The organism is Bacillus sp. K2I17 (assembly GCF_002209985.1).
Classification (GTDB): Bacteria; Bacillota; Bacilli; order Bacillales; family Bacillaceae_G; genus Bacillus_A; species Bacillus_A wiedmannii.
On the sequence record NZ_NJGF01000010.1, the window covers coordinates 1 to 180,513 of the forward strand.

The window sequence follows — 180,513 nt, forward strand, 5'->3', positions numbered from 1 at the left end:
GAACCAGCAAAAGAAGCTGAAGAATCAAAAGAAGAAGAAAAAGAACCAGCAAAAGAAGTTGAAGAACCAAAAGAAGAAGTGAAAGAACCAACAAAAGAAATTGAAGAATCGAAAGAAGAAGAAAAAGAGCCAACAAAAGAAGTTGAAGAATCGAAAGAAGAAGTAAAGGAACCGTCAAAAGAAGTTGAAGAATCGAAAGAAGAAGAAAAAGAGCCGGTAAAAGAAACAGGAAAAGAAATTGAAGGTTCAAAAGACGCAGTAAATCAATCCGCAGTAGTTCAAGAAAAAAACGTGGATAATCAAGTTGTGGCAGAAAAAGTAGTAGCGAATCAAAGTGTGAAAGAAAATAAACCAGCAGTTACTAAGCAAGAAGAAAGTAAGAAATCGCTAGGAGCAACAGGTGGTCAAGAAAATAATGTATCTTTATTTGGTGGCTTAGCATTAGTTCTTTCAGCACTGAGTATGTTTGTATTTAGAAAGAGATTATTTAAGAAATAAAAACGCTTAATCTTATTATAATGTAAAACAGTTATATAAGGTGTTAAGAAGAAAGCATGTTTACAACACTATATAATAGAGTAAAAACCCATTCGTATGAAAATTATATTTCATACGAATGGGTTTTATTTAATTTATTTTGCAGCCCTCAGTAATAATGGATTCAGGACTAATCGGAGGACCGAATTCTTCTTTAGGAGAGGTGCTAATCGTTACATAACCTTCTTTATTTTTTGCGGAACTTCTTTTGCTTGTAAATTAACATCTTCTTTTCGAAGCTCCTTAAAGAGCGAAATGACCATAAGAACAACTACGATAGAAAATGGTAGCGCAGCAATTATAGCTGCTATTTGCAGTGCATTTAATCCTCCAGCTTGTAATAAAATAGCAGCAATTATCGCGATTGTTAATCCCCATATAAGTTTTAAACTATTTTTCGGTGATAAGCTTCCGTTACTCGTTTGCATTGAAACAACAAATGTTGCCGAGTCAGCAGAAGTAACGAAAAATGTGGCTACTAAAATTAACCCGATAATTGTTAAAAATGTAGAGAACGGTAGGTGTGAAATAACAGCAAATAATCCAATCTCTGTACCATTTTTTGCGATTTCATCAGCTATACCAAGCGATTGGAACATTTCCATATGGATAGCGGTACCGCCAAATACTGCAAACCAAAATGTACAGATAAGAGTTGGGACTAATACAACTCCAATAATAAATTCTTTTATTGTACGCCCTTTAGAAATACGAGCGATGAATGTACCGACGAATGGAGACCAAGAGATCCACCATCCCCAATAGAAAATAGTCCAGTTTTCAATCCAAGAAGAAGATTTTTCATTAAATGCTCCTAAATTTAATCCCATACTAGGTAAAGCTCCGATATAAGAACCGAGTGTAGATGTGAAATATTTCATAATAAATACAGTCGGTCCTAAAAGTAAAAAGGAGACGAGTAAAATACCTGCAAGAGAGAAATTTAAGTTACTCAAATATTTAATCCCACGATCTAAGCCTGTTTGTGCACTTGTTAAATATAAAACAGCGAAGATGGCGATAAGTACAAGCTGTGTAAGTACAGTGTTATGAATAGAAGGGAATAAATAGCTTAATCCTCCGGCGATTTGTTGAGCACCAATCCCAACAGATGGCACAATACCGAATACTGTGGCTAAAACAGCCAAAATATCGACTGTTTTTCCGATAGGAGAATTTTTCGATCGATTAAATAATGGAGTAACTGTAGCCCCAATTGTGCTACCTTTTTGTTTACGGAATGTGAAATATGCAATTGTTAAAGCAACCATCGCGTATAGTGACCACGGAAAGAGTCCCCAGTGGAAAAATGAATATTGCATAGCGAGTTTGGCGCTTTCCTCTGTACCTGCTTTTCCTGTTAATGGATCTGTAAAATGTGAAATCGGTTCAGTGATTCCATAAAAGAGCAATCCAATTCCCATTCCTGCTCCAAACAACATGGATAGCCAAGATGGATAACTATACTGTGGTTTTTCTCCATCTTTACCAAGACGAATAGAACCGTACTTAGAAAATGCTAAATAAGTGGCTAAAATAATCATTGCGGTCATAAGTAGAGAGTAAAACCATCCAAATTTATTGAGGATAAATGAGTTTAAGGAAGATGTAACACTTTGCAAATCATAGCCTTGTATCCAACTTGCCGGGGTAATTCCCCATATGATGAATAATGTTGTTAGCAAGATGGAGATATAAAATACACTGTTTTCTTTTTTTATCATAGAATCCCACCTTTGTTTAATAAAGTTAACAATTATATTAACTATAACAATTAAAAGATTAATTGTCAAAAAATTCGATTTTTATCTTGTGTAAAAGGACAGTTTAATCGCTATGGATTCATAATTATTGGAGGTTAGATAAAGGTAAGTCTGTTCACGATATGTACAAAATATAGGAAGAAATAATATGAAATATTGCATTTTATATTGTTGTATCTAGATTTTATGTTAAATTCTTCAAGGGAATATATAAATAGGGGGCAATGATATGAACAAGAAATCAAAGATTAATAAAGTGATGCTTAGTATTAGTACAATGGCGCTATCGTTAGGAGCAATTCAAACGAATGTATCAGCAGAAGAAAAGGTGCCATACAATGTATTGCATTCGAAACCAGTTGGGATTGAAAAACCAGTAGATGAGATTGGACATGTTTCTAAAGCAGAGGAAACATTATCGTTTCAAGAACGTTTAAAAGTAGGAGACTTTTCACAGCGACCAGCATCTATTATGAAGAGCTCAGAAGTAAAGCAAATTAAAGAAAGCTATTCAATGGCTGATTTAAACAAAATGAATAATCAAGAATTGGTTGAAACGCTAGGAAGTATTAAATGGAATCAAATTACAGACTTATTCCAGTTCAATGAAGATGCAAAGGTTTTTTATAAAGACAAAGGGAAAATGCAAGCAGTTATAGATGAATTAGCTCACCGAGGTAGTACGTTTACGAAAGATGATTCAAAAGGAATTCAAACGTTTACAGAAGTGTTACGTTCAGCTTTTTATCTCGCATTTTACAATAATGAATTAAGTGATTTAAATGAGAGAAGCTTCCAGGATAAATGTTTACCTGCTTTAAAAGCAATTGCAGCCAATCCAAACTTTAAGCTTGGTACATATGAGCAAGATGCAGTCGTATCTGCATACGGTAAATTAATTAGTAATGCTTCAAGTGATGTGGAAACGGTTCAATACGCATCGAATATTTTAAAACAATACAATGATAATCTTCATACGTATGTAGACGATCGTATGAAAGGACAAGCTGTATACGATATGATGCAAGGTATTGATTATGATATGCAATCTTATTTATTTGAAACTCGTAAAGAAGCAAAAGATACAATGTGGTACGGGAAAATAGATGGATTTATTAATGAAATAAATCGTATTGCTCTTTTAAATGAAGTAACACCAGAAAATAAGTGGCTCGTTAATAATGGAATTTATTTTGCTAGTCGTTTAGGGAAGTTTCATAGTAATCCAAATAAAGGTTTAGAGGTTGTTACACAAGCAATGCATATGTATCCGCGTTTAAGTGAGTCGTATTTTGTTGCAGTAGAACAAATTACAACAAATTATAACGGAAAAGATTATAGCGGTAATACTGTAGATTTAGAGACGATACGTAAAGAAGGAAAAGAACAGTACTTACCAAAAACGTATACATTCGACGATGGATCTATCGTATTTAAAACAGGAGATAAAGTATCAGAAGAAAAAATTAAGAGACTATACTGGGCTGCAAAGGAAGTAAAAGCACAGTATCATCGTGTAATTGGGAATGACAAAGCATTAGAGCCAGGTAATGCAGACGACGTATTAACGATAGTAATCTATAATACTCCAGACGAATATCAGTTAAACAGACAACTGTATGGATATGAAACAAACAACGGTGGCATTTATATAGAAGAAACAGGTACATTCTTTACATATGAGCGTACGCCAGAACAAAGTATTTATAGTTTAGAAGAGTTATTCCGTCATGAGTTTACTCATTATCTTCAAGGGAGATTTGAAGTGCCAGGTTTATTTGGAAGAGGAGATATGTATCAAAATGAGAGATTAACTTGGTTCCAAGAAGGAAATGCAGAATTTTTCGCAGGATCTACTCGTACAAATAATGTAGTACCGAGAAAGAGCATCATTAGTGGATTATCATCTGATCCTGCAAGCCGTTATACAGCAGAGCGCACATTATTTGCTAAATATGGTTCTTGGGATTTCTATAATTACTCGTTCGCATTGCAATCTTATTTATATACACATCAATTTGAAACATTTGATAAAATTCAAGATTTAATTCGTGCAAATGACGTGAAAAATTATGATGCCTATCGTGAGAATTTAAGTAAAGATTCTAAACTAAATAAAGAGTATCAAGAGTATATGCAACAGCTAATTGATAATCAAGATAAATATAATGTACCGGAAGTAGCAGATGATTATTTAGCTGAACATGAACCAAAATCGTTAACAGCAGTAGAGAAAGAAATTAGTGATACGTTGCCAATGAAAGAGGCAAAAATGACAAAACATAGCTCCCAATTCTTTAATACATTTACACTAGAAGGCACATTTACAGGTAGTGTAACAAAAGGTGAATCTGAAGATTGGAACGAAATGAGTAAACGAGTAAATGAAGCACTAGAACAACTGGCGCAAAAAGAATGGAGTGGCTACAAAACTGTTACAGCATACTTCGTCAATTATCGTGTGAATAGTTCAAATGAATTTGAATATGATGTAGTTTTCCACGGTATCGCAAAAGATGATGGAGAAAATAAAGCTCCAACGGTTAATATAAATGGACCTTATAATGGGCTTGTAAAAGAAGGAATTCAATTTAAAAGTGATGGCTCAAATGATGAAGATGGAAAAATTGTTTCTTATTTATGGGAATTTGGAGATGGCAGCACAAGTGCAGAAGTTAATCCAATACATGCATATGAAAGAGAAGGAATTTATAAAGTAGCGTTAAGAGTAAAAGATGATAAAGGTAAAGAGAGCAGAAACGAAACCACTGTTACGATTAAAGATGGAAGTTTAACAGAATTAGAACCAAATAATCGTCCAGAGGAAGCAAATCGTATCGGGCTAAACACTACTATAAAAGGTAGCCTTATCGGCGGAGATCACACCGATGTTTATACATTTAATGTAGCATCAACGAAAAATATCGATATTTCCGTTTTAAATGAGTATGGAATCGGGATGACATGGGTGCTTCATCATGAATCAGATATGCAAAATTATGCCGCTTACGGTCAAGCTAATGGAAATCATATAGAGGCAAAATTTAATGCAAAACCAGGTAAGTATTATTTGTATGTATATAAATATGATAATGGCGATGGAACGTACGAATTATCAGTAAAATAAGTGCTTTTCCAATGTATGTTTAACTTTACTTTTTGTGGGAAATAGTATATTATATAGATATATAATATATCGGTTATTTACTAGGAGGAGCCTGTCACAATAGGTTTCTCCTGTTCTTTTTTAGGGGCCTGTCTTACAGGCTTTTCTTTAAAGGGTAAATAACTGAAAATTAAGAACTATAATCTTTGAAAGAGGTGGGCATACACATAACAAAAAAGGGATTGTTTAAGAGAGGGGGATAAGAAATGGCTTTGTTTGGTTATCCACTTGAAACAATTTATTTATACGGATTTATTATTGCTACTATACTCACTGTTATTTATATCTTTTTTGGAGATATATTTGAATCCATATTTAGTTTTGGAGGCGGATCTGTATCCGTTGTTACTTTATTACTTAGTTTTTTCGCCATGTTATGTGGACTTAGTTATATAGGAGAATATTTATTTTCCTTTAATAGCATTCTTATTTTCGGGTCTGCATTTGCTATATCCTTTATTGGTGTTTTCATAATGAAAATATTAATTTTAAAGCCGATTGCAGAAGCAGAACAAAACACTGTGCAGCGTATGGATGAATTTATTGGTTGTAAGGGAGAGGTCATTACGACTATTCCTACAGAAGGGTTTGGTGAAGTATTAATTTCCTCCCAATTTGGAAACAATGCAATCCTAGCTAAAACAGTTGGAAAGAAAGATATTTCACAAGGAACTGAAGTTATTATCGAGGGAGTCCAAGATGGTGTTCTGCTTGTACAGAACATTGCTTATTCTTTAAAGAAACCAAAATTATAAGGGGGAATTTACATGACGATTCCATTAATTATCGGTGGAGTATTACTCGCAATTTTAATTCTACTCATTTTAGTATTCATTACAAAGTATCGAACAGTTGGACCAGATGAAGCATTAATTGTTACTGGAAACTGGCTTGGTGGCGGGAAAAATGTAGTTACCACTGATGATGGAAAGAAGATTAAGATTATTCGTGGAGGCGGTACTTTCGTAGTTCCGATTATGCAAAGAGCAGAGCCTTTAAGTCTATTAAACTACAAATTAGAAGTGGGAACACGTGATACGTATACGAAACAAGGTGTACCGATTACAGTAAATGGTGTTTCTATTATTAAAGTAGGGTCTACCATTGAAGAAGTTTCTACAGCAGCTGAACAATATTTAGGAAAAGAAACAGAAGAGTTGAAAATAGAAGCAAAAGAAGTTTTAGAAGGGCATCTACGTGCTATTTTATCTTCTATGACAGTAGAAGATGCCTATAGTAATAGAGAGCAATTTGCTCAAAAGGTACATGAAGTAGCTTCTACAGATTTAAAGAAGATGGGACTTCGCATCGTTTCCTTTACAATTAAAGAAATCATGGATAAGAACGGTTACTTAGATGCACTTGGTCAGCCACAAATTGCGATGGTTAAGCGTGATGCAACAGTTGCAAATGCAGAGCGTGAAAAAGAGGCGCGAATTGAAAAAGCTCGTGCTGAGAAAGAAGCGAAAGAAGCTGAGTATCAACGTGATGCACAAATCGCTGAAGCTGAAAAACATAAAGAGTTAAAAGTACAATCTTATAAGAGAGACCAAGAACAAGCTCGCGCAGATGCAGATCTTTCCTATGAATTACAACAAGCAAAAGCGCAACAAGGTGTTACAGAAGAGCAAATGCGCGTTAAAATCATTGAGCGTGAAAAGCAAATTGAATTAGAAGAAAAAGAGATTGCGCGTCGTGAAAAGCAATATGATGCAGAAGTAAAGAAAAAGGCAGATGCAGATCGCTATGCTGTTGAACAATCAGCAGAAGCGGAAAAAGTAAAACAAATGAAAAAAGCAGATGCAGATCAATATAAAATTGAAGCGGAAGCAAGAGCACGTGCAGAAGAAGTTCGTGTAGAAGGTTTAGCGAAGGCGGAAATCGAAAAAGCGCAAGGTCAAGCAAAAGCAGAAGTACAAAAAGCACAAGGTACAGCGGAAGCAGATGTTATCAGATTAAAAGGTTTAGCAGAAGCGGAAGCGAAACAAAAAATTGCAGAGGCATTTGAGTTATATGGCCAAGCGGCGATTATGGATATGGTTCTTAACATGCTTCCAAGTTATGCGAAGGAAGTTGCAAGCCCACTTAGCAACATTGATAAAATTACAGTTGTCGATACAGGTGGCGGTGGTAAAAATAGCGGTGCCGGAAAAGTTGCAGGTTATGCGACTGATTTAATGGCAACGATGCAAGAAACATTAAAAGCTTCTTCTGGCATTGATTTAAAAGAGTTATTAGAAGGATTTGCTGGAAAAGGAGCAGTACAACAATTATCAAACGATAAACCTGTTGTATCTGTAGTAGAAGATGCGAAAAAAGAAGTAGAAAAAGATAAAGAATAGTAAAGCGGTAGGAACCTCTAGTAAGTGAGATACTAGAGGTTCTTCTGTGAATTATAATATTTCGAATAATATACATTTTTATATATTGTTTTAATTATTTAATTTATATAGAATGAAAAAGGTATGTATCAACTCTTCAATAGAGAAAGAGTTGATACATTTGAATCGTATGATTTATATAAAGAAATTAAATGTAAAACAATTACATTTAAAACGGTATGGAGGGGTAGAAATATGTTTCAAGGGAAATTAAGGAGTAGTAGTTTAAAAGCAAAGTTACTTGTGTCATTTGTTATCATTTTGATTCTTCCAAGTATTGTAATTGGTTGGACGTCTTATCAGCAAGCGAAGACAAACTTTAATGAGACGATTTCACAATCGGCGAAAGACAATATAAAAATTTTGGATAATGTAATTAATAAAGAATTGGATAGTAAAAAAGTAGATGCAGTTTATTTTACGAAACTATTTACACAATCAAGTTACCAAACGGATCAAATACAAAATATCCAAAATAAACTAGAAGAATATAATAAGTTACATCCAGAACTGGAAGCCATCTATACTGGATCCAGCAATGGGCAGTTTATTCAATCACCGTCTATTCAAATGCCAGAAGGATATAATCCTACAGAAAGAGATTGGTATAAAGAGGCAGTGAAAAAAAGTGGAGAAGTAATTATTACAGCTCCATATAAATCAAAAACGACAGGAAATATTGTTATTACAATAGCAAAACAAAATGAGGATAAGAGCGGTGTTCTTGGTATTGATTTAATTATTAATGATATCGTAAACACTTCAAAGATGGTTAATATCGGTAAAAGTGGATATGTAGCAATTTTTGATCAAGATAAAAATGTGGTAGCACATCCAACGATGAAGCCAGGTGATAAGGTAGAAGAGAAACTTGAAAAAGAGTTGTACAAACAAGAAACAGGTGATTTTAATTTCAGATTAGATGGTGAAGATCGTCATATCACTTTTAAAACAAATAAGATAACTGGATGGAAAATAGCAGGAATTATGCCTGCAAAAGAAATTATTGAAGCTGCTGAACCTATTTTCTATAAAACGATAACTGTTATTGGTATTTCATTAATAATTGGCGGGATTTTAATTTACTTCATAATTGCTTCTATTATTAATCCGTTAAAACAACTTGTTATATCGTCGAAAAAGATTAGTGAAGGCGATTTAACAGAATCCATTACAGTTCATTCTAAAGATGAAATTGGACAGTTAGGAGAAAGCTTTAACGAGATGGCAGCATCATTACAGAATGTCATTTCCAATATAAATACTTCAGCAGGTCATGTAGCGGCATCTTCAGAAGAATTAACAGCTAGTATGAAGCAGACGAGTGAAGCAACGGAACAAATTACACAAGCGATAGAGCAAGTGTCGAGTGGAGCGGAAATACAAACGAAAGAAGTCGAAGAAGGCGCAACATTATTAGAAGAAGTTACAGAAGGAATTCAACGTGTGGCAGACAGTTCTTCATTAGTATCCACAGCATCTATGTATACGAAGAAAAAGGCTGAAGATGGTGGGAAGTTAGTTGAACAAACGGTGAATCAAATGCAATTAATCCATGAGTCTGTTTCACAATCAGATAAAGTTATTGTTTTGCTAGATGATAAGTCGAAACAAATTGGAGCAATCCTTGAGGTAATTCAACATATTGCAGAGCAGACAAATTTATTAGCATTAAATGCTGCAATTGAGGCTGCGAGAGCTGGAGAACAAGGAAGAGGATTTGCAATTGTAGCAGATGAAGTGCGAAAGTTAGCAGAACAATCAGGACAGTCTTCTACGGAAATTGGAAAACTAGTAAAAGAGATACAATTTGACATAAAAGAAACAGTAAGCTCTATGAAGCAAGTTGGAACAGAAGTACAATCAGGACTTGTAGTTGCAAATGAAACGAAGCAAAGCTTCGCTGAAATATTGAAGTCTACAGATGATACAGTTGTACAAATTGATAGTATGGTAGAAGTAGCGGAACAAATGACAGTAGATGCAAAACAAGTTAGTGCATCTATTAATGAAATTGCAGCTACAATTGAAGAAAATGCAGCAAGCGTTCAAAATATTGCTGGTTCTTCAGAAGAACAATTAGCTTCGGTAGATGAAATCAATGCAGCAGCAGTTCATTTATCGCAAATGGCAGAAGAATTACAAGAGATGATTGGGAAATTTAAAGTGTAATAAAAAATGTTAAGAAACGAGGTAGTAATTGTACTTCGTTTCTTTTTTTGTGAAGATAAAAATAAAGAAATATAGAGTAACCGTGTTATGATTAGTTGTAATCGCAAAAGACTGTAAATTCATTAAATTCTATCTTTAATTATGTTAGGGGAATGGTTTTGAAATTTAAAAAGTTAAAACTACAACCGAGAATCACAATAACAATTAGTACACTTATTCTAGTCGTACTTCTATTAACAAGTTATTTATTTTATTACATATTGTCTGAAACGGTAGAAGAGCAAATTGGGAAACGGGCTTTGCATGTTGCGAAAACAGTTGCTGCTATACCTGAAATAACGGAAGCTTTTCAAAAAGAAAACCCAGCTTCTATCATTCAGCCAATTGCAGAAAAAATTCGAATTGATACAGATGCTGATTTTATTGTAGTTGGAAACAAAGAGGGGATTCGATATGCACATCCTAAGCGAGATAAAATAGGAGAAGCAATGGTTGGTGGAGATAATAAAGGAGTTCTAGTAGAAGGAAAATCTTATATTTCGAAAGCAACTGGATCATTAGGTCCTTCATTACGCGGCAAAGTTCCAATCCGTAATCAGGAAAATGAAATTATAGGCGTGGTGTCTGTTGGATTTTCAATGGATGATATTCATGGAGCGGTAGAAGTATATGGAAAGCGTGTATTTTGGATTACAGTAATAGGTCTTTTAATCGGGATAATTGGTTCTATATATTTAGCCGGAAGTATAAAAAGAATGATGTTTGGGATGGAGCCAGAAGAAATTTCATCTTTATATGAAGAGCATAGTACAGTGATTCAATCTGTACGTGAAGGGATTATTGTAATTGATCACAATGGCATGATTAGTTTAGTCAATCAAGCGGCTTATGATATTCTTTCGTTAGATGAACAGCGTAATATTATTGGAGAATTTATTTTAAATGTAATTCCTAATTCAACGATACTAGATGTACTTCAAACTGGTGAAGAACAGTTTGATCGTCAATTAAATATAAAAGGGCAGGCTGTTATTGCGAACCGTCTACCTATTAAAGTGAAAAATAAAGTAACTGGCGTCGTATCGAGCTTACGTTTGAAATCTGAAATGGATCAGTTAACAGCAGAGTTATCTCAGACGAAGCAATATACAGAGGCATTACGAGCGCAAACGCATGAATATAACAATTTGTTGTATACGCTTTCAGGTCTTATCCAGTTAGAATCATATGAAGATGCTTTAGAGCTTATTCATAAGGAAACAGCGGTATATCAAGATTTTGTTCAATTTATTATGAAGCGAATTCAAAATCCATGGTTAGGTGGAATTTTAATTGGATTCTATAATAGAGCGCGAGAGTTAAAGATTGATTTTATGCTAGATCGAGAAAGTAGCTTAGATAAATTAAGCCCGCATATTGAGAGTAATTACGTCGTTTCTATTTTAGGAAATTTAATTACGAATGCATTTGAAGCAATTGAAAGAAATGAAGAGAATGATAAGAAGGTAAGGATGTTTGTAACTGATATTGGAGAAGAGATAGTAGTTGAAGTGGAAGATTCAGGACAAGGGATTCATGATGAAGTCATTACTAGCATATTTTATAAAGGCTTCTCGACGAAAGAAGGCGGGAAACGAGGATATGGATTAGCAAAAGTGAAAGAGTTAGTAGAAGATTTAAATGGAAGTATTGCAATCGAAAAAGGGGATTTAGGTGGTGCATTATTTATTATTGCATTACCAAAAGAGAGAGGCGAATTGTAATGGGTGAGGAGATTGAAGTATTGATTGTAGAAGATGATATTCGAATTGCGGACATTCATCGTCGTTTTACTGAAAAGATTGAGGGATTTAAAGTAATTGGAACAGCAACGACTGGAGAACAAGCGAAAGAATGGCTAGAGTTTGTGAAGCCACAACTCGTTTTATTAGACGTGTACTTACCTGATATGCAAGGAACCGAACTTGTCACATATATTAGGAATAATTTGCATGATACAGATATTATTATGATTACAGCTGCATCGGAAACAGATGTAGTGAGGCACGCTCTACGAGGCGGAGTAACAGATTATATCGTAAAGCCACTTATGTTTGATCGATTTAAAGCGAGTTTGGAAAGTTACCAAAAAAAGATTGTGCAGTTAAAAAAAACTAATCAATTATCTATAGAACAAATTGAACATTTATGGTCTCAAAGAGGCGTAAAGGGAAATGAAATAGAATATGCCCCGAAAGGGATAGATCCTTTAACTTTAGCAAAAATAAAAAAGCATATGTTAGCAGTTGATGAAGAAGGTATTACGGCAGAAGTGTTAAGCTCAATGGTTGGGGTAAGCCGATCAACAGCGAGGCGTTATTTAGAGTATTTAATATCTGGAAAGAAAGTTCATGCGGAGCTTATATATGGGAGTGTAGGGAGACCAGAAAGAAGGTATTTTCTTGTTTCTTCATAACAAAAAAACAGTAGAGAATTACATTTCTTCTACTGTTTTTTTACGTCTTATATTGGAATAATTCCGATTACAATTCCCGTAATTAACATCACCATTGTCGTTCCAACAGCCCAAAGTAACGTAAAGCGTTGATGTTCACCAAAATCAACTTTGGCCATTCCGACTAATAAATAAGTGGAAGCGACAAGAGGACTTAATAAGTGAACAGGTTGCCCGAGTAATGAAGCACGTCCCATTTCAGCTGCACTAATTCCGTAAGTAGCGGCAGCTTTCGTTAAAATAGGTAATACTCCGAAGTAAAATGCATCATTGGACATGAAAAATGTGAACGGCATACTAAGAAGAGCTGTAATAATCGGTAATTGTGGTCCAAGAGCGTCTGGTATAAGAGTGACTACACTTTGAGCCATTGCATCTACCATTTTTGTTCCTGATAAAATACCAGTGAAAATTCCAGCGGCAAATACGAGAGAAACAACGGCTAATACGTTTCCTGCGTGAGAAGCAATACGTTCTTTCTGTTGTTCTAAGTTCGGATAGTTAAGCATAACAGCAATGGCGAAAGCGATTGTAAATAAAACAGGTAACGGCATAACTTCTAGTATGAGACAGACAAGTAAGGTAACAGTTAATAAAAAGTTAATCCATAGAAGTTTAGGGCGTTTATGAACGGCAGCTTCTACTGTGGCAGCTTGCTCATCCATCGTTTGCATTTGTTTTAAGTATTGTACATCCATAATTCCTAATCGTTTTCTTTCTTTTTTGCCAAGATAGTAAGCAACGAAAACGACCCAAATTGCACCAGCGATCATTCCTGGTATAAGTGGTGTAAAGAGCTCTGATGCGTCTAGTCCAAGAGCACTCATAACCCGAGCTGTCGGTCCGCCCCACGGTGTAAGATTTGTCACTCCTGCTCCTAACATAACAACCCCAGCTAATATAAGTGGATTCATTCCAAGGCGTTTATATAATGGGTACATTGCGGAAACCGTAATCATATACGTTGTTGTTCCATCCCCATCTAATGAAACGATAATAGTAAGAATCGCTGTACCAACAACAATTTTTAAAGGATCTCCTTTTACAAATTTCAAAATCCTACTAATGACAGGATCGAATAAACCGCTATCAATCATAATTCCAAAATACAAAATAGCAAACATAAGCATAATACCAGTAGGTGCTAGTTTTTGAATTCCTTCTAACATCATAGGTCCCATATTTGCATAAAAACCGCCAATTAATGCGAAAGTAATTGGAATTAATATTAATGCTACTAGTGCTGACATACGTTTCGTCATAATTAAAAACATAAAGACAAATACCATCGCAAATCCAAGTAGTGCTAACATGTAATCTCCCCCTCAAGAATGATTGCGCTTTCAAAATGTAACGAAAATTCAGAAAAAGTGTTTTTTATTTATCATAAAAGCATTCATTCAAATGGTAAATAATTTGAAAAATAACATCATTAGAAGCATAATTTTTATTTTGGTCATTTTGTTCACGGTAGTTAATTTGAATTTTTAAAAAGTAAGCTGCTCTCCGTAAGAATGGTAGAATAAGATGAAAATATTGAAGTGTGAAATAGGGAGTAGATTTTATATGAAAACGAGAATTGAAGAGATTTATAGTTCTTATGAAGGAAAAGTAGAAGAGATTTTTGTTAATGAATCTTCTTACGTATATGAGTGGGAAAATTTAATGATGATCCGAAAAAATAACGGTGAGCTTGAAAAAGTTGCGGTCGGTATTAGTGGAAATATAAGGTTAGTAAATGTAGTTGTTGGTCAGCAAATTAATACAGATACATTATTAGTTAAGTTAGAAGACGATTTATTAATTACAGGTTGTGAATGATGAGAGATGTGTAGAAATGGCTACACATCTTTTTTGGTCTTTATATTACAAAAAGTACATTATTTTTTCACAAATCTCACACAACTTTTTGATATGCTCCTTGTGGAAGATACGGTTAGGGAGGAAGTAAAATGAGAACAAAGTATGTGACACTTGCTATATGCTTATTCTTTGTCTTTACAATAGTAGGATGTGGTAAGAAACAAGCAGAGGCTGTAGCAATTGATGAGAAACATGATAAGTGTGATATTTGCCAAATTGGGGTAATGGATAATCAATTTGCAACAGAAGTCATTTTAGAAAATGGAAAAGCGTTAAAGTTTGATGATATCGGTTGTATGTATAAATGGATGGAGATTAATCCAGGTGAAAAGACGAAAGAAAAATTTGTTCGAGATTATGATTCGAAAGAGTGGATTTCGTTAGAAGATGCGACTTACGTATATGATAAAACAATAACGACACCGATGGCTTATAATGTCATTTCATTTGAAAATAAAAAGGATGCAGAAAACTTTGTGTCTAACTATAAAGGGAAAGTTCTTTCATATAAAGAGCTAGCAGAGCATAAATGGGAAATGAATAAAGAGATGATGGGGAACCCGAAAAAGGGAAATCACGGTGGTCATCATTAATACTAAAAAAAGACAACTACATAAGTTGTCTTTTTTAGTATTACTCAGGTGCAAATATAGAAAAGGTGTAAAAATTTTAGAAGAACGGTTACAATGGAATATAGTAACCTAAAGCAATCATTTATGTACTTTTTAGAAATGTATACAAATGCGGTAAAATCGTGCTAAACTAATTGCTTCATAATGTTAATGATGAGGCCATCAGGCACATCATTCCAATAGGTTGAGAAACATAGTATAGGTTTTAAGATAATCCGATTAAAGAAGGAATATAAAGGGCTTATGGATAAATGTACTCAAGAAGAGTTATTGTATGTGATGGAGGAATGGTTAAGAAAACATTATCTTTCATAGGAGCTGTAGTTGTGAGAAAACAAAAAATTTTATTATGTATGTTATTAGGACTTTTAATGACGGTAGTGGCTTGCGATAAGCAAGAGGAGCCAGAATCGAAACCGGTTCATGTGAAAAACGAAAAGAAAAAAGAAAAGCATAAAGAACAGGAAGAACCTAAAGAAGAAAAAAGTATAAATTTAATGGACAAACAGTTGCTACTTTCTGCGACTCTTGGAGACACGGAAACAGCTATGAAGCTGATTCAAGATGGAGCCAATATAAACGTAGAAGGTGACAACGGAGAAACTCCTATCCTTGCAGCAACGTATCAAAATCATGTAGAGACAGTTAAAGCATTAATTGGTGCAGGTGCTAATATTGAAAGGAAAGATGAGAAACAAAGTAATCCATTTCTTTATGCAAGTAGAGAAGGATATACAGACATTGTAAAGCTACTAATTAATGCAGGGGTTAATACGAAAGAAACTACTAAATCAGGTGGAACAGCACTCATTTCTGCATCTGAACGTGGCCATGTAGAGGTCGTAAAAGAGTTATTAGAGCATACAGATATTGATGTGAACTATAGAAATGATCGTGGTGGAACAGCTGTAGTAGAAGCAATCGTATTAGGAAATGGTAGTGAAAACCATAAGAAAGTAATTCAAATGCTTATTGACCACGGGGCAGATGTAAATTTGGCCAATAAGGAAAATATTACGCCACTGCAATATGCTGAAAAAAGAGGTTTTAAAGATATTGCAAATATGTTGAGGTTAGCTGGAGCGAATGAAGTCGTACAGCCACAACCACAACCGGTGGAATAACAAGATAAAGAAATAAAAAGTACGAAATAATCTCATTTAGATAGACAGAATGAAGAAGTCATTTAGTATGATGGATTCAGTAATGTGTATTTGAATGGGATTTTTGTTTTGAAAAAATTGTTTGAAGAGAGGGTATAGTAAATAAGGAGGATAAAACAATTTAAGCCGAGATTTTACTTGTTTATAACCAACTAGGAATAATAAAGTGTGTAAATGAACATGGCAATAAGAAAGCCGTATCCCAAAAAAGGATACGGCTTTTTTTACAAGGAGATAAGGGATCAAAAAAATGAAGAAGTCTTATCTCTTTTATATGAGTAAAGGGTCTAGAATGAATCTTGTCCTTTTCATTATTTATTTAACTCCATTGCAACTTGTTTGCCATTTACGAAAACCTCTGCCACCGCTACTACAACTTCCATCACTTTTTTCATGTCTCATCTCTCCTTGTTTTTTGTTTCATTTCTTACTTTTAGTATAAGGAAATATAGCACTTGCAACTATCGAATTGGATGACAAGAGACTTACATTGTTGTAAGGACAATCGTTTTATTTGTAATAAATGTGATTTCGAATATGGATTCAGAAATTTCTGTTGTTTTGAACTATAATTAGAAAGAGAGTGGCTTAGAAAGAAGGGGATAATATGAAAAGAATTCTTGTTATTAGTGATATTCATGGAGAAATAGAAAAGTTCGAACAGTTATTAGAAGAAGCTCAATATGATGCAAGACAGGATCAATTGATTTTATTAGGGGATTATGTAGATCGTGGTCCCAATGCGCGTGCTGTAATTGAAAAGGTAAAAGCGTTAAAAGAAGAGGGAGCCCTCGTTCTAAAGGGTAATCATGAAGATATGATGATTAAAGCGTTAACGACTGATGAAGAACGTTCATGGAACCATTGGGTAAAAAGGAATGGTGGAGATAAGACTTTATACAGCTATGGCTTTGTAGAAGAAGATATTGTGGTTAATGAAGAAGCCTTCCAAAAACCAATTTTACAATCGCATGTTTTAGAGGAACATGTAAAATTTATTCAAGAATTAGATCATTACATTGAAACAGAAGAGTATATATTTGTACATGCCGGTGTTGAGCCATTGAAGCGAGTTTCGGAATGTGAACCATATACGTTAATGTGGATACGTAATGAGTTTCATAGTGGGTATAGTGGTGAAAAGGTTGTTGTATTTGGTCATACGGAAACAAAAACGTTTCATGGTAGTGAGAATTGCGGCGTGTATTTTGGGAGTAATCGTATTATAGGGATTGATGGCGGTGCTGTATATGGTGGCCAGTTAAATTGTTTAGAATTGCCGAGTAAAAAGGTGTACGTAGTAAAAAGTTGAAAGAGATAAGGGGAGTCTTATTTCTTTCAATTTTTTATTAAGAAAAATTTAAGAAAGAATTTTTATAATAAATCATTCAAATTTTATATTGAGAAAAACGTTAAAATATAATTATAAATAGAATTGAACAATATGGTGGAAGGTGAGAATATGCGCTTACTCGTAGTAGAAGATAATGCTTCTTTATTAGAGTCTATTGTCCAAATATTACGCGATGAATTTGAAGTAGATACAGCATTGAATGGGGAAGATGGATTATTTCTAGCGTTACAAAATATATATGATGCCATTTTACTTGATGTGATGATGCCAGAAATGGACGGTTTTGAAGTAATTCAAAAAATACGTGATGAAAAAATTGAAACACCAGTCCTATTTTTGACAGCGAGAGACTCTTTAGAAGATCGCGTGAAAGGCTTAGACTTTGGTGGGGATGACTATATCGTTAAGCCATTTCAGGCTCCAGAGTTAAAAGCGAGAATTCGTGCTTTATTACGACGAAGCGGTAATTTAACAACAAAGCAGACTATTCGTTATAAAGGGATTGAACTGTTCGGAAAAGATAAAGACGTTCAAGTAGATGGACAAAGTACGAAGTTAACACTAAAACAATATGAGCTTCTAGAGTACCTTGTTCAAAATAGCGGAAAGATTTTAATGCGTGAACAAATTTTTGATCGTGTTTGGGGATTTGATTCAGATACGACAGTAGCAATTGTAGAAGTGTATGTACATCATTTACGTAAAAAATTAGAGCCATTCGGTTATCAGAAAGATATTCAAACTGTTCGAGGTATTGGATATATATTAAAAGAACAATGAAAAAGGGAAGCATGTTTCAGAAAACACGCATTCGATTGACTATATTGAATTCATTAGTATTTATTATCTTGATAGGTGTATTAGGCAGTATCATTTATTCATACACATATAATCGTATTTATAATGAAGTAGATAAATCGATAGGAAAATCCGTTCAGCATAGAAAGAATTCAGATGATAAAAAACTACCTAAAAAAATTAGGGGATATCCTCCGATTGGGGATCCAAGGATAACGGAGTTAACTTGGCTTGGAAACACAGTGGAGATAGGCATTGAAAACGGCAAACGCCGTTTTATCTTTGAAGATAATTTGGAAAAGTTTTCTCCAAAGAAATTAGGAACTTTGCAAGATATAGAAGTGCAAGGGCAATATTTTAGAACGTTTGCATTTCAACAAGATACAAAAATAGTTCAAATTGTACGCGATATAACAGCTGAAAAAGAAATGTTAAATACTTTATTTTTAATTCTTGTTATTGGTTGTAGTGTAGGAAGTTTATGTGCAATAGGCATCGGCTTTTTCTTAGCCGGCAGGGCACTCATACCCATTCAAAATTCGTGGGAAAAACAGCAGCAATTCGTTTCGGATGCATCACATGAATTAAGGACACCACTTGCAGTTATTCAATCAAAAACGGATGTGTTATTCCAGTCACCATCTGCGACAATAGAAGAAAAAGCGATGGATATTTCTACGATTTCAAAGGAGTGTAGACGGTTATCTAAGCTTGTAACTAACTTATTATTGTTAGCACGTTCGGATTCTAATCAAATTGAGATGGATAAGAAAACATTTGAAATGGATAAATTGTTAGAAGAAATAGTAGATCCATATAAGGAAATTGCTTCATATCAAGAAAAAGAGATGATATTGAAAGTAGAACATGACATATCATTTATGGGTGATAGAGAGAGAATTCATCAAATGATGGTCATATTGTTAGATAATGCGATGAAGTATACAAATGGGGGCGGACATATTCAAATCGATTGTACGCAAACGAGCAGCTCAATTCATATACGAGTGAAAGATGACGGGATAGGGGTTAAAGATGAGGACATCCCAAAATTATTTGATCGTTTTTATCAAGGTGATAAAGCGAGAAGTGCGTCAGAAGGAGCGGGATTAGGCCTTTCAATCGCAAATTGGATTGTAGAAAAGCATTATGGGAAAATATTAGTAGATAGCAAATGGGGAGAGGGTACTTGTTTTGAAGTGAATTTCCCTAAAAATCAAAGAATATAAGTGAGAAGACGATCTTGTTTTTACAAGGTCGTCTTTTTTTAAGGGAAAGTTAAGAAACTATTTATAACATGTATGATATAAAGAAAGTTCGCCCTATGAAGAAGCGATTATAAAAAGGTATTTGAGCAGATTATATCGATCATAATGTTATTTCGATTATGTATAGGGAATGATGGAAAAGAAAGTGTAAGAGGGAGGAATTAATTTTGAAAAAGAAAATGATGACGGTATTCACTATTGGAGTAATGAGCTTAAGCATATTAGGGGGTGCCTCTCCTTCTGAAACATCACAAGGAAAGACAAATTACACGCAGCGCAGTAAAGAACAATTAAATAATGGAAAGATACATGCGGTGCATACAGAAGAAAAGGCGGAGAATCTAGGTATTGAAACGGAAGGGAAAGAACAAATTACGCTAGAAAAAGAAATTCATGAGACGGAAGTAGGAAGAGAAGCTGAACAGTTAGGAATTTCGATTGAAAGAAAAGACGTTGGAACTCTTTCAGAAGAAATCTATGAAACAAAAGTGAAGCAAGAAGCGTTAAAGCTAGGCATATCTATAGAAAATACAACGATTGTAAATTTAATTAATCAAATTAATACGATTAAAATTAATGATGAAGCGGATAAATTAGGCATTTCGACAAATGGAAAAGAAATAGAAGACATTGCGGAAGAAATCTATGGAACGAAAGTAAGAGAGGAAGCAGGGAAGTTAGGTATTTCACAAAAAGAAAAAGAGATAGAAACGTTAGCGCAAGAAGTGTATGAACAAAAGGTGCAGGAAGAAGCAAAAAAATATCATATTGATTTGTATGGTAAAGATATATATCAAGTATTAAGCGAAATTAATGAACAAAAAGTGTTACAAATGGCAGATGAGCTTAATATGGATAAAACGAATATGAACGTTCAAGAATTAGCAGAAAAAATTAAAAAAGATCAGCCTGAAAAAGGAAAAGAACTAAATTTTGTACCGGTGATTCGCACGGATGCTGATGCGTTTTATTCTTATTTAACGAACTAAAAAGGGCGTGAGAGTGATACGGAGATGGAAGTGGTATATATGTATGGCTTTACTAGCTATAGCAGTATGGAATGTATATAAAAATGGCATTACAAAGTATGTGGAGAAGTTAACATTCTTCAATATACAAAGCGGAAAAGAAGCAGATTTTAGTAATAATGATGAAAAGGTCATCTTATCGAATGTACCTTTAATTCAGCAATTACCAGAGCTAGATAGAGGCTGTGAAGTGACTAGCTTAGCGATGATGTTACAATATGCAGGCATTACAGTGGATAAGATGCAATTAGCAAATGAAATAAAGAAAGTTGATTTTATGAACGATGGTGTACGTGGAAATCCGAATGAAGGATTTGTAGGGAATATTTATACCTTTTCTGAATCTGGATATGGTGTATATCACGGACCACTTTTTCAATTAGCGAAAAAGTATTTACCTAATAAAGCTGTGGACTTAACAGGGAAGAGTATAGAAGAACTTTATAAGAGTGTACAATCAGGACAACCGGTAGTTATGATTACGAATGCAACATTTGCGCCATTAGATGAAGATGAATTTACTACATGGGAAACAAATAGCGGAGATGTTTCTATTACGTATAATGAACATTGTGTAGTACTGATTGGATACGATGAAGAATTTGTATATATTCGGGATCCTCTCGAGGATAGCCTAGATGTAAAAGTGCCGAGAGGAAAATTTGAAAAGGCATGGATGCAAATGGGGAGTCAGGCGATTAGTTATGTGAAAAGCTCTAAATGAATTAGTAAGGAAATAGATGTAAGGAACTGTAAGAGGAGTTTTTGTGGGTGTTTTTTGTTAAGAAATAAGAGAACCTCAGCTTATATAATAAGCTGAGGTTCTCTTATTTTTTATGATTAAATATTTAGAAGTAGTGAATATGTAAAAATGCATAATTGACAAAAAAATTACATGTTATCATTATATATTGTTTTATATATGTTACTTGTATAAAATTACACAAGTATCCACATTACATAAAGGAGGATTATTATGCAAAAAATATTTAACTGGGTTAAATGTATGAGTGTTAAGAAAAAATTAATCATTTCATTTTTTCTTATTTTAACTATACCAGGACTTATTATCGGTGGTGTTTCATATCAAACTGCCAAAACAAATTTTGAACAACAAATTACAGGTAAAGCAAAGGAGAATATTTCAGTTTTAAATACTGTTATTTCTCAAAATATAGAAGAGAAATTTGTTGATGCGGCGTACTTTGCAGACATTTTAACAGAGGATACATATCCAAACGGACAAGAAGAAATAGTAAGAACGAAGTTAACGCAATATATAAAACTTCATCCAGAAGTAGAAGGTATTTATATTGGAACACAGGCAGGAAAGTTTATAAGAGAACCATTTATCCAAATGGCTGATGGGTATAATCCAACAGATAGATCTTGGTATAAAGAAGCACATGAAAATAAAGGGAAAGTAATTGTTACTGCACCATATCAATCAGCATCTACTAAAAATATGGTAGTGACAATTGCTAAAGAAGTAAAAGATGGTAAAGGTGTTATAGGAATTAACTTAAATTTAGATAACATCTTAAAAATTTCCAAAATGATTAACATTGGTGAAAAAGGTTATGCAGTTATTCTAGATCAAAATAAGCAAATTGTTAGTCATCCATCTAGAAAACCAGGTGCAAAAGTTACTGATCCGTGGATTAAACCAATTTATGAAGAAAAACAAGGAAATGTGTCTTATACAGAACAAGGTGATAAAAAGAATTTAATCTTTGCAACAAATGAGAAAACAGGATGGAAAGTAGTCGGGGTTATGTTCGACGAAGAAATTACCGAAGCTGCGAATCCAGTGTTTTATAAGACTTTGATTGTCATTGCTATAGCTATTGTATTTGGTAGTGTATTAATTTATTTCATTACAAAGTCTATTACAAGACCATTAAGAAAAATAGCTGACTCGGCACATAAAATTAGTAAGGGAGATTTGACAGAGAAAATTACAATCCATTCCAAGGATGATATAGGGAAATTAGGGAATTCATTTAATGAAATGTCTGCCTCTTTACAAGATGTGATTACTCAAATTAGTTTTTCAGCAGAACATGTCGCTGCATCGGCTGAAGAGTTAACAGCGAGCGTACAGCAAGCAAATGATGCGACAGATCAAATTACAATTGCAATGGAACAAGTATCAGGTGGGGCTGAATCACAAAGTCAAGGTGTTGAAGAAGGTGCGGCTACATTACAACAAGTAAATACAGCAATTCAAGATGTAACTGGAAGCGCGGAATCAATTTCTATCTCCTCATTACATGCGAGAGAAAGAGCTGAAGAAGGGGAAGAATTGGTTGAACAAACAGCAAAACAAATGCAGTCTATTTCTAAATCGGTATCCGAGTCAGATGCTATTATTAAACTTCTTGATGAGAAATCAAAGCAGGTAGGAGCTATTTCTGAAGCGATTCAAAACATCGCTACTCAAACGAACTTATTAGCTTTAAATGCGGCTATTGAAGCGGCAAGAGCAGGTGAACAGGGCCGAGGGTTTGCTATTGTAGCTGATGAGGTTAGAAAATTAGCGGAGCAATCAGGAGAATCATCTGGAGAGATTGCAAATTTAATTGCAGAAATTAAGGCGGATATTGAACATACTGTTAAGGCGATGGATAATGTGAATGGAGAAGTTCAACAAGGCCTTGATGTTGTAACAAAAACGAAAGCAAGTTTTACGGAAATTTTAAGTTCTACTACACATATTGTTTCTCAAGTTAATCAAATGGTAGAAACAACGAAGAGAATTGCTGGAGATGCAAATGAAGTGACAAATGCTATTGATGAAATTGCAGCGGCTGCAGAAGAAAATACAGCTAGTATGCAAAGTGTTGCTGCTTCAACAGAAGAACAAGTGAATTCAATGGAAGAAATTAGTTCAGCTTCGCAAAACTTAGCTGGGATGGCCGAAGAACTACAAGCGATGACTAGTAAATTTAAAGTATAATAACAGCAGATAAGTAAGGTGATATTATTTTCACCTTACTTATTTTTCTATTCAGCAATTAGGGGAGTCATTAACGGGATGAAAAAAAGAAAAAGACTATGGAATTTATGGAAAACGATTACATTGTTAGTTTGTACAGTTGTAATTTTTTCTTTACTTGTGACAGATATATTAATTAGTCATAATGTAGAACGGACGACGGAGGATAGCCAAGCAGAGAAAGCAAAAACAATTGCACACATTGTGGCGAATGATTCAATTGTAATCGATGGTTTGATTGGGAAGGCAGATACTTCTGCAATCCAAACGTATACAAATAGAATATTAAAAAACACAGGTGTTCAATTCATTGTAGTTATGGACATGAATGGAATAAGAAAATCACATCCAAATCCTCAAAAAATAGGCTATCATTTTATTGGGGGAGATGAAGGGCCTGCATTGAAAGGAAAGGAACATGTATCGCTGGCAGAAGGAACTTTAGGTATTTCAATGCGAGTGTTTGTACCTGTATTTTCTGAAACAGGTGAACAACTTGGAGCGGTGGCCGTTGGTATTTCAGCAGATAATGTAAAAGAGAGAGTTAGGGAAAGTAGACATATCATTTACATTGGTGTCGGAGTTGGAGTACTAGTTGGAATTATAGGAGCAATATTGCTAGCTAGACATATAAAGAAAAGTTTATTCGGTCTTGAACCTCACAGGATAGCGAAAATTCTTGAAGAAAGAAATACGATGCTACAATCTGTAAAGGAAGGTATTATTGCTGTAGATAAAGAAGCCAATGTAACTTTAATAAATAATGAGGCAAAACGATTGTTTAAGAAAAGTGGACTTGAAGAAGATTTTATCGGTAAAGATGTTGAGTTGTATATGCCTAATTCACGTATAAAAGAAGTATTACAAACGGGAGAGGTACAATTAAACGAAGAACAAAATATTTATGGAATTACGATTGTGACGAATCGTGTTCCTTTATATGTAAAAGGAGAAATAGTTGGTGCAATTGCAACATTTCGTGATAAAACAGAGGTTAGAAAATTAGCAGAAGAATTAACTGGTATTAGACTATATGCGGAAGCATTACGGGCACAATCGCATGAATTTATGAATAAAATGCATGTCGTATTAGGACTTACACACATGAAGCAGTATGAAGAATTACAGAAGTATATAAGCGGTATGGTATCAGAGCATCAATATGAAATTGGTGGGGTTATGGAGAGAATAAAAAGTCCAGTATTTGCTGGTTTTTTACTTGGGAAACTTAGCTATGCTAGAGAGAAAAATATAAAATTAATCATAAGTGAAGATTCTTACATGCCGGAAATAGATGATGAAAGTATTATTCATGAACTAATTACGATTGTCGGAAATTTAATTGATAATGCATTAGAGGCAGTGATGAATTGTGAAAAGAAGCAAGTTGAACTTGAGATACAATATGGGGATACATTAATCATTACAGTACAAGATACGGGGAAAGGTATACCAGAAGAAGAAATAGGGGCATTATTTACGAAAGGTTATTCCACAAAGGGAGATAACCGTGGTTATGGTTTGTATCTTGTAAAAGAAAGTATACAGCGAATAAATGGGGAAATTCATATGCATTCATTAGTAGGAAAGGGAACAACGATAACAATTGAAATACCTAAAGGTAGGGATGAGAGGCAAATATGATTAAAGTTTTAATTGTAGAAGATGACCCGATGGTAGCAATGTTAAATACGCATTATTTAGAGCAAGTAGGAGGGTTTGAACTTGTTCAAGCAGTTAACTCCGTTAAAGAAGCGATAGAAGTATTAGAGGAATTACGAGTAGATTTAGTATTACTTGATATTTTTATGCCTGAAGAAACTGGATTTGAGCTTTTAATGTATATTCGGAACCAAGAAAAAGAAATCGATATTATGATGATTTCAGCTGTACATGATATGGGGAGTATTAAAAAAGCATTACAATATGGTGTAGTAGATTATTTAATTAAACCATTTACATTTGAACGATTTAAAAAGGCGTTAACTATACATCGAGAAAAGCTTACTTTCATGAAAGAACAACAAAAAATTAGTCAATCGGAATTAGATTCGTTAATTTTGCAAAAAGAAAAAAGAGAGCCTACTGTCACTAAAGAGCTTCCGAAAGGATTAACGAAGCAAACGATGCAATTAATTTGGCAAAAGATCGAGTCGCTGAATGGACGAGCGTTTACAACAGATGAAATGGCGCAATTAGTTGGAGTTTCAAGAGTTTCTATTCGAAAGTATGTAATGTTTTTGACTGAAATTGGAGTATTAGAAAACGAAATGGTGTATCAACATGTAGGAAGACCAGTGAGTAAATTAAGATGTATTGACCAAAATAAAATAGAGTTTTACGTATAAGCGACTTATTATAAGTCGCTTATACTTTTTTTAATTACAAAATCAATTACAAAACTTACAAAAACTATTTTTACTATTGAAAGCGTTTTAATATTGTTATTAAGAAAACAAGGAGGTGCCATATGGGAATTCAAAAGAATGTGGAAGCGGTATCATTTTCTGGAGGAAATGAAGTACAAAGAGAATCTTTCGCTTCTAAAATTATGAATGTAAAAATCGGTGTTATACCTTTACCGTTATATGTAGTATTGGCTGCTATTATTTATGGGGCATCTGTATATAATAAATTGCCAGCAGATATGATTGGTGGATTTGCAGTTATTATGATCATGGGTATTTTCTTAGGCGACATTGGAATGAGAATTCCAATTTTAAAAAATATCGGCGGCCCGGCAATACTTTCATTATTTATTCCATCATTACTTGTATTTTTTAACTGGATGAATCCAGCTTCAATGGAAGCTGCGACTATGTTAATGAAAAAATCGAACTTTTTATATTTATATATTTCTTGTTTAGTAGTCGGAAGTATTTTAGGAATGAATCGTAAAGTATTAGTACAAGGTTTCGTTCGTATGTTTATACCTTTAGTAGTAGGGACGTTAGCTTCTGTAGCGGTAGGATTATTGGTCGGTTCACTATTTGGATTTGAAATGAAGCAAACATTCTTCTTTATCATCGTACCAATTGTGAGTGGTGGTATTGGAGAAGGGATTTTACCATTGTCGCTAGCTTATAGTGATATTTTAAATGAATCATCAGCAACGTTTGTATCACAACTTATTCCAGCGGCTATTATTGGAAATATGTTCGCAATCGTGAGTGCAGGGTATATGAAGCGTTTAGGTGAGAAGAAACCGGAGCTTAGTGGTAACGGTGTATTAGTGAAAACAGACAATCAAGCAGAGTTATTAAAAGAACAAAATACAGAGAAGCCAATTGACTTCTCATTAATGGGAGCAGGTTTATTAATTGCGTGTACGTTCTTCATCTTCGGAGGATTTGCTTCTAAGTTCATCGGTATTCCTGGGGCAATCATTATGATTTTCTCAGCAGCACTTGTGAAATACTTTAAATTAATGCCAGCAAAAATGGAGCAAGGAGCATTCCATTTATATAAATTCATTTCGAAGAATTTAACTTGGCCGTTAATGGTTGGACTAGGATTGCTATATATTCCGTTAAAAGACGTAGCAGCAGTTCTTTCAGTAGGATATGTTGTTGTGTGCGCATCAGTTGTTCTTACAATGGTAGCATCAGGTTTTCTTGTAGGGAAAGTGATGAAAATGTATCCAGTTGAATCAGCAATTGTAACGGGATGTCATAGTGGTTTAGGTGGAACTGGAGATGTTGCTATTTTATCAGCTTCAAATCGTATGGAATTAATGCCGTTTGCGCAAATTTCAACACGTTTAGGCGGGGCAGCAATGGTTGTAACAGCGACAATTTTATTGAAAATGTTTTCATGATCAAACAAGCTAGCTATATTCATATAGCTAGCTTGTCAATTTAAGGGGAGATTATAAGTATGTTAGATAATCAAATTAATGAAAGATCATTGTTACTGCATAAAGAATTAGTAGGGAAAATTGAAATTACAAGTAAAGTAGAAGTAAATTCAGCGGATGATTTAAGCCTGACATATACACCAGGTGTAGCGGAGTCTTGCAAAGCAATTGCGGCGGATGAAGAAACAGTGTATGACTATACGGCACGCGGTAATATGGTGGCAGTTATCTCAGATGGAACAGCGGTACTTGGTTTAGGGAATATTGGACCGAAAGCAGCTATGCCTGTTATGGAAGGGAAGAGTATTTTATTTAAGAAATTTGCGAATGTAGATGCTTTCCCGTTATGTTTAGGTACGACTGATGTGGATGAAATCGTTACTCTTGTGAAAAATTTAGAGCCTACGTTTGCAGGAATTAACTTAGAAGATATTGCGGCACCACGTTGTTTTGAAATTGAAAAGCGATTAAAAGCAGAAACAAATATTCCTGTATTCCATGATGATCAACATGGGACCGCTATTGTCGTCTTAGCAGCTGTTATTAATGCATTAAAAGTTGTTAGCAAACAAATGGATAATGTGAAAATTGTTATTAACGGTGCGGGTTCGGCAGGAATTGCAATTGGAAAATTATTATTAAAAGCTGGTGCAAAGCGCATTACGTTAGTTAGCTTAGAAGGTATTGTTTGTGAAGGTGAATCATGGATGAACGAAGCACAAATTGAAGTTTCCAAAAAGACAAATCGAGAATATGTGCGTGGAACGTTAAAAGAAGCGATTCATCAAGCTGATATTTTTATTGGCGTATCTGCTCCTAACGTATTAACGAAAGAACTTGTACAAACGATGAATGAGAAAGCAATTGTGTTTGCTATGGCGAATCCAATTCCAGAAATCTTCCCAGAGGATGCATTAGAGGCTGGGGCAGCTGTAGTAGGAACCGGACGCTCGGATTATGCGAATCAAGTAAATAATGTATTGGCGTTCCCAGGGATATTCCGTGGTGCGTTAGATGTGCGCGCGACTGATATTACAGAAGAGATGAAATTAGCGGCAGCATATGGGATCGCTAACATCATTACGGACGAAGAACGTAATGCGAATTATGTAATCCCGAATCCGTTAGATAAAAGAGTTGTTCCAAGTGTTGCGGAAGCTGTAGCGAAAGCGGCCATTGATTCAGGTGTGGCGCAAATTATGAAAATACCAAGTTATTAATAGCTAAAAGCAGTGCCTAAAAAGGCACTGCCTTTTTGAGATAAGAAATCAAAATAATGAAGAAGTGTAAAATTATTTATTTGTGTGTCTTCACTATTTATTTAATTCCATTGCAACTTGTTTACCATTTACTAAAACCTCAGTTACTGCTACGATCACTTCTATCATTTTTTTCATCTCTCATCTCTCCTCATGTCATTTCTTACTTTAAGTATAAGAGAAGGGAGATACTTCAACTATCGAAGTATATGACGTAGAAATTACATTGTTGTAAGAAAGTGTTTTAGTTTTGTCACTTTACTCAGCGGTAATTAAAAACTGATCATAATATTTTTCATTCACATATATATTTAATATCCATAATCCAGATGAAGGTAGTGACATAGTGAGAGGGAGTTCGTTTGTAGTAGAATCAATTGTATTTGAAGTAGTCCAAGTTGGTTTGGAAGTTTCTTGTTGAAAGAGTACGGGTGTTGGAGTTATTGATCCTTGTTTTAGTGCAATAATAGATAGTTTTCCAGTTGGCATTTCAGGATCTAAAAAGTACCACATTATTTCATTTTTTTCATTTGCGATAATAGGACTATCAGCCATTGCGATTTTTTCTTCGATGCCTTTTAAAGGTATTTTTTCTTGTATGAAGGAGGGTGTTTCTTCCCAATTTACATCTTTTAAAACGCTAAGATGAAAGAAGGAAGGTGCATTAACTTGAGTGGATGACGTTGCGATGGCTTCTTTTTTAGGTGCTTCTGAATCAGGTTGCGCTTGTGTGCATCCAGCGATGAGAAAAGAGAAAAGTAGCATAGTTCCGATTTTTTTCATGGTGTCACACTCCTAAATTTTATTGTTAGTGTAATTGTATTTGCTAGAAAGCGGGACAATTCCTTTAAAGTATAAAAAGAGGTCGTAAGTTTTGTACGACCTCTTTTGACATTTTCTATATTTGTTCAGTTGAAAAGGCAGGTTCATTCTCTTTTTGTGGCATCGTTAAGAAAATAACAGAAAGAACGATACATACGCCGCCTAATAATTGATATGCTCCAAAGGATTCATTTAGCCAAGCGATTGAAACGATGGCAGCTACAAGTGGTTCAATGCTAGATAAAATGCTCGTTTCTGTTGCTGCTAAATATTTCAGACTACCGATATAAAGGAGGAAAGAAAGAGTGCCACTTATGATGATAAGAATAAGCATAGAAAAAGTTCTTGATGTAAAAGTTTGTGAAAGCTGATTCCATTCAAACGAGCGATTACAAATAAGCAGGGCAATACCGCCAATTAACATTCCCCAGCCAATTACTACAGTTGTTCCGCATTCTTTAATAAGAGAGGCTGGATGAAGGGTATAAAATGCAAATCCAATTGCAGTTAATAGACCAAAAATAATGGCTTCTTTTGATAAAACAATATTTTCAATTGAACCATTTGTAATAATAAAGTATGTCCCCGTTAGTGCTGTTATAATTGCGAGCAGTTGCATAGACGCTGGGAATTTTTTTTGTCCAAATGCGACATAAATGGTAATAAGAACAGGGCCAAAAAATTGAAATAATGTCGCTGTAACGGCGTTACTAATATGAACTGTTTCAATAAAGGCGTATTGCGCACCGAGCATGCCGAGAATAGAGAAAATAATAAGTTGTATAGAATATCTAGGGTGTTTCCAAATTTGAAATATGTTTTGTTTCTTTATAAGTAAGAAAGACAAAATAAATATTCCTGCAAGCAACAAGCGAATTGTTAAAAAATCAATTGAGGATACATTAGTATGCTGAAATAGCCACTGAATCATTGGACCAGATAATCCCCATAATGTAGCCCCTATAATAATCATAATGAGTCCGATACGTCTACCATTGTTCATTATCATGTTTCTCCTCTCCGGTATTTGATTTTTTATGTGTGACATGATAAAAGGAATTATATATAACTTCTGGTACTGTAAAAAGTATCAGATTTTAGTTTTATTAAGGGGTCAGACATTATGTTAGAATTAACGCCTAATTTAAATGTGAATAGTAAAAGAGCATTGTACGTGCAATTGTATGAGTATATAAAAAAAGAGATTAAAGATGGAACGATTCCGGCTTTAACAAAATTACCTGCAAAAAGAAAGCTGGCAAGCTATTTACAAGTGAGTAAGAATACAGTAGAAGCGGCTTACGAGCAATTACTTGCAGAAGGTTATATTGAGTCAGCATCGAGAAAAGGTTATTTTGTATGTAAAGTTGAACAAATGATTTATGTAGAAGGAAGTGAAGCGAAAGTAGAAGAAGTACCGTTTCGGGAGGAGAACTATACATTTGATTTCACCCAAACAGGGGTTGATACGAATACGTTTCCGTTCACTACGTACCGCAAGCTTATAAATGATGTATGGCAACCACATAATAATGAATTGCTTTTTCTTGGACATCCTCAAGGGGAATTGAGCCTGAGGGAGGAAATTGCCAACTATTTGTATGAATCTAGAGGTGTGCGTTGTTCAGCTAGCCAAATTGTATTAGGGGCGGGAACACAAATATTAGTGAAGTTACTTTTTCAATTGTTGAAGGGAAGTAATTATGCTGTTGAAAATCCAGGTTATCATAGGAAAATGGTCGTTTTTGAACAGGGAGAGAAGAAGGTTCAAATGTTGTCTTTAGATAGAGACGGAATTTGTATGGCAGATTTAGAAAATAGCGATGTGAATGTTGTATTTGTAACTCCATCTCATCAATTCCCATATGGAATGATTATGCCTATTACGAGAAGGACGCAGCTTTTACAATGGGCGAAGAAAGAGGAAGACAGGTATATTATTGAAGATGATTACGATAGTGAATTTCGTTATTCAGGAAAGCCAATTCCGGCACTACAAGGTTTAGATACAGATGGGAAAGTTATTTATATGGGGACGCTCTCAAAAGCTTTGTTGCCCTCATTACGGATGAGCTATATAGTATTACCGAAGAATGTAATTGAAAAATATCAAAAGGAATATTTGTTTTATACACAAAGTGTTTCAAGAATGGACCAAGAAGTGATTAGAAAGTTTTTAAATGAAGGCTATTGGGGAAAACATATTCATAAAATGCGCGTCGTCTACCGAAAAAAGAGGGATCGACTTGTTTTTGAAATAGAGAAGTATTTCTCTAATCGTGTTGAAGTGATAGGAGAAGATTCTGGATTACACATTTTATTAAAAGTGCATAATGGAATGCGAGAAGAAGAACTAATTAAAGAAGCTGCAAAATATAGTATTAAAATATATCCTGTTTCTACGTACTATAAAGACGGTACTGCGCCTGAAAATGTAGTTTTACTTGGGTTTGCAATTTTATCAGAAGACGAAATTGCGAAAGCGGTTCAATTATTACATAAGGCATGGTATACAAGAAAGTAAAAAACATCCTCCAGGCATGAGGATGTTTTTTATTATTTATTTTCATCTAAGAATAAGACCATATGCTCTTCGTCCCAATACTGTCCGTTATATTTCAGTGAACGTTCTTGTACACCGAATGTTTTAAAACCTAATGATTCATAAAGTTTCTTCGCACCATCGTTGCCAACAACAACATCAAGCATAACTTGTTCTACTTCTAAAGATTTAGCAAGTTCAAGACATTCTTTAATAAGTGCTTTTCCTGCTCCAAGTCCGCGTGCTTTTGGAGACACATATACAGAACCAATTTTAGCTTTATGTTCTTGTTTTACATATGGTTTCGTTTCCAGCGTTGCAACTCCGATTAATTGTCCATCTTTAAATGCACCTAGTGTATAGTTTTCATCTTGTGCTAATTTTTGTGCTTTATATTCAATCGCACACTCTTTATTAATAATATCTTCATAAGAAGAGCTGAAAGCTTCAGGGTTTTGCTTTAATCCTTCTACACGAAGTTCTAAGTAAATTTCTGCTTCATCTTTTGTTAATACATGGATATCCAATTATATCACCCTCCAAATCTTTGCAAATGTACCTTTACCCCGCTATTTGCGGGCAGTAAGAATCCAACTTTAAAATCCGGCGAATGCGCGGATTTTAGGTGGGAGATAACTGCCCGATTGGTTAAAGTTTTACTTTATTTTATATTGAAATAAGAATAATTTCAAAAGGTTAGCTTATATGAGCTGATTTTATGAACAAAATAACACCAGTAGTGTTTACTACTACTGGTGTTTTCACACGCATCTTATTCAAAAGGTAGCTCGATTCTAAAGTTTGTTCCTACTCCTAATTGGCTTGTTACTAGAATGGAACCGTTATGCAATTCTACAATTTCTTTTGCAACAGCTAGCCCGATACCTTTTCCTCCAGTAGCTCTCGTTCTCGATTTATCAACACGATAAAAACGATCAAAAATATGCGGGATATCTTCTTCAGGAATACCTTCTCCTTCATCGGCTACACTTATTGTAAAAGAATCTGTTTCTGTGAGTACGCGTATCGTAATAGTAGTGTTTTCTGGCGAATGTTGATAAGCGTTGTGTAATAAATTTAACATAACTTGTTCCATACGTCTTTCGTCTATGCAAACTTCTAAATCATCTTTGCAATATACATGGAGTTGCATTTGTTTATTTGTTAATGTTGTTTTTGTTTTTTCAACCATTCGTTCTAAAAATGGTTGAAGAATCACTTTTTGTTTTTTTATAACAAACTGGTGTTGTTCTAATTGCACCAGCATAAATAAATCTTGGACGAGATCGGTTACACTATCTGTTTCATCCTCAATGATTTGTAAGTATTCTTCACGCTCTTCTTTCGTTAAAGAGTCTCTCTTTGCTACCTTCGCATAACCTTTCATATAGGTTAATGGAGTTAATAGTTCATGGGCAACACTAGCGAGAAATTCATTGCGTTCTTTTTTCATATAAGTCAGTTCACTAGATAAATCTTCAATCGTTTTTGCTAAACTTCCAAGTTCATCATTCCGTTTAATACCTAATTGAATTGGCTTATTTAACTTTGACATTTTTTCTGTTGCCTTCTTCATTTTTATAAGCGGTTCTGTAATAACACGAGAAAAAACAAAGACAGAAATAGTCGTTAAAATAATTGTTAAAACACTAATGATAAGAAATTGGTTCATGAGTTTAAGTAACATATTTTCTAAGAAAGATGTTTTTAATAACATATATAACTTTCCTTGAAACTTTGTTGTGTTAAGTTGGCTTACTGTTGTGATGAATTTTGATTTTTTCCAGTTTCTTTCAACGATTAATCCGCTTTCTGGGACAGATTCTGTTTTACAAGTAAGTTGTTTTTGCATTTCTTTTGTTACGGGTTCTGAGGTGGAAATAATTTTGCCGTTATGGTCAGTAATAATGATAGCTATATCGGAGTTAGAAATTGATTCCGATTCAACTAAGTGTGCAGCCGCATTCGCAATATCGAACTCGGGGTACACGGGGCGTTTAGGATTTTTATTGTGTTCAGCGTGTTGCATTTCTTTATAATATTCATCCCGTCTCTCGCGACTTTTAATTTTTTTACTATAGCGATTACCTTTTTCTAAAAGAGCAAGTGTTTCTTCCTCAATCCGCATTGTTGAAATGCTTTTGTAAAAAGAAACGAAAGCAATTGTTTCAATGCATAAAGCTAATATTAAAAAGTATGTCCCGATTTTAAGTGAAAGTTTACTCATTTTCTCACCATACCTTATTCATAATAAAGGGTCAGTGGTACGATATTTTCCACTGACCGAAGTAATTATTCACTTTTCCATTTATATCCGACTTTATAGACAGTTTCTAAGTAATTTTCAACTGGAAATCCTTTTTTGCGTAGTTTATCACGGATATTGCGAATATGTGAATCGATTGTTCTATATTCAATGTCTGTTTCATAACCCCAAATTTTTTCGATTAAATCATCTCGGCTATAAGCACGGTTTGTATTTTGTAAAAATAGTCCAAGTAACGAAAATTCGATAGGAGTTAGTGAGATTTTTCCGTCATATACTGTGACAGTATGTTTCGTTTTATCCCACTCAATACCATTGAAGCTAACGAAGCCGTCTTTCTTTGTACGGCGTAATATAGCCTCGATTCTTGCGACTAATACATGCTCATCAAAGGGTTTTGTAATATAGTCATCCGCGCCCATAGTGAGGCCTTTCACCATATCGTAATTTTGATTACGAGCTGTTAGCATAATGATTGGAACGTTGGAAATTTGACGGATTTGATAGCAAGTATCCCATCCATCCATATTCGGCATCATTACATCTAACAAAATAATATCGAAGTCTTTTTGTTCTATTAACTTTAGTGCTTCAAGGCCAGAGGTAGCTTTCATACAAAAATAGCCACGAGGACTTAAGAACAGATCTAATAATCGTAACATACGTTCTTCATCGTCTACTAATAAAATTTTTACCATAATCTTGTGCACCCCAAACTGTTCATTCTACTTGTATAGTTTACATGAAAATGATAAAAAACTCTTTTTATGTGATTGAGTGGAAGAGTGATTTCTCGCTCAGAGTAATTGACATAAAAAATGCACTAGTTTTGCACAACTATTTTTTATAATAGAAAACGTAGCGACACAAAATACCCTATGTTGCGACATAACGTCATGTCATTTTATTTATAAAATGACAATTCCATTCTATTGTGTATGTGAGATAGAGAGGGTTTTCGTATTCACCTCGCATCGGATAAGAAAAATTTCCTATCTCACACTTTTTTTAAAAGGAGATCATACACATGAATCCAAAAGAAGAAATTTCAAAAAAAGAAAAGCAAGATCGTAATACGGTTGTCATGTGCATTACCGTATCTATGGTTATTATTATAAGTTGTGTAAATAAAATTTTGGGGATTTTATAATATAGAAAAAGCTTATTGCTTCTTAAGAAGCAATAAGCTTTTTTTCGTCATTAGGGGAATAGTTTTATATAATAAACCAAGGTAAAATTGCTAAACCAGAAGTTACAATTGCTGTAGTAAATATTAAAAGCATAGCTCGTTTGTTTTGTTTCATGTCACATTCTCCTTTATATATCAATTGAATGCTATACGTTCATTTCATGATTGGTACCTCACTAATGAAAGTGTCACTTTACCCCGCATTAATGGGCAGTAAGACTTCCATCTAAATATTTAATGGATGCGAAGAAGTTAGATGGAAGATCAACTGCCCATAAAAGCCCGATTGGTGAGGGCTAATACTCAGTGGAGGTAAAGCTTTCCACTGAGTAAAGTTTCACTTTATACTTTTAGTATAATGAATGGAAAGGTTTGGTACGATCGATAAAGGTGACATGAAGATTACATTGTTGTAATGAAAAAAGCACCTTCCTTAATAAGAAGATGCTTTTAAAAAACTATATTGAAGTATTAATCATTTAAGAACAGAACCATATGTTCCTCGTCCCAATATTGCCCGTTATGTTTTAATGAACGCTCTTGTACGCCGTAAGTTTGGAAGCCTAATGACTCATATAATTTTTTTGCGGCATCGTTACCAACTACAACATCGAGCATAAGTTGTTCTACATGTAATTTATCGGCATTTTCGATAATTGCTTTAATTAGAGCTCTTCCTGCTCCAAGGCCACGCGCTTTTGGGGAAACAAAAACGGAACCGATTTTTGCTTTATGTTCTTGTTTAATGAAAGGCTTTGTTTCTAAAGTAGAAATGCCGATTAAATCGTTATCTTTGAAGACCCCTAGAGTATACTTATCCGGATTGCTTAATCGTTTTGCCATAGCAGCTACAGGATCCTCATGTTTAAGAACATCTTCATAAGAAGAGCTAAAAGCTTCCGGGTTCTTCGTTAAACCTTCCATACAAACTTTTAAATATATTTCTGCGTCCTCTGTCGTTAATAAGCGAATTTCCATAGTTATAACCTCCTTGGTCGAAATAAATCCATTACTTCAATAAGATTGTGTATGCGTTTTGTTAACAGTCTCTTTTAATTTGTAAAAGAATGAAAAGATATATGCTACAATGTTTTGTTTTTAATATGTAATGAAATTATATATTAACTTCATTAACTATTCAAGCCTTTAATATATTACATTTTTATAACTAAAATAACTCCTCAACCGAGGAGTTATTTTAGTTATTCGATTGATAACCATCAATTCGATGTGGATGTGTGTAAATATTGCAAGATTCATTTCTAATAAATCCTACGACTGTAATGCCTAAATCGTGAGCAAGTTGTAATGCTAATTTTGTTGGAGCGGATTTAGATAGAACCATTTCACATCCGATTTTTGAAACTTTGAGTAAAATTTCGGATGAAATACGCCCGCTAAATGCGATGATTTTTCCTTTAACGGATATATCGTTGCGTAAACAATGACCATATATTTTATCTAATGCATTATGTCTTCCAATATCCATTCTTGATAGGAGGATATTGTTTCGATCACATAGCGCGGTATTGTGAACCCCACCGGTTTGGCGAAAGGTAGTGGAAGATTGTTGTAAAGTATTCATTAAGTGAAAGCATTCTTCAGGAGTAATTTTTACATGTATATCATGTAAATCTTTTGCTTTTGCTGCATCGTTAACGAAAATAAAACCTTGTCTACCTTTTCCACAGCAAGAAGTGATGTATCGTTTATTATATAAAGTTTGATAGAGTGGATTTACTTTTGATGATGTTACATGGACAATTCCGTTATCTTTTTGCACCCATAGTTCTTCAACATCTTTATAGGAAGCAATAATTCCTTCAGAAATTAAAAAACCAATTACCATATCTTCAATATAATTTGGTGTGCATACAACTGTTACATATTCTTCACCATTTAATTTAATAGTAATAGGAGATTCTGTAACAATCTCATCCAGTTGTTTTGAAAATGTACCAGATTGATAGCGTACAATTGTATAAGTCTCTTGCGTAGGCCCCATATTTAATTCCCCTTTTATATGTATGTCTCTCCCATATTTATCATAAAACAATGGGGAAATAAAAACACCTATTAGCAAGGAAATCACAGATTATTTTGGTTATTATTGTATATGTACGATATAATAGAACTGTAGAATAGTGATATTTTCAAGCTTTCGTAGTTATACCTTATAACATCTAGAATCGACTTCATAAGAAAAGTATTCGGACAGAGCGTTCAAAAATATGTACAGTAATGCGATTTTGAAAACGGATTCATAATTGTGTTGTACAGTTGGTTGTAAGGAGAGGGGAAACTATGGCAGAACAGACAGTCCATGTAACCGTGGATGGTAAAGACTTTTCCACATCGGGTGAAAAGACGATACTACAATTATTTAACGAGAGTAATTTGGAACATCCTCAAATTTGTCATGTACCAGAAGTAGATCCAATTCAAACTTGTGATACGTGTATTGTAGAAGTAAATGGGAAGTTATTACGTGCTTGTTCAACAAAATTAGAGAACGGTATGCATATTGAAAGACAGTCCCAGCGTGCAAAAGAGGCACAGACTGAGGCAATGGATCGAATATTAGAGAATCATTTATTGTATTGTACCGTTTGTGATAACAATAATGGTAACTGTAAAGTCCATAACACGGTACATATGATGGGAATTGAAGAACAGAAATATCCGTATGAGCCGAAAGTAAGTGCTTGTGAAGTGGATATGTCACATCCGTTTTATCGGTATGATCCAAATCAATGTATTGCTTGTGGACAGTGTGTAGAAGTATGTCAAAACTTACAGGTTAATGAAACTATATCGATAGACTGGAACTTAGATCGTCCACGTGTTATATGGGATCATGGTGTAAGCATAAATGACTCATCTTGTGTAAGTTGTGGGCAGTGTGTAACAGTATGTCCATGTAATGCGTTAATGGAAAAAACAATGCTAGGTGAAGCTGGGTTCATGACTGGATTAAAACCAGATGTGTTAGATCCAATGATTGATTTTGTAAAGGATGTAGAGCCTGGATATAGTAGTATTTTAGCGGTTTCAGAAGTAGAGGCTGCGATGCGTAAGACGAAAGTTAATAAAACAAAAACAGTTTGTACATTTTGTGGTGTCGGTTGTTCCTTTGAAGTATGGACAAAAGATCGCCATATATTAAAAGTGCAACCTGTTTCAGATGCACCTGTTAATGGTATTTCCACATGTGTAAAAGGTAAATTTGGATGGGACTTTGTAAATAGTGAAGATCGAATTACGAAGCCATTAATTCGCCAAGGAGATATGTTTGTTGAAGCTTCATGGGAAGAAGCATTAGAAGTTGTTGCTTCTAATATGCAGCATATTAAATCTCAATATGGCAGCGACGCATTTGGATTCATTTCTTCATCGAAAGTAACGAATGAAGAAAATTACCTTATGCAAAAACTAGCCCGACAAATATATGGAACGAATAATGTGGACAACTGTTCTCGTTATTGTCAATCTCCAGCGACAGACGGTTTATTTAAAACTGTCGGTATGGGCGGGGATGCTGGAACAGTGAAAGATATAGCTGAAGCAGGCCTTGTTATTATCGTTGGTGCGAATCCAACAGAAGGACATCCTGTACTTGCTACGAGAGTAAAACGTGCTCATAAATTACACGAGCAAAAACTGATTGTAGCAGACCTTCGTAAACATGAAATGGCAGAGCGTGCGGATCTATTTATTCATCCGCGCCAAGGAACGGATTACGTATGGCTTGCAGGTATTACGAAATATATTATTGATCAAGATTGGCACGATAAAAAGTTTTTAGCTGAAAATGTGAAGAACTTTGATGAATATAGCAAAATGTTAGAAAAGTATACGCTTGATTACACAGAAGAAATTACAGGGATTTCTAAAGCTCAGTTAAAAGAAATGGCCCGTATGGTATATGAAGCAGATGGTACTTGTATACTTTGGGGAATGGGTGTAACTCAAAATACAGGAGGAAGTACGACATCAGCAGCAATTTCAAATTTACTACTTGTTACGGGTAACTATCGTCGTCCTGGTGCAGGTGCATACCCATTAAGAGGGCATAATAACGTACAAGGTGCTTGTGATATGGCAACATTACCAAACTGGCTTCCTGGTTATCAAGCAGTATCAGATGATACGCTTCGTGCGAAATTTGAAAAAGCATACGGTACAACTATTCCGAAAGCACCAGGATTAAATAATATTGCAATGTTACTTGCAGCGGAAGAAGGAAAACTACGCGGTATGTATGTCATGGGTGAAGAAATGGCTTTAGTCGATTCAAATGCGAACCATGTGCAACATATTTTATCAAATTTAGACTTCCTCGTTGTTCAAGATATGTTCTTATCAAAAACAGCTCGTTTTGCTGATGTTATTTTACCGGCAGCACCAAGCTTAGAAAAAGAAGGAACGTTTACGAATACAGAGCGCCGTATTCAAAGATTATATGAAGTATTGAAACCGCTTGGTGATTCCAAACCAGACTGGTGGATTTTGCAAAAAGTTGCTCGTGCACTGGGCGGGGATTGGAATTACGAAAGTCCAAGTGAAATTATGGACGAAATCGCATCACTTGCACCGTTATACTCTCAAGCGACGTATGACCGTCTAGAAGGATGGAATAGTTTATGTTGGGGTAGTCATGATGGTAGCGATACACCGCTATTATATGTAGATGGATTTAACTTCCCAGATAAACTTGCTCGTTTATCATTAGATGAATGGGTACCACCGGTTGTAGCGCCAGATGAGTATGATTTACTTTTAAATAATGGTCGTATGCTAGAACATTTCCATGAAGGGAATATGACGAATAAGTCGGCTGGTATTTTATCTAAAGTATCTGAAGTATTCGTTGAAATTTCACCTGAACTCGCTATAGAGCGCAATGTAAAAGATGGTGGTCTTGTAGAATTAGCATCACCATTTGGGAAAATTAAAGTACAAGCGCTTATTACTGATCGTGTAACGGGGAAAGAGCTATATTTACCAATGCATGCAACAGTAAATGAAGAGGCAATCAATATTTTAACTGGGACGGCAACAGACCTTTATACGTGTACACCAGCATATAAACAAACGATGGTGAAAATGCGTGTGTTACGTGAAAAAGGAAATCGTCCGTTACCATCTTCAAACCCGCGAGATAAAAAGCGTAATCCGCAAAATGGTGTTGAAATCGAGCAAAAGTGGCAAAGAAAACAATACGTATCACTTGTGGACTAGGGGGCGGAGATAGTGGCGAAAGAAATTACGTTAATTAAAAAGAAAGTTGTAACAGAGGAAGAACAGAAACAGCAATTAGCAGATGAACTTCTACATGAGCTATCTAATAATCGTGAAGCAGTAGAAGAAACGATGCAGCTTTTAGCACAGTTGCAGAAGGCTGGGATATTAGATGCAGCGATTAGTTTACTTGCTGCGAAGGAAGATGTTTCAAAAATCGCTGTGGAGCAATTAAATCGTGAACCCGTTAAAAATGCACTCAACAATATGATGGGGGCGGGGGAAGCGCTATCTGCAGTTGACCCAGAAGTAACGAAGCAAATCACATCGAGTTTAGTTACTGGATTGCAATTTGCAACAGATGAATTAAATAGTGGTAAAAAAACAAAAGTGATGGATTTCTTTAAAGTGTTAAAAGATCCAGATATCAATAGAGCCATTACATTCGGTTTTAGCTTCTTGAAAGCATTTGGGCAAGGATTAGAGAAAAAATAGGGTAAATGAAAAAGTGATGGGACGTAGCCATCACTTTTTTCATTGTATGTATAAGAGTGTTCATGTTAAGCGGAATATATTATTATTAAAAAGATGGATTAGAAATGGAAATATGGAATCCATCTCAAATATCGTTTTAGAATATGGAGGAATATATGCAACACCGTAAAAGACTATCTATACCAGGAGTAATGAGACATTCCTTTCAAACTGTTAGATTTGCTTTTTGGAATGTGTTAACATTCCAACTTGCTTATAAATTGTTAGCAGCGATTGTGTTTATCCCACTTTTCGGTATTATTTTCAATAAGTTGTTGTACTTTGGTGGGTATGCAAACGCAACAAATGATGAGTTATTAGCATTTTTGAAAACACCATACGGGATTTTGGCGATTTTAATTTTATCTATATTGGCATTGTTTCTTATATTTACAGAGTTTGCAGTACTTATTATCATTTCGTACTTCGCTCATAAAAGGCAAAAGGTGAGACTACGTCCAATTTTGTATAAAACAGTAACGTATTTACCTTCCCTGTTTACATATTGCTTACCCGGATTTGTTTTGTATGCAGTTGTACTATTACCACTATTAAGTATGGGATATAAATCTGCATTGATTCCTGAAATTCAAATTCCTAATTTTATTACAGGTGAACTATTTAAGACAACAATGGGGCAAGTTGGATATTATACTTTCTTTGCTGTAGTTGCCTATTTAAATCTTCGTTGGATTTTTGTTTTACCTATTATCGTTTTAGAGAAGAAGCCGTTCCGTACGGCAGCACGAAAAAGTGCGAACTTAGTAAAAGAAAGCTTCTTTAAAGTATTGTTCTTTTTAGTAGGTTTTTTCATATCTGTAGGAATCGTCTTTCTTTTATGTGTAGGAATTTATTTACTTTGTCTGTGGGGAGTGTATGAATTTACGAACCCAGAAGGGACATTTGCACTACTAGCAGAGTCAACTATTTCAGTCTTCTTAACAAGTACATTGTACCTATTTAGCTTTATTATGACGCCGTTTTATATTATGGCGTTAACAAGATTGTATTTACAAAAGGTTGCGGTCGAAGATGTTTTATTAGAAGAAGGATTAGATTATTCGAAAACGAAAGCAGATAAATGTTTCTTCCAAAAACATCGTTGGAAATTTATTGGCGTATATATTGTAGGAATTATTACTGCTGGAATGGTTGTTGCTTTCATTGTGACCTTTATTACAAACACATATAAAGAACCAATTATTATGGCGCATCGTGGTTATATTTCAAAAGGTGTAGAGAATACGAAAGAAGCTGTGCAGGGGGCTATTGATGCGAAAGCAGACTACGCTGAAATTGATGTACTGCAAACGAAAGACGGTGAACTAGCAGTTATACATGATTTGAAGCTAAAGCGTCTTGCTAATGCTAATGTTCATGTGTCAGATTTAACGATGGATGAGTTAAGGCAGCTTACTCTTAGTCAAGACGGATTGTCAGGACAAATCAGTACACTTGATGAGATCATTAAGCTGTCAAAGAACAAAATCAAACTTAATATTGAAGTGAAGCTTCATGGTGGCGAAAAAGATTTCGTAAACAAAGTATTAAAAGTGATTAAAGATAATGAATTTGAGAAACAATGTGTCATTCAAACGCTACACTATCCGCTTATTAAAGAGTTTAAACGTGCAAATCCAAATATAAAAGTAGGATATATACTGTATGCAAGTAGAGCCAACTTAAAGAATGTGAAGGCTGATTTTTATGTAGCAGAAGAATACATGTTAAATAAGAAATTAGTAAAAGAAGCAAGAAAGTTAAACAAGCCGATTTACGTATGGACGGTAAATGATATGGAAAGTTTAAAGGGATATTATAAATTAAACGTAGATGGAATCATTACCGATTATCCTGAAGATGCACGTGAAACAATTAAGATGTTAAAAGAGCAAGAAGCGGAAGAAAGTGATCTGTTTGATAAAATTAGTGAAACAACAGATGATTTATTTTCCAAGTTATTTATAAGTTATCCAGCTGCTGGCTAAATGCTTGCAGCTGTTTTTTTATGAAAAGAATATATCCCTAAAGTATTGTACAAATTATTAACTGTATATGTATACGGAATCACTCGGGTTTCTTACATTGTTACATTATTGTCGAATAATAAGTGAATACTGCTTATTTTTAGGGAGTATAATAAAAATAGAGTGATAGATAATGAAATGGAGCGAAGATGCTAATAGAATCAATGTTTCTTATATTTACACTATTCTAAATATATAAACTTTTAAAAAATGATATGTTAGCGTTTTCATAACTTTTAAGTTATGCTAGAATAAGGACATAAGTTATTAATTATTACAAAAAGAAAAAAGACTTTCTTTTTTCTGTTAATTATAAGGGGGCATTTCATTATGCGTATTGGGGTACCAGCAGAAATTAAAAACAACGAAAACCGTGTGGCAATGACACCAGCAGGTGTTGTACATTTAATTCGTAACAATCACGAAGTATTCATTCAAAAGGGTGCAGGTCTAGGATCTGGTTTCACAGATGCTCAGTATGTTGAAGCGGGAGCAAAAATTGTTGATACGGCTGAAGAAGCTTGGAACATGGAAATGGTTATGAAAGTTAAGGAACCAGTTGAAAGCGAATACAAACACTTCAGCGAAGGTTTAATCTTATTCACATACTTACACTTAGCTCCAGAACCAGAATTAACAAAAGCATTAATCGAAAAGAAAGTTGTTTCTATTGCATATGAAACAGTACAATTAGAAAACCGTTCTCTACCATTACTTGCACCTATGAGTGAAGTAGCTGGTCGTATGGCTGCACAAATTGGTGCACAATTCCTTGAGAAAAACAAAGGCGGTAAAGGTATCTTACTTGCAGGTGTTCCAGGGGTTAAACGTGGTAAAGTAACAATCATCGGTGGTGGACAAGCTGGTACAAATGCTGCTAAAATTGCAGTTGGACTAGGTGCGGATGTAACAATCATCGACTTAAGTGCAGAACGTCTTCGTCAATTAGATGACATTTTCGGAAACCAAGTAAAAACTTTAATGTCTAATCCTTACAATATTGCAGAAGCTGTAAAAGAGTCTGATCTTGTAATCGGTGCAGTATTAATCCCAGGTGCAAAAGCGCCAAAACTTGTAACAGAAGAAATGATTCAATCAATGGAACCAGGTTCTGTTGTTGTAGATATCGCGATTGACCAAGGTGGTATTTTCGAAACAACTGACCGTATTACAACTCATGATAACCCAACTTACGAAAAACACGGCGTTGTTCATTATGCAGTTGCAAACATGCCAGGTGCGGTTCCACGTACATCAACTCTTGCATTAACAAACGTAACAGTACCATATGCAGTACAAATTGCTAACAAAGGCTATAAAGAAGCTTGCCTAGGCAACTCTGCATTACTAAAAGGTATTAACACATTAGACGGCTATGTAACATTCGAAGCAGTTGCAGAAGCTCACGGTGTAGAGTACAAAGGTGCTAAAGAATTATTAGAAGCAGAAACAGTATCTTGCTAATAGAAGCATTATACAAAACAAAATCGAACAATATATAAACCAACATGATAAGAGCTAAGAGTGAAGATCTCTTAGCTCTTCTTGGCAAAAGGGGGCATACATCGTGGCCAACCTATTTAAAAAGAAATCCGTTACGCAATTGTTAGGGGAAAGTAAAAGTAAAACTTTAACGAAAACGCTAGGGGCATTCGACCTAACAATGCTAGGGATTGGTGCGATAATCGGTACAGGAGTTCTAGTATTAACAGGATTAGTAGCAGCAAGAGATGCTGGTCCAGCAGTTATTTTTTCATTCATGATTGCAGCAATTGTTTGTGGGTTTGCAGCATTATGTTATGCAGAAGTTGCATCTACACTTCCTGTTTCAGGTAGTGTGTACACATATTCATATGCAACAATTGGTGAGTTTGTTGCCCATTTAATGGGATGGACATTGTTATCCGTATATGTCGTAACAACTGCCGCAGTAGCTGGCGGATGGACGGGTTATTTCAATAACTTAGTTAGTGGATTAGGACTTGAAATTCCTAAAGCCTTGTTAACGATTCCATCGCAAGGTGGTATGGTGAACTTACCCGCAATTATCGTTACGTTGGTGATAACTTGGTTATTATCACGAGGTACGAAAGAAAGTAAGCGTGTGAATAACATAATGGTATTAATTAAAATTGGTATTGTTGTTTTATTCATTGCAGTTGGTGTATTCTACGTGAAACCAGAAAACTGGATACCATTTGCACCGTACGGCATAAGTGGAGTTTTCGCCGGAGGAGCAGCAGTATTCTTTGCTTTCTTAGGATTTGATGCATTAGCAACTTCTGCTGAAGAAGTAAAAAATCCGCAACGTGATCTACCGATTGGTATTATTGCTTCGTTAGTTATTTGTACAATCATTTATGTTGTAGTTTGTCTCGTTATGACAGGTATGGTTTCTTATAAGGAATTAGATGTACCTGAAGCTATGGCATATGTGTTAGAAGTTGTAGGACAAGATAAAGTGGCTGGTGTAATTGCTATTGGAGCTGTAATCGGAATTATGGCTGTAATTTTCGCTTACATTTATGCAACAACTCGTGTATTCTTCGCAATGAGCCGTGACGGTTTATTGCCAAAATCTTTCGCGAAAATTAACAAGAAGACTGAAGCTCCAACATTTTCAGTTTGGTTAACAGGAATTGGTAGTGCTTTAATTGCTGGATTTATCGATTTAAAAGAATTGTCGAATTTAGCGAATATTGGAGCGTTATTAACATTCGCCATGGTTGGTGTAACTGTTATCATTCTTCGTAAAACGCATCCGAAATTACAACGTGGATTTATGGTACCACTTGTACCGATCTTACCGATTATTTCAGTTGCATGTTGTCTATTCTTAATGGTAAATTTACCATTAAAAACATGGATATACTTCGGTGTTTGGTTAGCAATCGGAGTAGTTGTATACTTTGTTTATTCGAAAAAACATAGTCATTTAAAAGACGATGGAAGTTCGCAGGATAATTTAGAACAAGCTAATTAAAAGGGATATAAGTATAGTAAGCCTTGTGCGTCTAGGGAGCGCGCAAGGCTTTTTTCTTTTGTGCAAAATGTACATCCTTTTTTGTATGAGAATGTAATGGATGTGGAAAATATGTGTAAGCCTTATTAAAATATGAACAAAATGTTCGGAAAAATGTATGAGATTTCATTGACACATATGAATGGACGCTCATATAATAAGAGTATAAGATATATGAATGATTGTTCATATGTTCAAATGAAGAGGTGAGCTATAATGGCTGGAAATAAAGTAGAAACACCACAAGAGACATGTTCTCAAACGATAATTCATGAAGAAGTTGTTGATCAAGTAAAACAAACAATTCCAACTGATGAAAGTTTAAGTAAAGTAGCAGAACTATTTAAAGTATTAGGTGATCGTACACGTACGAGAATATTACATGCGTTATTTGAAGCAGAAATGTGTGTGTGTGATTTAGCGTATTTATTAGGAATGACACAATCATCTATTTCACATCAGCTTCGTGTGTTAAAGCAAGCGAAACTTGTAAAGAATCGTAAAGAAGGAAAGGTCGTTTATTATTCGTTAGCTGACCAGCACGTAATTCATATCTTCGAGCAAGCGTTTGAACACGTAAACGAGGAAGAATAAAAAGAACGCGAGGAGGGAGAACGATGGCTGAAGCATTAGTGAAAAAGAAACTGGTGTTAGAAGGTTTAGATTGTGCGAACTGTGCAATGAAAATTGAAAAAGGCGTTGGGAATATAGAAGGAGTAAATTCTTGTTCTGTAAATTTCGCGACAAAAACAATGGTTTTAGAAACAGCACAAAATAAAGAAAGCGAAGTTGTTACAGAAGCAAAACAACTCGTTACAAAATTAGAACCGCACATTAAAGTACAAGAAGAAAACAACACAAAAGTAGCGAAAGAAGTATTTATATTAGAAGGTTTAGATTGCGCAAACTGTGCGATGAAGATTGAAAATAAAGTGAAAGAAATGCCCACTGTTTCAGCAGCAACTGTTGATTTCGTATCAAAGAAATTAAGAGTTGAAGTAGCGAATAAAAGAGAATTAGAAGCGACTATAGCAAATATAACAAATGTCGTTCAAAAGTTAGAACCAGATGTAAAAGTTGTTCGTGAAGAAAAAGGTGGTCATGACCACGGACATAGTCACGACCATGGTGAAGCAAATGTGAAAAAGATGGTAGGACGATTAGTGGTCGGCGGAATTTTGACAGCAATTGCTGCATTAGCTGGCTTACCACAAATGATAACAATTCCGTTATTCGTCCTTGCGTATTTATTAATAGGCGGAGATATCGTTTGGAGAGCGGTAAGAAACATAACTCGCGGCCAAGTGTTCGATGAGAACTTCTTAATGGCAATTGCAACACTAGGAGCTTTTGCGATTCAACAATATTCAGAAGCTGTTGCGGTAATGCTATTCTATCAAGTAGGGGAACTATTCCAAAGTATTGCGGTCAATCGCTCCCGAAAGTCAATTACTTCATTAATGGATATCCGTCCTGATTATGCGAATGTGAAGGTTGGAAATGAAACGAAACAAGTATCACCAGAAGATGTACAAATCGGCGATTATATTATCGTGAAGCCTGGTGAGAAAGTACCATTAGACGGAAAAGTAGTTGAAGGAACATCAATGGTAGATACTTCAGCATTGACTGGTGAATCTGTACCACGTGAAGTCGAAGTTGGAAATGATGTATTAAGTGGTTTTGTGAACCAAAATGGCGTATTAACAATTGAAGTTACAAAAGAATTTGGTGAATCAACTGTATCAAAAATTTTAGATTTAGTTCAAAATGCAAGCAGTAAAAAAGCGCCAACAGAAAACTTTATTACGAAGTTCGCGCGTTACTACACTCCGGTTGTAGTTATTACAGCAGCGATCATGGCGTTTATTCCACCACTTATTTTAGAAGGAGCTACATTCTCAGAATGGATTTATAGAGCTTTAGTGTTCTTAGTAATCTCTTGTCCATGTGCGTTAGTTGTATCTATTCCTCTTGGATTCTTTGGAGGAATTGGTGGTGCATCTAAAAGTGGTGTGTTAATAAAAGGAAGTAACTATTTAGAAGCTTTAAATGATGTGAAATATATTGTTTTTGATAAAACAGGAACATTAACAAAAGGTGTCTTCAAAGTTACAAAAATGGAACCAAGCGAAGGTATTACGAATGAAGAATTATTAGAGTATGCAACATTTGCTGAAGTGTATTCTAATCATCCAATTGCACAATCTATTCGAAAAGCATACGGAAAATCAATTGATGAAAAAATAATCGATGAGTATAGCGAAATTTCTGGTCACGGTACAGTCGTAAAAGTACAAGGAAAAGAAATTTTTGCAGGTAATGCTAAATTAATGAAAAAAGAAAACATTACATTTAAGCAACCAGAAACGGTAGGTACATTAGTTCACGTTGCTGTAGATGGGGAATATGCAGGTTATATCGTTATCTCTGATGAGGTAAAAGAAGATTCAAAACAAGCAATTCAAAAATTAAAAGAACTAGGTATTAAGAAGACAGTCATGTTAACGGGTGATGCAAAATCCGTTGGTGAAGCTGTTGGTAAAGAATTAGGTTTAGATGAAGTTCACGCAGAACTATTACCGCAACAAAAAGTCGAAGAGATTGAAAAAATTGATGCGGCGAAGAACGGAAAAGAAAAAGTTGCTTTCGTTGGTGATGGTATTAATGACACACCGGTATTAGCAAGAGCAGATGTTGGTATTGCGATGGGTGGTTTAGGATCAGATGCAGCGATTGAGGCGGCAGACATTGTTATTATGACTGATGAGCCTTCAAAAATTGCAACAGCCTTAAATATTGCAAAACGCACACGACGCATTGTATGGCAGAATATCATCTTTGCATTAGGGGTAAAAGGATTAGTTTTATTACTTGGTGCTTTTGGTATTGCAACAATGTGGGAAGCTGTCTTCTCAGATGTTGGTGTGACACTACTTGCAGTGTTAAATGCAATGCGTGTACTACGAGTGAAAGATTTATAAAAAAGAGGACGCAACCTGCGTCCTCTTTTTTAGGTTATTTTGTTGAAATTGCCTCAATAAAATAATAACAAATATTATTTTGTAAATAAATAACGTAATATTAAAATTTACAAATAAAAAATATTTGTCGTACTATTTTAATATATTTTCCACAAAGATACATATCGTATTGAAAAAACAGAGAAGGAAAAGCTTCTCTGTTTTATTTTTGTATATTTTTTTCAACTTGTTCTCGAACAGTTTGAATGTAATTCATTTTATGATCCCAACATTCTTGACTTAAATCGACAGGGTACTCTTCGGGATTTAAAGTTCGCATATATTCTTCCCAAAATAGTGCGAGACTCTGTTCATTATATTTTTGAATATCTAATATACCTGGTAGTTCATATGTTCTTTCGCCGTTAATGAAAATGTCTTTATGCAGTTCGCGTGCTTCAAAGTTTGTTACAAATTTACTTATATACGTGTGAACAGGATGAAACATTTTTAAACGTTCTTCTTTTCCTGGCTCTTCAGAATCTAATGCAATATAATCGCCTTCTGCATGATCGTTAACTCGATTGATAATGCGATAAATTCGTTTCAGTCCTGGAGTGGTAATTTTTTCAGGGTTAGATGAAATTTTAATTGTATCATTTAACTTTCCATCAGTATCTTCAATCGCAACTAGTTTATAGACAGCCCCTAACGCTGGTTGTTCAAAGGACGTAATTAATTTTGTTCCAACGCCCCATACATCAATTTTTGCGCCTTGAGATTTCAAGTGCATAATTGTGTATTCATCTAAATCGCTAGAAGCAATAATTTTTGTGTTTGTAAACCCAGCTTCATCTAGTAGTTTTCTTGCCTTTTTAGATAAATAAGCCATATCACCACTATCAAGGCGAATTCCATAAAAATCGATACGATCCCCAAACTCTTTCGCGACGCGAATCGCATTTGGAACACCTGATTTTAAAGTGTCGTATGTATCAACGAGAAAGACACATTTTTTATGAGTTTCAGCGTATTTCTTAAACGCGACATATTCATCGCGATACGCTTGAACGAAAGAGTGAGCGTGTGTGCCTGCTACAGGTATTCCGAAGCGCTTCCCAGCTCGTACGTTACTCGTAGATGAGAAACCACCAATAAAGGCAGCTCGTGTGCCCCAAAGAGCTGCATCAAACTCGTGGGCACGTCTTGTACCAAATTCTAAAAGTTCATCATTATTTGCAGCGTGCTTCATACGAGCAGCTTTTGTTGCAATTAATGTTTGGTAATTCACAATGTTTAACAGGGCAGTTTCAATAATTTGTGCTTCGCCGAGCGGTGCATCAACACGTAATAAAGGCTCGTTATTAAATACAACTTCACCTTCTTGCATACTTCGAACGGTCCCAGTGAATTTCATATTTTGTAAATAATGAAGGAATTCTTCTTCAAATTGTAATTCTGCTAAATAAGCGATATCGCTTTCGGTAAAGCTGAAGTTTTCTATGTACTCTACAATCTTTTCAAGGCCAGCAAAAACAGCATAACCGTTCTCGAATGGAAGCTTTCGAAAGTATAAATCAAACACCGAGCGGCGATTATGAATACCATCTTTCCAATATGTATAAGCCATATTAATTTGATATAAATCTGTATGTAAGGCATAGCTATCGTCTTTATAATAAGTCATCGCGAAAACACCTCCATAATTTGGTTATAGTATACCAATTTTTCATCGCTCGTAGCAAAGAATGGATATGAAAGTGTAGTCAAGAGGGAAAAAAATGAAATAATGCATATTTTTTAGAAAATTAACATTTATCAATTTATATTTCTCAAGATTTTATGTATTATTAGAGTAATGGGGGTAATGAGAATGGAGGAGGACAATGCAACAAACATTAGAAAAAATAGGCAAACAAGTCTTTTATAAACGGCTACAGCAAAAAATGACACAAGAAGAATTATGTCAGGGCATTTGTTCTGTCTCATACTTAAGTAAAATCGAAAATGGAAAGATCGAGGCATCAGAAGAAATTCTACAATTGCTCTGCACAAGGTTAGAAATTGCCGTGACGGATTTGAGAGATGTAGAAGAAGATGTGAAGGGGAAGCTAGATGAATGGTTGAATGCACTAGTTCATTTGGACAAGCCGCAAGTAGAACGCATATATGAAGAGTTGCAAGGTGAAATGAAGCATGTTTTGGATTTTGAAATTATAAATTATTATAAACTGCTGTATACGCGTTATTTAATTATGAAACGAGATTTTCTGGCTGTTGAAGAAGAATTAGAGAGATTAAAAAAGATGTACAAAAAGTATTCGCCATTTCAGAAATTATTATATACGTATAGTAAAGGTCTATATTATTTTTTACAGCATAAATATAAAACGGCCTTAGATTATTTAGTTCAAACTGAAGTGATGGCGAAAGAACAAGGCTATTATGAAACTGGAATCTATTATAATTTAGCTCTTGTTTATAATGAATTAGAAATAGAACATATGGCTTTACATTTTGCTCATTTAGCTATGGAAGGCTTTAAGAATGAATATAAATTTCGTCATGTGATTAATTGCCAGTTATTGATAGGGTTAAGTTATATACAGAAAAAACAATATAACGAAGCTTTAGGAATTTATAGAAATATTTTAAGAGAGGCTAATTCTTTTGCGGATAAAGATAACATAACAGCGATTGCTCTAAATAACATGGGGTATTTACATTACCATTTAAAGGATTATGCAAAAGCGAAAGAGTATTATTTACAATGTTTACAATACAAGAAGGAAGAAGATTTAGATTATATTGATGCTGTATATGAGATTGCATTGCAATGTATTGAATTGAAGGAATTTGAAGAAGTAAAAGAGTGGATTAATAAAGGGATAGAAGTTGCGAAAAGAGATGAGAAGTATAAAAGTATGTTATATACACTTTTAATACTTCAATATAAATATTTTGAAGAGAAGGGGGTGTATAAAAAGTTTTTAGAAACAGAAGCTTTAACATTTTTTAAGCAAGAGGAAAATAAAAAAGATTTAAAAAAGGTATATTTAGAATTAGCAAAATATCATGAAGAAGTATTAGAATTCCAAGAAAGTAATCGGTATTATAGACTAACTATTAATTTATTAGAAGAAAAGGGAGGAAGATGAATATGAAGAAAATGATTTTTGGTGCACTAGCATTAGTGGCTATATTAGTAGTGTTAGAACCTCAATATGCTTGGACTGGAGATATGTATGGTCAAGCTAAAGAACTAATAGAAGTAATAAATTCTTAATAAAAACCCCTTTCCAATCGGAAAGGGGTTTTTTCAATATTTGTTCCTCAAAATTCTACAAAACTTGAGAAAATAATTATTTGAATTTTTAGTATATTAATAGTGGAAACATAGTGCTACGATAAAACTACTCTTTTTCAAAAAATAATTTATTAGGGGGAAGATTCATGAAAAAGAAAAGTTTAGCGTTAGTGTTAGCGGCAGGAATGGCAGTTACAACGTTTGGAGGGACAGGCTCTGCATTTGCAGATTCTAAAAATGTGCTCTCTACGAAGAAGTACAATGAGACAGTACAGTCACCAGAGTTTATTTCTGGTGATCTAACTGGAGCGACTGGTAAGAAAGCAGAATCTGTTGTGTTTGATTACTTAAACGCAGCAAAAGGTGATTATAAGTTAGGGGAAAAGAGTGCGCAAGATTCTTTCAAAGTAAAACAAGTGAAAAAAGATGCTGTAACTGATTCAACAGTAGTACGTATGCAACAAGTATACGAAGGAGTACCTGTATGGGGTTCTACTCAAGTAGCTCATGTAAGTAAAGATGGTTCTTTAAAAGTATTGTCTGGAACAGTTGCACCTGATTTAGACAAAAAAGAAAAGTTGAAGAATAAAAATAAGATCGAGGGCGCAAAAGCAATTGAAATTGCGCAAAAAGATTTAGGTGTTACACCTAAGTATGAGGTAGAACCAAAAGCGGACTTATATGTATATCAAAATGGTGAAGAAACAACATATGCATACGTTGTAAATCTAAACTTCTTAGATCCAAGCCCAGGAAACTACTACTATTTCATTGAAGCAGAAAGCGGTAAAGTATTAAATAAGTTTAATACAATCGATCATGTGACGAATGATGATAAGTCACCAGTTAAACAAGAGGCTCCTAAGCAAGATGCAAAAGCAGTTGTAAAGCCTGTAACAGGAACAAATAAAGTAGGAACTGGTAAAGGGGTATTAGGAGATACGAAATCGCTTAATACAACGTTATCTGGATCATCTTACTACTTACAAGATAATACACGCGGGGCAACGATTTTCACATATGATGCGAAAAATCGTTCAACATTACCAGGAACATTATGGGCAGATGCAGATAATGTTTTCAATGCAGCGTATGATGCAGCAGCGGTAGATGCTCATTACTATGCAGGTAAAACATATGATTACTATAAAGCTACATTTAATAGAAATTCTATTAATGATGCAGGAGCGCCGTTAAAATCAACAGTTCATTACGGAAGTAATTATAATAATGCATTCTGGAACGGATCACAAATGGTATACGGAGATGGTGATGGTGTAACGTTTACTTCATTATCTGGTGGGATTGATGTAATTGGTCATGAATTAACGCATGCGGTTACGGAAAATAGCTCGAATTTAATTTATCAAAATGAATCAGGAGCATTAAATGAAGCAATTTCTGATATCTTTGGTACATTAGTAGAGTTCTATGATAACCGTAATCCAGATTGGGAGATTGGTGAAGATATTTACACGCCTGGTAAAGCAGGAGACGCACTTCGCTCTATGAGTGATCCGGCGAAATATGGTGATCCAGATCATTATTCTAAGCGTTACACTGGTTCAAGTGATAACGGTGGAGTTCATACGAACAGTGGTATCATTAACAAACAAGCTTATTTATTAGCAAATGGTGGTACACATTCTGGTGTAACTGTAACTGGTATTGGTAAAGATAAGTTAGGTGCAATTTATTACCGTGCAAATACACAATATTTCACGCAATCTACTACATTTAGCCAAGCTCGTGCTGGTGCAGTACAAGCTGCAGCTGATTTATATGGTGCGACTTCTGCGGAAGTAGCAGCAGTGAAGCAATCATTTAGTGCTGTTGGTGTAAACTAAGGGTTTAAGAGAGTATTATTAATAAAATACTTCAAAAATAAAGAAGGAGCCTATGCTCCTTCTTTATTTTTTTCTCCATTTTTTCCACAAATAAAACAATCCAACACAACCCGCTATTGTTACAATCCACTTCGCTTCATTCGTTCCATTCATGACATGATAGGCAGAATATACTTCGATTAACAAAGCCGGTATTTTACCTATTGTGCTGGCAATACTGAAAGAGAGTAATGACATTTTGCCTAGAGCGGCAAATAAAGTAACGATACTTGATGGGATGAAAGGTATGAATCGAAACGATAGAACGAGTAGAAAGGCCTCTCTACCTTCTACATAAAGTAGGCGTTCTACCTTTGGATACTTATTTGCTTTGTTGTGAGTGAATTTCTGAAGGCCTATACGATAAATATAAAACGAGATAATAGCCCCTAATGCCTCACCTGCGATCGAAATAATGGTCCCGTTTGTTACACCAAAGAGCTGTATGTTAATAGCGGTCAAAAAAATACTAGGGATAAAACCTAAAAGACTGATGATGACGTTAATTAAGATACTAAGTGGAATTGCGATTGAATAATAGTCTGTTAAGAAGTTTTGAATTGTTTCAGCCATTGTTTAAAATCCTTTATCTTTTTTTGCATTACACCATATTTCCATTGTGTAGGCAAGCACAAATTTACATAATGTAGAAAAAGTTGATAAAACACCATCGATATACCTTATATGGGTATTAGGTATATAAAATTAGGGGTATATTTTATTTTTTATAAAATCACCAAAAAACTCTGTTTTTAAAGGGGATGTTTAGCTATTTTAGGGGTGGTTTAATCTGGGAAATAATTATAAAAACATAGGGGTATATTTCGGAGAGGGTCCAAAATAGTAGTTTGATGAAACTAGGGTGGTAATATGGCAAAATTGATGAGGAATTTTAAAAATGTATATGTTTTTTCGTTGTGAAATTGACTTTTAGTGAAGTTACGATAATAATCATGGAAGAGGTGATATTATGAAACGAATAAGTAGTCTTCTCTTGAGTAGTTTATTGGCATTAATGCTGATCTTAAGTGGATGTGCAGGAAAAGAACAAAAAACAGAGAAACAAACAGGGAATCAATCGACATCAGTAGAAAAAATTAGTGATAATATTTTAGATGAAATGGAAGGGCCACCTAAAAATGGTCATACGATTGAAAGACATGTAGGAAAATCAGAAGAGGATTTGAAGAATCGCTTGAAGACAGATAAAGTATCAGCGGCAAGTACATACTATGATAAGGAAACAGCGACGAAAGCTGTAAAAGATAGTTTGAAGCAGCATGATAAGGAAATTCAAGATTGGTTAAAAAATTCTAAAGAGGCTCGTCTCGTATTAAATACAACTCATTCATTCCCAGTTGGAAAAACGGTAATAAAGAAAAATATGAATGTAAAAGACAAGTTAGTAAAAACTGTTACTGTTTTGGCGAGAGATAAGTCAGGAGATTTAGGATATAAGATCATTACTTCTTATCCATCTGATAAATAAGAAGGGGGAGTAAATATGTATACGACATTACAATATTTTCTCAAATCGTATTGTACGTTAAGTATCCATGAGGATGAAATAGTAGGCGTGATGGAAGAGTTTATAGAGCAAGAAGATGAAGAAATTGTTTTGAAATTACGCAATGAATTATTATATATGAAGAAAAAAAACGCTTGGGAAGAGGCGTGTGTATTAGCTGCGAAGCAAGGAAATCGCATGTGGTCTTTAGAAGAAACGAAAGACCATCTTGAAGCTTTTTTACTATTATTGCAAAAGAAAAAGGCGTGAATAGATCACGCCTTTTTTGTTTGCCAATTTGATGGTGTCTCATTGTGTTGGGGCACTTTTATATACGCTTTTTGAAATTTGTCCATTTGATACTACTTCACCGTTTTGTGTTACTTTTTTATACGTAACCGCTGTTATTTTATCACCAGTTCTACTAACTACTTGAGAAGAAACTTCAACATTTTTACCAGTATTTGTACCAAAAATGCGAGTAGTAATACTACCGCCATTTGAAAATGCTTGAATATAAATATGATTGCCTGTATTGTTTTTAAATTTTAAATCAGGACCATAATCTGCCACTGCTGCATCTTGCCCAAGTGGTAAATAATTTACGGGCATAGAATGATTGCTTCGAGAAACAATTCCTAAATCTGCTCTTAAAGCTGCGCTATATAAAGTGCTACTAACTTGGCAAACGCCTCCGCCTGCACTTTGTATAACTTTACCCTGTGAAAATACTGCTGCGGATTTATAACCATGGGCAGCATCCGTTACGCCAACACGGCCATTAAAACTAAACGTTTCATCAGGTGCGACAATAACTCCACTTAAAGTATTAGCTGACTTATTTACGTTATAGGACTGGTTTCCATTCCGACCAGCCATTGGAGTTGAATATTCAGCAATTACTTCTTTAATCCCCATTTTCTGTATATCTTCTGTAGAACGCTCAGGTTTTAAGAGTGTAACTGGTAATGTAACGTCCGATGAGCCAGAAGTAATGGCCTGCTGCGTTAAATCAGTTAATTTTCCTTTATCAATTTTTTCTCCATTTTGACTTTGGCTAATATTTACTGTAGAGCCTTCAACACTTAATTCTGCATTAACAGGATTTTTTAATGTGTCATTATATTTATCCTTCATAAAGCTTTCATAAGCAGTTGTATTTAATTGAGCTGTTAATTTGTAGTCACGTTTTAATTCACCGTTTTCGGCCTGCTTCCGCATTTGGTAACGATTCATTGCGTTTCCTTCTTGTTCTTTAAAGATTTTGTCGATAATATCTTTTTCCTTATAATTTACCCCCAAATCTTTCCATGTGTACGTTTGTTTATCATTTTGGAATATGTAGGTAAGAGATTTTTGATCTAATTCAGTTACCTTTTGATTAATAATTGCTTGAATATCTTTTTTATTTTTTCCATCGAGAGAAATACCTTCAAATGTAGTATTTGGTAATGCAGTAGTATCTAATTGATTATTTAGTTTGGATACATATTGATATCCACCAACACCGCCTACACAAAGTAATATGCCTCCAGTAATTGCAGAACCGATCAGTATTTTACTTAGCTTCATTTATTTCCCCCCAGAAATTTTTGTATAAATATATGTATTACATTTTTTGTATAAAAATGATGAAAATAACATTATGTACGTACTAGTATACTATTATTTCCACTATGCGTGTAATGTTTTTATAAAAAATGTTACACTGTTGTAATAATTGTCTCTTTTTGTCACAATATGCACGAGAAATATGTTGAAAATTATAATAAAAAGGCTGTCTAGAAAGATCTAGCAGCCTTTTTATTATAATTTTTTATGTTCATTTTTATTCGTAACACCGAGATGTTCTTGTAGTGTTGTCGAAATATTATTGACGCTTTTTTCATTTGGAACGTAATAATAAATACCACCTATATATTTATCAGTACCTTCTACTTGCATTTTGTCCATTTTTAAATTGGAATCCATTGAATTTTTGGCAATTGTCATCATATCATCAAAAGTTAAATTTGTTTTTAAGTCTTTATCGACAGCGTCTAATAGGCCACCGATTTTATTAATGGAATTAAGAGATAGTACTTTTGCAGCAATAGCTTCTAAAACAAGCTGTTGTCGTTGACCGCGCATATAATCACTATCGATATGACGAGTTCTAGCTAGTGCTAATGCCTCTTCTCCATTTAAATGTTGACGTCCTTTTTTGAGGTGAATTGCATCTGCTTCGTCTTTACTATTTTGTTCTGTAAACTCAACCGGAACATCGACAGTAATACCACCAAGAGAATCGACAATCTTGATAAATGATTTAAAGTTGAATTTTACATAGTAATCAACTGGAACATCTAAAAAGTTCTCTACTGTATCAATTGTGCTGTCCACACCACCGAATACGTGCGCATGTGTAATTTTATCGTATTTATCACGTGATTTAATGTAGACACGTGAGTCACGTGGAATACTCACAAGTTTAACAGATTTATCGTTTTTATTAATTGTTGCAAGTAATAGCGCATCCGTACGAGTTGCTTTTCCATAACTCTTGTCCCTAATATCACTTTCATCAACACCCATAATAAGTACGGAAATGTTGTCAGTCATAGGTTTCACAGCTTTTTCACGTTTGCTGGATTTATCCCCGCGGCCCAGTTCAGAATAGGCATTACTTAATACAGACTTTGCTTTACTGTATATATGGAAGGAGTAGCCCCCTGCTCCAAGTGCTATAATCAGTAATGGAATAAGAAGGAACCAAAGTAGGCGTTTTTTCTTTGAGCGTCCGTTTTTGGCTCGGGTGTCTTTGTTCATATCGGATTTCATCATTTTTCTCCTTTAAAACTATCAAAGTGTATACATCTAGAAGCGCATTCAAACACATAAAAAATATTGTACGCTAAATAAAAGCGATTGTACATGTATAAAAAATAGATGTCTTGATTATTTATAAGACACCTATTCGTTATTGTATACAAAAGATAGGGATAAGAAAATGATAAAATTTTACCTAATTACAACATAATGCTTACGATAATTGCAGATAAAATGCTAACGAGAGTAGCTCCATATAGTAATTTAAGGCCAAATCTGGCAACGACGTTTCCTTGTTCTTCGTTTAACCCTTTTACTGCACCTGAAATAATGCCGATAGAAGAAAAGTTGGCAAAAGAAACGAGGAAAACAGAAATGATACCCACTGTACGGGGAGAAAGGCTATTAGAAAGTTTACTAAGGTCCATCATTGCCACAAATTCATTCGTTACAAGCTTCGTTGCCATAATGCTACCAGCTGTGACAATTTCAGAACTTGGTACACCGATAAGGAATGCAACAGGCGCAAATACGTAGCCGATTAATTGCTGGAAAGTAATGCCGAATATAATGAGGAATAGGTCATTAATGCAGCTAATTAATGCGACGAATCCGATGAGCATAGCGCCGACAACGATGGCTACGCGAAAGCCATCTAGAATGTATTCTCCAAGCATTTCAAAAAAGCTTTGCTTTTCGCCTTTAATTTCTAAAATATCTTCGTCATCTTTCACGTCGTAAGGATTGATGATGAGTATGATAATAAAACCACTAAATAAATTGAGAACGAGTGCGGTTACTACATATTTAGGCTCAATCATTGTCATATAGGCACCTACGATAGACATAGATACGGTTGACATGGCAGAAGCACAAAGTGTATAAAGACGGTGTTTTGGAATTTGAGCTAATTGCTTTTTAACTGTAATAAAAACTTCTGATTGGCCGACAATGGCAGAGGCGATAGCGTTGTAAGATTCTAATTTCCCAAGACCATTTATTTTGCTAAGGAAGTAACCGATCCAATGAATAAAAAATGGTAGTATTTTGAAATGTTGTAGTATACCAATTAAGACGGAAATGAAGACAATTGGTAATAATACAGTAAGGAAAAATGACATTTCACCTTTATTGGCAAGACCGCCAAATACAAAGTTTATACCATCAGCAGCATACTCGAGTAGCTTTGTAAACAGACTGGAAATGACCCGAATAAGTATGAGGCCGATTTCTGTATTTAATAATAAATAGGTTAAAATCAACTGTATAATAAGCATGATGAAAATTGGTTTAAATTTAATATGTTTCTTATTGTTGCTAGCAATATAAGCAAGGAAGAAAACAACGATAAGTCCCACGAAAAAAGTAATAAATTTCATAGTGAGCCCCCTAAAAGAGATATTCTGCTATATATGTTTTTCATTTCAAGGGAGAATATGCATCTTTGGTAAAGAAAGGAATAGAGAGAGCATGAATATATGTAGAGTGCACCACGTTGCAATTATTTGTTCGAATTATGAACTGTCAAAGGATTTTTATACTCGGATATTAGGTTTTAAAGCGATAAATGAAGTATATAGAAAAGAACGAGATTCTTATAAGTTAGATTTATGTGTAGGGGAAGAGTATCAAATTGAATTATTTTCATTTCCTAGTCCACCTGAGCGCCCGAATTTTCCAGAAGCAGCTGGACTTAGACATTTAGCATTTGCTGTTACAAATATAGAAGAAGCTGTAAACCATTTAAAACAATGCGGTGTGGAGACTGAAGCGATACGTATGGATGAAATTACGGATAAAAAATTTGTCTTTTTCCAAGATCCTGATGGCTTGCCTTTAGAATTGTATGAGGCTTGAAATTGGTGAATTTTATATAGGGTTGCTTTCAAATAAATGAAGAAACTAAAGTGAAACTTCTTTTTTAAAGGAGGTGTAACTTTAGCTAAGAAAGCTAAAGGACATATGTGGATATTTTAAAATTATTGATGGTAGCCATCCTTATTGCGTTAACAGCATTTTTTGTGGCTGTTGAGTTTGCAATTATTAAGGTACGTAGCAGTCGTATTGATCAACTCGTTAGTGAGAAACGACGAGGAGCATTGGCAGCTAAAAAAGTAACTTCGAATTTAGATGAGTATTTATCAGCATGTCAGTTAGGTATTACAATTACTGCTTTAGGGCTTGGGTGGTTAGGAGAGCCCACTATAAAACATATACTCGAGCCGTTGTTTTTAAAACTACACCTATCTCCTGCAATTGCAAGTACAGTTTCATTTATTATTGCCTTTGCAGTTATTACGTTTTTACATGTTGTCATTGGTGAACTTGCTCCGAAGACGCTCGCTATACAAAGGGCAGAACAAGTTAGCTTATTATTATCGAAGCCAATTATTTACTTTTACCGAGTAATGTATCCGTTTATTTGGGCTTTAAATGGTTCTGCAAGGCTTGTGACAGGGTTATTCGGATTACATCCGGCTTCTGAACATGAAGTTGCTCATTCGGAGGAAGAATTACGATTAATCTTATCCGAGAGTTATGAGAGCGGAGAGATTAATCAAAGGGAATTTAAATATGTAAATAATATTTTTGAATTCGATAATAGAGTCGCAAAGGAAATTATGGTACCTCGTACGGAAGTTGTAGGTTTATATGAGGACGAACCATTTGAAACACATATTAAAATAATCGCACAAGAAAAGTACACGAGATATCCCGTATTTGGTGAAGATAAAGATGAAATTATTGGGATGGTTAATGTAAAGGATTTATTTATTCGTTATATGGATGGTAATCGAGACGAGGGGTGCTCGATTAAGCCATATACAAGACCAGTTATTGAAGTGTTAGAAAATATTCCTATTCATGATTTGCTATTACAAATGCAAAGAAAACGAATTCCATTAGCTGTATTATATGATGAATATGGTGGTACAGCGGGGATCGTTACACTAGAAGATATTTTAGAAGAAATTGTTGGAGAAATCCGAGATGAATACGATGAAGATGAACACCCGCCTATAGAGCATATAAGTGAAGGCTATAAAATCGTAGAGGGAAAAGTGCTTATTAGTGAAGTAAATGATTTATTTGGCCTACACTTAATCGCTGCTGATGTAGATACAATTGGTGGCTGGATTATGGTACAAAAGCAAATCGTTGCTGAAGGAGATATTATTGAAAAACACGGCTTTTCTTTTAAAGTTCTTGAAAAGGATATGCATCAAATTAAACGAGTGGAAATAAAGAAGGTAGAAGAATGATTTTCTATAAATTTTTATCCCGCTATTTGTGGGCAGTAAGACCCCTACTTCAAAATTCAGCGAAAGCGAAGAAGTTAGGTGGGGGATCAACAAAACCCCCACTGATTAAAGTTTCACTTTATAAAAGGTATATATAGAAAAATAAATGTTTGCGCTTTCAAAAAAGGTGCTATATAGTGAAGGTGGATACTGAAAAATTCTTCTGAATGATACTCGTTTTTTTAGAGGCGAATTTTTTAGATAAGGATTTAGAATGAAAAGTATAGGTGATGAAAATGATAGCAACGAAGGATATACGTATAGAGAAAGATTTTTTAGGTGAAAAGGAAGTACCGAGTGTAGCTTATTATGGGGTACAAACATTACGTGCTGTAGAAAACTTCCCGATTACAGGATATCGCATTCATCCGTCACTCATTACGGCAATGGCAATTGTGAAAAAAGCGGCGGCACTTGCAAATATGGATACTGGTTACTTAGCTAAAGACATTGGATATGAAATTGCAGAGGCAGCGCAAGAAATTGTTGATGGGAAATTCCATGATCAATTTATCGTGGATCCAATCCAAGGCGGTGCTGGAACTTCTATTAATATGAATACAAATGAAGTAATCGCTAATCGAGCTTTAGAACGTATGGGATGTGAAAAAGGCGAATATGTGAAAATTAGCCCAAACACGCATGTGAACATGGCTCAATCAACGAATGATGCGTTTCCAACGGGAATTCATATTGCAACTCTTATGATGTTAGAAGAACTTCTTATTACAATGGAAGAACTTCATGCTGCTTTCCGTGAAAAAGCAAAAGAGTTCGACCACGTCATTAAAATGGGACGTACACATTTACAAGATGCTGTTCCGATTCGTCTTGGACAAGAATTTGAAGCGTATAGCCGAGTGCTTGAGCGTGATATAAAAAGAATTAAACAGTCTCGCCAACATTTATATGAAGTGAACATGGGGGCGACAGCTGTTGGTACGGGATTAAATGCAAACCCTACGTACATTGAACAAGTGGTTAAACACTTGCGAACATTTAGCGGATTACCACTTGTTGGTGCCGAGCATTTAGTTGATGCAACGCAAAACACAGATGCATACACAGAAGTATCTGCCGCATTAAAAGTATGTATGATGAATATGTCTAAAATTGCAAATGATCTTCGTATTATGGCATCTGGTCCACGTGTTGGATTGGCGGAAATTCAATTACCAGCTCGCCAACCAGGTTCATCTATTATGCCAGGTAAAGTAAATCCTGTTATGGCAGAAGTAATTAATCAAGTTGCTTTCCAAGTAATTGGTAATGATCATACAATTTGCTTAGCATCAGAAGCAGGACAATTAGAGTTAAACGTAATGGAGCCTGTACTCGTATTTAATTTAATTCAATCTATTAGTATTATGAATAACGGATTCCGTGTATTCCGTGAATATTGTATTAAAGGAATTACAGCAAATGAAGAATTGCTGAAGCAATATGTAGAGAAAAGTGTTGGAATTATTACAGCGGTGAACCCTCATATTGGTTACGAAGCAGCATCTCGTATTGCACGTGAAGCAATTGAAACAGGAAAATCTGTTAGGGAGCTATGTTTAGAACATGGTGTACTGACAGAAGAAGAATTGGATATTATTTTAGATCCATTCGAAATGACGCATCCTGAAATTGCTGGAGCTTCTTTATTAAAGAATAAGAAGATGTAATATGAAAAAAAACACCGATCCAAATGGATCGGTGTTTTTTTAAAAGATATTAAATACAGAGTTTAATTGAAGTAAGCTAATAATAGCTAAGAAGATTAAACTGTATTTCATCGCTGTTTTAAATAGGGCAGACTCTTTACCAACTAGTCCAACTGCTGCACAAGCAACGGCTACAGATTGTGGTGAAACCATTTTTGCCATTGTACCACCTACTACGTTTAATGCAACAAGAGTAGAAGGAACGATATTTAATTGATCTGCAGTTACTGCTTGAAGCGGTGCGAATAATGAACCACTTGATACTACTGAACCTGTAATGAATACGCCAATCCATCCTAAGATTGGAGAAAGAACTGGGAATGCATTACCAGTAGAAGAGAATGCCAGTCCAAGTGTAGATGACATACCAGAGTAGTTCTCTACGTAGGCTAAAGCGATAACGCTACAGATTGTATATACTGGAGCTTTTAGTTCTTTCATTGTTTCTACTATTAATTCTTTAACCATTTTACCTTTTACGCGGTAAACGATAAGTGAAACAATAATTGCTAATACGATTGCAGTAGTTGTAGATGAGAATACATCAAACTTGAAAACAGCCGCGAAAGGTGTATCAGCTTTTGTAATTGGTGTAGTTTTCATAACAGCATTATGAAGACCAGGGAACTGAATGTTAAATACTAAGTTTGCTAGTGCGCCATCCGGAGCAAATAAAGCTTTAATTGGTTTTAAATTAAAGATTGTTACGAATGCAGTTAAGAATACGAATGGAGACCAAGCATATAAAATTTGATTGAATGTATGAGATTCTTGTTTTTCTTGTTTTTCTTCTGTAGAAGAAGATTTTGGTTGCCAAACACGTAAGAATAATGCTAGAGAAACCATACTTACAACGGCTGCGAAAATATTAGTAAGTTCTGCACCTAAGAAGTAAGTCACAAGGAACTGAGTTATAGCGAAAGAAAAACCACTTACAAGAATACCTTGCCAAGTTTCTTTAATACCTTTAATTCCATCAACCATTGAAACAAGTAAGAAAGGTAAAACAATACTAATGAATGGTAAAATAAGAACAGTTTGACGACCGATAGTTAATGCGTCTAGCTCAGTTAATTGTGCTGGTACTGTAACTGGGATACCCATAGCACCCATAGCACCACCAGCGATGTTAGCTACTAAACAAATACCTGCTGCTTTTAATGGATTGAAGCCCATACCCACAAGTAATGCAGCTGTAATAGCAACTGGAACCCCTAAACCAGCTGCGCCTTCTAAGAAAGCACCGAAAGAATAAGCGATTAATAATACTTGTAAACGTTGATCATTTGTAATGCTTGAAATACTATCACGAATGATGTTGAATTGCTCTGTTTTAACAGTTAATTTGTAAAGGAAAATTGCTGCGATAACGATAGTACAAATTGGATAAAATCCAGATAAAACACCGAATCCGGCAGATGCTACAGCTACGGTTGCTGGCATTTTATAAACGAATATAGCAAGAATAATAGCGACAATCACACTGTAAAGACCAGCCATGTAACTTTTCATTTTCAGTCCCATTAAACAAATGATGAAGCAGAAAATTGGAAGTGCTGCGATTAGTGCAGATAACCAAATATTGTTTAATGGGTCATAAATTTGTGTCCAAGTACTCATAATAATGACAACTCCTATCTATTTTATGTGAAGAAATTCACATTATTTGTGAAACAATTCACAATCAACTTACATGCTTAGTATATTCTCCTTCAACACTATTGTCAACGTAAAAAAGTATAATTATTCCATAATAGTATTAAAAGAAATGCTTTGTTCATAAAGTAGACAAAAAGCAAACTCAAATAGATTTGAGTTTGCTTTTTGAAGTTATTTCTATATTGTTTTATTTGTTCGTATATCATTAATCTTATATGTTAGATGACGTCTTTGCATTAAGTATATAGGATGTTGAAATTTGATAGGTGTCACATGCTGGTCTGAGTTGATCTAGTAAGAAAGAGAAACCAAATGCATTTAATAGGAAGTTTTGAATAACAGTCTGAGCAAGTACAATACGAATTAAAACAACAATAAGTCAATTTTTAATATTACATTATCTTTTTTTACTGAAAATTCCTTTTAGCATAACAAAGAGGTTAAATATAACCCGAATACGTTACGATAGGTTATCAATTATAGACGGTATTTTACAATATCGTTACTGTACGTTGCAGTGAGGTGAAAATATAACAAAAAGCTTGATAAAACAACGTTTGTAAGCAAAGTATTCATAGCCCTTACTTTTGCTTTTTCATTATATCATATAGTATAATATTCAAAATCAGCAAGGAATTTTTCCTGAATTCTTTCCTGATAAAGGTGGAAAAAATTTTCAGCATTATAGGTTGATAAAGTTATGTCGTAACAGGAAATATAAGAACAGATATATAAATAAATAAAAAGAAAATAAAAACGAAAATGAGGGGAACTTTATGAGCCAAAATCAATTCGAATGTCGTATTTCAGAAGAAGATGTACAAATGTTAAGAGCGTTAGCGCATCCGTTACGTTTACGCCTAGTAATGGAACTAATGCAACGTGGAACTTGTAATGTAACACAATTACAGGAAGTGTTAGAAATTCCACAATCAACGGTTTCGCAACATTTAACGAAATTAAAACAAAATAAAGTAGTGCGCTTTGAAAGACGAGGACTAGAAGTGTATTATCAAATTCATAATGATAAAGTAAGTGAAGTTGTAAAAACATTATTTTCTTAAAATTTGAATATTATGGAAAAAGACGTGTGGGATATACGTCTTTTTTTATTTGTCAGAAAGGTGATATGAGAGTAAATGTTAGCATGTAAGGAAGAAAAGGTTATCAATTAACATGTTGTTATATGGAATATATTCTAAAGGGAAAAGAAAAGATAGAAAGGAGTGTAGTAAGGAAAAGGAGGAGTAGTAGTATGGATGTAAAACGTGTGAAACAAATCTTATCTTCTTCAAGTAGCATTGACGTTACATATGAGGGCGTACCAGTATGGATTGAGAGCTGTGACGAGCAGAGTGGAGTTGCTCAAGTGTATGATGTATCTAATCCTGGAGAAAGCGTTCACGTGAACGTGACGGCTTTAGAGGAGAAGTAATAGAAAAGACGCTTCTAAATGTTTAGAAGCGTCTTTTTATTTCCTATTCCATCATATGTGCAATTTTCTTAGAGAACATAAGAAGTACTAATCCTAGCACGATTACGATAACACCGATGCTTGCGAATACTTCTAAATATCCTAAAGATTGAGTGAAGGCAGCTAATTGTCCTGCTAATAAGTTTGCGAAGCCAGTACCAGCTAACCATACACCCATTAATAATGATGCTAATTTAACAGGAGCGATTGCACTTACCATAGATAATCCGATTGGTGATAAGAATAATTCACCGATTGTATGGAACATGTAAGTGAATACAATGAATAGTAAGTTTGCTTTCATTGCAATATTACCTTCATCGCTACCAGTTTTTAATACAGCTAAAGTTAGAACTAAATATCCAATCCCTAGTAAAATCATACCAAATGCCATTTTTGTTGGGATTTTTAAGTCACCATTTTTCGTTTTTGAAAGTTTAATCCATAATGCAGAAACCGGTAATGCTAGTAAGATAATGAATAGTGGGTTTACAGATTGGAACCAAGGTGTTGGAATTGTAAATCCACCAATTGTACGATCCACGAACTTATCTGTGTAAAGTGTTAAAGAACTACCAGCTTGTTCAAATCCTGCCCAGAAGAATACAACGAAACAAGTTAAAATTAAAATTGCAGTAGTACGTTTTTTCTCTTGTGTTGTTAAAGGTTTTTTCTCAATTGCTTTTGCATTTTTTTCTTTAGACTTTTTACCGACAACAGTTGTTCCGATAGATCCTAAGTAACGAGGTGCTAAGAAATTAAAAGCAAGCTGTCCAATGATCATACCGATACAAGCTGTTAAGAAACCGTATCTATAATCTGCGAAGTAACCGCAAATGAATGGAGCGATAAGAGCCCCTAAGTTAATTCCCATGTAGAAGATAGTGAAGGCACTATCACGACGAGAGTCGTTTTTGCTATATAATTGACCTAATAAAGTCGAAATATTTGGTTTGAAGAATCCGTTACCAATAACTAATAATCCTAATCCTAAAAATAGTCCAGTTTTAGTGTTCATTGAAAATAGTACAAAGTTACCAATTGCCATAATGATACCACCAATAGTAATGGCATGGCGTTTCGTAATGAAATGGTCAGTTAACCAACCACCAATAATCGGAGTGAAGTATACTAACATTGTGAAAATACCGTATATTTGTACAGCAACTGCTTTATCAAATCCTAAACCGCCGCTTACTAAGCTCGTTGTTAAATAAAGAACTAATAAGCCACGCATTCCGTAATAACTAAATCTTTCCCATGCCTCTGTAAAGAACAACAAATATAATCCTGGTGGATGTTTTTTTGGTGATTGTTGCTCTCCAGCTTTGTCTAATTTTAAAGCTGCATCCATGTTTGTTTCCCCCTAATCCTGTATAACGGATATTTATGTAATTATTTTAATTCACAAAATATTTAGAAGTCAATAGAATTATATGGAAATAGAAAGAAAATTCCTAAAAAAATCTATTTTTCTTCAACCGTTACTGTATTTTTCCCTGAAAACTAGATAATAAGCGTTTTCAAATGTAATAATTGAATTCTAAAAGAAAATAAAATAGTGATTAATCAGAAAATTTAGATTAAAATATTTATTCTGATATAGAGAAAATATATTCTATTTACTTTTACAATATAACATATTGAGAATAAAAATACAAAATGAAATAATGTGACATTTAAGTGAATTGAAAAATAACCAGCTCCATAGAAGGGGAGCTGGTTAAGGAAATATTATTTAACAAAGCGTTTTTCGATATCATCTAATAGTAGGTTAGCAGCCATTACACCACCAGCTGTATTCCAAATAACGTCGTCAACTTTGTATGCTGTACCATTTTTTACTGCATTTAAATTTTTAAATAGAGGATCATTGATATATTCTTTTTCTAATTCAGAGCCTTTTTTCTCGTTTCCTTTGTCGAATGTGAAGTAGAATAATACATCACCATCCATTGCTGAAATACGTTCTTTAGACACGTTACGCTCTGCAAAGTCGTCTTTATTTTGGTCACCAGGGCGTTTAAATCCAAGCTCTTTTAAAATAACACCAGAGAATGTATCACCATGATAAATACGAACATCACCAGGCATGAAGCGAACCATAGAGATTTCTTGATTTACTTTATCGCCTAGTTTAGCTTTTAAATCTTTCATACTTTTATCGTAATCAGCTAAAACCTTTTGACCTTCTTTTTCTTTATTTAATGCTTTTGCATAAAATTTGAAGTTATCTTTCCATTCACCACGTAGCGTCTCAGAGAACACAGTAGGTGCAATTGCTGTTAGTTGCTCGTACACTTTTTCGTGACGCATTTTGTTACCGATAATTAAGTCTGGTTTTAAAGAAGCGATTGTTTCCACGTTCACTTGTCCTTCATCACCAACAACTTTTACATCTTTCATTTTATCTTTAATATGTGGATACCATGGATCCCCAGTCCAAGATTTTACAGCCCCAACTGGTTTCACACCTAGTTCAAGTAAAGCTTCAGTTCCTTCATTTGTTAAAATGACTACACGTTTTGGATTAGCAGGAACTTCTGTTTTACCCATTGCGTGTTCCACCGTAATCATTTCTTTTTTTGTATCTTCTTTTGTTTCCTCTTTCGTATTTGATTTTCCACAAGCACTTAAAAGCAATGAAAAGGCTAGTAAAAATACAAATACTGTAAACGATTTCTTTCGTGTTAAATTCATTATGTACCCCCTACATACTGAGAAGTTTTTTCAATAGCAAGCATGATATTAAGCTTTTATCTTTTGATTGTCAATACATATCAATGAAAATAATTCTCATTATCGTTGACAATGAGAATTAAGTTGAAATACACTTACAACGTATCATTATACATTGAAGGGGAAACGCTGCATGTTATTAAAAACAAATCAAGCAAAATGGATTGGATTATTTGTTGGAATCATTGCAGTCATTATTTGTATTTGGGGAAGTATTATTTTCGGATATACAAATACGAGCTGGAAATTAGCGTTAGATGCTTTTTTTCATTTTAATGGTTCCAATGAACATATTATTATTCAAAATGTGCGTTTACCAAGGGCATTAATTGCAGCTAGTGTTGGTGCTAGTTTAGCCATTGCCGGTTGTCTTATGCAAACTTTAACAAAGAATCCACTTGCTTCTCCAGATTTTATTGGATTAAATTCAGGTGCTGCTTTCTTCATAGTTGTAGCAATTGTTATTTTTTCCGTGACATCATTATCAGCTTTCACGTGGATTGCCTTTTTAGGGGCAGCAATTGCAGCTGTGCTTGTATTTGCTTCTAGTTCTTTAGGAAAAGAAGGGACGACGCCTCTTAAGTTAACGTTAGCAGGGGTCGCAATTAGTGCGTTATTTTCATCATTAACGCAAGGATTACTTGTGTTAAATGAAAAAGCGCTTGAAGAAGTACTTTTTTGGCTTGCCGGATCTGTGCAAGGAAGAAAGTTAGAAATTTTACAATCTGTATTCCCATATTTATTAGTAGGCTGGATCGCATCTCTTATGATGGCAGGGAAAGTAAATACATTAATGATGGGGGAAGACGTTGCAAAAGGCCTTGGACAAAGAACGATTTTAATGAAATCATTCGTACTATTTATTATTGTCCTGTTGTCTGGTGGTTCAGTTGCAGTCGCTGGTCCGATTGGATTTATTGGTATTGTTACTCCGCATTTTGCCAGATTTCTTGTTGGAGTAGATCACAGGTGGAGAGTACCGTATAGCGGATTGTTAGGTGCAATACTATTAATCTTAGCTGATATAGCAGCAAGATATGTCATTATGCCACAAGAAGTACCAGTAGGGGTTATGACAGCGTTTATCGGGGCACCATTCTTTATTTATATTGCACGTAAGAGAGGGCTTAGCAAATGAAGAAGTATATTCCGTTTCGTATAGGAAAAGGCGGGCTCTCGTTTTTAATGTATAAACGAGCTTGTCTCGTCTTATTCAGTTTACTAGTTGTTTTAATAGGATTATTTTTTGCGAGTGCAGGTATGGGAGACATGAAAATTCCTCCGTATGATGTATGGCAAGCGATTACTGGAAATGGCGATGCGATGTCAAATATGATTGTAAACAAGTTTCGTATGCCGCGTATTTTAATTGCCATCCTTGTAGGAATCGCACTTGCTGTAGCAGGATGTATTTTACAGGGTCTCGTTCGAAATCCACTGGCTTCTCCTGATATCATCGGGATTACAGGTGGTGCAAGTGTTGCAGTTGTATTATTTTTAGCTATATTCAGTGATAAAAATAATGCGCTAACCGTAAGCATTCATTATATGCCGTTAGCAGCCTTCGCTGGGGCAACGATTGTAGCGCTTTTTGTATATTTATTTGCATGGAGAAATGATGGATTATCACCGATTAGTCTTGTTTTAATTGGTGTTGGTTTTTGGGCATTAACGAAAGCGGCAACGACTTTGTTTATGTTGTTAGCGCCAATTTATCAAGCGAGTCAAGCGAATGTATGGATTACAGGTACTGTTTACGGCTCTTCATGGCAAAACGTTATGGTGCTTGCGCCGTGGGTTCTCATTTTAACGGTAATATCATTTATAGCTGCTAGACATTTAAATGCACAAGAGCTAGGGGATGATATTGCGGTAGGACTTGGTGTTCCTTTAACGAAGTCACGCGTATTCATGTTATTACTGAGTACAGCTTTAATTGGTGGCGCAGTTGCCTTCGCCGGAGGAATTGGGTTTGTCGGTTTAATGGCACCTCATATTTCACGAAGACTAGTTGGTTCTTTATACGGTGCATTACTCCCAGTTGCGGCTATTGTTGGTGCAATTTTAGTACTTGCTGCAGATTTAATTGGGCGTACAGTTTTCACACCACTTGAAATTCCAGCAGGGGTATTTACATCAGCAATTGGTGCACCTTATTTTATTTATTTACTTTATAAAAGTCGGAATTCATAAAGGGAGATGAATATGCAAAAAGCATTGGAGACGAAACGTTTGACGTTGTCTTATGGTGAAACAATTATTATTGATGAGTTGAATTTAGAAATTCCAAAAGGCGAAATTACAATCTTTATCGGTTCTAACGGTTGCGGGAAATCAACTTTATTACGTTCACTAGCTAGATTGTTAAAGCCAACAACGGGTGACATTTTGTTAGATAATCAAGCCATTCAAAGTATGCAAACGAAGCAAATCGCTCGTCAAATGGCAATTTTACCGCAAGGACCGCAAGCGCCAGAAGGACTTACAGTATTGCAGCTTGTAAAGCAAGGACGTTATCCATATCAAACATGGCTGAAGCAATGGTCAGAAAAAGATGAAGAAATGGTACAAAGAGCACTTGCAGCAACAGGTATGACAGAATTTGCTGAGCGTGATGTGCATGCTCTTTCAGGTGGACAACGTCAACGTGCTTGGATTGCAATGACGCTTGCACAAGATACAGATATCATTTTACTGGATGAGCCTACTACATATTTAGATATGACTCACCAAATTGAAGTGCTAGATTTATTATTTGAATTAAATGAAACAGAACAAAGAACAATTGTTATGGTATTACACGATTTAAATTTAGCATGCCGTTATGCAGACAATATTGTTGCCATTCAAGATAAACAAATATATGCACAAGGTAAGCCGGAAGAAGTAGTGGATGAGAAGCTAGTACGTGATGTGTTCCGAATGGAATGTCAAATTAGTACGGATCCGTTATTTGGGACGCCACTTTGTATTCCGCATGGAAAAGGAAGACGTGTACGTAAAGAGGTTGCTCAGGCAATGAGATAATAAAAAAGTCGATGATGATTCATCGTCTTTTTTATTTTTCGCAAGAGAATAGTAGGAAGAGGGGAATTCGTAAACGTCGTTCATATTCTTCTTCGCTCTGAAAATAAGTTTGATTTGGTGTAGCTTCTTTTATATTTGTAATCGTAAATCCAGCTTGTTGTAATAATGTAAAATATTCTTCCGTTGTACGATGATATTTAATAACTTCTTGATCAATCCAAGGTTCAACGCGTTTTCCCATTTTAAAATAATCATCGACGAGCCAGCTTGTTCTTTTTCCGCTCGTTTGCAAGCTTTCAAATGAAGAAGTAATAACAGGGTGTTGAACACTAAAAGTAAAGGTTCCATTTGTTTTTAAAGCTTCGTACACATTTTGAAAAATGATAGGAAGATGTTCAATATAATGTAAGGCGAGTCTAGACGTTACTAAATCAAAAGTAGAAGGAGGGTATGTGTAGTCTTTGAGGTTTAAACAATGGACGGTTCCATTTTTATTTTCTAGTTGTTTTTTAGCTTTTTCATACATAAGTTCGGAGCCTTCAATACCAGTGTAAGAGTGGCAGCCATTCTCTAATAATTCCTCGCCAAACTTGGCGTCACCGCAGCCTAAATCGAGGATTTTCTTTCCTTTCACATCACCAATGAGTTGAAAGAAGGCTGGCTTTTCAAGTGATTCATTTGGGCTATTTTCTCGGTATCTTCGTTTCATATATTGTTCAAAAAATGCTTCGTTATTATATACATCAGATTCAGTAAATGCCATGATTGAAGCCCCCTTAAATATTTTTTTATTCTACCAAATATGAAAAGTAAATGATAGATTTCTTGTAATGAATCATATATAATCTAGAATTGTAAGCGGTTACTTTAAACTATTTTTCTATAATAAATTCTAAAAACGTGTTAAGCTAGTAGAGGGATTATTAGAACTATTAAGACAATAATCCGCTTACATGAACGATGGGAGGCTTCACAATGTCTAGTAAAACACTTGCGAAATTTTTAGAAGAAAATTTAGAGGATTTAAAATCAAAGGGGCTTTATAACGTAATTGATCCGCTTGAGAGTTCAAATGGACCGATCATTACAATTGGCGGAAAAGAATATATTAACTTATCTTCAAACAACTATCTTGGATTAGCAACAGATAGCCGTTTGCAAGAAGCAGCAATTGGTGCAATTCATAAGTACGGCGTTGGAGCAGGAGCTGTTCGTACAATTAACGGTACTTTAGATTTGCATATTAAATTAGAAGAGACAATTGCAAAGTTTAAACATACAGAAGCAGCAATTGCTTACCAATCAGGATTTAACTGTAATATGGCAGCGATTTCAGCCGTTATGGATAAAAATGATGCGATTCTTTCAGACGAATTAAACCATGCTTCTATTATTGATGGTAGTCGTTTATCAAGAGCGAAAATCATCGTTTATAAACATTCTGATATGGAAGATTTACGCCAAAAAGCAATCGCAGCGAAAGAATCAGGTCTTTACAATAAATTAATGGTAATTACAGACGGTGTCTTCTCAATGGATGGAGATGTTGCAAGATTACCAGAGATTGTTGAGATTGCAGAAGAATTAGATTTAATGACATATGTAGACGATGCACACGGTTCAGGTGTACTTGGAAAAGGTGCAGGAACTGTAAAGCATTTCGGTCTATCTGATAAAGTTGATTTCCAAATTGGTACATTATCAAAAGCAATTGGGGTAATTGGTGGATATGTAGCAGGGAAACAAAACTTAATTGACTGGTTAAAAGTTCGTTCACGTCCATTCTTATTCTCCACAGCATTAACACCAGCTGATGCAGCTGCATGTATGCGATCAATTGAAATTTTAATGGAAAGCACAGAGTTACATGATCGTCTCTGGGAAAATGGCCGCTATTTAAAACAAGGGTTAAAAGAACTTGGCTTTAACATTGGAGAAAGTGAAACGCCAATTACACCTTGTATTATTGGTGACGAAGTATTAACACAAGAATTTAGTAAACGTCTAAATGAAGAAGGCGTATATGCAAAATCTATCGTGTTCCCAACTGTAGCTAAAGGAACAGGACGCGTTCGTAATATGCCTACAGCAGCTCATACGAAAGAAATGTTAGATGAAGCAATTCGTAAGTATGAAAAAGTAGGAAAAGAAATGGGCATCATTTAAGTAACGACATCTTTTGAATAGCTTGCAAATGAGGAGTGGGGAAAATGAAAAAAATTCTAGTAACCGGTTCTTTAGGGCAAATTGGTTCTGAATTAGTAATGAAACTTCGTGATGTATACGGTGCATCAAATGTTATTGCAACAGATATTCGTGAAACAGATAGTGAAGTAGTAACGTCTGGTCCATTTGAAACGTTAGATGTAACAGATGGACAAAAACTACATGATATCGCAAAGCGTAATGAAGTAGATACAATTATTCATTTAGCAGCTTTACTTTCAGCAACAGCAGAAAAAAATCCGTTATTTGCTTGGAATTTAAATATGGGTGGACTTGTAAATGCATTAGAAGCAGCTCGTGAATTAAACTGTAAGTTTTTCACGCCAAGTTCTATCGGTGCATTCGGTCCATCAACACCGAAAGATAATACGCCACAAGATACAATTCAGCGTCCTACTACGATGTATGGGGTAAACAAAGTAGCAGGAGAATTACTATGTGATTATTATCATCAAAAGTTTGGCGTTGATACGCGCGGTGTACGTTTCCCTGGTTTAATTTCTTACGTAGCTCCTCCAGGAGGCGGAACAACTGATTATGCGGTTGAAATTTATTATGAGGCGATTAAAAAAGGCACATACACCTCATACATTGCAGAAGGAACATACATGGATATGATGTATATGCCAGATGCTTTACAAGCGATCATTTCATTAATGGAAGCTGATCCAAGTAAACTTGTGCATAGAAACGCGTTCAATATTACAGCAATGAGCTTTGAGCCAGAGCAAATCGCAGCATCAATTCGTAAACACATCCCGACGTTTACAATGGATTACGCTGTAGATCCTGCTCGTCAAACAATCGCTGATAGCTGGCCAAACTCTATTGATGCAACAGCAGCAATGAAAGAGTGGGGCTTTAAAGCAGAATACGATTTAGACAAAATGACAACTGACATGTTGGCTAAGTTAAAAAAAAAGCTCACAGCTGAGTTAGTGATGAATTAATAGGAAGGGTCGATTCTTAGGAATCGACCCTTTTATTTGTATTTTAGGAATATACAAATAATTACAAGTGTGATAGAATAAGTTAATTTGTGCATAAAGGGGAGAGAAACAATGGAGAAATGGGAGTTAGCAAAGGGAATTTATAATACGTCACGTTTAACAGGAACATTTAAACTTCGATCAGGACAAGTATCAAATCAATACTTTGATAAGTACTTATTTGAATCTAATCCAGTACTGTTATTAGAAATTGCTAAACAGTTGAAAGAGCTCATTCCCCCTGATACAGAAGTACTCGCAGGTTTAGAAATGGGAGGAATTCCAGTAGCAACAGCATTATCTTTACAAACAGGTATACCAGTTGTATTTGTAAGAAAAGAAGCGAAGAAGTACGGTACATGTAAGTTAGCAGAAGGCGTTAATATTGCTGGGAAAAATGTTTGTGTTGTTGAGGATGTTATTACGACAGGTGGTCAAATATTATTAAGTACGAAAGATTTAAGAGAACTAGGTGCGAAAGTACATCATGTTCTAGGTGTAATTGAACGAACGAAAGAGGGAAAAGACAACTTATTAGAAGATGGCTTACAACTACATTCTTTATTTACAATGGATGAGTTAATTGAAGGAGAAAAGCAACATGCAAAGAGTTGACGTCGTATATGCACTAATACATGATGAAGAAACAGATAAAATATTAATGGTACATAATATAGAACAAAACGTTTGGTCACTGCCGGGTGGGGCTGTTGAAAAAGGTGAAATATTAGAGGAAGCACTAATAAGAGAAGTGAAAGAAGAGACAGGTTTAACTGCCGTGGCAGGTGGACTTGTTGCGATCAATGAAAAATTCTTTGAAGAATCAGGGAATCATGCGATACTTTTTACATTCCGAGCAAATGTAGTAAAAGGTGAACTGATTGCGGGAGATGAAGAAGAAATTTCTGCAATAGAGTGGGTGAATCGAACGATCGCAAATGAACGATTTCCATTCTACGATGGCGAATTCGAGGCATTATTAGAAGTAGCCATTCCATATAAGTTTCAATCAGAAACAAAGTGATTGAAAGAAAAAACAGGAGCGACAACGCTCCTGTTTTTCTATTCAATCGTCTTCAGTAGTAACTTTTTCAATAGTGGTTTAATCTTCAGACGTAAATCTTCAGCATGATTTGCAACTAAGAAGTGATGGTTATAAATGTTCTTCATTAATTGATAAGTGGCTTCTTTCGCTTCGCCTTCTTCGATGAAGATTCCGATTACTTCCATACCACTTTTACGAGCAAGTTTGACAGCTTCATGTGTATCTAAAATACCGTCTTGTTGATAGTCTAGCGCAGAAGGCTCACCGTCTGTAAAGACAAGTAAGAATTTATGTTTTTCTGGTCTTTTTGCAAGCTTTTCAGAAACGATACGAATAATATATCCGTCGCGGTTATCTTCTTCTTCGCGAAGCTGCATAATTTCTGGACCGACGTTTGGTAACGTTGAGTTTTTATACGTTACAACTTCATGGATAACGTTTGGTTTATCCTCAGGCTTAGCACTAGAAGCATCTTCCCAAAATCCACTAATGGCGTGCGGGATTTTTAAAGATTTCAATGCTTCATGGAATAGGACCACACTCTTTTTCGTTTCTTCCATTTTGTTATACATAGAACCAGAGCAGTCCACTAGTAGTTGGAATGCAACGTCAAGTTCTTGTGATTCTTGTCCTTTTTTATAAAACATGCGCGGCTGCTTTTCAGTATAAATACGAAGGAATTTCTTACGAAGTCTTCCGTAATATTTATCACTATTTGCATTCGTTTTATTTTCAATCGTTTTTTCGATAATTTTCTTTAATTCTTTTACATCTTTATTAACGACTGATTTGATAGCTTGGTAATCCTTTTTTTCATCAGGATTTGATTTGCGAGCTTCTTTAAATATATGAGAAGCACCAACGTTATACTTACCGTATGCACCCTCGTTTTGGCTAGAAGCGTGTGAAGCTCTTGCTTCTTCTGTATCAGCGCCATCAAAGTTGGATTGTGTACTTTTTTGAGAAGTACCTTGTACAGAACCAAGTGCTTGGTCGCCATCTTCTGATTCACGAGCAGTATCGCCCATCATGTTTGTTTTTGTTCCGCTTTCTAATTCAAAGCGTAAAAAATTCTCGTTTTCGTTATTTTTATTTTCACGATGCCATGTGGAGAAACTTTCATCCATTTTGTTTTTATTTTCATCGTCATCTATGAGCTGCGTATCATCATTTGCTAAATCTTCGACGCGACAGTTCTTTTCGTCTGCAATGACAGATAAATAAAGCGGAGCATGTCCGAAATAATTATTAAGCATATCACTTTCAAGAAGTCCTTCTAAACGATAGCGAATTTTTTCAACGATATACATAATATCTTCTGTATTACGAGCTTGGAATGTTTCATGCAAAATTGCTTCAATTTGCTCGAAATATTCATTATTAAACATTTCATATTTATCGCTCGTTAATGAAAGATAGCAGAGACAAAATAGACGATCACCGTGATAGTTACGAACACGATTGATTTCATTTTGTGAACCAAAGTAATTGCGATACATTTCTTTTCTTCTTTTAAAAACATGCTTTGTGCCAGGGCGTAAGTTTTTTACGATTTCCTCAACACGTAAATCTTCTAATAGAACAAATAATTGTGTTAAAAACTTTTTTAAGGGTGATTCTTGTAATTCAATCGCATAAGAACGAATTAAAGTCATGTCCGAGTAATGTTTATTACCAAGTGCCTTTAAAAACACTTCGCTTTTTAATCCGATTACTGTATCCTCTTCTTTTCGATCATCCCAAAAGTGACTAATGACAACCTTTTTTTCAATTTCATCGTAGTATGCTTTATAGCCATACTCAAGGTAGGCATCGTCTTCTTTTAGAAGAGCATACATTAAGTTTTCCATTTGTAGAAACAGCGACGCATCAATTTTTTTGTCACTAAAAATTTGTCTCATGAATTATCCCTCAAAGAAATAACTTTCTGCTAATTCACGGACAGTCATTTGTTCTGTTTCATCGTTTAATTTTGCGATAATACTACGTTCAATTGCACGCATAACAGGAATATATACACCTAAATCACATGCGTCGATAATGCCACGAATACTTGCTGCTTCTTCACTTACACGTCCGTCACGAGCTAAAGGCATAAGGTCGCTTGCAAATGCAACGAACTTTTCAATTGTTGCAACATCATTTAATTTTGATTCAGATAGTAATAGTTCTTTTAATGTATCACCTTGAATGTATGGAACTTCAATAATAACGAAACGGTTTTTTAATGCTTCGTTTAGTTCACTTGTTCCAACGTAACCTTCATTAATTGCTGCAATTACACGATACTCGTCATCGCCATATACAACCTCTTGTGTAAATGGATTTGTAATCATTTTACGGTAATCTAATGCACCGTGAAGAAGTGGTAACGTTTCAGGTTTTGCCATATTGATTTCATCAATATATAGGAAATGACCGTTCTTCATTGCTTTCATAAGAGGGCCGTTAACGAATGTAACTTCAGATGCGCCATCTTTCGTTTGTAGTGTGTTGTATCCTAAAATACCTTCTACATCTAGGTCAACAGAACAGTTAATGCTATGCATTGGTTTTTGGAATAAAGAAGAAAGAGTTTCAGCTAGTACTGTTTTACCACTACCAGTCGGCCCTTTTAATAGAATGTTTTTGCCAAGAAGAAGCGCTGTAATAGCATCTTCAATAATGCTGTTATCAGATGCTTTATATATTTTCTTTCCAATTAAATGTGCATTTTCACCAGCTTCTTGTTTATTTTTTTCGTGAATGGTTGAGAGCTGTTGTTTTAAATCAGCATGTATATGAAATTGTTCTAACATGTATTTCCCACCTAACATTATTTTCATAAAGTAATACATCTTATGATAACTTGTTTTAATATGGTATGCAAAGAAAAGGAGAGAGGGGAAATGGAAAAGAAAAAGCAATCAATGTTACATTGATTGCTTACAGTAAAGGAGAAATGAGTCGCATGAAAGACTCTAATATTCGTTTTTTGATACTTCTTTTTTGGAATGCGTTCCATTTAATTTCAGTGGAATGCTTAAAGTCGTCTTCAAAATCATGTTTAATATCATGAACGGTTTCTGATTCATATAGTACGCTAATAAGTTCATAATTTAATTCAAAGCTGCGTACGTCCATATTTGCCGTTCCAATTGTCGCGATCTTATCATCAACGAGTACAATTTTTGCATGCATAAAACCATCTTTATAACTATAAATGGAAGCACCAGCTTTTAAAAGCGGAGTGAAGTAGGACTGAGATGCTTGATCACTAATAATACTATCACTTTTACCAGGATATAAAATGCGTACATCTATGCCAGATATTGCACTTAAACGTAATAATGTTAAAGTTTCTTGATCTGGAATAAAGTAAGGTGTAGCGATCCAAATCGATTTTTTTGCAGATCCCATAACAGCTAATAATGTATTGCGAATGCTTTTATCATCTGAGCTTGGTCCGCTCGCTACAATTTGCACAGCACCTTCTGCATTTGAAATTTCTTTACCTGGGAAGTATTGTCTATTCATAAATTGATCCCAAGAATAGGTATTCAACCCACTAGATGCATAGAGCCAATCCTCTAGAAAGATTGCTTGTAATTTATATAACGCTTTCCCTTCTATTTTTAAATGGCTATCACGCCAAATGGGGAATTTTTTTGAACGACCAAGGTATTCATCACCGACGTTGAGTCCACCAGTAAAACCGATTTCTCCATCTACAATAACGATTTTACGGTGGTTACGATAATTGACTGTTTCAAGTAACCAAGCTGAAAAAATAGGGTCAAATTCTACAATTTCGATCCCAGCTTCTTTCATAGGTTTTAAAAAGCGTCTTCTTAAAGTGTTACTTCCGAGTCCATCATAAAGAAAGCGTACAATAACACCAGATTTTGCTTTTTTTATTAAAGCATCTCGAACTTTCGTACCAATCTCATCAGATTTATAAATATAGTATTGAATATGTATGTGATGTTTTGCTTGCTCGATAGCTTGCAAAATTTCTGAGAATGTTTGATCTCCGTTTGTTAAAAGTTTTGTAGTTGTTCTATCTGCGGCAGGCCCGCCTCCAAATTTTTGTACGACTTCTGTTAAATGGGCAGAGCGTTCACTTAATGGGACTTTGAGTGATAACTCTAGTCGTCTTCCTTCTAATATTTCACGGAATAATTTTCTTTGTTCTTCTGAACGATGGAGATGTTTTTTCCTTCTCCAACGGCTACGACCGAAAATAGAGTATAAAAGCACACCTACAACAGGAAGAAGTGCTAATACTAAAAACCACGCTAAGGTGCTTTGAGGAGATCTATTTTCGATGAAAATAACGAATGAAATTCCTACGATTGTAATAGACCATAGGGCACCGACAAATGTATATAAAGAAATAAACGATGTATTTAATAGGAAAAGAACGATAGATATAATTGTAAATATTAATAGTAATTGAACGATAGGCTTCTTCATTTCTATAAAATTCCTCTAATCTTTCTTAAATATAGACTTCTTATATAAAAGGTATAATCCGACATTCTTATTATAAAGTGTTTTGTTTTTTTTACAAAATATAGACATTTTCCCCATGCTTTCCGCATTTGTCCTACATACAGTATATTGTTACGTTATTATCCTGCTATTTGCTGGTTAATAAACGGTGTAGGAGGGACAAAACCCTTGCCCTTTATATAGGAAAGGGGATAACCATATCATGGATTTGTAGCAGGTACATGATGAAGACCAGGATATAGTTATCTTTATTACGCGGATTCTTCTTAATTATATAGGTTACTAACAAGGTCCGTACTATCCATACAATACCTATTAAGATGAGAAAATGGAAAAGGAGAGGGGAAACATGAATTATATAGAAAATAACGGATTGTATTATCGTAATCATCATCCTCATGGAGGGCACAACCATAACGGCGGACATCACCATCATGGAGGGCACAATCACTATGATCATCACCACCATCACGGAGGCGGATGGGGCTGGGGTGGCGGCTCATGGGGCGGCGGATTTTTCCCAGGAAGTTTTGCTGGAGGCGTGTTAGGTGGACTTACAGCTGGCGCATTAACGGGTGCAGCAAGCGGAGGCTACTATCCAGCGCCATACCCAGCACCATATCCGGGGTATCAGCAAATACCATATCCGTATTAAACTAAAAAAGAGGCTTTCCTCTTTTTTTAGTTTAATAAAGTATTTATAAAATATTTCCAAAATAAAGGTGAAAATATGTTAATATTTTGTTATTGTAATTCAAAAACATATATACTAATTTTAACTTTTATATTATTATCCGTGAATAGTTGTATAGTGTGCTCGAAATTCTATTTCGCTAGTAAAGTAAAGAGGTTAGATATGAGCGGGATTAATAGGGAATAGGCATTGTATAGAGCTAGCTATAAAGGAATGTAAGAGAATGAATTATAATAAAGTAAGCTAATTATAGCGATAAGAAACTACTATTTATAATTGAAACGGTATTATATTGCTTTTTATTACAAATAATATTATGTTATTTTAATCGGCATATTTCAAAATGTGATGAATGCAAATAGCTATTATTAAGAAATGAAATATCTCTATTTCTATGAAGAGAAACAAGTTGTGTTTTAGTCAGATAGGAAGCAAGGAGAGATGCGCATGCTAGAACAAAGAGGTCATGCATTATATGACTCTTCATTGCGAGATTTAAAGTTAGCATTAGATGAGTCTTCAATTGTTGCGATTACAGACCGAAATGGTCTTATTACATATGTAAATGATAAGTTTTGTGAAATCTCCAAATATACACGAGAAGAGTTAATAGGGAAAGATCATCGTATTTTAAATTCAGGGTATCACCCGAAAACATTTTTTCAAATTCTATGGAAGCGCATTTTGAACGGAAAAGTATGGAGAGGTGAGATTCGAAATCAAGCAAAAGATGGGACGTATTATTGGGTTAAAACAACAATTGTTCCGTTTTTAAATGAAAAAGGAGAGCCGTATCAATTTATCGCGATCCGAAATGATATTAGTAGTAGGAAAGAAGCAGAACAGAGGTTGCGGTTAAGTGAAAGTCGTTATAGGGAGCTTGCGTATCATGATGCTTTAACGAGTTTACCGAACCGATTGCAGCTAATAACGACTGTAAACGAGATGATTGCAGGAAAAAAAGAATTTGGTATGATTTACTTTGATTTGGATCGTTTTAAATTAGTAAACGATACGCTAGGTCATATGATAGGGGATTTACTTTTAAGCGAAGTTGCTTCACGGTTGCATTATGTGCTAGGAGAGAAAGACGTTCTGGCTAGGCTGGGTGGCGACGAATTTGTGCTGTTAACAAAAAATCATAAACAAGATGAAATGAGGCAGTTAGCAACATCTGTGTTGTCATGTTTTCAGGCCCCATTTATGCTTGAAGGTCATGAAGTATACATTTCAGCTAGTCTAGGACTGTGCGCATATCCGCAAGACGGACAAGATGTAGAAACTCTATTGAAAAATTCGGATTTAGCCATGTATAGTGCGAAAGAACAAGGCAGAAATGCCGCGTGTTTCTTTACAGATGAGTTACGTGCGAAAATAAATCGTAGAATGAAAATTGAATTCGCTTTGCAAAAGGCAATCCGTGATGAAGAATTAGATGTGGTACTGCAGCCTATTATTGATTTGAAAACGAAGAAATATACCGGTATTGAGGCTTTAGCACGTTGTTCGACAGAAGAAGGGCCTATTTCGCCAGGCGAATTTATTCCAGTAGCTGAAGAATCTGGACTTATTATAAAATTAGGAGACTGGGTATTAGAAAAGTCATGTCGCTTGTTTAAAACATTGCCAGATTACGAAGAAGGACTAAAGTTATCTGTTAATTTATCCATACAACAATTAATGCAAAAGCGTTTTATTATATCTGTACGTAGCATTTTAAGGAGAACTGGCTTTCCACCGAATCGTTTAATTTTGGAAGTAACGGAAAGTATCGCTGTTCGCCATTTTGATTATATTATTGCTACATTACAAGAATTAAGAAATATGGGTATTTTAATTGCTTTAGATGACTTTGGAACAGGTTATTCTTCCTTATATTATTTAAAGCAACTGCCACTGGATATAGTGAAAATTGATCGTAACTTTATTCGTGAATTTCATTATGATCACGCACAGCCAGAGCGAACGATTGTAAAATCTGTTATTGAAATTGCCCATAGCTTAAATTTAGCAGTAGTTGCTGAAGGAGTAGAAACAGTAGAGCAAGAAAGTTTATTACAATCTATGGGCTGTGATTACGTCCAAGGATTTTATTATGCGAAACCTTTATCTGTAGGAGAGTTAAAAGAAAAGTTAATTACAGATTTTTAATAAAAAAGAGAAGCTGGTAGCTTCTCTTTTTTTAATTCGTTTTTTGTGAGTTTTTCATTAGTACTGGATAAAGAATAAGACCTAATACGAACAATCCAATTCCTAAGAAGAACGTTTTTAAATCAGCAGTTCCGGTTTTGATAACCCAAATAGAGTATACAAATGCTAATGTGGTAATCATCCCATCCTTTATTCGAGAGCCAGGCATTATATCATACGTTTCTCCTGTAATAACCAATTTGAATTGGTACAGCGTAGAAACAAGGTATGGAATTAAATAAGCTAATGTTGCTACAACGATAGCGAAATTATAAGCTTCTGATACGGTACCAGAAATCGTTGAGAATAAGAAAATTTGCGTCATCACATTTGTAATAAATAATGATTTTGAAGGACTACCTTTTTTATTTGTTTTCGCGAAAAACTTAGGGAAAAGTCCATTCTTGGCTGCCTGGTAAGGTACTTCTGAACTAACAACGATCCAGCCAACTGTAGATCCAAATAAAGATACAAGTGCAAGTAAAGCCATGATATAGGCACCTTTATTGCCAATTGCTAAATTTAATGCGTCTACTAATGGTTTTTGAGATTCTTTTAAAGCATCTTGCGAGAGAGCTCCCATTGTAAGTAAAGTAATTGACATGTAAATAAGAAGAGCGATAATCAACCCGAAAATGGTAGCTTTTTTTACATCGCGCTGAGATTTTGCACGGTTAGAAAGCATTACAGCAGATTCAATACCGATAAATGCCCAAAGTGTTGCGATAGCAGCTGAATTGATTTGTCCACCTAACGAAATTGATTGTCCTGCTTCATTCATAAATGTTTGACCGTCTCCGAAATTAGAGGCATTGAAAATGAATAATGTGATTACAATAAACATTGTAAATCCAATAATTTTTGCAATGGTAGCAAGAAGATTCATATTTCCAGCTCGGTCAATATTTTGAGAAAGAATATATTGAATTCCCCATAGCATAAGGCTACATACGAGGAAAGTTAGTCCTTTTCCGAGTTCTAGTGAAAATCCGTTCGTAGAAAAGAGAATTTGCTTACTTTGTAAAACTGGAAAGAATGTTGATAAATATCCAGCAAAGGAAATAATAACAGATGCTGTTGCAGCCCAGTTCGCAGCCCAATAGCCCCATGCCATACTATATCCTGCAACTTTGCCCGCTTTTTTTGAAGGGAACATTGCTTGAGCGTAACTTTGTGGTCCTGCCTTTAATTCTGGTTTGCGGATTGCTAAATTTCCAAATACGAGTGCAATCATAAATACGCCAAGACCTGTAATACTCCATGCAAGTGTAGAACCCATTGGACCTGATACGTGTGCTAAATTTGCTGGGAGCATAAATACGCCACCGCCAACCATATTTCCGATTACAAAAGCTGTTAAAATCCATAATCCCCATTTTTTCGTTTCCATTTTTGTTAACTCCTTTGTAGTAAGTTTTGCTTAAACATCATTTTTTACTAGCTTTTTGGCAATAAAAAAAGAGCCATGTAGATAAAAAATACCTACATGGCTCTTCGCCTAACGTAGGTACAACGGGAATAACCCTTGTACCTACGCGTAATTTTTCCGCTAGGTTTCAAGGGTTACGTATGATGATGATGTTTTTGTGCAAATGTAACTACAATTGTTGTATAAGTAAGCATAGTTCTTTGCTCCCTTTCTCCTCTGATTTTGAAGTTAGTATACTACATGTTTTTTTGAATGAAAAGAAAAATATAAAAATTTTTATAAAAATACGTTTTAGAGATTAAATATTTACCTGTATTTTTCCTATACTGGAAAATAAGTGAGAGATTGGCAGAAGAGTGTAGCATGGTATAATACATATAGAATTAGAAGGTGACAAGGGGCTATTGTAGATGATGAGTAAGTATGAACAAATTTATACAGAAATCAGTAAGTCTATTGATAATAAGCGATTAAAAGAGGGATGCAAAATCCCATCCGAAACTGAATTAATGAAGCAGTATGAAGCAAGCCGCGGTACGGTAAGAAAAGCTGTAGATTTATTACAAGAGCGTGGGTATGTTCAAAAAATACATGGAAAAGGTGTTTTTGTTTTAAAGCGAAAAAACATTGAATTCAACTTTGGTGGTATTGTAAGTTTCCAAGAAGAAAATGAACGTTTAGGACGCCATTGTATTACAGAAGTCGTGGAAATGGAGAAAGTAAAAGCGACAAAAGAAGTTGCAAAGCTATTAAATGTGAAAGAGAAAACAGAAATAGATCATATTAAACGAGTACGGAATATTGATGGAGAAAAAGTAATTTTGGATATCAATCATTTTGTATCGGAATATATTCCTGGATTAACGAGTGAAATTGCAGCGGAATCCATTTATAAATACATTGAGAAAGAATTAGGTCTTCATATTAGTTACTCACAGAGGGTAATTGAAGTGCAGCCATGTACAGAGGACGATAGAGAGTATTTAGATTTAAATGGAACAGACTATGTTGTCGTTGTGAAAAACTTTACGCATTTTTATGATGGAAGTCAGTTCGAATATACAGAATCACGCCATCGTTTAGATATTTTTCATTTTTCGGATGTGGCGCGGAGAAAATAAGGAGATGGAACGAAATAACGTTTCATCTCTTTTTTTATAAAAAAATCACAAACTCGTATATACGAGTGTTGACTAACTTATATATACGAGTTAATATGTAATTGTAAACGGTATCAAAAAAAGAAAAGAGGGACGGGAATATGGGGAAAGACTATCGTCAAACAGCAGAGGAAGTGTTGCAGTATATTGGTGGAAAAGACAATATTGAACAAGCTGCGCATTGTGTAACGAGGCTCCGTATCGCTTTAAAAGATGAAAGTAAAATAGATAACGATAAATTACAGTCTGTTTCATTAGTGAAGGGAGCGTTTCATAACGCTGGAGTATTTCAAATTGTAATCGGTCCAGGAGATGTTGATCGAGTTTATGCCGAATTGATAACGCTTGCAGGTATGAAGGAAGCGACAGTAGCTGATGTAAAAGATTCTGGAAACCAAAAGTTAAATCCAGCTCAAAAGTTTGTGAAGGTATTTTCAGATGTATTTATGCCAATATTACCAGCCATCGTAACAGCTGGTTTACTAATGGGAATTAACAATCTATTAGGGGCAAAGGACTTATTTTTTGAAGGTAAAAATTTATTAGATGTGTATCCAAACTTAAGTGGGCTTTGGGATTTAATTAATATGATGGCGAATACAGCATTCGTATTCTTACCAGCGCTTGTCGGTTGGTCAGCAACGAAGCGTTTTGGTGGTAGTCCGATATTAGGGATTGTTATGGGATTAATGCTTGTGCATCCAGCCTTATTAAACGCGTGGGATTATGGAAAAGCAGCGACTGGTTTAGATGGACAAAAGATTGAGTACTTCGATATTTTAGGATTATTTCAAATTGAAAAGGTAGGGTATCAAGGTCAAATCTTACCGGTTTTAGTAGCAGCATTTGTATTAAGTAAAGTGGAAATCTTCTTAAAGAAACATGTACCAAATGCAATTCAATTATTAGTTGTACCAATTACAACGATTGTCGTAACAGGTGTGTTAGCATTAGGAATTATTGGTCCAGTTACACGTCATATTGGAGATTTATTAACAGCTGGGTTAGTAGGTGTATATGAAACAGTACCAGTAGTTGGAGCAATATTGTTTGGAGCATTATATGCACCGCTTGTAATTACAGGTATGCATCATATGTTTATTGCTATCGACTTACAATTAATTGCACAGCACGGTGGTACATTCATTTGGCCAATGATTGCTCTTTCTAACATTGCGCAAGGTAGTGCGGCACTTGCGATGTTCTGGATTTCTAAAAATCAAAATGATAAAAGCATGGCATCTACATCAGCAATCTCAGCATATTTCGGTATTACAGAGCCAGCTATGTTTGGTGTAAACTTACGAAATAAATTCCCGTTCTATGCAGCGATTATAGGATCGGCTATTGCAGCTATATTTATTACGTTAAATGGTGTATTAGCACCTGCTATTGGAATTGGCGGATTACCAGCATTTATTTCTATCATTCCGAAATCGATTCCAATGTTTATTGTAGGAATGATTATCGCGATTGTAATCCCATTTACGTTAACATGGTTATTTGCAAAACGAGTAAAACAGAAGTAGGAGGAAGTTAAACATGAAGGATTGGCATAAAAGTGTAGTTTATCAAATTTATCCGAAGAGCTTTAATAGCTATTACAATAAAGAAACCGGTGATATAAAAGGAGTTACAGAGAAACTAGATTATTTAAAAGAACTCGGAGTAGATTATATTTGGTTAACACCGATATACCAATCACCACAAAATGATAATGGATACGATGTAAGTGATTACTACAGTATTGATCCATCTTACGGAACGATGGAAGAGTTTGAAGAGCTTTTAGAAGAAGCAAAGGCACGTAACATTGAAATTATGCTCGACATTGTTGTAAATCATAGTTCTACGGAGCATAAGTGGTTTAAGGAAGCAAAGGAAGATAAAAATAGTCCATATCGTAATTACTATATTTGGCGTGATGAAAAAAATAATTGGCAATCTAAGTTTGGTGGGTCTGCTTGGAAATATGATGAGAAGACAGAGCAATATTTTTTACATCTATTTGATGAGACACAAGCTGACTTAAATTGGGAAAATAAAAAACTTCGTGAAGAAGTATATGATATGATGCGTTTTTGGCTTGATAAAGGGGTAACTGGATTCCGATTAGATGTTATTAATTTAATTTCAAAAGATCAACAGTTCTTAAATGATGACGGAAGTACGGCGACAAGCGATGGGCGTAAATATTATACAGATGGCCCGCGCGTTCATGAATATTTACAAGAGATGAACCGAAAGGTTTTTGAAGGGAAAGATGTAATTACAGTTGGAGAAATGTCATCTACGACAATTGATAATTGTATTAAATATTCAAACCCTGAGCGTAATGAATTAAGTATGACGTTTAGTTTCCATCATTTAAAAGTAGATTATCCGAATGGAGATAAGTGGACGCAAGCTGATTTTGATTTCATTAAATTAAAAGAGATTATGTCTAATTGGCAAATTGAAATGCAAAAGGGCGGAGGATGGAATGCGTTGTTCTGGTGTAATCATGACCAGCCTCGTATTGTGTCACGCTTCGGTGATGATAGAAAGTACCGAAATGAATCTGCGAAAATGTTAGCGACAGCTATGCATATGTTGCAAGGAACACCTTACATTTATCAAGGCGAAGAAATCGGTATGACGAATCCTAAATTCGAGTCCATCGAGCAATATCGCGATGTGGAATCGTTAAATATACACGATATAAAGCTAGAAGAAGGATTATCAAAAGAAGAGATTATCGGGATTTTAAAACAAAAATCTCGTGACAACTCTCGTACTCCGATGCAGTGGAATGAAAAGGTGAACAGTGGTTTTACAACAAGTACACCTTGGATTTCAGTTGCTGAGAATTATAAAGAGATTAATGTAGAAAAAGCATTAGAAGATAAAGAGTCTGTATTTTATCATTATAAAAAGTTAATAGAACTTAGAAAAACGTATGATGTAATTACAGAAGGAGAGTATGCTATTTTAGATGAAAATCATGCTAAGATTTGGGCATATACTCGTACTACAGAGAGTGAAGTGCTACTTGTTATTAATAACTTCTATGGAGAAGAAATAACGTACTCTGTACCAGCTCATGTTCAATTAGATGGGATGAAGCAAGAAGTACTACTGTCGAATTATAAAGATTTCAGCAAGGATATTACAAAACTTAACTTAAGACCATATGAGTCAATTGTCTATCGATATACGAAATAAAAGGTTGTATGCCCGCGCGGCATACAACCTTTTATTTTAAGACACCGCTATACAAAATGCTTACCTCTACCTCAGGCTTAAATTTTACTTTTGCATAATCTTTATTCCAATTTTTTTTCTTCCATAAGTCAGGGTGATAAGCGATAAGATGTCTTCCAATACCGAAAGCATCACAATTTGCTTTTTGTAACTTTTTCGTTATCTTTTTAGCTTCTTTCGTAAGCTGTTTAGACAATTCTTTGTTTAGTTTGGCTCTTTCATCCATTTTGTAAAGATTATCTCTCGGAGCTTCAAGCGCTATAACTTTTAATTGAAGCTTAATGTGAGCATAAACATTTCCTTTTTTATCCGTTGTTATTTTTAAGTCTCGTTTTAACTTTCGATTGCTAATTTCCATTGTTAAATAATCAGATGTCTTCTCTGATTCATCGCTAGTAAGTTTTTGGGTTATACGGGCACTTGTTCCCATTTTTCCGGTTAATAACACGAATAAAACAGAATGTTTCAAAGGTAAATGCCCAGTTAATTTATCATTATTAAATAAAGCTAACCCGTTTGTAATTACTTCTTTTCCTTTTATTTTTATAGACGGGAGGGTGAAATCTTTACCGGGATCTAACATTTTTGTAGCAGCTGTTTCTAAAGTTTCTTTTGGAAATACACTCATATCTTCTAAGCTTTTCACTTTTTTCTTTAGAAAATCTCCAATTAGTAAATTTCCTACTTTCTTTTTTTCGAGTATCTCGGACGTTTCACCATCTACTGCAATAAGTTTTACTAAAGCAGTTGGGTTTGTTGGGTCACGAAAGCTGACATCTAAATAGGGTAGTATACCTTTTTTTAGAATTTTGGTTCCTAGTAATTGAACACCATATTTGAAATAGCGAATATTCCCAGTCACATTTTTTTTTAGGGCATCGCTTGTATCCCTTATGTTATGCCCGGTTGCTGAATGTATTTCATTTTCGAATGAAGATTGCTCTCCGCTCGAACTTTTTACGAGCTCGATTGTTTGCTGGAGTTTATTCTCTTCCGTAATATCAGATCCAATACTATAAGCTAACCTTGCTTCCCTTAATGGTTCTTGATCCCAACAGCCAGAAAGGAGGGAACTAGTACATAATATAAAAAGTAATTTAAATCTTTTTTTGAACATACTGTTCTCCTTTCTTCTTTCTTATTACTGAATAGAGTAGAAATAAAAGAGGGAGGACAACGATGAAAATATAGGTGAACTTATCAGTGAAAGTTGCAATTACTTTTAATTCTTCAGGTGTATCTATAAATAGGGCTACACTAAAAGCAATAATACCAACGATTGGAACAGCCTTTTTATGATTAGCAAGATTGAAGATATGTCTAATTCCGATTGAAGCAGCGCAATAATAACTCGCAATAGAAGCCACAACTGTTATCATCCATATTGGAATGAATAGTAAATCAGTCCGGTCTATAATCCCGATATGCAAGGAGCGTAATAAGTAAGCAACTGGCTCTGGGATAAGTTCAATTTGTTTTGGACTAAATACGATAAAGCAAATCCAAACAGTAAAAGTATAAAAAAGAGTTACAAATCCATTAGCGATAGAAATGGCCTTCAGTTTTGCCACAGAATTCCCATTTACTTTTGGGAAAGCGATAAGAATAATTTCAAAACCATACATGGCTGTAATTGTTTCTTTCGATGCTTGAATAATATTCCACCATCCAGCCTCTGTAATGGGAAAAATATAAGAAAAATCAGCTCGGGAAAGCCCTAGGGCAATTAAAAGCGCCATAGGTAAAATGAGAATAGAGGCCATGACATAAAATCGTACCATGACTTTAAACGTATTATAAGCTATATAACAACAAGCTATTGTAAATAACATAAGAATGGCATACCACGGAGTTGCTTGTAATATCCAAACTTTAACGACATTACAAACATTCAACATAACCGTCATACCGATAAGGGTAAAATAAAAAACATAAGCAAAACCTAATAGTTTTCCAAACTTATTACCAAATAGCATACAAACACTTTCATACATATCTGCATCAGGAAATCGTTTTAAGAAAAGCCACATAAGTAAAATGATAAGTTGAATTGCAAGTCCAGCGATGAGTGCAGAAATCCATCCACCACCTTTAGCAATTGGGTGAAGACGGTTAGGGAGAGAAAGTATACCAACTCCGATTTGGCATTGAATAACGAAAAAGGTAAATTGAACTAGCGAGATTTTACTTTGCGTGTTTGTCACCGTCCTCATCCTCTCTCGTTACATGTTGTCGTTGCATTTTTTTCGGTTTTGGATCATGTGGTCGTTCCCAAAATGACCAAATTGGTAGTCTTACGAAAGAATCTTTCATATCTTTAATCCGCATCGGGGCAACAGGAGAAAGATATGGTGTATGAAAAGAATGAAGCTGACATAAGTGAACGAAAGTTATAATTAGACCGAATGATATTCCAATATATCCGAATATAGCAGCAAGGAGCATTAATGGAAAACGAAGAATTCGAACTGCTGAACTCATATCGTTTGATGGAACGAGAAAAGATGAAATTGCAGTTAAAGCTACAACGATAATCATTGTGTAAGAAACAAGTCCAGCTTTTACAATTGCATCACCAATTACTAAACCACCTACAATACCGATTGTTTGTCCAACGCGGCTTGGTAGACGAATACCAGCTTCTCGTAACAATTCAAAGATTAATTCCATTAAGAGAGCTTCAAAAATAGGAGGAAGCGGTACTTTCTCTAATGAAGCTTTAATTGTATACACAAGTTCGAGCGGCAACACATCGGGATGAAAAGCGACAGTTGCAATATAAAAAGCTGGCAAGAGAAAGGCAATTAAAAAACTTACTAAGCGAATCATTCGGATAAAAGAACCGACAATCCAGCGGTTATTATAATCATCTGGTGATTGATAAAAAGCGAATAACGTAACAGGTACGATGAGCACTGTTGGATCTCCGTCAGATAAAATAGCAACTCGTCCTTCCATTAAATTTGCTGCGACTCTATCTGGACGCTCTGTATTTAATTGCTGCGGAAATGGCGAGAAAGACGTATCCTCTATAAATTCTTGTATGTATCCTGGTGGCATAAGTGCATCCGTTTTAATTGTTTCTAATCTTCTTTTCACTTCTGTAACTAAATCGTCATTCGCTATATTTTGCATATAAGCAATTGCTACTTTCGTGTGCATTTCTTCACCAATTGTAAAATACTTAACAACTAAATTTGAACTCTTAATGAGTTTACGAATAGAGGTTAAATTAGTTGCTAGGTCCTCTACAAAACCAGTATGTGGACCGCGCACAACCCCTTCATTATCAGGCTCTGCTATATCTCTCTTTAAAGATAAAGCTGTTTCGAAAATACAAAAACTAACGACATGTTCATGAAAATATAATGATTTACCTTGTAATAAAAGTTGTATCCCATAATTTAAATTCGTTTCTTTTTTCATATTTAACGTAGAAAAAGCTTTATCTAATGATAAATCCGACCGCGTTAATAATGGCTCAAGAGCTAATTGATGAATTAGATTTGGATCTGCTAAAGATTCAATATATATGATCGTTCCTTTTCCGTTTTGAAAAGGGACATCTAATTTTTTTATATCATCTGAGTGACAGAGCTTATTTTCAATGTAATTAATATTTTCCGGAAGTGATGGAAACATATGCTTTTTGCTATTATTTTGTTGTGAATTTTCCTGTTCAGTCATAATTTCCACCTCTATTAGAATAAAGTCACTCCTGTTAATTTTTGCTTTTTGTGAGAAATTTATGCTTGGATTATTTGGAAAAAAATCTTGAAAGTTACGTTACGTCATCTTTTATACTTAAGGAAATACGGAGTAGAGGGATGGTGTATATGATTTTGAAAAATATGTGGGGATGGAAAGAAATTTTATATTTATTAGTTTTCGTATTTCTAATTGTCCCAGTAACAGTTGAATCTCTTTTTTATAACTATGCTTTAAAAATAATAGGGAACTCATTATATGCCGGAGTATTAATGGGATTTATAATGGCAGTGATATTTACTACTGTAGTTTATCTTTTTTGTATAAAAAGATATCAACTATCTTGGAAAGATATTGGAATCCGAAAGCTTTCATGGAAAGATTTTTTATGGACGGTTATAGCATTGATTACCTTAATTGTAGTTAGTGTTGCTGTATTAATGATAATGGAGAAAATGGGTATTTCTTTTGAAAATAGTAAAACGGAGACGGTCCAAAATAATAAATCAATATATTCGTTCTGTATCGCGGTAATTGGAGCAGCAGTTATATCACCAATTTATGAAGAGATTTTATATCGAGGTGTTTTTTATACATTTTTTCGTGATAGATATGGTATATGGGGTGGAGTGCTTATAAGTTCTATAATATTTACCGTTGTTCATATTCCAACATATAACACATTACCAGTGAATTTTTTAAGTGGAGTAGTATTTGCGTGGTTATATGAGAAAACAAATTCTATTTTATCAGCTATAATTGCCCACGCACTATTTAATTTCATAGCAGTACTTTTAACATTTGTGTCGAATTAAGAAGATATATAGGAGGGATACATATGGAAATAGCTGTAGAACGTGTTTTTACAAAAGAGGTTTTAAAAAGAGCAGCGAGTTTGTTTCATGTAACAGTGGAAGAGAAGCCACTTGGAGATTTTGAAAATTATATTTTTAAGGCGAAGGGCGATCGTGGTGAAGATTACGTATTACGTTTAACTCACTCTTCTCATCGTTCTAAAAAGGGAGTCGAAGCTGAACTAGATTTTTTACGATATGTTGCGGAGAATGGGGCAAAGGTAGCAGGACCTCTTTATTCAACGTCTCAAAATCTTGTAGAAGAAATTAGAGCAGAGGATGAAACTTTCTTTTTCGCTTCCTTATTTACATATGCAAAAGGTGAGCAAGTAAAAGGAGAAGAATCTCCTTATTGGGGAGAGACTTACTTTGAAGCATGGGGAAAAGCGATTGGCCAACTGCATCGCCTAACAATGAACTATCCTAAAACAGACTATCGTGATACGTGGGAAGAAGACGAAAGTGGGATTGTTAATGAATTAGAAGATGATCAAGTGAAAAAGATTGCAGCGGTATTAATGGATGAAATAAAGGCTCTTCCAATTGAAAGAGAAACGTTCGGCCTTATGCACGGTGATATCCATCCCGGTAATTTTCATTATGATGGTAAAGAGCTAACAATCTTTGATTTTGATGATACGGCTTATAATTACTTTATACATGATTTAGCGATGGTTCTCTATTACTCTGTTCTATTTACACCGTGGACAGCGGAAGAGAAGACAGACTTTGCTCGTAAACAGCTACAAGTGTTACGAAAAGGCTATGAGTATGAGCACAGACTAGCGGATAGTTGGTACGAATCGTTACCGTTGTTTTTACGTCTACGTGATGTTGGTTTATACGGTACACTTCAAAAGAAGTTTAAGGGGAAAGATATGCCAGATAATTTCCGAGAATTATCAGAAGAGCTATATGAAAGAATTATAAAAAGAGAAGCAATTGTGAATATATAATACATTTTTGTGAAAACAAAGTATACAGAATAAATGTATGCTTTGTTTTTTTATACAAAAATATGTTTGTTTTATTAAAATAATATTGTTATAGATTCGGTATACACTTATAATTTTATATATATATATTCTGAATATTCTTTATAAAGGAGGAGGGGGAATGTTGGAAGCTTTCGTAAATTGGTTAAATAATATTGTTTGGAGTCCAGCACTTGTTTATTTATGTTTAGGAGTAGGTTTATATTTTTCCATTCGAACGAGGTTTTTACAAGTAAGGCATGTAGGCGAAATGGTGAAGCTGACATTTCAAGGTGAAAAATCAGAGGCTGGTGTTTCTTCATTCCAAGCGTTAGCACTTTCGTTATCAGGGCGCGTTGGGACAGGGAATATAGCTGGGGTAGCAACAGCGGTTGCATTCGGTGGACCAGGAGCTGTATTTTGGATGTGGGCAGTGGCCTTTTTAGGAGCAGGATCAGCTTATGTAGAATCTACATTAGCACAAATATATAAGACGAAACATCAAGGGCAGTTTCGTGGTGGACCTGCTTATTACATTGAAAAAGGTTTAGGTGTGAAATGGTATGCATTAGTATTCGTTGCAGCGACAATTCTTGCAACGGGGCTTTTACTACCAGGTGTGCAAGCAAATAGTATTGCTGTAAGTTTAGAAACAGCTTTTGGAATTAACACTACCGTATCAGGGGCTTTATTAGTTGTTGTATTAGCTCTTATCATCTTCGGTGGAGTAAAGCGAATTGTTAACGTGGCACAAGTTGTCGTACCGTTTATGGCAGTTGGTTATATTTTAGTAGCTTGCGTTATTGTTGCTATGAATATTGAAAAGTTGCCAGAAGCATTTATGTTAATTATAAGAAGTGCTTTTGCATTAGAGGCGGCTTTCGGTGGTATTATCGGTTTAGCAATTTCTTGGGGAGTAAAACGTGGTATTTATTCCAATGAAGCAGGGCAAGGAACTGGACCACATGCAGCAGCTGCTGCGGAAGTATCACATCCAGCTAAACAAGGTTTAGTGCAAGCATTTTCCGTTTACATTGATACATTATTTGTTTGTTCAGCAACAGCATTTATGATGATTATTACAGGCATGTATAACGTATTTGATGCAAGCGGAAAAAACTTTATCGTAAATAAATTAAATGGTGCTCAGCCGGGACCGGGATATACACAAGCTGCGGTAGAATCTGTTTTTCCTGGATTTGGAAACGGTTTCGTTGCAATCTCGTTACTATTCTTTGCATTTACAACAATTATGGCGTATTACTACATTGCAGAAACGAATATCGCATACTTAAATCGTGATAAAGACCGTCCTTGGCTGTCTATGGTACTAAAATTTGTATTTTTAGGAGCTGTATTCTACGGTTGTATAAAAACAGCAGCAACGGCGTGGGCTTTAGGTGACATCGGTGTAGGAATTATGGCATGGGTAAATATCATTGCGATTTTACTATTACAAAAACCTGCATTAGTTGCATTAAAGGATTATGAAAAGCAGAAAAAAGAAGGAAAAGATCCGGTATTCGATCCAGGGCCATTAGGAATTAAAAATGCTGATTTCTGGGAGCATGAATACGGGAAAGATAAGAAAGAAGAAGTATCTTAATAGAATAGAAATGAAGAAGCAAAGGGAAATCCCTTTGCTTTTTTTATGGACAAAATGAGGCTGGAAGTTATTTTTTTGCCTATTTTTGAATATAAAAAGAATGTACATGCTTTGTTAGGGGAAGGAGGGGGAGAGTATGTTGATAGAGTTTCGTAATGTAAATAAATATTATGGCAACTTTCAAGTTTTAAAAGATATTAATGTGCAAGTGAAAAAAGGTGAAGTGGTAGTAGTTGTTGGTCCTTCAGGATCAGGAAAAAGCACGTTGCTTCGGTGTATAAATCAGCTAGAGACAATTACAGATGGAGAGTTACTTGTACAAAATACGGAGGTACACAATACAAAAACAGATATGAATGAATTACGCCGGAATATTGGGATGGTCTTTCAACATTTTTATTTATATCCACATAAAACGGTTCTTCAAAATATTACACTAGCACCGATTAAAGTAAATAAAGTTTCAAAAGAGGAAGCTGAGCAAACAGCGATGTTTTATTTAGAGAAAGTAGGAATTCCGGAGAAGGCTAGTGTATACCCGCATCAATTATCCGGAGGACAACAGCAAAGGGTAGCGATTGCTAGGGGATTGGCAATGCAGCCGGAAATTATGCTATTCGATGAGCCTACGTCTGCTCTTGATCCGGAGATGATTGGGGAAGTACTTGATGTTATGAAAACACTAGCTAAAGAAGGAATGACAATGGTCGTTGTCACGCATGAAATGGGATTTGCGCGAGAAGTAGCAGATCGGATCTTATTTATGGATGATGGTCAAATTATTGAAGATACGACACCAACACAATTTTTTGCAAATCCTGAACAGGAAAGAGCTCGTCTATTTTTAAGCCGAGTGTTAAATCATTAAAGGAGGAATTTCATGCTTAAAATGAAAAAGCTGTTTACCTTAATCGTATTCTCATGTTTATTCGTACTTGTCGTTGCCGGATGTGGAAGTAAAAAAGATGAGGCGAAAGAAACGAATACGAAGCAAGGTGGGGCTGTTGAGCAAATTAAAAAGCGCGGGAAACTAGTAGTTGGGGTGAAGAATGATACGAACTTATTTGGATTAAAAAATCCTTCCACTGGGCAGGTAGAAGGATTTGATGTTGATGTCGCGAAAGCACTTGCGAAAAAAATTCTCGGAGATGAAAAGAAACTAGAATTAAAAGAAGTAACATCTAAAACGCGTATTCCACTATTGAAAAACGGTGATATTGATGCAATTATCGCAACAATGACAATTACAGAAGAACGTAAAAAAGAAGTGGATTTTTCAGATGTATATTTTAAAGCGGGGCAATCGTTACTTGTGAAAAAAGGGAGCGATATTAAAAGTATTGATGATGTGAAAAAGGGTGTGAAAGTGTTAGCTGTAAAAGGTTCAACGTCTACAAATAATATTCGTCAAAAGTCACCAGAAGCGACTGTATTAGAATTTGAAAATTACAGTGAGGCATTTACGGCGTTAAAAGCGGGGAAAGGCGATGTTTTAACGACAGATAATGCAATTCTTTACGGCATGGCAAAACAAGATTCAAATTATGAAGTTGTAGGGAAAATTTTTACGGATGAACCGTACGGAATTGCAGTGCAAAAAGGTGCAGATGATTTGACGAAAGAGATTAATAGCTTACTAAAAGATATGAAAGCGAATGGGGAATACGATAAATTGTATGAAAAATGGATTGGACAAAAACAAGAGAAGTAAAGTGAAACTTTAATTAGTGGGGCTTTATTTCTAGTGAATAGTAACAGTGAGAGGATGAGGGATGCTCATCCTCTTCTTGTAAAGAAAGAGGGGAGAATATGTGCCTGATTTTTCTATATTAACGAATAACATTGATATGTATTTAGAAGGCTTTAAGTATACAGTTATGTCTAGTGTAATTGCATTAATAGGAAGCTTTATTTTAGGAGTAATTTTGGCTGTAATGCGTATTGCACCTATTCGTATTTTAAATTGGATAGGATCAGTTTTTGTGGAGTTTGTAAGAAATATTCCACTTGTATTAATTGCATTTATATTCTATTTTGCTTTACCTGTAATAGGAATTACTTTAAATGGGTTTGTAGCAGGAACAGTTACGCTTACCGTATATACGGCAGCGTTTATTGCGGAAGTTATTCGCGCTGGTATTTTATCAGTCGCAAAAGGTCAAATGGAAGCAGCACGTTCCTCAGGATTGACTTATACGCAAGCAATGTACCATATCGTTTTACCCCAAGCGATGAAAATCGTAATTCCTCCTCTAGGAAATCAATTTCTCAATTTAGTAAAAAACTCTTCCATACTCGGAATTATCGCTGGTACGGATTTAATGTATCAAGGAGACTTAATTTCAACGAAGACATTGGTTACGTTCGACGTCTATATATTTGTCGGGATGTTTTATTTAATATTAACAATTCCGCTCAGTATGCTAGTGCGTTATTTAGAAAAACGCTTAGCAAAGGAGGCGGTGTAAATGGATTTTAAGGGAGCAATTACAGGAGATCATATTCTGTTTTTATTAAAAGGATTACTTATAACACTAGAGGTAGCGCTCGTAGCGATTGTACTTAGCTTTATTATTGGTAGTGTAATAGGGATATTGCGGTATATGAAAATACCTATCGTCTCACAAGTATTAGGAATTATCGTTGAAGTAATTCGAAATTTACCACTACTTTTAATTATATTTTTCACGTATTTTGCACTTCCAGAAGCAGGCTTGAAATTAGAAATTATAACAGCTACAATTGTTGCTTTAACAATATTTGAAGCAGCAATGATATCTGAAATTGTTCGAAGTGGTTTATTATCTATTGAAAAAGGACAGATTGAGGCTGCAAGATCTTCAGGATTAACGTATGTTCAAGCGCTTTGGCACATTATTTTACCACAAGCATTAAGAAGAATGGTCCCGCCGCTTGTTAGTCAGTTTATTTCATTGCTGAAAGATACATCATTAGCAGTTGTTATATCACTGCCAGAGCTTATGCATAATGCTCAAATTATTAGCGGACAGAATGTGAATTATATGATTCCAACGTTTATAGTAGTAGCTTGTATGTACTTTATCATAAATTATAGTTTATCAATTTTATCGAGAAGATTAGAAATCCGTTGACCTTTACAATATATGTAAAGGTTTTTCCTTGTTTCTCCTTATTTTCCTTTAATTATAATCCAAATCTCGCGATAATTCGATTTTTTATATTGTTTTATCAGAAAAGTTTTAATTTTATATAGAAATTGTAATCGCTTTCGTGTATATTTTTATTATCAGAAAATTTTAAAAAGATATAGGGGTATCGGTAGGGGGAGGATTTAGATGCAGCAATCAACGAATGAGAAATTACATCGTACGATGAAGAGTAGACATTTATTTATGATCGCACTAGGTGGTGTAATCGGGACTGGTTTTTTCTTAGGTTCAGGTTATACCATTAATCAGGCTGGACCAGGGGGAGCCATCCTTTCATATTTAGTGGGCGGATTTATTATGTATTTAACAATGCTTTGTCTTGGAGAGTTAACGGTAGCAATGCCGGTTTCAGGTTCTTTCCAAAAGTATGCGACGAAGTTTATTGGGCCAGGAACGGGCTTTATGATTGGCTGGCTATATTGGCTTGGCTGGGCAGTGACAGTAGGACTAGAATTAACGTCAATCGGTTTAATGATGAAAAGATGGTTTCCGAATGTTGATGTTTGGGTATGGTGTCTCGTATTCGGCGTTATTCTATATGCGTCAAACGCAATTTCGGCGAAAAGTTATGCTGAATTAGAATTTTGGTTCTCTAGTATTAAAGTAGTGACAATTCTTGCGTTTGTTGTTCTTGGTGGTGGTGCATTATTAGGGTTTATATCATATGACGGAAAAGAAGCAGCACCTCTTTTCTCTAACTTTGTAAGCGATGGTGGATTATTCCCGAATGGACTAGCTGCCGTATTACTTACAATGATTACGGTTAACTTCTCATTCCAAGGAACAGAGTTAATCGGGATTGCAGCGGGAGAAAGTGAAAATCCAGAAAAAACAATTCCACGTGCAATTCGTAATACAGTATGGCGCATTATGTTATTCTTCATTTTAACAATGACGATTTTAGTAGGATTAATTTCTTGGAAAGAAGCAGGGGTAATTGAAAGTCCATTCGTAGTCGTATTTGATAAAATCGGTATTCCATACGCAGCTGATATTATGAACTTCGTTATTATTACAGCGTTACTATCTGTAGCGAATTCAGGATTATATGCGGCAACTCGTATATTATGGTCACTTGCAAATGAAGGAATGGCACCAACATCGTTCCAGAAAGTAAATAAGCGTGGTATTCCAATTACAGCACTGGTTGTAACGATTGCAGTAGCTGGCCTTTCTTTATTCACAAGTTTCCTTGCAGAAGATACAGTGTACATGTACTTATTATCTATAGCTGGTTTATCAGCTGTTTCAAGTTGGATCATTATTGCTTTATCGCAACTTCGCTTTAGAAGTCAGTATATAAAAGGCGGAGGAAAGTTAGAGGACTTAAAGTATAGAACGCCGTTATATCCAATTGTTCCTATTTTAGCTTTAATTACAAATAGCATCGTTGTTATTAGTTTAGCGTTTATTCCAGAACAAAGAATGGCGTTATACTGTGGTATTCCATTTATCATTTTCTGCTATATATATTATTATATGAGTAAGAAACGGAAGAAACCGATGAAAGTGGAGATGGAAGCGAAGTATGAAAATAAAAATTAAGCATGATGGTATAGAGGCAGATTTATCGTATGGTCCATTAGCGATTGGAAAAGAAAATGGGTATTCACCGTTACAATTACTCGTTTCTTCTATCGCAGGATGTAGTGCAATTGTCTTTCAAACAATTTTAGAAAAGAAACGTATTACATACGATACGTTTACAATTGAAACGGAAATTGGTAGAAGTGAAGCTTTATCAAAACCAGTTGAAAGTGTTCATTTGCACTATAAAATTAAAGCCCAAAACATTACAAAAGAGCAATTGGACAAGGCACTACAACTTGCAGTGAAAAATTGCACGATTGTTCAATCGGTAAAAGATAGTATAAAAGTTACGGAAACAATTGAACTAATAAAGTGAAACATAAAAACGTGAGAATACGGCTCTCACGTTTTTATATTTTAGAGAGAGGAGAAAGTGTAATGGAATAATTAGACTAAAAAGCTGCTTATATATAGCAGCTTTTTCAGTCTTCATACATATGTAAAATTTCTTTCGCGCGCATACGTAAACCGTCTATCAATTCTTTCGGTTCTAAAACTTGTGCATCTTTTCCAAGTCTATAAAACAAAGGGGTAATAAAATTGATTTCTCCTTTATCAATTGTTGAATGTATATATCCTGTCTGGTCTTCGTTTACTACTACGAATTCTTCAAGGTAAGGAACGCTTTTACATTGGCGCACACCTTCTGCTGTTAATGAGACATGTAACTGGGTAGGAGTGTGTACTACGTTAGAGCTCGAGTCGAACCATTCTTCTAAATTCATGAACGTATCTTCATTTTCTTCTGTTGATAATATAGAAAGAATACGATCAACGCGATACAGTAATACTTTTTTTCTGCTGAAGTCATAGGATGGTAGGTACCATAGACCATCATGAGCGTATACACCGATAGGATGAACATGTTTTATTTTTATCCCCGATTTAGATTCGTATTGAAAGTGTAAATTTTTATTTTCAATAGCCGCAGTTAGTACTTCGTTTAAAAGAGGTGTATTAATTGTTCTCTTCGGATTCCAAAACGCGATATAAGAATGTATTTTATTAACTTTCGCTTTCGCATCATGCTGTAGAGAGCTATACAGTTTATGTGTAACAGAATTGATTTCTGTGTTAAAAGGCAAGTCTCGATAGTAACTTAAAGATTGAAAAGCAAAAAAGATGGATACTGCTTCTTCTTCGGTAAATAAAATAGGCGGAATGACTCTATTCGTTAATACTTTATATCCTCCGTTACGACCTTGTTCTGCGTAAAGGGGTAATCCCATATCACTTAAATCTAAAATATATCTATGGACAGTACGAACAGAAATGTTAAATTCATCAGCTATTTCCTGAGCTGTAAATGTTCTTTTCGCAGAAGCGAATATAAGAATGTCTAGTAAACGTTTTGCTTTTGACAACCATCTCACTCGTTTCTTTTTTAACATGACATGAATTGTCATGTTTTAAGGTTAGTATAGTGTGTATAAGGTCATTTTATCAATATACGTTGCAAGGAGGAAAAGAGATGTCACGTGAAGTTGTTTTATTTATAGCTGCTAGTTTGGATGGATATATTGCGAAAGAAAATGATGATTTAGAGTGGTTAATGGAAACCGAAGGAGAGGGAGATAACGGTTATACGGAAATGTATGAAACGATTGATACAATAATTATGGGAAAAAGAACGTACGATTATGTAGTAGAGCATACGGAAACATTCCCATACTTAGATAAAGCATGTTATGTTTTTTCTAACTCAGAAAAAGGTACGAACGGACATGTAGAGTTTGTAAATGAAGATGTAGTGGAGTTTACAAAAAGGTTAAAAGCACAGGAAGGATCTAAAATATGGATGGTCGGTGGAGGGAATTTACTGAAAGAGTTCTTTAAGAATAATCTAATTGATGAATATATCGTTACGATTACACCGCATATATTAGGTTCTGGAGTTCCGTTATTTCAAGAAAAGAATCCAGAAATTAATTTAACTTTAACGGATACGAAACGTTTTGGGCAATTTGTAAATTTATATTATAAAGTAAAATGATAAAGAAACACGACTACTATCAGTAGTCGTGTTTTTGTATAGATGGCAATGAAATGATAAAGCAAGACCCATGATCGACTTCGCTCGTTACAGTAATATTCCCGCCGTGTAGTTCTACAATTTCTTTCACGATAGATAGTCCTAAACCAGTTCCGCCTGTAGCTCGTGATCTTGCTTTATCAACTCGATAAAAACGGTCGAAAATGTGAGGGAGGTCTTCAGGCGGAATACCTTCGCCTTCATCTTCAATTGTAATGGAAATACGTTTATGTCCTTCTGTAACAGAAATATTTATATGAGAATGCTCTTGTGAATGTCTATAAGCGTTATTTAAAATGTTTACTACAACTTGTTCAAATCGCTGTTCATCTAAGTTTATTAGCAGTGTAGGAGGACAAGAGAAAGAAACTTTAATGTATCTTTCTTTATACATGGCATTTACTTTTTCGGCTATGCGAGTAAGGAAGGTGTGTAAATATACTTCCTTTACTTGAATAGAAAAGTTATGTTGTTCCATTTGTGCAAGTGAAAATAAATCTTGAACTAAGTTCGTAATATAATCAGACTCATCTTTTATAATAGATAAATATCGCAAACGTTGCTCAGGAGATGTGTTTTCCTTTAAAGCAATGTCAGCATAACCTCTTACGTATGTTAGCGGCGTTCGTAATTCATGAGCAACACTCGCTAGAAATTCACTTCGCTCTGTTTTCATATAATGTAAATCATTAGCAAGCGTTTGAATAGATGAGGTTAGTTCACCAATTTCATCATTTCGAGTAGTCGTTAATGAAACAGATAAATCGCCTTTACTCATTTTTTCAGTGGCATGTTTCATGTGTAACAATGGTTTTGTTAACAACCGTGATAAGAGAAAGATGGTGATGGCTGTTAATAGAAACGTAATGACTCCGGCAATAATGAATTGTCTTGTTAGTCCGTTAACCATTTCCTCGATTGATTCCGTTCCGAGAAACATATATACGTAGCCTTCCGTTTTTCCTGCCACTATAATGGGGCTAACTGTACATATATAATTAGATGTTTTCCAATGATTCTCTATAATTGCTCCGTCATGATCTGTCCGTGTTTGCATCTTTTCAATATGCTTTTTTATCGTAGTAGTTATTTCGTTGGATTTAGCTAGCACATCCTTATTGGCATTTGTAATAACGACAGTGGTTTCGGCTTCAGATTCCATTAGGGCAACATGGGAGATTGTTTGCTTATCAAAATACTTTTCAAGGACATCTCGGTGACTATTTCCACGCTTTAATAAAGCTGTCATTTCTTCATTTACTCTATTGTTGACAAGGCTATAATAAAGCAAGACAAATAGAACACTTTCAATTAAAAGTGTAACAATTAAAAAATAAAATCCGAGTTGAATAGATATTCGCTTCATCGTTTTGCTCCTTAATCTAGAGTATCAACCCATCGATACCCGACTCCGTAAACAGTTTTTAAATGATGATCAATAGGGAAATTTACTTTTCGTAATTTATCACGCAAATTACGAATATGTGAATCGACTGTTCTATCTTCTGTATTTGTATTTAGTCCCCAAATTCGTTCAATGAGCTGATCGCGGCTTAATACGTAGTTCACATGACGTAAAAATAACCCGAGTAAAGAGAATTCGATTGGAGTGAGAAGAAGTTCTTCATTATAGACAGAAACGAAATGCTTTGCCTCATCCCATAAAATGCCGTGATATTGGATTTGCGCGTGTTGATTCGTTCGCCTTAAAACAGCTTCAATTCTTGCGAAAAGCTCTTCTTCATGGAAAGGTTTCGTTACGTAATCATCCGCTCCAAGTTTTAACCCTTGGATGACATCTACCGTTTGATCACGAGCTGTTACCATAATGATAGGAACGTTACTAAAGGATCGAATTCTTTTGCACGTTTCCCATCCATCGATCTTTGGCATCATAATATCGAGTAAAACAAATTTGAAATTTCGATTTTCTATATGTGAAATAGCTTCTTCCCCGGACACTGCACATACGCAGTTATATCCGATTGGAGTAAGATAAAGCGTTAATAATTCAAGCATTCTCGGCTCATCATCTACGAGTAGTATATCGACCATAGAGTACCTCCGCATTTGTAGTTATTACTTAAATTGTAAGTTAAAATCATGAAGAAATGGTGCAGATTATCATGCATCTGCATAATTTCTTCAGAATTGCTTGTTATTGTAAAGTTGAAATTCCATTTTAGGTAATCATATTGGCTCGAAAACGATTCATATGGAGGCGGTATAGTGAAAAAGATGACCCGAATCTTTGGGATAACAATAATTACAGCAGTTGGTCTTGCTGCATGTGGACAAACGAACACGGATCATAAAAACCATGAATCTAAAGAAGAGAAAAAAACAGAGCAAACGGAAATGAAAATGAATCAGGAGGTAACTGCGCCGAAAGAAATGAACGAAGGTGCATCGAATGATTTATTAACGACAAGTTTAAAAAATGTAACGAGATTAAACACAAACGATCCTTTGCAAATGGCAGTAGTAACTTCGCAAACGATATGGCCAGCAACGCATAAAGAGAATCAGCCAGGCGCTGTTATTTTAGTGCCAGTAAACGAGTGGCAATTAGGTATTGCGAGTGCGGATCTTATTCACCATCCGAATAACGGTCCAATTTTATTTATAGAAAAAGAAAAGGTACCCGAAATGACGTTAAAAGAAATAAAACGATTAAATCCGCTCGGAACGAAAGATGGAACACAAATTATGGTGATGGGGGATGTAGGTCCATCTATCCTTGAGCAATTAAAAGCATATAAAGTAAAGCAAATAAAAGAAACGGATCCAGCTATATTTGCTAAAGATGTGGATAAAGAATATGCCGATATAACAGGAAGTTATCCAAATAGTGTTATTATCGGTTCGTCTGAAGAAGAAGGGCGTTTATACACAACACCAGCTGTAAACTGGATTTCTCATATGCCAGAACCGCTTTTATATACAGAAAAAGATAAGGTGCCAGAAGCGACGATAGAGGCATTAAAAATGAGAAAAGATAAAGCGAATATATATGTATTAGGACCAGAAAAAATCATTTCAAAAGCAGTAGCAAAAGAGTTAAGTAAATACGGAAAAGTAACGCGTATTAGTGGAGAGACTCCAACAGAAAATTCGGTTGCATTTGCGAAGTTTAAAGATGAAAAAACGAAATTTGGCTGGGGGTTCACAAAACCAGGTCACGGTTTATCATTTGTTTCAAGCAAAACACCAGATTTAGCAGTTGCAGGAGCACCATTTTCACATATGGGTAAACACGCACCTATTGTATTGTTAGAAGAAGGGAAAGCTTCACAACCAGTCTATGACTTCCTTGCTAGTATTCAGCCGAGGTTTAAAGATGACCCAACGCTTGGACCGTATAACCACGGCTTCTTATTAGGAAGTACGAATGATATTTCATTTGAAACACAAGGTATATTGGATGAGAGGCTAGAGATTGTTCAAGAAAGTGGTCAAGGGCACGGTGGACATTAATAAAGTGAGTAAAGGCGCTGCTAAGGTAGCGTCTTTTTCTTTAGGAAACTTTTACATAGCAAAAATCTCTCTACTCGTTATATAATAGCCTTCGTGCAGTCGGCCTAGATTTTCTTATGGAGAAAATCAAATGATAAAAGAGTAGAGGAGTGGTATTTTGTTTCAAACGATAAAAAATGACTGGTTCTCCAATGTGAGAGGAGACGTGCTATCGGGAATTGTCGTTGCTTTAGCGTTAATTCCTGAAGCGATTGCTTTCTCAGTTATTGCAGGCGTGGACCCGACCGTTGGGTTATACGCAGCCTTTTGTATTGCAGTTACCATTTCATTTGTTGGCGGACGAACTGGGATGATTTCAGCTGCAACAGGTGCAATGGCATTATTAATGGTCACGCTCGTTAAGGATCATGGTTTGCAATACTTATTTGCTACAACAATATTAACCGGTATTGTCCAAATTATTTTTGGCGTGTTCAAACTGAGCTCATTTATGAAGTTTGTACCTAAATCTGTTATGAGTGGTTTTTTAAATTCACTTGGAATTTTAGTTTTTACAGCGCAATTACCACATTTTAAAAATGCAACTTGGCAAATGTATGCACTTGTCGCATTAGGACTTGTAATTATATATGTATTTCCACGTATTACGACAGCTGTACCGTCTACACTTATTTCCATTATTATTGTGACAAGTATTGCACTTATGAGCGGATTACAGTTAAAAACAGTAGGGGATATGGGAAGCTTGCCGAAAGAATTACCGTTCTTTAGCATGCCTGACGTGCCTTTTACACTTGAGACATTAGGGATTATTTTACCGTACGCAGTTATGCTTGCAATTATCGGTTTACTAGAGTCTTTATTAACAGCTTCAGTTTTAGATGATATGACGCATACGGAAAGTAATAAACATAAAGAGGCACGTGGTCAAGGTATCGCAAACATTGTCGCTGGTTTCTTCGGAGGAATGGCAGGATGTGCAATGATTGGACAATCTGTTATTAATATTAAATCAGGTGGACGAGGTCGTTTATCAACATTTGTAGCGGGTGGATTTCTAATCGTATTACTGTTCGTTTTAGGTGACTATGTCGTTCATATTCCAATGGCAGCTTTAGTTGCAGTTATGATTATGGTTTCAATTGGAACATTTGATTGGAACTCTGTGACAACGATTCATAAAGTACCAAAAGGGAATGCATTGGTTATGATCGTAACAGTTGTGATTGTCCTAATTACACATAATTTAGCATTAGGTGTAATTATCGGAACAGTAATTAGTGCGGTTTTATTTGCATTCAATATGGCAAAGATTCACGTGAAACATTTATATATTGAAAATAAGAAAATATACGAAATTCATGGTCAACTTTTCTTCGCATCTACAGCAGACTTTATAAATAATTTTTCATTCAATGAAGATGTAAAAGAAATTGAGTTGAACTTTACTTATGCGCATATATGGGATGATTCAGCAGTAGCCGCAATTGATAAAGTGATTATGAAGTATGAACAAAGTGACGTGAAAGTAAGTATAACGGGATTAAATGAACGAAGCTCGAAAATTATTTCAAATTTAGCTACTTATAATAAAAGAATTGCAAGTTAGAAGCCTCCTTTTTAGGGGGCTTTAATATATAATACGAGTAGGATAACGAAAAGGGGATTCAGCATATGTACAAACAAATTATATTAGCATGTGATGGTTCTGAACATGCACTTCGAGCAGCGGAACATGCAACATATATTGCGAAATGTAGCGAAGAAACAAATGTTGAAGTTGTGTACGTAGTAGATAATAGAACGGCAAAATCAGATATTATACAAGGCCAAACAGATTTAGAAACAATATCGGCTAGTCGAAAAGATAAATTAAAAGAGATTGAAGGTTTATTAAAGAAAGAGAACATTTCTTATACAATTACGATATTACATGGCGATCCAGGAGATACGATTGTTCAATATGTAAATACAGGGGATATAGATCTCGTTATCGCTGGCAGTAGAGGGTTAAATACATTGCAAGAGATGGTACTTGGTAGTGTCAGTCATAAAATAGCAAAGCGTGTAAAATGCCCGGTGATGATTATAAAGTAAATTGAATGAGATATTTTGTAGTGTAAGCAAGACCTTGATGTAATTCGAGGTCTTTTTTGACGTATAAAGGGAGAGAGCTTGGACATACTAAATATATAAGTTTAAAGGGAAATTATTAACTTACAAATTTGTAAGTTAGTTGTTAGTAAAATCGATGTTATGAAAATTTTCCCATTGGTAAAATAAGAGTATCAAAGGGGAGATAGGGAGGATGGAAGCAATGAAATCATTTCAAAATTTATCATACAGTCAAGGGGTAAGCTTAATTTGTTTAGGAGGATTTGCTGCATCTGTTACGTTAGCTGTTGTAATAAAGATGATTCATCAAATCTTTTAATCTTACAGTAGGAAAGGAATTGGTTGTTATTAATAGCGAGATAAGGGTTATAAATAAAAAATAGCTCCTAGCATGTACCTCAGTGCTAGGAGCTATTTTCTTATTTCTCTGTTTCTGCTTTATCGCTTGTTACGCTAACTTTACCCCATTTGTATTGATCTTCTGGTGTATATTTATAATCTTTTACGCGATTATTTACACCTTTTAAATCAAATTTATAATGAAGTGGAATTAATGGTACTTCATCATGAACTAATTTTTGCCATTTATCGTATACATCTTTACGGTACTTTTCATCAGCAGCTTCTGGAGAAATACCTTGTTTTAATAATTCTGTGTTTTTTTCAGTAGCCCAACGTGGGTAATTGAACGCTGCATCTTTAGCCCAAATACCAGAAGGATCTGGGTCAGATCCAGTTCCCCAAGCTGCCGCGAAAAGATCAACTTTTGGATCATCTTTTTTAATCATATCGTAGAATGAGTTAAATTCATGTAAGCGACCATCAAGAAGCTCTACTTTTAGGCCGATGTCTTTCCAAGATTGAATAAAGAATTTTGCAAGTGGTTCACTTACATCGCTACCACTCATTGATAAGAAATTAGCTTTAAATTCTTTACCATTAGGATCTTCACGGAATCCATCTCCGTTCGTATCTTTATAGCCAGCTTCATCTAATAATTTTTTAGCTTTCTCTATATCTTTATCATAGGCACCAGCTTTATTGTTATGATATTTTGGTAGAGATGGTGGGATTGGTGAGTTAGCCGGATAACGTAGGCCGTGATATAATTTTTCACCAATTTCTTTTCGATCGATAGCATACGCCATTGCTTGACGTACACGAACATCTTTAAATTTCTCCTTATCCATTACTACTTCTTCTTTTTCTTTATCCATATGGCCTAATTTAAAACCGATATAGCTATAGTATAAATCAGTTTTACCGACTAATTGTGCATTTTTTAATGTACTTACATTTGGATATTGATCTGCACTTACTTCAGCAATGTCAATATCACCATTTTTTAAGGACGCGTTAACAACGGAAGGGTTAACAACTTTTAAAACCATACTTTTTAGTTTTGGTTTTCCGCCATAATAGTCATCAAAACGTTCAAATTCAACGGATTCTCCAGGAGTGATTTTCTTCACTTTAAAAGGTCCGAAACCAATTGGATTTTTACGAATTTTATCAGATTCTGCTAATTTATCGATTGGTACATCTCCTAAATATTTCTTATGAAGAGGGTATGTCCAAAGTCCAGTTTTCACTGAAGGGTTTGGTGTTTTAAACGTAATCGAAATTGTTTTTGGATCAGTTACCTTTATACCTGAAATTTTTTCGGCTTTTCCATTATGGTAATCTTCCATACCTTCAATCATTTGCATTTGAGTGTCATAGCGCGAACCAGCATATTGTTTGTTACCAATCACTAGATAAGAGTATTCTAAATCCTCAGCAGTAACAGGATTTCCATCATGCCATTTTACATTATCTTTAATTTTTAGTGTAATTGTCTTTTTATCTTTAGAAATTTCATATGTAGCAGCGCCATCATTCGTGTATTCCCAGTTTTCGTCATTTGATAATAAAGATTCATCGAAAATTGTAATGACTTGGTTATCGGGATCTCCTTCATATACAGCGAAGTTCAAAAGTCCTTCAAATGGTGTGTTAGAAACAAGACCATATGTTAATGAACCATCTTTAATTTCCTTTTTATCATTTTTAACAGATGCACTAAATTTATTTGTATCTACTTTTTTTGTGCTGCTCGTTTTTTCACTACCACCACTGCCCCCACATGCTGAAAGTAGTAATGTTGAAACTGCAAGTGTACTTAATACTTTGAAAAACTTTGGCTTATTTGTCATTTCTTCCACCCCTTATCCTTTTCTTTGTCTTGCGTCGGCCGAACGGCGTAGCGCTTGACCAATAAAATTTATACACAGCATCAATGTTAAAATCATGATTGATGCGGGTAACCAAATCCACCACTTCTCTTGTAATACATCTGGATTTCTAGCATAACTAACAAGTGTACCAAGGCTTGGTGTACTTTCTGGTAGACCAAATCCTAAGAAGGTTAGACCAGATTCAATACCGATGTTTCCAGCAAGGTTTAATGTAACGCTAACAATGATAATGGAACTTAAGTTAGGTAGTACTTGGAAAAGAATGATCTTCCAGTTTGGTGTTCCTAAAGTTTTTGATGCAGAGACATAATCGAGTTCTTTTTCAGTTAATACTTTTGAGCGAATTAATCTTGCCTTTCCTGTCCATAAGAACACGCTCATAATTAAAATGAAAGTGAAGATATTGAATGTAGGAACAAGTGTAATAAATACAATTACAAGCATTAAAAATGGTAAAACCATAACAAAGTCGATAATGCGCATAATGATATTATCAATTGCTCCTCCAAAATAACCGGCAATTAATCCAATTGAAAGGCCAATTACACAAGAAAGAATAGTAATTGCTAATCCAATTGTAAAGGAGTTACGTGTACCAATAATAAGTTGGCCGAAAATGTCGCGTCCTCCGTAATCTGTTCCTAACCAATGTTCAGCAGAGGGAGGAGCATAAATAGCGAATAAATCAACTCGTACAATATCTTCTTGTTTCATAATAAAAGATGTTGCGTAGACTGCTAGTAATAAGATTGCTAGGAAAATAAGTGAAAACATTGCTAATTTATCTTTACGAAGTTCTCGCCACATAATAGAGAAACCAGAAGGGCTTTTTTCGTAATGAATAACTTCAGTTTGTTTTTCAGGGTTTGCTAACATAACGTCATCTCCTTTCTTTAATCAATACGAATACGTGGATCGACGATGCTTAGAATAATATCTGAAAGGAGAGTTCCAAGTAACGTTGCAAATCCAGTAAACATAACGAGTGCAGTTATTACACTAAAATCACGCTGAGAGATAGATTGTATAAATAGTTGTCCAATTCCTGGATAGCTAAAAATACTTTCTAAAAAGATGGCACCGCCAACTAATCCTGTAATTTCATAGCCTAAGAAGGCTGCAATTGGTAAGAATGAATTTCGTAAAATATGTCTAGAATAGATTTTTGATTCTGGAACACCCTTTGCTCTTACTGTACGCACAAAATCTTTATGTTTCGTATCAATAATTTCGCTTCGTAAATATTGAACCGTACCAACTGTCGCAATTAATGCACCAGATAAAGCTGGTAATAGCATGTGATTCAATTTGCTTAAATAGTAAGCAAATGTACCTGTTGCAACTTGAGGATCAACGCTACCGCCGGTTGGGAATATTGCAAACTTAAATCCGAATAGGAAGAGCATAATTAATGCAAATATAAATAGTGGTGTAGCAAAACCTAGATAGTTGTAAATGGTAATGAGTCGATCAGCCCATGTATCATTCCACCGCCCACTTATAACTCCTAGTGGTATGGCAATTAAATAGGTAAGGATAAGAATAACAAGTGCTAAAGATACTGTATTTCCAAGTCGTTCTCCAATTAAATCGGTTACTTTCATTTTATGTGCATAGGAAATACCGAAGTCACCTTGGGCTGCATTTTTAATCCAGCGAACATATTGTGTTGCAACTGGGTCATTTAATCCAAGCTTTTCACGTTGTTCTTCAATCACTTTTGGATCCGCTTTTGGATTCATTGCTCTGCCGGTTAAGGCATCGCCTGGCATTGCCTTAGCTAATAGAAAGACAAGTACACTTAACACGAATAATTGCGGGATCATCACTAAAAATCTCCGTAATATAAACTTCCACATGTTTTATCACTCCCTTATGGTAATGCCACCCGGTGCGTTGGCGAGATTGCTTTTAAGTCATAAGCACGACCGTTTTCATTGAAATAATTTTCGTATGATTTCTCGTATTCAGAGCTTACTTGTTGACGGAGCTTACGCTGTCTCTCTCTGTTTTCAGGACGAATATCAGGAATTGCTGATATTAGGCGCTTCGTATAAATATGTTGCGGATTACTATAAATTTCTGCACTAGTTGCTTCTTCGACAATGCGTCCGCGATACATAACACCGATACGATCACACATATGACGAATTACACCTAAATCATGACTAATGAATAAGTATGTTAGTCCGAGCTCAGCTTGTAAATCTTGCAAGAAGTTTAATACTTGTGCTTGTACAGAGACGTCAAGCGCAGATACTGGCTCATCAGCAATAATAAGCTTCGGTTTTAATGTAAGAGCACGTGCAATACCAATCCGCTGCCTTTGCCCGCCGGAAAATTCATGTGGATATTTATAAATTGACTCTGGATTTAGACCAACTTTATCAAGATATTCTTGAACCGCTCTACGTTCTTCATCAGGTGAGAGCTTCTCAAAATTTCGAAGAGGCTCAGCAATAATGTCGAGAACACGTTTCTTCGGATTTAATGATGAATAAGGATCTTGGAAAATCATTTGAATATCTTTTCGTTGTTCACGTAGCTCGGAGCGACTTAATTTTGTTAAATCTCTATTATTAAAATGAATGCTACCCTCTGTTGCTTTCGTTAAATGCATAATTGCTTTACCCGTTGTTGATTTGCCACTTCCAGATTCACCAACGATCCCGTATGTTTCACCCGGTTGTAATTCAAAACTTACACCATCGACAGCACGCACGTAATCTAATGTGCGGCCGAAGAAACCACCTTTAATTGGAAAATGTACTTTTAAATCTTCTACTTTAAGCAGTGCCATGAGCTACGTCATCTCCTTTCTTATCTTGGAAGTTGAAATGCTTGTAGCAAGTACAACGTACCCAATGGTCTGGTTTTACTTCATGTAAAATTGGATTTTCCTCGTGTTGATCAGGTCTAATCCATGGAATTCGAGCTTGGAAGCGACAACCTGTGCGAGGAAGCTTCGCTAACGAAGGAACGACCCCTTGAATTACATGCAATTTTTCTTTTTCACCATACGCAGATGGAATGGAGTTTAATAGAGAACGAGTATATGGGTGAAGAGGGTTGTTAAAAATCTCTTCAACTTTTCCTGTCTCTACAACTTGTCCAGCGTACATAACGACGATACGATCTGCTGTTTCTGCGACAACACTTAAATCATGAGTAATTAAAATGATGCCCATTTTCGTTTGTTCTTGAATAGATTTTAGTAAGTCTAAAATTTGTGCTTGGATGGTTACGTCAAGAGCCGTTGTTGGCTCATCCGCAATAATGAGTGCTGGGTTACAAGCAATTGCAATTGCGATAACAATTCTTTGTCTCATTCCGCCAGATAATTCGTGTGGGTATTGTTTATATGTAAGTTCTGGTTTTGGAATACCAACTTGATGAAGTAGTTCTAAGGTGCGTTCTTTTTTTTCAACTTTTGAAAGGCTTGTGTGGTAGTCTAAGTTTTCTTCGATTTGTTTTCCAACTGTCATAAGAGGATCGAGTGCTGTAAGAGGTTCTTGGAAAATCATACCGATGTTTGATCCGCGTACTTTATTCATCTCTGCGGCTGACATAGTTAGTAGATCCTTATCTTTATAGTTAAGCTGCCCTTGTAATTTTGTATTTGCTTCATTATGCAGTCGCATAATAGAAAGGGCAAGTGCACTTTTTCCGCAACCTGATTCACCAACTATCGCGACAATTTCATTTTCATGGACAGTTAACGAAACATCATCAACTGCGGCATGATAGTGATCTTGTATGCGAAAGGAAGTCTGTAAGTTTTCAATGCGAAGAAGTGGATTCTTCATGGCTATCCCTCCATCTTTTCTGAAAAGACTAAATATTTTGTATGTTGTTGTTATTTTAATATAAATTGACAATGTTTGACAAGCATAAGTTGAGAAAATATTCAAAAATCTTTTTATACAGAGATTGAATGCTGTTATATAAGGGATTGAAGTTAGTTGAAAACGCTAACATATAAAAAGAGGAGAATAAATCTTTTGTAAGAAAAAAGATTTATATGTAGAAAAAAGAGAGGTGTTCTGGAAAGAACAGCCTCTCTTTTTTTGATAAGAATAATATTAGTACTTAAGCTTGTTTTGGTTTTGCAGATCCTGTCTTTAAAGTAAGAGCAAGGAAGAACATTGCAAGTACACAAGATACAAGTAATAAGATGAATCCGCCATCCCATCCGAATGCATCTACGATAAAGCCCATAGCTGCGCTAGCAAAAGTAGCTCCACCTAGGTAACCGAAGAACCCAGTTAAACCAGCGGCAGTTCCAGCAGCTTTTTTTGGTGCTAAGTCTAGTGCGTGTAGGCCGATTAACATAACAGGTCCGTAAATTAAAAATCCAATCGCGACAAGTGCGATACTATCAACCATTGGATTACCAGGAGGGTTTAGCCAGTAAACAAGAACGGCGATAAATACACCAACCATAAATAAAATACCAGCAGGTGCGCGGCGCCCTTTAAATAGTTTATCACTCATCCATCCGCAAAGAAGTGTACCTGGAATACCAGCCCATTCATATAGAGCGTAAGCTGTACGGGAGCTACTATGAGTGAAACTTTTTTCCTCTACTAAATAGGTAGGAGCCCAGTCTACAACGCCGTAACGTACGAAATAAACGAAAACGTTCGCGATAGCGATGTACCATAAAAATTTATTGTTTAGTACGTATTTAAATAAAATTTCTTTTACTGAAAGTTCGCGTTCTCGATCTTTTACTTTTTCATCTGATGGATATTCTCCAGTATGTTCTTCGATAGAAGGTAATCCACAAGATTGAGGTGTATCTCTCATCGTAATTAATACATAAATACCAACTAAAATTGAAAGAATACCTGGGAAGTAAAAAATACTCTTCCAGTCATTTGCGAAGAAGTATAAGCCTAATGTCACAAGAGAAGGCATAAGCGCGCCACCGACATTATGAGCAACGTTCCAAATAGACATTTTTGTACCACGTTCACTAATAGAGAACCAGTGAACCATCGTACGACCACAAGGAGGCCATCCCATACCTTGTACCCATCCATTTAAAAACTGAAGGACAAACATAAGTATAATGCTCGTTGTAATGAAAGAAAATGAGCCGAAAATAATATTAATGATACCTGATAAAAATAGCCCAGCTGCTAAAAAGTAGCGAGGATTACAACGGTCGGATACGATACCCATAAGAAATTTACTTAATCCGTAAGCGATAGATACTGCTGAAAGGATAACCCCAAGTTCCCCTTTACTAAAGCCTTGTTCGATTAAGTATGGCATCGCTAGTGAAAAGTTTTTTCGAACAAAGTAGTAACCTGCGTAGCCGATGAAGATACCTAAGAATACTTGTAAACGTAATTTACGGTATTCGCTATCAACGCGATCAGCTGGTAAGCGTTCCGCGTGGGGCGCAGGCTTAAATAATTGTGTGAAAAACATAAAATGAAAATCCTCCCCTAATGAATTCGAAATGTTGTAAGTCAGAGAGAATATAAAAAGGCCATGAAATATAAAAAAGTTTCCTTTTTTATGATTCATAGCCGTATACTCCGATTCTCCGTGACTGTCAATATTAACTTCGTCGAAAATTATACAACTTTGTGACAGAAATGTAAACGTTTTTATAAATAAAAAGTGTTGACGGATTTTGTTTGTGGGATTAATATTTAAATACGTTAAATATTTTATTGCTTAAATAAGAGGTGGATAACATGCCAAATGATATGACGCATATCGATAAAATTCAAGCTCTTGCCTTTTCGATTGGAAAGAAAATGCAGACGGAGTTATTAGAACAAATGCAAGCAACAGGACTTACACCACCGCAGTTTTATATTTTAAAGATTTTAGATCATTACGGTGCTTCAAGAGCGACAAAATTAGCAAAAAAGATGTATGTAAAGCCTAGTGCAATTACAGTGATGATTGATCGCCTAATTGACCAAGAGCTTGTAGAACGCTATCACGACAAAGATGACCGTCGTGTTGTCATCATTGAGTTAACAAAAAAGGGGAAAGCTAGAGTAGAAGAGGCAATGACCGCTCGTAATGAGCATATTGCAAAATATTTCTCACATTTAGAATTACAAGAAAGAGAAGATTTGTTACGCCTCTTTGAGAAGTTAGAAACAATTATTTGCGGGACACAAGAGAAAAAAGAGAATAACTAAGAGGAATTGAGGAGATTACATGGAGCAACAAGAAAACATAAATAGAAAGTTGCTGTTAATTGGTTTAATAATCGCAATGCTATTTGCTGCATTAGATGGAACGATTGTTGGTACAGCAATGCCGCGTATCGTCGGTGAACTAGGCGGATTAAGTTTAATGACGTGGTTAACAACAGCTTATATGTTAACATCAACGACAGTTGTACCAATTGCAGGTAAATTAGCGGATTTACTTGGCCGTCGTAACGTATATATTACAGGACTAGTTATCTTTATGGTTGGTTCGGCGTTATGTGGTATGGCAAATGGTATGACAGAATTAATTATTTTCCGTGGTATTCAAGGTCTTGGTGGCGGTATTATGATGCCAATGGCTATGATTATTATCGGAGATATGTTTACGGGAAAAGAACGTGCGAAATGGCAAGGTATTTTTGGTGCGTTATACGGTCTTGCTTCTGTAATTGGACCACAAGTGGGTGGTTGGATTGTAGACGCAGTGAACTGGAGATGGGTATTCTACATTAACTTACCAGTTGGTATTTTAGCAACAATCTTTATTGCAATGGGATTAAAGTCACATAAACAAACAGGACCGATCAAGATTGATATTGCTGGAATCTTTACGATGATTCTCGGTGTTGTAAGTTTATTACTTGCATTAACGTTTGGCGGAAAAGATTATCCATGGGATTCTTGGCAAATTATCGGTTTATTTGCATTAGCTCTAATTGGTATTATTAGCTTTGTTATCGTTGAAACGAAAGCAGAAGAACCGATTTTACCGATGCATTTCTTTAAAAATCGCACGTTTACAATACTGAATGCGATTGGTTTCTTTATGAGTATCGGAATGTTCGGTGCGATTATGTTCGTACCATTCTTCATGCAAGGAATTGTAGGAGTAAGTGCTGCTGAATCAGGAACAATTATGACACCGATGATGATTACAATGATAGTGATGAGTATTATCGGTGGTCAACTTGTATTAAAAGTTGGTGTGAAACCACAAATTATTACAGGGATGCTTATTATGGCTGGTGGTTTCTGGTTATTAACAACGATGGATATGCACACGACTAAACTTACTGCTACTTTCTATATGAGTATTATCGGTTTAGGAATGGGTCTTGTTATGCCGACATTAACATTAGCGTTACAAGAAAGTTTCCCGAAAAAAGATCTTGGAGTCGTAACATCATCAAGTCAGTTCTTCCGTCAAATCGGTGGAACATTTGGTATTACAATTTTAGGGTCAATCATGAATAACACTTCAGGTACAACATTAACAAATAAATTAGTACCTGTATTAGATACGTTCCCGAAAGAAGCGGGCCAAATGGTAACGAAATTTAAAGATATGATTCACACAGATCCACAAGGTTTATATTCGATGCTATTTAGTCCAGAGGCATTAAAACAAATGCCAGAAGCATTCGCTAACAGCATTGTACCAATCTTGAAAAACTCTTTAGTAGACTCACTTCATACTGTATTCTTAACAGGATTAGTATTTATCGTAGTAGGCGCTATCTTTACGATTTTCTTACAGAAGATTAAACTGTCAGATCGTAAAAAAGATGCTGAAGAGCCAGCTACAGAGGAAAAAGAACAAACTGTATCCTATTCGTAATGAAAAAGCATCGCCTTATGGCGGTGCTTTTTTTGAGTATAACCTTAAAAGCTTTTTCATGAGAAATGATTGACGTATTTCTAGAAATACGTTATATTGTTTTCTGTAAACGGTTACATGAGATGGAGAGGAAAGAGAATGAGTACGATTAAAGACGTTGCGAAATTAGCGGGAGTATCTGTGGCGACCGTTTCCAGAGTGTTAAATAAAAATGGATATGTTCATGAAGATACATTAAAGAAAGTAGAACGAGCGATTGAGATGCTAGATTATAAACCTAGTACAGTAGCGCGTTCATTGTATAATAAAAAATCACGTTTAATTGGCTTAGTTGTTCCAAATATCGTGAATCCATTCTTTCCAGAAGTTGCACGTGCCGTAGAAGATGTAGCGCATAAACAAGGATACACAGTTGTCCTTTGTAACTCTGATGAGAGTTTAGAGAAAGAAAAGCAATATATTGATGTACTTAGGCAAAATAATGTGGATGGATTTATTGTAGCAACGAATCCACAAAATAGTGTTAATTACATGAAGTTGTCTGTTCCAGTTGTTGCAATTGACCGTATGTTTAATGAGCGTATCCCTACTGTATATGCAGATAACTATGCAGGGAGTCAGGCAGCGACAAAGCTATTAATAGATAAAGGCTGTAAACATATTGCGCATATTCGCGGACCGCGTGATGTAAGCACTGCTAATGAACGTTTTGAAGGTTTTGTAGACGTTATTACGCAAAATAATCTTTCTTATATGATTGCAGAGAGTACATTTGATCCAGCTAATAGTGAGCGTGTAACAGTGGAATTATTAGAAGAATACCCACATATTGATGGAATTGTTGCTGGAAATGATTTAATTGCAATAGGTATTGTAAAGGCTGCACTCCAAAAGGGGATTTCTATTCCAGATGATTTACAAATTATCGGATTCGATGGAATTTCTTTAACAGAAATGATGTATCCATCTATTACAACTGTTGCACAGCCAATTTATGAAATGGGGAAAATTGCAACAGAGCTGTTGTTAGAGCAGATGGAAGGAAACGTATTAGAAGAGAAACACTATCGTTTACCGATTGAAATTATAGAACGAAATACAACGAAGTAAGGAGATGAAACAGATGCCAAATATTGCAGTGGTAGGTAGTATTTCAATGGACTTAGTGGCTGTTTCAAAAAAACGTCCGAAAGCAGGAGAAACAGTAATTGGTGAAGCATTTCATACAATCCCAGGAGGGAAAGGAGCCAACCAAGCAGTTGCTGCAGCTAGATTAGGCGCAAATGTAGCGATGGTTGGAGCGGTTGGAAACGATAATTATGGAACTGTAGTTAGGAACAATTTAGAGAACGAACGCGTTTTTATCGACTATGTGGTACCGGTTACAGATACGGCGACAGGAATTGCTCATATCGTTTTAGCAGAAGAGGATAACAGTATTGTTGTCGTGCAAGGGGCAAATGCTCTTGTAAATGAGTCGGTTGTAGATCGTTCAAAAGATCTTCTTATAAAAGCAGATATGGTTGTTCTTCAACTAGAGATTCCACTTGAAACAGTAAAATATGTATTGGCTATTTGTGAGGAGCATAATATTCCAGTTATGTTAAATCCAGCGCCAGCACAAGTGTTATCAGAAGATATTTTAGAAAAGGCAACTTATATTACACCAAATGAACATGAGTGTCGCATCGTATTAGATGATTTCACGTCACCAATTGAAGATTTACTGGCTAAATATCCAAATAAACTATTGATGACAGAAGGTTCTAAAGGTGTTCGTTTCCATAATGGTACGGAGATTGTACATGTTCCTAGCATCGCTGTTGATGTAGTAGATACGACTGGAGCTGGTGATACATTCAATGGTGCATTAGCAGTCGCGCTTTCTGAAGGAGAAACACTTCAAAAAGCAATTCGTTTTGCGAATATTGCTGGTGGTCTTTCTGTAACGAGACTTGGAGCACAGGGCGGTATGCCAACGAGAGATAGAGTACGTGAAGTGCAGGTGATTGTCGGATGAAAAAGCACGGTGTATTAAACAGTGAGATTGCATCAGTCCTTGCTTCACTTGGACATACAGATACGATTGTAATCGCAGACTGCGGGTTACCAATTCCTGACGGAGTAAAACGAATTGATTTAGCTGTTGAGATTGGAAAACCTAGCTTTTTAGACGTATTGCAAGTGGTAGCTAATGATATGGCAATTGAAAAAGTAACGTTAGCAGAAGAAGTCATTAATAATAATGCGGAAGTAAATAAAGAAATCGAGCTGAAATTAATAGAGCCAGCATTTGAATATGTATCGCATGAACAATTTAAAGAGCACACGAAGAAATCGAAAGCAATTATTCGTACAGGAGAGGCTACTCCTTATGCCAATGTAATTTTACATGCAGGCGTGATTTTTTAATAAAAGGAAGTGATGGGAATGCGTATTGAAATGAAAAATATTTCAAAGGCGTTCAATGGCAATCCTGTTTTGAAGAATGCACAGTTTATGATTGAAACAGGGGAAGTCCATGCATTGATGGGGGAAAATGGAGCGGGCAAATCAACGCTCATGAAAATTTTAACAGGTGTATACAAAAAAGATGGTGGAACAATCACGATTGATGGACAAGAACGAACTTTTAAAAATGCGAAAGAAGCAGAAGAGTACGGTATTGCATTTATACATCAAGAATTGAACATATTATCGAATTTAACAGTAGCTGAAAATATGTTTCTCGGTAAAGAGTTAATGTATGGGAAGACAGGTATTTTGCGTACGCGTCAAATGAACGCGATTGCGCAGCAGCAACTAGCGGAGTTAGGGTTACATGTAAAAGGCGCTATGTTGGCAGGAGAGTTATCGGTTGGACAACAGCAAATTATCGAAATTGCGAAAGCGTTAATGACAAACGCGAGCGTTATTATTATGGATGAACCTACAGCTGCATTAACAGATCGTGAAATTGAAACGTTGTTTACTGTCATTAATAAATTACGTAAAGAAGGCGTTTCGTTCGTTTATATCTCACACCGAATGGAAGAAATTTTTTCAATATGTGATGCCATTACGATTTTACGTGATGGGGAATACGTAGGAAAGAGACTCATTCCGGAAACATCATTTGATGAAGTAGTGAGTATGATGGTGGGGCGCAGCATTGGTGAACGTTACCCAGAGCGAAATAGTCAAATTGGCGATGTCATTTTTGAGATGCGTAACGGAACGAAAAAAGGGAAGTTTGAAAATGTTTCGTTTCAAGTAAGAAAAGGTGAAATCCTTGGTGTTGCTGGCTTGATGGGAGCTGGCCGTACAGATATTATGAAAGCGATATTTGGATACGAACCTTTAGATTCTGGCCAAATTTTTATAAATGGACAAGAAGTAAAGATTGATAGTCCGATAGATGCGATTAGACAAAGAATAGCTTTTATTACAGAGGATAGAAAATCTGAAGGGTTAGTTTTAGATTTCTCAATTCGAGAAAATTTAGCTTTACCGAATTTAGAAAGTCTTTCAAAGGGAAGTGTCTTAAGTAACGAACTAGAACAACAGTTTACAGCGGATATGATGAAACTTCTTAATGTGAAAGCAGCTAGTGGAGAGCAAGCGGTGAAATCTCTTTCTGGTGGAAATCAGCAAAAGGTTGTTATTGCAAAATGGCTAGGTATCCACCCGCAGTTACTCATTTTAGATGAGCCAACAAGAGGTGTAGATGTTGGAGCGAAAAAAGAAATTTACTCTATTATGAATAAGCTTACTGAGCAAGGCGATGCCGTTATTATGGTATCATCTGAGCTTCCAGAAGTTTTAGGAATGAGTGATCGTGTTCTTGTTATTCATGAAGGAAAGGTCGGCGGCATTTTAGAGAAAGATGAGGCATCACAAGAGTCTATTATGGCACTAGCTACAGGGGGAGAGTAAGGATGGCTAAGAAGGGGAATGTATTACAACAACTCGGTTCTTTAATCGGTTTAGTATTAATTATCGTCGTAATTACAGCTTTAAATCCGGCATTTATTGAGATTCCAAATTTATTTAATATACTGCGTCAAGTATCGATTAATGCGCTTATTGCATTCGGAATGACCTTTGTAATTTTAACAGGGGGTATTGACTTATCGGTAGGTTCTATTTTAGCATTATCAAGTGCACTTGTTGCTGGAATGATGGCAAGTGGCATGGACCCGTTCCTTGCGATGGCAGTTGGATTATTAGCTGGTCTTGTAATGGGAATTGTAAACGGTATCATCATAGCGAAGGGAAAAGTAGCTCCATTTATTGCAACTTTAGCAACAATGACTATTTTTCGTGGGTTGACGCTTGTTTATATGGACGGACGTCCGATCACTGGTCTGGGTGATCATTTAATGTTCCAAATGTTTGGCCGCGGTTATTTTCTTGGTATTCCGGTACCAGCTGTTACAATGATGATCGCTTTCGCAGTACTGTACTTCATTTTGAAGAAAACGACATTTGGTCGCCGTACATTTGCAATTGGTGGAAATGAAGAAGCAGCAGCATTATCAGGTATTAATGTTACGAGAATTAAAGTAATGATTTACGGTCTTTCCGGAATTTTGGCAGCGCTTGCAGGTATAGTCTTAACATCACGACTAGATTCTGCACAGCCAACTGCAGGTACTTCTTACGAATTAGATGCAATTGCAGCAGTTGTATTAGGTGGAACAAGTCTTTCTGGGGGAAGAGGATGGATTGTTGGTACATTCATCGGTGTACTTATTATCGGTGTACTAAATAACGGTTTAAATTTATTAGGTGTATCTTCTTTCTTCCAACAAGTTGTAAAAGGACTTGTAATCTTACTAGCTGTATTAATTGATCGCCGAAAAGAAGCGTAATGGAGGGATAGTTCATGAAGAAATGGTTACTTATACTCGTTGCATGTATTATGGTCATTACTGCTGGTTGTTCAATGGAACCACCAGAATGGGCAAAGGATTCTAGCGATAAAGGTCGAAATAAAACTATTAAAGTTGGATTCTCTGTTTCAACTTTAAACAATCCATTTTTTGTGACTTTGAAAAAAGGAGCAGAAAAGCAAGCGAAAGCAAGCGGCATTGAATTGATTGCTGTTGATGCACAAAATGATGCAGCAAAGCAAACAAATGATGTTGAAGATTTAATTCAAAAAGGTGTCGATGTAGTTGTTATTAATCCAACCGATTCAGATGCTGTTGCTTCAGCAGTAAGTGCGGCAAATGCAGCGAATGTCCCTGTTATTACTGTAGACCGCGTTGCAAATTCAGGTAAAGTTGTTTCTCACATTGCCTCTAATAATATTGAAGGTGGTCAAATGGCTAGTGATTACATTCGTGAATTAGTTGGCGGGGGAGCAAACGTTGCTGAATTAGAAGGAATCCCTGGCTCTTCTGCTGCTCGCGAGCGCGGGAAAGGATTCCACAACGTAGCGGATAAGTCTTTAAAAGTAGTTGCAAAACAAGCAGCTGATTTTGATAGAGCAAAAGGATTATCTGTTATGGAAAACATTTTGCAAGCAAATGGTGATATTAAAGCCGTGTTTGCGCATAACGATGAAATGGCATTAGGGGCACTTGAAGCATTGAAGTCTGCTGGAAAAACAGATGTAGTCGTTGTTGGTTTTGATGCAACAGAAGATGCTGTAAAAGCGGTTAACGATGGGCGTATGGCTGCAACAGTTGCTCAAAAACCGGAATTAATCGGGGAGAAGGCGATGCAAACAGCAAAAGAGATAACACAAGGTAAAAAAGTGGACAAATCTATTCCGATTGAATTAGAGCTTATTAAGAAAAACAAATAAATATAAAATGAAAATCAGGAAGGAAGAATAACAAATGAAATTCTTTATTGATACAGCAAACATTAACGAAATTAAAGAGGCAAATGCATTAGGCGTATTAGCTGGAGTAACGACAAATCCATCACTTGTAGCAAAAGAAGGCGTAGATTTCCACGAGCGTATTCGTGAAATTTGCAACGTTGTAGAAGGACCTGTAAGTGCAGAAGTAATTAGCTTAGAAGCTGATAAAATGATCGAAGAAGGAAAAGAGTTAGCGAAAATTGCTCCAAACGTTGTTGTAAAAGTACCAATGACAACGGAAGGTTTAACAGCAGTAAAAGCATTCTCTGATTTAGGAATTCGTACAAACGTTACATTAGTATTCTCAGCAGTTCAAGCATTACTTGCAGCTCGTGCTGGTGCAACATACGTTTCACCATTCTTAGGTCGCTTAGACGATATCGGTCATAACGGTATGGACCTAATCCGCCAAATCGCAGAAATCTTTGCAATTCACGGCATTGAAACAGAAATTATTGCAGCATCTGTACGTCACAGTGTTCACGTAACAGAGGCAGCATTAAACGGTTCACATATTGCAACAATCCCAGCAAACGTAATTGCTTCATTAGTGAAGCACCCATTAACAGATCAAGGAATTGAGAAATTCTTAGCTGATTGGGAAAAAACACAAGAGAAATAATAGAAAATCGAGAATCCTAGTTTAATTGACTAGGGTTCTTATTTATTTAAAAGAATTTTCATGCAATTTTGCATATTGTCTTTTAAATTTGTTATATAAGCTATTTAATATATACAAATCACTTTTTATTTTTCATATTTCGACATAAAAAGGTAGAGGTTCTGACCAGAAAACTGGAGGGGCATGATTCTATAACAGAAAGCTTAACGTTTATAGAATTATGCCTTTTTATATAGGGAGGGCAGAAAGTGGGGATTTCGATTTAAATACACTAATTTATCTGAATTTTAAGTTTTATAAAAGGAGAGAAATAGAATGAGAAGAAAAGCGCCATTTAAAGTGTTATCATCTTTAGCAATTGCGGCAATTATCGGATGCACATCTGTAATGAGTACTCCGCTAGCATACGCAGAAACGACAGTAAAAGAGAAAGACAATGTATCTACAACACCAATTGATTACAATTTAATTCAAGAAGATCGTTTAGCGGAAGCGTTGAAAGAAAGAGGAACAATTAATCCAGCATCTTCTAAAGAAGAGACGAAAAAAGCTGTAGAAAAGTATATTGAAAAGAAACAAGGCGATCAGGCAAATAAAGAAATTCTTCCAGCGGATACTGCTAAAGAGGCATCTGATTTCGTGAAAAAAGTAAAAGAGAAGAAAATGGAGGAAAAGGAGAAAGTAAAGAAACCTGAAAAAAATGTTAGTCCTGAGCAAAAACCAGAACCAAATAAAAAGCAATTGAATGGACAAGTCCCAACTTCTAAAGCAAAGCAAGCGCCATATAAAGGGTCTGTTCGAACTGATAAAGTATTAGTATTACTCGTTGAATTTAGTGATTATAAACATAATAATATTGATCAAACACCAGGGTATATGTATTCGAATGACTTTAGTAGAGAGCATTATCAAAAAATGTTATTTGGTAATGAACCGTACACATTATTTGATGGTTCAAAAGTAAAAACGTTTAAACAATATTATGAAGAGCAGTCTGGTGGAAGTTATACGACAGATGGATATGTAACGGAATGGCTAACTGTTCCAGGAAAAGCGTCTGACTACGGTGCTGATGGTAGTAGTGGTCACGATAATAAAGGACCAAAAGGCGCACGTGATTTAGTGAAAGAAGCTTTACATGCAGCTGCTGAGAAAGGGTTAGATTTATCTCAATTTGATCAATTCGATAGATATGATACAAATGGTGATGGAAATCAAAATGAACCTGATGGTGTAATTGATCATTTAATGGTAATCCATGCTGGTGTTGGTCAAGAAGCTGGTGGCGGTAAATTAGGTGATGATGCAATTTGGTCACATCGTTCAAAATTAGCAATAGATCCAGTAGCGGTTGAAGGTACAAAATCAAAGGTAGATTACTTTGGTGGAAAAGTAGCGGCACATGATTATACAATTGAACCAGAAGATGGAGCAGTAGGTGTATTTGCGCATGAATTTGGACATGATCTTGGCTTACCAGATGAATATGACACGAAATATACTGGAACTGGTTCACCTGTCGAAGCGTGGTCATTAATGAGTGGAGGTAGTTGGACAGGGAAAATTGCAGGAACAGAGCCAACTAGTTTCTCACCACAAAATAAAGACTTCTTACAAAAGAATATGGGCGGCAACTGGGCAAAAATTTTAGAAGTAGATTACGATAAAATTAAGCGTGGAGTAGGAATTCCTACATATATTGATCAAAGTGTTACGAAATCCAATCGTCCAGGCGTTGTACGTGTTAACTTACCGGGTAAGAGTGTTGAAACGATTAAACCGGAGTTTGGAAAGCATGCATATTATAGTACAAGAGGAGATGATATGCATACAACACTAGAGACACCATTCTTTGATTTAACAAAAGGAACAAATGCAAAATTCGATTATAAAGCAAATTATGAGTTAGAAGCAGAGTGCGATTTTGTCGAAGTGCATGCAGTAACAGAAGATGGAACTAAAACGTTAATTGATAGACTTGGAGAAAAAGTAGTCCAAGAAGATAAAGATACAACAGATGGAAAATGGATGGATAAATCATATGATTTAAGTCAATTTAAAGGGAAAAAAGTGAAACTGCAATTCGATTATATTACAGATCCGGCTGTAACATATAAAGGTTTCGCGATGGATAATGTAAATGTAACTGTTGATGGACAAGTTGTATTTTCTGATGATACAGAAGGACAGGCTAAAATGAATTTAAATGGTTTTGTTGTTTCTGATGGGACAGAAAAGAAAGCTCATTATTACTACTTAGAGTGGAGAAACTATGCGGGATCAGATAATGGATTAAAAGCAGGAAAAGGTCCAGTGTATAATACAGGTCTTGTCGTTTGGTATGCAGATGATAGCTTCAAAGATAACTGGGTTGGGGTGCATCCAGGTGAAGGATTCCTTGGTGTTGTGGATTCGCATCCAGAGGCATTTGTTGGGAATTTAAACGGAAGACCAACTTACGGTAATACAGGTATGCAAATTGCAGATGCTGCATTTTCATTTGATCAAACACCAGCATGGAGTGCAAATTCACTAACACGTGGACAGTTTAACTATTCTGGATTACAAGGTGTTACAACATTTGATGATTCAAAAGTATATAGTAACAAACAAATTGCAGATGCAGGAAGAAAAGTTCCAAACCTTGGACTTAAATTCCAAGTTGTTGGACAGGCAGAGGATAAATCGGCAGGCGCTGTTTGGATTAAACGTTAATAACATAAAAGCACATTCTTCATATGAAGAGTGTGCTTTTCAATTTGTACAGTAAGTTATTATTTTAGCTTATGTAATACAAGTGTCTGTCCATATGTAGTGTATCAAATTATGTGGGGAAAGGAAATATTTCCGAGGAAATTGTCGAAGTATCGTTGGTATTTATACACTTTTTTTGTAAAAGAAGAACTGCAGTGTTGCCTTTACAGTTCAATTTATTTACATTGTTATTTGGTTAGACACAAAAGTAATATATTAGGCAAAAAAAGACAATGATGGAATTAACCCATCATTGTCTTTTTTACTTTGCTGTTTGCTTTACTTTTTATTTTGCTTCTTACATAAATCATTCCAGCGAATGTTAATAAGAATGCAGTTCCGATAACGAAGCTGACGCTAGGGGATGCCCCGATTGCACCAACTGTAAAGGATCCAGCAACAACTCCTAATGAGAAGAAAGCATAAAACAATCCGAATGCTTTTCCGCGCTTATCATCTGTCGTATTTTCAACAAGTAATGCATTTATCGATGGGAAAAGGATAGCGAATCCAATGCCATAAATCATCATAACGATAAAGAGCATACCTTTTGTTGCGAATAATCCAAGTAAAGATAACGCGAATGCCATTACTGCAATCCCAATTAGCATGAGTTTTGAACGATTAAATCGATCGTAAATACGGTTTGTTGGCAGCAAGAAGAAGAGGATAGCGGTAATGCCGAATACACTTAACATCATGCCTGTTGTAGATGCTTTAAGTGCTAATGCCTCAACTTTCACTGGTAGCATATAAGTGACAATTCCTTGTGAAAACATTAGCGTGAAGGCACCAATATATGCTTGCAATAACGGTTCTGATTTCAATAGTTCAATCATATCCTTTTTGTTCATCATTTGTGTTCTTGAAGTATCTTTTCTTGATACGTTATTTGGTAAGAAGAATAGAGATACGATTGTACCAAGGACCATTAAAATAGAAATGGTAATGAACACCCACTCTATACCAGCAGTTGCTTTCATAATTCCACTGAAAGCCGGTCCTACAATTGCCGCTGTTCCAACAGCAGCACCAGATAGGGCCATTGCCTTACCTTGTCTTGCTGAATTTGTTTGTTTTGATAAAAACGTAAAGGCAGCAGGAATTAAAAATCCGTCACTAAAGCCGTGCATAAAGCGCACAACTAATAGTTGTTCACCACTTTGAACAACGGTGTATAACAAGACTATGAAACTCGTAAGTCCCATGCTTATATAAAGTATTTTTTTTGCACCAAATTTATCGACAGCAGCGCCAGCAATAATATTACCGATCATATTAGCGAATGAGTACATACCGACAACTAGCCCAATAATAAGAGGAGATCCTCCAAGACTTTGAGCGAACGTACTCATAATAGGTAATTGTGAAAATGTATCTAGAAACGCTACGATAACAATAAAGTAAATAAAATATTTCAAGCGATATTCACCTCTCCTATGCTATTATGGCATAATGCTAATTTCAACCGCAATGAAATTAGCATTAACAGATGTGGAAAAAAGTACAAAGTGACAAAATATTGAACGTTATTTGTTAAAATTTAGTGGGAATGAGATTGTTTTTTTGAAATATATGGATAGAAGTATTATAATAGATTTGTAAACTTCACCAGGTTAAGTATATACGTAGAGAGGGATGTATAAAATGAAAGCATTACTTTGGCATAATCAACGCGATGTACGAGTAGAAGAAGTACCAGAACCAACTGTAAGACCAGGAGCAGTTAAGGTTAAAGTGAAATGGTGTGGTATCTGCGGAACAGACTTGCATGAATATTTAGCAGGACCTATTTTTATTCCAACAGAAGAGCACCCATTAACACACGTAAAAGCACCGGTTATTTTAGGTCATGAGTTTAGTGGTGAGGTAGTTGAAATCGGTGAAGGCGTTACTTCTCATAAAGTGGGAGATCGCGTCGTTGTAGAACCAATTTATTCTTGTGGTAAATGTGAAGCTTGTAAACATGGACATTACAATGTTTGTGAACAACTTGTTTTCCACGGTCTTGGCGGAGACGGCGGCGGTTTCTCTGAATATACAGTAGTACCAGAAGATATGGTCCACCATATTCCTGATGAAATGACGTATGAACAAGGTGCACTTGTAGAACCAGCAGCGGTAGCAGTTCATGCAGTACGTCAAAGTAAATTAAAAGAAGGGGAAGCTGTAGCAGTATTTGGTTGTGGTCCAATTGGACTTCTTGTCATTCAAGCAGCTAAAGCAGCAGGAGCAACTCCTGTTATTGCAGTAGAACTTTCTAAAGAACGTCAAGAGTTAGCAAAATTAGCAGGTGCGGATTATGTATTAAATCCAGCTACTCAAGATGTACTAGCAGAAATTCGTAACTTAACAAATGGTTTAGGTGTAAATGTGAGCTTTGAAGTAACAGGTGTCGAAGTAGTACTTCGTCAAGCGATTGAAAGTACAAGCTTTGAAGGACAAACTGTAATTGTTAGTGTGTGGGAAAAAGATGCGACAATTACGCCAAACAACCTTGTACTAAAAGAAAAAGAAGTTATCGGTATTCTTGGATACCGTCATATCTTCCCAGCTGTTATTAAATTAATTAGCTCTGGCCAAATTCAAGCAGAGAAATTAATTACGAAAAAAATCACAGTGGATCAAGTTGTTGAAGAAGGATTTGAAGCACTTGTAAAAGATAAAACACAAGTGAAAATTCTTGTTTCACCTAAATAATAGAGAATAGTAAAAAGTAGCTCTTTTCTAGAAATAGAAGAGGGCTACTTTTTTTCTATACAGAAAGGTGATAGACTTTCCTTTAACTACAGGTATTTTGTTTGGAAGGGGAAGTCTAATGCTTTCATTTATGTTGACATTGAAACGAATGCTAAAAGCTTGTTTACGAGCGTGGAAAGATAAAGAATTTCAAGTGTTATTCGTATTAACATTTTTAACATTAACATCTGGTACGATTTTTTATAGTACAGTTGAAGGATTACGTCCTCTTGACGCTTTATATTTTAGTGTGGTCACGTTGACGACTGTCGGTGATGGGAATTTTAGTCCGCAAACTGATTTCGGAAAGATATTTACAATCTTATACATATTTATTGGGATTGGATTAGTGTTTGGATTTATTCATAAGTTGGCAGTTAATGTACAACTACCAAGTATATTATCGAATAGAAAAAAAGAGTAAAGCATGTGGATGCTTTACTCTTTTTTTACATTAGTTTAGACAATCATTCGTAGTAGCTTAACAATACTTTACTACAATATAAGTGCATTCATTCATTATATTCACTATGTATAAAGTTATAATGATATGAACATTTGCATATTTTAATTTATTGATAGAAATTTCATGAAAGGTGGGATATTCTAGTCATAGGTTAACCGGACGATATCATAGGATCCTAACAAAAAGTTTACAATAATTCAATTATAAAATGGAGGATTTCAGATGAAAAAGAAAGTACTTGCTTTAGCAGCAGCTATTACATTAGTAGCGCCGTTACAAAGTGTTGCATTTGCTCATGAAAACGATGGGGGAAGTAAAATAAAAATAGTTCATCGCTGGTCTGCTGAAGATAAACATAAAGAAGGCGTAAACTCTCATTTATGGATTGTAAACCGCGCTATTGATATTATGTCTCGCAATACAACACTTGTAAAACAAGATCGAGTTGCACAATTAAATGAATGGCGTACGGAATTAGAAAATGGTATTTATGCTGCTGACTATGAAAATCCTTATTATGATAATAGCACATTTGCTTCACATTTCTATGATCCAGACAATGGAAAAACATATATTCCATTTGCAAAGCAGGCAAAAGAAACTGGCGCTAAATATTTTAAATTAGCTGGTGAATCATATAAAAATAAAGATATGAAACAAGCATTCTTCTATTTAGGATTATCTCTTCATTATTTAGGAGATGTAAACCAACCGATGCATGCGGCAAACTTTACAAATCTTTCGTACCCACAAGGATTCCATTCTAAATATGAAAACTTTGTAGATACGATAAAAGATAATTATAAAGTAACGGATGGAAATGGATATTGGAACTGGAAAGGTACAAATCCAGAAGAGTGGATTCACGGAGCGGCAGTAGCAGCGAAACAAGATTACGCTGGCATTGTAAATGATAATACGAAAGATTGGTTCGTAAAAGCAGCTGTATCACAAGAATATGCAGATAAATGGCGCGCTGAAGTTACACCAATGACAGGTAAGCGATTAATGGATGCACAACGTGTTACTGCCGGATACATTCAGCTTTGGTTTGATACGTACGGAGATCGTTAAGTATTAAAAAAAAGGTCAAATCTCACAATAGAGTATTTGGCCTTTTTATAACTAATACATGGAGGTATGAAGCGTGAAAGGAAAATTACTAAAAGGTGTACTTAGCTTTGGGATTGGTTTAGGAGTTTTATACGGAGGATCTTCAGCTCAAGCAGAAACGTCTACAAATCAAAATAATACTTTGAAAGTGATGACGCATAACGTGTATATGCTATCAACAAATTTATATCCGAACTGGGGACAAAGTGAGCGTGCTGATTTAATTGGGGCGGCAGATTATATAAAGAATCAAGACGTTGTTATATTAAATGAAGTGTTTGATAATAGCGCATCAGATCGTTTGTTAGGGAATTTGAAGAAAGAATATCCAAATCAAACAGCGGTATTAGGTCGTAGTAACGGAAATGAATGGGATAAAACGTTAGGTAGCTATTCATCTTCAACTCCTGAAGATGGGGGCGTTGCAATCGTGAGTAAATGGCCGATTGTTGAAAAGATTCAATATGTATTTGCAAAAGGATGCGGGCCAGATAATTTATCGAATAAAGGATTTGTATACACAAAAATTAAGAAGAATGATCGTTTCGTTCATGTAATCGGGACGCATTTGCAGGCTGAAGATAGTATGTGCGGAAAAACTTCACCTGCATCTGTACGTACAAATCAGTTAAAAGAAATTCAAGACTTTATTAAAAATAAGAATATACCAAATGACGAGTACGTCCTATTTGGTGGTGATATGAACGTGAATAAAATAAATGCAGAGAACAATAGTGACTCAGAGTACGCATCCATGTTTAAAACATTACACGCTTCTATTCCATCTTATACGGGACATACAGCAACTTGGGATGCGACGACAAACAGTATAGCAAAATATAATTTCCCTGATAGTCCTGCCGAGTATTTAGATTATATTATTGCAAGTAAGGACCATGCGAATCCGTCATTTATAGAGAATAAAGTATTACAACCGAAATCTCCACAGTGGACTGTTACATCATGGCTTAAAAAATATAGATATAATGATTACTCTGATCATTATCCAGTAGAGGCAACTATTTCTATGAAATAGTCCTAAAAAAGTTTCTTCTTAATAGGAAGAAACTTTTTTATTTTGTAGAGGAAATTTCAACTTTCTTTCCAATATGTATAAGACATATTGAAAAGAGGAGAGAAAAATGTGGATCGAGGAATTTTTAAAGAAGTTCCATTACCGTGTGCATTTTTGGATGAAGTAGCTTTAGATAAAAATATTCAATCGGTTATGGAATTAAGTGGAAACAAGAAGATTCGTATAGCGAGTAAATCGCTACGTTCTGTTCCGGTTATGCAAAAGATTTTAGCTACAAATGATCGATTTCAAGGTATTATGTGTTTTTCACCTAGAGAGGCTTTGTTTTTAATTGAACAAGGATTCAATGATTTATTGCTCGGATATCCTGCTTATGATAAAAGGGCTTTACATGAAATAAGTTTGCTAACAAAGCAAGGCCTCATTATAACTTGTATGGTGGATTGTGAAGACCATATTGTTTATTTAGAAAAAATTGCTGAGGAGTCTAAAGGGTGTTTTCGTGTTTGTTTGGATATTGATATGAGTAGTCGTTTTTTTCAATTTCATTTTGGGGTAAACAGATCACCGGTAAAAGATGTGCAAGGTGCTTTGAAAATAATAAAAAGGGTAAAAGAATCATCATTTTTAATACTAGATGGTGTAATGGGATATGAAGCTCAAATTGCTGGGGTAGGAGATCACATACCGAATCAAAGAGTGAAAAGTAAAGTAATTTCGTATTTAAAGAAGAAGTCAGTGTTAGAAGTTAAAGAAAGAAGAGGACATATCGTAAAAGAAATACAAAACCTAGGTATTGAACTAAGGTTTGTAAATGGGGGAGGCACAGGAAGTATAAAAACAACTGAGCAAGATAATTCAATTTCAGAGATTACAATAGGTTCTGCTTTTTATGCCCCGAAGCTGTTCGATTATTATAAAGAGGTGCAATTTCATCCAGCTGTCGGATTTGCTTTACCAGTTGTGCGTAAACCAGCCCCGTTTATTTACACTTGTTTAGGTGGTGGATATATTGCCTCAGGTGCAATCGGGAAAGATAAAGAACCTGAGATTTGGAGACCAAATGGTGCCAAACTATTAGCTTTAGAAGGCGCTGGCGAAGTGCAAACACCGATTTTTTATAACGGTAAGGAACGAGTAGAGATAGGAGATTCTATCTTGTTTCGCCATAGTAAAGCTGGAGAGTTATGTGAGCGTTTTCCTTTTTTATATCGTGTGAAAGAAGGAGAGATTGTTGGGGAGTATTCAACATATCGGGGGGATGGCCAATGCTTTCTATAAAGGGACAAAAATGGAGAAATTGGACAGGGAATGTAGAAGGAACGCCGCATTATACGATGTATCCAGAAAGTATACAAGATGTAGTAGAAGTTGTAGGGCTTGCTCGAAAAAAAGGGAAGAAAATTCGTGTTGTCGGTTCAGGACACTCGTTTACACCTCTTGTGCAAACGGAAGAAATTTTAGTTTCTTTAGATGAATTGAAAGGTATTTTGGATATGGATGCAGAGAAGATGGTTGCCGAAGTATGGGCAGGAACAAAGCTACATGATTTAGGGAAGTTACTTGAAGAAAAAGGTTATGCACAAGAAAATTTAGGGGATATTGATTCGCAATCGATTGCAGGAGCGATTAGTACAGGGACTCATGGAACGGGTATTACCTTTGGAAGTTTATCAACACAAGTTATAGAGATTACCGCAGTTTTATCTACAGGCGAGAGTATAGTTTGTTCGGAAACTGAGAATGTGGAATATTGGAGAGCCTTTCAGTTGTCGCTAGGAATGTTAGGTATCATTGTAAAAATAAAATTGAAGGTTATTCCAGCCTATTCACTCGTTTATAAAAGTGAAAAACAGTCATTATCTACTGTAATGAACAAGCTAGAAGAATATAAGAAGAATCGCCATTTTGAATTTTTTGTTTTTCCTTATTCAGATGAAGTACAAGTGAAATTTACAAATGAAACAACGGGTAAAAAAAGTGACTTGAAATGGCATAAACTAAAGGTAGAGTTGCTTGAAAATAAGATGTTCTCTTTGTTATCTAAAGGATGTAAATGGTTTCCTTCTATAAGTAAAGGTGTAAGTCGATTATCGGCTAAAGCTGTACCGAATACAAAAATAATTGGTCCGAGTTATGAAGTATTTGCTACATCGCGTGCGGTTCCATTTTATGAAATGGAGTATAGTGTTCCTTCAAAGTATATGCGGGCTGTTGTAGAAGATATTTCAAACCTTATTGAAAAGAAAAAGTATAAAGTGCACTTCCCAATTGAATGCCGTTATGTGAAAAGGGATGATATATGGCTCAGTCCAGCGTACGGAAGGGATTCAGCGTATATTGCCGTTCATATGTATAAAGGTATGAAGTATGCTGCTTATTTTGGTGAGGTGGAGAAAATTTTTCTAAAGTATGAAGGGCGCCCGCATTGGGGGAAAATGCATACGTTAACGTACGAAAAATTACAAAATATATATCCAGAAATGCATTCGTTTCTAAAGGCGAGAAAGTTACTAGATGAAGCAGAAATGTTTTCAAACCCTTACACAGAAAAATTATTTACGATTATGAAAAAAAGCTGACAAAGTATTACTTGTCAGCTTTTTTTAGTATAATCGCATTTCTTGTTTGACTAATGCGCTCGTAAAATAGTAACTTATCACGACTAAATACATGTAATAAAACATGAATAATAAATAGACCGTTAATTACAAATTGGAATAATAGTATAACTAGTAATACTAAAGGCTCTGTATGATTTAAGATAGAGCTACTCGAAAGAATATAATTGATTCCGCCTAAAATGAAATAGAATATCCCGTAACGAATGAATAATTCTTTTAGTGTAATACGCTCAGCTTGTCCTTTAATGTAAATCCGAAGCAACGCTTTTCCTATTGTTCTTCCATTCGTAAAGTATGGAATGATAATAAAGTAAATTAAGATTGAACATGTAATGAAAAGGAGTTCGTATACATTTGTATAAGATTGGATGTTAGCGATAAATAGTGAATTTCCTTTATTTTTAATGAAAGGTACAACGATAGATAAGAAAATCCAATCAATTTGCATAGCGATGAGACGACGAATGAATCCGACTGGTTTCGTTTCTAAATCAATATGAATATCTAATTCGCTTGTTTTCGGAAGGAAGTACGTAAAGATTGGTGCAATGATAAAACCAATTACGCCGCCTAGCGTGTTTAAAAACAGATCGTCAATATCAAATAAGCGGTATGCACAATTATAAATACCATATAATCCAGTTACTTGTGTTAATTCAAAGAATAGTGAAAGACAAAAAGAAATACACACTGTTTGTAAGAAGCTACGTCGGAAATAATAACGTAAGTACATACCGAACGGAACGGTTAGTAAAACGTTAAAAGCGACTTGTAAAAACGCAGATTCCTTTAATAAATAGAAGTACGTAGCTGGCTTCGTTAAAATCGCCGAGGTATGATTACTAATCTCTTGTATGAAATAAAATGGCGAGAGTTGCAAATGTTGCGTATTAGCCGGTTGTAGGCTACAAGTATCATACGTTTGTGGTAATGGCAAAATCACAAGAAAATAGGCATTTAATAAGTAAAGTAATAATGAATATAAAATAAATGAACGCCATTTATTTAAATAACCGTATTTACGATAATTAAATATTAAAAAAGGGATTAATAGAAACATTGCTAAAATAGGAAATAAAATAAATGCTGTTTTTATTGGAAATAAATATGCAGTCAAAATGAAGCTCCTTTCAATGAAAATTCGTTTATCATTATAACGTTAAAAGAACCTGAAAACAAAATTAAAATATTTCGAAATAGAAAAAATTTCAAATTTAAACGGGATTAAGTTATAATAAATTTAATATAAGGATATAGTGATTATTGTAAGTTGAGAGAGGGTACAAGATATGCGATATGAGCTTTTTTCTGTAAGTGGGGATCATATTACAACTTTTGAAAGTGCATGGCGTTTTCAGGAGGGAGAACAGATTTTTGTTCATGATGATCAAACAAAACGAAATTTTATTATTATCCGCCTAACGCATGATGTATTTCAACAAAATAAACATGTTATTCGTTTGTATTGTCAAGAAAAGAAAGTATACGCATAAAAGGGACCCCTCTTACTGTACAGAAAGAGGGGCTTTATCATTATAAAGATATAAAAAAGCGAGTCATCCTAGTTTAATAGAATGACTCGTTTTTCGCTTTGTAAGTTTCACTTTATAAGAAAATAAGAGTAAGTACACCTACGATAATACAATAGAAAGAGAAATATTTTAAATTTCCTTTTGCCATAATGTTCATAAACCATTTTAATGAAATGTACGTCATGATAAATGTTGCGATAAACGCAACGATATATGGCACGAATAATGTGTCTAGATTTGGATCTTTTGCAATGTCTGTAATACTTAGTAATAAACCACCTAAGCTAACCGGGATATATAGTAAGAATGAGAAACGAAGAGCTGTTTCTTGCTTCATACCAAGTAACATCGCTGCGACGATTGTTGCACCTGATCGGCTTATTCCAGGAATTAATGCGCAAGCTTGTGCTAATCCGACAATAATTGCATCTTTCATAGAAAGATCGCCATCATTTTTACGTCCACGTAAGTTTCTAATAATCCAAAGGCCGACAGCAGTAATAAGAAGGGAAATCCCAACCATTTTCACACCTTTTAAGTACTGGTCGATGTAATCTTTAAATAAAACACCGATAACACCTGCTGGAATGGTCGCAATAACAAGGTAAATTATAAAGAAGAAATCTGATTTTGCGTCCTCTGCTCTTGTAAAGATATAAGATAGACCATTCTTCGTTAGACGAATTAAATCATTTCTATAAATAAGTAATACAGCTAATAATGAAGCTGAATTAACAAGTAGTTCGAAGCTGAACCCTTCTATTTTTAGTCCTAGCAAATGTTGTGCTAAAACGAGGTGACCACTTGAAGAAATCGGAATTGGTTCTGTTAGCCCTTGGAACAGACCGAGAATTAAATATTTTAAAATGTAGTGAAATTGTTCCATAATAACCTCCTTGTTTATTAGTCGAAAGAAACAACTTGTCCATTATAACAAAGATACGGATGAATATTGAGAAGAAATAAATATTCGAAATATAATAAAAATCCCTTATAAAAGTATAAGGGATTTTTATTATTAATGAGAAACTACTGTTTCTTCAAGACTTTTCGTTAATTGAACATCGACTTTCTCAGCATCATGAATGTGATTCATAATAGTAGTATTTAACTTTTGGAACATTTGTTGTGTATTAGCGAATTCACGTAATATATCATCATTACAAGATTTTTGGTTTTCGATAGCTTTAATAACATTGGTAGCACCGTTTTGTAACGTTTGAATCATAATTAAAATATTTTCGATTCTAGCGTTTGTATCGGCACTCATTTCTACACCTTCATCGACTAAATGTAAATTATCTTTTGTGTTATCGTATGCTTTTTCAATTTCTTCTTGAATTTTTTTCGTTAAGTTGCCTATGTTTTTTGTACTTTCCGCTGTACTTTCTGCTAGTTTTCTTACTTCATTAGCAACGACAGCGAATCCTTTACCGTGCTCTCCAGCACGAGCAGCTTCAATACTCGCATTTAAAGCAAGTAAATTTGTTTGTGCTGCAATGTTTTGAATGACTTCTACAATTTGCTCGATTTCTTTTGAACGTTCACTTAAATGATTCATACTGTTAGACGTACGCTGAGATTGTTCACCTAATTTGTTAATTACAATAAGTAAACGGTGAACAGATTCTTTACCTTCATTAGAACAGTCAATAATTTCTTCAATAGATTGAATTAAGCTTTGTTCTTTTTGTAACATTTCGTTATTCAATTCATTGGAATGTGTCGTGCGCGTTGAAACATTTTCGAAACATAAGTTTAATTGTTGAACTAAATTTTGAAGTGTATGGTGCTGGCTATTTACAAGTTTATGTTCTTGAACAACGCTTTGTACACGATCGTGGATAGAAGAAATAGTCTCTTGTTGTTCGATATCCTTTTGTTTTAATTCTGCTTCTAGTTCTTGTATACGACTTTCTAATTGATCAATTTTATGTTGGAGTGATTTCTTTTGAGTAAACATATATTTATTTCAACCGCCTTTAGAAGTTATATTTTCTCTATATTTGGATTTTAGCATCTTTTATAATTTTTAAATATAGGAATTGTTAAATATTTAAGAATCTATTACATTTTATGCATAATTCCCTTTTTTTTGTCATGAAAAATAAACTGTATTTAATGGTATTGTAAACAAACTGTAAAATAAATCATGTATAACTGTATAAGAAGGGAGTCGGATTATGAACTATTTTAAGCGAATCAGTAGTCTAGTATTAGCAGGAATTATAGGTCTTTCTAGTACAGTCGCTGTTAAAGCAGAGTCAAACGACGAGAAACTTAACAACATGCAACAGCAATTGCAGCAAAACGATGCAGAAATGCAAAAGAAAGAGCAAGAGAAGCAAGCTGTTAATAAAGAAATTAAAGGTATCGAAAACGAACTACATAATTTAAATAATACAATTGCAAAAAATAAAGAGGATCAAGCTGCTATTCAACGTAAAATCGATGAAACACATAAGCAGATTGAGCAAAAAAAGAATGAAATTGTCGTTTTAGAGGATAAAGTCCTTGCTCGTAAGGATATTATGAGAAAACGTATGGTTTCTGTTCAAAACAGTTCAAATACGAGTTTAGTAGTAGAAGTTGTAGTAGAGTCAAAAAACTTTGCAGATTTCTTACAACGTATGAACGCAGTTTCTACTATTCTAGAAGCTGATAAAGAAATTTTACGTCTACAAGAACAAGATCTTCGTCAAATTGAAGAAGATAAGAAAACAATTGATGAAAAAGAAGCATCTTTAGTAGTAGACAAACAAAAATTAGCAAAAGCACAAGCTGAGTTGCAAGATAACTTGAAAAAGCGTCAAGCTAACTTACAAACAGTTCAAGATAAATATAATCAGGTTGCAAGCCAACTTAATTTAGCAGCAGAAGAGAAAGCTAAAATTGAGTCAAATATGAAGGCAGTGCAAGAAACAATTGCTCGTGAGCAAGAAGCAGCAAGAATTGCAGCAGAAGAGCGTGCGAAAGCAGAAGCAGCTGCAAAGGCTGAGCAAGAAGCTTTAGCTAAGGCACAGGCGGAAGTTGCTGAAAAGAAAAAGCAAGAACAAGCTAGTAAACCAGCTAGTAAACCAGCCGAACCTGTTGCTAATAATAATTCGAAGGTAGAACCTGCACAACCTTCTAAGCCAACTGCTGGTGGAAAAGAACTTTATGTACATGCAACAGCTTATACAGCAGACCCAGCTGAAAATGGTTATGCAGCAGGTCAACAAGTATATTCTGCATGGGGAGGCTATAATTTAACTGCAAACCCAGGAATGAAATTAATTGCGGTGGATCCATCTGTTATTCCATTAGGATCTACTGTAAATGTTGAAGGCTATGGAATTGCAATTGCAGCAGATACTGGTGGCGCGATTAAAGGTCACAAAATCGATGTTTTAATGCCGGATAAAGCTTCGTCTAGTAATTGGGGCAGAAAAAATGTTAAAGTTACAATTTTAAACTAAAACGTAATCCAACTTTACAAAACGTAAAGTTGGATTTTTTGTGAAAATAATGTTAAGTTGAGTTTACATTTTGTTAAGGAAAGCATACAATGAAATTAAGAGGTGGTAAATTTGTCCATTTTAAATAGAGTGAAGGAATTAAGAGCTCGATTTAATTTTTCGCAAAGTGTATTAGCAGAAAAGGTTGGAGTAACGAGACAAACAATCGCTGCAATTGAAAAAGGTGATTATGTTCCTTCATTGTTATTAGCACTTACGATTTGTGATGTATTCGAGTTAAAGATGGAAGATGTGTTTGTTTTAAATAAGGAGGGGGAAGAGGATGAATAGACTCGTATTTTCTTATATGCTAAATGTACTTTTAATGGTATTAGCAGGTTGGGCGTTTATTGAGTTGTATTATTTTACTATTGAAGTCGCTAATTTTATTCAAACGGAGAGAGTACCATCTGAAATTTCACTGAGTTTAATGCCGCTAGTATTACTTTTAATATTTGGTATTGTATCGACTGTTCTTTATAAAATTCAAAAGAAAAAATATAAAGAGCTCTCGTATTGGATGTTTCCACTATTATTTCCTCAAGAGGATGAGCGAGAAAAGGCAATTACAGAAAAGGCTTGTCGTACTACATTTATGTCACTATGGTACGTGCTGCCTTGTGCGGTTGGTTTTTTAACTCTTTCTCCAATTGCTAATCTATATGTTCCTGCATATCCAATATATATTGCATTTAGTATTTTCTTTATTCAAATGACGATTTTTCACGTATCCTTATATCGAAATAAAATCGCTTAAAAAGAAACCTTCTTGCACGTGCGAGAAGGTTTCTTTTTAGCTTATACTTGTACATATAGCAATATTATCTTATCATTTTATATAGAGTAAGATTTTGTAAGGGAAAGGAATTGTATATGAATAAGCAAAGAATTTATAGTATAGTAGCAATCCTTCTATTTGTTGTAGGTGGTGTGTTAATCGGAAAGCCATTTTATGATGGATATCAGGCTGAAAAGAAACAGACTGAAAATGTACAGGCTGTTCAAAAAATGGATTATGAAAAACATGAGACGGAATTTGTAGATGCTTCGAAAATTGATCAACCAGACTTGGCAGAAGTAGCGACTGCATCATTAGATAAGAAACAAGTAATTGGTCGTATTTCGATCCCGAGTGTTTCATTAGAACTTCCTGTTTTAAAATCTTCTACTGAGAAAAACCTATTATCAGGTGCAGCAACAGTAAAAGAAAATCAAGTAATGGGAAAAGGGAACTATGCATTAGCAGGACATAACATGTCTAAAAAAGGTGTTTTATTTAGTGATGTAGCCTCTTTAAAAAAAGGCGACAAAATTTATTTGTATGATAATGAAAATGAATATGAATATGCGGTTACTGGTGTATCTGAAGTAACTCCTGATAAGTGGGAAGTTGTAGAGGATCATGGGAAAGATGAGATAACGCTTATTACATGTGTATCTGTGAAAGATAATTCTAAACGTTACGTTGTTGCTGGTGATTTAGTAGGAACGAAGGCGAAGAAATAAAAAAGATGAGGGGAATCCCTCATCTTTTTTTAATCCATCCATTTCACTAATCTCTTAGAAATTAGTAATAAAACACAACCTAATACAATTGCTACAGCTCCGATTACTGTAAATACTTCAGCATATCCAAGTGAAGTTGTGAAGCTTGCAAGTTGTCCGCCTAAAATGTTAGCAATTCCTGAGCTTGCTAACCATACTCCCATTAATAAAGAAGCAAGTTTTACTGGGGCAAGTGCACTAACCATTGATAGTCCAACAGGTGATAAGAATAGCTCACCTAACGTATGGAAAAGATACGTAAAGACGATAAATAGTAAGTTTGCTTTTTCTGTAATGTTATGTTCATCACTACCTGTTTTTAATGTAGCGATAACGAGAATGATATAACCGATACCAAGCAAGATCATACCAAGTCCCATTTTAGTTGGGATTTTTAAATCCCCGCGCTTGCGAGTTGCAAGTTTTGCCCATAATGCTGAAATGACTGGAGCAAGTAAAATAATAAATAATGGATTGACCGATTGGAACCAAGATGTTGGAACTTCCCATCCGAACACAGAGCGGTCTACAAATTTGTTTGTATATAATGTTAATGAGCTACCAGCTTGTTCAAAGCCAGCCCAGAAGAAGACAACGAAGCATGTTAAAATGACGATAACTGCGGTACGTTGTTTTTCTTTTTTTGTTAACGGTGTATCTCCTACTGATGGTTGTCCATCTGTTGTTTGCAAATCACGAGTTGGTTTTTTACCGATATCACCAAGGAAGCGATTTGATAATGTTGTAAATAAAATTTGTCCAATGATCATTCCAATTGAAGCGGCTAAGAAACCGTAACGGAATCCGTAATGTACAACGCCATCAACTGTTGTTTTGAATAAATTTTCTGATAAAAAACCACAAACGAGTGGAGCTAAAAATGATCCGACGTTAATACCCATATAGAAAATGGTAAATGCACTATCACGTTTTGGATCGTTCTCTTCGTATAATTCCCCAACCAGTGTAGAGATGTTCGGTTTGAAGAATCCGTTACCGATAATAATAAGCGCTAATCCGAGGTATAGGCCGGCTTGGTTTTGCATGGCAAATAGTGTAAGGTTACCAATTGCCATTGTTATACCACCAATTGTGATCGCTTTTCGTCTACCTAGGAACCGGTCTGTTAAGTATCCACCAATCATTGGTGTGAAATAACAGGCTCCAGTGTAAAATCCGTAAATGGATAGTGCCCACGCAGGACTAAACCCAAGACCACCGCTTACTAAAGCTGTCGTTAAATATAATGTTAATAATCCTCGTAATCCATAGTAACTAAATCTTTCCCACATTTCTGTAAAGAAGAGTAAGTATAAACCTGGAGGATGTTTCTTTTTTCTTTGTTGTTCTCTTTCTAGTTGTATCGCTGATTCCATGTTATTTTCCTCCTGACACAAACAAAAACAAAGTTAATAATTTTGTACATTTAATATTTTACCTTATTAACTATTATAAGTCAATAAAGGTTGATTTTTCAGAAGAAATTGGAAAAGAGGGATAGCTATAGAATGGGTGTTTCTTTTATGTTAGACTATGGACTATGTTTTCTTTGTTAGGAAGCGAATTATTGCACTTTTTTATATGTGAAATTGATTTCATAAAAGATGAAATTAAAGAAGGAGAAACAAATGAAATTGTTACAGAAAAAAGAAATTTTACTGATTAGCCTTATGTTATTCTCGATGTTCTTTGGAGCGGGGAATCTTATATTCCCACCTTTCCTTGGGTATGAAGCAGGAGAACATGTGTGGATTTCATTAATAGGATTTATTATATCAGCAACAGGTCTTCCTATATTGGGTGTTATCGCTATTGCGAAAGCGGGAAGCTTTCAAACGTTAGCGGGGAGGGTTCATTCTTCATTCGCCATTATTTTCCCATGTATCGTGTATTTATTTATTGGACCAGGTCTTGGTATACCACGTGCAGGAAGTTTAGCTTTTGAAATGGGACCAGGTCAGTTCTTCACAGAATCGGGAAGTGTAGTTTTATTATGTTACACGGTTATTTTCTTTAGTATTGTGTACTGGTTAAGTTTATCACCGTCTAAATTAATGGGGTTGTTCGGAAAAGTTTTAACACCGTTATTATTAGGGATGATTGCCCTTATTTTTATAAAGAGTATGTTTACATCAGTAGGCAGTGTGAAAGAGGCTGCTGGAAACTATGGACAAGCTCCTATGTTCCAAGGCTTTTTAGATGGATATTTAACAATGGATGCGCTAGCCGCTTTAATTTTTGGGATTGTTATTGCAAATGCTCTTCGTGCAAAAGGTGTTGAAGATGATAAAGGTTTAGCGAAATATATGAGTATTGCTGGAATTGGTGCAGGACTATTATTATCTATTATTTATGTCATACTTGGATATGTTGGTTCAATTAGCGGTTCGTTAGGTACATTTGATAATGGGGCGAACGTGTTAGCGCAAGTTATGACTACATTATTTGGACAAGGCGGAGTCGTTTTATTAGGTCTTATTTTTACGATCGCTTGTTTATGCGTTTCAATCGGGCTTGTTACATCTTGTAGTCAATTTTTCGCAAGTGCATTTCCGAAAGTAGCGTATAAAGTTTGGGCATTTATATTAAGTTTTGCTAGTATGATTTTAGCTAATTTAGGATTAACACAAATTTTAAAAGTATCAGTACCGATTCTTGGATTTATTTATCCAGTTGCATTAACACTCATTATTCTAGGGTTATTCCATAAATATATTGGAAAGTATGCATACGTATATGCAGTAGCTGTTGGGATTGTAGCGGTATTTAGTGCAATCGATATTTTCAATAAAAATGTAATGATGAATCAGTGGACGTCAATATTGAAATACATTCCGTTTTATACAGAAGGTGTTGGATGGATTGTTCCAGCTATTATAGGTGTTTGTATTGGTGTCATCGTTAGTGTTGTTCTAAATAAGAATAAATGAGTAAAAAGGTGTTTTCCTATTTCGGAAGATACCTTTCTTTTTTTAGGAAAAATAGTATTGAAAATGAATAGACTAAGAGTATGATAAAGATAATTGGTAATATATAGATTTTGAATGAATGGTGAGGGGGGAGCGTATGAAGGAGGATTTAAATAAGAAAATAGAAGCGCTCGAAACGGCAATTGAAACAATTCAAGAAGCGCTTTTTGAATTGAAAGCAAAACAAAGAGAAATAGAAGTAGAAAATGCTCAGCAACATGTTAGTAAAGAAAAGAAAGAATATATTGAAACGGTAATGGAGGAAAAGCAAAAAGAAGAAGTAGTTACAATAAAGGAGCCCGTGCAAGAACGTGAGGTAAAACAAGTAGATATATCTGCATTTAAACCAGAACCATTTAATATTATTAAGTTTTGCCAAACTTGGTTGCCACGTATATTTGTCGGCATTATGTTACTTGGAGTAATCTGGTTATTTAAAGCAGGGGTAGATGCTGGATTATTAACACCTGTAATACGAATTGTGTTTGGTATTGTCCTATCAATCGGTTTTTATTATATAGGTGATATTCAAATTAAACGAGAGCGGCAAGCGTTGGGTTTAGTATTAGCAGGAGGAAGTATTACGGGTATAGTTTTAACGACATTTGCGGCGCATTATTTATATGGATTTATTCCAGCAAGTGTTGCGTTTGTATGTAATATTGCATGGGTCATTTTAGGTATTTATGTAGCGAAGAGGTATCAATCGGAATATCTTACTATATTCGTAGCCGTAGGAGCGTTCTTCGTGCCATTCTTATTAAATAGTACGACTCCTAATCCTTATATTTTCTTTGGATATGAGACGATACTAACACTTAGCTTATTATGGTATGCGTTGAAAAATCGTTATCAGTATTTATATATGATTTCTTATGCTGTTGCTGCTATTGTCCTTTTTGTTTTCTTTGCTATTATGTCAATGTTAGTAGAGGATTTGCAAATACAGTTAACGGTTGTTTATGGTTTGATTCACTTACTATTATTTTGGCATATGTTTACGGAGAGAAGTTTTATATTAGAGCCACGCTTGGCGATATTTAGTGCGAATGCAGTTCTCTTTATATTAGCCATTTCAAAAATACCTGAATTTACAACATGGGGATTAATGATTAGTGCACTCGTGCACGCTACTATGTTTGTGTTTGAATATAGGAAGAATAGACATTCTACATTTACAAATCTTTTATTTGGTTTCGCAATGGGTGCATTTAGTTTAGCGATTTTATATGAGTATAGTTTAGTAAATGCAGCGATTGTATTATTATTGCAAGGTTTCCTCGGTATGGTGACTGCTATTAAAGTAAAACAACAGGTGAAATTGTATGTTAGTGCGACGATTTACGCGATTGGAATGATACAAACTATTTTTAGTCCGTTTGATCATTTCATTTCAGCTGGGTTTGTTGCCCATATTATTTTAATAGGTACATTTTATTACTGCATGAAACAAGCGAAAGATGTGTTAAGGAGCTTCGGAAAATATGTTTATTCTATAACGCTCTATTGGTTTATGGTTATCGTATTTATTGCAATTACTAGAGTCGGTGAAGTGCTGTCTACAGATGGAAGTATAATAAGCGTATCTGTATCGTTATTATGGATGGTATATGCATTATTTGCCGTTTGGCTTGGACGGAATAAAAATATGAATGAAATATTGTATGCCGGCTTAGTCGTGTTAGTCGTAACGATAGGGAAGCTATTCCTTCTGGACTTACCAGAAGTATCGATGATGATCAGGGCTGTGTTATTCTTAATTGTAGGAAGTATAGGTATCGTTATTTCAAGAATGTTTTTCTCGAAAGAAGAGAAGTGAGAAAAAGGCAATCCGCATGCGGATTGCCTTCTTCATTATTTCTTATCAATTATTACAGTTTCATTGTATTTCGCTGTCGTATTTTGGCGTAGACGAAGAGTTGCTTGTCCAGCAGTATTTGGATTGATTTGTACATTTACAATCTTCTCAGCAGAACCTAAGCTGTTTGTTGTGAAAGAGAATGCACTACTATATCCAAAAGCAGATGGCCAAGAACCATTTGTATTTTGAACTTTTGCTACTTGTGTACCGCCAGTAGTGAATATACCTAAAGAGTAATTAGTGTATGTTGTGTTTGGTAATAAGTTATTTACTTGGATTTTTATTTGGAACACTTCATTGTTTGGTAGAGTGCTAGGGTGTGTAACTACGTAGTCGTTTGCTGTTACAGCACTGTTATAACCGTATGAACCTGGTTTAAAAGTGTTTGTATTAAACCATTGATAACCTGCATTTGGTGCACTCCAAGGTTCAGGTTGTGGCTCAGTTGATAAGCTTGGTTGTTCAAATGTTTGTAAAGTGGTAGGTAAATCAAGTTGTAAACCATTTACTTGATCTAAACTTGTAAATGTTTCTTTATTCGATAGCCAATTTACGATATTTTCTAGTAAGATAGCATCGTTTTCTTCTTTATATCCATCGTAAGTTTTCTTTGTTTGGCCAGAATCTTCACGAACGTATTTTGGCGATGCATCTTCAACTGGAGAAGAATCACCGATAAAGGCAGCTTTTCCAAGCCCTACTTTTGCGATAGCGGCATAAGGCCCCTCTGCAACGCCACCGCCGTTATAAACACCGCTATCAACAGCATTATTCCATTTTGACGGGTTTTCTGGAAGATAAACAAGCCCTTTTGCTAGTTTTGGGTTTGTAATTGCTAGAGTAGAACCTGCATGCATTGCTACAGATGAAACACCTTTTGTAATTTCGAATGATTGTTCAGGTGACACAATATTTTTAGCTGCAACATCACCGATTGCATTGTAGCGGAAGCGAATACCGAAGTTGTCAGATAGCCAATCAGAGCTTTCTACTCCTTGCATAGCTTGTGAATTTACTTCATCACTTGACATTCCTTTTGCAGGGTTATCCCATGCACCGCGTCTATATCCATTAAATACTTCAGAAGAGTCCCAGCGATTTTTATTACGATCTGCATTATAATGGTCAGCGATAAAGAAAATACTACCGCCATTTTTCACGTATTGTAACATAGCATCTTGTTCAGATTTTTTGTAAGGAATATTTGCTTCTGGAACGATAAACACATTGTAGTCTTTTAAATCTTCGTATGTAATTGGTGTTGATTTACGTAGTTCTTTTACATGATAGCCATTTTGAGCAATACCATTTCCGAAATCAGAAAAGCCACCATCAATAACCCAATCAGCGGTTCCGGCAGTTTGACCGTGTGTATTATCGAATAATACTTTTTTCCCATTGTTTTGATTTACAACTTTTGCAGCAATTTCAGGAGCTGGGTCTACAGAGCTTTCTGCATAAGTAGACGGTATGAACGAAGTCCCTATACTTAGTGTAATTGCTGTTGCTAAAGAAAATGTAATCCATTTTTTATTCTTCATAGAAGAATCCCCCTAATAATAAATATATGTGCTTTAATAATGTAATTTATTTTTCTGTAAAAATAAAGACGGAAAACATAAAAAATATTAAAAAATTGTAAAAATAACGTGAATTTTGTTGAGAAATATTTATATAGATTTAAAAACATCCCTTCCAAGTAATAAGGAAGGGATGTTTTGTTTAACTAATTTTTGAATTAGGTGTTTCATCAATTTTATGGAAACCTTTCATGTAATACACGATAGCTAAACCAATAAGCCAAATAGGACCAACAATCAATGCAATTCTTGTATCTTCTGAATACGCCATAATACCTAATACGAGTGCAAGGAAAGCGAGTGAGAAATATGAACTGAATGGATGTAAAGGCATTTTATATGTTAGCTTGTCCTTTTTATCAGTTTGCAAACCTTTACGGAATTTAATTTGAGCGATTAAAATGATCCCCCAAGTCCAAATTGCCCCGAAAGTTGAAATACTAGTCAGCCATGTAAACACTTTTGCGGGCACAAGATAGTTTAATATAACACCAACGAGTAAAACGATAGCTGTTGCTACAATTCCTTGACTCGGAATACCGTTTTTATTTAAACGACCAAATCTTTCAGGTGCTTTCTTTTGCTGAGCTAATGTAAATAGCATACGGCCTGTACTAAATAAACCACCATTACAAGAAGAAAGAGCTGCTGTTAATACGACAAAGTTAATAATCCCTGCTGCTTTTGCGATACCGATTTGCTGGAATGTTAATACGAATGGACTTCCTTTTTCCCCAAGTTCATTCCATGGATAAATTGCCATCATAACGAATAGAGCCCCAACGTAGAACAGTAATATTCTCCAAAATACGTTATCGATTGCTTTTGCGAGTGTTTTTTTCGGATTTTGAGCTTCACCCGCTGTAACACCGATTAATTCAACGCCTAAATAAGCGAATAACACCATTTGCATGGAGAGTAGTAACCCAGAAAAACCATTTGGGAACCAGCCACCATGTGACCAAAGGTTTGAAATACCAGTAGCGATACCACCGTTTCCAAATCCGAATAAAATAATACCAGCTCCAACAATTATCATACAGATAATTGTGACAATTTTGATGAGAGCAAACCAAAATTCAAGTTCTCCAAATACTTTTACGGATAAGAAGTTGAAAGCACTCATTAATAATAGAGCGAGTAAAGCCCAAGTCCAGCGCGGGATATCTGGGAACCAGTATTGCATGTAAATGCCAGCTGCTGTAATTTCAGCCATGCAAGTAACAACCCATAAAAACCAGTAGTTCCAGCCAGTAATATAGCCAGCTAGTGGTCCAAGGTAATCAGAGGCATATTTACTAAAAGAACCGGCAACAGGTTGTTCAATTGCCATTTCTCCGAGTGCTCGCATAATGAAAAAAATAACGAGTCCGGCGATCATATAACCTAGTAGAATAGAAGGGCCAGCTAGCTTAATAGCAGAAGCGGATCCTAAAAATAGTCCAACGCCAATAGCGGAGCCGAGCGACATTAAAGTAATATGTCGTTCTTTTAAACCGCGGTTTAAAGTTTCAGATTTGTTTGTGTGCTGCATAAGAAGAATCCCCCTTGTAGAGTGAACGATATTTGAATGCGTTTGCTAAATATTTAACTATTTCAAATTATAAAACATTTCTATCTGTTATGCTACAAAAATAATCATGATGAACTGTACTACATCTAAACTTGTCAGACTTAAACTTAAAATTCGAACTATTAGCGAATATATTGACTCTTCTTTTTATTGATTGTTAAGATTAAGTATTATATTTTCTCACATACTAGTAAGAAAAGAATATGTGATAATAATTCAGATGTAGGAAGGGTACATAACCATGTTTCAATTACAAAAATATAACACTTCTGTGAAGCAAGAGCTTTTAGCTGGCATCACAACTTTTTTTACATTTGCGTATATTCTTGTCATCAATCCGAAAATATTATCTGATGCAGGTGTACCATTTGATCAAGCTTTTACAGCAACTATTATTGCGACGGTTGTAGGAACGCTATGTATGGCGTTTTTAGCTAACTATCCAATTGTTATTGCTCCAGCTATGGGAATGAATGCGTATTTTGCTTATTCTGTTGTTCAACAGGCAGAGGGGATTACATATGTCATTGCGTTTTCAGCAGTATTTGTAACAGGTATCATTTTTCTTTTATTATCTTTCACTTCATTTAGGCAAAAGCTAATTGTCGCAATTCCTGATAGTTTAAAACATGCAATTGCAGGTGGAATTGGACTATTTATTGCTTTTATTGGATTACGCCTTTCTGGAATTATCGTTGATCATCCATCTAATTTAGTTACGATTGGTGATTTTCATTCTCCAGCCGTTATTTTAACTTTAATTGGTTTAATATTAGCGGCGGTATTAATGGCATTACGTGTGAGCGGTGCATTATTTATTAGTATGATTGTGACAGGAGTTATCGCCTTCTTTACAGGGCAACTGAAGTTTACGGATAAAATTGTTGCGATGCCTCATTTACCAGAGGGAATTATCGTTTCAAACCCAATCAATGCCTTTTCAGATGTAATTGAATACGGATTATATGGTGTTGTATTTTCATTTTTACTTGTACTGTTATTTGATACAACAGGTGCATTACTTGGTTTAATTAAACAAGCGGGTTTAATTACAGATAATACAGAGAAACGTTTTGGTAAAGCGTTTATTGCAGATGCAATTGGTGGGACTACAGGTTCTATCTTTGGAACAAGCCCAACAGCAGCGACGATTGAATCATCAGCTGGTATTGCTGCAGGTGGTAAAACAGGATTAACGGGTATTGTAGTTGTCGGTCTAACGATTATAACGGCATTCTTCAGCCCTGTGATTGCTTCTTTATCAAGTGTAGCCGCTATTACAGCTCCTTCATTAATTATTGTAGGTAGTCTAATGGCGCAAAGTCTTCGTGATATTAATTGGAATGAATTTGAAGATGCATTACCAGCATTTTTAATTTTTATCGGTATTCCGTTAACGTCTAGCATTGCGAATGGAATTGCAATTGGATTTTTAGTGTATCCAGTCTTAAAAATTGTGAAAGGGAAAGGGATGGAAGTACATCCGTTACTATACTTATTTACAATTTTATTTGGATGTCATTTATTCTTATAATATAGATATAGAAGAGGGAGCTTCTTATGGGAGGCTCTTTTTTTGTGTATAATAAAGTAAAAATCAAACGATTTTAGTAAAATATAAATTACCTAATGGAATATATATGTTACAATAAAGGCAGAGGAGGAACATGAATGGCTGTAAGTAAAATAAAAGTCGCGCGTGTTCAGTTAGATTTAACACAGCAACAATTAGCAGAAAAAGTAGGCGTTACAAGGCAAACGATTAGTTTAATTGAGAAGGGGAAATACAACCCGTCTTTAGATTTATGTTTGAAAATTTGTTATGCGGTAGACAAAACATTGAATGATTTATTTTGGGAGGAAGAGGAGTGAGGATTGTGAAAGATGAACGTTTAATGATTGAGGGGCTAAAACATATTAGACTCGTTTTCATCTTACAAAATATCGTCATACTAGGTATCGTTTTTTATCGCTACGTTTTGCAAGGTGCAGGATATGAAAGTGTTTCGGATTTATTAATGGTATTTATGGGCGGGATCGTAGTCATTAACTTCTTAAATTTAAAACATTCTGTAGAGGCATATGAGCATACAGGTGGAGTATCACGCAGCTATTTTATGAAATTATTATTTATTCCAGTAGGTATTGTTATTGGAATTTTAGCTATTTGTATTATTGTAACACCAGATATTGCTATAAAGGAAATTAGTATGACAGGACTTATTATGTTTGCTTGTTTTTTAGTTCCTAGTTTGTTTATATACATATATATGAGAAAAATAAAAAGTGAAGATTGAAATATAAGAAAAGCTTTCTCATATTGCGGAAAGCTTTTCTTATATTCTTTTATACAGTACTTTATGAAGGCCAATCGGTTCAATTTCAAAGATTTCACCATGTTCCTGAAAGCCTAAGCGCTTGTAATAGTCAGCTACAGTAATTCGGCCATTACACCATAATATATTTGCTTTACGTTCTTGCAAGACTTGCTCCGCCTTCTGAATTAAGGAACTTCCAGCACGTTTGTTTCGAAATTCAGGTAATGTGGCCATTCCTCGTAGACGATAATGAACACCTGCTAGTAAGTCAGGGTATATCTCTTTTGAGAAGGAAGCGATACTAATTAGTTCATCGTTTATAAATGCGCCTAAGTGAAAGGTGTCTGTTTCATAGTCGGAAGAGTATTTACAATCTGCTAATGTTTGATTCGGGCGTAAAATTTTTTGACGTAATACGTAAGTTTCAGATCCCTCAATATTTTTCACGGTAATCATATTAACATCCTTTCTTATAAGGCGTTTTCTGTTAGTTGTATAAAGAAATAGGCAGGTGCGGCGAAAAGTCCGAGTATGCTAGCAATTCCGAGAAGGAGTGAAAGTAAGAGGCAAGAGTATTTTATTCCATTCGATTTTTTCCATCCGTAACTACAAATTTCAATGCTAACACCGATGAGAATAATGGCAACGAGTATTTCCGCCAATAATAAAAGAGCTAAAGTTACAATAGACATAATGTGATCCATCCTCATAATATGTGATAGTAACATTTTACCATATGGAATGGAAAAAAATGCCCCTCAATTATGTAAGGGGCATTTTTTATTCTAATATGTTTTTCAACGTATCAATATGTTCTTTTGAACCTGTGACAAGCAATGTATCACCATGTTGTAGTCTCGTATCACCATGCGGGATTAATGCTTTATTACCGCGGTAAATTTGAATGACGAGTACATCCCCTAAAAACGGAAGGCGACGTAGTGCAACACCGTTATATGTATTGCTACGTAGTTCAACTTCACGAACTGTTTCATTTGCTGTTGTAATTAAGCGAACGAGACTCGGTTTATCAATTAGTGCACGTAACAGAATACGTGTAGAGTTAATTGTTGAGAATACGGCGATATGTTCTTGCGTTGCTTTTTCTTGTAGAAGTGGATCTTCTACACTTGCAATAACATGTTCAACACCTAGATCTTTTGCGTGTTCCGCCAATAATAAGTTTTGTTCATCATCACTTGTTGCAACAACAACGCGGTCTGCGTTAAATGCTGTTTGTCCAGTTAATGAAGCGATTGTGATGTCATCTAATTTTACGATAGGGAAGTCATGTGATTTCGCTTCCTCATCATTTATTTTATTTTGACGCATCATATAAAGTGTTACGTCATAATCTTCTCGTTTTAAATCAAGTGATAACGGAAGGGTAATTCTGCTCGCACCAATAATAGAAACTTTTGGTTTTGGTGTTTCTACTTTTGGGAACATCTTTTTAAATAATATAGGTGCAAAAATACAAGTAATAACTGCGCTTAAAATAAGGGAAGCAGATAAACTCGGACTGATGATTCCTAGTTTTTCACCAATTTGTGCAGCTGCAATAACTAAAGAAAGTGTCGATGTTAATAAGATGGCACTTCCTAGTACGATATTACGTGGATACCATTTTCGTAAGACGAGTGATGGTAACAGTTTTGAGATAAAGAGTCCTACAATTAAAATTGGGATCATTAGCATGCTAGAAGGTTCTTTAAAAATAGACCAAACTTCTAGATTCACACCAACCATTACGAAGAAAATAGGGATGAAGAAACCGTAGCCGATGGAATCCAGTTTTTCAATCATATCTTCATTTGGTGATAATAACGATACGAGTACCCCTGCTAAGAAGGCACCTAAAATATTTTCAGCTCCAACAGATTCAGATAACCCAACTAATATTAAGATGAGTGCAAAAACAGCTCGTGTATCAATTTGTACACTACCAGCTTTTAAGCTATCTAAGTATGGAATGTTTTTAAAGCGTTTTGCAATGAAGTAAATAACAATACCAGCGCCGAATAGAAGAAGAAGGAGCCACATGCTTTGGCCGCTTTCGGAATTTAATCCGACGAATACAGCGAGTAAAATCATTGTAACTAAATCTGCAATAACAGCGACTAATAAAATGATTTGTCCGATTGCCGTTTTTCCTAAGTTATTTTCTTTTAATGTTGGTACAACAACACCTAAAGAAATAGTTGAAATAATTAAAGTCATAAACATTGCATTATCCACGAATCCTAGCCATACGAACAGTAATGATAGGGCATAAGATAAGATGAAAATAAATAAGAAGATAATGCTTGCTGCTTGGAATGTGTTTGGTTCGTTTGTCGTATTCTTTTTCCCTTTTTGTTTAAAGATAGAAAAATCAATTTCTAAACCGCTTAAGAACATTAAGAAGATAAATCCTAGTGTCGATAAGACTTGAAGCCACATATCTGGCTCAATAATATTAAACCCACTTTTACCTACAAAGATTCCTGCGATGATTTCTGCAACAACGACAGGAAGTGCTTTTAATTTAAAGCGTTGTAACAAAAGGGGAACGAAAAACGCGATTGCAACGACAACCATAAGTGATAGAACAGAAGTATGATGTTCCATTGCGTTCTCTCCCTTCAAATAAATATAGTACCTATTTAGCCATATAATAGGTAGAAAAGCAACGCATATGGATTCGATTTCATAAAGAAAGAGTTTTCTTAAGATTTGTCATAATAAGTATATTTTTCATGATTCTGTTGTTAATTTCGTAATGTGGATGTAATAGGGGAGGGGATAAAGTGAAGGCTTTTACGGGCAGTTGATCCCCCTGGGGTCTTACTGCTCGTTAATGAGGGATAAAAAAAAGACTGCTGAGGAATCTCAGCAGTCTTTTTCATGTACATTACATTGAGAAGAAGATCCATACAGTTAAACCAACTGTTGCAGTTGCAACGAAGAAACTGTATATCATTGTAAGGATTTGAACTCTTCCTTCTCCTTCTTTTAAATGCATGAACATAATTAATTGTAACAACGCTTGCGCAACAGCCATTACGATAATAGTTGTTAAGATCGTTGAAAGTGGCAAGTTTGTATAAAGTGCCACGTATAACGCTAGAAACGTTAGTGCAAGCGATAAAATAAATCCGAAAACGTGTGACCAAGGGAATCCGCTATGCGCATGCCCGTTTGCTTGGTTGTTATTTTGATCCATTTACGCCACCATCCCGTTCAAGTAAACTAGTGTGTAAATAAATACCCAAACTAGATCAAGGAAATGCCAATATAAGCTGATAATGAATACTTTACGCGCTGTAACTGGTGTTAAACCTCGTTTTAAAATTTGGATAATAACACAAGTTGCCCAAATGATACCGCCTGTTACGTGGGCACCATGTGTTCCAAGAAGAACGAAGAATGCAGATAGGAAAGCACTTGTTTGAATTGTTGCGCCTTCACCGATGTACATAATGAACTCTTCGATTTCAAAGAATAGGAAACCTGCACCTAAAAGTAATGTAAGGATGAACCATCCAAGCATTGCTTTTTGGTTGTGCTTACGCATTTCGTGAATTACGATACCACATGTGAAACTACTTGTTAAAAGTAGTAATGTTTGAATTAAAAGCGTTTTAAGTTCAAACAGTTGCGCTGGGGTTGGGCCATCTGCCGTACGACCAGCAAGTACTAGATAAGAGGCGAAAAGTGTTGCGAACAGCATAATTTCAGCCCCAAGAAAAATCCAAAATCCTAGGATATTCAATCTGCTTTGCTCGGATTGATATTCCAAAGGTAAGCTTTTATCTAAAGCCGCCATATCATTTCACCTCTCATGCTATATGTTCTGTTTCTTTAATTTCATCAACGCTTACGTAGTAGCCATCATCATAATCGAACGAACGATAGATTAAGCAAGCTAAAATACCAACGCCGCCGATTGCTGCAAGCCAGAACCAGCTAAATACTAATGCGAAACCTGCAAGACCGAAGAATAAAGACGCAATAATAGGCACACCAGAGTTACTTGGCATGTGAATTGGTTTTAAATCTTCTGCTGCTGGTGTAACTGTTTCTCCGCGTTTTTTCATGTACCAGAAAGCATCAGCTTCTTTGATTTCAGGAAGTTTCGCGAAGTTGTAATGTTGTACAGGAGATTGAGTTGCCCATTCAAGTGTACGGCCATCCCATGGATCTCCAGTTGTGTCACGTTCACCGTGACGAGCACTCCAAATTACGTTGTAACAAAGAATTAGGAAACCAATACCCATCATTACCGCACCAACAGATGCGATTTGGTTTAGCCATCCCCATCCAAGACTTTCAGAGTAAGTGTACATACGACGAGTCATACCGTCTAAACCTAAGAAGTACATTGGGAAGAAACAGATATTGAATCCGCTCATAAAGATCCAGAATGTCCATTTACCTAGGCGTTCGTTTAACATATGACCAGTCATTTTTGGATACCAGAATGTGAATCCAGCAAGCATAGCGAATACTGTACCTGCGATTAATACGTAGTGGAAGTGAGCAATTAGGAAGTAGCTGTTATGGTACTGATAATCAGCTGCTGCCATACCAAGCATAACCCCTGTAACCCCACCGACTACGAAGTTTGGAATAAATGCCAATGACCAAAGCATTGGAACTGTAAAACGAATACGTCCTTTATACAGTGTAAACAACCAGTTAAAGATCTTAACCCCGGTTGGAATCGAAATCGCCATTGTCGAAATCGAGAAGAATGAGTTAACCGCTGGACCTGCACCCATCGTGAAGAAGTGATGAAGCCATACGACGAAACTTAGTAAAGAAATTGCAACCATTGAGTATACCATCGCACTGTAACCGAATAGACGTTTACGTGAGAATGTACTAATGATTTCAGAGAAAATACCGAATGCCGGTAAAATAACGATATATACTTCAGGGTGACCCCATACCCAGAATAGGTTGGCCCATAACATTGGCATACCGCCGCTCGCCATCGTAAAGAAGTGAGCATCGAATAGACGGTCAAATGTCATTAATGCAAGAGCAACTGTTAATACTGGGAAAGCGAAAATAATGATAACTGTTGTAATTAAGATTGACCAAGTAAACATTGGCATTCTCATTAAAGTCATACCAGGTGTACGCATTTTTAAGATAGTAACAAGGAAGTTAATACCGGTCATTAGCGTACCGAGACCTGAAATCTGTAATGCAATTGCGTAGTAGTTATTTCCTACACCAGAAGTAAACTCTGTACCTGCCATTGGGAAGTAAGAAGTCCACCCAGCGTCTGGAGAACCACCGATTACGAAAGCGATGTTAAATAACATTGCTCCGACGAAGAATAACCAGAAACTTAAAGCATTTAAGAACGGATATGCAACGTCACGAGCACCAATTTGTAATGGTACTACAAGGTTCATTAATCCCATAACGAATGGCATCGCCATGAAAAGAATCATAACTGTACCGTGTGTTGTGAAGATTCCGTTATAGTGTTCAGCATTTAAATAAGTTGTTTCTGGGAATGTTAACTGTGCACGGATCATTAAACCGTCCATACCACCACGGAATAACATGATAACCGCAGAGATAATATACATGGCCCCAATCTTTTTATGGTCAACAGTTGTTAACCATTCGTCCCAAAGCCATTTCCATTTTTTATACTTTGTTAGTACGAAAATGATTGCTAATGTCACAAGAACGATAGAAGCGTCTGCACCGTAAATAATCGGGTCACCTGTGACAAAGAATTCATCAAGCTTCACTGTGTTCACTCCAATCTGTTGGAATAATAGCTATTATTTTTTGTTTTTGTAGTAGTTGTAATCACAATATTCAAGTGATTTTGGATCTACATAACTTAAGTGGTGACTAGAGAATGTCATACGACCAACTACACCAGGTTTAACAATTTCGTTGTACTTATCTTCTGTTAGTTTAGGAGCAGTTTGTTGTACTTCTTTAACCCACTTGTCATATTTCTCTTTAGTTTTTGCTTCAACTTCGAACTCCATATGTGTGAATCCTTCACCAGAGAAGTTCGCACTACGGCCTAGGTAAGAACCAGGCTTATCAGCTTGTAAATAAAGATCCATAATCATGCCATCCATAGTGTACTTCATACCACCAAGTTCTGGTACCCAGAAAGCATTCATTGGACCGACAGAAGTCAGTTTGAATTGAATTGGTACACCAGCTGGGATGTTTAAATAGTTAACGGTTTCAATTTTTTCCTCTGGGTAACTGAATAACCATTTCCAGTTTGCAGATGTAACATAAATCTCAACTGGTTTAATATGTTTGGACTCTGCCGGAACCTCTTCCGAAGCATACGTTGCTTTTACTGTTGGAATCGATAATGCGATAACGATAATAACAGGAACAAGCGTCCAAATAATTTCTAATAATGTGTTACCGTGTTGTTCAGGTGGCTCGTAGTCCATATTCTCTGGTTTTTCACGATAACGAATCAAGATGACTGTAAACAAGATGAATACAATTGCGATAATTAATGACATAAGCAAGAATGACCAAACAATTAAATCATACTGTGCTTTTGCAACAGGTCCTTGCGGATTTAATACTGCGAGTTTCTTATCACAGCCGCCGAGGAACAGAAGTAATGATAACGGAAGAAGCGAAGCCAGCTTCCAAAACGTTTTCTTTAGTTGCACGATTGAAAATCTCCTTTCTCCTTGGATTGAAACTATGCCAATAAAACAATATAAACCTATTAATTTATAGATGGCAATAGTTTTTGTGATATTGTTAAAAAATAGACACAAATGCACACTTTTTAAGGTGAATATCATTTGTAACTTGATAACATTGTAAACTATTTTCCAGTGAAAAACGTGATTGTGGAAATTTTAAGATAAATAAAGTTATACCAAGATATCCAAGAAATAGAAAAAAGCTATCTTATGATAAGAAAGATAGCTGAATATTTTGTATATTTAGTTTACTTCTTTTTTTAGATTTATTTGTTGTTCAAATGTGACAACTTTTTTATATTTTAATTGGTATAAAATGTAACAAAAAATCATAAATGGAATACCACAATAAAGAGCAATTCTCTGATCTGGAATGAAAGCTAAACTAACAAATGTAATGAAATTGAGTGAGAATGCTACGATTGGAACGATTGGATAAAGCGGTGTGCGATATTTTAAATCATTAATGTCCCCGCCGTTTTTTAAGAAATTTCTACGGAAGAAAAACTGTGAAGCTGCGATTGACATCCAAACTACGACAGCGGCCATAGCTGCAATAGATGTTAAAACTAAAAAGACAGTATCTGCCGCAAATATACTTGTTAATAGAGACAAACTTGCAAAAATTAGACTGAAAATTAATGCGTTTAGTGGCACTCCTTTTTTAGTTAACTTCGTAAAAGCTGGACTTGCCATTCCTTGTTTTGCCATCGCCCAAAGCATACGAGAATTTGCGTATAGACCAGAGTTGGCTACGGATAATACTGCTGTAATAATAACAAAGTTCATAATGTCAGCTGCATATGGAACACCAGCCACATCAAATATAAGTACAAATGGACTTTCGACTAGATTAGCCTCTTGCCATGGGAGTAAACCTACAACAACTGATATTGCTAGGACGAAGAAGAAGAGAGTTCGCCAAATGGTATTTTTAATCGCTTTTGGAATTGTTTTCTCAGGGTTTTCACTTTCTCCTGAAGCAATTCCGATTAATTCTGTTCCTTGGAAGGAGTAATTTACTGTAATCATCGTAAGAAGAACAGCTAATGCACCGTTTGGAAATAATCCGCCATTTTCAGTGAAATTGTGAAGCATTGGCGCTGGTTTTCCATTAAAGTCTAGTAGACCGAACATAACTGCACCACCGAGTACGATGAAAATAACAATGGTTGCGACTTTTACACTTGCGAACCAAAATTCTGCTTCTGCATATGCTTTTGCTGATAATGCGTTTACAAGAAAGAGTGCTGCTGCAAATGTAACACACCAAATCCACGAAGAAACGTCTGGAAACCAACGTTTCATTAAAATACTTACAGTTGTTAACTCTACCCCAACTGTAACAGCCCAATTTAACCAATACATCCAACCGACAACAAATCCAAAACCAGGTGAAATAAATTTGCTTGCATAGCTTTGGAATGAACCTGCTTCTGGCATAGCAACTGATAATTCACCAAGACATAACATCGTTAAATACATAACAAATCCACCGACTAAAAATGCAAGAATAGCACCACCAGGACCGGCATTATGGACGATTTGACCAGATCCCATAAATAGGCCAGTTCCGATAACACCACCAAGTGCAATCATAAATAGGTGTCTACTTTTCATTGTTCGTTTTAAATCTGTTTGTTCTACTTGTTGATTCATATGCCCCTCACCCCGTTATTTTCTTGTATGTATGAATTGATTTTCATTCCGAGTTTTTAATCATTAGTGGGGGATGTGAAACATACTCGGCTTATTTATTATGAAATGAATGGAGTATGTAAAATGCGAACTATGACTAAATACTCTAAGAATGTTTTTATTAACAAGGTGATATCTTCACTATGTTAATTATTTTGATTTTAGCAAAAATATTCAGAAAAGTATATTGTTTTTTCTTTTTATTAAAAATAATTAGAATTTTATAACAATGTAAGTGTGAACAATAATTCATAGAATCTTTCTAGCAAACTAGTAAGAAGAAAGGTACAATGATAAGAGGTATGTCTGTAAAATAATAATTAATGGAGTTTTGTTTAAAATGAAAAAGTTAAAATATCTTTTTGTTTTTGGAATTATATTTGCTGCCGCGTTTTTTATAGGGAAAGATAAAATTATACAAAAGGCGCAAGTGTTCCGTTTAGAGTTTTTATCTGAAATGAAAGAAGCGACTATGATTGAAAATGTTCCGTTTATAAAGCAGTTACCAGAATTACCTCGTGGATGTGAAGTTACAAGTTTGGCTATGTTGCTACAATACAAAGGTATACAAGTAGATAAGATGCAACTTGCTAGCGAAATTCATCGTGTTCCATTTGAACAAAATGGTTTACGTGGAAATCCTTATGAGGGGTTCGTTGGAAATATTTATACGAAGACAGAGCCAGGATATGGTGTATATAATCAACCCATTTTTAATTTAGCAGAAAAATATGCTCCTGAAAAAGTAGTTAATTTAACAGGTAGAGACGTGCAAGATATGTATAAAGTAGTTAGTTCCGGTTCGCCAGTATGGGTCATTATTAATACAACGTTTAAGCCACTAGCCGAGAGTAGTTTTGAAACATGGAATACAAGCTCTGGCGAAGTGAAAATTACATATTATGAACATAGTGTAGTAATAGTTGGGTATGATCAAAACTTTGTATATGTAAATGATCCACTTAAAAATAATCCGCGTTTTGCTGTTCCGCGAGCAGAGTTTGAGAAAGCTTGGGAGCAAATGGGGAAACAAGCGATTACTATTTTATAATACTGAAAAAGTCATCTTTTTGATGGCTTTTTATTTTTAAGTTATTATAACGGAAAATTCAGAAGATTCTTTTAAAAGTTAACGATTCACGCTATAATAACATTTAACTTGGTGAAGAAGGGGCGAAGAGAAATGGATGTTGCAAAGGAACTGGTTTTATCGAAAAATCAATTAATTGAGTGGAGAAGGCATTTTCATAAGTATCCAGAGTTATCTTTTCAAGAAGAAAAAACATCACAGTTTGTATTCGATATACTTCAAAAAATCCCATATTTAGAAGTGTCAAGACCTACTAAATATAGTGTAATGGCAAGGTTAATTGGTAAGCAACCTGGTAAAACCATCGCGGTTCGTGCTGACATGGACGCGCTTCCTATTCATGAAGAAAATGAGTTTGATTTTATTTCTACATATCCAGGTGTGATGCATGCATGTGGCCATGATGGACATATAGCGATATTACTTGGGGTCGTACATAAGTTAGTAGAAGAAAGAGAGAAGATTAAAGGAGAGATTCGTTTTCTCTTCCAACATGCAGAAGAAAACTTTCCTGGCGGTGCAGAGGAAATGGTTGCAGCGGGTGTAATGGAATGTGTGGATTATATTATTGGTGCTCACCTTTGGGCATCGTTAGAGGTTGGTAAAATAGGTGTAATTTATGGTCCTGCAATGGCAGCCCCAGATGTTTTTAAAATTACGATAGAAGGAAAAGGTGGACATGCTGGAATCCCTCATGAAACGGTTGATAGCATTGCAATCGGTACACAAGTTGTTTCGCAACTTCAGCACATTGTATCTCGCCTCACGAATCCATTAGATCCCCTTGTAGTATCTGTTACGCAATTTCATGCTGGGACAACCCATAATGTGATCCCAGAACAAGCGGAGATTGAAGGGACAGTGCGGAGTTTAAGACATGAGTTGCGAGAAGAAACAGAGAAAAGGATTGAACGAATTGTGAAGCATGTGACGGAATCTTACGGGGCGAAATATACATTTTCTTATGAATATGGATATCGACCAGTAGTAAATGATTATGAAGTTACAGAGATTATTGAGCAAACAGCATTACAGCTTTATGGAAGAGAGCAAGTTACTCGTTTACAGCCGACGATGGCTGGAGAAGATTTTTCAGCGTTTTTACAAAAGGCGCCAGGTACATTCTTTTTTATCGGAGCGGGAAATAACGAGAAAGGAATTATATATCCTCACCATCATCCTCGTTTTACGATTGATGAAGATGCATTACCGATTGGCGTGGAAGTCTTTGTATCATCCATTATGAATTTTATAAGTAAAGGAGAATGAGATGAAGAAAATACACGTATTAGCGCTTATTCCAGTTTTTTGTTTAGTTATTGGACCTGTATTTGCTAATTCAGTTACTCCTTACGTATTAGGGATGCCATTTTTATTGTTTTGGGTATTATTATCGGTGCTCATTACGTCTCTTTGTATGGGACTTGTGTACGTATTTGATCCTGCTAATAAGGGGGATGTAAAATGATCGCATTACTTATCATTATATTATTTTTGTTTCTTGCACTATTTTTAGGAATTCGGGCACAACATGGAAAAGATATGAATTTAGAGCAATGGTCAGTTGGTGGAAGAGGATTTGGCACTATTTTTGTTTTTCTTCTTATGGCAGGTGAAATTTATACGACGTTTACATTTTTAGGCGGAAGTGGATGGGCGTATAGTAAAGGAGCACCTACTTTCTATATTTTAGGTTATGGTGCACTAGCTTATATTTTATCTTACTTTTTATTGCCGCCAGTTTGGAAGTATGCGAAAGAGCATAATCTTGTTTCGCAGCCAGATTTTTTTGTGAAGAAATATAAGAGTCAGACACTTGGCATTATCGTTTCTGTCATTGGGGTTATTTCGATTATTCCATACCTTGTTTTACAGTTAAAAGGATTAGGAATTATCGTTTCGGAAGCATCTTACGGAAGGGTATCACCGGTTATTGCAGTGTGGATTGGTGCAATTGTTATAACGATATATGTAATGGTTTCAGGTATACACGGCTCTGCTTGGACAGCAGCTTTGAAGGATATTATGATACTGTTTATCGTTATGTTTTTAGGTATATATTTACCGTACCATTATTACGGGGGATTTCAGCCGATGTTTGAAGCGGTAGAAGCAGCGAAACCAGGATTTTTATCTTTACCTGATGAAGGGATGAGCATTTCTTGGTTTGTTTCTACTATTGTATTAACAGCTCTCGGTTTCTATATGTGGCCCCATACATTTGCTTCTGCTTTCTCTGCAAAAAATGAAAAAGTATTTAGGAAAAATGCGGCGATCATGCCCCTTTATTCTTTAGTATTGCTTTTCGTATTCTTTGCAGGTTTTGCTGCTATACTGCAAGTTCCAGGGTTAAAGGGAGGGGATGTAGACCTTTCGTTATTCCGTCTCGCTCTTCAAACATTTGATCCATGGTTTATTGGGATTATTGGTAGTGCAGGAGTATTAACAGCATTAGTTCCGGGTTCCATGCTTGTTATGGCGGCGTCTACTTTATTAGCAAAAAACATTTACCGAACAATGGTCCCATCTGCTTCAGATAGACAAGTTGCTAAAGTGGCAAAATTATTTGTGCCTGTAGTAACGCTTGTAGCTGTTTTGTTCACTTTTAAAGGTGGAGAAACAATAGGTGCACTTCTTTTAATGGGATATAGTATAGTGACACAACTTTTCCCTGCACTTGTATGTAGTTTGTTTCCACGTCAAGTTATTACGAAGCAAGGGGCAATTGCAGGGATGGGGATTGGGTTGTTAGTGGTCGCATATATTACTTTATCTGGTTCAACTATAGCTACGATGTTTCCAGCTTTCCCTCAATATATAAAAGATTTAAATGTAGGTATAGTCGCATTGTTAATGAATATGATTGTGATGTTTATCGTTAGCGGGTTCACGAGAAATGTGTCTATAAAGACAGACAATATAATAGTAGAAAAGTAATCCGTGTGCTAGAGCTATCTTTGAAAAGAGATAGCTCTTTTTTGTATATATTTTCTTCTATTAGCGGAATCTAACTAAAAACTTGTTGAAAAGGAAGTTAGGTGGGGGAATTGTTAGAGTTAAAAGGTAACTTATTTGAAGTTATGAAAGAAATTAGGGATGAGTTAGGTTCGCCTAATGATTTAACAATTAGGGAAGTTGCCCTTGCTGGTAGTTTTACACGCTGTGCGGTTATTTTTTTATGTGGGTTAACAGATAAGGATAATGTTTATAAATATGTAGTTCGTACACTTCAATATGAAGAAGTACAAAAAGAAGAAGCTGTTGTTCAAACGTTATTGGATCGCTTTATTTCTATTGCGGAAGTTGGTAAGAAGACAACGTTTCCGGATATTATAAATGCGATTTTAGCGGGAGATACAGTTATATTAATTGATAATATTCAAACCGCTATCGTGATTAATAGTAGAGCGTGGGAAAAAAGAAGTTTAGAACCGCCGGTAACAGAAGATTTAATACGTGGACCGAGGATTGGGTTAAATGAAGATATTAACGTGAATAAAATGTTAATTCGCCGTACTTTACGTGACCCGAAGCTGAGGTTTCAATCTTATATTATGGGGAAGAGATCCCAAAAAGAAGTGACGTTAGTATATATAGAAGACATTATTAACCCTTACATTGTAAAAGAGTTAGATCGGCGTCTTCAATCAATAGAGACAGATGTCGTTTTTGAGACGGGTACGATTGAGCAATTAATTCAAGATAATAATTTGTCACCGTTCCCGCAGTTTTTGAATACGGAAAGGCCTGATAATATTGTGGCCTCATTAGCGAAAGGAAAGGCTGCTATTTTGGTGGATGGATCACCGTTTGCCCTTATAGCTCCGTTAGTATTCGTTGATATTTTTCAATCTGTGGAAGATCACTATGAGCGTTGGGTAATTGGGACTTTATTAAGAATTTTGCGGATGGGTTCTGGCATAGTTGCAGTTTTAATGCCAGCGATGTATGTAGCTCTCGTATCATATCACCAAGGACTTATCCCTTCTAAACTGGCTTATTCAATCGCTGGAGCCAGGGAAGGTGTTCCGTTTCCAGCTTATATAGAAACGTTAATGATGGCATTAACGATGGAGTTAATACGAGAAGCGGGAATTAGGTTGCCGAAACCGATGGGGCAAACAATTGGGATTGTAGGTGGTCTTGTAATCGGAGAAGCAGCGGTGAACGCAGGAATTGTAAATCCGTTTTTAGTTATCATTATTGCGGTTACAGCTATTGCTACATTTTCACTGCCTGTATATAGTATTACGATTACGTTTCGGATTTTACTTTTTGTCTTTGTTTTAGCGGCGACTGCTTTTGGTTTGTATGGAATTATTTTAGCTCTTATTGCACTTGCGGTTCATATTACGAATTTGAAGAGTGTCGGGGTGCCGTATACAACGCCTATCGCTCCTGCATTTTATAAAGATTGGAAAGAAGAACTTATTCGTATGCCAAAATCGATGTTGAAAGAGAGACCGGAATATTTACAAACGAAAGACGCTACATTACGTCCAAAGGAGCGAGAGTAATTGAAACCATTTGAGTATGGCGATGAAGAGATTGGATCTCGGGAAATTGGGTTTGCGGTATCTTCAACAATTATTGGTATAGGAGCATTGTCTATGCCAAGAGATATCGCTAACCAAACTTTATTTTCAGACGGTTGGATTATTTTGCTTCTGGGTGGATTGATATGTGCAGTTTTAGGTTGGTTTGTAACGAGGATAGCTATTTTATTCCCGAAACAAAACTTTGTTCAATATACGAGTACGCATTTGACAAAGCCTGTTGCATACACAATTAGTAGCATTTTAGTATTAACGTTTGCTGCTTTGACAGCATATGAGTCACGAATGATTGCAATTATTTCACAAACATATTTATTTAGTGATACACCAATACAGCTACTCTCTTTCTTCTTCTTATTAGTTGTTATTTATGGAGTAGCAGGATCGAGAGCGGCTTTAGTAAGGTTAAATGTTCTATTCTTACCTATCGTGCTCATTGCGATAGTGTTGCTTTCTTTATTGAATATAAATTTAATGGAAATAAACAATTTACTACCAGCTTTTCAAACGAACGCAAGTCAATATGCTGTAGGAGTTAAAAACTCTATTTTCACATTTATCGGATTTGAGGTAGCTCTGTTTTATGCTGTGATGTTGAACGATAAGACAGCGAAAAAAGCGCCAATGGCAGTTGCAAAAGCAGTGATGGTAAATGTGCTGTCATACATTTTAATTTATGTAACTTGTATTAGCGTTTTTTCGTATATGACAACCCGTGGATTGACGTATCCAACAATTGAATTGGGTAAAGAAATTGAAATTGGTGGAGGTTTTTTAGAAAGATTTGATGCGATTTTTTTTACGACTTGGATTATTACTATTTATAACACTACAGCAATGTATTATGACGTCGCATCTTTATTGTTTTGTGCTATGTTTCCGAAAGTGAAGAAACATATTTTTATTTTCGTAAGTGCTCCTATTATTTTTATGGTGAATATGATACCGAGTAATTTAGATTCATTATCACATTACGGAACTTATTTAGCTTGGATAGATATGGGATTTGTTGTGTTAGCGCCTTTACTCGTTTTAATTGTATATAAAATAAAAAGAAGGAATGGTGGAAATGAAACACCTTCTTAAATTTATAATGGTTATAGCTGTAGTTGGATTTATGAGTGGGTGTTCTGAGTTAGAGGAGATAGAAGAAAGGGGATTTGTAGTAGGTGCAGCCTATGATATTGTGAAAAAAAAGAAATCAAATCCAATTATGAAAGGGACGTATCAGATGGTACTTCCCAGTAAGTTAGCGCAGCAAGGTGGCCAAAGCGGTCGAGATAGTGAGAATTATATTAATGTTAGTGCGAAAGCAGATAGTGTCTTTGAGCAAATACGAATTATCTCTAAAAAAATTAGTCGCTCATTATTCTTTCCGCACATACAAGTGATAATTTTTTCTAAAGATTTATTAGCGAATCCATATGTTTTACAAAATACGTTAGATGTATATATTCGTGATCACGAGATGAGAAGAAATATTCGTTTGTTCGTTTCTAAGAAAAATGCAGAAGCTATTTTAAAGCAGAGTGCCAAGCCTGAGAACTTACCGGCGCAGTATATTGATATGTTAGCTGAGCATCCTCCGAAAAATGCTCAAATGATTGAAGCTGCAAGAATTGGTGAGGTACAGCAAAAAATGATTGCTAACCGAAGTTTCGTATTACCTATTCTAGAACTAACAAAGCAGGGGGTACAAATGAACGGGGCAGCGTTGTTTCGTGGAAAAGATAATAAGTGTGTAGGCAGTTTGAATGGAGAAGAAACATTAGGAATGAATTATGTAATAGGTAAAAAAATTGGAGGGTTCTTTACTATCCGTAAACAAGGTCAGCTTGTTACATACGAAATTCATAAGATGCGCCGAAAGATTAAAGTATCTACGGAAAATGCTACAAAACCGAAGTTTGATATCCATTTATCTTTGGAAGGGACTTTAGCAGAGTTACATTTTAGTGATCATAAACAAATTATGAATGAAAAGGGATTAAAGAAAACCATTGCGGAAGAAATGGAGAAGCGTATCCAAAAATCGATTAAGCTTGTTCAAAAAAAATATAAGGTAGATGTATTAGCGTTAGGAGAAGTATATAAGCGGCATAATTATAAAGAATGGAAGAAGATAGATAAGAATTGGGATCAAGGTGAAAATTACTTTAGTAATGCGGAGGTTACTGTTCATGTTCACCCGACAATTGAGCATTCAGGTTCCGCCTTACCGAAAAGAGTGAAATAAGGTGATGTAAGTTGTTTACTGGATTAGGGATTAGTTGCACGATATTAATGGCAGTTCTTCCGGGAGCCATATACTTTATTCATAAGAAACTCACAACGTATGGAGCACAGCCTTGGAATACTGATGCACAAAAAAAGAAACCTGAATGATTTCAGGTTTCTTTCGCGCAAAGCAAATGTGAAGGGGGATACCTTCTATGTATGCTTTGCTTATAAAAGCCCTAACCAATGTACCAATTGTGTAGAGAGGAATGTCACAACAATGGCGATAACGGTAGGGATTGCAAACGATAAGAATGTCCATTTTGCACTTTTTGTTTCTTTATATATGTTAACCAGTGTTGTTCCACATGGGAAATGAAGAAGTGAGAACAACATTGTGTTTAACGCTGTTAACCAAGTCCAGCCATTTTCTAAGAATAGATTTTTAATTTGGTTAAAATCATCTATTTCAGTTAAAGCTCCGGTTGATAAGTAAGACATTAATAAAATCGGGATAACAATTTCATTCGCTGGTAGTCCAAGAATGAACGCAGCTAAAATGAATCCATCAAGTCCTAACATTTTAGCGAATGGATCTAGGAAGTTTACAAAATACATAAGTAAGCTTGTGTCACCGATGAAAATATTAGCTAGTAACCAAGTTAATGCAGCCGCAGGGGCAGCTACAACGATAGCTCGTTTTAAAACATAAATTGATTTATCGAGTGTTGCACGTACAATTGTATTCCAAACTTTTGGCTTACGGTACGGTGGTAACTCAAGAGTGTAGTGAGTTGGCACACCTTTTAAAGCTGTTTTTGATAGTACCCAAGAAACAGTTAATGTCATAATAACACCAATTACAACCATTCCAACTACAACGCCAGCAGTAACTAATGTTTGTATACTACCTGTATAACCAGCAGCCATAAATAATGAAGCCATTAAAATTAACATAGGCCAGCGACCGTTACAAGGAACGAAGTTGTTTGTTAAGATTGCAAGCATACGTTCACGTGGTGATTCAATAATACGCGTTGACATAATAGCGGCTGCATTACAACCAAATCCCATTGCCATTGTTAAAGATTGTTTGCCATGTGCACCGGAACGTTTAAATAAGCGATCCATATTAAAAGCGACACGTGGTAAATATCCGTAGTTTTCTAATAGTGCGAACATAGGGAAAAAGATTGCCATAGGTGGCAACATAACGCTAATAACAGCACCGATACCACGGAATAAACCAAGTATTAAAATGCCATGTAGCCATTCGGGTGCATGTGCTGCCTGGAACCAAGATGTTAAATATCCTTCGGCCCATCCGAAAAACTCAGCAATCATATCAGATGGTACGTTAGCACCTGCAATTGTAAGATAAAAAATAATAGATAAAATACCGAGCATAATTGGAAATCCCCAGATTGGAGATGTGAAAATTTTATCTAGTTTTTCAGAACGATACAATTTATCAGTATTTGTATATTGAACAGACTCTTTACATATGCTTGCAGATGTTCGATAAATATCTCCGACAATATCATCTCGTATATCTTCTTTTGAGAGTGCTTGTGCATGTTGAATAATATAGTCTAATGGAAGAGCTTTACTGGCTGAGTGAGATTCCATTCATTACGACCTCCCTTACAAGTGGTTCATTATGGTGTTTTTGAAGTGTAGTTAAGAAATTTTTATCTCCATCTAATATACGTAACGCAATCCAACGTGCTGGATACGTATCACCGAACACTTTATAAATTTGTGGTTCTAATTCCTGAATCATATTTTCGATTTTTTCACTGTAAGAAATTTTAATTGGTGTTGGAATTAATTTTTTATTTGCTACTTTAGCGATAACACTTAGCAAATGCCCAATACCTACTCGGTTACGAGCAGAAATCTTAACTACAGGTACACCGAGCGATTTTGCTAATTTCTTTTCATCAATAACGATGCCTTTTTTCTCCGCTTCATCAATTAAATTAATACAAATGACTACATTGCTTGTCATTTCCATCACTTGGAGGGCTAAATTTAAATTTCTTTCCATTGCAGTTGCATCTATAACAACTACAGTTACTTCTGGTTTTTCAAATATAATATAATCTCTTGCTACTTCTTCATCCGCAGAATTTGAATATAGTGAGTAAGTTCCAGGTAAATCTATTAATGTATATTTACTTCCGTTATGTTCGTATTCCCCTTCAGCTTTTAAAACAGTTTTCCCCGTCCAGTTTCCAGTATGTTGTTTTAAGCCTGTTAAAGTATTAAATAATGTACTTTTCCCGGTGTTCGGGTTGCCAGCTAAAGCAATACGATGTTTGCTCATCTGAAATCATCTCCTATTAATACCCCGAAAATAAGGGAACTTTCTTCCTTACGTAGTGCGATAGTTGTATTGCTTACTTGATAAGCGACCGGATCTCCAAGTGGACTGCGCTGTAATACTTTAATTGTTGCCCCAGGGATAAATCCTAAGTCTAATAAACGTCGTTTCATAGTTCCTTCTAATTGTATCTTCTCAATTTGTACAAACTCTCCTGTCTTAAACTCGGAAAGTGGTTTTGTATTAGCCGATACCATAAAAGTTACCTCATCTCTATATTGTTTGTTTAAGTTTAAAAAGTTTCCTTAGGTAAACTTTTTGTTAATAATATAGTAGACTACATTGGATGATGCTGTCAATTGGTACTTTAAAAATATTCATTTATTTTTAGAATTGTTCCAATTTATTTAGTTGTACTAAAAAATATTACTGAAATTCTGTTGAATGTAAATAAAGTAAGAGTGTAAAAGTTAAAAGATACAATGTATTTGTAAATGTATTTTTAATTAAAAGGGGAAAAGAGCGAAAAACATTTACATTGAATTTACATTGTTAAGAATAAATTTACATTACAGCTTAATTCGTGTGGATTTTGTTGGGTTCTTTAACTATAAATGTTGGGATTCCTAGCTTTTAAGGGCTATTATCGTCATTTACTTAAAATTAAAAATTGCTTAACACTCACATAATATTGTTGTCCTACAATGAATTTGTGTTCGAAAGAAAATGAATTCGAAAAGTGAGAATCCAAATGGGGGTACAAGACATGGTTATGAAAAAAGGTATTAAATTTTCTTTAGCGGCTTTAGTGGTAGCAGGAGCGTTAGTTGGATGTGGGAAAGCAGATGATACAGCTAGTAAAGAAACTGCTAAAGGAAGCGATAATACAAAACAAGAATTATCAGGTACGATTGCAGCAGCTGGTTCTACAGCTCTTCTACCTCTTGCGGAGGAAGCTGGAAAGAAATTCATGGAGAAAAATTCAAAAGTTTCTATTCAAGTGCAAGGCGGCGGTAGTGGAACTGGGATTAACCAAGTAGCATCGGGTGCAGTACAAATTGGTAATTCAGATGTTCCATCAGGGGATAAAATAAAAGATGCTGAAAAAGCGAAAGAATTAGTAGATAACAAGGTTGCGGGTATTGCATTCGCGCTTGTCGTAAATAAAGATGTAAAAGTTGATAACTTAACAGTGCAACAAGTACAAGATATCTTCACTGGGAAAGTAACAAACTGGAAAGAGGTAGGCGGGAAAGATGAAAAAATCAACGTAATTAACCGTCCAGCTTCATCTGGTACACGTGCTACATTTGAAAAGACAGTTATGAAAGAAGCGAAAATTAACGATGGAACTGGTACAACACAAGATTCTAACGGTGCAGTAGAGCAAGCGATCAATTCTACTCCAGGTTCAGTAAGTTATTTAGCAATGTCTTACATGGTTGGCGATAAAAAAGGTGCGCTACAAACAGTGAAAATTGATGGTTCTGAACCAAAAGTTGAAAACATTTCGTCTGGTAAATATCCATTCTGGTCTTACGAGTACATGGTAACAAAAGGTGAAGCGAAAGAAGCAACGAAAGCTTACATTGATTATGTAAAAGGCAAAGACTTTGAAAAGCAAGTAGAAGATATGGGTTACATCCCAATGTCTAAATTAAATAAGTAATAAATTTTTATGGGGCTGGCTGCAAGGCCAGTCCTGTTCATTTCAATCTATGAAGTGGGGTCTGACCTGTGATGAAGGGGAAAAAACAAATTAATTACGTAAAAAGTGAATATATAGGAAGATCGCTTGTTACGTTTTGTGGTATTTTTATTGTTTTAATTACATTAGCTATTATTGCTTTTATTTGCGGTAAAGGTATTCAATCTTTTACACAAAGTGGTATCTCATTTACTGAGATGTTAACATCGACAAAATGGAATCCAAATGCTGACGAAGGAACCTTCGGGGCTTTGATTTTTATTGTAGGTTCAACGGTGGTTTCGTTAGGTGCGGTTATTATTAGTGCGCCAATTGCTATAGCTCTTGCTATATTCATGAATTTAATTTCGCCAAAGTTTGGAAATAAAGTATTGAAGCCCGTTTTAGAATTATTAGTTGGTATTCCTTCGGTTGTATACGGATTATTAGGGGTTACGATTTTAGTGCCACTATTACGTGATTCGTTCGGGGGAGTGGGATTTAGTCTAATTGCGGGTATTGTTGTATTAAGTATTATGATTTTACCTACTATTGCTAGTATCGCTTCTGATGCAATACGCTCTGTTCCATTTGATTATTTAGAAGCTTCTTATGGTCTAGGATCGACGAAATGGCAAGCGGTTAGCCGAGTGATTGTTCCTGCTGCGAAAAAAGGGATTTTAACAGGTGTTGTTTTAGGTTTAGCGCGTGCTTTTGGTGAAGCATTAGCGGTTCAAATGGTAATCGGGAACACAATTAAATTACCAGAAGGAATATATAGCCCGACAGCGACGTTAACTGGTATTTTGACAATGGACATGACAAATACATTAAACGGAACTGCTTGGAATAATGCGCTATGGACTTTAGCGATGATTTTACTTGTTATTTCATTCCTGTTTATTTTAGTAATTCGAGCGATTGGGCAAAGAGGTGAGCGATAATAATGAATGCAAGAACGGTAAATAAAATTTGGACAGGTATCTTTTATGCAGTTGCAGCTTTAGTTGTAGCTCTGCTAGTATTCTTAGTGTTTGAAATTCTGCAAAAGGGATGGGGATTTTGGGATCCTGATTTCTTGTTTGGAGAACCAAGTAATACAAGAGCTGGTGGTGGGATTGGTCCACAGTTATTCAATTCCTTCTACATGCTTGTTATAACGCTTGTTATATCTATTCCTCTTGGGTTAGGGGCTGGAATATATTTAGCAGAGTACGCAAAACAAGGGCGCTTTTTAAATTTTGTTCGTTTATGTATTGAGACAATGGCGTCGTTACCTTCGATTGTTGTTGGTTTATTCGGTTTGTTAGTGTTCGTTACCATGACAGGTTGGGGATACACAGTAATGGGCGGTGCTCTTGCTTTAACTATTTTAAACTTACCAGGTTTAACACGTGTTTGTGAAAATGCGATTTCAGAAGTGCCTCATAATGTAAAAGAGGCAAGTCTTGGATTAGGTGCAACGAAATGGCAAACAATTGCTCGTATCATTATTCCGTCGTCATTACCGCAAATTATTACAGGTATTATTTTAGCGGCAGGTCGTATATTTGGTGAAGCGGCAGCGTTAATTTACACAGCGGGTTTAACATCCCCGATTTTAAATTCAGCAGCGGACTTCTCAAGTCCTGCCCATCCTCTAAATCCATTTAGACCAGCTGAAACGTTAGCGGTTCACATTTGGAAGTTAAATTCTGAAGGAGTTATTCCGGATGCAAAGTTGATTGCGACAAAATCTGCAGCTGTATTAATTATTATGGTATTACTATTCAATGTTATTTCGCGCTTGGTAGCATCTATATTGCATAAGCGTTTTACAGGAACGAAAAGAAAAAGTAAAACGACGAAGAAGGTAAAAGCAGCATAAAATACAAAAAGAACTCTCTACTTATAAGTAGAGAGTTCTTTTTGTATTTTAATATAGAAGGAATGGATGTAATGATTGTTGAATTTGTAATTGATTATATAGATGAATAGGTACAGATGAGAGGAGAAGTTAATTTGTTTTTTCTACAAATGTCAGGTTTTCCTGGATCGGGAAAATCGACAGTTTCTAAGTATATAGCGAAGTTAACAGGTGCTGTAATTGTAGATCATGACGTTTTGAAATCGGCATTGTTACAATCATTAGAAATGAAAGGGGTTGAATCGACAATTGTTGGAGGAGTATCATACGATATTGAATGGGCATTGATTGATTCTTATTTAGAACAAGGGCATAGTGTTATATTGGATAGTCCGTGTCTATATGAAGGGATGGTTGAAAAAGGAATAAAATTGTCTAATAAACATGGTGTAAAATATAAATATATCGAATGTTACCTTAATGATATGGAAGAGATTAATCATAGGCTGCAAACACGTAAACGTATGGCCAGTCAGATTGGAAAAGTGGATTCGGAAGTAGCTTTTAAAAAGTGGTTAGATGGTAGTAAGAGACCTTCGAATACTGAATTTCTTATTGTAGATTCTGATAAACCTCTAGAGCGATATGCTCAAAAAATGATGGATTATATGAGTAGGTAGAGAAAAGCGTTATCTTCATTCATGAAGATAACGCTTTTCTTTTAAATATCAGGTGTTTCTGTGGAAGTGCTTATTTTTCTACGAGAGCGTCTTTTTCTCCCGATTTTATCTAATAGTTCATACATAACTGGAACGACTACTAATGTAAGAACGGTTGAGACTGCTAAACCACCGATGACAACGACGGCAAGACTTTTTGATACCATGCTTCCTGCTTGCGATTGACCAAATAGGAGAGGGAGCATAGCGACGATTGTTGTTATAGCTGTCATAATGATTGGACGTAATCTAGTGGATCCCGCTTCTAGTAAGGCATCTCTTGTTTCCATTCCGTGTTCCCGATTTTGTTGCACTCTTTCTATTAATACAATCGCGTTTGTAACGACAATCCCGATTAACATTAATGCGCCGATCAAGGAATTTACATCAACGGGTGTTCCTGAAATGATTAATCCTAAAATACCGCCAACAGCAGCTAATGGTAAGGAGAACAAAATTGCAAAAGGAGCGCGCGCCTGTCCGAAGGTGATAACCATAATTAAATATACAATCCCGATTGCAATCCCCATAATTTTGAATAAATCTGTGAAGTTCTCTTGCATAGATTCAGTTGCACCTGCAATAGTTACTTTTGCGCCGCTAGGTAAGTCTAAGTTAGCTATCGTTTCGTTTACTTCTGCGCTTACTTTACTTAAATCTTCATTTGAGGCCTCGGCAGTAATTTGAATCGTTTCTTTTCCGTCTTTATGGAAGACTTCTGTTTGAAGTTTCTTTTCTGAAATAGTTGCAATGTCTTTTAAAGGAATTGGTCCATTGATAGGTGATAGTATGTTTGTGTTTAAAATGTCTTCTTGTTTAGTGATGTTTTCTTTTTTGTGTTCTATTATAATAGTTGTTTTTTCATTATTGATTGAAACTTCACCAATAGGTGATTTCTTCATAAGGAATGCTACTTGTTGTGCTGCTAATTCTGGTGTTAAGCCTAGTTGTTCGGCCTTTGTTTGATCAACATGGATTTGCCATTCTTTCTTAGAGTCTTCTAAATTTGTTTTTACTTTAGAGAGAGCAGCCATATCTTTTAGTTTTGTTTCGACGATAGTAGCAGCCTCTTTTAAATTCGTTTCGTTAGTTGCTGTTACGTTAAATTGCAAATTGTTGCCACCACCAGAGCTTGAATAACTCGTTTTTATATAATCTAGTTCAGCAGGCTCAAAAGCTTTATGTTCTTTCTTTAACTCTTTAATATATTGATCAATATCAGAGCCTTTTTTGAAGACTACAAATATACTGGCAAGATTATTTTTTGTCGTTTGCCCCCATTGTGCATCTTCTGCGCTAGATCCCATTCGTAAAATAACATCTGTTACATCCGAATTAGAAAGTAATTTCTTTTCGAAATCGAAGGCTTTTTGTTTTTGTGTTTCAGGAGCGTAATCAGCTGGGAAAGTCATATTAATAGATAACATTGTGTCGTCTTCAGATTTTATGTTCGCTTTCGGTAGTAATACATAGGCTGCAATCGATCCTGCGAATAATAAAAAAGCAGTAAGTAAAATAATGAATTTATGCGAAAGAGCCCACTTTAATGTAGCAACATATCGTGGTGAAGAACTTGGCTTTTTGTGCTTTGTTTTTTTGAGTAGTAAAAAAGCCATAAGTGGAACAACTGTTAGTGCAACGATTAAGGATGATAGTATAGAATATACAACTGCTAATACCATAGGTAACATTAATTTTCCGATTACTCCTGATACGAGGCCGATAGGTAAGAAAACAGCGACTGTTGTTAAAGTAGAAGAAGTAATTGCGACGGCGACCTCTTTCGTTGCATCGAGAATAATATCTTTAGAGAAAGATTCTTTTTGTAAACGACGGAAAATATTCTCGATGACAACGATACTATCATCAACGAGACGTCCAACTGCAACTGCTAAACCACCGAGCGTTAAGGTGTTAAGTGTGATGTTAGATTGGTGTAGTAAAAAGAGTGTTAATAAAATAGATAATGGAATACTGACAACGGCGATGAGTGTCGTTCGGAAGTTACGCAAAAAGATTAAGATAATTAGAGTTGCAGCAATTGCTCCAAGAATTACTTCTTTGCCCATACTAGTAACAGCATTTTCAACTTGCTCATGAGTTGAGGCTAAAAGTTTAATAGAAAACTGATCTTTATATTGTTTACTTATATCTTTGATTTTCTTATCGATTTCCTTTCCGATTGCAACTGCATTTTTACTTGGCTCTTTCATGATGATTAATCCGGTTCCTTCTTCTCCGTTTATATGCGAGATTGTATCGTAGTGTTGTTTAAGTTCGATTTGAGCAACATCTTGCAATTTTACTTGAGGTGCAACGGTTATGTTTTTAATATCATCTACATTTTTTATATCCCCAATGACACGAAGGTTATATTCTTCTTTATTAACGGTAATTGCTCCAGCTGGAGTAGAAGTTTCTTTTCCTTGTAAAACTTTTAATATTTGTTCTGTTGTTACGTTTTTATCTTTTAATTGGTTTGGGTCTAGTATGATAGATAATTCAGAGGCTGATTTTCCGAAAAACATAACGTTGGCAACACCATCAATGCTTTCGAGTTGTGGTACGATTTCTTTTTCGATTTGTTTTTCATCTGCTTTTGAAAATCCGTTTTGCTTCTGGATAGCAATTTGAGCGAGTGGAATCATAGAAGTATTTAATTGGCTAACTATGGGTTTAGTTGCATCCTTAGGTAATTTAATTGTGTTAATGGCCTTTTCAACTTCGCGTGCTGCGTCTTTCATGTTTGCTTTGGATGTATACGCGATATCGATACGTGATAACCCCTCGTGCGTAGAAGAGGTGATGCTGTCGATGTGTTCTAAATTGCGAAATTGTTTTTCGAGGGGATCAGTTACTTCTTTTGTCATCGCTTCAGCGTCGAGTCCTTGAGATAAGGTTGTGACAGTGACTGCTGGATTATCGATGCTTGGTAAAAATTCCATAGGTAATTTAGATCCGGAATAAACGCCAAGTACGGAAATGAGAAAAACCATGATGATAACAGCGGCGCGGTTTTTTAATGAAAACTTTGTTAACCTATCCATAAAGTAATTCCTCCATTGGTTTATTTATAGTTGAGTACGTCCTTCCTTACTATATAACAAAAAATGGATATTTTTCATTAATTAAATGTAAAAAAATTCTAACAATAATCTTAAGTTAATGTTTTTGTTGGAATTTCGTTATTTATTCCGCTATTCGCCGAGCGATAAGACTATTACCTAATCGAGCTGTCTGTAAACAACCGATTCGTTCAATTAATAGTTTGTGTGGAGGAACAAAACTAAAAATCGGCATGTTTGCTTTATGTAGGAAGTGGTGAATCTGTTTTTTTAGTTTGGATTGATTTGTTTTTTATATTGTTAGTCTATAGAGAAGTAAATGATCAGGGCTTTAATATAGAAGAGAATGAAAATCTAGGAAGGGGTTATGAAATACAGTTTGGTTAACTAGAGTGTATTGGTATACAATTTAAATAGCTGTTTTCCATAGATGGGAGGAGGTGTCTCTATATAGAAGAAAGTAGGATGGATATTTTTTTGTGTTTTTTTTAAAAAACACTTGTTATTTAAAAATCATGATGGTATATTAATAAACGTCGCTGACGCGGAAACGCAGAAAACGACAAAAAAGAAATTTTAAAACGTAGTTGACATCGAAAAATGAAGATGTTAATATGATGAAGTCGCTTCTGAAGTGGCAGACAAGTTCTTTGAAAACTGAACGAAACAAACAACGTGAAACGTCAATTTTTATTTTTAGATGCTAGAC

156 protein-coding genes and 2 pseudogenes are annotated in these 180,513 nt (G+C 35.3%); 105 read left to right on the top strand and 53 right to left on the bottom strand.

Going from position 1 to position 180,513, the window contains the following annotated elements; all coding sequences use genetic code 11:
• Positions 1-498 (top strand): LPXTG cell wall anchor domain-containing protein (locus tag CER22_RS13765; RefSeq protein WP_142293481.1); only part of this gene is annotated, 498 nt, incomplete at its 5' end.
• A 212-nt stretch (positions 499-710) separates the two neighbouring features.
• On the opposite strand, the gene opuD is transcribed toward CER22_RS13765, so the two are convergent.
• A complete protein-coding gene (gene opuD, locus CER22_RS13770; protein ID WP_046956767.1) occupies positions 711-2,261 on the bottom strand; it encodes a glycine betaine transporter OpuD in 1,551 nt (516 codons plus the stop codon).
• Between the two features lie 268 nt (positions 2,262-2,529).
• On the opposite strand from opuD, the gene colA reads away from it, so the two are divergent.
• From colA to CER22_RS13800, 7 genes and pseudogenes are all read left to right on the top strand, one after another.
• Positions 2,530-5,427, top strand: a complete 2,898-nt coding sequence (colA, locus tag CER22_RS13775; protein ID WP_088608946.1) for a collagenase ColA — start codon at positions 2,530-2,532, stop codon at positions 5,425-5,427.
• 245 nt (positions 5,428-5,672) lie between these two features.
• Positions 5,673-6,221 carry an NfeD family protein gene (locus CER22_RS13780; protein ID WP_001173145.1) on the top strand — a complete coding sequence of 183 codons (549 nt, stop codon included), beginning with the start codon at positions 5,673-5,675 and terminating at the stop codon, positions 6,219-6,221.
• Between the two features lie 12 nt (positions 6,222-6,233).
• Positions 6,234-7,808, top strand: a complete 1,575-nt coding sequence (locus tag CER22_RS13785) for a flotillin family protein (protein WP_000154996.1) — start codon at positions 6,234-6,236, stop codon at positions 7,806-7,808.
• A 234-nt stretch (positions 7,809-8,042) separates the two neighbouring features.
• Positions 8,043-9,077 (top strand): annotated as a pseudogene (locus tag CER22_RS34195) (HAMP domain-containing protein); the annotation flags it as partial.
• An 81-nt stretch (positions 9,078-9,158) separates the two neighbouring features.
• On the top strand, positions 9,159-10,019 hold the full coding sequence (locus CER22_RS34200; protein WP_371399490.1) for a methyl-accepting chemotaxis protein: 861 nt from the start codon (positions 9,159-9,161) through the stop codon (positions 10,017-10,019).
• Positions 10,020-10,171: 152 nt separating this feature from the next.
• Entirely contained in the window at positions 10,172-11,782 is a 1,611-nt protein-coding gene (locus tag CER22_RS13795; protein WP_088608947.1) for an ATP-binding protein, read from the top strand.
• Positions 11,782-12,474, top strand: coding sequence for a response regulator (locus CER22_RS13800; RefSeq protein ID WP_088061768.1), 693 nt, complete (start codon positions 11,782-11,784; stop codon positions 12,472-12,474). Before CER22_RS13795 ends, CER22_RS13800 begins: the two co-directional genes overlap by 1 nt.
• A gap of 47 nt (positions 12,475-12,521) precedes the next feature.
• On the opposite strand, the gene CER22_RS13805 is transcribed toward CER22_RS13800, so the two are convergent.
• The gene (locus tag CER22_RS13805) at positions 12,522-13,826 is read right to left on the bottom strand and encodes a CitMHS family transporter (RefSeq protein WP_088608948.1); all 1,305 of its coding nucleotides are present in this window, start codon (positions 13,824-13,826) and stop codon (positions 12,522-12,524) included.
• Positions 13,827-14,079: 253 nt separating this feature from the next.
• Between CER22_RS13805 and CER22_RS13810 the strand changes: the two genes are divergently transcribed.
• The 14 genes and pseudogenes from CER22_RS13810 (at position 14,080) to CER22_RS13870 (ending at position 28,693) form a co-directional block, all read left to right on the top strand.
• Complete coding sequence (locus tag CER22_RS13810; protein ID WP_087983445.1) at positions 14,080-14,334, top strand: hypothetical protein; 255 nt, start codon at positions 14,080-14,082, stop codon at positions 14,332-14,334.
• A 131-nt stretch (positions 14,335-14,465) separates the two neighbouring features.
• Positions 14,466-14,969, top strand: coding sequence for a nitrous oxide reductase accessory protein NosL (locus tag CER22_RS13815; protein WP_001259409.1), 504 nt, complete (start codon positions 14,466-14,468; stop codon positions 14,967-14,969).
• 290 nt (positions 14,970-15,259) lie between these two features.
• Positions 15,260-16,132, top strand: coding sequence for an ankyrin repeat domain-containing protein (locus tag CER22_RS13820; RefSeq protein ID WP_097890741.1), 873 nt, complete (start codon positions 15,260-15,262; stop codon positions 16,130-16,132).
• A 646-nt stretch (positions 16,133-16,778) separates the two neighbouring features.
• The gene (locus CER22_RS13825) at positions 16,779-17,483 is read left to right on the top strand and encodes a metallophosphoesterase family protein (RefSeq protein WP_048562841.1); all 705 of its coding nucleotides are present in this window, start codon (positions 16,779-16,781) and stop codon (positions 17,481-17,483) included.
• A gap of 150 nt (positions 17,484-17,633) precedes the next feature.
• Entirely contained in the window at positions 17,634-18,305 is a 672-nt protein-coding gene (locus CER22_RS13830; protein WP_088061772.1) for a response regulator transcription factor, read from the top strand.
• Positions 18,302-19,552 carry a sensor histidine kinase gene (locus tag CER22_RS13835; protein ID WP_088061774.1) on the top strand — a complete coding sequence of 417 codons (1,251 nt, stop codon included), beginning with the start codon at positions 18,302-18,304 and terminating at the stop codon, positions 19,550-19,552. The genes CER22_RS13830 and CER22_RS13835 overlap by 4 nt, the downstream gene beginning before the upstream one ends.
• 206 nt (positions 19,553-19,758) lie before the next feature.
• Positions 19,759-20,580, top strand: coding sequence for a transporter (locus tag CER22_RS13840; RefSeq protein ID WP_088061776.1), 822 nt, complete (start codon positions 19,759-19,761; stop codon positions 20,578-20,580).
• 13 nt (positions 20,581-20,593) lie between these two features.
• On the top strand, positions 20,594-21,343 hold the full coding sequence (locus CER22_RS13845; protein WP_142291672.1) for a C39 family peptidase: 750 nt from the start codon (positions 20,594-20,596) through the stop codon (positions 21,341-21,343).
• Between the two features lie 282 nt (positions 21,344-21,625).
• Positions 21,626-22,639 (top strand): annotated as a pseudogene (locus tag CER22_RS34275) (HAMP domain-containing protein); the annotation flags it as partial.
• 120 nt (positions 22,640-22,759) lie between these two features.
• Positions 22,760-23,578, top strand: coding sequence for a methyl-accepting chemotaxis protein (locus CER22_RS34280; protein WP_434087966.1), 819 nt, complete (start codon positions 22,760-22,762; stop codon positions 23,576-23,578).
• 78 nt (positions 23,579-23,656) lie between these two features.
• Positions 23,657-25,261 (top strand): sensor histidine kinase, encoded by a 1,605-nt coding sequence (locus CER22_RS13855; RefSeq protein ID WP_088061780.1) that lies wholly within the window; start codon positions 23,657-23,659, stop codon positions 25,259-25,261.
• Positions 25,258-25,965 (top strand): response regulator, encoded by a 708-nt coding sequence (locus CER22_RS13860; protein ID WP_088608949.1) that lies wholly within the window; start codon positions 25,258-25,260, stop codon positions 25,963-25,965. The genes CER22_RS13855 and CER22_RS13860 overlap by 4 nt, the downstream gene beginning before the upstream one ends.
• Positions 25,966-26,087: 122 nt before the next feature.
• Positions 26,088-27,434, top strand: coding sequence for a 2-hydroxycarboxylate transporter family protein (locus tag CER22_RS13865; RefSeq protein WP_000512729.1), 1,347 nt, complete (start codon positions 26,088-26,090; stop codon positions 27,432-27,434).
• Positions 27,435-27,493: 59 nt separating this feature from the next.
• The gene (locus CER22_RS13870; protein WP_088608950.1) at positions 27,494-28,693 is read left to right on the top strand and encodes an NAD(P)-dependent malic enzyme; all 1,200 of its coding nucleotides are present in this window, start codon (positions 27,494-27,496) and stop codon (positions 28,691-28,693) included.
• A gap of 297 nt (positions 28,694-28,990) precedes the next feature.
• Here the strand turns inward: CER22_RS13870 and CER22_RS13875 are convergent, their stop codons facing one another.
• Positions 28,991-29,515 (bottom strand): DUF4871 domain-containing protein, encoded by a 525-nt coding sequence (locus CER22_RS13875; protein ID WP_087983429.1) that lies wholly within the window; start codon positions 29,513-29,515, stop codon positions 28,991-28,993.
• A 115-nt stretch (positions 29,516-29,630) separates the two neighbouring features.
• A complete protein-coding gene (locus CER22_RS13880; protein ID WP_088608951.1) occupies positions 29,631-30,557 on the bottom strand; it encodes a DMT family transporter in 927 nt (308 codons plus the stop codon).
• 120 nt (positions 30,558-30,677) lie between these two features.
• Here CER22_RS13880 and pdxR point away from each other — a divergent pair, with 120 nt between their 5' ends.
• Entirely contained in the window at positions 30,678-32,078 is a 1,401-nt protein-coding gene (gene pdxR, locus CER22_RS13885; protein ID WP_088608952.1) for a MocR-like pyridoxine biosynthesis transcription factor PdxR, read from the top strand.
• Positions 32,079-32,110: 32 nt separating this feature from the next.
• Here the strand turns inward: pdxR and CER22_RS13890 are convergent, their stop codons facing one another.
• From CER22_RS13890 to CER22_RS13900, 3 genes are all read right to left on the bottom strand, one after another.
• Positions 32,111-32,623, bottom strand: a complete 513-nt coding sequence (locus CER22_RS13890) for a GNAT family N-acetyltransferase (RefSeq protein WP_000351216.1) — start codon at positions 32,621-32,623, stop codon at positions 32,111-32,113.
• Positions 32,624-32,868: 245 nt separating this feature from the next.
• On the bottom strand, positions 32,869-34,323 hold the full coding sequence (locus CER22_RS13895) for a HAMP domain-containing sensor histidine kinase (RefSeq protein ID WP_088608953.1): 1,455 nt from the start codon (positions 34,321-34,323) through the stop codon (positions 32,869-32,871).
• A gap of 65 nt (positions 34,324-34,388) precedes the next feature.
• The gene (locus CER22_RS13900; RefSeq protein ID WP_088121252.1) at positions 34,389-35,060 is read right to left on the bottom strand and encodes a response regulator transcription factor; all 672 of its coding nucleotides are present in this window, start codon (positions 35,058-35,060) and stop codon (positions 34,389-34,391) included.
• 329 nt (positions 35,061-35,389) lie between these two features.
• On the opposite strand from CER22_RS13900, the gene CER22_RS33655 reads away from it, so the two are divergent.
• A complete protein-coding gene (locus CER22_RS33655; RefSeq protein WP_080492832.1) occupies positions 35,390-35,512 on the top strand; it encodes a hypothetical protein in 123 nt (40 codons plus the stop codon).
• A 510-nt stretch (positions 35,513-36,022) separates the two neighbouring features.
• On the opposite strand, the gene CER22_RS13910 is transcribed toward CER22_RS33655, so the two are convergent.
• Positions 36,023-36,529 carry a GNAT family N-acetyltransferase gene (locus CER22_RS13910; protein WP_000405878.1) on the bottom strand — a complete coding sequence of 169 codons (507 nt, stop codon included), beginning with the start codon at positions 36,527-36,529 and terminating at the stop codon, positions 36,023-36,025.
• 220 nt (positions 36,530-36,749) lie between these two features.
• Entirely contained in the window at positions 36,750-37,556 is an 807-nt protein-coding gene (fdhD, locus tag CER22_RS13915) for a formate dehydrogenase accessory sulfurtransferase FdhD (protein WP_088608954.1), read from the bottom strand.
• A gap of 299 nt (positions 37,557-37,855) precedes the next feature.
• On the opposite strand from fdhD, the gene fdhF reads away from it, so the two are divergent.
• The 7 genes from fdhF (at position 37,856) to CER22_RS13950 (ending at position 49,359) form a co-directional block, all read left to right on the top strand.
• Positions 37,856-40,792, top strand: coding sequence for a formate dehydrogenase subunit alpha (gene fdhF, locus CER22_RS13920; RefSeq protein ID WP_088608955.1), 2,937 nt, complete (start codon positions 37,856-37,858; stop codon positions 40,790-40,792).
• Positions 40,793-40,804: 12 nt separating this feature from the next.
• Positions 40,805-41,287 carry a DUF1641 domain-containing protein gene (locus tag CER22_RS13925; RefSeq protein ID WP_048541641.1) on the top strand — a complete coding sequence of 161 codons (483 nt, stop codon included), beginning with the start codon at positions 40,805-40,807 and terminating at the stop codon, positions 41,285-41,287.
• A 155-nt stretch (positions 41,288-41,442) separates the two neighbouring features.
• Positions 41,443-43,314 carry a glycerophosphoryl diester phosphodiesterase membrane domain-containing protein gene (locus CER22_RS13930; protein WP_088061797.1) on the top strand — a complete coding sequence of 624 codons (1,872 nt, stop codon included), beginning with the start codon at positions 41,443-41,445 and terminating at the stop codon, positions 43,312-43,314.
• A gap of 369 nt (positions 43,315-43,683) precedes the next feature.
• Entirely contained in the window at positions 43,684-44,817 is a 1,134-nt protein-coding gene (gene ald, locus CER22_RS13935; RefSeq protein WP_088061799.1) for an alanine dehydrogenase, read from the top strand.
• A gap of 103 nt (positions 44,818-44,920) precedes the next feature.
• The gene (locus tag CER22_RS13940) at positions 44,921-46,336 is read left to right on the top strand and encodes an amino acid permease (RefSeq protein ID WP_048541647.1); all 1,416 of its coding nucleotides are present in this window, start codon (positions 44,921-44,923) and stop codon (positions 46,334-46,336) included.
• Between the two features lie 255 nt (positions 46,337-46,591).
• Positions 46,592-46,969, top strand: coding sequence for an ArsR/SmtB family transcription factor (locus tag CER22_RS13945; protein ID WP_000918377.1), 378 nt, complete (start codon positions 46,592-46,594; stop codon positions 46,967-46,969).
• Between the two features lie 23 nt (positions 46,970-46,992).
• Positions 46,993-49,359, top strand: a complete 2,367-nt coding sequence (locus CER22_RS13950) for a heavy metal translocating P-type ATPase (RefSeq protein WP_048541649.1) — start codon at positions 46,993-46,995, stop codon at positions 49,357-49,359.
• A gap of 202 nt (positions 49,360-49,561) precedes the next feature.
• Here CER22_RS13950 and CER22_RS13955 read toward each other — a convergent pair whose 3' ends face one another.
• Positions 49,562-51,025 carry a nicotinate phosphoribosyltransferase gene (locus tag CER22_RS13955; RefSeq protein WP_048541651.1) on the bottom strand — a complete coding sequence of 488 codons (1,464 nt, stop codon included), beginning with the start codon at positions 51,023-51,025 and terminating at the stop codon, positions 49,562-49,564.
• A gap of 199 nt (positions 51,026-51,224) precedes the next feature.
• Here CER22_RS13955 and CER22_RS13960 point away from each other — a divergent pair, with 199 nt between their 5' ends.
• From CER22_RS13960 to CER22_RS13965, 3 genes are all read left to right on the top strand, one after another.
• On the top strand, positions 51,225-52,496 hold the full coding sequence (locus CER22_RS13960) for a helix-turn-helix domain-containing protein (protein WP_088061805.1): 1,272 nt from the start codon (positions 51,225-51,227) through the stop codon (positions 52,494-52,496).
• Positions 52,497-52,498: 2 nt separating this feature from the next.
• Positions 52,499-52,624, top strand: a complete 126-nt coding sequence (locus CER22_RS32550) for an NprX family peptide pheromone (protein ID WP_131933998.1) — start codon at positions 52,499-52,501, stop codon at positions 52,622-52,624.
• 167 nt (positions 52,625-52,791) lie between these two features.
• Entirely contained in the window at positions 52,792-54,492 is a 1,701-nt protein-coding gene (locus tag CER22_RS13965) for a M4 family metallopeptidase (protein WP_088061807.1), read from the top strand.
• Positions 54,493-54,555: 63 nt separating this feature from the next.
• On the opposite strand, the gene CER22_RS13970 is transcribed toward CER22_RS13965, so the two are convergent.
• On the bottom strand, positions 54,556-55,104 hold the full coding sequence (locus CER22_RS13970) for a TVP38/TMEM64 family protein (protein WP_088121262.1): 549 nt from the start codon (positions 55,102-55,104) through the stop codon (positions 54,556-54,558).
• Positions 55,105-55,501: 397 nt separating this feature from the next.
• Between CER22_RS13970 and CER22_RS13975 the strand changes: the two genes are divergently transcribed.
• Together CER22_RS13975 and CER22_RS13980 are read left to right on the top strand one after the other, a co-directional pair.
• Positions 55,502-56,020, top strand: coding sequence for an RNase A-like domain-containing lipoprotein (locus CER22_RS13975; RefSeq protein ID WP_064477118.1), 519 nt, complete (start codon positions 55,502-55,504; stop codon positions 56,018-56,020).
• A gap of 15 nt (positions 56,021-56,035) precedes the next feature.
• The gene (locus tag CER22_RS13980; protein WP_087983406.1) at positions 56,036-56,308 is read left to right on the top strand and encodes a hypothetical protein; all 273 of its coding nucleotides are present in this window, start codon (positions 56,036-56,038) and stop codon (positions 56,306-56,308) included.
• 39 nt (positions 56,309-56,347) lie between these two features.
• Here the strand turns inward: CER22_RS13980 and CER22_RS13985 are convergent, their stop codons facing one another.
• The 3 genes from CER22_RS13985 to CER22_RS13995 all read right to left on the bottom strand — a co-directional run bounded on the left by CER22_RS13985 (position 56,348) and on the right by CER22_RS13995 (position 60,225).
• Positions 56,348-57,610, bottom strand: coding sequence for a VanW family protein (locus CER22_RS13985; protein WP_088608956.1), 1,263 nt, complete (start codon positions 57,608-57,610; stop codon positions 56,348-56,350).
• Positions 57,611-57,844: 234 nt separating this feature from the next.
• Positions 57,845-58,861 (bottom strand): LCP family protein, encoded by a 1,017-nt coding sequence (locus CER22_RS13990; protein ID WP_306426494.1) that lies wholly within the window; start codon positions 58,859-58,861, stop codon positions 57,845-57,847.
• A gap of 185 nt (positions 58,862-59,046) precedes the next feature.
• Positions 59,047-60,225, bottom strand: a complete 1,179-nt coding sequence (locus tag CER22_RS13995; RefSeq protein ID WP_088121265.1) for a NupC/NupG family nucleoside CNT transporter — start codon at positions 60,223-60,225, stop codon at positions 59,047-59,049.
• A gap of 91 nt (positions 60,226-60,316) precedes the next feature.
• Between CER22_RS13995 and gloA2 the strand changes: the two genes are divergently transcribed.
• The 3 genes from gloA2 to aspA all read left to right on the top strand — a co-directional run bounded on the left by gloA2 (position 60,317) and on the right by aspA (position 63,818).
• The gene (gloA2, locus tag CER22_RS14000; RefSeq protein WP_088608958.1) at positions 60,317-60,703 is read left to right on the top strand and encodes an SMU1112c/YaeR family gloxylase I-like metalloprotein; all 387 of its coding nucleotides are present in this window, start codon (positions 60,317-60,319) and stop codon (positions 60,701-60,703) included.
• Between the two features lie 107 nt (positions 60,704-60,810).
• Entirely contained in the window at positions 60,811-62,109 is a 1,299-nt protein-coding gene (locus CER22_RS14005) for a hemolysin family protein (RefSeq protein WP_088061817.1), read from the top strand.
• Positions 62,110-62,384: 275 nt separating this feature from the next.
• Complete coding sequence (aspA, locus tag CER22_RS14010) at positions 62,385-63,818, top strand: aspartate ammonia-lyase (protein ID WP_088061819.1); 1,434 nt, start codon at positions 62,385-62,387, stop codon at positions 63,816-63,818.
• A gap of 39 nt (positions 63,819-63,857) precedes the next feature.
• On the opposite strand, the gene CER22_RS14015 is transcribed toward aspA, so the two are convergent.
• A complete protein-coding gene (locus CER22_RS14015; protein WP_088061821.1) occupies positions 63,858-65,477 on the bottom strand; it encodes an L-lactate permease in 1,620 nt (539 codons plus the stop codon).
• Between the two features lie 815 nt (positions 65,478-66,292).
• Here CER22_RS14015 and CER22_RS14020 point away from each other — a divergent pair.
• Both CER22_RS14020 and CER22_RS14025 read left to right on the top strand, forming a co-directional pair.
• Entirely contained in the window at positions 66,293-66,580 is a 288-nt protein-coding gene (locus CER22_RS14020; RefSeq protein ID WP_000081429.1) for an ArsR/SmtB family transcription factor, read from the top strand.
• 191 nt (positions 66,581-66,771) lie between these two features.
• On the top strand, positions 66,772-66,951 hold the full coding sequence (locus CER22_RS14025) for an acid-soluble spore protein H (RefSeq protein ID WP_000382688.1): 180 nt from the start codon (positions 66,772-66,774) through the stop codon (positions 66,949-66,951).
• Between the two features lie 43 nt (positions 66,952-66,994).
• On the opposite strand, the gene CER22_RS14030 is transcribed toward CER22_RS14025, so the two are convergent.
• Entirely contained in the window at positions 66,995-68,344 is a 1,350-nt protein-coding gene (locus tag CER22_RS14030) for a peptide MFS transporter (RefSeq protein ID WP_088061823.1), read from the bottom strand.
• A 380-nt stretch (positions 68,345-68,724) separates the two neighbouring features.
• Positions 68,725-69,690: an ABC transporter substrate-binding protein gene (locus CER22_RS14035; protein ID WP_088608959.1), complete on the bottom strand. Its 966-nt coding sequence runs from the start codon at positions 69,688-69,690 to the stop codon at positions 68,725-68,727.
• Positions 69,691-69,862: 172 nt separating this feature from the next.
• On the opposite strand from CER22_RS14035, the gene CER22_RS14040 reads away from it, so the two are divergent.
• Genes CER22_RS14040 through CER22_RS14050 form a run of 3 tightly spaced genes read left to right on the top strand, consistent with a single transcriptional unit; the run spans position 69,863 to position 72,756 of the window.
• Complete coding sequence (locus CER22_RS14040) at positions 69,863-70,867, top strand: FecCD family ABC transporter permease (RefSeq protein ID WP_087983392.1); 1,005 nt, start codon at positions 69,863-69,865, stop codon at positions 70,865-70,867.
• Positions 70,864-71,922: a FecCD family ABC transporter permease gene (locus CER22_RS14045; RefSeq protein WP_088608960.1), complete on the top strand. Its 1,059-nt coding sequence runs from the start codon at positions 70,864-70,866 to the stop codon at positions 71,920-71,922. The genes CER22_RS14040 and CER22_RS14045 overlap by 4 nt, the downstream gene beginning before the upstream one ends.
• Before the next feature lie 12 nt (positions 71,923-71,934).
• On the top strand, positions 71,935-72,756 hold the full coding sequence (locus CER22_RS14050) for an ABC transporter ATP-binding protein (protein ID WP_060487018.1): 822 nt from the start codon (positions 71,935-71,937) through the stop codon (positions 72,754-72,756).
• 31 nt (positions 72,757-72,787) lie between these two features.
• Here CER22_RS14050 and CER22_RS14055 read toward each other — a convergent pair whose 3' ends face one another.
• Positions 72,788-73,519 (bottom strand): class I SAM-dependent methyltransferase, encoded by a 732-nt coding sequence (locus CER22_RS14055; protein ID WP_088061833.1) that lies wholly within the window; start codon positions 73,517-73,519, stop codon positions 72,788-72,790.
• A 212-nt stretch (positions 73,520-73,731) separates the two neighbouring features.
• Here CER22_RS14055 and CER22_RS14060 point away from each other — a divergent pair, with 212 nt between their 5' ends.
• From CER22_RS14060 to CER22_RS14075, 4 genes are all read left to right on the top strand, one after another.
• On the top strand, positions 73,732-74,922 hold the full coding sequence (locus CER22_RS14060; RefSeq protein ID WP_088608961.1) for a glycine C-acetyltransferase: 1,191 nt from the start codon (positions 73,732-73,734) through the stop codon (positions 74,920-74,922).
• 44 nt (positions 74,923-74,966) lie between these two features.
• Entirely contained in the window at positions 74,967-75,932 is a 966-nt protein-coding gene (locus tag CER22_RS14065) for an L-threonine 3-dehydrogenase (RefSeq protein WP_000723139.1), read from the top strand.
• Positions 75,933-76,043: 111 nt separating this feature from the next.
• Entirely contained in the window at positions 76,044-76,586 is a 543-nt protein-coding gene (pyrE, locus tag CER22_RS14070; protein WP_141547135.1) for an orotate phosphoribosyltransferase, read from the top strand.
• The gene (locus CER22_RS14075) at positions 76,573-76,995 is read left to right on the top strand and encodes an NUDIX hydrolase (protein ID WP_088608963.1); all 423 of its coding nucleotides are present in this window, start codon (positions 76,573-76,575) and stop codon (positions 76,993-76,995) included. The genes pyrE and CER22_RS14075 overlap by 14 nt, the downstream gene beginning before the upstream one ends.
• Positions 76,996-77,033: 38 nt before the next feature.
• Here CER22_RS14075 and CER22_RS14080 read toward each other — a convergent pair whose 3' ends face one another.
• From CER22_RS14080 to CER22_RS14090, 3 genes are all read right to left on the bottom strand, one after another.
• Complete coding sequence (locus CER22_RS14080; RefSeq protein ID WP_088608964.1) at positions 77,034-78,917, bottom strand: vWA domain-containing protein; 1,884 nt, start codon at positions 78,915-78,917, stop codon at positions 77,034-77,036.
• 3 nt (positions 78,918-78,920) lie between these two features.
• Entirely contained in the window at positions 78,921-79,814 is an 894-nt protein-coding gene (locus CER22_RS14085; protein ID WP_000892965.1) for an ATP-binding protein, read from the bottom strand.
• A gap of 127 nt (positions 79,815-79,941) precedes the next feature.
• Positions 79,942-81,471 (bottom strand): cardiolipin synthase, encoded by a 1,530-nt coding sequence (locus tag CER22_RS14090; protein WP_088608965.1) that lies wholly within the window; start codon positions 81,469-81,471, stop codon positions 79,942-79,944.
• 388 nt (positions 81,472-81,859) lie between these two features.
• On the opposite strand from CER22_RS14090, the gene CER22_RS14095 reads away from it, so the two are divergent.
• Positions 81,860-82,165, top strand: a complete 306-nt coding sequence (locus CER22_RS14095) for a cobalt transporter (RefSeq protein WP_088608966.1) — start codon at positions 81,860-81,862, stop codon at positions 82,163-82,165.
• 486 nt (positions 82,166-82,651) lie between these two features.
• Positions 82,652-84,355, top strand: coding sequence for a putative bifunctional diguanylate cyclase/phosphodiesterase (locus CER22_RS14100; protein WP_087983374.1), 1,704 nt, complete (start codon positions 82,652-82,654; stop codon positions 84,353-84,355).
• A gap of 31 nt (positions 84,356-84,386) precedes the next feature.
• Here CER22_RS14100 and CER22_RS14105 read toward each other — a convergent pair whose 3' ends face one another.
• Positions 84,387-85,784, bottom strand: coding sequence for an amino acid permease (locus CER22_RS14105; RefSeq protein WP_088608967.1), 1,398 nt, complete (start codon positions 85,782-85,784; stop codon positions 84,387-84,389).
• A gap of 449 nt (positions 85,785-86,233) precedes the next feature.
• Between CER22_RS14105 and treR the strand changes: the two genes are divergently transcribed.
• The 3 genes from treR (at position 86,234) to treC (ending at position 90,187) form a co-directional block, all read left to right on the top strand.
• A complete protein-coding gene (treR, locus tag CER22_RS14110) occupies positions 86,234-86,944 on the top strand; it encodes a trehalose operon repressor (RefSeq protein WP_088061842.1) in 711 nt (236 codons plus the stop codon).
• A gap of 140 nt (positions 86,945-87,084) precedes the next feature.
• Positions 87,085-88,512 carry a PTS system trehalose-specific EIIBC component gene (gene treP, locus CER22_RS14115; protein WP_088061844.1) on the top strand — a complete coding sequence of 476 codons (1,428 nt, stop codon included), beginning with the start codon at positions 87,085-87,087 and terminating at the stop codon, positions 88,510-88,512.
• A gap of 13 nt (positions 88,513-88,525) precedes the next feature.
• Positions 88,526-90,187 (top strand): alpha,alpha-phosphotrehalase, encoded by a 1,662-nt coding sequence (gene treC, locus CER22_RS14120; RefSeq protein ID WP_088608968.1) that lies wholly within the window; start codon positions 88,526-88,528, stop codon positions 90,185-90,187.
• A gap of 31 nt (positions 90,188-90,218) precedes the next feature.
• Here the strand turns inward: treC and gerKC are convergent, their stop codons facing one another.
• From gerKC to gerKA, 3 genes are read right to left on the bottom strand one after another with little or no spacing between them, the layout of a single operon-like run.
• Positions 90,219-91,343 (bottom strand): spore germination protein GerKC, encoded by a 1,125-nt coding sequence (gene gerKC / locus CER22_RS14125; protein ID WP_000474009.1) that lies wholly within the window; start codon positions 91,341-91,343, stop codon positions 90,219-90,221.
• Entirely contained in the window at positions 91,324-92,430 is a 1,107-nt protein-coding gene (locus CER22_RS14130; RefSeq protein ID WP_088608969.1) for a GerAB/ArcD/ProY family transporter, read from the bottom strand. Before CER22_RS14130 ends, gerKC begins: the two co-directional genes overlap by 20 nt.
• Positions 92,411-93,913 carry a spore germination protein GerKA gene (gerKA, locus tag CER22_RS14135; protein WP_088061847.1) on the bottom strand — a complete coding sequence of 501 codons (1,503 nt, stop codon included), beginning with the start codon at positions 93,911-93,913 and terminating at the stop codon, positions 92,411-92,413. The genes CER22_RS14130 and gerKA overlap by 20 nt, the downstream gene beginning before the upstream one ends.
• 149 nt (positions 93,914-94,062) lie before the next feature.
• Between gerKA and CER22_RS14140 the strand changes: the two genes are divergently transcribed.
• The 9 genes from CER22_RS14140 to CER22_RS14185 all read left to right on the top strand — a co-directional run bounded on the left by CER22_RS14140 (position 94,063) and on the right by CER22_RS14185 (position 102,465).
• On the top strand, positions 94,063-94,749 hold the full coding sequence (locus CER22_RS14140) for a CPBP family intramembrane glutamic endopeptidase (RefSeq protein ID WP_088121278.1): 687 nt from the start codon (positions 94,063-94,065) through the stop codon (positions 94,747-94,749).
• Between the two features lie 23 nt (positions 94,750-94,772).
• Positions 94,773-95,744, top strand: coding sequence for a phosphotransferase enzyme family protein (locus CER22_RS14145; protein ID WP_088608970.1), 972 nt, complete (start codon positions 94,773-94,775; stop codon positions 95,742-95,744).
• Positions 95,745-95,907: 163 nt separating this feature from the next.
• Positions 95,908-97,368: an alanine/glycine:cation symporter family protein gene (locus tag CER22_RS14150; RefSeq protein WP_000387178.1), complete on the top strand. Its 1,461-nt coding sequence runs from the start codon at positions 95,908-95,910 to the stop codon at positions 97,366-97,368.
• A gap of 136 nt (positions 97,369-97,504) precedes the next feature.
• Complete coding sequence (locus CER22_RS14160) at positions 97,505-98,236, top strand: amino acid ABC transporter ATP-binding protein (protein ID WP_048541716.1); 732 nt, start codon at positions 97,505-97,507, stop codon at positions 98,234-98,236.
• A gap of 12 nt (positions 98,237-98,248) precedes the next feature.
• A complete protein-coding gene (gene glnH / locus CER22_RS14165) occupies positions 98,249-99,079 on the top strand; it encodes a glutamine ABC transporter substrate-binding protein GlnH (RefSeq protein WP_000916483.1) in 831 nt (276 codons plus the stop codon).
• 100 nt (positions 99,080-99,179) lie between these two features.
• Positions 99,180-99,836, top strand: coding sequence for an amino acid ABC transporter permease (locus CER22_RS14170; protein WP_088080421.1), 657 nt, complete (start codon positions 99,180-99,182; stop codon positions 99,834-99,836).
• Positions 99,837-100,481: an amino acid ABC transporter permease gene (locus tag CER22_RS14175; protein ID WP_048541720.1), complete on the top strand. Its 645-nt coding sequence runs from the start codon at positions 99,837-99,839 to the stop codon at positions 100,479-100,481. It begins immediately after the preceding gene.
• A 204-nt stretch (positions 100,482-100,685) separates the two neighbouring features.
• Positions 100,686-102,104, top strand: a complete 1,419-nt coding sequence (locus CER22_RS14180) for an amino acid permease (RefSeq protein WP_088061854.1) — start codon at positions 100,686-100,688, stop codon at positions 102,102-102,104.
• Complete coding sequence (locus CER22_RS14185; protein ID WP_088608971.1) at positions 102,088-102,465, top strand: OsmC family protein; 378 nt, start codon at positions 102,088-102,090, stop codon at positions 102,463-102,465. The genes CER22_RS14180 and CER22_RS14185 overlap by 17 nt, the downstream gene beginning before the upstream one ends.
• A gap of 106 nt (positions 102,466-102,571) precedes the next feature.
• Here CER22_RS14185 and CER22_RS14190 read toward each other — a convergent pair whose 3' ends face one another.
• Entirely contained in the window at positions 102,572-103,555 is a 984-nt protein-coding gene (locus CER22_RS14190) for a helix-turn-helix transcriptional regulator (protein ID WP_179211916.1), read from the bottom strand.
• Positions 103,556-103,620: 65 nt separating this feature from the next.
• Between CER22_RS14190 and CER22_RS14195 the strand changes: the two genes are divergently transcribed.
• Entirely contained in the window at positions 103,621-104,142 is a 522-nt protein-coding gene (locus CER22_RS14195; RefSeq protein ID WP_088608973.1) for a dihydrofolate reductase family protein, read from the top strand.
• Positions 104,143-104,161: 19 nt separating this feature from the next.
• Here CER22_RS14195 and CER22_RS14200 read toward each other — a convergent pair whose 3' ends face one another.
• Together CER22_RS14200 and CER22_RS14205 are read right to left on the bottom strand one after the other, a co-directional pair.
• A complete protein-coding gene (locus CER22_RS14200; RefSeq protein WP_088608974.1) occupies positions 104,162-105,547 on the bottom strand; it encodes a sensor histidine kinase in 1,386 nt (461 codons plus the stop codon).
• Between the two features lie 11 nt (positions 105,548-105,558).
• Positions 105,559-106,236 (bottom strand): response regulator transcription factor, encoded by a 678-nt coding sequence (locus CER22_RS14205; RefSeq protein WP_088608975.1) that lies wholly within the window; start codon positions 106,234-106,236, stop codon positions 105,559-105,561.
• 174 nt (positions 106,237-106,410) lie between these two features.
• Between CER22_RS14205 and CER22_RS14210 the strand changes: the two genes are divergently transcribed.
• The 4 genes from CER22_RS14210 (at position 106,411) to CER22_RS14225 (ending at position 110,092) form a co-directional block, all read left to right on the top strand.
• Positions 106,411-107,658, top strand: a complete 1,248-nt coding sequence (locus CER22_RS14210) for an ArsR family transcriptional regulator (protein WP_088608976.1) — start codon at positions 106,411-106,413, stop codon at positions 107,656-107,658.
• A 157-nt stretch (positions 107,659-107,815) separates the two neighbouring features.
• Entirely contained in the window at positions 107,816-109,267 is a 1,452-nt protein-coding gene (locus CER22_RS14215; RefSeq protein ID WP_088608977.1) for a SulP family inorganic anion transporter, read from the top strand.
• Positions 109,268-109,332: 65 nt separating this feature from the next.
• The gene (locus tag CER22_RS14220) at positions 109,333-109,755 is read left to right on the top strand and encodes a universal stress protein (RefSeq protein WP_000277998.1); all 423 of its coding nucleotides are present in this window, start codon (positions 109,333-109,335) and stop codon (positions 109,753-109,755) included.
• A gap of 211 nt (positions 109,756-109,966) precedes the next feature.
• Positions 109,967-110,092: a DUF4027 family protein gene (locus tag CER22_RS14225; RefSeq protein WP_082181333.1), complete on the top strand. Its 126-nt coding sequence runs from the start codon at positions 109,967-109,969 to the stop codon at positions 110,090-110,092.
• Between the two features lie 100 nt (positions 110,093-110,192).
• Here the strand turns inward: CER22_RS14225 and opp4A are convergent, their stop codons facing one another.
• The 6 genes from opp4A to glpT form a co-directional block, all read right to left on the bottom strand.
• Complete coding sequence (gene opp4A / locus CER22_RS14230; protein ID WP_088608978.1) at positions 110,193-111,968, bottom strand: oligopeptide ABC transporter substrate-binding protein; 1,776 nt, start codon at positions 111,966-111,968, stop codon at positions 110,193-110,195.
• A gap of 12 nt (positions 111,969-111,980) precedes the next feature.
• On the bottom strand, positions 111,981-112,886 hold the full coding sequence (locus CER22_RS14235; protein ID WP_088061880.1) for an ABC transporter permease: 906 nt from the start codon (positions 112,884-112,886) through the stop codon (positions 111,981-111,983).
• A gap of 17 nt (positions 112,887-112,903) precedes the next feature.
• Positions 112,904-113,869, bottom strand: a complete 966-nt coding sequence (opp4B, locus tag CER22_RS14240; RefSeq protein ID WP_088061882.1) for an oligopeptide ABC transporter permease — start codon at positions 113,867-113,869, stop codon at positions 112,904-112,906.
• Between the two features lie 14 nt (positions 113,870-113,883).
• The gene (locus CER22_RS14245; RefSeq protein WP_001196372.1) at positions 113,884-114,810 is read right to left on the bottom strand and encodes an ABC transporter ATP-binding protein; all 927 of its coding nucleotides are present in this window, start codon (positions 114,808-114,810) and stop codon (positions 113,884-113,886) included.
• Complete coding sequence (locus CER22_RS14250) at positions 114,797-115,816, bottom strand: ABC transporter ATP-binding protein (protein WP_088608979.1); 1,020 nt, start codon at positions 115,814-115,816, stop codon at positions 114,797-114,799. The genes CER22_RS14245 and CER22_RS14250 overlap by 14 nt, the downstream gene beginning before the upstream one ends.
• A 283-nt stretch (positions 115,817-116,099) precedes the next feature.
• On the bottom strand, positions 116,100-117,449 hold the full coding sequence (gene glpT, locus CER22_RS14255) for a glycerol-3-phosphate transporter (RefSeq protein WP_088061884.1): 1,350 nt from the start codon (positions 117,447-117,449) through the stop codon (positions 116,100-116,102).
• A 272-nt stretch (positions 117,450-117,721) separates the two neighbouring features.
• On the opposite strand from glpT, the gene CER22_RS14260 reads away from it, so the two are divergent.
• From CER22_RS14260 to inhA2, 10 genes are all read left to right on the top strand, one after another.
• Positions 117,722-118,180, top strand: coding sequence for a MarR family winged helix-turn-helix transcriptional regulator (locus tag CER22_RS14260; protein WP_001132358.1), 459 nt, complete (start codon positions 117,722-117,724; stop codon positions 118,178-118,180).
• Between the two features lie 19 nt (positions 118,181-118,199).
• Positions 118,200-119,813, top strand: a complete 1,614-nt coding sequence (locus CER22_RS14265) for an MDR family MFS transporter (protein ID WP_088608980.1) — start codon at positions 118,200-118,202, stop codon at positions 119,811-119,813.
• 138 nt (positions 119,814-119,951) lie between these two features.
• Positions 119,952-120,923 (top strand): ribose operon transcriptional repressor RbsR, encoded by a 972-nt coding sequence (gene rbsR, locus CER22_RS14270; RefSeq protein WP_088608981.1) that lies wholly within the window; start codon positions 119,952-119,954, stop codon positions 120,921-120,923.
• 13 nt (positions 120,924-120,936) lie between these two features.
• Positions 120,937-121,833 carry a ribokinase gene (gene rbsK / locus CER22_RS14275; protein ID WP_088608982.1) on the top strand — a complete coding sequence of 299 codons (897 nt, stop codon included), beginning with the start codon at positions 120,937-120,939 and terminating at the stop codon, positions 121,831-121,833.
• Positions 121,830-122,225, top strand: coding sequence for a D-ribose pyranase (gene rbsD, locus CER22_RS14280; RefSeq protein WP_088608983.1), 396 nt, complete (start codon positions 121,830-121,832; stop codon positions 122,223-122,225). The genes rbsK and rbsD overlap by 4 nt, the downstream gene beginning before the upstream one ends.
• A gap of 18 nt (positions 122,226-122,243) precedes the next feature.
• Complete coding sequence (rbsA, locus tag CER22_RS14285) at positions 122,244-123,728, top strand: ribose ABC transporter ATP-binding protein RbsA (protein ID WP_046953796.1); 1,485 nt, start codon at positions 122,244-122,246, stop codon at positions 123,726-123,728.
• 2 nt (positions 123,729-123,730) lie between these two features.
• Complete coding sequence (locus CER22_RS14290; protein ID WP_001074641.1) at positions 123,731-124,666, top strand: ABC transporter permease subunit; 936 nt, start codon at positions 123,731-123,733, stop codon at positions 124,664-124,666.
• 14 nt (positions 124,667-124,680) lie between these two features.
• Entirely contained in the window at positions 124,681-125,607 is a 927-nt protein-coding gene (rbsB, locus tag CER22_RS14295) for a ribose ABC transporter substrate-binding protein RbsB (protein ID WP_087983326.1), read from the top strand.
• 34 nt (positions 125,608-125,641) lie between these two features.
• Positions 125,642-126,289 carry a fructose-6-phosphate aldolase gene (gene fsa, locus CER22_RS14300; protein ID WP_088608984.1) on the top strand — a complete coding sequence of 216 codons (648 nt, stop codon included), beginning with the start codon at positions 125,642-125,644 and terminating at the stop codon, positions 126,287-126,289.
• Positions 126,290-126,604: 315 nt separating this feature from the next.
• Positions 126,605-129,004, top strand: coding sequence for a M6 family metalloprotease immune inhibitor InhA2 (gene inhA2 / locus CER22_RS14305; RefSeq protein WP_088608985.1), 2,400 nt, complete (start codon positions 126,605-126,607; stop codon positions 129,002-129,004).
• A 281-nt stretch (positions 129,005-129,285) separates the two neighbouring features.
• Here inhA2 and CER22_RS14310 read toward each other — a convergent pair whose 3' ends face one another.
• A complete protein-coding gene (locus tag CER22_RS14310; protein WP_087983321.1) occupies positions 129,286-130,464 on the bottom strand; it encodes an MFS transporter in 1,179 nt (392 codons plus the stop codon).
• 226 nt (positions 130,465-130,690) lie between these two features.
• Between CER22_RS14310 and bdhA the strand changes: the two genes are divergently transcribed.
• The 6 genes from bdhA (at position 130,691) to CER22_RS14340 (ending at position 136,979) form a co-directional block, all read left to right on the top strand.
• On the top strand, positions 130,691-131,743 hold the full coding sequence (gene bdhA / locus CER22_RS14315) for a (R,R)-butanediol dehydrogenase (protein WP_088608986.1): 1,053 nt from the start codon (positions 130,691-130,693) through the stop codon (positions 131,741-131,743).
• 118 nt (positions 131,744-131,861) lie between these two features.
• Positions 131,862-132,206, top strand: a complete 345-nt coding sequence (locus CER22_RS14320) for a potassium channel family protein (protein ID WP_000948236.1) — start codon at positions 131,862-131,864, stop codon at positions 132,204-132,206.
• 264 nt (positions 132,207-132,470) lie between these two features.
• Positions 132,471-133,322, top strand: a complete 852-nt coding sequence (gene cerA / locus CER22_RS14325; RefSeq protein ID WP_000731008.1) for a phospholipase CerA — start codon at positions 132,471-132,473, stop codon at positions 133,320-133,322.
• Positions 133,323-133,395: 73 nt separating this feature from the next.
• A complete protein-coding gene (gene sph / locus CER22_RS14330; protein WP_088608987.1) occupies positions 133,396-134,397 on the top strand; it encodes a sphingomyelinase C in 1,002 nt (333 codons plus the stop codon).
• Between the two features lie 108 nt (positions 134,398-134,505).
• Positions 134,506-135,678 carry an amino acid deaminase/aldolase gene (locus CER22_RS14335; protein ID WP_088061901.1) on the top strand — a complete coding sequence of 391 codons (1,173 nt, stop codon included), beginning with the start codon at positions 134,506-134,508 and terminating at the stop codon, positions 135,676-135,678.
• Entirely contained in the window at positions 135,666-136,979 is a 1,314-nt protein-coding gene (locus CER22_RS14340) for a D-arabinono-1,4-lactone oxidase (RefSeq protein WP_088061903.1), read from the top strand. The genes CER22_RS14335 and CER22_RS14340 overlap by 13 nt, the downstream gene beginning before the upstream one ends.
• A gap of 7 nt (positions 136,980-136,986) precedes the next feature.
• Here the strand turns inward: CER22_RS14340 and CER22_RS14345 are convergent, their stop codons facing one another.
• Positions 136,987-138,138, bottom strand: a complete 1,152-nt coding sequence (locus tag CER22_RS14345) for a VanZ family protein (protein WP_087983313.1) — start codon at positions 138,136-138,138, stop codon at positions 136,987-136,989.
• Positions 138,139-138,310: 172 nt separating this feature from the next.
• Between CER22_RS14345 and CER22_RS14350 the strand changes: the two genes are divergently transcribed.
• Positions 138,311-138,514 (top strand): hypothetical protein, encoded by a 204-nt coding sequence (locus tag CER22_RS14350; protein WP_001268332.1) that lies wholly within the window; start codon positions 138,311-138,313, stop codon positions 138,512-138,514.
• Between the two features lie 112 nt (positions 138,515-138,626).
• Here CER22_RS14350 and CER22_RS14355 read toward each other — a convergent pair whose 3' ends face one another.
• Together CER22_RS14355 and CER22_RS14360 are read right to left on the bottom strand one after the other, a co-directional pair.
• Complete coding sequence (locus CER22_RS14355; protein ID WP_044791332.1) at positions 138,627-139,439, bottom strand: undecaprenyl-diphosphate phosphatase; 813 nt, start codon at positions 139,437-139,439, stop codon at positions 138,627-138,629.
• Positions 139,440-139,571: 132 nt separating this feature from the next.
• The gene (locus CER22_RS14360; RefSeq protein ID WP_087983311.1) at positions 139,572-140,516 is read right to left on the bottom strand and encodes a methyl-accepting chemotaxis protein; all 945 of its coding nucleotides are present in this window, start codon (positions 140,514-140,516) and stop codon (positions 139,572-139,574) included.
• Positions 140,517-140,736: 220 nt separating this feature from the next.
• Here CER22_RS14360 and CER22_RS14365 point away from each other — a divergent pair, with 220 nt between their 5' ends.
• The 4 genes from CER22_RS14365 (at position 140,737) to CER22_RS14380 (ending at position 143,556) form a co-directional block, all read left to right on the top strand.
• Positions 140,737-142,011 (top strand): 3D domain-containing protein, encoded by a 1,275-nt coding sequence (locus CER22_RS14365; protein WP_088608988.1) that lies wholly within the window; start codon positions 140,737-140,739, stop codon positions 142,009-142,011.
• Between the two features lie 111 nt (positions 142,012-142,122).
• Complete coding sequence (locus tag CER22_RS14370) at positions 142,123-142,341, top strand: helix-turn-helix transcriptional regulator (protein WP_141542835.1); 219 nt, start codon at positions 142,123-142,125, stop codon at positions 142,339-142,341.
• On the top strand, positions 142,334-142,807 hold the full coding sequence (locus CER22_RS14375; protein ID WP_088061909.1) for a DUF2178 domain-containing protein: 474 nt from the start codon (positions 142,334-142,336) through the stop codon (positions 142,805-142,807). Before CER22_RS14370 ends, CER22_RS14375 begins: the two co-directional genes overlap by 8 nt.
• Before the next feature lie 116 nt (positions 142,808-142,923).
• Positions 142,924-143,556: a class A sortase gene (locus CER22_RS14380; RefSeq protein WP_088061911.1), complete on the top strand. Its 633-nt coding sequence runs from the start codon at positions 142,924-142,926 to the stop codon at positions 143,554-143,556.
• Positions 143,557-143,585: 29 nt separating this feature from the next.
• Here the strand turns inward: CER22_RS14380 and CER22_RS14385 are convergent, their stop codons facing one another.
• Positions 143,586-144,971, bottom strand: a complete 1,386-nt coding sequence (locus tag CER22_RS14385; RefSeq protein ID WP_088061913.1) for a peptide MFS transporter — start codon at positions 144,969-144,971, stop codon at positions 143,586-143,588.
• A 252-nt stretch (positions 144,972-145,223) separates the two neighbouring features.
• Here CER22_RS14385 and brnQ1 point away from each other — a divergent pair, with 252 nt between their 5' ends.
• A complete protein-coding gene (brnQ1, locus tag CER22_RS14390) occupies positions 145,224-146,525 on the top strand; it encodes a branched-chain amino acid transport system II carrier protein BrnQ1 (protein WP_088608989.1) in 1,302 nt (433 codons plus the stop codon).
• Positions 146,526-146,661: 136 nt separating this feature from the next.
• Positions 146,662-148,383, top strand: a complete 1,722-nt coding sequence (locus tag CER22_RS14395; protein ID WP_088061917.1) for a DUF2339 domain-containing protein — start codon at positions 146,662-146,664, stop codon at positions 148,381-148,383.
• A gap of 35 nt (positions 148,384-148,418) precedes the next feature.
• Here CER22_RS14395 and CER22_RS14400 read toward each other — a convergent pair whose 3' ends face one another.
• Both CER22_RS14400 and CER22_RS14405 read right to left on the bottom strand, forming a co-directional pair.
• Positions 148,419-149,966: a DNA-binding protein gene (locus CER22_RS14400; protein ID WP_088608990.1), complete on the bottom strand. Its 1,548-nt coding sequence runs from the start codon at positions 149,964-149,966 to the stop codon at positions 148,419-148,421.
• Between the two features lie 181 nt (positions 149,967-150,147).
• Entirely contained in the window at positions 150,148-151,539 is a 1,392-nt protein-coding gene (locus CER22_RS14405) for an amino acid permease (protein WP_087983295.1), read from the bottom strand.
• A gap of 280 nt (positions 151,540-151,819) precedes the next feature.
• Between CER22_RS14405 and CER22_RS14410 the strand changes: the two genes are divergently transcribed.
• The 3 genes from CER22_RS14410 (at position 151,820) to CER22_RS14420 (ending at position 153,875) form a co-directional block, all read left to right on the top strand.
• Positions 151,820-153,112 carry an NCS2 family permease gene (locus CER22_RS14410; protein WP_087983292.1) on the top strand — a complete coding sequence of 431 codons (1,293 nt, stop codon included), beginning with the start codon at positions 151,820-151,822 and terminating at the stop codon, positions 153,110-153,112.
• Between the two features lie 137 nt (positions 153,113-153,249).
• Positions 153,250-153,450, top strand: coding sequence for a helix-turn-helix transcriptional regulator (locus CER22_RS14415; RefSeq protein WP_000301181.1), 201 nt, complete (start codon positions 153,250-153,252; stop codon positions 153,448-153,450).
• Positions 153,447-153,875 (top strand): hypothetical protein, encoded by a 429-nt coding sequence (locus tag CER22_RS14420; protein WP_088608991.1) that lies wholly within the window; start codon positions 153,447-153,449, stop codon positions 153,873-153,875. Before CER22_RS14415 ends, CER22_RS14420 begins: the two co-directional genes overlap by 4 nt.
• 39 nt (positions 153,876-153,914) lie before the next feature.
• Here the strand turns inward: CER22_RS14420 and CER22_RS14425 are convergent, their stop codons facing one another.
• The 8 genes from CER22_RS14425 to CER22_RS14465 form a co-directional block, all read right to left on the bottom strand.
• Positions 153,915-154,352 (bottom strand): GNAT family N-acetyltransferase, encoded by a 438-nt coding sequence (locus CER22_RS14425; protein ID WP_000633772.1) that lies wholly within the window; start codon positions 154,350-154,352, stop codon positions 153,915-153,917.
• Between the two features lie 14 nt (positions 154,353-154,366).
• Positions 154,367-154,624: a DUF4022 family protein gene (locus tag CER22_RS14430; protein ID WP_141542836.1), complete on the bottom strand. Its 258-nt coding sequence runs from the start codon at positions 154,622-154,624 to the stop codon at positions 154,367-154,369.
• Positions 154,625-154,676: 52 nt separating this feature from the next.
• Entirely contained in the window at positions 154,677-156,506 is a 1,830-nt protein-coding gene (locus tag CER22_RS14435; protein WP_088608992.1) for a monovalent cation:proton antiporter family protein, read from the bottom strand.
• Positions 156,507-156,789: 283 nt separating this feature from the next.
• Entirely contained in the window at positions 156,790-157,101 is a 312-nt protein-coding gene (qoxD, locus tag CER22_RS14445) for a cytochrome aa3 quinol oxidase subunit IV (RefSeq protein WP_000372611.1), read from the bottom strand.
• Complete coding sequence (gene qoxC / locus CER22_RS14450; RefSeq protein WP_000729314.1) at positions 157,102-157,704, bottom strand: cytochrome aa3 quinol oxidase subunit III; 603 nt, start codon at positions 157,702-157,704, stop codon at positions 157,102-157,104.
• A 13-nt stretch (positions 157,705-157,717) separates the two neighbouring features.
• On the bottom strand, positions 157,718-159,652 hold the full coding sequence (qoxB, locus tag CER22_RS14455; protein WP_048562936.1) for a cytochrome aa3 quinol oxidase subunit I: 1,935 nt from the start codon (positions 159,650-159,652) through the stop codon (positions 157,718-157,720).
• A gap of 33 nt (positions 159,653-159,685) precedes the next feature.
• Positions 159,686-160,561, bottom strand: a complete 876-nt coding sequence (locus CER22_RS14460; RefSeq protein WP_046957295.1) for a cytochrome aa3 quinol oxidase subunit II — start codon at positions 160,559-160,561, stop codon at positions 159,686-159,688.
• Positions 160,562-160,843: 282 nt separating this feature from the next.
• On the bottom strand, positions 160,844-162,259 hold the full coding sequence (locus tag CER22_RS14465; RefSeq protein WP_088061927.1) for an amino acid permease: 1,416 nt from the start codon (positions 162,257-162,259) through the stop codon (positions 160,844-160,846).
• Positions 162,260-162,638: 379 nt separating this feature from the next.
• On the opposite strand from CER22_RS14465, the gene CER22_RS14470 reads away from it, so the two are divergent.
• The 8 genes from CER22_RS14470 to CER22_RS33065 all read left to right on the top strand — a co-directional run bounded on the left by CER22_RS14470 (position 162,639) and on the right by CER22_RS33065 (position 170,329).
• Positions 162,639-163,349, top strand: a complete 711-nt coding sequence (locus CER22_RS14470) for a C39 family peptidase (RefSeq protein ID WP_088061929.1) — start codon at positions 162,639-162,641, stop codon at positions 163,347-163,349.
• A 132-nt stretch (positions 163,350-163,481) separates the two neighbouring features.
• Positions 163,482-164,657 (top strand): amidohydrolase, encoded by a 1,176-nt coding sequence (locus CER22_RS14475; RefSeq protein ID WP_088061931.1) that lies wholly within the window; start codon positions 163,482-163,484, stop codon positions 164,655-164,657.
• A 1-nt stretch (position 164,658) separates the two neighbouring features.
• A complete protein-coding gene (locus CER22_RS14480; RefSeq protein ID WP_087983279.1) occupies positions 164,659-164,856 on the top strand; it encodes a DUF3311 domain-containing protein in 198 nt (65 codons plus the stop codon).
• Entirely contained in the window at positions 164,853-166,325 is a 1,473-nt protein-coding gene (locus CER22_RS14485; protein WP_088061933.1) for a sodium:solute symporter family protein, read from the top strand. The genes CER22_RS14480 and CER22_RS14485 overlap by 4 nt, the downstream gene beginning before the upstream one ends.
• A 101-nt stretch (positions 166,326-166,426) precedes the next feature.
• On the top strand, positions 166,427-167,905 hold the full coding sequence (gene gerLA / locus CER22_RS14490) for a spore germination protein GerLA (RefSeq protein WP_097890002.1): 1,479 nt from the start codon (positions 166,427-166,429) through the stop codon (positions 167,903-167,905).
• Entirely contained in the window at positions 167,906-169,030 is a 1,125-nt protein-coding gene (gene gerLB / locus CER22_RS14495) for a spore germination protein GerLB (RefSeq protein ID WP_088061935.1), read from the top strand.
• Entirely contained in the window at positions 169,014-170,180 is a 1,167-nt protein-coding gene (locus CER22_RS14500; RefSeq protein WP_141542837.1) for a Ger(x)C family spore germination protein, read from the top strand. Before gerLB ends, CER22_RS14500 begins: the two co-directional genes overlap by 17 nt.
• A gap of 11 nt (positions 170,181-170,191) precedes the next feature.
• The gene (locus tag CER22_RS33065) at positions 170,192-170,329 is read left to right on the top strand and encodes a hypothetical protein (protein WP_000493989.1); all 138 of its coding nucleotides are present in this window, start codon (positions 170,192-170,194) and stop codon (positions 170,327-170,329) included.
• A gap of 60 nt (positions 170,330-170,389) precedes the next feature.
• On the opposite strand, the gene CER22_RS14510 is transcribed toward CER22_RS33065, so the two are convergent.
• The 3 genes from CER22_RS14510 to CER22_RS14520 are packed head-to-tail and all read right to left on the bottom strand — an operon-like array spanning position 170,390 to position 172,744.
• On the bottom strand, positions 170,390-171,790 hold the full coding sequence (locus CER22_RS14510) for a nucleoside recognition domain-containing protein (protein ID WP_088608993.1): 1,401 nt from the start codon (positions 171,788-171,790) through the stop codon (positions 170,390-170,392).
• Entirely contained in the window at positions 171,768-172,490 is a 723-nt protein-coding gene (locus tag CER22_RS14515; protein ID WP_046953769.1) for a FeoB small GTPase domain-containing protein, read from the bottom strand. The genes CER22_RS14510 and CER22_RS14515 overlap by 23 nt, the downstream gene beginning before the upstream one ends.
• Positions 172,487-172,744 (bottom strand): FeoA family protein, encoded by a 258-nt coding sequence (locus tag CER22_RS14520; RefSeq protein ID WP_000252989.1) that lies wholly within the window; start codon positions 172,742-172,744, stop codon positions 172,487-172,489. Before CER22_RS14520 ends, CER22_RS14515 begins: the two co-directional genes overlap by 4 nt.
• A 509-nt stretch (positions 172,745-173,253) precedes the next feature.
• On the opposite strand from CER22_RS14520, the gene CER22_RS14525 reads away from it, so the two are divergent.
• The 4 genes from CER22_RS14525 (at position 173,254) to CER22_RS14540 (ending at position 176,700) form a co-directional block, all read left to right on the top strand.
• Positions 173,254-174,156 carry a phosphate ABC transporter substrate-binding protein PstS family protein gene (locus CER22_RS14525; protein WP_000245097.1) on the top strand — a complete coding sequence of 301 codons (903 nt, stop codon included), beginning with the start codon at positions 173,254-173,256 and terminating at the stop codon, positions 174,154-174,156.
• A gap of 71 nt (positions 174,157-174,227) precedes the next feature.
• Positions 174,228-175,118: a phosphate ABC transporter permease subunit PstC gene (gene pstC / locus CER22_RS14530; protein WP_000676675.1), complete on the top strand. Its 891-nt coding sequence runs from the start codon at positions 174,228-174,230 to the stop codon at positions 175,116-175,118.
• 2 nt (positions 175,119-175,120) lie between these two features.
• Positions 175,121-176,041, top strand: coding sequence for a phosphate ABC transporter permease PstA (gene pstA, locus CER22_RS14535; RefSeq protein ID WP_048562942.1), 921 nt, complete (start codon positions 175,121-175,123; stop codon positions 176,039-176,041).
• A gap of 134 nt (positions 176,042-176,175) precedes the next feature.
• Entirely contained in the window at positions 176,176-176,700 is a 525-nt protein-coding gene (locus CER22_RS14540; protein WP_088608994.1) for an AAA family ATPase, read from the top strand.
• A 41-nt stretch (positions 176,701-176,741) separates the two neighbouring features.
• Here CER22_RS14540 and CER22_RS14545 read toward each other — a convergent pair whose 3' ends face one another.
• Positions 176,742-179,786: an efflux RND transporter permease subunit gene (locus CER22_RS14545; RefSeq protein ID WP_088061946.1), complete on the bottom strand. Its 3,045-nt coding sequence runs from the start codon at positions 179,784-179,786 to the stop codon at positions 176,742-176,744.
• Positions 179,787-180,513: the final 727 nt, after the last annotated feature.

What these genes read in the sequence shown, in the direction of transcription:
- rbsB (WP_087983326.1), top strand. Translation starts at nt 124,681, where the DNA reads ATGAAGAAATGGTTACTTATACTCGTTGCATGTATTATGGTCATTACT.
- CER22_RS14195 (WP_088608973.1), top strand. Translation starts at nt 103,621, where the DNA reads ATGTCACGTGAAGTTGTTTTATTTATAGCTGCTAGTTTGGATGGATAT.
- CER22_RS14220 (WP_000277998.1), top strand. Translation starts at nt 109,333, where the DNA reads ATGTACAAACAAATTATATTAGCATGTGATGGTTCTGAACATGCACTT.
- CER22_RS13970 (WP_088121262.1), bottom strand. Translation starts at nt 55,104, where the DNA reads ATGGCTGAAACAATTCAAAACTTCTTAACAGACTATTATTCAATCGCA.
- treC (WP_088608968.1), top strand. Translation starts at nt 88,526, where the DNA reads ATGAAGGATTGGCATAAAAGTGTAGTTTATCAAATTTATCCGAAGAGC.
- cerA (WP_000731008.1), top strand. Translation starts at nt 132,471, where the DNA reads ATGAAAAAGAAAGTACTTGCTTTAGCAGCAGCTATTACATTAGTAGCG.
- aspA (WP_088061819.1), top strand. Translation starts at nt 62,385, where the DNA reads ATGATAGCAACGAAGGATATACGTATAGAGAAAGATTTTTTAGGTGAA.
- rbsR (WP_088608981.1), top strand. Translation starts at nt 119,952, where the DNA reads ATGAGTACGATTAAAGACGTTGCGAAATTAGCGGGAGTATCTGTGGCG.
- CER22_RS14080 (WP_088608964.1), bottom strand. Translation starts at nt 78,917, where the DNA reads ATGAGACAAATTTTTAGTGACAAAAAAATTGATGCGTCGCTGTTTCTA.
- CER22_RS14100 (WP_087983374.1), top strand. Translation starts at nt 82,652, where the DNA reads ATGCTAGAACAAAGAGGTCATGCATTATATGACTCTTCATTGCGAGAT.
- CER22_RS13825 (WP_048562841.1), top strand. Translation starts at nt 16,779, where the DNA reads ATGAAAAGAATTCTTGTTATTAGTGATATTCATGGAGAAATAGAAAAG.
- CER22_RS14075 (WP_088608963.1), top strand. Translation starts at nt 76,573, where the DNA reads ATGCAAAGAGTTGACGTCGTATATGCACTAATACATGATGAAGAAACA.
- pstA (WP_048562942.1), top strand. Translation starts at nt 175,121, where the DNA reads ATGAATGCAAGAACGGTAAATAAAATTTGGACAGGTATCTTTTATGCA.
- CER22_RS14025 (WP_000382688.1), top strand. Translation starts at nt 66,772, where the DNA reads ATGGATGTAAAACGTGTGAAACAAATCTTATCTTCTTCAAGTAGCATT.
- CER22_RS13805 (WP_088608948.1), bottom strand. Translation starts at nt 13,826, where the DNA reads ATGTTAGCACTACTTGGATTTGCGATGGTATTTGTCTTTATGTTTTTA.
- CER22_RS14045 (WP_088608960.1), top strand. Translation starts at nt 70,864, where the DNA reads ATGAAGAAGTATATTCCGTTTCGTATAGGAAAAGGCGGGCTCTCGTTT.
- CER22_RS14145 (WP_088608970.1), top strand. Translation starts at nt 94,773, where the DNA reads ATGGAAATAGCTGTAGAACGTGTTTTTACAAAAGAGGTTTTAAAAAGA.
- CER22_RS14475 (WP_088061931.1), top strand. Translation starts at nt 163,482, where the DNA reads ATGGATGTTGCAAAGGAACTGGTTTTATCGAAAAATCAATTAATTGAG.
- CER22_RS13950 (WP_048541649.1), top strand. Translation starts at nt 46,993, where the DNA reads ATGGCTGAAGCATTAGTGAAAAAGAAACTGGTGTTAGAAGGTTTAGAT.
- bdhA (WP_088608986.1), top strand. Translation starts at nt 130,691, where the DNA reads ATGAAAGCATTACTTTGGCATAATCAACGCGATGTACGAGTAGAAGAA.
- CER22_RS14090 (WP_088608965.1), bottom strand. Translation starts at nt 81,471, where the DNA reads ATGAAGAAGCCTATCGTTCAATTACTATTAATATTTACAATTATATCT.
- glpT (WP_088061884.1), bottom strand. Translation starts at nt 117,449, where the DNA reads ATGTTTTTCACACAATTATTTAAGCCTGCGCCCCACGCGGAACGCTTA.
- gerKA (WP_088061847.1), bottom strand. Translation starts at nt 93,913, where the DNA reads ATGACTGAACAGGAAAATTCACAACAAAATAATAGCAAAAAGCATATG.
- CER22_RS14015 (WP_088061821.1), bottom strand. Translation starts at nt 65,477, where the DNA reads ATGAGTACTTGGACACAAATTTATGACCCATTAAACAATATTTGGTTA.
- CER22_RS14160 (WP_048541716.1), top strand. Translation starts at nt 97,505, where the DNA reads ATGTTGATAGAGTTTCGTAATGTAAATAAATATTATGGCAACTTTCAA.
- CER22_RS14525 (WP_000245097.1), top strand. Translation starts at nt 173,254, where the DNA reads ATGGTTATGAAAAAAGGTATTAAATTTTCTTTAGCGGCTTTAGTGGTA.
- rbsD (WP_088608983.1), top strand. Translation starts at nt 121,830, where the DNA reads ATGAAAAAGCACGGTGTATTAAACAGTGAGATTGCATCAGTCCTTGCT.
- CER22_RS14085 (WP_000892965.1), bottom strand. Translation starts at nt 79,814, where the DNA reads ATGTTAGAACAATTTCATATACATGCTGATTTAAAACAACAGCTCTCA.
- CER22_RS13780 (WP_001173145.1), top strand. Translation starts at nt 5,673, where the DNA reads ATGGCTTTGTTTGGTTATCCACTTGAAACAATTTATTTATACGGATTT.
- CER22_RS13965 (WP_088061807.1), top strand. Translation starts at nt 52,792, where the DNA reads ATGAAAAAGAAAAGTTTAGCGTTAGTGTTAGCGGCAGGAATGGCAGTT.
- CER22_RS14405 (WP_087983295.1), bottom strand. Translation starts at nt 151,539, where the DNA reads ATGCAGCACACAAACAAATCTGAAACTTTAAACCGCGGTTTAAAAGAA.
- CER22_RS14510 (WP_088608993.1), bottom strand. Translation starts at nt 171,790, where the DNA reads ATGGAATCTCACTCAGCCAGTAAAGCTCTTCCATTAGACTATATTATT.
- CER22_RS14095 (WP_088608966.1), top strand. Translation starts at nt 81,860, where the DNA reads ATGAATTATATAGAAAATAACGGATTGTATTATCGTAATCATCATCCT.
- CER22_RS14140 (WP_088121278.1), top strand. Translation starts at nt 94,063, where the DNA reads ATGATTTTGAAAAATATGTGGGGATGGAAAGAAATTTTATATTTATTA.
- CER22_RS13910 (WP_000405878.1), bottom strand. Translation starts at nt 36,529, where the DNA reads ATGGAAATTCGCTTATTAACGACAGAGGACGCAGAAATATATTTAAAA.
- glnH (WP_000916483.1), top strand. Translation starts at nt 98,249, where the DNA reads ATGCTTAAAATGAAAAAGCTGTTTACCTTAATCGTATTCTCATGTTTA.
- CER22_RS13875 (WP_087983429.1), bottom strand. Translation starts at nt 29,515, where the DNA reads ATGAAAAAAATCGGAACTATGCTACTTTTCTCTTTTCTCATCGCTGGA.
- CER22_RS14225 (WP_082181333.1), top strand. Translation starts at nt 109,967, where the DNA reads ATGGAAGCAATGAAATCATTTCAAAATTTATCATACAGTCAAGGGGTA.
- CER22_RS13960 (WP_088061805.1), top strand. Translation starts at nt 51,225, where the DNA reads ATGCAACAAACATTAGAAAAAATAGGCAAACAAGTCTTTTATAAACGG.
- CER22_RS13855 (WP_088061780.1), top strand. Translation starts at nt 23,657, where the DNA reads ATGAAAAAAAGAAAAAGACTATGGAATTTATGGAAAACGATTACATTG.
- CER22_RS13900 (WP_088121252.1), bottom strand. Translation starts at nt 35,060, where the DNA reads ATGGTAAAAATTTTATTAGTAGACGATGAAGAACGTATGTTACGATTA.
- CER22_RS14020 (WP_000081429.1), top strand. Translation starts at nt 66,293, where the DNA reads ATGAGCCAAAATCAATTCGAATGTCGTATTTCAGAAGAAGATGTACAA.
- opp4B (WP_088061882.1), bottom strand. Translation starts at nt 113,869, where the DNA reads ATGTGGAAGTTTATATTACGGAGATTTTTAGTGATGATCCCGCAATTA.
- CER22_RS14175 (WP_048541720.1), top strand. Translation starts at nt 99,837, where the DNA reads ATGGATTTTAAGGGAGCAATTACAGGAGATCATATTCTGTTTTTATTA.
- ald (WP_088061799.1), top strand. Translation starts at nt 43,684, where the DNA reads ATGCGTATTGGGGTACCAGCAGAAATTAAAAACAACGAAAACCGTGTG.
- CER22_RS13870 (WP_088608950.1), top strand. Translation starts at nt 27,494, where the DNA reads ATGTTAGATAATCAAATTAATGAAAGATCATTGTTACTGCATAAAGAA.
- CER22_RS14500 (WP_141542837.1), top strand. Translation starts at nt 169,014, where the DNA reads ATGAAACACCTTCTTAAATTTATAATGGTTATAGCTGTAGTTGGATTT.
- CER22_RS13930 (WP_088061797.1), top strand. Translation starts at nt 41,443, where the DNA reads ATGCAACACCGTAAAAGACTATCTATACCAGGAGTAATGAGACATTCC.
- CER22_RS14265 (WP_088608980.1), top strand. Translation starts at nt 118,200, where the DNA reads ATGGAGCAACAAGAAAACATAAATAGAAAGTTGCTGTTAATTGGTTTA.
- CER22_RS13985 (WP_088608956.1), bottom strand. Translation starts at nt 57,610, where the DNA reads ATGAAGCTAAGTAAAATACTGATCGGTTCTGCAATTACTGGAGGCATA.
- CER22_RS14180 (WP_088061854.1), top strand. Translation starts at nt 100,686, where the DNA reads ATGCAGCAATCAACGAATGAGAAATTACATCGTACGATGAAGAGTAGA.
- fdhF (WP_088608955.1), top strand. Translation starts at nt 37,856, where the DNA reads ATGGCAGAACAGACAGTCCATGTAACCGTGGATGGTAAAGACTTTTCC.
- CER22_RS14200 (WP_088608974.1), bottom strand. Translation starts at nt 105,547, where the DNA reads ATGAAGCGAATATCTATTCAACTCGGATTTTATTTTTTAATTGTTACA.
- CER22_RS14320 (WP_000948236.1), top strand. Translation starts at nt 131,862, where the DNA reads ATGCTTTCATTTATGTTGACATTGAAACGAATGCTAAAAGCTTGTTTA.
- CER22_RS13945 (WP_000918377.1), top strand. Translation starts at nt 46,592, where the DNA reads ATGGCTGGAAATAAAGTAGAAACACCACAAGAGACATGTTCTCAAACG.
- CER22_RS14430 (WP_141542836.1), bottom strand. Translation starts at nt 154,624, where the DNA reads ATGTTACTATCACATATTATGAGGATGGATCACATTATGTCTATTGTA.
- CER22_RS14365 (WP_088608988.1), top strand. Translation starts at nt 140,737, where the DNA reads ATGAACTATTTTAAGCGAATCAGTAGTCTAGTATTAGCAGGAATTATA.
- CER22_RS14480 (WP_087983279.1), top strand. Translation starts at nt 164,659, where the DNA reads ATGAAGAAAATACACGTATTAGCGCTTATTCCAGTTTTTTGTTTAGTT.
- CER22_RS14355 (WP_044791332.1), bottom strand. Translation starts at nt 139,439, where the DNA reads ATGGAACAATTTCACTACATTTTAAAATATTTAATTCTCGGTCTGTTC.
- CER22_RS32550 (WP_131933998.1), top strand. Translation starts at nt 52,499, where the DNA reads ATGAAGAAAATGATTTTTGGTGCACTAGCATTAGTGGCTATATTAGTA.
- CER22_RS14250 (WP_088608979.1), bottom strand. Translation starts at nt 115,816, where the DNA reads ATGAAGAATCCACTTCTTCGCATTGAAAACTTACAGACTTCCTTTCGC.
- CER22_RS14105 (WP_088608967.1), bottom strand. Translation starts at nt 85,784, where the DNA reads ATGGAAACGAAAAAATGGGGATTATGGATTTTAACAGCTTTTGTAATC.
- CER22_RS34280 (WP_434087966.1), top strand. Translation starts at nt 22,760, where the DNA reads ATGGAACAAGTATCAGGTGGGGCTGAATCACAAAGTCAAGGTGTTGAA.
- CER22_RS14260 (WP_001132358.1), top strand. Translation starts at nt 117,722, where the DNA reads ATGCCAAATGATATGACGCATATCGATAAAATTCAAGCTCTTGCCTTT.
- CER22_RS14055 (WP_088061833.1), bottom strand. Translation starts at nt 73,519, where the DNA reads ATGGCATTTACTGAATCTGATGTATATAATAACGAAGCATTTTTTGAA.
- CER22_RS14040 (WP_087983392.1), top strand. Translation starts at nt 69,863, where the DNA reads ATGTTATTAAAAACAAATCAAGCAAAATGGATTGGATTATTTGTTGGA.
- CER22_RS14185 (WP_088608971.1), top strand. Translation starts at nt 102,088, where the DNA reads ATGAAAATAAAAATTAAGCATGATGGTATAGAGGCAGATTTATCGTAT.
- CER22_RS14030 (WP_088061823.1), bottom strand. Translation starts at nt 68,344, where the DNA reads ATGGATGCAGCTTTAAAATTAGACAAAGCTGGAGAGCAACAATCACCA.
- CER22_RS13865 (WP_000512729.1), top strand. Translation starts at nt 26,088, where the DNA reads ATGGGAATTCAAAAGAATGTGGAAGCGGTATCATTTTCTGGAGGAAAT.
- CER22_RS34200 (WP_371399490.1), top strand. Translation starts at nt 9,159, where the DNA reads ATGAAGCAGACGAGTGAAGCAACGGAACAAATTACACAAGCGATAGAG.
- CER22_RS13860 (WP_088608949.1), top strand. Translation starts at nt 25,258, where the DNA reads ATGATTAAAGTTTTAATTGTAGAAGATGACCCGATGGTAGCAATGTTA.
- CER22_RS14375 (WP_088061909.1), top strand. Translation starts at nt 142,334, where the DNA reads ATGAATAGACTCGTATTTTCTTATATGCTAAATGTACTTTTAATGGTA.
- opuD (WP_046956767.1), bottom strand. Translation starts at nt 2,261, where the DNA reads ATGATAAAAAAAGAAAACAGTGTATTTTATATCTCCATCTTGCTAACA.
- CER22_RS14235 (WP_088061880.1), bottom strand. Translation starts at nt 112,886, where the DNA reads ATGTTAGCAAACCCTGAAAAACAAACTGAAGTTATTCATTACGAAAAA.
- CER22_RS14515 (WP_046953769.1), bottom strand. Translation starts at nt 172,490, where the DNA reads ATGAGCAAACATCGTATTGCTTTAGCTGGCAACCCGAACACCGGGAAA.
- CER22_RS14050 (WP_060487018.1), top strand. Translation starts at nt 71,935, where the DNA reads ATGCAAAAAGCATTGGAGACGAAACGTTTGACGTTGTCTTATGGTGAA.
- CER22_RS14380 (WP_088061911.1), top strand. Translation starts at nt 142,924, where the DNA reads ATGAATAAGCAAAGAATTTATAGTATAGTAGCAATCCTTCTATTTGTT.
- rbsK (WP_088608982.1), top strand. Translation starts at nt 120,937, where the DNA reads ATGCCAAATATTGCAGTGGTAGGTAGTATTTCAATGGACTTAGTGGCT.
- CER22_RS13810 (WP_087983445.1), top strand. Translation starts at nt 14,080, where the DNA reads ATGAAAACGAGAATTGAAGAGATTTATAGTTCTTATGAAGGAAAAGTA.
- CER22_RS14360 (WP_087983311.1), bottom strand. Translation starts at nt 140,516, where the DNA reads ATGTTTACTCAAAAGAAATCACTCCAACATAAAATTGATCAATTAGAA.
- inhA2 (WP_088608985.1), top strand. Translation starts at nt 126,605, where the DNA reads ATGAGAAGAAAAGCGCCATTTAAAGTGTTATCATCTTTAGCAATTGCG.
- CER22_RS13835 (WP_088061774.1), top strand. Translation starts at nt 18,302, where the DNA reads ATGAAAAAGGGAAGCATGTTTCAGAAAACACGCATTCGATTGACTATA.
- CER22_RS14410 (WP_087983292.1), top strand. Translation starts at nt 151,820, where the DNA reads ATGTTTCAATTACAAAAATATAACACTTCTGTGAAGCAAGAGCTTTTA.
- CER22_RS13795 (WP_088608947.1), top strand. Translation starts at nt 10,172, where the DNA reads ATGGTTTTGAAATTTAAAAAGTTAAAACTACAACCGAGAATCACAATA.
- CER22_RS14545 (WP_088061946.1), bottom strand. Translation starts at nt 179,786, where the DNA reads ATGGATAGGTTAACAAAGTTTTCATTAAAAAACCGCGCCGCTGTTATC.
- CER22_RS13895 (WP_088608953.1), bottom strand. Translation starts at nt 34,323, where the DNA reads ATGAGTAAACTTTCACTTAAAATCGGGACATACTTTTTAATATTAGCT.
- CER22_RS14470 (WP_088061929.1), top strand. Translation starts at nt 162,639, where the DNA reads ATGAAAAAGTTAAAATATCTTTTTGTTTTTGGAATTATATTTGCTGCC.
- gloA2 (WP_088608958.1), top strand. Translation starts at nt 60,317, where the DNA reads ATGAATATATGTAGAGTGCACCACGTTGCAATTATTTGTTCGAATTAT.
- CER22_RS14035 (WP_088608959.1), bottom strand. Translation starts at nt 69,690, where the DNA reads ATGAATTTAACACGAAAGAAATCGTTTACAGTATTTGTATTTTTACTA.
- pdxR (WP_088608952.1), top strand. Translation starts at nt 30,678, where the DNA reads ATGTTAGAATTAACGCCTAATTTAAATGTGAATAGTAAAAGAGCATTG.
- CER22_RS13880 (WP_088608951.1), bottom strand. Translation starts at nt 30,557, where the DNA reads ATGAACAATGGTAGACGTATCGGACTCATTATGATTATTATAGGGGCT.
- CER22_RS14060 (WP_088608961.1), top strand. Translation starts at nt 73,732, where the DNA reads ATGTCTAGTAAAACACTTGCGAAATTTTTAGAAGAAAATTTAGAGGAT.
- CER22_RS14465 (WP_088061927.1), bottom strand. Translation starts at nt 162,259, where the DNA reads ATGAATCAACAAGTAGAACAAACAGATTTAAAACGAACAATGAAAAGT.
- CER22_RS14340 (WP_088061903.1), top strand. Translation starts at nt 135,666, where the DNA reads ATGCTTTCTATAAAGGGACAAAAATGGAGAAATTGGACAGGGAATGTA.
- rbsA (WP_046953796.1), top strand. Translation starts at nt 122,244, where the DNA reads ATGCGTATTGAAATGAAAAATATTTCAAAGGCGTTCAATGGCAATCCT.
- CER22_RS14485 (WP_088061933.1), top strand. Translation starts at nt 164,853, where the DNA reads ATGATCGCATTACTTATCATTATATTATTTTTGTTTCTTGCACTATTT.
- CER22_RS14290 (WP_001074641.1), top strand. Translation starts at nt 123,731, where the DNA reads ATGGCTAAGAAGGGGAATGTATTACAACAACTCGGTTCTTTAATCGGT.
- CER22_RS13815 (WP_001259409.1), top strand. Translation starts at nt 14,466, where the DNA reads ATGAGAACAAAGTATGTGACACTTGCTATATGCTTATTCTTTGTCTTT.
- pstC (WP_000676675.1), top strand. Translation starts at nt 174,228, where the DNA reads ATGAAGGGGAAAAAACAAATTAATTACGTAAAAAGTGAATATATAGGA.
- treR (WP_088061842.1), top strand. Translation starts at nt 86,234, where the DNA reads ATGATGAGTAAGTATGAACAAATTTATACAGAAATCAGTAAGTCTATT.
- CER22_RS14425 (WP_000633772.1), bottom strand. Translation starts at nt 154,352, where the DNA reads ATGATTACCGTGAAAAATATTGAGGGATCTGAAACTTACGTATTACGT.
- treP (WP_088061844.1), top strand. Translation starts at nt 87,085, where the DNA reads ATGGGGAAAGACTATCGTCAAACAGCAGAGGAAGTGTTGCAGTATATT.
- CER22_RS14435 (WP_088608992.1), bottom strand. Translation starts at nt 156,506, where the DNA reads ATGGAACATCATACTTCTGTTCTATCACTTATGGTTGTCGTTGCAATC.
- CER22_RS14190 (WP_179211916.1), bottom strand. Translation starts at nt 103,555, where the DNA reads ATGACAATTCATGTCATGTTAAAAAAGAAACGAGTGAGATGGTTGTCA.
- CER22_RS13955 (WP_048541651.1), bottom strand. Translation starts at nt 51,025, where the DNA reads ATGACTTATTATAAAGACGATAGCTATGCCTTACATACAGATTTATAT.
- CER22_RS13785 (WP_000154996.1), top strand. Translation starts at nt 6,234, where the DNA reads ATGACGATTCCATTAATTATCGGTGGAGTATTACTCGCAATTTTAATT.
- qoxD (WP_000372611.1), bottom strand. Translation starts at nt 157,101, where the DNA reads ATGGATCAAAATAACAACCAAGCAAACGGGCATGCGCATAGCGGATTC.
- CER22_RS14245 (WP_001196372.1), bottom strand. Translation starts at nt 114,810, where the DNA reads ATGGCACTGCTTAAAGTAGAAGATTTAAAAGTACATTTTCCAATTAAA.
- colA (WP_088608946.1), top strand. Translation starts at nt 2,530, where the DNA reads ATGAACAAGAAATCAAAGATTAATAAAGTGATGCTTAGTATTAGTACA.
- CER22_RS13980 (WP_087983406.1), top strand. Translation starts at nt 56,036, where the DNA reads ATGTATACGACATTACAATATTTTCTCAAATCGTATTGTACGTTAAGT.
- CER22_RS14520 (WP_000252989.1), bottom strand. Translation starts at nt 172,744, where the DNA reads ATGGTATCGGCTAATACAAAACCACTTTCCGAGTTTAAGACAGGAGAG.
- gerKC (WP_000474009.1), bottom strand. Translation starts at nt 91,343, where the DNA reads ATGTTCAAAAAAAGATTTAAATTACTTTTTATATTATGTACTAGTTCC.
- fsa (WP_088608984.1), top strand. Translation starts at nt 125,642, where the DNA reads ATGAAATTCTTTATTGATACAGCAAACATTAACGAAATTAAAGAGGCA.
- CER22_RS14205 (WP_088608975.1), bottom strand. Translation starts at nt 106,236, where the DNA reads ATGGTCGATATACTACTCGTAGATGATGAGCCGAGAATGCTTGAATTA.
- brnQ1 (WP_088608989.1), top strand. Translation starts at nt 145,224, where the DNA reads ATGAAATTGTTACAGAAAAAAGAAATTTTACTGATTAGCCTTATGTTA.
- CER22_RS14065 (WP_000723139.1), top strand. Translation starts at nt 74,967, where the DNA reads ATGAAAAAAATTCTAGTAACCGGTTCTTTAGGGCAAATTGGTTCTGAA.
- pyrE (WP_141547135.1), top strand. Translation starts at nt 76,044, where the DNA reads ATGGAGAAATGGGAGTTAGCAAAGGGAATTTATAATACGTCACGTTTA.
- CER22_RS14350 (WP_001268332.1), top strand. Translation starts at nt 138,311, where the DNA reads ATGCGATATGAGCTTTTTTCTGTAAGTGGGGATCATATTACAACTTTT.
- CER22_RS14415 (WP_000301181.1), top strand. Translation starts at nt 153,250, where the DNA reads ATGGCTGTAAGTAAAATAAAAGTCGCGCGTGTTCAGTTAGATTTAACA.
- CER22_RS33655 (WP_080492832.1), top strand. Translation starts at nt 35,390, where the DNA reads ATGAATCCAAAAGAAGAAATTTCAAAAAAAGAAAAGCAAGATCGTAAT.
- CER22_RS14395 (WP_088061917.1), top strand. Translation starts at nt 146,662, where the DNA reads ATGAAGGAGGATTTAAATAAGAAAATAGAAGCGCTCGAAACGGCAATT.
- fdhD (WP_088608954.1), bottom strand. Translation starts at nt 37,556, where the DNA reads ATGGGGCCTACGCAAGAGACTTATACAATTGTACGCTATCAATCTGGT.
- CER22_RS13830 (WP_088061772.1), top strand. Translation starts at nt 17,634, where the DNA reads ATGCGCTTACTCGTAGTAGAAGATAATGCTTCTTTATTAGAGTCTATT.
- CER22_RS13820 (WP_097890741.1), top strand. Translation starts at nt 15,260, where the DNA reads ATGTACTCAAGAAGAGTTATTGTATGTGATGGAGGAATGGTTAAGAAA.
- CER22_RS14385 (WP_088061913.1), bottom strand. Translation starts at nt 144,971, where the DNA reads ATGGAATCAGCGATACAACTAGAAAGAGAACAACAAAGAAAAAAGAAA.
- CER22_RS13975 (WP_064477118.1), top strand. Translation starts at nt 55,502, where the DNA reads ATGAAACGAATAAGTAGTCTTCTCTTGAGTAGTTTATTGGCATTAATG.
- qoxC (WP_000729314.1), bottom strand. Translation starts at nt 157,704, where the DNA reads ATGGCGGCTTTAGATAAAAGCTTACCTTTGGAATATCAATCCGAGCAA.
- opp4A (WP_088608978.1), bottom strand. Translation starts at nt 111,968, where the DNA reads ATGACAAATAAGCCAAAGTTTTTCAAAGTATTAAGTACACTTGCAGTT.
- CER22_RS13995 (WP_088121265.1), bottom strand. Translation starts at nt 60,225, where the DNA reads ATGAAATTTATTACTTTTTTCGTGGGACTTATCGTTGTTTTCTTCCTT.
- CER22_RS13800 (WP_088061768.1), top strand. Translation starts at nt 11,782, where the DNA reads ATGGGTGAGGAGATTGAAGTATTGATTGTAGAAGATGATATTCGAATT.
- CER22_RS14400 (WP_088608990.1), bottom strand. Translation starts at nt 149,966, where the DNA reads ATGAAGAATAAAAAATGGATTACATTTTCTTTAGCAACAGCAATTACA.
- CER22_RS13990 (WP_306426494.1), bottom strand. Translation starts at nt 58,861, where the DNA reads ATGATGAAATCCGATATGAACAAAGACACCCGAGCCAAAAACGGACGC.